This is a genomic window from Aestuariivivens sediminis, from assembly GCF_022662105.1.
GTDB classification, from domain to species: Bacteria; Bacteroidota; Bacteroidia; order Flavobacteriales; family Flavobacteriaceae; genus Aestuariivivens; species Aestuariivivens sediminis.
Window position 1 is genome coordinate 346,029 of sequence record NZ_JAKMCP010000001.1, and the last position, 230,686, is coordinate 576,714.

Below are 230,686 nucleotides of genomic sequence, written 5' to 3' on the forward strand. Positions count from 1 at the left end.
CAGGGATTGAAACCAGGCCACCAGCATATCCCCCATAAACAGACCATAAACCACCAGGGCAATATTGTTACCAATAAGCATGGTGGCGATAAATTTAGATGGTTTCGCTGTTATTCTGCCTAAAACAAGGGCTAAAAGTCCCTCTTGCTTTTTTTCAATCTCAATATGGATCTTGTTGGACGAGACGTAGGCGATCTCCATACCCGAAAAAAATGCGGATAGCAACAAGGACACAATAATAACAGCAAGTTCTACATTCATTTAGGCTATTGATCTTTATTGTCCATCTTTTTGGCAAACCGTCTTCTAAAGAAAAACATAAAAATAGCCGTTGCTGCCAACAATAGGGAAGTATAAGCAACAACACCTTCATTGAGGTATTTACTCATCGCATCATACCCAAATAAAACAGCGAATATCAAATAGGCGTATTGAAAGAATTTTGAATATTTCATACCAATCAATTCATAATTGTAATTGGCTGTAAAGATACTTAAAAAAAAACTGTACAAAATTTGAAATATGGGATTTCTTTACCCCGGCAGGAATTTTATGCCGGATGCCTTTTCTGTCCGTTACATCAGGCCCAACACCGTTCCGTTCCTACCCTGGTCTGACAACCTACAACGGGTGTCGGCAAATAGCAACAGGATTATCCATCGAGCAAGGCGCGATCCCAAGTGCCGGCTAAGAATTGGGTATCGGCGTTGTTTCAGGAATACTAATCTTCCACGGTAATATTCCCTGTAGGTTCCAGCACACTGGCGTTATTGAACTTGGTATCCGAGTCAAAAATATTGCCGTGAATAATATCAGACTCGGTTTTAAAGGTTACCGGTTTATTCGTAAATAACCATTCCTTATCTTGATCGTAGTATAGTTGTTCGGCAAACAGAGTGTCTTTATTATGGGTCGCAATCCGCACGTTACCCTGCAAATCGATAAGGTTTGTCTTATCGTAGTTAATGGCATAATCGGCAACGACCACGCTTTTATTATGGTCTTCGTCAAACAGGTCCAGGACGATACCCTCCGGAAACTCACTAAAGGCAAACTCCCTATTGGAATAATCCAACATTTTTGGACTAACCAGAATGGCTTTTATTCTTCCGGAATCGGTATATTTCAAATGGATCTGTTCGGCGACGCCTATGGGTTCGTTTTCCGAAATACCAATAGTTTGCACATTGCCAAAGTTGTCCTTACATGACATGAGTAGTACGAGAAGGACTGCGGTTATAAGAAATCGTTTATGCCCACGACATTCCGGTACTGAGGGCCGTCGAAGTATGTCCATTAAAAAAAATTGAAATTATTCTAAAAAAAACATAGTCACCGCAACTAAGGTGACTATGTTTACTATGTTATATGTTGGTATGCTTGTGCATTAAATATTGGGCACTGTCACCGATGCCCCTATCCAACATGCAATTTTTATAGATTGACCACTATTCCCAGCGGTAAAAATCTCTGATTTTGTAGGGGCCTTAGCCGTATAATTCGCTACCGACTGGGCGGCATCCTTTTTCAGGGTCGGATCTACACGTGCTGCTTTTGCGGCTTCATCGGCAGCCAACCAATATACAGCTCTTTTATTAAAGTTGGTATCCCCACAATCCTTCGCACTGGCGGCATACATGGCTGCAATGGATAAATGCGGACGACCATTAGAAGGATTAAGTTTAAGGGCTTCTCTAAAGAACCCTCTTGCCGAGCCATAGCTTCCTCTGGCCTTGAGTTTCAACCCAATTCTATTATTCAACTTGGCCTTTTTATAGTTATCGGTTTCCAAATCAATGGCTTGTTTATAAAATGAGATGGCCTCATTGGATTTGCCTTCCTTATCTTTTAGAATTCCTAAATAATAAGCCGAATTGGCCGAAGGACTCAACTCATGATAGGCGTTTACCAGTTTAAAGAATAAAGGGTGGTCTGTACATTCTTTTTCCGACATTTTTCCGGCCGCACGTTGCAACCAGATAGCACTGGTTTTGTTCTCGTCAAAGCCTTTCTCATAAAGCGGAATAAGGTTATCACAATTGGCACGGTCCCCTAATTTAGAATCTATACTACCGGCTATCTTATCGTAGGCACTTAAATAACTTTCATAGTACTTTTTATATTTTTCTTCTTTACCGGTTAACTGGACCCCGCTGTCTTCTTTTTCAATGAGCACATTCAGTTTTTCAGAATAGTTCTGAATCTCATCCTCTACCTTTTCAACAACATCATCATATTTATTGAATAACTCTGCAGCAGACTTTTTCTTGGCATCATACAAATCCACCATCAACGAAAAATAGGTATATAAACTTTTTGGGTTGGTAAAGGTCGCTTTGTCCAAATTATAAGCGGCATCAAAACACTCATACAATTCCAAATCGGATAAATTCAACTCTTCCCTGTAATCGTATTTTAACTGGCATGCCTGGGCAGCATACTCTCCTTTGGGGGTTTTGCTGGCAAAATGCACACCGCGTTCTTCCCAAACTTTTAACAGGTCATTAATATAACCCACTTTTTCCGCTCCAGTGGTTTTTTCGATTTTATCATCTAATATTTTCTCCCCATCAATATATATGGCGTTATTAAACTTCGGGCACTTTTTTCTCACGGCCATCCATGGTTCGTAAGCCGCATCAAAATTTTTGGCTTTAACATATTCATGGAAAATGGACAACTTGGTCATGCATTCTTCGTCTTGTTGCGCAAAACCTAAGTTAAGTACAAAAAGGGACAGTGCTAATAGGGTAATTTTCGTCTTCATGATAATAATTCTACTGTTAGTTATATTTTCGTTTCATAAACCATCTATCGTTCAAAGATAAACTTAATTGGAGATTTATGAAATTCTCCTGTATAAGATTATTGTTTGTGGTGCCTCGTTGCCCTATTTCAAGCCCAATATTGGCATTGGAAAAGCTACTTATTTCTCCAACCGGTAATCCTACTCCAAAAGATATGCCAAACTCTTGTATGGATTCTTCGTTGAGCAATAATCCCGTTTTTTCAAAACGCACACCAGCTCTGTACACTGCGCGTTTCAGGTAGCCATTAAAGGCGTTGTATTGCGGTATAAAAAATCCCCCAAGGGCTATTGAAGACGCATCTTCATAAGCCGTGGCACTGCTCGAATACAGTGGGTTTGAAAATGCACTGGTTTGTTGTCCGGTATACTCAGCACCCACAAACCATTTTCTCGGTTTCCCTATACCTGCGCCAAATGAGAATTTAGAAGGCAAGGTAAGTTCCGTTTCCAGTAATCCCAGAGCCTCTAAATCGGTTTGAATTTGGTTAACCACAATTTCATCTTCATTCGCATTTACAAATATAGTGGAAAACAACCGTTCATTGGATGAGGTTAAGTTACTCTTGGGTGTAAAGGTGGCACTGGAAACAAACTCCAGGCTTTCGTTAAGTTTGGTTTGATAGTACAGCCCGATATTAAAATTCAATCCGCTTAAATCGGAGCGGTTGTTCTCTCTGGTTTGATATTGTAAGGGGACGTCCTGGTCGTCATATTGAAATTCAATCACACTATTCTGCAGGTTACCGAAATTGTAATGGGCATCAATCCCTATGCTCAAAGCCTTGCTAATTTGGTAGCCCACTCCTAAAAAGGCCTTATTTAATCCACCTTCACCGCGAAAGCGATTTTCAATAGCACCATTAGCGTTCAGGGACTCCAGCCGATATCCTACGGCGGTATAGGGCAAAAGCCCAAATCCAAAACCAAATTTACCTACGGGAACGGACAGCGCCAGATAATCGAAGGTTGTGGACGACGCCTTACCCGTATCGGTCGCACTCTTCAAATTGGTACTGGAATAACTCCCCCCAACCGTAAACTTTACAGGTCTGCTTTCATAGCCCCAAAGCTCAAGATTGTTACCGGCATAAGAGGCGGGGTTTCTTAAATTAACATGGACACTATCAATATATACACTCAAACCGCCCATGCTCCTGTTCTCCACCGTCCCTTTAAATTTCAAGCTTCCTATACCATAAAAGGAATAAGGCGATGACGTCCCTTCCTGAGCATAACTTTGAATGGCGAATACCGCTATAAAAACTACTACAAGTTTTTTGATCATTAAAATGAATTAAATTGTAAAATATAATTTAGTCCCTCTAAAAGAAAATTAGAGTTGGCAAATATGCTACTTTTTAATTGTTTAGACAAGAATTTAGCATCTCCACCTGTTAAAATTACTGTTAAATTGGCATATTTTTGTCGATAGGTCTCAATAACCCCATCGATTTCGTTTAAAACACCGTAAATAACCCCGGCGTGTATGGCGGCCTTTGTGGTATCTCCCGTAAGGGCATCGGGCATCTCCGTATCCAGTAAGGGCAAGTTGGCCGTGAACGTGCTGAGGGCTTTATAGCGCATTCTGATTCCGGGTGAAATCGCCCCTCCCACATAGCTATTTTGCGCTGTGATACAATCATAAGTGATACAGGTTCCGGCATCAATAATAAGAACATTGGTATTGGGGTAATGAAAGACGGAGGCACTGACCAACCCTAATCTATCCATCCCTAAGGTTTTTGGGGTTTTATAGGCATTTTTAAATGGCAAGCTGGTATGGTGGTCGAGTTTTAAAATTTTAAAGTCAGCCTCCAATCTTGCCACCTGGTCGTCGTCCAATGTGGCCACCGAAGACACTATGGCGTTTTGAATACCCGGATAGTCGCGTTTAACGGTCTCTAATGTATCCACAAAACCGGAACGTTCAACAAGCGTCTTAAACACCAATTCATCATGGTTGAAAACCGCCAGTTTAACCAATGAATTCCCTATATCTATAATTAAATTCATGCCCTTAGCAAAGTGTAAATCTACAAAATGACGGGTATTTAAATCTTAAATAATCTATAATTATTAAATTATTCTTTTTTTATTTTTTTCTTTTGGCAAATGGTAAAAATGAATATATTTGCACCCGCCTGAATGGCAGACAAGTATTTGTCAGACAGGAGCGCTTAGGCGAGGTACCTTAGCTCAGTTGGTAGAGCAAAGGACTGAAAATCCTTGTGTCCCTGGTTCGATTCCTGGAGGTACCACATTAAACCCTGTAAACATTTGTTTTGCAGGGTTTTTTGTTTTTAAGGGTGCTAATAAGATGAGAAAATTATAAACTACAATAATCTTATGGAAAATCCTTTTGAGCGTATTGCTGAACAATTAGATCGAATTGAAAATTTTTTGTAATTCAATGATTTAACCTCTTTAAAAGCAGATACAAGATCAGTCTTATCGATAATATGGAAGTCCTTTCGAAAAGATAGGAAAATTCGATACATTTGGAAATAGGAAATAAACGCAATAAAATACGTTTATTAGATAGTTAGGGCCAACCCTATTATATATAAATGAAGGAAGACAATTCATTACAGCGTAAAATGTTCCTGGAACTGAAAGATGCCGAACTCTTTCGCAGAGCGGAATCTTTTGGCATGGATTACCTCCGGAGCATTTTTGACAGAAATGTATATCCTTCCAAGAGTGCTCTCAATGATCTTTCTATATTTGAGGAAGATTTTCCAGAAAATTCCGGAGATCCTCTTGAAACTTTAAATCTTTTAAATAGATATGGAGCTCCCGGGACAACAGCTCAAATTGGTGGTAGATATTTTGGCTTTGTTCATGGTGGAATTATTCCAGTGGGGCTAGCAGCAAAAAATCTTGCAACATTTTGGGATCAAAATGCAACAGTATACCAGAGCTCTCCCATCTCCTCAAAATTAGAAACTGTTGTTCAAAAGTGGCTTGTCCAACTCCTTTCATTGCCGAGTGAAACGATAGCTGGATTTGTAAGCGGCACCTCGACAGCCAATTATTGTGCCTTAGCTGCAGCACGATATCGGATATTAAAGAATTTGAACTGGGACGTGACTACAAAAGGCCTTTTTAATGCCCCAAAGATTAGGGTTGTAGCTGGCAGACAGGTACATTCCTCCATGCTTCAGGCAATATCTCTTGCCGGTTTTGGAATTGACAATATTGAATTAGTGGAAGTTGACGACCAAGGAAGGATTTTGGCAGATAAAATTCCAAAACTTGATAATACCACAATTTTATCTCTACAAGCAGGAAACGTAAATACCGGATCTTTTGATGACTTTGCATCAATTTGTAAAAAAGCTAAAGAACAAGGGGCATGGATTCATGTTGATGGTGCATTTGGACTATGGGCGGGTGCTACGCAGCATTTTAAACATCTTACCGTTGGTTATGAATATGCAAATTCGTGGGCAGTTGATGCACATAAGACATTAAACTCGCCTTACGACTCCGGTATTATATTTTGTACCGATGAGGAGGCACTTATTTCCTCTCTACATATTAATGCAGCTTATCTGCCGAATGAGAATGAAAGAAATGGCATGTATTACGTACCAGAAATGTCAAGAAGAAGCAGAGTTATTGAACTTTGGGCTATTTTGAGATATCTAGGCCGAACTGGTATAGAAGAACTGATACATAATTTACACAAACGGGCTTTACAATTTGCCGAATTATTGAATTCCGAAAAAGGTTTTCATGTCCTGAATCAGGTGGTTTATAATCAAGTTCTCGTGCAATGTGATAATGATACATTAACAGAAAAAGTTCTTAAAGAAATACAAGAAATGAGGGAATGCTGGGTTGGTGGTTCCATCTGGAAAGGACGTAAGGTTATCAGGATTAGTGTTTGTTCCTGGGCAACTACAGAGGAAAATGTTAACAGATCTGTTGATTCATTTAGTAAAGCACTCAGGAACATAAAAAATTAAAGGCCAGCCCTAACAATGTATAAACGGCATTAAAACGTCCGCTTATACTGAACCGTTAGGTAGCATTTATAAAACAAGGAATGAAATCGAATATTGAAATTATAGAAGAACTATATCGAGATTTCTCGAATGGAAACATTGAAAGCATTAAGGAAAAATTTGCTCCTGAAATTGAATGGATACAAATGAAAGGCTTTCCAAATGGAGGGTGTCATATTGGATTTGATGATATTCAAAAAAACGTATTCAAAAAATTTAATGAGAATTGGACTAATTGGACTGCTAATGTTGACGAATTTCTTGATGCAGGAGAGTCTATATTCGCAATTGGTCATTATGAAGGAAAGTACAATAAAACAGGAAAATCATTCAAGGCTGATTTCATTCACAGGTATGGATTAAAAGAAGGTCAAATAACCAAATTCACTCAATATACCGACACCAACCTTGTAGTAAAAGCAATGGCATGAATAAGAAAACGCTACCTAACAAGGTATAAAACGAATTGCTTGGTTCTAGCCTACTCGGAAAACCTTTCGGATTTTCCTCTGGTTCGTTCCATTTTTAGTAAGTTAGTTGCTCGCACGCGCAACTATCCTTACACAAAACGCTGGCAACAATCAAAAAAAATGAACTGAAAATGAACTTTAGGAAAGCGACAGAAATGGATATTTCAATAATTGTGGAAATGATTGCGGATGATAAGCTTGGAAAAAAAAGAGAAAACTTCCAGAACCCTTTACCAAATGAATATTTGAATGCGTTTAAAACAATTAACTCTGACGAAAATCAAGAATTAATTGTTGTAGAAAACGAAAAATCTGAAATTATTGGAACTTTACAGTTAACATTCATTCAATATCTGACTTATCGTGGCGGAATTAGAGCGCAGATTGAAGCGGTAAGAATTAGAAAAGATAAAAGAGGACTCGGAATTGGAAAAACTATGTTTGAATGGGCTATAAATAGAGCCAAAGAAAGACATACGCATTTGTTACAATTAACGACTGACAAAAAGCGACCGAAAGCGATTAAATTCTTTGAAGATTTAGGATTTAAGGCAACTCACGAGGGAATGAAAATGCACTTTAAATAAAGAAAAACCAGTTGCTAACAATGTATAACCGCAATTTATTCACAACATGTTGATTGTAGCTGAGTTCATCAGTCGCTATGCTGTAGTCGGCGGATTCGACTACCCTTCGACTACGCTTAGGGCTGTATGAATCGATTCGGAATTCATAAAGCCTGAGAGCAATACTGAGGTGTCATCTAAAAACCACATTATCAAATGAAAAAAATCATCTACATTGATATGGACAATGTTCTTGTTGATTTTAAAACAGGGATAGATAAACTAGACAACGATACGATTATTGAATATGATGGGAGATTGGATGAAGTTCCCAATATATTTTCACTGATGGAACCCTTGCCTGGCGCTATAGAATCAGTTTATAAGCTTTCGCACAAATACGACTTATATATACTTTCTACGGCTCCATGGTTAAACCCAAGTGCTTGGATACATAAGCTCAAATGGGTGCATAAATACTTTGGTAAGGAGAAAGATAGCTTATTCTATAAAAGATTGATAATATCCCATAACAAGAACTTAAACGCTGGAGATTATTTAATTGATGACAGACCAAACAACGGTGCAGAGGATTTCAATGGTAAATGGATTCACTTTGGAAGTCAGGATTTTCCTGATTGGGATGCAGTGACAGAGTTTTTGTTAATAGAACAATAACTTTTTGGCAAATTCAATAACCGCTTCATTAATTGTTTATAACAAATATTATCGATGTGTGGGGTCTTAACAAGACTCAAACTCGCTAATAGTTATAATTTAATGTCTCTTCTATTAACCTTGCCTCACCGCAGGTATCTTAAGTTCACGTTTTAAATAAATTTCCATATATATTTCAACCGCTGCCACCCAGTGAGAGTTTTTCTGCTCTTTTACATTAAACAACAGAATTTTGCTATCTGAGGCCTTTTCAATGTTCAGTTCCCTTTTCCCTTCAAGCAACTTAAATAATTGTAAACTTAATTCTTACAGGTGCAAACTCCTTTTCAAATTTTGTTAAAAACAGTGTTGTAAATGTTAGTACCCTAAAACTCCAGGCCTTTTCTCCCTGAACAATATTCTCCCCTATTTTGACATAAAATAAGGTACTGGTTCATATAATTGATTTTTACATTTACCATGGAAAAATCATTAAATCGAACTTAAAACAATAAGACATTATGAAAAAAATTTTTGTTATCATTTTTACGCTATTCGCATTTCATGTAACTCATGCACAAGATGAAATAACGCAACTGTCAGGACCAACTGAGGTTAAAACTGGAAAAAAAATAACGGTGAACGTATCTTACGTGGCGAGTGAGGCCAGGGAAATACTTGTTTTTCTTCAATTAAATGAAGATCCCTGGACCAATGTAGGTGCAACCAAAGTGAAGGTTTCTGGTGGAAAAGGCACTGTTGAAGCTGAATTAACAACAGATAATGCAGCTTCACCGGGTTCTAACTACAAAATATCAAGCGTCCTAGTTCCTAAGGGTAAAGCATGGCCTGAAAGGTTAGACCAAAAAGTGCAAACCGATGTTACCGTTATAAAATAAACATATAAAAAAGAACTCTCGCTATAGTTTATTTTAAAAATTTACACTTTGTATAAACCTGCCAAATTGAAAATATTAGCGGGCCAATAGCCTATTTAATGATTAATCGGTTACAATTGGGTTTAATTAAATGAGGTATGCCTATTGTTCTTTTTTTAAATGAACATCTATCAAACGTTTTTAAGGGTATAGTTGAACAATATCTTCCCGTATTTTGATATAAAAATAGACGGTGTATTTTTGATTCAAAATGTACGCTTAGTCCTATAAAACCTAATATAAAAAAAGACTTTATGAAAAAATCTCTTTGGTAATTACGGTTTTATTCGGATCGCTAGTAATGGCCCAGGAACTCACACATGTGCCTTTCATGTCCAAGCATTAGAACATCCTCCATAAGACCCTTTTGATTTGTTGTTACCTCATTAATTGACAGCAAAAATATGGCTAACAACATTCTCAATACCGCAGACAATGGAGGAACAGTTTCCTGGAATACATTGGTTTAAGGGTAGACGCCACAATCCATTATTGCGACAATTCCTCACAACGAAGCAGGTAAACTGGTTAAGTATTTAGGTTTACAAATTCAACATGACGTTTTTACCAAAATCTATTGGTTTAACGATTTTAACTAATTAAAGAATAGTGTAACAATATTGTTCAGGATATTTTAAAATTCAGTTCAATAATTTCTCTATCCTGAACAATAATCTCCCTTTTTGAACTAAATAGAACCAACGTTTATTACCAATAATTAACCTGAACAATAATCTCCCCTATTTTGAACTAAATAGAACCAATTTTAATTAGCTCTTATTAATAGCTTTATAGTGCAATTAAAAATTCATTAATCCAATTAAACTAAAACCATTATGAAAAACATTTTTACTCTAATCATGGCCATCATGGCTTTTTCTTTCTCACACGGACAATATAACGTTCCCTTAACGAATGCTGATGTTGAATCCAATACTCCTATGACAACGACAAACAACGTGCAATATACAATTGACGGTATGTATGTTAATGAAGCGGTAGACGGGGCTTTTGATGAGACCTCCAGCGGCCTGGCTCCAGGTGAAGGTGTTGGAAGCTCCCAAGCACTTAAAATTGTGACTCAAAATAGTGGTTCTACTCAAAGCTGGCACACCCAATTTGTTGTGAACCAAACCGATATCAGCGGTTATGGTAATGCGGATTTTATATTTTCATTTCAAATAAAATCGGCCACGGTTCCAGAATCTTACCCCATTTGGATGACACTCAGGACTTTTGATGAAGACGGCACTGAAGTTACCGCCAATACTGTGACTAATTATGCCGCTGGGGGCAAGATATCTTCAGAGGCTGGAGTCGATGGATATACTGTTGGTGATATGTCCACATCATATCAAACAGCCTGGAATAGTTTTACAATAGTACCCCATTCTGGTGGAGGCAAAAATGCAAAGTTTGTGGATTTAAGGACTCAAATGTCCAAATTAGTAAACACCTATTACATAGATGAATTATCATTAGTATCATCTGCCCAATTATCTACAAAATCATTTGAAAAAATAGGTGTTATTATGTATCCAAACCCAGTAAGTACAATCTCCTATATTAAGAGCAATACGCCAATAGAAAACGTCTCCTTATATTCAGTTACAGGAAAATTGTTATTGAATAAAAAAGTTGGGGCTACTTCATACAATCTTGACGTATCATCCTATTCTAAAGGAATGTATTTATTAAGCGTTACCAATACAAAAGGTACCTCAACCAGCAAATTGATAGTAGATTAATAATTCTTCTTCCACGAAAGGTCAATAAAAAAATAATTAAGGGAGTATTATTTATAACACTCCCTTTTTCTTAAATATAAAATAGACGAATAATGAATAGATGCCGGCCCCGAACGTTAAAAGCTACTTGCGTAATTGCTTTAATGGCTTTTATCATAATTGGTTATGCTCAGGAAAAGCATTTTAATACCATAGAATATAATTATCCCTATTGGCCGGAGTATAAAAAAACAGCCGTTTCAGAAATTTATAACCCAAAATGGATTGCTAAAGACCATACGGTTGAAGGTTGGGACTGGACCTTGCCAAAATCGGTAAACCCTTCAGAAAAATCAAAACTTTGTATCGCAAGAAATTTTGGCTTAAGCAAAAACAAAATTGAGGAGTTGCAAGAAATTCATTTTTCCTGTAATCCTGTTATTTCTCATTGGGTAAAATGGCGAGAATTAGAGCCTGAGGAAGGGGAAATAAATTTTAAGCCTCTTATCGATAACATAAAAAACGCTTACCAAAAGGGTTATGAATCAATCGTCCGAATCCATTTTTCGGCAATAGACTTTGCTCCCGATTGGATTAAAAAATACAATATTCCCATTCGAAAAGAAGAAAAAGAAAACCCTGTCAAAAGAAATTATGAAGTCAGTCATCCAGAATTTCACAAACGCTACTTGAATTTTGTAAAAGCTTTGGGTGAAAGTGGCCTTTCAAAAATGGAAGAAGTAAAAGGCCTTTTCTTAGGTTATGCCTCTCCTTCTAATGGCGATGAAGGTATTGGCCCCTATCCTGAAAAATATGCTAATGCCAATGATACCATCCCGCATGTAAGAGAGCGTATAGATGCATGGGCGAATGCCTGCTCTGGTGTAGAACACAAAGTATTTATGGGTGGCCTATCCAATTATGGACTGAGCAAAGGCTTTGGAATACGGCGCGGATTTGTAGAAATGTATCTCTACCATATCCCAGATGAACATTTTGGTCAAGAACTGGATGCCAATGGTTACTTAATCGTAGATGAGGCCAATGAAATTATAAAGAAAAATTTATTTCATGGAGAAGAAAATGAAGAGTATGAAGAAAAATGGGCAACAGCGGAAAGGGACTTCCGTTTCGGAATAAATACAGAGCCTTACCCCTACCGCTACTTTACCGCCAACTTAAGGCTTCTTCAAATGCGTTGCAACTATTTGTTAAATAATGAATTCTCCATACTACCTGATATGTTCACTTGGGTAAGTTTGAGTCTCGGAAAAACGGTCGAAGATACTCCAGATGCCTGGTGCTTTTTGCGAGAAAGTTATTTAAAAGGCAATGAGCCACGTCCAGTCAAAAATTTTGAGCGTTGGGTCTATCAACGGGATTCCCCAGGTTATGCAACCAAACCCGTTGCAAAAATACATCACCCCATTAAAATGTGGATGGTTCAACCCGATAGGTACTATGATTATGTTGCCAGGAAAGGTAATAAAATTGGTTTTGATATTGATGACGACTTCCTTTCAACGAACATTAAGTTTGCTGTAAAAATATCCTATTTAGATGTAGACAATGGGAATTGGTCTTTGGTATTCCAAGGTGAAAAAGGACCGGAGAAAAAAACGATAAAGAATAAGAACACCGGTAACATAAAAACGGTTACTTTTTTCATTACTGCAAATTTTGAAAATAAAACACGTCCTTTTGATCTCGAAATTCTTGGAGAAGGTGATTTCGAACCCACCATTAGCTTTCTAAGGATTATAAAATTATAAACGAATGAAAAATTTCATATTAACAGTATTTCTTTTTTCAATAATGGTTGCATGCAGTGCAGCCCAAAATCCTGAAGATTCCAAACACACGAAAAAGGTATTTCTTTTTGCCGGGCAGTCCAATATGGACGGAAGAGCAAGTGGTGATGTTTTAAGCGAAAATGATTTAGCCCGATTGGAAAAAGTGGCAAATAGAATTGATTTTTATTATAATCACAAACCCGTCTCCCCTCTTCAATTAAGCTCAGCTAGTAAATTCATCGAAAATAAATTTGGTTTCACACAAATATTTGGTCCCGAACTGTTTTTTGGAATTGAAATGGCCGAGAAATATCCTGATGATGAATTCATTTTCATTAAAAGATCTATTGGAGGTACGTCCTTATATGGTTGCTGGAATCCTGATTGGACTTTAGGAAAAGCCAACCAAATGGATGAAGCTGACAAACCAAAACTCTATTCAGGTTTTATTGAATACACTCAAAGTATCCTTAATTCTTTCGATGAAAATGATTATGAAATAAAAGGCATGCTTTGGGTTCAAGGAGAAGCTGATAGTAATATTAATAATTATGGAGAAGAACCCTCAATCACCTATGGTCAAAATCTAAAAAATCTTATAAATTCAGTAAGAGAAGATCTGGAAGTGCCCAATATGCCATTTGCCCTGTTTCAAGTTGGGCAAGGGAAAGTTGTCGAGGGCATGATTGATACAGCGAATAATGACGACGAGGTGTTTTTAATTCCTCAATCCGAGGATGAAAATTCAGAGTATTACTATGAACAGTACCCACCTCCAAAGTGGCACTATACAACCGAAAGTATGAAAAGGATTGGAATAGAGTTTTTTAAAATTTACGATAAAATTTATAAATAAAAATAAGAACAGAACTTTTAATACGCACATGAACACAAAACAACTACAACAATGAAATTATTAAAAATTTTAAGTTTAAGCCTATTATTTCTTTCTTCAACTTCATTGATTTATCATTTTGAAACAAATGAAAACGTGAGAATACTTTTAATTGGTGACAGTACAACTATTGGAGGCAAGGGTATTTTTGAAACTACTATTGAAGATATTATTAATAAAAACACGGAAACGCCTTCAGTTAAAGTAATTAATTCTGCAAGAGGAGGAGAAACAGCCTTTTCGGTTGTTGAAAGTGGTCGATACGATAATGATATCAAACCATTAGGTGAGATGGACTATATTTTTGTGAGATATGGCATTAATGATTCTTTTAAAAGAAAACCTGTTGAAGAAAATTTCCCTAAAGACTATAAAAATCTAATTGCTAAATTAAGGTCTGATTTCCCTTCTGCAAAAATTATTCTAACTACCATTATTCCTTTCTTTAAAAATGAAGACGACTCAATAATCATAAATAACATGGTTAAACAATTAGCTGAAGAAGAAAAATTAGAATTATTCGATGTTTATCCCGCATACAAGAAAGCATTAGAAACACACGGTGAAAATTCTATGAATGTTAGGTTTTATCCTCTTTCCGATATTCCAGAGGATTATAAAGAAGTGGCCTTGCCCTATTCTTCATATGTTAATTGGAAAGAAACGGATATGGTACGAATTCTAACAACTGAGTTAGATCCTGTTTTCGGCAATTTAGAAGGTTGGTACGACGATCGTCATCCCAACCCAATGGGTTACAGATTACTAGCCATGGAAACTGTAAACTACATACTTCCAAGATTAAAGAAGAATCTCAAATCCTTGCCTTTGTCCAAAAAAGAAGTAGAAAATAATACAGATAAAATTTATAAACTTACAGCACCAAAAGCGTTTAAAGCTGGTCAAGAAATCAAGGTAAGTGTTTCATATGCGGTGAGCCAAAAAAGGGATTTAAGGGTTTTTATTCAATTAAACAAAGATCCATGGACTCTTGTATCTACAACTTCAAAAGGAGTTGATATGGGTTCTGGAACCGAAGAATTTAGTATGACAATTCCGAAAGACACAAAAACAGGATCCGACTACAAAATTTCGGTTAATATATTACCTAGAGGAAAAGGTTGGCCGTACAGATTGGATGAGCGTTTACAAAATAATGTGACTATCATTAATTAAATTCAATAAATAAATGACAAAATGAAGAAAATCAAATATGTATTGTATGTAATGTTTTTTACAGCATCACTTTTTAGCTGCAAGAATGAAAATAATAATAAAAGCGAGAAGCACCCTGAAGAAGAAAAACAAATACAGCCAAACATTATTTACATATTGGCAGACGATCTTGGTTACGCAGATGTTGGTGCATATGGACAAACAAAATTCTATACTCCGAATATAGATAAGCTAGCAAAAGAAGGTATGTTGTTCACACAGCATTACGCTGGTAGTACCGTATGCGCTCCTTCACGAAGTGTGTTATTATCCGGTAAACATACCGGACATACATCCATTCGAGGTAACAAAGAATTTATTCCTGAAGGACAGCACCCTTTGGATGCCGAAACGTACACCATTGCCGAAATGCTAAAAGATGCGGGCTATAATACTGGTGCTTTTGGCAAGTGGGGACTTGGATTTGTCGGCACGGAAGGTGACCCTAACAAGCAAGGCTTTGATGAGTTTTACGGCTATAATTGCCAACGGCAGGCACACCGTTATTATCCGGAACATTTATGGCATAATAATGAAAAAATTGTATTAGAAGGAAATGAGGGTTTTAAAAACACAAACACGTATTCTGGTTATTTAATCCATGAAAAAGCATTGAACTTTATAGAGTCAAACAAAGACAAACCATTTTTCCTGTTTTATCCCAATGTAGCACCTCATGCTGAACTAATTGTTCCTGAATCTGAGATAGAAAAATTTAGAGGTGAATTTGAAGAAAACCCCTTTATAAATACCGAATCAGGTGCTAATTATGGCGATGAGAACTTTGAAGTTAAATATTATACCTCACAACCAGAACCCCACGCAACCTTCGCTGCAATGGTGTCGTTACTTGATCAACAAGTAGGTGAGATCATAGCTAAACTAAAAGAATTAGGATTGGACGAAAACACTATAATTATGTTCTCTTCCGATAATGGGCCACATAAGGAAGGTGGTGCCGACCCGGATTTCTTCGATAGTAATGGTGATTTAAAAGGATATAAGAGAGATCTCTATGAAGGTGGAGTAAGAGTTCCTATGATTGTGCGATGGCCAACCAAAATAAAGAGTGGATCTGAGACAGACCACATTTCAGCTTTTTGGGACATCATGCCAACATTGGCTGAAGCAACTGGCGCTCAGGCTTCAGAAAATATTGACGGTCTTTCATTTTTACCGGAGTTGTTAGGTAAAGAGCAAAAGGAACATGATTTCTTATACTGGGAGTTTCATGAACAGGGAGGCAAAAAAGCGGTTAGAAAAGGTAAATGGAAAGCTGTGAAATTAAATTGTTTTAACGAAGCTGAAACAACTGTGGAATTATATGATTTAAGTGTTGATGTTGGAGAAGAAAACAATATTGCCTCAGAACATCCGGAAATCGTAAAAGAGTTGGTTGCAATTATGGAAAGAGAACACGAGGAAAATGAAGACTTTCCCTTCAGAGCAAAAGTGGCCAATAATTATTAAAAAAACCTAGGTTTAATCCATGAAATTCATGAAGTTTCTATTATCACTAATCCTTTTTATTTGGTCTTCACAATCCTTAAAGGCTGATGTGAGTGTTGCAGATATTTTTTCTAGTAATATGGTTCTGCAACGTAATATGGATTTAAAAATATGGGGTACTGCAGATCCTGAAGAAGCATTAACGCTTAGTTTTAATGGACAAAATCTGAAAACCAAAGCGGACAAAAATGGTAAATGGCAATTAACACTCAAGCCCATGTCCGTAGGAGGTCCTTTTGAAATGATCCTTCAGGGCCATAATAAACTTGTGCTTGACAATATTTTAATAGGTGATGTCTGGATATGCAGTGGACAGTCCAATATGGCTTGGGCCATGAAGAACTCAAAAGATGCCAACAAGGAAATAAAGAATGCCGATTACCCAAACATCAGATTATACAGTGTACCCCGCGAAATCAGTACGGTACCAATGTCCGAAATCTCAAATGCATCCTGGGAAATATGCAATCCCCAAAATATCAAAGAATTCTCTGCAGTTGGTTATTTCTTTGGTAGAACTATTCATCTGGAACAAAACCTTCCCATCGGACTTATTAACACATCCTTTGGAGCAACTTGTGTAGAAACCTGGACTTCGCGAGAATCAATGATCAAGCTACCTAATTATGAAAATTTCGCTGCGAAAATCGACACTTTTAATATAGAAAAAGAAAAGGACAAGAAAAGAAATAAATTACGCAAAACACTTGGAACTTTCCCAGAAAATGAAATGGGAATGGAAGAGAAATGGATGTTACCTGAAACTGACCGTAGTAATTGGTTGAGTATACCACTCCCCGGTATTTGGGAAGAACAAGGTTATGACAATTTAGATGGTCTTGTTTGGTTTAGCCGTGATATTGATTTGAATATCAAAGACGACATAGATAAAATAGAACTTCACTTAGGCATTATTGATGATTCAGACATCGTTTGGGTTAATGGTGTTAAAGTTGGTGAAACAAATTGGGGGTTTGAAACTGAGCGTGTTTATACAATCCCGAATGAGGTGATCAAATCAGGACCAAATAATATTACTGTAAGAGTTCAAGACAGGAGAAATAAAGGGGGGTTTACTTCTTCGCCTAATGATTTATTCATAAAGCTTGGTAAAGAGAAAGTTCCATTAAGCGGTAAATGGAAATTTAAAGTGGATCAGGTTTACGACAATTTTGAAATTTCCCCGAATGAATCGCCAAGCTTACTTTTTAATGCCATGATTCATCCTTTAATGCCCTATGGTATGAAAGGCGTTATTTGGTATCAAGGTGAAAACAATACAGGAAGGGCAATGGAATACAGAATAACCTTTCCAAACATGATTAACAATTGGCGACATGAGTGGAAACAAGGTGAATTTCCCTTTTTATTTGTTCAGCTCGCCAATTTTGGGGCTCCCAATGATGCTCCAAGGAATTCTAACTGGGCAGAGTTACGTGAATCGCAAACTAAAGCCCTGGACTTAAAAAATACAGGAATGGCTGTGGCTATAGATTTGGGGGAAGCCTACAATATCCACCCAAAGAATAAGCAAGATGTTGGTAGACGATTAGCCTTGGCGGCTCAAAAAATAGGATACAATAAAAATATTGTACACTCAGGTCCTCAATATAAATCCATGAGAATAAAAGACGATAAAGCGATTATAAGCTTTGATTATGTTGGCTCTGGTTTAGAAGTAAAAGGCACAAACGATCAACTAAAAGAATTCGAAATAGCTGGAGAGGACCAAAGATTTTATAAGGCATCGGCAAAAATAGAGGGAGACAATGTAATGGTTTGGTCAGACAAGGTCAATAATCCGGTTGCCGTGCGTTTTGCCTGGGCAAATAATCCTTCAGAATTTAATTTCTATAATAAAGAAGGCCTGCCTGCTGTACCTTTTAGAACCGACAACTGGAAAGCTGTTACCCATGGCAAATCATTTAACGATTTATAAGCCAACAACAATAACGAACTTATTAACATGAAAAAATTACTTTACTCTTATTTTTTGGGCTTATTGTTAGTCTCTTTTGATAGTCTGCCTGCTCAAGAGCTAATCGTTTTTGAAGACATTCCTGGTCGCGAAACATCAGACCATTATCAGTGCAGAATTAAGTTTGAAAGTCAAAGTGATAGTGAATGGCGAGAAGCGCATGTCCTTCAGACTCGAGCAAAAGAAGCATCTGAAGATCCAGAGAATGCCTATTATGATATACTAAGAGGATTCACGGCCTCTTGGATTGCCTTCGAATCTGATTTTAAAGGAGACCAGGTTGTGGTCGAAATCTCCAAAAAAGATGGTTCTCCTATAACAAAAGCAATGGTAAGACCTGTTGGCGATGCCTCACCTGCAAAAATTATTAATGGCAAAGCTTATGTGACTTTTTCAGAGCCTGCTAACGTGAATGTGGATATAAACGGGCAAATGGAAGATAATTACACAGGTTTTGGTTATAAAGGACCCAAAGTTCATACGATAACTATATTTGCAAATCCAGTATTTCCCAAACCCAACATAAATGATTCGTCCGTTAAAGTTCTGCAACCAGGCGAAAATATTAATACTCTAGACCGTAATACCTGGCAAACCATTGTTTTTGCTCCGGGTGTTCATAACATAGGATTGGGTTTTCAAATTCTTAATGATGAAACCATTTACATTCCTGGTAATGCTGTTGTAAAAGGAACCATACATCCATTAAACAAATGGGGAAATGATGCTTCTAAAAACTTTAAGGTCTACGGCTCAGGCACTTTGAGTAGTGAGCATATTGTAAGGCATCCGGATGATGATGATAACAAATTGGTTAAACCCTTTACGTATCAGGCAGAAGGTGCTCACCTAGAAGGCTTTGTAATAGCAGATCCGGCATTTCATGCCCTCAATATGAATCATTCAAGCGGCAATGGAATACATCCCAACATCTATAAAAATATTAAAATATTGGCATGGAGAAAGAATAGTGATGGGATAAACGCTTTTCGAGATTCCGAAGTTTCAGATTGTTTTTTCAGGGTGCAAGATGATGCCTTTTACCTGGGAGCAAGCAATGTGAATCAACACGATAATGTGGTATGGACAGATGCTAACGGAGCTGTTTTATTTTTACAAAACATTAAAGATGGAAGTACTTGTAATTTTAATGACATTAAAGTAATCTATCAGCGTTCACAATGGCATTGGTGGCACGGTGGCAGAACTATTAGTTTCCGCTCGTTGCGCCCAGGTAATACCCTTGCAAATATTCATGTAAAAAATATCCTTGTGGAAGATCCATTACCGGCTTTTCCTCCTTTTTATGGAAGAATGGAGTCCAGAGGTAATTCAAAGGAAGATATAGTAATGGAAAACTTAGTTTTTGAAAATATACATCAGAAACACGATGGTGTATCGACAAGTTTAGATCCGAAGAAAGGAAAACCTAGAAACACCTTAACGGGACTAGATGAAGGTAGAAAAATTAAAAATATTGTATTTAAAAATTGCGCTTTCAACGGTAAGCCCTTAACACGTTTTGAAGATGGAAATTTCTTCACAGAATTTGTGGACCCTGAAACTGTAAAATTCACTTATACCCTTGAAAAATAATCATGAGGCTTATCAAATTACTTCTTTTTCTTTACTTTTATTCTGCAAGCTTAATTGTTCAAAGTCAAGTTCCTGATAAGCCCAATGTACTGTTTATCGCCATTGATGACCTGAATGATTGGGTGGGATGCTTTGGGGGTCATCCGCAAGTAAAAACGCCCAATCTAGACAGACTTAATGCGCAAGGTGCTATGGTTATGTCTAAAGCGCAGTCGCCCGCTACAGTTTGTGGTCCTTCACGTTCAGCAATATTGACTGGTAAATACCCAAGCAATACAGGAGTTTATAGGAATGATATCAATCTGAAAAACGCGCCAAAGTCTAAGCGTTTAATCACCTTACCAGAATACTTTAGTAAATATGGATACCATACACTGTCTATGGGTAAAATATTTCATAAACATCCCATACCAAATTCAAAAGAACAAGATGAAGGTCAATGGGCCTTTGATGAATGGCATCGCCATTTGGGTGGTGTAGGTCCAATATGTAAGAATCGTCCAGTTAATGGTTTACCAAATCTGCCAAATGAAAATATGGATAGTTATCATTCATGGGCTTTTGATTGGGGTCCTACAGTAGGTAATGATGAAAAGAAAATGCAAGATTATAAAACCGCAAAATGGGCTGCAGAACAACTTTTGACCAGAGATTTTAATGGAAACCCATTTTTTATGGCTATTGGGTTCAGTAAACCTCATTTGCAATGGTATGTGCCACAGAAATATTTTGACATGTATCCACTTGATGATATTATTTTACCCGAAACCAAGGAAGATGATCTTTCCGATATATTGAATAAATATGGTAAACAGGCATATACACCTGCTGATTCATGGCAAAGAGCAGAAAAATACAATCGCCATAAAGAAGCTGTTCAGGCCTATTTAGCGACCATTGCATTTGTAGATGATTGCATAGGTGTATTGATGGATGGGTTAAACGCCAGCAAGCATGCAAATAACACCATTGTAATGCTTTGGGGAGACCATGGTTGGCACTTAGGCGAAAAACAAAAGTATGGCAAAACACAACTTTGGATTGAAGCGACTCGAGTTCCTCTTATGGTAAAGGTGCCTGGTCTGACTCAAAAGAATAAAACATGTGAAGGAGTAGTCAACCTTATTGATATGTATCCCACTTTAATCGATTTATGCGGGTTACCTCCAAACCCTTCAAATGATGGACGGAGTTTCGCTAATCTTCTTCAAGTACCTGATCTATTATGGAACGAGCCAACCCTTACCACAGATAGATATAAAGCCCATAGAATATACGATGGACGCTTTAGCTATATAAATGTAGAGCCTACTGGAGTTGAGGAACTTTATGATCATCTAAGCGATCCGATGGAATATAATAATCTCATTTCGGATCCTAAATATGTTGACATAAATAAAAGACTTAAGGGTTATTTACCACCTTTAAATGAACCAGAAGGTCCTAAAAATATAAAATGATAAATCAATCGCAACCCCAAAAACATAAATTATGAATATAACTACAATTTTACTGAACATAATTTTTTTTCTACTTTATTTTACAGAGCTAAGTGCCCAAGAACTTGTTGTTTTCAACAATATTCCCGGTCGGTCGGCCTCCGATCATTATCTATGCAGGGTGAAGTTTGAAAGCGAGGACAACACCGCCTGGCGCGATGCCTTTGTTCTGCAGACCAGGGGGAAGGAAGCAGCAGAAGATCCAGAAGGAGCATATTATGGTGTTATAAGGGGCTTCACAGCATCCTGGATCGCCTTTGAATCCGATTTTAATGGGGATAAGGTCGTAGTAGAAATTTCGAAAAAGGACGGCTCTTCAATAACCAAGGCCATGGTAAGGCCGGTAGGCGATGCCTCCCCTGCTGTTGTCGTTGACGGCAAGGCCTATGTAACATTTACTGAACCTGCCAATGTCAACGTCGATATAAACGGGCAGATGGAAGAGAATTATACCGGATTTGGTTACAGTGGGCCTAAGGTACATACTATAACCTTGTTCGCAAATCCCCTATTACCGGTACCAGATGTAAATGATCCTTCCGTCAGGGTTTTACAACCGAACGAAGATATTAATAGCCTAGACCGTGCCAGCTGGCAGACTATTGTTTTTGCACCAGGAGTGCACGATATAGGCATGCCTTTTCAAATTTTGAGCAATGAAGTATTGTACATACCGGGAGATGCTGTTGTACACGGAACCATTCATCCATTAAACGCATGGGGAAATTCGGCTTCTAAATTCTTTAAGGTCTATGGCTCGGGCACCCTAAGTGGAGAAAATATCGTAAGAGCCCCCAGCGATGACACCAATATTGCAACCAAGCCCTTTACACGTCAGGCTGAGGGTGCTCATTTGGAAGGCTTTGTGGTTGCAGACCCTGCCTTCCACACCTTTAATATGAACCATTCCAGTAATAACTTAGCCAATCCCAATATTTATAAAAACCTGAAAATATTAGCATGGAGAGTTAATAGTGATGGGATAAACGCTTTCAGAAACTCTGAGGTCTCCGATTGTTTTTTTAGGACACAGGATGATGCCTTTTATTACGGAGCCAATAATGTAAACCAACATGACAACGTGGTTTGGAACGATGCCAACGGGGCGGTTCTATTTCTGCAGAACATACTCGATGGGAGCACCTCAACGTTTAGGGATGTTAAGGTGATATACCACCGTGCTCATTGGCATTGGTGGAGTGGTGGGAGAATAGTCAGTTTTCGTGAAAGATCAAATGGGATAACTATTTCGAATGTAACGGTTACCAATATTTTGGTAGAAGACCCACTTCCAGCTTTTCCGCCATTTTATGCTACTATGATTGACGATCCCGGAGGGGTGAATATCAATCTTAATAATATTTTAATAGAAAATGTACATCAAGAACATGATGGTGTGACTACAAGTTTTGTTCCGCAAGGCGATAGTAAACCCCAAAACACTATGATAGGTGTTCCTAGTCAGGTGTGGGAAAATATTTGGTTTAAGGATTGTTATTTCAACGGTAAGATTTTAACCAGTTTTGAGGACGGTAATTTTTATACGGAATATGTTGATCCCAATACCGTAATTTTTAATGACCCAAATTTATCGACGGGAAAACGAATTGATTTCGGAGTAAGTATATTTCCCAATCCGGTTAAAGAAAAGGTAATTATTAAAAGTGAAACATCAATAGGCAATCTCACTTTATATTCTTTGACAGGGAAGCTCATATTTAATACAAATTTAAGTACCCTAGAAGAAAAAATAGATGTTTCTGAGCTTTCCAAAGGGATGTACGTGTTAGAGGTTACGAATTCCAAAGGAAAAGCCAAGGCTAAACTCTTGATAAATTAAAACAAACAATAAATTGAAATCACAGATAAAACAATGCCAGATCTTTCCGTTTTAATTTTATTTAATAATTTGACACTGTTTAGGAAATCCGATTAGTATGGAATTTTCAATTCATATAAATGACGTTAAACTCGGTTATTGAGGGCGGTGCAACGGCTTCAAGCACACTAAATCTGAGTTTATAGGTTTGGTAAGAATACGGGAATTTAATCACTTTGCAGTCGCCCATAGGTTCGTCGCCCATATAAATGGTTTGCCAAACATCATCTTCTAAAATATCTATCTTATAAGATTGAATTCTATTAGTTCTGTAGTTTGAAAAGCTATCGCCTTCATCTTTACGAGTATCCTGGTATTCGAATATCGAGATTTTATTAAACTCCTTTTTTGGGTTCAATCCGATTTCCAAAGTAGCTAAAGTGTCTTCTGCAATCCATCGTGTTTGCATTCCGCCGTCTACGGCTAATTGACCCCCATAACTTTTTTCATCATTATCTTTTACTGAGGACACCTTAATTTTGTTATTCAAAGAAATGAATTCTCCATTTTTGGGTAATTCTTTACCTTTTTCTAATTTCAGGTGCTTTCCTAAAGAAATTATGGCATTGGCCTCATGTTCTCGGATTAACCCTCTTTCATCTGGTGGCACATTTACCAACAACGTATTGTCAATATCGGTACACCAATAAAACAGTTCTTCTAATTCATCCAAATCGCGGACGGGCCTATAATCCCTTTTTTGAAACCAGTTCCATCTTTTACTTAAACATATGGTATTTTCAAATGGAAGATAATAAGATCGGCCTTCGTGTAAATATTGCTTTTTATCTAGCTTATGTGATATTTTGGGATCCCATAGACGGAAATCACTTGGAAAATACTGAAACGTGTAATGGTTATTGACAGTCATAGAATCGGGTAAAGCGAATTTTCTCGAGCCTGGTTGTAACTCAATGGTATGATTGACACCGACGGCACACCGAGGTTGTAATTTTTTTATATGACGGTAAACACGATCTAAGCTCCAATCCGACACTTTTCGATCCCAGCCACCATCAAACCACAACTCACAAATGGCTCCATAATTGGTAAATAATTCGGTAAGTTGATTAATCATATAATCAACATATTTTTTCGAATTCTTATCCTTATAAGTGGGGTGATTACGATCCCAAAGCGAATAATAAAGACCTAGTTTAAGACCATATTTTTTGCACGCTTTAGCCACTTCTGCAACAATATCGGTTTTTACAGGAGCCGATACCACATCATAGGTAGTGTATTCACTATCCCATAAACAAAAACCATCGTGATGCTTTGTAACAAGAAGAATATATCGAAAGCCTGCATCGTGCGCAACGCGTACCCATTGATCGCAATCCAATTTGGTAGGATTATAAATTGAAGCGGGAAGGGTTCCATCTGACCATTCGACATCTGCAAAGGTGTTAACCCCAAAATGGATGAACATGCCATACCCTCGGTCGATTAGCAATTTCTGTGTTTGATTGGGTTCAGTTGAAGGTTCTATTACTTGAGCCAAAATTGAATGACTAATAAACAAAAAAACGAAAACCAATTGTTTAGATGGCTTCATGAATGGCTGGTTTATTCAATATTAATGTCTGGGTATTTATAATAAATGGAGGATTATACTCATGGCTCTATTCATAGTCTGACAAATCCATTTTGTCTAAATCACCAGGATTAACCCAATTGGTATCTTCAATGGTAAACTCACTAGCCATAAAACGTTCATAATAATTCCAGCCCTGGTCATTCGAAAATTTATAGGTATTAAAAATAGCACCATTACCAAACATACGGGGATCATTTTGCTCTTTAAGCATGGTCTCCATTCTATCTTTCATGTTGTTCTTGATATCTTCATATTCGGAATTGTTGGCCAAATTGAGCATGCATTCCTTATCCTTGCTTAATTGATAAAGTTCCTCATTCATTGTTCGTTTCCCCATAGACCATTGCCAATATTTGTCTTCTTCCCCACTCCTGAACTGTCTTAAAATTTCAGTCTTGGTAGGTGAGCCGTCAATATCCAGATAGCCTATTTCAGGATTTCCTGCGGGCCATAAGGATATGTCATAATTATATAGGTACAAATAATCATTTGACACTATGCCCCGGATTGGAAACCCTTGATTTTCAGGACGGCTGTAATCGTGCCGCTCTTTCCCTATCAGAACAATATCCCTTTCTGGGTTTACCTGTTCCTCTTCTTCCGACCAGAAAATATCCGATAAACTCCTGCCAGGAGAGCTATGCATGCCAGACTTGTTAAAATCTATTCCAGCTAGCTGGAGAAAGGTAGGAGCAAAGTCGATAAAACTAACCATATCTTTAACCGTTCGTCCTGGATTTTTTATGCCACCAGGCCACATAATTGCTAATGGAACATTATTGGAGTAATAATATTCTTGTGCTTTACAGCGAGGAAATGGCATGCCATGATCTGAAGTGAAAACTACAATTGTATTCTCTAACAATCCCCGTTGTTCAAGATTATTGATCATTTTTCCTAAGTGGAAATCCGCATATTCAATCTCTAAGGCATAATCCAACATATCATTTCTTATGATATCGTTATCCGGCCAAAAAGCAGGAACAGAATCAATAGCGGTAATTTTTTTGCTGGCCACGCTATGACCGGATCCATATTCATATTCCCGGTGGGGTTCCCTGGCTCCGTACCAGAAAAACCATGGTTCACCTTTATTAACATCGTTCAAAAAATCATCAAAATTAGTAGCGTAATCTTCCGAGCTCATTTTGTTGGCCCATGGTTTAATTTTATTGCTATTGTAAGATTCGCCTATTAACTCTCTAGGTTTGCCGTCAATTTCACCGGGATCTCCAGGTCCCCAGCCTTTACCCGTTTTAGCGGTTTTATAACCCTTTTCACGCAGAACCTCTGGGAATGTCATAAATTTCTTTGGAAAATTGTTCACATGATTGGCGGCTTCTTCCAACTGCCATGAATTGCGACCAGTTAGTACCGCAGCCCGTGATGGGGCACACTTTGCATTTGGCGTGTATGCATTGGTAAAAAGAATGCCTTTTGAAGCTATTTTATCGAAGGCAGGTGTATGGATCCAATCATAACCATAGGCACTCATATGAGGGGAGGCATCATCCATAATACAAAATAGAATATTTGGACTTACTACTTCTTTTTTGTTCGCTTCATTACAATTGAATAATAAGAAAACAAAAAACACAAAGACAATTCGATACTGCATGGGGTGATAAAATAAATAATTAATAACACTGGAAAATTCAAAAATACCATTAGGATTATTCAGCTTTGATAAGCCTGAAAAATGAATATCATCGGACATTCCAGATAATGAAATCCAGTAATTTCAAAATATATAAAATAACCTATCTACATCTTTATGGGAGAAGCATATTTTAAGAACACCACACCGTTGGGGTTTATCGTAAAGTAAAAATTATCTACTTCTTTGTTGGCCCAAATATCATGAATAATATATTCCTCGTCATCAACGAAATTAAAGTCACTTTTTGAAAACGATAGGGATTTTAAAGATTTTGATCGATTAAAAATTCCAATCCAGCCATCTTTTCTATCTTTTTTGGGAGTTTTCCATATTTCAACATTATCTTCATCATATATCAAACTACCCATAATGCCATTTTGATTACAGTCCAGAACATCTTCATGAGTAATTAGTTCTAGCGAAAAATCGTCCAGTGTAGGTAAATCCCCTCCCATCATCAATGGTGATGCAGATAAAGCTCTAAGCGTTATAAAGGTATACATTTGATCCTTTGTAAAAGCACTTTGCCTTGTCCAACCTTTACCAGCCAAAAGTTCCACATTACTCAATTCCCCGGATTCTATTTTTTTTGCTATGTCTTTTTTTGACTCATGCCCATTTACACCTTCTGGCTTTGGGGACATAAGTTGTAATTTTCCAAACGGTATCATATCTAAGTCAATCCAAAAGCCGGGTTCTTCTTCTCCTTGCCATTTTCGCCATGCATCAAAACACTGGTCTAAACCCACTTGGTCATCCCAAATATCTGGTGTAACACGTAACATATGTGCACGTTTGAAAGAATTTATAGCACTGACATCAACCTTATTACCCGGACTTAAGCTATAAACCATTGGTCTTCCGCACTGCTCAATAGCATTGGCTACGCCCTCCACCTCTTTAGGAAAAGGCACTAAGTCGTCATATTTTAAAAAGTCTACACCCCAATCTGCCATTTGATTGATTAGAGAATTGTAAAATTCTTGAGCGCCTGGTTTTGACATGTCCACACCATAATTTTGATGATTCCATTCACAAATACTGGTGGTGTCGGCAATGTCTCTTGCATGGTAATCTGTGCCTTTTATCGGTGTGTTTTTTTTATATGCGGCTCTTGGAATACCTCTCATTAAGTGGATTCCAAATTTTAAGCCTAATTCATGGCAACGATCTATGATGGGCTGAAGCCCATTAGGAAAGTAGGTTTTCGAAGGTTGAAGTAAGCCATATTCATTAATATTGACTTCGGTAGCATGCTTTTCAGCAGGATACATTGTTCCATCTTTAAGCTTAAATTCACCAAACCATCCGGCGTCAATGACAAAATATTTATAGCCATGAGGCTTTAGTTTCTTCGCAAAGACCTCGAGATTTGCCAATGCTGCCTCTTCATGAAGGTAAACACCATAGCTGTCAAAACTATTCCATCCCATAGGAGGCGACTGGGCCAATTGTTTTGATTCGAGTTCGGGTTGTTGAGAGTCTTTTTTTTCAGGCTTAAAACTCAGACCAAGTCCAAAAAAAATCGCAAGGATTAATCCAAGTATACTAATATTCTTTATATTCATTTTATTGAGAATATATAATTCTGTTTATCAAATCATTTTAAAATAGGGCAAGCGCTCCAGCGGAACACTTATCTCAATAGTTTTGCCTCCTTTATGTTCATTCCCCTTTTCATCAAGCCATTTGCCCTTAGGCAAAATTACTTTTCTAGATCTCGCCCCTTTTTTAACAACCGGAGTAACAATGATGTCATCACCCAAAACAAATTGATCTTTAATAGTTTCGTATCCATTACCTGGAAAGGCTAACTCCATTGGTTGAACAATGGGATTACCAGTAATAGAGGCCTCTTCGGCTAATTTTAAAATATGTGAGCCAAATTTTTTATGAAGATTTGCCATATCAAGGCATATTCGCTCATGAGGCTCACTTAATACGCGCCAAGGTGCAACAGAAAATTGCATCATTGGCATAAGGGCATGCACTTGAGCTGATCTAACAATTAATTCTTCATCAATAGTAGCCGTGTTCAAAAAGGATTGGTATTCACCTCCCCCAATCATATCCGGGCAGGTATAAGCATACCCCATCACACTTTGAGACATTTGGTCTGGGATTAATCTTTCTAAGTCTTCCCAGTCATGTCCTTTATCCCTTAAGCGCTGGGCCAAAGGCAGACCTGCCATTTTCCATGATGCTCTGTATTCATTTAGAGGATAATGCAACCCCAATTCAGCAAAATATTGGGTATGATCGTTTGGCAAGGACTCATTGAATGAAATTAAACCTTCAGTATAAAATCCCGCATCCCCTGCATCAAATTTAAATCCATCTACACCATATTCATGAATTAAATAATCTAATTGTCCTTTAAACCACGCCTTTGCTTTTGGATTGCTCAAATCCAGACAGGCACTGGCGCCATTCCACCAGCGGATAATAGCCGCTTTGTTCCTTGTATTGGCCCACAATATTTCTTGCGTTCTATCGGCATCAAGAAGTAATAGACCATCCGCTGCCAACTTGCGAAAGGTTTGGGAGTCGGAACTCACGAAAGGACATACCCACATCATGACTTTAAAACCCATATTGTGCAATTTCTTAATCATCCCTTTGGGATCTTTAAATCTGCGCGCCGAAAATTCCCAGGTCCCATAATCTTCCTGCCAGTTGTCGTCTATCATCATTACACCAGGAGGATATCCTTTATCAATGATACTTTGAGCGTATTTGAGGATATCTTCCTCATTTTGGTCATACATCAATTCAATCCAGGTATTATATTGTGGGTGCGTGAACAGTAGTTCATCCGGTATTTTACCATTGGACGGGAAGTAATTTTTGGAGACAAAATGGTATGCAGATTTCAAATTGCCTCCAGCAGTACCATGATGAATTTGCCCACTTTTGGTGGATACAGATAGTATGCCATGGGAAATACCATATTCAATGGGACTCTCACTCCAAATATAACGCCCCTTACTTGATAATAGAAGAGGTTGTGCTTGATTGCCTTTATTGTCACCATACAAATTCAAGGAAAAATTAGAATCTTTATCGTATGGTGTCTGATAACCTAATGAACTGATACCTCCCCACCAATATTCATCATCTTGCACAGGAATCTTAATTGATTCTTCTGTCTGCGAAAACAATGTCATAATGGCAAAGCATATGAATATGTAACTGAGTATAACCTTCATTGATTGACAAATAAGAAACTCCCAGCCTGCAGAAAAAACCAAGCAGGGAGTTAAATAAAACTAAACAACTAAACTATTTAATGACAAGTTCTTTCTATGGTTCTGTTACTGTAATTACTAACTCTTTGATATTGCGACTCAAATCATATTCATCACCAGAGGATGTTCTATCATCCTGATAACCCGAACCCGAATATTGTTTATCGCTAAGATTAGTCGCTATTAAAGTAACCACATACATTCCTGGGTTAGCATAAGAATATTCCAGTGTTTTTTCATATCTATCAATAGCTACTCCAGTAGAAAAACCTCCTTCGGGAGCTAACAAAGTGCTATTATCTTCATAGTAGGCATCTACTATATCTCTAGCAACCTGCCCTTGTAATTCAGTAAAATACTCCCAAATTATATAGGCGGCTGTCAGCTTATTGGTATATTCTATCCCTACCTGAGTTGCCATATTGGTCATGATTGCATCTAAATTTAGTTGATTACCAGGCCCTGCATTTGCATTGTGGGTATTTACACTGGGTTCAAGAAAATCCCTAATGTCTGGTAAGGCTTCAGATCTTAACACTACAAGTTCCTGGTCTACATCCACTCCTGATGTAATTGCCAAATGACTTTTTTCGAATTCATGATTTTCATCTCCAGTAAATATCACAAAGGTTTCTGCACCTCCTGTAATTGTAAACTTTACCGTTTCTCCAACAACAGGGCTTGAATTATCGACTGTAAAGTCAACTTCCGGAGTTTCTAAATCATCACTACAGCTGATAAATATAGATGTAGTAAGAAATATCAATAAAAATTTTATACGTAATTTCATTTTTGTTTATTTTATCATTTAGACTCTTAATAACCCGGGTTTTGAGTTAAATTTGGATTTGCCTGTAATTCGGTATTTGGGATGGGCAGCAGTTTATGATGTTCAGCAACATTATCAGCTGTTATATTCCACCCTCTGCTTTCTGGAGGAGAAGTGGTTGTCAGGTATTTTATTCTCTCAACAAGATTTCCCCAACGCACCAAATCGAACCAACGTTTGGCTTCACCACCCAATTCACGAGCCCTTTCATACATAATATAATTTTTCATGGATGTATAATCCGGGTAATCTACAGATGAAATATCTGGTAAAATACTTGAATCGGTAGTTAAATTTCTGGGCAGTACATCGTTATGTAAATACTCTCTAGTACCATCGCCATTGACATTTCTGGCTCTGGCTCTTAATTGATTTAAAACATCAAAAACTTCAGCAGTTGGGCCATTATTTACTTCATTTAGTGCCTCGGCATAAATGAGCAACACCTCTGCATATCGAAATACGGGCCAGTTATGATCCGCATCTCTAAATTGATAATTTTCATTGCGAACCGGCCAACGTCTATACTTTCCTATTTTCCACGGTTCCCACCACGGCCTATTCAAATTTAAAGTTCCATTACCGTTGACCCTTGTCTGATTGGTTGTCCATTCCTGCCTAACAAGGTCTGTGGGTTCATAAATAGTATTAAAATAATCCGTAGCATGAATATTTCCCCAACTTCCACCTTTGTCCGGAGGTCCTTGCAAGCCCATATGTGCTCCAATCCAACTGCCTTCATTAATACCACCACCCTTAAATTGAATATCAAAAATCATTTCATTATGACCTTTGTTTTCAACGATAAAAACATCTGGGAAATACGGCTCTAATTGATATTCTCCACTATCTATCACTTCTTTAGCATATTTAGCAGCTAATTGAAAATCTGCAGATCCATCACCACCATCTCGTTCTGCCATACTACCCCTTGTGAGATATACTTTAGCAAGTGCAGTTTTAGCGGCACCAACTGTGGCTCTACCTGGTTGGGTTATTTCTGAATTAGTATCCAGGTGTTCTACACCAAACTCTAAATCTCCAATAATTCTTTCATAAACCATTGAAGCAGGATCTCTTGGAACTTCTAAGTTTTCTAAAGAATTGGTCTCTGTATCAAAATAGGGAACATCACCAAAATAACGCACCAAGTTAAAATACATCATAGCCCTTAAGAATCTGGATTCTGCAACTAATGTATTTCTTCTGTCCTCATCCATGTTAACATTGGGAACATGCGTTATAGCTGCATTCACCTCATTAATACCCTGAAAATGATCTCTCCATAAACCCAATATTACTTGAACGTTATCGGCTGAAAAGGTATAGGTACCTATACCGCCTTGAGTATTCCAATTGGCCGTTCTAACAAGGTCTGTTGTAATAAAATATTGAGTATTTCCATAGACACCATTTCGTTGCAAAGCATTGTATGCGCCGACTACAGCTGCCTCTGCCTGATCGGCCGTTCTATAATAATTCTCAGGAGATAATTGAGATTTTGGCTCTTCTTCTAAAAATTCTTCGCAACCAGCAAAGAATACCATTGAAGCAAATATTAACAGATAATTTTTTAAATTTTTCATGGATTATTTTTTTTGACATTTATAAATTTATAGACGCTCCTAATGTAAAGGTTACCGATCTAGGATATGTGGCAAAATCTACTCCTGGCCCTACCTTTGCAACGGTTCCAAAACCGGTACTTACTTCTGGATCGTACCAACTGTAGCGTGTTATCATAAAAGGATTATTAACTCTTGCAAATAATCTCATTGTTCTTACTCCGTAATTAGTCATGACATCCTCAGGTAAGGTGTATCCTAAAGTAATATAATCGCACTTTAAGAACGAGCCATCTTCAACTAAACTACTTTTCATGTAGTTAGAATATGTATCTGGTACTTGACCGTGTACCGTTCCATCTGGATTTAGAGGCGTGAACGCATTCGGCACAAACCCTGATAGGGTATTCCAATTTCCATTTCCTACTCTATCTAAAAATAGTGTATTCGCATTAATTACATCGTTACCCACACTCCATCTTAAAAAGAAACTAAAATCGAAGTTTTTATAGGTAATTTCACTATTGAAACCCCCAATAAAATCTGGCTGTGTATTTCCAATAATAACCCGGTCATTGCTATTGATAACACCGTCGCCATTAACATCTCTAAATTTTACCTGACCAGGAATATTTTCTAAAAGCTGTGAATCCGGACTATTAGCAATTTCGTTTTCACTATTAAGAACTTCGTCCTCAATATACCCTACAAAGGTGCCAACCTCTTCCCCCACACGTAACATAATTTCATCTCTAAAATTAAAATTAAATACTCTGGAGAAATACATTTCATCTCTTTCACCTAAATCTAAAACTTCGGTTTTATTGGTGGAGAAGGTTAAGGTAGTATTCCATTTAAAATCCTCGGTATCGATATTAACAGAATTTATTGCCAGTTCAAACCCTTTGTTACTTATAGAACCCACATTCTTTATGGCCGTTTGAAATCCGGAAGTTAAAGGTAATTGTACATCCAATAATAAGTCATCCGTCTCCTTGTAATAGCCATCTGCTGTTACTGAAAGTCTATTTTTTAAAAACGCTAAATCCAGCCCGACATTATATTGAGACGTAGTTTCCCATTTTAAATCAGGATTAGCTACACTCCCAGGTACTTGACCAACCACCAAAGCATCTCCGAATATATATCTTTCCGTATTTAATCTTGCCAAAGACTGATACGTCGGAATCTGACTATTACCTGTTACCCCATAAGATAATCTCAACTTAAATAAATCAAATGTATTCAAATCTTTGATGAATTTCTCTTCGGAAGCAACCCAACCTAATGCCAGAGAGGGAAAATAACCCCATTTGTTGTTTGGCCCAAAACGCGAATCCGCATCCCCTCTGAAGGAAGCTGTTAACAAATATTTATTTGCATAGGAATAACCTACTCTGGCCAAGAAGGATAAAGCATTATTCTCCTCTACTATATTTACCGGAAAATCTGCTTGTAATGCCGATGACAAATCAAAAAGTCCCAGCGATTGTTCTTCAAAATTTGAAGCGCCAAATGTTTGTAAGGTTACATCTTGAGTTCTGGCTTCAAACACGGCAGTAGCATTGAAGCTATGCTTTTTAATTCTTTTGTTGTAGTTTAGACGTGTTTGAAAATTTGTATTATCATAAAGACGTGATCTAAATCTGGCAAAACCATTAGGATCAAAACCTCTTCTAACACTACTGGGGTAAAATTGTGAATCTGTGTTTCTAAATCTATTTACACCATAACTTGTATACCATCTTAAATTATCAGTAAGCTTGTATTCCAGAAATAAATTTCCTAAAATCCTTTCTGATTCAGAAAAGTTTTGGACTTCGTTTATATATGTCAACACATTCTCAGCATTCCAAATAAAGGTCGCATCGTCATCCTGAAAATCAGCAATATCAAAATCATCAGGCATAAAAGGATTCAATTGAAATACGGTTTTAAGCACTGAATTTTGATCCCAAACCGTAACTAAACCCTCCGTTTCTTTTAAGGAATACGTTATATTTGAACCAATCCTTATCTTTTTCCCTATTTTTTGTTCTAAATTAGCACTTAGATTGGTACGATTGAATTCAGAGTTTTTAATAACACCTTCTTGTCCTAAATATCCAGCTGACAATCTGTATTTCATGCCGTCTGAACCCCCACTAAAACTAATATCCGCTTGATTTGACAAGGCAGGGCGGGTAATTCTATCTATCCAAACAGAACCTCTTTGACCCGAATTTTGGATATCTAGCCATTGCTGTATATTACCTTGATTACCACTATTAATAAAGTTTAATTGAGGCCCCCTTTCTATCTGCCAATTTAAATATTCCTGGTCATTCAATATGTTTGGTGTATTGGTCATTAAAGAAACACCACTGTTATATTCAAAATTAATTTGTGGTTTCCCTGTTTTTCCTAGCTTGGTAGTTATAAGAATAACACCGTTGGCACCTAATGCCCCAAAAACGGCAGTCGCAGAGGCATCTTTTAAAACTTCCACAGATTCGATATCGTTAGGGTTAAAATCGGCTAAAGGGTTTTGAGAAGGGTCGCTATCATCCGGAATGATTGGAAAATTATCAATCACGTATAGAGGTTGATTCCCACCTGTAAGCGTAGAACCTCCTCTAACTAATATTCTCACCCCCGCTCCTGGCGAGCTGTCCGTTTGGGATATTTGTACCCCTGCAACCCGTCCTGCCAATGCACTTTGCAAAGACAAGGGTTTACCTTTCTCGATACTCGTTCCTTTAACAGAAGCTGTGGAACCTGTAATATCTCTTTTTCTAGCAGTACCATAACCAACTACTACAACTTCGTCAAGGTCTGTAATTGATTGTTTCAAGGATACATTAATTGTTTGACGTTCTCCAACCACGACAGTTTGATCGGCAAATCCAATGTAACTAAAAACGAGAATGGCATCAGACCCACTTACATTAATTGAATAATTTCCATCAAAATCGGTAGTCGTACCAGTGTTCGTACCGCCCAAAATGATGGTTACTCCCGGCAGCGGCAAGCTGTCTTCTCCACTAACTACGGTGCCACTTACCTCCCGTTGTTGTGCAACAACTGCAATAGGTATAAAGAACCATAAAAGTATAAACAGCTGTTTTTTTAGTTTTAGTTGGTTTTTCATAAAAGTTAATTTAATAGTTTGAATTCAGATTATACGTGTTAGTAATTTTAGCATACTAGTTTGTTAGGCTCAATAAAAGACATCGAGAATACAATTAATCAAATTAACTCAATTTTATAATCAAATATAGTTTTAAAATATGTCTTACTTTGGTGCAAAATTGTTCAAAAGGGGATAAAAAATGGTCAGTTTGTGGGTAATAATTGTTCTTTGCTGGTTTTCAAAATTAATGCCAATAATAGGAGAATAATTATTTTGTAATATTGTTCATATGAAAGCATGTCGGATATTAGCAATAATCTGCTTTTTATTTTGTGTGAATTTTAATATCAACGCACAAAGCAGAAGATTTCATCATATTACTTCTAAGGATGGACTTTCCCAAAGTGAGGTTTACTGTTTTTTAAAAGACAGCAGAGGTTTCATGTGGTTTGGTACCGTTGATGGGCTTAATCGTTTTGACGGATACAATATTAAAATATTCAATACGGACAGAAATAATCCAAATGCATTAACAAATAATACAGTTCGTAGTCTCGTTGAAGACAAGTTGGGGAGAATATGGATCGGTACTGACGATGGGCTAAACATGTATGACCCTAATACAGAATCCATTCACCAAATAATTCCCGTTTCTGTTTCAAGCCAGAAGTTAAATATTAGTACGCTTTTAGAATATGAGAATTTTTTATTTCTCGGTACTGGTCATGGCTTATATAGGATTCAACTTGTTGAAGACTTAACCAAGCTTAATCAAAACAAGTTACAACCTATAAGTTTTGATTTTGATACAGAAGGATCCTATGTCAATATTATCAATTTAAAGGAGTGCAGTCTTGGTGGCATTTGGATGCAGACCAGTGGTTTGGTGCGACAGATTATTGTAGAACCCCACAGTGACAGGGCTATAACCATCGAAAGTCCGATTTTGGATTTTTCGTATAATTTTTTTGATCTGGCCGAAGACGCTTCGAATAACCTTTGGGTTACAAGCAACGGTAATGGTTTAATAAGATATAATTTAATTACCAAAGAATTGACGACTTATAATTCATCAGTATCAAAATTTGGTCTGTCGTCCCTAAAATGTTCAAGTATTACTAGAGATGCGAAAGGCAATATATGGGTTGGCACCCTGGATAATGGTATTAATCTCATTAAATCTGATCAGTTAAACAGCAATCAAATAAAGTTCGAGCATATTCAACACAATCCTTACCGGCCAGCGAGTTTAAATTCCAACCTTGTTCGTACACTTTACGTTTCCAGAGACGATATCTTATGGGTTGGTACCATTGGAGCCGGAGTCAATTATTTTGATTCAGAACAAAAAGTTTTCAACCATTTGAAAATAAACACTTCAACAGGTAATGGTTCAAATTTCATCCGAGCCGTTTATTTAACTTCCCCTAAAGAAATATGGGCTGGGGTACATAGCAATGGACTGTATCAAATTAACCGTGAAGATCATACTGTAATTAAATTGGGATTGCGCAATATGACCGTGTTCTATATTGCACCTTACAAGAACAATCAATATTTCATTTGCTCGGATCAAGGTTTATATTTGGTTGAAAAGCACTCAGATAAGATTACTATTCTTAGTAATGTAAAAACATTTGCTACATTTTATATAGTCAAGGGTAGAGATAATATATTTTGGTTAGCTTCGTTTCAAGGTTTATTTCGCTTTACAATTGTTAATAATGAAATTAAAGTAGATAAAAGTTATCCCTTAAAGACTTCTGAAACCGCCTCTCCACAAAACTGTAGGGTCCTTTATTATAATGATAATACAAACGAATTGTTGGTAGGCACGGAGGGCGGGGGGCTCCATATACTAGCGCTCAATGAACAGCAAGAAGTTGTACTTAATAAAAAATATAAAAGTAACCTGACGGAAGGATCAATCAGCAACAATTACGTAAGATCTATTATTAAAGACAGCCAGGGAAATTTTTGGATAGGAACCTATGAAGGATTAAATAAGATTTTAAATTATACTTCTACTTCAGAAGATATTTCATTCAAGTGTTACGCAAAGAATGATGGCTTACCGAACAATATGATCCATTCAATTATTGAAGATAATGAGCAATGTTTGTGGATTGGAACTAATAATGGCCTTTCTAAATTTATTCCTTCTCGCAATCGCTTTCAAAATTATTTTGAAAGTGATGGTATTCAGAGCAATGAATTTTCAGAGCATGCTGTTTACAAGACTGATGACGGGGAAATTATTATAGGTGGAATTAACGGTATTACAACCTTTTACCCAAACGAGATAACAAAAAGCACAAGAAGACCACAAACCACTGTTACCGACTTCTACATAGATGACGAACGCGTAAAACCAAATCAGAAGATTGGAAAAAACACCCCTTTAAAAAAAGGAATTGCTATTGCCGATACCATATTTTTGCTTCCGAATCAAAATAATATTGGATTTGATTTTTCATCCATGTTATATCCTAATGTCGACAAAATAAAATACGCCTTCATGTTAGAAGGCTTTGATAAAACCTGGCAATATACCGATGAGACTACAAAATATGCCAATTACACCAATCTAGACCATGGAAAATATACCTTTAAAGTAAAATCCACTAATGGTGACGGTATGTGGGAAGAGAATGCCAAAGCGCTATTTGTTCATATTAAAACACCTTTCAAATATTCTTGGTACGCCATAGTGCTATATGTAGTTGTAATTATTTTAATACTCGTATACTTCTCTTACTTCTCCATAATAAGATACACCACTAAAAATAAGTTATTGTTAGAGCAGGAGCACAATCAAAAAGTTCAGTCTCTAAATAAATTAAGAACCCAATTCTTTATTAACATATCGCATGACCTAAGAACACCCTTAACTTTAATTCGAGGGCCTCTTGAAAGTATACTTAAAGAGGAAAACCTAAGTAATGACATTCAGGATAAATTATTGTTGATAAAAAGAAATGTGAAAAGGCTCAATTACCTAATTGAACAATTATTGGATGTAAGACGGGCAGAAAAAGGGAAATTAGTTGCACAAATTCAAGAGCAAGACATCGTTGGGTTTACTAAAAAGGAAATAGCCCACTTTACTTATGCGATTGACAAAAAGAGATTAAAATATAGCATTGTTAGTCCGTCGAGTAAGTTGGTTATTGGTTTTGATTCTGGCATGTTATCAAAGATTTACTTTAATCTTATTTCAAATGCTTTGAAGTACACCGAAAGCGGAGAAATAAAAATTTTAATTGAAGAGGTAAGAAAGGACGATTATAAAATACTTGAAGAATCCAATTTTATGTCCTTCGTAAAGGTCGAGGTTCGCGATACAGGTAAGGGGATTCCACAAGAAAAATTATTAAAGGTTTTTAATCGTTTTTATCAGGAAGACACAGCGTATGGCAAGGGTTATGGCATAGGTCTATCACATACCCTTCAGCTTGTTGAAGCCCACAATGGGTATATTGAAGCTGAAAGCGAATTAAATGAAGGAACAACCATTCGGTTTTTTATTCCATACGCGAATTATCCTGTTGTTGAGAACACAGGACGTGTAGCAAGTGAAGATGATATATATAGACAAGATGATACTGAAGTTGTTCATAAAAACCCCGAGCCAATTAAAAATGGAGCCAAGACGATTCTCATCGTTGAGGATAATGCAGATATGAGGGCTTACATAAAATACGAGCTAATAAAAGAATATAATGTGTTAGAAGCGGAGGATGGAATTAAGGGCGTTGAAATAGCAGAAAATTATGATCTAGACCTTATTGTTAGTGACGTGATGATGCCAAATATGGATGGAATGACCTTTTGCCACCACATTAAAACTAATCTTGAAACAAGCCATATTCCAATAATTCTATTAACAGCAAAAACAGATAAACAGTCTAAATATAAAGGCATTGAGACCGGTGCAGACGATTATATCCCCAAACCTTTTGAAATGGAATATTTGGTTCTGAGAATAAAAAACTTACTTCAGTCCAGAGAACAACTAAGAAAAATATTTCAAACCAGAGGTACTTTGCTGGAACCTTCATCTGTTACCGTTAACTCTATTGATGAGAAATTTTTAGCGGATTTGATGCAAGCTATAGAGGCAGGCATCCCAGATTCAGAATTCAATGTAAGTTCATTGGAGAGCAGTTTGGGTATGAGCCATTCTAATTTCTATAGAAAGGTAAAAAGCTTAACAGGCCAGTCCGGCAAAGACATCCTGAACGAAATGAGAATGAGCAGGGCCAAGCAAATTCTTATGGAAAATAGTGAGGTAAGAATCGATGAAGTTGCTTATACGGTAGGATTTACTAATCCCAAATATTTTGGAAAAAGTTTTAAAGAGCAATTTGGTATTTCTCCGACAGAGATGAAAAGAAAGAAAACACACCATGATAATTCATAATATTTAAAAATAATATTGAATCTTCTAAAAAATCAAATACACATAGCTTATCTGAAGTGAATCATAATTTAATTTAGGACATTATATAGTAATTTAAATGGATTTAAAGCGTGTTAAATTGGAATCTCATATTACTTTAAAACTGTATTGAATGAAAAAAGACTCAACTCCTTTTTTGAAAACGTTTACTAAATACTAAAAATAGGATCCCACATAACAGCCAAGCCGGAAGGGTAACGAAAGATAAGAACACCTCAAATTTTATGGAAATAAAATAAAAAATCCCAAAACTCACGGCCCACGCCCAAAACACCGATTTGTTGAAAGAAAGATTCGCCACCTCAGCATAGTTCTTAATGATACCAACTCTTTTGTGGTAAAAATGTTCAAATACAATGACAGCACCAAAAGGGGCCAAAATAAATCCATACAAAGCAACAAATCCTAATAACTTCATGGCAAAAGCCGGAAATAACCCTGCTATGGTCGCTATCGTTCCTGCAAGTAGGGTCACTTTAAAGGTAGACAGTTTGGGTAAAATGGCCTGAAACGCCAATCCTGCCCGATAAATGGTTGGATTTGCGGTGGTCCATCCGGCCAAGACTACAGCAATAATTCCAAATATTCCAATGGCATTATGGGCCAAAGGTCCTGGTGCCACCGGTGGCGCTTCGCCATTATTCAAAAAAGCTTGAGCTTCAGGAGACTTTAAATAAACGGCATATAATAGTGCTGCAGCTATCCAGGCCATATAATGCCCGACATACATTCCTGCCGCCGTAGTCCAACCCGAATGGGCTTCTTTCGCATATCTGAACACGGATAAATCGGACATCCCCACATGCATGGCGGCATTCGCAAACCATGACCAGATAACCACATGCCAGAATGTGAATTTTATTTGTCCGGGAAAGGGGTCTGATCCTTCACCCCAAATCTTCCAAAATTCCGCAAAACTCGAAACCCCCAATTGATCCAGAGCAACAACCCCGCAAGCTATAAAAGCGACAACAATAACGGGCGACATCCAGTTTGCCGCCTTCGATACGGTATCATACCCTTTGGCAGCGATGATGGATATCAGCGCCCCAATGAGTATAACGATAACAATCCAAGTGGTTCCATTGGGCAATGTATCTGTGAGTTTTGGCATGGGCATATCAAATGGGATACCCACCGCCGTAGCAGAAACCGTAATCATGGCACCTGCTAAAAAGCAAAATAAAACCCCATTGGCTAAATTATAGCCGGTTACCAAAGTTTTACCACATATTTTTTCCAACTGATAGTATAAAGTCAGTCTGTTTTTTACCGCGATTTCTGCAGTTAGAAAACGCCAGCTCAAAACCGCCAGTAAATTTCCGAGAAGTAACCCAACAATTAAATCGAAGGCACTAACACCTGCTGTTAAAAATAAGGGGCCGATCATAAATTCTGTTCCGGCTGCATGTTCTCCGGCATACATGCCTATAAAGCTCTTCCATCCCTTTAATCTTGATTGTGGCACCGGTGTTCTTTCAAATTCTCCTCCGGTCAGGTGTTCCAGCATTTCTTCTTCTTGGTGATATTGACTCATGCTTTTGTTTGGTTTTTAAATTATTTTATTAAATGTTTGGGGAAGTCAGTCGTCTTTTCACAACACAGTTGCTCCATCACTTGCTGTAATTCTGTTTTCAACAGAGAAATGGTATGGTGCCCTCCTCTTTTCCCAAGTGCCGATACACCATACATGAATGAGCGCCCCATAAAGGTGAATTTGGCGCCACTGGCCATGGCCCTGGCCACATCGGGACCGGATCGCAGACCACTATCCATCATCACTTCTATACGATCTCCATAGGTCCTGGCAATAGTGACTAATGGCTTTATGGTCGATTCTCCCGCATCCAGCTGACGCCCCCCATGGTTCGAAACTATAATCCCGTCTATACCGAGTCGAATGGCCTCTTCCGTGTCGTACTCCGAAGTCACACCCTTAAGCACCAACTTACCTTTCCACATATCGCGAATGGGCTTTATCTTTTCCTCATACAACCGACCGCTAAAGGTGGCATCCATAAACTTACCCAACTGTTTAAGATCCAGTCCCTTAGGCATATAAGGCTTTAAGGTTTCAAAACCAGGTTGTCCATGTTTTAAGGTTTGCAAGGCCCAATGGGGACGTCCGAATACCTGAAGAATATTGCTTAAGGTCATTTTTGGTGGCATGGCTAAACCATTTCTAATATCCCTGGGTCGAAACCCAAAGGTTGGTACATCACACAATATCACTAGCACAGGACAACCTGCGGCCTCTGCGCGTTTAATGATATCATCCCGTAATCGGTCTTCGGTGGGATGGTATAACTGAAACCAGGATTTCCCCTCGGTGAGTTCAGCGGCTCTTTCAATACTGGTGGTGGTTACTGTGCTTAAAATAAAAGGAATATTATGCTCAAAAGCGGCCTTGGCCAATATTTCAGCAGAATTGGGCCACATTAATCCCTGAAGCCCTACCGGTGCGATCCCGAATGGGGCATCATAGTCCATACCAAACAATGTGGTCTTTAAAGAGGATCCATGATGTTCCTTAAGATAGGTCGGTTTTAATTGAACTTCTCTTAGCTCTGTTGTGTTTCTTTTGATATTCACATCCTCATTGCAGCCGCCATCCAAGTATTCAAAGGCAAACTTTGGAATTTTCTTTCTTGCCTTGGTACGCAAATCTTCAACAGATGGATATCGGGTATCAAAAGGTATGGTCATAACTACAATTTAAATTTTTGTCTGAGTGCTTTAACCTGACAGGGATGAATTGTAACCATGTCACCTAAGGAATGACCCAAAACATTGGATTTGGAAATAAAGACCTTATTGGTAATTAATTTCATAAAACTTTAACTATAAAAGGCACATGTTTTTTAAGTGCGTAATTTTCCTTAAGAAATTTTGAATTAAGTTTAGTATCTGATATGGCCATGGCAGCCCCTAACGCTGAGCCTAATGAAGCGTTGGTTGTACTTAATCGTTTATCTCTGAAATAATGAGATAACAGTTTTATGTAGATATCATTATCACTAAATCCTCCATCAATATATATATGGGCGATATTATTATCTCCTAAGGCTTCTTTAATGCATTTCACCTGAAGCAAAACCAATTCAATCATTAATTGATGATAAGCATGCTCATATTTATCATAGGAAAAATAGGTTTTGGCGGGCATATTATTATCCTCAAGGCTATCCCATTTAAAACAATATTCGAAATCCTGGATTAATTCAAAATAAATATCATAATCAAATTTTATGGAGCGATGGTAGCTGTCCTTTACCCCAAAATGTTTATCCAATTTAGCTACTTGTATCTTGTATTCATTACCGAGAAATAGTCTTGTGGCTTTAACAGGCTTTCCACTAATCCTCATATAGTTAATCGTATCTTTATGGTCTTTGTTCGATGGAAGGGCGTTTTCTATAAAAGGATTAAAAACAATGCTCCATGTTCCGGTAGAAACCAATATGAATTTTTTCTTAATACTTCGAACGTATGGTAAAAGTGCGGCAGAACTGTCATGAATACCCACACCAATTCTAATGCGTTTACCATTGTAGTTCATGTTGGTGCTAGTTTCGGCCGAAACTATTGGCGGCAAAATCTTGTTTAACTGTTCTTTATAAACCCACTCATGGTAATCCTTTTTACTGTAGTCCCATAACGCGGTATGACAGCCAATACTGGTATATTCAGTTAAAGGTATTCCTGTAAAAATGTAGCTTAGATACTGTGGTAAATGCAAGGCATATTTAATCCTATGGAACACCTCAGGTTTGGTCTGCTTCAACCAATATAGTTGTATCCCGGAATTCAGCATACCTAGATCTGCGCAACCCGTAGTGCTTAAAAACTGTTCTCTAGGACCATATTTTTTAAAAAATGACGTTCTAACATGCTCAGGTAATGGTTTTGTATAGTTATATAAAGGTGTAACAGGTGTACCACTCGCATCTAAATGCACCAGGCTGGCACCATAAGTTGAAAAATTAATGGCCTTAACATTAAACTTTTTTGATTCGAGAATGCTATGAAATACGTTCTTTAGCCATTTTTGCAGTTCAGGGAGGTTTTCGGTAGGATGCCCATCTTCATCACATATTTCCTCAAATGAGATATATTCTTTATGAACCTCTTTAAAATTTTTATCAAAGAGAAAAAACTTTTTGTTGGTTTTACCAATATCAAAGACCGCTGTTACTGTTTTCATCATTATAAACCTGTTGCCACCGTATGTTTACCTCTCTCTTTTATTAAGTTGCCACGAACATCCAAAAAACGATAGGCATCAATTGGATTCAAGGCCCCTCCTGCACTTAAACGGGCTCTTTCTATAAGTGGTCTTACATCGGTTCGGTATGCCCCTTGCAAAATCTCCTGACATTTTACGGCATCGTTTTCCAACTGGGCGCCTTTCAGTGCTTCCTGATCCACCAAAAGGGCTTTAGCATAAGCCTCCTGGATGGCTTCCAATGATTGTATAAGGTCCTCCAGGGGATCCTTCACATTATGACTGGCATCGATCATCCATGCCAAATCCGGATTCTTAGGGTTGTTGTTCATCCCATAAACTAATTCATTAAAGATCAAGAACAGGGCATAGGGTTTAATACTTCCAACTGTTAAATCGTCATCGCCGTATTTACTGTCATTAAAATGAAAACCACCTAACTTCCCTTTTAACATTAAAATAGATACTATTTGTTCAATGTTAGAATTAGGGAGGTGGTGTCCTAAATCAACCAGTGTATATGCCTTTTCTCCACATGCATTTGCCAACATAAACGAGGTCCCCCAATCTTGGATGACGGTACTGTAAAAATGGGGTTCATAAGGTTTATATTCTATGAGCATGCGCCAATCATTTGGAAGCATCTTGTAGATATCCTTAAGACTGTCCTGTGTATTTTGAAAAGCCGTTTGAAAGTTATTTTGTCCCGGAAAGCACGATCCATCTGCCAACCAAACGGTCAAACTTTTAGAACCCAATTTTTCTCCAATATGAATGACCTCAATATTATGCTGTATGGCCTGTTCTCGAACAGCTTTGCTTACATTACTCAGGGACCCGTATTTATAACTTTCCTTCGCTTTTTTCTGATCTTGAAAGGTATTAGAATTTACAGAATCAAAATTAATATTCAAAGCCTCTGCTTTCTGTTTAATCGCCTTATAATCTGATGGGATATCCCAGGGTATATGCAAGGATACGGCCCCGGCAGTCTGGGTTAACTTATGTAGTATCCCAACATCTTCCACCTTTTGCTCTAAGCTTGTGGGTTCTCCAAAATATGAGAACCTGCCAAATCGTGTCCCACCGGCCCCCAATGCCCAACTTGGAATAGCGACTTGAAAGTCTGTTAATTTTGCTATAATCTGGTCTACATCATATCCTTTTTTACGCAAATTGTTACCCAAAAAATCGAAGTTATCGTTATGATAATTTATACTTCTTTTGTTGAAATCTGCGATTTGATCTTTTTGTAATTTCATTATTGATTGTGTTTTAAATAAAATAAACTCCCAAAAACCCCAATCAGAATTCATGGAAGCTTATTTCAACTCAACTACTAACTAACTCAAATGTTATTATCGTACAAAGGCATTTGCCATACCACCGTCGACGTTAATGATGTTACCCGTCGTTTTTTCTAATATGCCCACACAGGCAAATACCCCATTAGCGATATCTTCCGGGTATATAATTTCATTTAATAAATTCCTCTTGGCGTAGTGCGTCGGAAGGTCATCTACCGATATGCCATAAGCTTTGGCCCTTCCTTCTGCCCAATCGCCTTCCCATATTTTACTTCCAATGATTACTCCATCTGGATTAATGGTATTAACCCGAATATGATCCTTACCCAATTCTGCAGCTAATAAACGTGTCATATGTTGCTGTGCAGCCTTTGCAGTACCATAAGCCACGTTATTAGGACCGGAAACCAGGCCATTTTTACTGGCAATGGAGATAAAATCTCCACCCAAGTTTTGCTTTCGCATGATATCAACACCCTGTTTTGCAAGTTCAAACTGACCTTTAACCAATATATCTTGAAGCATATTCCAGTCCTTATCGGTTGTTTCTTCCAATGGTTTAGAAATCGCCATTCCCGCACTATGGACGATAATATCGACCCCCCCAAATTCCAAGCAGGCTTTGCTGAATGCTTCAGCAATGGATGCTGAATTCGTTACATCACAAACGGCATAAGTAGAACTATCTCTTTTATAAGTAGCATTAGCTTCCATTAACCTATCTTCAACAATATCGGTTAACACCACATTGGCGCCTTCTTCCACTAATTTATCTGCAATCGCCTTTCCAATTCCTCCTCCGGCACCTGTAATCAAGGCCACTTTCCGAGACAAGGGCTTTTCTTTTGGCAAACGTTGTAATTTGGCCTCTTCTAACAACCAATATTCGATATCAAACGCTTCTTGTCTGGGTAAAGAGGTATAGGCACTAATCGCCTCTGCGCCACGCATCACATTAATAGCATTGATGTAAAACTCGCTTGCTACGCGTGTAGTTTGTTTATTTTTAGCAAAACTGAACATGCCAACCCCGGGATAAATAATAATAACAGGATTAGGATCCCGCATTGCAGGACTATTTGCCCTTTTGCAGGTATTATAATAATCGGCATAGTCTTGCCGATAGGCTTCAAAAGCAGGTTCTAATTTCATTAATACCGCCTGTGAATCTGATAAGTCTTCGTTTTTATCCAAATCTAAAACAAGTGGTTGAATCTTTGTTCTTAAAAAGTGATCCGGACAGGAGGTCCCCATGGGTGCCAATCTGTCCAGATCATTGCTATTAATATATTGCATGACAATTTCAGTATCAGAGAAATGGCCAATCATTCTGTTTTCGGAGGAGCATAGCCCTCGTAGCAAGGGCATTAATTGTGCCGCCTTTGCCTTGCGCTGATCCGCGGGAAGACTATCCACTTTTTGCCCCCCAAACACACCGCCGTTTTCCTTTATTTTTTTCTCTATGTATTCTGAGGCCATTTCAATTACCTCAAGACTATTTACATAGCACTCATACGAAGTATCTCCCCAAGTGAACAACCCATGGCTTCCCAATACGATACCACGAATCCCAGGATTAGCCTTCAAACAGTTTTCCAACTGAAGCCCAAGATCAAATCCTGGACGTTGCCATGGTACCCATCCCATGGTATCACCCCAAATTTCTTTGGTCACTTTCTCACTATCTTCAGCTGCAGCCACAGCAATGAGGGCGTCAGGGTGTAAGTGATCTATGTGCTTAAAAGGTAAAAGTCCATGTAAAGGGGTGTCTATTGAAGGGGCCTTACTATCTAGATCATAAATACAATGGTTGAACAAGCCAACCATGCGGTCTTCATCTTGCAGTCCACCATAAACCTTTTTCAAATCCCTTAGTCGACTCGTGTAAAGGCCTGCTATGCCACTTCGGTTTAAGGTACCAATATCACCTCCAGATCCTTTTACCCACATCACTTCTACCGCTTTATTGGTCAATGGATCTTTTTCCATTGTTTTACAACTGGTGTTGCCGCCGCCATAATTAGTAATTCTTAAGTCAGCTCCAAGTATATTCGATCTATACAAAAAGAGATCCACTTGATTATCACCCATAGAATCTGCTTTTTGCTTATCCCACAAGTAATCTACATATTTAAAATTCTTTACAGTTTGATCCATATTTTATTAAAATAATATATATCCCAAAAATATATTTAAAAACTCCGTTCTCTATCCTGTACTATACTGCAAAATCTGAATTTGTATTTAAAAATATACATTTTTATTAAAATCCGCTTAGTAAATTATTGTTATTCAAACACTTATTGCATTTTTTAAATGTTTTTTAGACGTATATTAAATAAAGGATTGGCATAAAAAGCCAACGCTTTATAACTGATAAATAAATTTGTCAGGACAGAACAGGATTCTTTACTTGTTTTCAAAACTTAATTTTGATGTTCATTTATTATATCAAACTATAAAAACGTCTAATGCATAAAAATTATATTACTCTTGGAGAATTCATCATCAATAATCAGCAAGGTATTAAATACTCCTCAGGAGAGCTCTCTAAATTAATTAATTCTATCAGGTTAGCCGCTAAAATTATAAGTCATGAGGTTAATAAAGCAGGGTTAGTTGATATTTTAGGAGCTTCTGTTGAAACTAACATACAAGGAGAAACCCAACAAAAGTTAGACGTTTATGCAAATGGAGTTTTTAAATCTGCCTTAATAAATAGGGAAATTGTATGTGGTATAACTAGTGAAGAAGAAGAAGAAGAAGATTTTATAACCATTGAAGGAAAATACAAAGCACATGATAATAAACATATTGTTCTTATTGACCCATTGGACGGATCTTCAAATTTAGATGTGAATGTCTCGGTAGGCACTATTTTTTCAATATATAGAAGAGTTACTCCTCCTGGAATGCCCGTTAAGAAAGAAGACTTTTTACAGAAAGGTAATGAGCAAGTTGCGACAGGTTATATAGTTTATGGCACCTCAACAATGTTAGTTTATACTACTGGCAATGGTGTAAATGGTTTCACTCTTAACCCTGCACTCGGAACTTTTTATTTGCTACATCTTAAGATGAAATTTCCTGAATCTGGTAATATTTTTTCAATAAACGAAGGTAATTATGCTCATTGCTCTCAAAGTGTTTAAGATCATATTAAATATTGTCAAGCCGAAGAAGAAGACAGACCTTACAACTTTAGACACATAGGTTCAATGGTATCAGATTTCCATAGAAATCTGATAAAAGGAGGAATATATATTTATTCACAAGCACTAAATATCCTAATGGTAAATTACGTTTGTTATACGAATGCAATCCTATAGCTTTTTTAACCTAACAGGCAGGCGGTAAAGCAACAGATGGAATTAAAAGAATCATGGATATAAAACCCAAAGAACTACATGAAAGGGCGCCAATTTTTTGTGGAAGTTTGAAAATGGTAGAAAAAGCAATATCATTTATTAAGAAATATGGAAGTTAGCTATAATGATCACCAAATTTTTTTTTAAACCGATAGTTTACTACTTTTTTTTAATTTAATCTTAACTTGTAATAATCAATTTTTTAATTCTTTTTTAATGGAAATATATAAGTACATAAATATTGATGAAAATTCAAGAATACCTAAATACCAGCAAATTATTGATTCTATCATTGATAATATCTCTAAAGATAATTTCAATATAGATCAAAAATTACCATCTATTAATAGTTTGAGTGAAGAGTTTTATCTCTCTCGAGATACCGTAGAAAAGGCCTATGGCATTCTAAAAGAAAGAAATATCATAACGTCAATTCCTGGAAAAGGTTTTTATATTTCTCGAACAACATTAATATCCAAAGTCAATATTTTATTCCTAATAAATAAATTAAGCAATTACAAACTAAAAACTTACAATCATTTTATAAACAAAATTGGGACAAATTCCCATACAGATTTACATGTTTATCATTGCGACGAAAGTTTGTTTTTAAATTTATTAGAAAAGAACAAATCTGCTTATGACTACTATGTTATCATGCCACATTTTAAAACCGACTCTTTAAGACATGTTAGTTTTACAGATAAAGTTATAAAAGCCTTAGAAAAAATAAAACAGGAAAAATTAATAATACTAGATAATATAAAACCAGAGCTAAATGGTGCATTGGGAGAAGTTTATCAAGATTTTGAAAAAGATATTTATAATGCACTAAATGAAGGGGTTTCAAAAATAAAGAAATATAAAAAAATTATGCTCATATATCCAGAGAAGGCTCTATATCCCTATCCTGGACGTATTTTACATGGATTTAGAAAATTTTGTGCAGAACATAAGTTGGACTTTGAAATTTTAGAGAAGGTTTACGACGACATGGTTTTAAAAAGAGGGGATTTATTTATTACTATTGAAGAAGCTGATTTGGTTAATTTGGTAAAACAAGTAAGGGATAATGAATATATAATTGGAAATGATATAGGCATTATTTCTTATAATGACACACCTCTAAAAGAACTTTTTGGAATTACCGTAATATCAACAGATTTTAAAGTAATGGGTGAAACGACAGCTGAAATTATTTTAAATAAGAAAAAATTAAAATTAAAAGTTCCTTTTAATTTTATTGAAAGAGATTCTCTCTAATTTTTTTATAACATTTTACATTTTTGACCACATTACATAAAATGGAGTTTATTATTTCACTTTCTATATTATGATACTACTTTTAAAGAGATTCTTAAAAACGATTTAATATATTGAAAAATAAGATAATTAAACGCATAAACTGGATTTGATCAAAAGTTGTTTCTTAATAATAAAAAACCACTAAATACTCAGTGGTTTTTTTAAAATTTTCGATATTCGATATACAGATTAAACCCTATTTTGTAATGATCATTTTACCAGAAGTTGAAATGCCTTCAAGACTTAAGGTGTAAAAATAAAACCCTGATGGTAATTCATTAGCTTTAAATCTAATACTATGACTACCTTTATTTTTATATTCACTTATAAGAGTAGATACACAAACACCATTTATATTATATACTTTTATAGATATTTTACCACTGTTAGGCAATACATAGGACAGTGTTGTCTCTGATCGACTAGGATTAGGATAATTGTAAATCTTCATAGGACTTTTATTATCTATATCGATGGTTTCAGTATTAAGCTTTACTGTAGCTAATTTTGATTCTAACTGTGATGCCGGAATAAACCTTACCATATCATACACAAATCGTTTTCCTCCATATTGGGCATTATTATAAATCCCACTAATTATAATAGGATCAGCCGTAGTGTGATTATGTTTTCCATCTAACCTATAGAAGCCAGACCATGATCCCTTAGAGTTACCTCCAACATAACTACCACCTTGATTAGAGGCTTCTCTATTTTGATTAATAACATCATTTGTTTCAATTCCTTTAATGCTGTATTTGGCATGAGTAACATTTACGTTATCATTATCCAAATAGTCCCAAGAAACTTCAACATAATAGTCTTCTTCCAACAAATCCGAAAAAACGTTTGGATCTAATTTAGCGGCAAAAGAATTACCATTGGTAACTGAATATTGATAGCCAAGACCTTGCATACCCCAATGGTGTCCTAAACCTTGTTCTCCACTACTTGAAACAGATAAATTTGGAAAAGCTTCGAAATTTGAAGCAGATCCTAGGGAAGTATTATCAATGATTGGGTAATCTGATAAAAGGATGGCATCACTTTGCATAAACTCTTGTCCACCAATAACAGGGGCATCTTGAGAAATCCTGATTCTTGTACCAGGAGTGATATTAATCTTTTTATTACCTAAAAGATACCATCCCGAAAAGGTGTCATCTGGATGACTTATTCCATCTGCATGTATCCACTGATTTACTGTGCCATTGTATTTGTTTTCCGTATAATCATAAACCCTATACCTTGCGGCATTAGATCTAAAACCTCCATTTTTGTGCCACATAACATAAATATATTTTGAAGTTCCAGAAAATGCGCCAAGATCTCTTTCTGCCCATGCTGTTTCATTAGGTATAGACATAACCGTACCGCTATTTAACCAAGTTTGCCCAGTGACATTCCATGGTACGCCAGCATATATCCACCCTTGACCACTTCCAGTCATGATTGCCATAGTATCCTCTGTATCTCTATAAGATGGTTGCGCTATTGTTTCTATACGATCTGTCGTACTCCACGAGAAATAAATTAAATATCCGTCTGGATCTTCAGAAAAACCTGCTGCTGGACTTTCATTACAAGTTCCTGGATTTGTCATAGGCCATCTTTGTCCAACTTGCTCTCTTACAACGACTGCTGATATTAAACAGGAACCAGTGCCTACGGAATATGTAACCTTTGGTAGTTTGTATACACCTGGAGTCGGGTATTCAGCAGTTAAGCATGGTAAGTACAATTCGTGTGAGTATACAGATAAAAGATCTTTAGGTATTCTTATCCAACCATGTACGGTACCATTTGTAACATCAGCTGAAATATTACCTGTAAACGTTAAAGTATCATCTACTTCAATCGTCAATGGTGTTCCACTGCCACCAGAAGTCCAATCTCCTTCACTCATACCAATTTTAACACTGGAATTCTCGCTCCAATCGCTTACAACAGTAGTCACGGAAGGATCATACATAGCCAACCAACTATCTCGGGTAAGCGTAAAATAAACATTACCATCAACTCCCATAGAGGGAAACTGAGGATAATCTATACCTTGCAAAACATTAGTAGCTTGACCATTAGAAAGTTGTATTTTTACTAAAAGCCCGGTATTTGCATTATCTCCCTGATTGGCCTCGGTACATAAATATAAAAACTCATCGTTATTGTCTATAACAAGTCCTCTACTTCTCCATATGCCACTGTTTATAATCGTAGTAACTGTTCCATTTGGCGCTCTTTTTTTAACACTACCTGGGATTCCGCTTTCTGGAAGACCATAAATACTAAAGTAAACCGTACCATCTGATGCCACAGCAACTCCTTCCGCCGGACCCTGCAGGTTGTCTACAAGTATCTCCACAGAACCATTGCTTTTGTTCCACCTGCTAATACGGGACGGTGATTCCGTAGCAAAATAAACATTTCCACTTGCGTCGGTTGCTATTCCTCTTGGCCTTGTAATTCCAGTAACAATATTTGCTTCTATTCCATTAGGGTCAATTTTTGTTATCATTGCTGGATTACCTACATCACCCAAATCACGCCCGATAAAAAGGTTTCCCGAATCATCAAATGCAGCGCCGTACATTCCCTGAAGCCCTATTCGTTTTACTTCTACTACTCCATTTGCATATACCCTTCTTAACATTTGCCTGTTAAATTCTGTAAAATAGATCGTGCCATCTGGAGCTGCGGCACACCCATATGAATAGTGCACTGGTGTAATTAACCTCATGCCTTTTGGGACATCAATTAATGGTTGACCTTGTGCTAATAAAAAAGATAAAACACTAACGTAAACAAAACAGTAAAATTTTTTCATAATTAATTAATTTAAGACTAGCTTTTTTGTAGTCGTTTATAATTTAGCACACAAAAGTTTGTGCCACTACTACACTGTGGTTTTTGTAATTTATTGTATGAGAGCCTTTTGTTTGAGATTCGTTAAAAAATTCTGAAACGGCAACACCAATTTATTTAGTTGATAAAAGATTCTGAATTTGCAAATTTTAAATCACGTTAAAACTATAAATGGCTAATCAAAAAACTATCCTGCACAATCCTGCTTTATTTATCATAAATTTCACTTAATTAAAGTGTCTGCTGAATTTTTATCGTTAATAAACCCACCTTGTTGAATCAACCATTTTGAAAAGTAAAAAGAATACTTTTTAATTCATTTGTATTAACGAAATTTCTAGAATTCGAAATGACAAAAGAATACTGATAGAATTATCATTAATATTTCTAACAATAAGTTAATTATGTCTTCAATAAACAAATTCCAAAAAGAATTTTATCTATCCGCAGATACCATTTAGAAAACGTAGTATATATTAAGAAAAAAAATTAAATGACTTTAAAGCAAACTTATTGTATACAAAGAACAACGCTTACTTATAAAACTGATATCCTATTCTTAAGCCACCATTATAAGTGACTTTCATCACTTTATATTTTTAAATAATAACAGGATTGTACAGGATGCTTTCTATGGAATCGCTCAATATATTTGAAAAATAATTTATAACTAAGGCTTAAAACCAATTAAACTAAATTTTATGAAAATTGTCTGTATTTTTAAGGAAAAAGGATTGTATCTTCTTTTTTTTCTATTCTTTTTAAGTTTTAAAGTATCTGCTCAAGATACAGTTTCAGGAACTGTTAAAAGTAAAGGCTTACCATTGCCAGGGGCCACAATCACTATTAAAGGAACAAATACTGGAACTGTTTCAGATTTTAATGGTAAATATGAAATTAAAGCGAAATCTGATGCTGTTTTGTTAATTTCGTTTTTAGGATACGAAACGCTTGAAGAAAATGTTAATGGAAGATCCGAAATCAACATTAATCTTGAGGAAAGTCAAGAGGAACTATCAGAAGTTGTACTAGTTGGTTATGGTGCCGTAAAAAAGAGTGATTTCACAGGGTCTTCTTCAAAAGTTGCAAACAAAGAATTAGAAGAATTTCCAATTACGAATCTTGAAAGTGCTTTACAAGGCCGTATGGCAGGTGTAAATATAACTAGCACTTCATCAGAGCCAGGAGGGGGGGTCAGCATCCAAATTAGGGGAGCAACTTCTTTATCTGGGGGAAATCAACCATTATATGTCATTGATGGTGTACCTCAATTTAACGATGCTTCACGTTCTGCAGCTGAAATAAATGGATTTGCTCCAACTAATGCTTTAGCTTCCTTAAATCCGAATGATATAGAGTCTGTAGAAGTGTTAAAAGACGCTTCGTCTGCTGCGATATATGGTTCAAGAGGTGCAAATGGTGTAATCATTATTACAACTAAAAAAGGAAAAGCAGGAGAAAGCAATATAACTTTTGATACTTTTACTACGATTGCCGAAAGACCAAAATCCATTCCACTTGCCACTGCAAGAGAGTTCGCAACCCACATAAACCTAGCAAATACAAATCTTGGCGGAGAACCTTATTACAATGGTGAAGAAAGGTTCACAGTGGATGGTCAACAAAGTGTGATCTTTCCCAACCCTGAAGAATTGGGTCAAGGTACAGATTGGCAAAGAGAAATATTTAGGTCTGCCATAACAAATAATTATCAATTAACGGCAAGTGGTGGGAATGATGCTGTAAGATATTTACTCTCTGGAAATTATTTAAAAGACGAAGGTGTTGTTAAATTTTCAAAATATAGAAAAGGCGCATTTAGATTAAATCTTGATGCCGATTTAAATAAAAGATTAAAAGCAGTTGTGAATCTCAGTTATTCCGCTGATTTAAATGACAGAGCAGAAAGTACAAATCTAAGCACAACTCCTGGAGGTCTATCTCCAAGTGGTTCTATATTAAAATCTTTAATAACAAGTCCAGCACTTTCAACAGATAATCAGCTTTATCAAGTTTTTCTTCTTCTTCCTGATAGAGGCTCCTCTTCAGGATTATTAAACCCATTATTAGATTTAGAAAACACTATTAACCAGAGGCGTTATAATATTTTTCAAGGAAGTATGGATTTGACTTACAAATTTAATGACAACTTAAACTTTACAGTGAGAACGGCATACAACAGAACATTTAGTGCCAATGACAGCTATTGGAATAACTTAACGGCCTTTGGTTATGATGCTAAACAAAGAACATTTCAAAGTGATTGGAGAACAAATTCGTACATAAATGAAAACTTTCTTACTTATAATAAAAATACCGAAGATTTCAATATAAATGTCGTTGTTGGTAATACATTGCAAAAGGAAGATGGTAGAGGTGCAGTATTAAATGCTGAAAATTTAAGTATTCCAACAAATAATGGTCTTTTCCTCATACCTCTTTACCAAAACATATCAATCCCTCAAAGAAATTTTGTTGAATCGACATTAGTATCAGGATTTGCAAGAGGGTCATTTAGTTATAAGGGCAAATATTTATTAACTTTAACGGGAAGGGCAGACGCTTCTAGTAAGTTTGCTGAAAATAAAAAATGGGCATTTTTTCCGTCAGTTGGTTTAGGTTGGACGTTTTCAAGCGAAACATTTTTTGAGGAATTCCGTAATGTAATTTCAACTGGAAAGTTCAGGTTTAGTTACGGAACTAGCGGTAATCAAGCAATAAGTCCATTCCAATCTTTATCAACATTAGCACCACTGAATTTTGGGTTTAGAAACGGTCAAGCTACGGGTATTGTTACTAATTCCTCTGAAAATAAAGATTTATCTTGGGAAACAACAACACAAATAGATTATGGTCTGGATCTGTCGTTCTTAAATAACAGATTTAACCTTACATTGGATCTGTATGAAAAAGAAACTGAAGATTTATTGCAAGCTAAAGATATTCCTTCGGAATCTGGATTCAATTCCATATTATCCAATTTTGGTACAATTAAAAATAAAGGTTTTGAAATCTCTTTGTCCGGTAAAATTTTAAACAAAGAAAACTTTGGATGGGATTTTGCTTTTAACTATGCAAGAAATGAAAATGAAATAGTAGATTTAGGAGAAGGTGTAGAATTTTATAATGCCCAAAATGGTCAAGCAGATTATACGCACAGACTAAGAGTTGGCGGTCAATTAGGAGACTTTTGGGGATTTGAAACAGATGGGTTACTAAGCGCTGAGGATATTACAAACGGTGCTCCAACATTAGGTGGATCCACATTTGAAGGAGATTTAAAATTTAAGGATACCAATGAAGATGGAGCTATTACTGATGCTGATAAAGTGCTTCTTGGAAACGCTTTCCCAGATTTTACAATAGGAATTTCCAATAATTTTAGTTTCAAAAATTGGGAATTGAATTCATTGATTGTAGGGAATTTCGGAAATGAAATTTTAAATCAAAATTTATTATATGGTACTTATGGATCATATTTTGGTGTACCTACACAAAAATACTTAAGCGACTTTTGGACACCTGAAAACAAAGATGCCTATTATCCTCGACCTTCAGCAGGAGCAGTTAATAATGTTACTTCTGATAGGTTAATTGAAGATGGTTCCTTTTTAAGGATTAAAACACTATCACTCGTTTATAATTATCAATTGCCGAATTCCAAAACTAAGTTTAGATTTAATTTAACAGCACAAAACCTTTTTACATTTACGGATTATAGCGGATATGATCCTGAGGTTAGTGGTTACGGACAAAGCATTCTTACTCCTGGTATTGATGTAGGTAGTTATCCGAGAACTAGATTATGGACTATTGGAGCTCAAGTACAATTTTAAAAAATAAAACTATGAAGAATTTAATTTATTTAGCCTTGGTATTATTCTTATTCTGTCTTACTTCATGTGAAGAGGAATTAAATGAAGTACCACTTACAACGATTTCACCGAACAACTTTTATAAATCGCAGTCTGATTTAGAACTTGCAACTTTAGGAGCAATAGGAATCCATAGTAGTTTAGATTTGTATTCTTGGGGGATACACTATGCTCAAACATGGCCAGCCGGCGATTATAACAGAGGTCCTGGTGACCCCTGGGAAAACTTGTCCTTCGAATCTAATTGGTATTTTTCCAGCTTATTATGGGATGCAAATTATAGATTAATTAATAACGTAAACTTAGCTTTGGATAAGATTGATGGTGTACAATTTGATAGTGAGGAAAAAAGAAATGCACTAGTAGGAGAACTTCATTTTCTAAGGGCAGTATCATATTTTGATCTAGTAAGATTATTTGGTAAAGTACCTTTACACTTAAGTCCAACAGTTGATTTAGCAGGTTCCTCTTTACCAGAATCTGAAATTGCCGATGTTTACGAAGCCATAGTATCAGATTTAAAAGCAGCTGAATCTATATTAGACATAAATAACGCTTATGGAGATGGCTACGCAACAAAAGGTTCGGCTGCTGGCCTTTTAGTAAAAGTATATGTTTTTATGGCTGGGTATCCACTAAAAGATACATCCAAATGGACTATGGCATTAGAGCAAGTGAAAAAAATTGTAGATGTAGGCAATCCTTCAGTTTCTGCTTCTCCCTATAATTATTATCTAGAGCCTGACTTTCAAAATTTATTTTACCTAGTTATTTCTCCGGCTTTTTCTGGCTCTGGTGGATCAGGAAGCGTGACAATAGGTCAGCCAGCTAACGAAAATGGCCCAGAGGCTGTATATGAAATTAATTTTGACCAAACCCCTGGGCTTATTTCCTCTGCATTTCCAACTTCAGTTAGTGGACTGCTTATCAAAGATTGGTTAAGAACATACTTTGAGGATAATGATTACAGAAAAGAAGTAACCATGGTTACGACCGATACAGACCCTCTAGGCTCTATGTTTCTTGAGAAAAAATTTCAAAGTACAGGAAGTACTTGGTATGATAATTCAAACAACTGGCCATATTTAAGGTACGCTAATCTTATATTATATCTGGCAGAAGCTGAGAATGAAGTAAATGGTCCTACTCCACTAGCATTTAGCGCGCTAAACGCCATTCGTGAAAGAGCGAGAAAAGGTAAAAATGGTGAACCAGAAAGAGCGGTGCCCGCAGATTACACAACGGCAGATGCCAGTACAAAAGAAGAGTTTAGACAATTATTATACAGAGAGCGTATTTTAGAATTCGCCTGTGAAGGCGAGAATTGGTTTGACTGGATAAGAACTGAAAGACTTGAAGAGTTGCTTAATTTCCAAGGTCGCTCTCAATACTACAGACCAAGATTAGAGTTTTTCCCAAAGCCACAGTCACAAGTTACACTGTCTAATGGAAATATTAGTCAAAATACAGGTTATTAATAGTGCAATAGCAAATCACTAACAAAACCTCATTAGGAGTTATTAAGCTCTTTCTAGAATCTAATAAGAAGTTTGTATTATAAACATCTTATTAGATTCTGGCAATCATGATAAATCTGGAAATTTTTTACAATACCAGAAAATATAATATGAAAAACTTATTATTAAAAAATAATTGTAGAGCAATTATAATATTCTTATTATCAATAAATAACCTCTTCGCTCAGGCTAACAAGAACGTATTCAATGAAAAACCTGCTGGATTTGACTATTTTATTGGGATTGTTGGAAACCCCTCAGCACCAAATATTGATTGGAGTGATAAACAGCTTATTGAATTGAAACAGCTTGGAGTAAACATGTTACAATTAAGTATAGCTTGGGGTGGTAAACCTGCCGATGAAGTTCTTAATCTTGAAGATTTGGATGAGGAGCAAAAAGCCAAGTTTAAATATAGAATAAAGCAAGCCAAAAAATTTGGTTTTAAAACTATAGCCCATTTTGGTATTCCAAGAATGCTCAACTATGCACCAATTCTTCCAGCTTGTATTATGGATGAGGATATCAAGAAAAAATATGTGGATTTGATAAGTGATTTTATGATTTCCTTTCCAGAAGTTGACGACATCTTAGTTTACACATACGATCAACAGGCTTGGATATGTAGCGAATTTGGACCATGTCCTCGTTGTAGTGGATTACCCCTAGATGAAAGGTTACCTGGTTTTTTAAACCTTCTCAATAATACAATACAAAAGTATAGACCTAATGGTTCAAGATTATGGTGGAAACCATGGGAGATTTCAAAAGGTCAAACTATAGCAATATTAGAAAAGCTTAATACAAAAGGGTTAGGTTTAATGCTGAATCCTTCAACCACAAACGAGGTTTATCCTTTTAATGATAGATCCTTTAAATCTGATTTGGGAGTTAAACGTTTTGTTACCCTAGCCCGTACTAGAAATATACCCGTTATTGGAGAATTTGATCATACACTATATAAGCCTTTATATCAGATAGGAGACTATTTTCCTAGACTTGTATACGAAACATTGAATGGATGGAAAGAACTTAATATTCAAGGAATTAAGGAGTATTATGGTTTTGAAAGTTCTAACTTTTCGGTTAATTATGAAATGCTAAAAGCTTGGGTAAAATCTCCTGAGGAATCCCTTGAATATTTACTTAATAAAATAGCTGCCCCATATGGGGAAAAACGCTCCGGTTTTATGAAAGAAGCATGGGAGCTTGTTGCTCAATCTGTGGAGGCATTTCCTTGGGATGTAACTTATTTAATAGGGCCAATGGGGTTAGATCTCTCACAAAATGGCACTCATAGTTGGCAACCAGCAAATATTCCTAATGCAACTTGGGATACACCTATATGGGAAGCTAACAGAAGAGCTAATTTTATGTTAACAGATTCTAACAAGGCCCATCCATGGATTTTTGAAGACGCTGGTCTAAGATTAGAAGATGCCGCTAAACTTGGCTTTTTAGCTGTAGAATTTTTTGATAAGGCTATAGCTGAAAATGGGATAAAAATCGAGGAAATCAAAGAACAGAGAGCAATTGTTAATAAAACATCGAAATCTCTGCGAGGAGTATCTATACATTATTTATTAACTCTCGCTTCACAAGATGCAAGAATGGCACAAATTAATGATGATCAGTTTCAATTAATTGTTAAAAGAATCGATAAACTTCTAGTAAGAGATCTAGAAAATGGTAATAAAGAAGCAGAAAAAAAACTAATTGAGTTTAGACAAAACCCAAAGCAATGGTTACAATTTAGTTTTAATCCAAGAACTCATGAATCGATCAGCTATCCCGATTGGAAAGTATGGACTGTTCCACAAGATTAAATACGACTTAACTTATTAACATTTTACATAATAAAATAATGGCTCATAAAAGAATTTATTTATCGGTAGTAGCACTCCTTTTCTTTTTATTATCATTTGCTCAAAAAAAGGATGTTCTTTTTCCACTCCCTTCAAATTCAGTTCATTTTGAACATATTTTTGAAGAGGCCATACAAAGATCAATTGAAAACTGGATTAAAGGAAGTGTTCCTTATTCTGCACTTGTAGATAAATTTCGTACTGGGAGGTCATTTTTTGCACAAGGAGAAATGTGGGGTAAAGCAGTTAGGTCTGGTTGTATGTTTTATAGATATACTCAAGACCCAAAACTTAAAAATATTCTAGACAAGACGATGAAAGATATGATGAGTGCCTCTAGACCTAATGGAAGTATTAGTTGTTCTACAATTGAGAACCAACCCGATGGACCTGGTGGAGATCTTTGGGAGCGAAAATACGTGCTGTTGGCCATGCTACAGTATTATACAAATGTGCAAAAGGATTCAACAGTACTTAATTCAATGATTGGGCAATTGGATTGCATCATTGACCAAGTTGGATATCCTCCAAAAACCAGTATATTAGACTTAGGATGGAGCCCTAATAAAATAGAATCTAGCACTTTGCTGGAGCCAACAATGCGAATCTACAATTTAACACAAAACCAAAAATATTTAGATTTTGCTACCTATATCGTTAATGAAGGTGGCGCAAAAGGCTACAATCTTTTCCAAGCTGCTTTAAATAATGTAGACCCATATAAAATGGCTGGTGTATACCCCAAAGCTTATGAAATGATGTCACTTTTTGAGGGACTGGTAGAATATTACAGAGTAACTAAAGAAGAAAAATGGAAACAGGCCGTATTGAACCTTTTTCACAACATCATAGAAAAAGAAATTACCATAATTGGAAATGGTGGAGGAGACCAACCTTACCATCCAAAAGTACTTGGAGAAGCATGGGATAATACAGCAGTAGAACAAACCAATCCAGATATGGAAAGGATGATGGAAACTTGCGTGGGTGTTACTTGGATGAAACTTTGTAGTCAATTATTACGTCTTACGGGAGACCCTCTTACGGTAGATATGATAGAGAAGTATGCCTATAACGGACTTCTAGGAGCCATGAAACCCGAAGGGGATGGCTTTAGCTATGTTAATTTACTCAATGGAGTGAAAACTAATGCAGAAGGTTGGGGAGGAAATGTATCAGGCGTCTACATGACCTGTTGTAATCTCAACGGTCCTATGGGACTGGCATATTTACCTTACGTTGCAGTAATGAAATCTAATTCTGGTCCTGTAATCAATTTATATGAAAAAGGTTTAGCTTCAGTTGATTTATCTGAAGAAAATAAGGTCGGTTTTAAAATTGAAACAGATTATCCCAAATCAGGAAATATAGCTATAAATGTTTCACCAAAAATAACTGCGAATTTCAATTTAAAGTTACGCATTCCTGCATGGAGTACTGCCACAATCCTAAAAATCAATGGTAAAGAATACCCGGCTAGTGCCGGCACTTATGCTGATATAAATAGAAAATGGTCAACGGGAGATTTAATAGAACTACAATTAGATATGAGATGTCGTATTATTGATGCACCTCAAGGTAGCAACCGAAAAGGAGATCATTTTAAAGCTCTGGTAAGAGGTCCGATTGTATTGACAAGAGATGAAAATTTAGATGAGAACTATGACAAACCAATAAATATCATTTCAAAAAATGGCCTTGTAGAAATCATAGAAAAGCAACCTACTTATGATCACATAAAATTTCAATTCAAAATTCCGACAGAAAGTGGCCATATAGACATGATAGACTATGCATCTGCTAACAGCTGGTCTGGTAAAAAAGTTTTTACATGGATTCCATATGAACCAGAAATAAATAACTAATACAACTTAAATATTTAATATGAAAATTATAAATTATGTACTAATTATTTTACTATTGACATCATGTGTTACAGAAAATAAGGACGGTAAAGAAAAAGAATTTTTAAATCAAGACATTGAATATAAAGTTGGCCTTTTAGGAGCACCCTCCTATCCCGATGTGGAATGGAATGATGAAAATATGCAAACCATGAAAGACTTAGGGTTCAATACCATGCAACTTAATATTGCATGGGGGTATAGACCAGGAGATGATCCATTAAATTTGGAAGATGTCTTAGAGTTGCCAGAAAAATTCAAATTGCCCATAGATATAGATACTACTTTAAACAAAAATGTTGGGTCTAGCAAAACTTTTATACGTACTAAAGATAAAATTTCGGTTCGTGCCAAAGAGCTAAAACATAGAGTAGCTATTTGCAAAAAATATGGATTTAGGAGTATCTTTCATTTTGGAGCTCCCTTTGTAGCATATCCTGCAAATGAACCTTTATCACAATGCATTTCTAATGATGCTACTATTGATAGATATACTACACTCATAAAAAATTTTCACAAGGAGTTTTCTGGTGTTGATGACTTATTAATTTATACATATGATCAAAATGCTTGGTTATGCAGTGAGTATGGTCCATGTGAACGGTGTCATGGCGTTCCTTTAGATGAGAGAGTTTCTAAATTTATTAATACATTGGCCAGCACCTGGAAATCCCTTAATGGTGATGGAAGAGTGTGGTGGGAGCCTTGGGAAATTTCAGCAGGTCAAACTTTTAGTATTGTAGATAAGCTTGATCCTGAATCTGTTGGTTTATCTCTTCATTCAAGTATTGCAGAGGTTCAAATTGCAATACCTGCCGATAGGTGGTTTAAAAATTTGGTAAACCTAGCAAATGAAAATAATATTCCTGTTTTAGGCGAAGTATGGATGGGAAGTGCCACTGAAGAGGTAGAACCTTATATAAATATTCCAACGCCTCTTGCCACTTTAAAGGCATTAAGAGCAGTAAATAATTCTGGTAAACTAAAAGGAATTAAAGAATATTATGGAAATATTCCAAATAGAGAAGATGTAAACTTGCGAATGACTTCCATATTCTTTTCTAACCCAGATATTTCAGATAATGAAGCTTTGAAGCAATTGGCAGAGCCCTACGGTGAAGTAGCAGATAAAGTAGCAGAATTTTGGGAATACTCATCCGAAGCAATTGAACTCTATCCTTGGGATATTTCTTGGAATTCAAGAGAAATAGGGAGAATAGACCCTATTCATCTCATGTCTGCCGCTACACTTAAAGGCGTTAGCTGGGAAACTCCTTCTTGGCAGTCTAACCGCAGGGCTGGCTTTATGAGAACGTCTGAAACAGAGGAACCTCATTATTGGATGTTAGAAGATGCTCAACTTCGTTTTGAAAAAAGTGCCGAAAAAATTGGAAAAGCATTATCTGTTGCCAATGAAATTAAAGATGATGTGCCTAATGGCTATAGGGAAAGTTTTAATTCAAGCATTACAGAATTAACAAGTTTGCGAAAAGCATTATTATCATACGTTTATCATATTAGAGAAACCAATTTATCCTCTTTAATGAGAAGCTCATTGAAGAATACAGGAAAAATCAAGGAATCTAACCTTAACGAATTAAGGTCTATACTTAAAAAAGATATCGAAAATCAGGGTACCTCAGAATTTGTAGGCCCTGCACTAGACCTTTTGGAATCTGATGTCAACCAATTTTTAGACACCTATTTTAAAGTGACGCCTTTTACAGGGCAAAGAAACGTTTGGTCTGTGACATCAAAATAAAATATGGTTAAGCTATTATTATGTCTATTTATAATTATACAAAATGATTAGGAAAGCATTTAAAATGAAAGTTTTTCCAGATAAGATTGATGAATACATAAAAAGGCACAACCCTATTTGGAAAGAACTTGAAGATACCTTAAAGTCCCATAAAGTGAGAAATTATAGTATTTTTTGGGATAAAGAAACAAATCTTTTATTTGGTTATGCTGAATTAGAATCGGAAATAAAATGGAATAAAATAGCCAACACTGATGTTTGTAAAAGATGGTGGAATTATATGTCTGATTTAATGGAAACAAATGAAGATAATAGTCCGGTATCCATAGAACTCGAGCAAGTTTTTTATTTATTTTAAATAATATCTTCCAGATTGATCCTTAAAATTAGCTTGACTATTTATATATATATAATTTAAAACCAATTCTTAATTAATCAAACAATATGTTTGATGTTACCCTATAGTTGTACAAAATCCTGAGCATAATACAATCAATTACATAAATCAAGCCAATACTTTTTAAATAAAAAAAAAGATTTTAGCAATTTTAATACTATGGTTTCTTGTCGGCCTCAATAATCCTAAAAGTTCACAGTCAAAAATCCGAAAGGTATTCTTATGAAATTGAGAGTAGCTACATTACACCTAATAGCTCCTAGCTGTAAAAAAATTAAAAATAGAACCACATTTAAGCGATTTAATATAGGTAGAAGGAACATATCCATTAAAGGTTGTAGGAAGAGGGGCCAGGGCATCCAATTGCCCCTGATTTCCTATAAGTAGATCCTGGGAATATGTGAATTGAAAAATGAAAGTAAATAATAAAAAGTAAAGCTTTTTCATAATGGATTGATTTAGTATTAGTCTATATTTTGGTAACACCGAATCTTCACCTTTTTTATTGTTGAAGGCCATTTGAACATTCAGTATCTCTCAAAACTAAAACCAACGATCCATAAATGTATCCTGCACAATGCTGTACACCAAAGCTTATGTCGAACAAAAATATAACAGGATAAAATTAAAATTTCACCAATTCCAATACCTTTATATAAAGTGATTTCGGGAAAAGGACATTGGACCATCCGACCGTTCCTATATGCAAATTTTACAGTGAAATTTATATAATGCTAAGAGACAAACTTGGCGACTATGATTAAGAAAGAACAATTGCGCTTCAATAAAATATCAATGTTTAAATTATTATAAGTTTTAACTGCATAATTGATCAACATAAACCATTATTTAGTTTGCGTTTAATTTAAGGCTGAAACGATCATACCTCTTAAGAAATTATCTCGGACAGAGGCAAAACTGATTCACATTTCTGGTCTACAATTATGGATAACAGCTTACATTCAAACAATTTGAAAATAGCGTTTGTAAGTTACTATTTTGAATCTGGTTTTCGATTCAACCAAAAATAATAATCTCATAGACGAAACCTTTAAAAAGAATTAAAAGCTATAATAAGCAACAATAGCATTACCAATAATTATAACTATTTAATAGATCTTGGTATAGTTGACAGTCAACAAATAACATGTTTTGAATAAATGATTATTTTTTATTCTTGAAACACTAAAAAAGGTTCTAAACTATTTATTTTTTACAATTTTCTTTTCTATCGGATTTTTATACAAAACAGGTTTGTTTAACATTAAGTATTTATGGATGTGATAAGTGATCTCCATCCATTCGTCGTCTTCTTTCCATAAAGGTGAACTCATCTCTTTTTCCCAAGAACTAAGTTTGCCTGTTAAATCTTCTAATCCAAGAGTATCTATTTTAGAAATATCTATAGTTTCCTTAATATCATTATTAAGATTGTACATAGTAGACCCAAAGTCTTCTAAACGAATTAATTTTTTAGGCCCAACCCTTATCGCTGCTTCCTGAAGTTTACGCCAGTATAATGCCTCGTGCGGATTTCCTTTTTTATCTTCAATTAGGTAAGGTAAAAGATTAACACCATCTAAGTTTAAGTTTGAATCCTGCGATATATTTCCCGCAGCCATCGATGTGCTAAAGATGTCCAAAGAGGATGTTAACCCATTAAAAGTCTGGGTACCTTTAATCTTTTTTGGCCAACTTACAATAAAAGGTACGCGATGCCCTCCTTCAAATTTATTACCCTTCCATCCCTTTAGATGACCATTATTGGAATCGTTGTTATCTGCCCCGCCGTTGTCGCTTAGAAAATATATTAAGGTATTATCTAATAGGTCCAACTCTTTTAATTTACGTCTTAATTTACCAATATTCTCATCCAAAGACCATGTCATTGCTGCTAAATGCTGTCGTGGATGATCTTTATATTTTTCGAGATCTTCCTTTTTTGCTTGCATAGGTGTATGCACTGCGTTGTAGGCTAAATACATAAAGAAAGGCTCATTTTGGTTCTCCTCAACAAAACTTACCGAACGGTCACCCAGGATGTCGGTTAGATACCCCGTAAATCTCACCGGATTTCCATTTTGCTGTATCATATGGTTTTCCGACGGGTTCTCCAAAGGAAAATAGGAACGGGAACCGCCTAAGAATCCGTAGAATTCATCGAAACCTCTTTTATTGGGATGGTCTGTTTCGGTCGCACCCAAATGCCATTTTCCAATGGCGATGGTCTTGTAATCATTTTTCTTAAAGACGTCGGCCATAGTTACCACATCATCAGATAAACCAATATCTCCGGAATGTTCATCTCCGGTACCGTTAGCCTCAAATCCAAAACGCTGCTGGTACTTGCCGGTTATAAGACCGGCTCTTGAAGGAGCACAAACGGTGGCACTTACATGGGCATCAGTAAAAATAACACCGCCCATAGCTAACTTATCTATTTCCGGAGTATCCAAATCTTTGGAGCCCATAAAACCAAAATCCATATAACCGGCATCATCAGCAATAATAACAATGATGTTGGGTTTTGAGTTTTCATTACTTTCTTCCACAGATGCCTCTTTCGACCTATGGATACAGGAAAACAGAAGTACGATTGCAATGATTTGATAAACGTATTTCGGCATGGATTATTTATAGTAATTAGATTAAAAAGGATAGAGGTATCTGTTTTTGTAAATAGGTAACCTCTATCCGAATAATTGACACTATTAAGACTTCAATATTATTGTTTGATAAATTTGAAGGAGCCTTGAGCATCTTCAATGTAAGCTTTCATAATATATAAACCGTCTGCAAGTTTTGATATATCTATCTGACCTGTTGTATTAGAAATAACCTGATTCATAACCTGCTTGCCGACTATATTATAAACCTCTATATTATCAATATTTTTTTTGGCTGATAGATATAAACGATCTTGTGCTGGATTTGGATATGAGCTAAAGCTAAATTGCTTTAAATCATCAATACCTAGTGTACTCTCTGTGATGCTAACATTATCAAAATAAGCAATTCCTGAATTTTTATATAATTTAATCGTTATGGAAGTTATTCCAGCAGGAACAGTATACGCTGTCGTAAGCGTGGTATTTACATCTGTAGCAATATTACTTATGGCAACTGTAGTACCTCCATCCTCTATCACCTCACAATATAATACTTGTCCTGTATTGCCGGTTCCATTTGCAGCTCCTGCTTGTGCACGCCCTGAATAAGTGATATCATAAGTCACCCCGGGCACTACCGTAACCGTTTGATATAATTCAGAATAATTATTTACAGCTGATAGACGCACACAAATTGTTCCATCAAAGGATCTATCAAGAGCAGGGTCAGTATTAGGATTTTGTTGTCTTACCTCACCCCATGTAGTACTTTGCCAATCTTCAAAGACATTGCTAGATACTAATAATTCAAAGTCTCCATTCAAAAGCAAATTCTGAGCATTTAAAGCTCCTACAAAAGCCATTAAAATGGCAGTTAAAAATAATTTTGTTTTCATATTTGTTAAAATTTAAATGGTTAATAAATAATATTTGTAATTGTTTGATTTTCATGCTGATAACAGCATGAAAGTTGCTTGTTTAATTTTTAGTCCTTACCGGGCCCAATAAATACATTGGGTTTAAAATCTGCATAATACTCGCCTAACGGCGTTAATTCTCCATTTGAATCAAAAAGTGCCGATGAAGTCCCTGCGGAAGAACTTTCCTTAAACGAAAACCATGAATAGCGCTTCACATAGTCTAAATCCTCCAGTTTCGGGAGCACACCTTTCATGAAGTTGAGCACCTGTTCTGGGCTAAATTTATTATCTTCCGGTGTGGCTGCCGTCCAGTCTGCCACCGCAAATTCTGTAATCCAAATAGGCTTACCATATTCGTTCCATACATCCTCCAACATATTTATAAAATTGTCTACACTAGCTCCTCTATAAGAGTGTACGGTAACAAAATCAACTCTAAGATTTTCTTCAGTAGCCCGTTGCATGAATTCTTTCATCCAATCGTTCAAAGGGTTAGTTGTTGCAGGGCTCCCTAAAGGGACGCCTACTTCCATAAGCTTTGGCCAGCGATCTATGGCTTCATCCACGGTCATATTCGCCTGATCAGTTTTATCTGGTTCATTAAATCCAAGAAGGTAGTGCATTTTACCCGCATCCCTAAAAACTTTCAATTCAGCAACTCTTTCATCGTTAATATTCCACTTTCCCCATTGCATGGGCACGAATTCGGTATATTCTGGTTTCATGTCATAGACCTCACCACTCAGTCCAGGCCCCCAAGTATAAAACCAGTGTGCTTGTAAAGTGGATATTTTAGTTGAAAATCTATCAGAACTTAGTGTAAAGCAAACACCCTTTTTCCCAACTGCCTCAGCATCGGGAGTTGGAGGGACAATAAGAGGAGCATCAATTTCTTCGTAACCGAATTGATTAAGATTAAATTTTCTTTCGCATGACGTGAAAATGATTCCAAAAACGATTAGTGTTCTAAATATATTATTCATAGTCTTTTTTTTAAGTTTTATTTACCATCCAGTATTCTGAGTTAAATTTTGGTTTTTATTAAGTTCAGACTGAGGAATTGGGTATAGATTCATTCGCTCTTCAAAAGTTCTTGTTTCAAGTAATTTCTTCTCAAAATCAAAGCCTCCAAAATCACCCGGTGTTATTTCCATTTGGAATATATCGGTAGTCTGTTGCCCGATTTTCCAGCGACGGATATCCCAGAAACGATGATCTTCAAAAGCTAATTCTACCATACGCTCATTGCGTAACTTATCACGAAACTCTTCTTGACTCATTCCTGTTGGGAAGTTTGGCATATTTGCACGTTGTCTTACTTCGTTTACTGCATCAAGTGCGGTCATTCCCAAGTCGGCAGCATTTTCCGGCCCATAAGCCTCATTCATAGCCTCGGCATAATTTAAAAGTACTTCACCATATCTGAATAATACCCATGTATGTTCTCTGGTAGTTGTATTTGTAGGGAGAAGATTAATAGCTTCTATAACATATTTTTTAAGGTAATACCCCGTTTTTGTCGCATTGATAATTGGTGGGCCATTTGATCCTCCGAGAAAACTACCGACTGTTTGGTCTTTCCAAGTAGATCCATTTAGGATAACTGTTTTTTCTAAGCGGGGGTCCCGACCTTCATAAGGGTCTGTGGGATCGTAACCCGATGCTGGATTTGTAATAGGAAGACCATTAGTTTGCATCTCGTAGGCATCCACTAAATTTTGTGAAGGACAGGTTCCTGTATTACCCCCTTCGTAACCTATTGGGAAGTTTCTTCTTTCAAACCCATTTGAAGGCCCTTCACGACGCTCAAAAATTAACTCGTTACTGGTGTAGTCATTTACAACATTTGAATAATTATTCTCCAATGTGTATTTATTCAAATCCATAACTTCTTTGGCGGCGGCGGCGGCACTAACCCATAATGCCGTATTGTTACCCGTATTGTGCAACGGACTTGCTGCATACAATAACATACGAGCCTTTAGAGCCAGCGCTGCCCCTTTGGTAACCCTACCCGTTTCTTGAACCGAAGAAAAGTTTTGATAATCTTCCGGCAACTCTAAAGAAATAGCATTGCACTCACTGACAATAAAATTGACGATGTCGTCAAAACTATTTTGCTGGGCGTTTATAGCCTCTTCCGGGGTTAAAACATCGGTAATAAGCGGTATATTTTTATAGCGCTTTACGAGCTCAAAATAAAAGAATGCTCTTAGAAACCTGACTTCGTACTGATAGTTATTAAATTGTTCAATAATTTCTTCGTAATCTACATTATACTGGTCTTCCAAAAATCCTTGACCCTCAGCCTCCATTAAATACATGTTAGCGGCACGAATACCGGAATACATGTTGCCCCATACATTGTCTATAGGTTGTATGGCACTAAAACGACCTTCATTGAATCTTTGAACATCAGATAGGTCCCACACGTGTTCGGCCTCATCTGAAGCAGATGACCGCATAGCGCCGTCTATACTATTAAAATCTGTGGGTAAATAACTGTATATATTTGATACGAAATTTTTAGCCCGGTTAAAGTCATTGAATACATCTTCCTTACGATTAAAGGATGTTTCGTCGTAGTCTAGATAATCACAATTACTAACCGAAAAGAAAAGAATTGCGAGTAGTCCGTGGTATATATATTTTGATATTTTCATAGGTATTTTTATTAAAATTCAATTTTAAGTCCAAGGTGATATGAGGCCAGCGTCGGATATCCAATTCCTATCGCTTCCGGATCTGCATCCCGTATGGCATCAAAAGAAAGTACGTTCATACCTCGTCCGTATAGTTTTGCCTTCTTTATCGCCAACTTACTAACCAAATGATCCGGAAAATTATAGTAGATCTCAAAACGTCTTAGTTTTAAATAATCTCCACGGGTTAACCAAATGTCGTTTCTACGGAAATTATTGTTGTTTTCTAACAATGAAAGTCTAGGTAAAGTAGCTGTTTGAGCCGTTTCAGGTGTCCAGCTATTTGCAGAAAAATCAGAAAGAGTGGCGTTTCCTCTTAATGGCCAAAATACACTTGGTGTATTTAAGTAAATGGTTTGATTAGCGATACCTTGGAAAAGTATATCCACTCCAAATCCCTTCATTTCATATCCAAAATTTATTCCGTAATAAATTTCCGGATACCCCCCGGCATAACCTATCGGTACTACGTCTAAATTATCTATTACACCGTCGCCGTTCTGATCCTTGTATTTTATATCACCAGGTCTAACTTCAGAGAATAATTGCTGCGGGCTATTATCAATATCGGCTTGGTTTTGAAAGAAACCTAGAGACTCTAAACCAAATTGCTGTCCTACCGGATTCCCCGTTTCCCTTAAGTAGTCATAGGGCTGAAATTCTTCGTTCATCTCGACAATCTCATTTTTGGCAAACGTAAAATTACCTCCAATGAAGTACTTGAAATCGCCTACTTCCTTCTTCCACAAAAGCGATGTCTCTAATCCTTGACTTTTTACTTCTCCTGCATTTTCTATGGCAGTAGTAACCCCAATTAAAGAAGGTATGGCGCCACCTGTTCCAATAAGAATGTTTTCACGCTTATCATAAAAAACATCCGCAGTCATGGATAAGCCACCTAATAATTTCAAATCAATTCCAATATTAGTTTTAATGGAATTTTCATAGGTTAAACCTACAGTAGCCAATCGCCCTTCTGAAATGCCTCCCGAGCTGTTATTATTGCTAGTAAAATAATAACCACCTCCGCCTCCGAACGCCTGTTCAGCTAAATTATAGTTCATCGAATCATTACCACTTATACCCCATGACAGCCTTAATTTCAAATAATCTATGGTCTTACTGTCTTTCAGAAAGTTTTCACGATTTACAATCCATCCAGCTGAAAAGGCAGGAAAAAAACCAAAACGATCACCATCGGGCAATACACTGCTGCCAGCATAAGATAAAACATGGTCAATAAAGTAACGGTTTTTATAGCCATAAGACGCTGACACCATTGAATTCTGATGTAAGAAGGTATTATATTGCCCATCATTTACCCGTTTGTCTTGATGATACATTAATGATGCATTAAGTTTGTGATTGCCCCAAATTTTATCGTAATTCAACTTACCATAGAGCGTCGCGTGCCTTACCTGATCTCCAAATCCACTACTAAAATTTAAATCTGTTTCACTTCCAAAAACAGTTGCAAAACTGTCAATAATCTCACCTGTTAAAGGATCTCGTAAAAACGATAAACTTTCATATAAAAATTCACGAATTCTATTTTCTGTATAAACTACCTGATTATCGTAAGCTAAAGCTAGTTCTGCAGATAACCCTTTCACCAAGCCACTTAAGTCTTGAATAATTTGACCATCCACCATAATTTGTCTTCCATTGGGTTGGCGTACACCTGTTGAAGACACCAGAGCCACAGGGTTATTGTCATAAAATTCAGTCCCGCCAAATTCTCCGTTTGGGGTTCTAACAGGAAATGCCGCTGAAGGAATTCTGTAAAGTGCATTCATTATACCAGATACCTGGGCTCCTGGTACTGTTCGACCATCAATATATCCTGTAGCATTAAGAATAAATTTTGTTGTGTTAGTCACATCAAGGTCAATATTCGTTCTAAAATTAAAACGATCATATTTCAATTGGCTATCATAGCGATTATCAAAATTGGTATTATCAAACAACCCTCTTTCATTTTGATAGTTTACAGAAGCGAAGTATTTAAGTGTTTTCGATCCACCTGAAAATCTGCCACTAATGTTTGTGGTATTTCCGAAATCTCGAAATGTCTCATCGAACCAGTTTACATTTGGAAGTAAAAAGGGATCCTCGTTGCTCTGGAAACCAAATAAATCTTGATCAGAATATACAGGAGCATTTCCATCAAGAATACTTGCTTGGTTTACTGCTCTGGCATAATCATAAGAATTTAAGAACTCAGGCTCACGAAACGCGAAATTCCAACCTTGATCAATAGTGAATTCAGCCTTTAAGCTACCTTTATTTCCCCGCTTTGTAGTTACCAGTATCACCCCATTTGCACCTCTTTGACCATATCTGGCTAAAGCCGTACCATCTTTCAATACCGATACACTTTCTATATCAAGTAGCGCAAGGGTGGATAAATTTCTCTCAAAGCCATCAACTATGACCAAAACAGAATTGTTGTTCAAGGTTCCTCGTCCTCTGATATTTATACTAGGGTTTCTATTCCATGGTTCACCACCATTTTGCAGAACCATAAGCCCCGTGAGCTGCCCGTAGAGGCTTTCAAGCGGATTGTTAAGTGAACTCTTCTCCAGTTCATCTGAATAAACTACATCTATGGATGATGTAGTCTCATCTACAGACTTTGAAAGTCCAAACCCGAGATTAACCCTCTTATCGCTATTATTCAACTGTACTTTTACTTTTTTGGTTTTGACCAGAACAGTTTCTTCCATATCGCCGAGGGTCAATTTTATCAGTCCATTAACAAGAATATTTAATGTTGCAACACCTGATTCATCTGTTTTAACTAATTCGGAGAAGTTATCCATTGATTGTATGATCACACCTTCCAAAGGAAGGCCCGAGCCATCTTCAACATATACACTGACTTCTTCTGCCTGTCCAATAACTACCTGAGTCGAAAGGATAAGCGCTAAAACACATATAAATCCTCTAAATCTTAAGTTTACATATGTTATAAGATGTTGTAAACCTAAGGAAGTTATACTGTTCATAATGCTATTCTTTAAGGCTTTGTTATTTAGTTGTCCTAGTTTGTATTTTTTCATTTGATAGTGATTAGTTGTATTCAAGTTGTAGTTATTCCCATCCCGGGTTTTGCACCAAACCATAACCTTTATTTATTTCGTCTGGCGGAAACGCACTTAAGTACCATTTTGGAGAGAAGTCGTTCTTCCAATAGCGCTCTGGAAGCTCGTTAATTTCGTATGTAAATTGACCGTTCTCACGTATTGTATTAACGCCATATATTGGTGTGGTAAAACTGTCTTCCATTTTCCAGCGAATAATATCAAACCAACGTACTTCTTCCTGATAAAATTCTAGAGCTCTTTCCTTTAACACGGCCTCCCGAAATTCTACTTGAGATAATCCGGTTGGAAGACCATTTAAACCTGCACGATTTCGAACGTAATTAACAGCGTCATAAGCAGCTTGCGTTGGTCCTCCATTAGACTCGTTTAAAGCCTCTGCATAAGACAAATAAATTTCAGGCAATCTTAAATATGGCCATTGTACTATTGATTGCACAGAAGTAGCAGTATTTCCATCTAGCCAAAACTTTCTTTGTCTAAAACCGGATTTGCTTCCGTTATGACCGATATTCCTTCTCTCTCGGCCACCAATCCATAATTCTGCTGTACGTCCTCTATAACTGTCACCATTTACCAAAACACTTTCATATAATCTCGGATCTCTATTGGCCCATGGGTCATTTGGATCCCATCCAGAACCTGGAGCATCTATCGGGGTGCCATCTGCCATGGGAAACATATCTACATAATTTCCCGTAGGAACGGCAGCTCCGTAGTTTGAACTCTGGAAAAAATAATATGAGGTTGCCCAAAAACCTTGAGTTCTAAATCGTACTCTTGTACTAATTAGAATCTCACCATTTCCTCGTTTGTAATAGCCATCTTGGAAATCCTGTCTTGGGTTTCCAGTATTGACGAGATCATATCCTCCATTAGCATTAATATTGTCTAGTAGATCCTTTGCAGCCTCCGCAGCCCGGGTCCATAAATTGGAATCGTATCCACCATGCCAAGTCATATTTTTATCAGATGCTTCGCCGGCCATAAAGGGTTCATTGCTATTAAATAAAGGACTCGCTCCAAATAACAGTACCCGAGCCTTCAAACCCATAGCTGCCGCTTTTGTAAAGCGCCCATCCCAATTAGATAAATCCTGTATCGTCCAAGGTAATAATGGAATAGCTTCATCAATAAGAGACACTATATTATTCATGGTTTCTTTTGAAGTTGATCTGGGTAAAAACGTGTCTTCGGTGGGAATATAAGCATGGTCTACCCAAGGCAAACCTCCAAAATGTCGAAACATGTCCGTATAGTGAATAGCAATAATCATCTTGGCCTCTGCTTTCAACTGTTCTTTATATTCTGTGGGAGCATCTGGTACACGATCGACATTCTCGATAATGTTCCATCCAATCCGAATACCTTCCCAGCTTTCTTCTTTAGTGTAATGATATTTGGTGTTAGAAGCATCATTTTCTACCGCTGCAGAATACTGACCATTATAATAAAGTCTATTGGGACCACCCCATGCCAAAAAGCTTGTACCTATATCGGTCAGGGATTCTAATAAGTCCATACCTATTTTATTGCGTTTGGCAGGCCAACCTGTGTTTAAGCCATAGGGTAAGGTTACGTATCCACGCCACAAATAACGTTCGGTTAATTCTATTGAGTTAAAAATAGTATCTGAAGTGACATCTATACTCGGTTCTTTTTCAAGGAAATCATTCCCGAACTCAACCTCTTCACAACTGTTAATAACCAATGCTAATAATGCAATGATGTAAATTAATGTCTTTGTTTTCATAAGTGCCTTTTTTTATTTTTCATTATTTCATTTACTCTTTTAAAGGAAATTAACCTTAACTCCTAAATTGTATACTTTCGTAAGCGGATACTGAGAATCATTAGCTGTTCTAGATTCAGGATCCGTTAGATCAAGCTTAGAAATGGTTATAAGATTCAATCCATTCATGTAGGTCCTCAAATTACTTATACCAATACTTTTCAAGAATGCACTCTTAAAATTATATCCTAATTCTACATTTCGTAACCTTGCATACGATGCATCACGCAACCAGAAATTGGAATCTTTGGTATTATTTTGAGTGCCGACCAAAGTCATTCTTGGATATGTGGCAGAATCGGCTGTTTCTGGTGTCCATCGGCCATCGGCCATGTACTGTAGCAATGAACGATTCAAGGTTGCCCCAAAAGCAACACGGTAGGTTTCACCCAAATACCTTGAAGTATTTGTAGCTCCTACCCATGACATCGAAAAGTCCAGATTCTTGAATCGAAAACCCATATTGAGACCAAAAACATTAAAAGGATATACAGGATAACCAATGGCTCTCTGGTCATTTTGGTCAATCACACCATCATCATTCAAATCCTTATATACCATGTCCCCCCCTTGTAGGTCATATTGATGATCTGGCAGTTGGTCATTGCCGGTATCAGTGTCATTGTAGAATTTATCGAATATGTATCCAAAGGGTTGTCCCACCGGCAGACCCGTTCTGTATAAATAATCTTCTGTTTGAGGAACTTCATCTTGGAAAACAATTTCATTCTTGGCATGCGACATGTTTGCATTTATCCAATATTTAAAATCGTCATTAACAGTATGATTCCATTCGAGTTCTATTTCAAAGCCTTCATTTCGAACTTTTCCTATATTAACCGCCGGTAAGTCGTATGCTACAAATCCAGGTACTGTACCCCTAAATGTTAGAATGTCAGAGCGATTTTCTATAAAATAATCTACGTTAATACCTAGTTTATTTTTAAGAAATTTTAAATTGATACCATAATTTTGTTTTTCGGATGTTTCCCATGAAACATTTGGATTTCCAATTTGGCCTTCACTAGCAGCTTGCTGGTTCTGTGGATTATCGGTTCCAAAACTATAGCTCCCATCAGACGGATCGTAACTATTTGGAAGATATAGAAAACGGTTTGTTCCCGGATCTCCAATTCGGTCATTACCAACTAAACCATAAGATACTCTTAGTTTAAAAAAATCTAAAAATGATTGGTTTTTCATAAAGGATTCATTCGTCAAAACCCATCCCACAGATGCTGCCGGAAACGTTCCAAACCTTCTATTCCTTGCAAAATTTTCTGAACCGTTATACCCAATACTTAAATCTAAAAAGTACTTGTTTTTGAATTCATAGTTTACACGCCCAACAAAACCTACTAAACCTCTAGGAATATCTGGAAACTGCTCAGGATAATATACCTTTTGTTGGTTATAAAGAGCCAATGCTCCTACATCGTGATCTCCAAATGAGTTTTTATAACTCAAACCTCCTTCTAAATACCAATTTCTATCAGTACCGTAAGATTCGGAGTAGCCCAAATTACCTGCAGAACCATTTCTTTGAAACACAATTTCATCACTACTTTGGTCTGCATTTGGATCGATATCCCTTAAGTAGACCGGTGTGTAATTAGGTAAAGAAGAATTACGTATTTTTCTGTGGACATAATCTGTATTGTAGGCAAATTTTGTTCGGAATTTTAATCCCTTTAAAAAATTAAGATTTTGGTTTAAACCGATATCAAAATTTAGCCTATTGCTAGTAATATTTGTATAACCCTGGCCATAATAATAACTTAAACCATCTTTTTTATTATCAGGAATGTAATCGTTACCAATAAGAATCAGTTTCCCATCAATTATACCTGGGCTTGCAAAAGGCACCGACCAATAAGTGTTTCGAAACAATTCATTAAAATTACCATTTGTGTTGGGGCGATTAGTGACGCCAACGCGACCCCCGATGGTAATGGCCAATTTAGTGGTGCCGGTAATATCAATATCCAAATTAGTTCGGTAATTATACCTTTTGAAAGAAAAATTGTAATCATAGCCTGTCTCAAATGTTTTGAATAGGCCATCTTGATTCAATATTCCCAAAGACACAAAATATTTAACTTTTTCAGTACCACCGGTTAAATTAACGTTTCCCTGAGATTGTGATGCTGTTGGTTTTAAAATATAGTCTAACCAATCTAAGTTCGGAAACATGATCGGATCTGAACCCGTCCTAAAAGCTTCTACAACTTGAGGTGTAAAACGAAGTTCTTCAGGAGATAAATTTGGGTTGTCATTCAGTTCTGCTTCATTATATCTCAGTGCATATGTATAACTATCTGCAAAATCGAGCAATCTGGTTGGTTCCTGAAGACCTGTTGAAAAACTTGCGGATATTTTCGGCTTTCCAAACTTACCTCTTTTAGTTGTGACCAAAACAACACCATTGGCTCCTCTAACCCCATAAACCGCTGTAGCAGATGCATCTTTTAATATGGAAATACTTTCAATTTCGTTGGGATCCAGCGATGTAAAAGGACGCTCCACACCATCTACAATAAAGAGTGGAACTGATCGTCCCTCGGATAAAGAGGCAATACCACGCAAATAAATGTTAGGTTCATCCGCGCCAGGTTGACCGGAAAACTGAACTGTCGCAAAACCTGTTACCTTACCTGCAAGAGAATTTGCTATATTAGGAGCAGGTGATTTCACAAGCTCTTCAGATTCAACTGTACTTATGGCTCCCGTCACAGCGATCTTTTTTTGCTGTCCATAAGCGACTATTGTAATTTCATCTAAATCAGTAGTACTTACATTCAATGTGACATTTATTGAATTTTGGCCACTTACACTTATCTCTTGAGTCTGAAACCCGATATAACTAAAAATTAAAGTGCTTTCGGAAGAAACATCTATTTGATATAGCCCATCAAAATCTGTTATAGCACCATTGGTTGTGCCTTTTTCGAGTATCGTAACCCCTGGAAGTGGGAGTCCTTTGTCATCGATAACCAATCCTGAAACTTGTATAGTCTGTGCGTACAATAAACCGTTTATTCCCAATAAAGTGATTACTGTTAGAAATAAATGAATTCGTGTTTGTTTTATTTTCATAGGGTTTTAATTTTCTTAATTTTTGTTGCTTAGTTGTTTTTTAAGTCTTGTTCTTGAATTCAGAATATTTCAGCTACCTTAATTCTGTTTATAACTCAATAAAAAATAAAACATCGTTTAAATTGTTTCATCAAAATAATTGGTCTGTTGAGCCACTTTAATTTTTTGGGGAACATAACCAGGAAAAGAAATTACAAAGGTGGAACTGTTGGATACCGTTAAGGAACAAATTCCATCAAAAGAGTTATGCATACCATTAGTTAATCCTTTTTCAATAACAATGGCTTCGGCCAGTGGAAATCCTGTGGAATCTTTAAGCTTACTCGAAACGATTTTTTGTTGTATGGTTTTTGTGTCAGAAATCCAATTTGGATCGTCAATTGCACTAGAAGAAATCGATGTAAAAATGAAAAATACGAATGCATAAAGCACATACCTGTTTTTTCGAATTCTTATGCGTCTTTTTGAATTACTCATAAAATGTTTAGTTTTAGTTAATTTTAGTTGCAGATAAATAAGATTCAAAACTTAGCGGTATGCTTATCAAACTATTTAGTTTTTTTTATAACTCAGTTCTCGAATTCATGAGTTTTCATGTTTACTTCATAAACAAATAAAGTAGTGTTACAAAAAATACAATTAGCAAACCAAAAACAATTAAACCATGTAATTTGTTTTTATTTCCCGCTTTATTAATTTTTTCATCCATAATTAATTTATCTCATAACAAAGTTTCACGTTTTTACTTTATTTTAAGATTGACGAGCGTTCAAAAAGGGGGGGCTATAAGATTATATGCCTTTCTTAATCATAGAAACCTTTGAGTTTCCCTAACTTCTTAGGATAATCTTTAATGCCTGCGATTAAATCAAGATGACAACGTTCAAACCTTCTATTGTCAGCGATTACGTTTTATATTGACTGTGCTCTCCAATATACCATCAACCGATATTTCACTAGATGTTCTAGAAATAACCTTAACCGTGGCAACGACTTTGTTCTTTATGAACCAATGTCCGATGATACAGTTTAATATGATATCCCTGGAACAGAGTTTTTATAAAAAGAGGGATGTACGGATAAGGACCGCATTGAAAGCGTTATTCACAAATAAAACATAGGAAAGATGTAATTGGGAGCATTTTTAAAAGGAGATATCAGGTCAATGCACCACAATCTCCCAAGCTCGATTTGAATATTAATATATTTAAAATCCAAAATCCCATTACAAGAGTCTCGCAATAATCAATACCTCTGTAATAGAGAGTAAAGAATCATTCTGATTAGAGCTAAAGGCTATTTTTTTAAAATGAAAACCACTACCCGGAGACTTCCCTATTTGTGGATTCTTTACTAAATTTAGAAGGTGAGGCTCCAAATTGATCCTTAAAACACTTTCTGAAATATTTTAAATCGTTGAATCCTACGGCATAGCCAATCGAGCCAATATTATCGTGCTTATTCAAAATCAATTGGGCTGCTCTCTTGATGCGGATGGATCTCACAAAGGTAGACGTATCCTGCCCGGTTAAGGTTTTTATTTTTCTATAGAGTGTCGAAGGGCTGGTTGCTAATTTATCGGCTAAAAATTCTCTGTTTAAATTTTCATTCAGGAGATTTTCCTCGACTATTTTCATAGCATTATTAATAAACTCCTCATCATGGGAGGTAACTTCGACATCCGTTGGTTGCAGGGTAATTTTCTTTGAAAAATATTCCCTTAGTTTTAACCTGTTAGTCAGTAATCCCTGAACCTGCACTTTTAACAGGGCTGCATTAAATGGTTTAGTCACATAGATGTCAGCTCCATAGCTATAGCCCTGCTGTTGAAATACTGTGCTGGTTCTTGCTGTTAACATAACGATTGGTATATGCATGGTTTCCTTAGTTTTTCTAAGATTCTTGCATAACATAAGACCATCGACTTCAGGCATGGCCAAATCTGTAATTATAATATCAGGTAAATGCTTTAATGCTTTTTCAAAACCTATCCTGCCGTTTTCCGCTTCCATGGTATTATAAGTGTCCATGAAAAGCGTTTTAACAAAGTTTCTAATATTGGCATTATCCTCGACGATCAACATACTTGGAAGTTGGTCATCACGGGTTTTGACAACATCATTTTGAAAGCTCACCACTTTTTCGACTGTATAGTGAACAGGATCTTCAGCTTTTTTGAAATCCGTAATAAAATCTTCCATCGCGAAGTGGTTATTCCCCAAAGGTAATTTCACTATGAATTCACTACCCTCGCCCTCCTCACTTTCTACCTCAATAAGGCCTTTATGTAATTTTACAATACTTTTTACCAAGGCTAACCCAATGCCCGTACCTAAAAGACTGGAAGAATTTGTATTAGAAATTTGATAAAACCGATTAAAAATTAACTTTAAACCCTCCTTCGAAATTCCAGTGCCATTATCTTTTACGGAAATCATGCAATAGCCCAATGGAAACTGATTGCTTTCGTCCTTGTTATTTGAGGTGCTCACTGTCAACACAATTTCACCATGATCTGGAGAGAATTTAAAAGCATTGGATAGGAGGTTGCACAGGACAATTTCCATTTTTTGCCTATCATAGGTTAGAGGTGTCATGACGCCTTCAGCATTAAACTGAAAATTTATGTTTCTGCTTTCGGCTAACTCCAAAAAAGAAAGGTATATTTCATAAGCAAAGCTCTGAAAATTGCCTTCGGCTACTCTCAATTTCATTTTACCACTTTCAACTTTTCTAAAATCCAGTAATTGATTTACCAAATTTAAAAGCCGTTGTGTGTGGTAGTAAACAGTCGATAGATGTCCTTTTCTTTGATTCTCATCCAGAGTGTCATCCATCATCATTTCCACAGGTCCAGAGATTAAAGACAGCGGTGTTCTGAATTCATGAGCAACATCGGTAAAGAACTGGGTTTTCAATCTAATGAGTTCTTCTTCCTTTTTCCTTTTTAATTTAGATATTTCTAGTTTGTTTTTTAGATTATGCTCCCTTTCAATCACGAGCTTAAATAAGTATAATAACCCTATAAATATTAAAACATAGAGCACTAAGGCTTGCCACGTTTTCCAGAACACAGGCAATACGGTGATCTTTAAACTAGCTGCTTGTGTCTCCTTCTGTATGTTTTTATTGATGGTCTTAACTTTGAAGATGTATTCACCGGCATCTAAATTCGAGTAGGTTATTTGGTTTTCATTAGTGGTTGTGTTCCAATCGGAATCAAGCCCTTCTAACATATAATTATATGAATAGTCATAACTCGAAAGGAAGTCTAAAGCGGCATATTCTAAAGTGAGTCTATTATTATCATGAGACAAAATAATTTCAGTATTGTATTCAATAGCCTTTTCTAAAACAATATTTTCATCATCTGTTGTGCCTCCAGAAATTTCCTGTCCAGATACTTTTAGGCCTGTTAACACGACCGGCGGTATTTCGGAATTCCCAATGGTCTCCGGATCTAAAATGTTAATTCCATAGATACTGCCAAAATATAATTTCCCATTTGATCCATTTACTGCAGAATCTTCTAAAAAAGTGTTTGACAATAATCCAGAGTTCGTATCATAATTATAAAACAGACCATCTTCTTTGTTAAATCTGGAGACCCCTTTATTCGTGCTAACCCATATATTCCCGTTGTCGTCTTCTAAGATAGCATGTATATAACTGTCTAGTAATCCATCTTTTTCTTGATATAATTTAAAGATGAATTTATCATTACCTGCTTCAATAACTTTATTCAGTCCATTCGGGGTTCCTACCCAGAGTGTTCCGCTTTTGTCCTCATGCAAACAAATAATAATATCACTACTCAGTGTTCCCGTTTTCCCATGAATTTTATTAAAGGTCTTGAAATTATCAGAAATAGAATTATATAATTTTAATCCTTGATAGGTTCCAACCCATAAACGCTCTTTGCTATCCTGTAAAAAATCACTTATCCTCTGGTCATTCAGGTATTTTTTAAAAGATTGGGTTTTCGGGTTTCCGGAATTTAAAGATTTTCTTAGCCCTCTTTGTTGTGTGCCAATCCAAAATGTACCATCCATGGTCTGAAATAATTTTGTGATTTTTGTGAGGTAATGTTCTTCAGAGGTTACATGGTCTTTAATTTTAATTGGAACAATAGAAAACTTGGCATCATGCTCTACTATTTCATACAGACTTGTTACGTTTGCAAGCCAGAGTGAGCTATCCCTTGCCTGGTAAATTTCCCGGACATGATCTTTTTCACCGACCAGGAGATCGGGCTTGAATTGAGGCACTACTTTTTTAAAGGACGTGAGGTTGTCTTCACTGTAATAGACATTCTTATCCCCTTTTAATCCAACCCAAATATTGTTTCTAAAATCCTTTTCAATTTTCCAAACAGGTTTATTTGGCAAGTTACTACTTTGAGTACTTTCAAATTGATTCTCCTTTTGTGCTACTTTGCAAACACCTCCATTAGTGCCAAACCATAAAATTCCGAGATCATCTTGAAATATATACAAGACTTCATCATACAATTCTGCTGCACCTCTATTATGGTTTTTACCAAAACTGAAGGCGTCAAATTCTTTAGTTTGTGGATCAAAAATAAGAAGACCATTCCCCCAGGTCCCTATCAGCATGCTACCATCGCTTATCTGCTCTATATAATATGTGTTTCTTAAATCGACATTTGGATGATCCTTATATTGGGTAAAGGTATTTTTGTTATTATCGTACTCCAAAACTCCCTCAGACCATGTAACAAAATATATTAAATTGGTCCGTACATCTTCAGCAATGGCGTTAAACTCTAAATTTCTACCATCAAAACGGATATGTTTAATTTGGTGCCCTTTGGATGAAAAGAGATAAGCGCCATTATTTGTAGCCACCCATATATTGCCATTTTTAGATTTTAAAATGTCATTGATCTTTAAATCACTTAAAAAATGACCCAAAAGTTCTCTCTTTTGGTTAAGGATATAAAATCCATTTTGCCATGTCCCCAACCAAATTTCCTTAGAATCTGCCTCTTCTATGGCAACGACTCGTTTGTCGCCAAGAGGCAAAGAATCAGTTTCAGATCTTACTTTTGGCAGCTGTTCGAATTTATGAAATTCCGGATTGTAACGACTAACACCATTGGACTTGGTCCCTATCCAAATATATCCATCGCTATCCTCAAATAATGTTTCAATCGAGTTATTTATAAGGCTATTGGAATTCTCTATTTTGTTTCGAAAAACTTTTATGGTATTCCCATCATAGCGATTTAAACCTCCGCGGGTACCTATCCATATAAAGCCCTTCTTATCCTTAATTATAGAAGTTACTTCACTTTGAGAAAGTCCATTATCGGCATTAATATATTCTGTGTTGATAAAATCCGTAAAAATTTGGGAATACGAATCGAATATGCTAACCAGCGATAGCAACAGAAAAAGCAACCATAATTTTCTATTTATCATAATTATAATATCCAATTTTCTGCTATAATAGTTTGATAAATTAACGCAAGAATAGCTTAAATTTTTACTAAAGTGAAACAATTTTTTAAATTAATGTAATAAAAGCCTCAATATAAAGATTTAATTGACAGTTCAAGAAGCATGACCTCTAAGTTACCCTTTATTGAGTAATTTATACCCTAAAGGGCATATAACATGATTATATATTTGTACGAGTTCAGGGCTTAATCTTTTCAATAAATTAAGCAGTCACTTTTATGAAAAAGGAATTTATAATCTTAATTATTCTAATGACTTTGTTTCAGAGTTATTCGCAGCAGTTAACATGGACAGGGTTTGCTGCCAACAACGATTTTTTTGATGAAACGAATTGGAAAGATTCAATGACTGACCTACCACCGGAAATCGGAACAATAGACGCTGATCAACCCATAAATATTGATCTTGAAATAAGCGATTCTAGTCTGGAAGTTATTTTGGCTTCCGGAATCATTAATTTAGGATCCGGAACACTTTCTATAACATCTTCAGCCTTGGAAGCTGATGCATTGTCATCTGGTCATGTAATTATAAATAGTAACGCATACCTAAACCTCAGTCATGCCAGTCCTTTTCAAAATGGTATAGCAATAGATTTTACCTCTGATATGGGTTGGATTAGGACTTTAAACAAAAATCCCCAATCCATACTTAATGATCATATAGGTCAGATCACCGTAAATGGTGCGGCCGCTAATTATCAAACTAATCTTCGATTGGATAATTACTACGCCATAGGTACTGTTATTAGAGGAAATAATTTGTCATCTGATGCACTGACGATTTTCGATGACGCCTATTTAACTGGTCAATCTGCTAATCTCTCGATAGGCGATGTTCACAACGGAGTTAGTCTTCCTAACCATATGGAAAATAAAATGGAATCTTTCCTTTTGAAGAAAGGCTTTATGGCAACCTTTGCCGTAACCGAGGATGGCACGGGTAAAAGTAAAAATTATATCGCTTCAGAAGAAGATCTAATTATTAACGAATTACCAAACTATCTGGTCAATAATGTCTCATTTATTAGGGTTGTGCCTTGGAACTGGGTTGCGAAAAAAGGTATTGGTGGTATTTATGATGAAATGGATCATACTTGGTACTATAATTGGGGAAACGGAAATACTTCGCGATTGGCAACAGAATATGCACCTATGGCTTGGGGTTATGGAGGTGCCAATGATGACGGTGACATTGCAAATTATAAATCAAAATATAAAGTCACTCATGTACTGGCTTTTAATGAATCTGACAATTGTGAAGATCAGTCCGGACAATGGAATAACTTATGCAATACGGATGTCGCCGTAAATACCTACAAAAATTTAATGAAAACAGGACTGCGATTGGTGTCTCCAAATTGCAGAGAAAATGCACCTTTTGGTTGGCTCAAAGAATTTCATGACAAAGCCAATGCACAAGATATCAGAATAGATGTTATTGGGGTACATTGGTACGATTGGGGGTCAAGTCCGAAAAATTCTCCAAATGCCGATCCTCAACAGGTGTTTAATAGATTTAAAAATTACTTGCAAAGGGTATATGATCTATATAAGTTACCGATATGGATTACAGAATTTAATGCCAACCCCAACAGATCGACCGCTACCAATTATGGCTTCATGCAACTGGCTTTACCATACTTAGAAACTCTAGATTATGTTGAAAGATACTGCTGGTATCAACCCAATTCGGATGTTGCAGATTATTATACAGTTGCTAATCAAACAACCCTCACCGACGTTGGATATTTTTACAACAATCAGAACTCAACACCAGCTATACCGGAGGCTACGGTCTCGGCAGACAGCAACTTGGATATTTATTATGCCAGTACTTTGTCTAATACCAAAATGACTGTAAGCGATACGTTAATATTTCCAAATCCGTGCGATGGTATATTTACAATAAAATCATCCTTTCCGATGGATTCCCTTACAGTATTCGATGTGAACGGAAAAATAGTAAAGAAAGTGTTTAATTTGAAGTCGAACCAATCAGAAATTAATTTAAAAGATCAAAAGCAGGGCCTTTATCTTGTGATAATAAAGGATACTAATGGCAATACCTTTACAGAAAAATTGATTTCAATACCATTGAATAACCATTAACAATAAGAGGATATGGCTCATTATCATTTTAGCCTCCTGTCTTAAAACTTTAATAGAACCGTAACGCATGTAAATTATTGCAGTCGACATCTACAATTACCTTGCTTACATGTGCAAAAGAATGGTTATGATCAAAATTAGATATCTGTAATCAAAACGATACTGAATATGGGAGCTTATCTTTAGCATTAATAGAAAATGAGTATTTACTATTTTAGCACAAGTAAAAATGAAATTCATTACATTACACAAGACCATACCTTTCTATTTTAATTATGCCATAAATTATTGATTATGTTAAAAAAAGTTCTAATGTTTATTATGCTTGCAGTCATATCAGCCATGGCGAAAGCACAGGAAATAGCAAAGCCTAATGTCTTATTTATAGTCGTGGATGATTTGCGTCCTGAGTTGGGTTGTTATGGGAAATCTCAAATAATTTCCCCTCATATTGACAGGTTGGCGGCATCCGGTATGATTTTTAATCGGTCCTATTGCAACATACCGGTTTGTGGTGCCTCCCGTGCCAGTCTGCTCTCCGGTGTGCGTCCAAATCGATATCGCTTTGAGGATGCCCATATAAGCCAGGATAAGGATTTACCCGGAGTAGTTAGTCTCCCCATGCATTTTAAAAATAATGGATACTACACCATATCCTTGGGGAAAGTATATCATAAAAACCCGGATGGAGTTGGTAGTTGGAGTATTCCGCAGTGGCGACCAAAGGGGGATTGGAACGGTTGGCAAGAATATATTACTCCGGCGTCTCTTAATCAAAGCGTTAAAACTAAATGGGGCATTAATGGTCCTAGCTTTGAGGCTCCGGACGGGTCGGATCATATTTATGGTGATGGCATGATTGCTGATGAAGCCATTCGACACCTGGGGAATTTTAAGGAAACAGGTCAAAGATTTTTTCTTGCTGTTGGATTTAGAAAACCACATCTGCCGTTTAATGTACCGAAGAAATATTGGGATATGTACAATATTGATAACATACAATTACCCGATAATATGTATAAACCTATTGGTGCACCCGACATAAGTATGCATAACTTTAAAGAATTAAGGGAATATACCGATGTGCCTGATGAAGGCTCAATGGAACAGGACTTTATGAAGAAATTAATTCACGGGTATTATGCTTCGGTGAGTTATGTCGATGCGCAAGTGGGCAAAGTTTTAAACGAACTCGAGCATTCTGGTCTGGCCCAAAATACCATTGTCATTCTTTGGGGCGATCACGGTTGGAACCTTGGTGAGCACGATTTATGGGTCAAACACTGCAATTACGATAACGTATTACGTACGCCCTTAATTCTATATGTTCCGGGACAAAAGGGTAATGTTAAAACAGATGCTTTGGTAGAATACGTTGATATTTATCCGACCTTATGTGATTTGGCAGGCCTATCTAAGCCGTTTCATTTGCAAGGCAAAAGTTTTGCGCCTTTGGTAGCTGAGCCTGATCAATCTTGGAAAGAAGCTGTATTTAGCCGTTGGAAGACGGGTGAAACCATCATAACGCAAACATATACCTATACCGAATGGTTTGACGATCATACAGGAGAAAGAACAGATCGAATGTTGTATAATTTAACCACAGATCCGGATGAAAATGTAAATATTTCTGAAATAAAAGAAAATAAAAGTTTGGTCAAAAAATTATCCGCAAAGCTCGCTGATCATATAAAACAAAGAGATTTTATCCAGATCAAAAATTGACACTTGAAAGCGAATATTACATAAAAATAATAAACATTTAAATATCATCATGAGTAGATTATTACTTCTTTTGTTTGTGATGTCCATACTAGCTTGTTGTACTACTGAAACACCATTAAGAAAGATAAATTCTTTTAACGATCAATAGTTATTCAAAAAACTGAGGATTCGTTGGCTTCAACAGTGGCGTATAATGATTCTAATTGGAGGCCATTATCTGTACCTCATGATTATGTGATTGAAGGCCCTTTTAAACCTGATTATAATCTTAGAACTGGTGGTTTACCTATTTCTGAACACGCCTGGTATCGAAAATATTTCACTATTGATGGGATTGAAAAAGACAATGTTGTAACTCTTGAGTTCGATGGTATTATGAACAACTCTACCATTTTTATTAATGGTAAAAAGGTATATCACAGACCCTACGGTTATATCGGCTCTCAAATAGATATAACGGCCTATATCAATTTTGGTGGAAATAATATCGTTGCTGTAAAAGTTAATCCTGAAGATTTATCTGCAAGGGGGTATCCCGGTGCTGGAATATATAGAAATGTGCGGTTCGAAATAAAAATTCCTGTTCATGTAAAACATTGGGGCACTTATATTACAACTTAGCCACAATAGTCTATTTATCATTTTTCTTCACCTACATTAGGTCTGTATTTTTCCCTTTCAAAGCCCTCAACACTCCAGGGAACAATATCCTTTTTTATAAGTGGTGCCTCATGTTTTGGTAAATATTTTGCCAATTTCGCCTTTTGTTTTTCATATTCCGGTTTATTAGCTAAATTATACCATTCGTTTTTATCATTTTCGTGCGAATACAACTCTTCGGAACCATCAAAATATCGAATATATCGCCAATTATTGCTTCTAACAGCATAATTCCCTCTTCCCCATGAAGTAATAGCAGGTTCTCCGGTATGTTTCTCGGGTTTCTTAAGTAAAGGAACCAAACTAGTTCCATTGACATATTCCGGTATTTTCAGATCTACGAGTTCGCCAAGTGTTTTATAAATATCAATCAAAGAAACAGGTTGATAGCAATCTTGCTTATTCTTCATTTTTATACGAGGATCATAAATAATAAACGGAACACGAGTCGCTTCTTCCCACAAAGTGAATTTCTTAAAACTCATTTTCTCTCCTAAATGGTATCCATGATCTGACCAAATTACAATAATAGTATTATCCGCATAAGGGCTTTTTTCCAGTTCATCCAATACACGACCAATGTTATAATCAGCCCACGAAATACAAGCAAGATAAGCACGTCTCACTTCATTCCATTTGTTTTCTTTATAGTAAAAAGAGCCGGACTTTTTCATCTCTCTACCCACTTTTGGTATATCATCCAGATCATTCTTCAAAATTTCAGGCGAAGCAACTTCGTCTGGTAAAGCATCAAAAAACCGTACAGGAGCATCAAATGGTAAATGTGGCTTCACAATCCCGACTGCTAAAAAGAAAGGCTTTTCGTGCTTTTCTTTGAGAATATCAATACCATAAGATGCTACTTGGTGGTCAATATGCTCCTCGTCCGGATTTAGAGTTGCTCTAAATGACATCTTTCCTCCTTTACCATGATGATACCCCAAACCTTCTTTAAATTGTTTTTTTATCGGTTTTGATTTAAAATATTCAGTCCATTCACGTTCATCATTAAAACTTCCGTGATGAATTTTACCGGCTCCATAAGTCGAATATCCGCTCTCTTTCAGGAAACGCGGTAAACTTATATACTTATCTGCCAGCTCATCATGTATTCCAAGCTCATAAAAAGGGTATAAGCCCGAATTAAATGGCTCAATTCCAAACAAAAGAGCATTCCTGCTTGGCGAACAAGCTGGCGCCGGACAATGTGCATTTGTAAAGCTTATTCCTTTCTTTGCCAGCTTGTCCAGACTTGGCGTTATTGCATCAGGATGGCCTCCTAAAAAGCCGGTCCAGTCATTCATATCATCAATTGCGATGAATAAAATATTTGGTTTTTCGCTTTTTAACATATCTGCTTTTCTTTGTGCGAAAGCAAAAGATGAAAACAAAACAAAAGCGATTACAAAGAAATTCTGTTTGATATTCATAAGTTTTATTTTTTAAATTTTAATTTATTATGATTTTTTACACACTGTCTTTATAAGCTGCTGTTACTTTCCTGTCAAGTTATAAGAAATTAAAGCGTTCTAAACCCCTTAATTTCAATACTGTATCGGCTAATGCTTTTCATAGGATACATTGTTGTGTTTAGTAATTTATCGATTATTCACATATTGTCCATATAAGTGTTAACTTTTAAATATGTAAATATTATTATTTTTCAACGAAAGGAGGTTTTTCAAAAGTCTGACCGTCTCCACTAACCCGAGGGTCTCCAGTGGCTTTTAGATTATCTATAAGACGTTTATGGAGTTTCTTCTGCACGTCTGCGTATTCTATCTTATCTGCAACATTATAGAGATAATCAGGATCTTTTCGAAGATCGTACAGTTCCTCCATCGGCCTTTTTCCAAAACCCAAGAGCCAATGCATTTCCCATTCTTTTTGTTTACGATTCTTAATCATCCATGCTTTTGTGGGACTGGCATCCAAATCTGAATAAGAAACAGATGTATTATTTTCCAACTCTGCAAAAGACGGTTCAGAACCTGTTCCATCAAGTCCAAAAGGAGTACCCATTGGCTCTCTGTCAGGAGCAAAATTTATGATATATAAAAAATCCTTAGTACTAATTGCTCTTTGAGGATAAGGTAAATTTCCCTCTCGGGCTTTAGCAACATGGCGTTCTCTGCCTACAATCACATAATCCCGTGTAGAATCAATAAGTCCGCTTTTATCAGACTGGAGCAGAGAGACAATACTTTTGCCAGTCATGCATTCCGGAATTGGTTGGTCCGCCAGTTCAAGGAATGTGGGTGCCAAATCCATCAAATTAATAAAATCATCTACATATCTGCCTGCAGGAGCATGTCCTGGCCATTGCACAAGAAGAGGAACCTTTGTGCCGAAAGGATAAAGATTGCATTTACCACGTGGCATACCAGGAATACCATGATCGCCACTAATTACAATAATGGTATTTTCCCTCTCTCCCATAACTTCTAATTCTTTCAGAAACAATTCCAGAACAGCGTCTAAAGCCAGTACTTCACCGAGATAGTCAGTCATATCCTCCCTCACTACATGCACATCGGGTAGAAATTCAGGCATCTTTCCTTTAAGGCTATCAGGTTCTAATCCCCATAACATTTTCCCCGAACCTTTGACCCATTTTCTGTGGGTGTTGGTAGGACCAAACCAATAACAAAATGATTTATTGTCCTTACGATCGGCAATAAAATCTCTGAAATTCTGAATGACTTCCTTATAGATTTCAGTCTTTGCTTCATCAATTAATTTACCTCTCGCAACCATTTTGGTTACATTTTGTGAAAAATTGTTGAATCGTCTTCCCGCATTTGCATATTCATACTTTTTTCCACCATAAGGAGCATCCTTGGGAGTACCGGGACTCCATACTTTATAAGTGTAACCAATATGATATCCGGCATCTCTTAACAAAAGAGGATAACTTGGAATATTCGAGTCCCACTTTGCTCCCGTAAGAATAGCACCAGTACCAGTACGATAAAAGTATTGCCCTGAAAGTAAAGAACTACGACTGGGAGTACAGGAAGGAGATGTTACATGGGCATTATTAAAAATCACTCCTTTTTTTGCGAACTGGTCAATTGTAGGAGTTCTAAATGACTGATTGGGTGGAAAAGAATTATATACACTCGCATATTCACCCCAGTCGTCTGCGAAAAAAAAGAATATATTTGGTGGCCTTTCTTCTGATTTATTTTGAGCAAATAATATTGAAGGAAATAGTATAATGACCATCAAAACAACTCTAATTCTTTCTTTTATACTCATAATGCATCTTTTTAAAATTACACAAGATTTAATAATTATTAAACACAACGCGTGTGAATACGCAGTGCAAGCTTAACATCTACAGATTTTTCTTTTACTTCTAATTTAACGATCTCAAAATATTCAAATATTTCTTCTGGTAAAACCAATTTTATTAGTTCGCGGAAATAATCATTTTTTGGGTTCATAATGTTAAAGATTTTGGTAACAGATAAACAAATTATTACAATTCCCTCAACTTTTTAAAATGATCCCTTATAATCTCCTGGACGAATTGCGCAATCAGCTTTCATCCCTGTCTACTCATGGTAATGAGGATAGTTCCAATAAAGATTTCGATTAAAATAAGGTTTCTTTTTGACTATGAGCTAAATGAGTTAAAAACAATAGTATTACAACCAAGCAAGGTGCTAATTCGTTTTTCATAATCAATGTTTTTTATTTTCTTTTGTAATTTCAATAAAATGCTTATCCAGCTCTTCAGAGTCTTTATATTTAACACGTAGTTCTGTCAGCTTAATTTTGAGTTCGTTTACAATATCATTGTAATCAGGATCATCATATATACTATTCATTTCCTGTGGATCTTTTTTACGATCATATAATTCCCATTCATCAACATCGTGATAAAAGTGAACCAACTTATATTCTTTGTTTACTATACCATAATGCCGTTTTACTTTATGTACACCGGGATACTCATAATAATGGTAATATACAGCATCTCTGGTCCAAAGTTTATTATTCCCCTTTAGTAATGGCATCAGACTTTCGCCTTGCATTGAAGCTGGAGATTTTATTTGTGCAGCCTCTAAAAAAGTTTGTGCAAAATCTAGGTTCTGCACCATCTCATCACAGGTGGCACCTGCTTTAATTTTATTTGGCCAACGAATTAATAAGGGGGTTTTAAACGATTCATCATAAATAAACCGTTTATCAAACCAACCATGTTCACCAAGGTAAAATCCCTGATCGGAAGTATATACAACAATTGTATTTTCAGATAATCCATTCTCATCCAAATAATCTAATACCCGACCAACATTGTCATCAACAGACGAAATGCATCCTAAATAATCCTGCATATAACGTTGATATTTCCATCTCATTTTTTCCTCATTACTCATTGCTGGCCAATTTGCTTTAAAAAAGTCATTGATCAAATCTAAAGTAGGTTCATATAAAGCGCGTTGCTCTTCATTAGCCCGACTATACCGACTGTAAAAACCATCCTTATATTCCCACACTTTCGGCTTAACTTTATCCATGCTTTTAAGTGTTTCAGGTCTGATTTTACTATCATGACTATACCCCATATGTTTCAGTAAATTCATTTCAGCCGATTTTGCAGCAGTACCTCTATTTTTGTAATCGTCGAATAAAGTAATAGGTTCCGGGAACACTTTATTAGAAAACTCTTTAAACTTTTTAGGACTTGGCCACCATGGTCTATGGGGCGCTTTGTGCAGATACATAAGCATAAAAGGCTTTTCTTTAGAACGTTTTTTATCCAGCCAGTTTATCGCTAAATCTGTGATGATATCAGTTACATAGCCCGTAATAGTAGTATCTCCATTTTTTGTAATGAAATCGGGGTTTAAATAATTCCCCTGCCCCGGCAAAATCATAAATTCATCAACTCCTTTTGGATTATTTCCAAAATGCAATTTCCCAAACATAGCTGTCGCATATCCTTCTTTCTGAAACAGCTGTGGAAATGTTACTTGTGTTGTATCAAAAGGAAGTGAATTGTTTATTTTTCCATTGATATGTGTATGCGTACCTGTAAGAATTGTAGCTCTTGAAGGGGCACAAATAGAATTGCTCACACAAGCATTTGTAAAAAGCATGCCTTCATTAGCAATGCGGTCGATATTAGGGGTTTTAATTAAATGATCGCTGTATGCACTAATCGCCTGATAAGCATGATCATCAGACATAATAAATACTATATTAGGCCTTTTAAAAGTTTCCTTTTCATCCTCTTTTAAAACTCCACATGAAGCAAATAAAATTAATCCTGTTAAATAAATTATTATTTTATGCTTCATCTTTATATACAATTAAATAAAATTAGTTAAAATTTATAGAATGACTATATTGATACGCATTGGCTGTTCCATTTAATTCATTTTCGCACTCAGCAGCCATTAAAAATACATCGGCTAACCTAAATACCAGTCTATTATCTCCATGGTTGAACCTTGGCGACGAGTCCAAGTCCAAATTCCATATTTTGAGCATATCAGGAAAATTAAGTTCAAACCCTAAATAGCTTTGTTCTTTTTTATTCTAATGGTTTTATAATCCGGACTCCTAAACATTTTTATCCTAAAATTTATGATTAAAGCCATAACCCAAGACATTTTATTAAAATCCTACATTTAAAATGAATTCATTTTTAAACTAATTACGTGCTTTCCTGGTTCTAATCTTACAGTATCGAATACAGTGGGTACTTTCTTGCCGTTATGTATTACATCCGTACCTTTCAAATTCATTAATGAAAATTCGGCCACCGTATTGCCCGGAATTTCAAGGTTATATGTTTGCACACTTGAAGTCTCATATCTATATTCAGCCTTAATGGTCCCTCTAACCGTTGGTACCTGTATTTTGCTGTATTTCAACTTACTCAATTGTGGCTTGATAATAGCAATTCCGTAACCAGGTGTTTTTGGCTTGATGCCCCACAAACCTCTGGGAATGACGTTGGCAGGCACCGCACCCCAGGCATGGTTCCAATCCAAATTGTTCTTGTATTTTAAATCCCAGGCCTCGAGGGTAATGGTAGACCCTATACGTATCATGTTATACCAACTTCTTTCAGCGGTACTTGTCAATAAATCTAATGCATAATCTGCTTCGTCGGCGTTGTATAAGCCATCCATCAAAAACTGAGAGCCATATACACTACAAGCCATTCCACGTGATTTCACAAAATCGACAACAGAGTCTAAGTGTTCGTCAGGTACCAGTCCAAAAGCCAGGGGCATCATATTGGCATGCAATGATGCGTGGTCTGTACCAATACCGTCCACATAAATGCCTCGTTCCTTATCAAACATCTGTTCGTTAACTGCTTTTTTTGCTTTAGCTGCCCGTAACTCAAAATCTAAAACTTCTTGGGTTTTTCCAAGAATTTGAGCAAACTCAGCCATTATTTTCATATTCTCATAGTAAAAGGCATTGATTACTGTATTATAAGGCTTAAATACATAACCATCACGTTCCCCTTTGTTCGTTGGATCTCCTCCCCAACCTGCAGATGGCCAATCTACAATATCTGTTAAAGGCTTATTGTAACCGGGTTTAAAACCAAGTTTATACATAAATTCTTCATCTACCTTAGTTGAAGTAATTAAGCCATCTTCATTAGACAATTCGTAAAGTGTTTTATGCTTTAAATCTTCATAATACTTTTCAATAAGTTCGGTATTGCCGGTATACATATAATCCGCATACAACAATAAAGCCACATGTTGTTGCCACTCTGTGGGCCACGTTGGATGTTCCATAAAGTACTCTATGGTTCGTCTGGCCATAGCATACTCCCTGTCTGTGGTATAATGGCTTAACTGATTTAGGTAAGCATCTGCTTCATAAGGTATACGCTCTCTATCCCCATCTACGTATAACCCGTTGAAAGTGGTTGCTTTAATGGAGTATTTACATAAATCCCAAACTTGATTCAAAATAGCATTGTTACTTTCAAAACTACTGGCATCATCATCCCAGAAGGTACGATGTCTTAACTGCTCAAAATCATCAGCTTTTAAAGGTATTTGGGCACCCTCGACTTCAGCATACCTGAAAGGCATTAATACCGGAAAACCTTCAGGTAATGCTATGGCTTTATCAGGTAATGTATTACGTTCATCAGGTTTAATTTGAATCTGATATTTTCTTTGATTGGGAGTTACATCCACCTTTATGTCCTGATACCGGATATGGCTCTTTATAAAAGGTTCTCTGTTAATATTCTCACCTTCTAATTGCTCCCCAATTCTAACTGTTATTGTATGTGGCTGTTTAGCCTCGTAATTAAAATCGATAGTTGCAAATGCCGCCTTGCCAAAATCCATAAAATAGAAATCCCCTCTATTTTCAAATCTTACAGGTTTTATGCGGTCTACTACAAACTTGTTTTCAGTTGAAATAATGTAACTGTCACTTTTCCCTGTAGTGAATTGTTGTGCTTCTGAATAATCAACCAGCCTATTTTCTTCATCCCAAATGCGCACCTTCCAATAATAAGTAGTGCCAATTTTCAGAGGATTACCATGATACGCAACATTTGTAGATTGTGTTGAAGCGACGCGCTCACTATCCCAAAGATCACCGTTATTCGCATCGATAATGTCTTTACTAGAAGCAACCAAAATTTGATAGGCCGATTGAAACTTGGAACCAAGAGGTACCGCCCAGCCAAATTCTGGTTTCAAGTCGAGTATTTTGACTTCCGTTTCTGGCTCTCTAATAAGTTCTACGGTAAGATCTTTTGGTGCCTCACGGTATGGATTGCTATATTTCTTAATTAATTCATCTGTTTTTGATCTTAATTTATCGGCTACATCCTTAAATTTTTTATTTCCGATTAAGTTATTGATTTCCCGAGGATCTTTTTTGAGATTGTAAAGTTCTTCGATTGTTTTATCATTTACGTACCTGAAATATTTCCATTCTTCGGTACGAACCCCTTCACTTGGGGGTATACTTACGAAATCCCAGATATGTTCAATTAAAATGGTATCCCGATTGATGCTTTTCGTTTCTTGTTTTACAATGGGCATCAAACTTTTACCTTGCCAGGTGTCAGGGGATTTTATTCCAGCTATATCCGCAATAGTAGAAGGCACATCAATATTCAAAGCCATTTCGTCAATGTCCTGATGCTTATCCACTCTCGGGTCATATACAATTAACGGCACACGAATTGAATTATCGTACATCAACCATTTTCCGGCTAATTGCCGTTCACCCAGAAAATAACCATTATCCCCCATTAAAATGATTACCGTATTTTTATCCAGGCCTTTTTCCTTTAACTTTTCTCGAATCTTTTTGATTTCCAAATCGATTCCAGAAATCATACGATAATAGCCTTTTAAGCTGTGTTGATACTTTTCCGGAGTATCAAATCGCCAAGTCCAGCGTAATCTATTAAATCCATCCCGCACGTTTTGGGGGAGTTCCAAAAAATATGTTTCCTCATCAAGAACAGGTTCCGGAATTGTGGTGTTTTCGAGTAATTTATCACTTTCTGCTTGCCAAAAATATTGTTCTGGTGCGCCATCATGTGCATGTGGTGCACTAAAACTTAAGGATAAACAAAACGGTTTTTGGGTTGTAGCATTCTTATCAATAAAATCCAGGGCTTGCTGACCCGTATATCTGGTTAGGTGAACAGTATCATTGTCAATGGTTTTATAGAAGTATCCCCTTCGATCTTTATACTGATTATTTCTATCATAAGATTCGTATTCATCAAATTGTCTATCCAAATCATCATATCGAACTCCATACTTACCAAAAAACCCAGTATAATAGCCATTATTTTTAAGTACTGCCGGATATGCGTTTGCCATAAATTCCTCTCTAACATTTCCAGTCTGAAAATTAAAGTTGTGCGATCGTTCATGTAGTCCTGTAAAAATACTTGCCCTGCTTGCCGCACATATAGGTGTAGTGACCATGGCGGTATTGAAGTATGTGCCTAATTCTGCCAACTTATCCATTTCGGGTGTTTCAACATACGTGTTTCCGACATATCCGATTGCATCAGAACGTTGATCATCCGTTAAAATAAAAATAATGTTTGGTCTTTCTTGAGCATTTATGTGTTGTACAATCAATAAATCAAGACCTAAAAACAGAATAATAAGAACAATATGAAAATCTCTAATGTGCATTTAATACATCGAAAATATACAGCAATTAATAAAAATTTTTATAAAAATAACATTTTACCTTTTTAAAGGTATCCCTTAGTATCCTGAAAAAAATCTTAACCTTCTAGGATTTCAATAGACCAAGACCGAATTAATAATTTGTTGGAATCGGAATTAAATAAATGATATGACCCACGGATTTTCGAGAAAGCTTATTTATGATACAATTACCGGAAGCCCCACATTAAACCCCTGTAAACATTTGTTTTGCAGGGTTTTTTGGTTTTTAGTGTGCTGATTAGGATGCTAACAAGAAGAGAATATTATAAATTACAATAATCTTATGGAAAATCCTTTTGAACGAATAGTGAAATTCAAAATAGTGATCAAAAAGAAATAGACACCTACATTCGAGTCAACTCCAGTCCGGAGTAATGGCAAATGGAAAAAATTATTTTTGAGAATTATGGGGTATAACTAATTTATTATTCCATATTCCGATACGGAATATTATGGTTTAAAAACTTGTATTTCAATAATATAATTTGTAATATCGCATATTCGAATATGGAATATATGTGATTATGAAGCCCAAACAACAAGTTATGAGTCCACAAGATATTGTGGTGCTTTTAAAAATAATAACCTATGGTAATGCCGAATGGTATCAAGACCAGCTAGCAGATACCTTAAATATTAGTCAGTCTGAAATTAGTAAATCCCTAAAGCGTTCAAAGTTTGCAGGATTAATAGATGTTTCAGGTAAAAAAGTATTTAAAATGGCGTTGATAGAGTTTTTACAATACGGTATAAAGTATGTATTTCCAGTACAACCAGGTGGATTAATTAGAGGTGTGCCTACGGCGCACTCAGCATCCCCTTTATCTAATTCTATTGTTAGTGACGAACATTATGTTTGGCCTTATGGTAAAGGCGAATTACGTGGGCAGGCTATAACGCCGTTGTATGCTTCGGTGGTTGTTGCAGTTCAAAACGATAAAAAATTACATGAACTGCTGGCACTTGTAGATGCATTAAGAGTTGGTAGAGCTAGAGAAAAAGAAATAGCGATTAAGGAGCTTAAAGATAGGATTTTTAACAATAATACTAACTTGGATAAAAGGCAATTGTTATTGTAAACATAAATAATTGAGAAATAAAATAATAAATATAATAACCGTAGCAGAAGTGGCTAAAGCTTTAAAAGAGCTCAAAGACCAAATGATATTTGTTGGTGGTGCTGTTGTTAGTTTATATGCAGATGAACCAACCGAAGAGGTTAGGCAAACCGATGATATAGATGTAACCATAAATCTTATTAATTATGCTTCATGGGTAGAAATGCAAGAACGATTAGCGCAATTGGGGTTTAGTCCGGATCCAGAAGGTCATGCCATATGTAGTTATTTATATAAAGGGATTTCTATGGATATAATGCCATCGGAAGATGGGCCAATTGGACCTGCCAATACATGGTATAAAATAGGTTTTAAAAATTTATGGACCCACAAAGTAGAAGACCAAACTATAACCCTGCTTTCGGCACCATGTTTTTTAGCTACAAAATTTGAAGCCTTTAAAGATAGAGGTACAGATTATAGATTAAGTCATGATTTTGAAGATATAATCTATGTTCTAAACAACAGATCTACAATAGTAGAAGAGGTAGCAAGAGATCATTTAGAAATTAAACAATTTTTAAAAGTAGAATTAATTAAGATTTACGAAAGTGTACTATACGATGAAATTATTTCTTGTCATGTTCCTCCTTTAATACATGAAGAACGATTACCTATTATAAAAGAAAAAATAGAACAAATTATCGCACTATAGTATATGTTATTTAATGTACTTGACAGTAATTCTAAGCTGTAGCCTAATTAATAATCATGATCTATGCCGGTTAACCTGACTAGACGTCCCACATTAAACCCCTGAAATAGTACTGTTATGGGTTTTTTTGTTTTTAAGTGCCTCTCCCAGGTGGTTCACAAGAGCAATGAAAATCATACGCAAATCCTTTTGGAAAACGTGTATTTTCCTATACATTTAATGACATTGAATTCTTAAATAACAAATTAATGTACCCTACAAAATTGATAATAGGCTTACTTACGGGTCTGATTGGCCTCATTCACGCGCAAAAAATCCCTTTACCAGAACATCCAAGGCCAGATTTTGAACGGGTCGATTGGGTTAATTTAAATGGGAAATGGGCCTTTAAGTTTGACAAAGAAGATGTAGGGCTTGACAAGAATTGGCACTATGGAGACGTCGATTTTGAACAAACCATAACCGTTCCCTTCCCATGGGGATCTGAGGCCTCCGGAGTAAAAGATGAAGCCGACATCGCCTGGTATAAAAGAGATATCACCGTGAATGCCTCCTGGAAGGGCAAAAGAACCTTTGTTGTGATCGGGGCTTCCGACTGGGAGACCACCGTTTGGCTGGACGGGCAGAAAATAGGGTCGCATCAAGGCGGGTACACGCCTTTTTCATTTGAAATAACCGATGTGGTTACCTATGGCAAAACACAACGGTTGGTCGTAAGGGTGGATGATGTCCGAAGAGACTTTACGTTGTATGGAAAACAGGGTTATGGCAATGCCAGGGGCATTTGGCAAACCATTTATCTGGAAGGCAGGGGGACGAATTATTTGGATGCCCTTCATTTTACCCCCGACATCGACCAGTCCAAAGTAACCGTAACCGCTTATTTGCCTCAGGATGCGACCGAAGATTTGCCCGTGGAAGTGCAAATTCAAACAGATTCAGGCATTTTGAAGCGCTCCATGGTCATTCCAAAAGGGAAGTATTCTGAATCTATGGCTATGGATATTCCGGATGCCCGTCTGTGGGATCTGGACCATCCCTATTTGTATGATGTTACCGCCAATTTGGGTAACGACAGGGTGAAAAGCTACTTTGGCATGAGGAAGATTTCGGTGGTCAATCTCCCGGGTACCGATTATCCTTATATCGCCCTCAACAACAAACCCATTTACCTGCAACTGACCTTAGACCAGTCCTATCACCCCAAAGGATTTTACACCTTTCCCAGCGACCAGTTTATCAAGGAAGAAATCATGCGCTCCAAGTCCATCGGGCTGAACGGCATCCGGCCCCATATCAAGGTTGAGATTCCAAGAAAACTGTATTGGGCCGATAAACTCGGGCTTTTAGTCATGGCCGATTTACCGAACAGCTGGGGGGAGCCGGACCGAAAAATGCAGGCTGAGTCGGAGTACACCTTAAGGGAAATGATCAAACGGGATTATAACCATCCCGCCATTTTCTCCTGGATTGTCTTTAATGAAACCTGGGGCCTCAAACAGGATGATGAATATGGCGGACGCTATCTGCCGTCCACCCAAAACTGGGTGGCCTCTATGTATTATCTGGCCAAATCACTCGACGCTACGCGATTGGTGGAAGACAATTCGATTTGTTGTGGGTATGGGCATACCGAGACCGATATTAATTCGTGGCATTCCTATTTGCCGGGATATCAATGGGAAGAATTTCTAAAAGAAGTGACCGATAGTACCTATCCCGGCAGCGGCCATCATTTTGAAGAAGGATTTCATCAATCCCGTCAGCCTAATATCAATTCTGAATGCGGTAATGTCTGGGGTTATGAAGGCAGTACCGGAGATGTGGACTGGAGTTGGGATTATCATAAAATGATTAACGCCTTTCGGAAATATCCCCAAGTAGCAGGATGGCTTTATACCGAACACCACGATGTGATTAACGAATGGAATGGCTATTGGAAATTCGACAGATCCAACAAATTTACAGGGATAGAGGAATTGGTGCCCGGAATGGCATTGAAGGATTTCCATTCGGATATTTACCTGTCCACCGGAGTGGAAATTTCAAAAGATGTGGAAGGGGGTGAGACCATCAGCGTTCCCTTAACATTGTCTGTAATGACCGATAAAGACCTGGGCAAGGAACTGCATCTCAATTACCGTTTAACCTTTACCAATGCATTGGGTGAACGCAGTGTGTTCCGTTCCGGAACCCAAAACATACCCTATGCGCCCTGGCTTCAAAAAAAGCTCTCTCCATTGGAGTTGCCTATGCCTGAATATTCAGGATTGGCCCTGTTAACCCTGGAATTGACCACCATTACTGGACAACCCCTAAGCAAAAACTTTATGCATTTCATCGTAGATTCACAGCAACAGATGCCTATGGTGAGCCTTTTGGAGGTGCAACCGAAGGCGTATTCCAACGCGGTGTGGAGCAAGATCCTTTGGGAGGTTATGGATGGCAAAAAAATCAACGGAACCGGGAAGGGCTTTTTCGAATATTCCATTGCCCTGCCTTCCGATGAGAAGATTGAAAAGGCGAAGGAAACCTATTTTATTATTGAGCTTTCTGCCAAGGAATTGTTCGTTAAAGACTATGCAGACTATAATGAGAACCAGGATTTCATGAAAGGGTCACGGGTTGCCAATTCAAGCAATCCCAATGCATACCCCATGACCGATGAAACAAAATTCTCATCGGAGGTTGTTGTATCGGTAAACGGTTCCAAAGTTATGGATGTGGTGCTCGAAGATGACCCTGCCGATCATCGCGGGGTATTGTCCTGGCACAATCAATTACGAGACGGTAAACTTCGTGAACCGGGCTCCTACGGCTATTTGGTGAAAGTCCCCATTTCAAAATCAACGTTGAAAACCCTCCAAAAAGAGGGTGACCCCCTGGTCATTACATTTCAAACCAAAGGGGATGGCGGCATTGCCGTTTATGGGAAGGACTTTGGAAGATATGCAATCAACCCGGCATTGGTGATTAGCTATTAAACGGGACAGAACCTGGTCCGCGGGGTTTCTCAAATCGTGTCGCATCCCGGGGAGAGCATGCAAAGGATATCCGGCTGTAATCCAAATCAAATAGGTTATGGAGTACTGGTAGTCCGGTGACTTTGGCATTGCGTTTTCCTTCTTTTATAAAGCCATGAACCGTTTTTTGGAATACCTGTAGGTCATCTTGTCTTGTGTCAGGATTATGGTAGGTATGATGATGAGTCTATTAGCCTCTATCCTTGAGCATGTCGGCGCCTTTCACCATGTTTACTTCATGCGCTTTTACAACTTCCATGATAGATTTAATAACTTCAGGATGTTGGGCTGCAATATCAAATTTCTCGGAGGGATCTATATTCAGATTATACAACAGAGGGGTTTGGTGTTCCGTGATGTCATTATTATATTGGTCTTGCGTCATAAAATGCGCCTTGTATGCGCCAACCCTTGCAGCGTATAACTTATCGCCACGGTAATAGAACATGGCCTTCCTTGGGCTTTCCTTGCCTTCAAAAAGAACAGGGGCAAGATCAACCCCATCAATGATGCGATCATCCGGAATAGAAACCCCTGCCAAATGGCTAAAGGTGGTAAACAAGTCCATGGTAGATCCAATACCGGTAACAATGCCCGGTTTAATATGGCCCGGAGCCCAAAAAATGGTTGGCTCTCTCATACCCCCTTCCCAGGTTGTTCCTTTTCCATTTCTCAATAATCCGGCACTGCCGCCTTCCTGGTTCATAATGAGCCAGGGGCCGTTATCAGAAGTGAACACCACAAGGGTATTCTTGTCAAGCCCCTGGTCTTTGAGTGCAGACAAAATCTGTCCCACCCCATGATCGATCTCTTCAACCACATCGCCATAAATGCCTCTGGGACTTTTGCCTTCAAACGCCTGTGAGGCGAAAAGCGGGACATGAGGCAGGTTATGCGCTAAGTATAAAAAGAAAGGGGTATCCTTGTGTTCATTAATGAATGTAATGGATTCTTCGGTATAGCGCTTTGTGATGGTATGTTGCTCGGCAGGCCTTTCAATGATCTCGGTATTCCGCATTAAGGGGACATTAAAGGTATGGATGTCTTTCCGGGCTTCGGAAGTCCAGAACGCATAATACCCATTACGGGATCTGAATGGCATAACATTGTCCATATCATTACTGTAAGGAATGCCAAAATAATAATCAAACCCTTGGTTTGTAGGTAAAAACGGTTCCCGGTGCCCAAGGTGCCATTTCCCTATACATGCCGTGGCATAACCTGCTTTTTTTAGTTGCTCGGCAAGGGTTATTTCGCTGGGAGGCAAGCCATTGTGGGAGTCCGGAAAAAGCACCCGGTTCACAGGGCTTGCCATGCCATTTCTAACCGGCAACCTTCCTGTTAAAATTGCCGCTCTACTAGGGGTACAGACACTGGCCCCCACATAAAAATTCGTCCATTTCTGACCCTGGTCGGCCATCTCATCAAGTCTGGGTGTACGGATGGTTGGATGACCGAATGTCGATAAATCCCCGTAACCCAGATCATCGGCAAAAATGATTATAAAATTTAAGGGTCTTTCAACCGCTTGCACCTCATCATCCGTATTCGTGTGTTGTTCCTTTTCAAGACATGATGAAAAAAGGATAAAAAAACAGATGGGCAATAAAGCTTTTTTTAAACGCAGTAAATTAGTCATTCGTTTCATAGGTTTTAGTGTTTATATGAAGCTTAACGCCAACACTTCATATCAATTTTCAATGCATTGTCTATTTCCGACGATATATATACTTAATGGCATGCTTCGTTTACCCTGTTCATGTAAATGGGATTTCCCTCCAGTTAACGCATAATTCAATGGTCTCTTTTCCCAAATAAAACGCCCCCAATAGAAGGTCCACGGTGTTCTGATGCCTATTGGTATTGCATTCTCTAAGATACCAAAATTTTCAACAGCCTTGAACTGACGTCCTCCATTCTAATTGAATCCGTTTTCATTAATGGGGTCACAAATCTGTTGCTTTACCACTATGGGACAAATAAGATACATAATGTGACAGAATATGTAATAATATCCCTTTTAACTTTAAAACCTAAACACTAGCCAATTGATTGTATTTATGAATCCACGCGCTAACAATCCCAATTCGAAAAAATTACCGTATGGGACTCCAAAAAAGTAAAGACGTAAAAAAATATTCTATGATGCCAATTCTTGTTCTATTTGCTCTAATGATTTCCCCTTAGTTTCAGGTAATATTTTAAGTAATATAAAGAACCCCATTAAAGCAATAAAACCGAAAATAAAGAAGCTCATGGCATTACCTAGATTTGATAACTCCCAAGGGAAAATTTGTTGCACCAACCAGCTAACAAAGGAGTTCACAAATCCTACAAATCCAATTGCCAATCCTCTATACATATTTGGAAATAATTCTGACAACATAACCCACATTACAGGTCCTAAAGAAAAGGCAAAGCACGCAATAAACCCCATAATACCAATTAATACCAACAATGCATTCATAGTTGTGGCGGCCTCTAAAATAGCGCCTTCATTTTTAGCATATACTTGATTTCCCAAGGTTGATTTCATGGCGTTTTTAAAGTCTAGATCATTTTCAAAGGTTTCACCGGAGAGTTGTTCTAATTTTTCTTTACCTTCAAATTCAAATTTTGATATGTTTTCTGAAGTCAATTTGTAAGTGGCCTGACTAAACCCATAAGCACAGATTAGTAGACTGATGGCAATACCGGCAATTCCAAATAGCATCAAAGGACGTCTTCCCATTTTATCAATGAGCAATATCGCTACTATTGTAAAGGTTACCGTTGTTAAACTCATTAATATTCCTGAACCAAATGATGCATCAGTACCAATTCCTGTTTGTTTAAATATGGAGGTGGCATAAAAATAAATGGCATTAATACCTGTAATTTGCTGAAGAACACCAATTATCAACCCAACAGTTAGAACTAATTTAAAAGCGGGTTTAAACAAATCATTCAATTTAACTTTTTCCCTTCTTAAAGAATTACTTTCTCCAAGACTACTAATAATCATATCAGCCTCTTGTTTTGCCAAATCATCTCCATGCATATTTTTTAAAACTAAAATAGCCTCTTTATTCCTCTCTTTTGTAAATAACCATCGTGGACTTTTAGGAACAAAAAACATTAAAATAAAATAGAATATAGCTGGAATAAATTCAACACCTAACATCCAACGCCATACATTTTCAGCTGTTAAAAACAGGTTTTCTCCGGAAACAAAGGCTCTATTAAGAAAGTAGTTGCTTAGAAACGCCGCAAAAAAACCAAGTACAATATTGAGTTGCTGAATAGAGACCAGTTTCCCTCTGTTTTCAGATGAAGCTATTTCGGCAATATATGTTGGAGCCAATATTAGTGCTGCACCAAAAGCTAAGCCACCAATCATTCTTGCCATATATAACATCTGATACGATAAAGCATAGGCAGACAAGATAGCAGATACAGCATAAAGAAATGCAACGATTAAAAGAATTCTCTTTCTTCCTATCATATCGCTCAATCTCCCAGAAATTAACATGGCAATCATGGCCGCAAATGATGGAGAACTGACCGCCCAACCAAATTGAGCATCACTTAAATCAAACTCTGGTCCGGCATAGGACATCACACCGGAAATAATTCCCGCGTCAAAACCAAACAAGAATCCTCCCAGTGAAACTACGAATGCAATAAATATTGATTTTTTCACAGTTATCTATATAAAAATTGTCTTTCTCTTAAACAGTCCAAATGCCTTTTATCTGCTTCGGCTCTTACATAGGGCCACCAAGTATCTGGATCTTGTTCCCCCCATCTTTTTGAAGGGTAGTAATGGGCATTTCCTCCATGGTTTTATACAAAACCAAAAGTTTTTCTCCTGTTTTGGCACGAACTGATGTAGCTTTAACAGATGACCTACCCATATCTAATCCTAAATAATACAATCTGTCTTTTTCCAAATCTATTCCATACTATCGTGGATTTCAAAAAAAAATTAAATTAACCGCTATATGTCGGTATTTTAAGTCATTAAATACCTTCAGGAAATTTCAATCACATTGGATATTAAATTATTGTTTTTCAACACTTTAATTGCAAATAATTTTTATTATTTCAAGAGTTAAAATTCAACTTTATCCTTAAAGTAAAAACTTCACTACATCCATTTAACATTTTAAATTCGATTCATAAATGCTCTATCCGAACAGATTATTTCAGGTTAATTTCTTTAAGACAATCGTTAAAAAAACAGTATATTTAGTTATTCCATGAACTGTATTTATGTCTAAAAAAATCACCTTAAAATACATCGCAGAGCATTTCAATGTTTCCACGTCAACTGTATCTATGGCATTAAAAGACAGTTACGAAATTAGTGAAGCCATGCGCACTAAAATTCAAAACTTTGCTAAAGCGCATAATTATCGGCCAAATCCGTTCGCATTGAATTTAAAACAAAAAACCACCAAAACCATAGGTGTTATAATACCTACTATTTTAAATCATTTCTTCGTTCAGATTTTTAGTGGTATTGAACGTGTTGCTCATGAAAGCGGTTATAACTTAATAACCGTAATAACCCAAGGAAATTTGAACAAAGAAATTGATACCGTAAATATGTTTAAGGATGGATTTATTGATGGCATTCTAATTTCAATATCCGAAGAAACACAATCAAAACAATATTTTAAACATTTACATGATTTTAGTAATGAGGCCGGACCAATTGTTATGTTTGATAGGGTTTCTGACTTATTGCAATGTGACAAAATTATTGTGGATGATTATAACTGTGCCTACAATGCAACATATTATCTCTTAAAAACAGGTTGTAAAAATATAGCAATAGTCTCAGTTCTTGATCATTTAGGGATTGTAGAGCTAAGAATAAATGGTTACAAAAAAGCATTACATGATAACAACATAGAAGTAAATGAAAAATTAATTACGCTTGTAAAAAAAGAATATGATTTTGAAACCGAAATTAAAACACTTCTCGATTATCAGGATGTAGATGCCATCATTGGTCTGGAAGAATTTTCAACAATAGAATCCATGATTATTGCAGAATCGAGAGGATATAAGATACCGGATGATATTTCCTTTATTGGTTACACCAATGGAAACTTATTTAAATATGTAAAACCATCCGTTACATGCATTAATCAACATGGTGAATATATGGGTAGAGTAGCTACAGAAAAGTTAATAACCAGAATAGAACAAGAAGAATCCAATTTACATTATGACACTAAAATTATAAAAACTAGTCTTGTGTTAAGAAACTCAACTAAAGCCGTTATTATTTAGTGTTTTAGAGTCGTCTTTAAATTTAATAATAGTAAATGTACCGATCCGGATCGTTCAGGTCTAATTCCAATTACCCATCACTGAAAAACTATTCTTTCCTATTCTTCAATTCCTATGTATTCAAACCACCCAAAATCAGCATATCTCTTGTTGCTCCTTAAATCCTGACAGCATAACCCAATAAAAGAGCCTGTAAATGCGGGCCTGTATCTTTCACTTCCTTCTCTAACATTATCATCGGATAAAATACTAATATCTAAAACTGAACCTATATTTGTGAAAGGGCCATCCTCTTTCAGCTTATAACTAAATTGTAGATTTTCAAATTGAATACTGGCTTTTAATACTACAGAGCTATGCCCTGTTATAACTACAATTTCTCTGTCTTCAATTTTTTGAAAGTTGTCTGCTGAAATAATAGAAAGGACCTTATCATCATCCCTGTGGGTAATGTGCAAATAATGATAGTGACCGGTATTATAATACAATACCAAACCTGACATCTGTTGAAAACAGTCGGGTTCAAATTCGACTAATGTAGAGACTTCAGCTTTAAAATGTTGAAGTCTTCGAGCAATCATAGATTGATTATGGGTAGATGTTAAAGATTCCCGTCCTGTAAGCCTTAGAAATCCTTTTCTTTCTTTAAGAGATACCCAATTTTCTGTCATTGGGATTCTTAAAGATTGGAATTCCATTGGGAGTTTATCTTGATCAAAAATAATCCGGACTGGGACATGCTCCTTTTTTTGAGAAGCCACTTCCAAATTTGGATTAGGTACCTTTAATCTCGGCAATCTACTTCCACTATTAACAAAAGGCCAGTCCTCCTTCCAAACCACTTCTTCAATAGCTGTTTCTCTGCCTAAAATGCACCTTCCTCGTTCCGTTAACGGTCTTCCGATTAAAAACACGATATACCAATCTCCAATTTGTGTTTCTATCATTGAGCCATGTCCTGCTTTCTGAAGCGTGTGTTTAGGTGAATCTTTGCTGGTTAAGATAGGATTATCCGGATGTTCTTCGTAAGGACCAAAAACACTCTTAGATCTTAAAATTGTTGCTGAATGATTATATTCCGTACCTCCTTCAGCCAAAATTAAGTAGTAATATTCATTCCGCTTGTACAAATGTGGCCCTTCAGTTGATCCTAGTTTAGTGCCTTTAGTTAAAAAATGTCTTTCGTTTAACAGCCTTAACGTTTGGGGATCAACCTCATGCATCTCAACTCCTCCAAAAAGTTTACCGTTTCTATGGTCTACAATCATATTAACGAACCACAGTTTATCCTGGTCATGAAAAAAAGACCCGTCGAAACCACTTGAACACAAATAAATTGGATCGCTCCAAGTCCCCCTAATGTCATCTGCTGTCACCACATAATTTGGAGTATCTTTCCATACGCCATCAAATGACTTCACATTGGTATAAACCAAATAAAATTTATTATTGGCATAAGACAGGCATGGTGCCCAAACACCACATGAGTCTGGCACTCCCCTCATATTCAATTGAGACTTTCGGTTTAAGGGGCGTGCTATAAGTTCCCAATTCTTTAAATCTTTTGAATGATGAATCTGTACACCAGGAAACCATTCAAATGTTGAAGTAGCAATATAATAATCGTCTCCTACTCTGCAAATTGACGGGTCTGGATTAAATCCTTTTAAAATTGGGTTTTGAATATACTCCATTTATGTGTAATAAATTTTAAACTTCATTATGGAAGACTTTCTTCATGTTATTTGTTATTATATAAATCATCATAAAGATGAGACGATGACTTTATAAATTTAGCATCAGATATTTTCTCTACCCATCTTTTACTGATTTCATCACTTAATTGAAGCCGGGCATCAATTTTCTTGAACGTCGGGTTATCATACCACATACGATGGGAGTCCCAATGACAATTAATATAATGTACAGCTTTTACAACATCCCTATTTTTATCAATAGCTTCAAAAAATGGAACAAACCACTCTTGCCAGGCTTGTTCAGCTTGTGTTGGATTACCCAATTGTGTTTCTAATGTAATCCCTCCATTAGGAATCGCTTTAGGATCGGAAATCGTTGGCGTTGCTTCAGCAATAAACACAGGCTTTCCTTTTTTTCGAGCAAATTCAAACATTTTTATATTGGGCCACATATGAAAGAATGAAACACCCAACCAGTCCACATAATCATCACCAGGGTACCATTCTTCTAACTGTTCCAGGGAGGACATAAACCCACTAGATTGCCAAACATAAGCCGTATTGTTAACCCCTTTTGCCCTTAGCATATCAACTATTCTTTTATAAGCAGCTATGGTGCTTTTTTGGTCATAATGATTCCAAGGGGCTCCATCAAATTCATAGGCGATTCTTAAAAAAACTGGTCTCCTGCCTAATGACAATAAAAAATCTGCTAACTTATTGATATAAACATCATGTGTTCCTTCGGCGACTTTTTCTTCATGGTTAACAAAGGAAAGACCAATAGCTAATGCCATATTAGAATAATTATTATTGGATAACTGTAAACTAGCATTGTAGTCGTTATCCCCCCAATCAGCTGTTTCCCAAATACCATCTAAGCCCTTATGGATATAACCAAAAGAGGTATCACCAGGATTAATACTGGTATAGGTTGTCCAACCAGCAGGCTTCTGAAAATAATCTAAATATCCTTCATTGTAATTTTCCAACCCTCCAACTGCCTCTAGCTCCTGACCGACAAATAATAAGACCTTTTCACCATTAGGCTCAAATTTTTCAAGTTCATTATCATTCTGTTGAACATGAACCATCATGGTGGCATCTTTCTGTTTTTGATTACACGCTAGAATCATTAAGAGTAAGATCAATAAAAAAGGATTGGTTTTCATTTTATTATATTTCATCATTAATATGGTTTTAGTTTTTTTGATACACCCTGACATAATCGATAATCAAACAATCTGGAAAATCTTGAGGTACAGGATTAACTTTTGGTAAATTCCCTCCCACGGATAGGGCAAATACAAAGTAAAATTGATCATTGAAGGGATACGGTTGACCACTCGCATAAGTCGTTGCTGGTGTCATGGAATGATACTGCTGATCATTAACTAACCAGGTAATTTTATTCTCTTCCCAAATTATTGAGTACAGATAATATACCTTGTTAAAAGGCTGGTTATGAAGTGATTCAAAATATACGGAGTTAAATCTATGGTTATTAGGAAAATCCGTACCATAATGCGCTGTACCCAATATTTCGTTATGATTTTCACCCAAATATTCCACAATGTCTATTTCTCCACCACTAGGCCAATAACCCCCGGGGTTATTAATGGTGTAATTTTTATTCAACATAAATAATGCAGTCCATGTTCCCTGAGCAGTCGGCATACTTGCCCTTATATCTACACGACCATATTTGAACTCAAAAATATTATCCGTATGAATTCTTGAGGAAGCATAGTTTTTACCCCCTAGAGTCTCTTGCTTTGCTGTGATTATTAAATTCCCATCTTTTAAAAAGATATTCTCTTTGTCATCACTAAAATATTGCTCCTCATTATTTCCCCAACCACATAAATCAGGACACCCTGTACCCAAATGAAATCCCCATTTATCACTGTTTAACTGTTCTGAATTAAACTCATCAGACCAAAGTAATGAATATCCCGCATAACGTGTTGAACCATTATATCCCTCAGTTGGAATACTAACTTCTTCTCCACAACTACCACAGATTCCTCCACAATCTACAGAGGTTTCATCACCATTTTGCATGCCGTCTGTACAAGTGGCCACTGGAATAAAAGGTGCCGGGTCTCTTTCCGATTCACACGTAAAAAATATAGCCAATAAACATATAAATAATAAAATGTAATTAATCCTCATAACTACCTCTCACATTTAACTTAAAGGTGCTTCAATTACAACAAAGCACCTTTTCCATTTCAACTTATAAAACTAACTCTAAACAATATGGCTACTAATCTGATATTATTCTATTGGTTTAAGGTCCTTAACATAAAAGGTCCCTGTTTCGGTATGTCCTCCACCTCCAAAACGGATGCTTATATTGGTATATGTGGTTTGACTTTCTAATACTACACCATTATTACCAACACGTCCGGTACCATCGAATTCTAAAGTGACCCAAGATCCAAAATTTGCTTCATCAACAGTTATAGGAATCTCTGTCCATCGTTCCCAAAAATTGGCGTTATAATCCATTAGAATCAATACAACCTCAGGATTCAATGCACCGGAAAAATCTTGACCTGTTGGAATATAAACGTCCATAGTCCATTTGTGATAAACAGAAAAATCAATTGGTGTGCCTAATGTTTGAAATTTATAATCCTCAAAGCCACCAAATCGACCGTCATCCGGTCTAATGACTTGGGCCACCAAATCATTTGCGGTTCCATCGGGGTTTTCCACACCATAAGATATATCAACGCCCTGATTGTATGGGCTTCCATCAGCATTTACTGTAAAAGGTTCTAACACTAATCCTGCATCATCAGCTTCAAAAGTGAAATAGTATGGCAAACCTGAGCCAGCTAAAACGTCTGCTCTGGGCGTTGTTGAAGGTCCTCCAAAATTTTCAGTCGTTGGAATAAGGTCTTTTATATAGAAAACACCCGATTCGGTATGACCACCACCTCCAAAACGAAGTCCGACAGTATTATAAGTGGTCTGATCTTGCATAACTACGCCATTAGCACCAACCACATCTGTACCATCAAATTCTAAGGTGACCCATGATCCAAAGTCTGATTCATTGACCGTCATTGGAATCTCTGTCCATCGCTCCCAAAAATTACCGTTGCTGTCCATGAATATCAAAACAACTTCTGGGTTTAAAGCACCGGAAAAATCCTGGCCAGTTGGAATGAAGACTTCCAGAGTCCATTTGTGATAAACAGAAAAATCTAAAGGTGCACCTAGGGCTGAAAATTTATAATCTTCAAATCCTCCAAATCGTCCATCGCTAGGTCTTATAACCTGTGCCACCAAATCATTTGCCGTTCCATCAGGGTTTTCCACCCCATAGGATATATCAACTCCTTGATTGGCACTAAAAGTGGTTAGTAACAAGCCTGCTTCATCAGACTCAAAAGTGAAATAATAGGGTAGTCCTGAACTAGTCAATGCATCCAGTCTGGGTGTACCTATCGGACATTCTTCGCAATTTGATCCACCACAATCTACACCTGTTTCATCACCATTTTGAATACCATCTGTACATGTTGGGCATGCATTTGGGCTACTCCCTCCACAATCTACGCCTTCCTCATCTAAATTCTGGATACCGTCATAATGCGTTGGTAAAATAGTTAAGTCAAACTTCTCATCTTCACATGACATAGTAGAAAATAAACCGATAGCCATAAAGGCAAAAAGGATAATTTTTATGTTAACTAAATTTTTCATTGTTTTTGTTTTATTAATTTCCTGTAAAACAGTTATTATGTTTAATAATTTAATTACAAAAAAATTTGATGATTATAATATGTTTTTTAATTGTCGTAACCGGGGTTTTGTGTTAAAATACCATTTGACAATTGTATCTCAGCGTCTGGTATTGGCAACAAAGTGTCACGGTTTATATTGAAGTCTGATTTACCTACCGCGCTCATTGCAGATTGAATGTCTCCCCATCTTACTAAATCTGTAAACCTATCCCACCCTTCAGTTGCCAGCTCACGTCTTCGTTCAGCCTTTACGCCGGCTAAATTATACATCGGGGCGGCCGAATTGCCAGATCCATAAGCTCTATCAGTAACCATTTGAAAGGCACTGGCTCCATCGCCACCGCCTCCCATTAATGAAGCTTCCGCATACATTAATAAGACATCGGCATATCGTAATATTTTTTCATTTTTTGGAGATCCAAAACTTGATAATAAAGGTGACAATTCTTCAAATGTCAAGAAGAATTTTTTATTTAATGCACTTGACCCCACATTAAATTGAAAATCAGAAGGCGCAGGAGACCAACCTAAACTCTCTAATCCCGGAGAATTTAAATCATCGCCTGGCAAAATGAATGTAGCTTTTTTTCTCTGATCACTATTATCAAAAAAATTCACTAAGGACTGTCTGGGAATCATGTTTCCCCAAGAGGTATATATGCCCCCGGCCCACATAAACATATATTGCCAGGATATTGAGCCCTCGCCTGGAATACCATCAACATAATTGATCTCAAAAAGAGATTCAATCCCAAATTCATTATTTAATTCAAAATTATCAGAAAAAATAGGTTCTAATTGGTACCCATGAGTCATTATTTGTTGACAGGAGGCCACTGTTTCAGAATATTTCCCCTGATATAATTGAGCTTTGGCTAAAATACCCAGGGCTGCTCCGGAAGTAGCCCTCCAAAGCTCGGCCGACTCTCCTCTTTTAGGCAATACTGAGGCTGCTTCGGTTAAATCTTTTTCAATTTGAGCATATACGTCGGCTTTGGGGCTTCGAGGAAGATATAGTTCATCTTCGGTAGTCCTTATAGCTTCAATAAATAGAGGCACATCACCAAAAAGCTTAACAAGTTCAAAATAGTAAAACCCTCTTAAAAACTTTGCCTCCGCAATAATTCTTTCTTTCAAACCATCAGTAACAAAGCCATTGAATTCCTGTGTCAAATCCAATGCAAAATTAGCCCTTCCAACACCCGCATATAATTTCCGCCATAACTCAGCTACACTTTGATTTGTACTCCTTATTGTAGAAAATTGATCAAACACTGCGCCGTTTCCCCAAAAATTAGCTTGTTGAGAATGAATATCGTCGGCTCTAACCCCTTGAAACATTTGCTGAAATGTCTCTGCCGGACCTTCGAGTTTCCATTGTAAAGGGTCATAAGCCGCATTAATGGCCTGTAGCACCCTATCCTCCGTATTAATTGTTTCGGCTGTTATTTCAGTAACCGGGATTTTATCTAAGATATCTTCAGCACATGATGCTGATATCACAATAACTAAAAGAATCATGAAACCTTTAATTACATTCATTTTAATAGATTGTATTTTTTTCATTTTAATTTTTTTAGAAGTTTATTTGGAAACCTAATAGATATGACCTTGACTGTGGGTAAAATCCTGTGTCTATACCAGATGACAAAATGCCTCCTCCCACTTCTGGATCAACCCCTTGATATTTGGTCAAGGTGAATAAGTTTTGTCCAGAAATATAAAATCTTATTTTATCTGCCCTAAGTTTATGAGTAACATGATCCGGCAAAGAATATCCAAAAACAATATTTTTTAATTTTATAAAGGAAGCATCTTTTACATGGAAATCTGACACCAAATTTTCACCATTACGGTCTCCAGGTGCTGCAACGGCCATATTTCTTGGTGCTCCATCTTGTAAATACGAAGCTGGTCTATTTGAACCAATGGCCGTATAGCGAATGGTGGCATCAAATATATCATTCCCGGTTGCTCCATAAAAAAATGCTGAAAAATCGAAACCAGAAAACGCACAACCTAAAGTTAATCCGGCTGTTAAATCGGGTAATGGTTTTCCTATAAATGTTTTATCCCCCGCATCGGGTGTCCTTCTATTATTCCCACTTCCATTTAGGTCCTTAAATAACAAATTTCCATTAGCATCCATTCCTTCCACAACATATCCATAAAAGCTACCAATTGGTTCTCCTATTGACGTCAAGGTTATTGGGTCTGAAAATAATGCCCCTGTAAATCCGCCTTGTAGATCTTGACCATTGTTTCCAAGACTCGTCACCTCATTTTCATTATATCCCATATTTAATGATGCATTCCATGAAAATTTATCGAAACTTTTCTTATATGACAATGCAAGTTCAACCCCCGAATTCTTTACTGAGCCAACATTTACCAGCGATGGATTTAATCCACTAGAGTCTGGTGTATTGGCCTCTAAAAGAATATCAGTGGTCTCTTTCGAATAGTAATCTATTGATAGATTCAAGGAATTATTTAAAACCGTTAAGTCAAGACCCACATTAATTTGTTCCAATTCTTCCCACTTCAAATTAGGGTTAGCCAATCTTGTGAGGGATAAACCAGGGTTTCCTGCATAACTTACGTTCGAATTTATGGTAGATAAGTAAGCATATCCCTGCGATGAATCCACGCCCGATATACCCCAACCAGATCTAACCTTTAATACATTTATCCCATTAGAATTTTTCAAAAAACGCTCTTCAGATAATACCCATCCCACAGAAAATGATGGGAAAAAGCCTGATCTGAAATTTTGTCCAAAAGTTGAGGATTCATCACGCCTCAAACTGGCCGTCGCCAGATACTTTCTTTTATAATCGTATTTTACCCTACCTATATAGGATACTAAACCACGTTCTATTATTGATGCGGGAGTGAAGTTGGCCCCAAAGCGATCCGTTGCCAGAGAAAAGTTGGCATCATCAAAGTTTGTGGTTAAATAATCACTAACATTTGTTGTGTTTTCACCAAAATGAGATTCTTCTTCAATAACCTCGTAACCAACTAATAGATCCAAATGGTGTCCCTTAGGTTCTAAGCTGGAAAATGTATAAGCAACTGTAGCAGTAATTTGATCTCTGACTATTCCGGACGGTGCTTCTGTGTAAGATCCTCGTAAAAAAAAGTCTTGAATTGGAAATACGGCACCTAGACTTGGAGTGAAAGAACGAAATAAACCTGAGTTTTTATAATAACTGTAGGAAGCCCGGACATTCAAATCTGTGATGGGCTGCCAGTCAGCAGACAGTCCATAATTTATAACATCATTAATTCCCTCACTTCCAACAAATTCATTTAGTTCCCACAGGGGGTTTGTCATCTCCCCCATAACATTAAGTGGCACACCATTGAATTCAGGTTTTGGACTTTGTCTTCCGGGATTGAATATTTCACCGTTTTCGGCATAAGTCGGGTATATGGAAGGTAAAGCGTTGATACTGCCAATACTACCAACCGGATAATAGTCTACCATTTTAGAAACACTGGCAGATGCTTTAACTTGTATGTTTTCTCTAATATCTGCGTTTAGAGAAGCACTTAAATTCTTTCTATTAAAACTACTTTTACCAGCTCTGCTGAATATTCCTTCCTGATCAAAAATGCCTCCTGAAATTGCATAAGAATATTTTTCTCCTCCATCTGATAAAGAAACGGCTAGATTCGACATGGATGCCGTTCTTGATACGGCATCATACCAATCTGTGTCTGGCAACGCGTTTCTCTCAGCCTCAGAAAAAGCACCTCTATTACCATTGAGATTACCTCCTGATTCAACAACCGCCTGGTTATAATAATTAATATATTCCGAGGCGTTCATAAGATCTGGCTTGTTTCCCATGTACTGAAAGCCAGAATACCCATTTATAGATATGACGGGTTTTGTGTTTTTTCTACCAGATTTTGTTTTAACTAAAATAACCCCATTACTACCCCTTGATCCGTACACAGAAGTTGATGCTGCATCTTTTAATACAACCAACTCTTTAATGTTATCTGGATTTAAGTGCTGAAGATTTGGTACTGGAAACCCATCAACAATGTAAAGCGGATCAGAATTATTTGGAGAACCAACTCCTCTAATTCGTATGGTTGATGAGGACCCCGGTGCACCAGAATTTTGTTGAACAATTACGCCGGGAGCAGCTCCTTGAAGAATATTTTCTACTCTTGAAACCGGGAGGTTTTCTATTTGCTCAGTACTCACCTCTGAAATAGCTGTTGATAAAGTGCGCTTGCTTTGAGACTGTCCGTAACCTATTAAGACCACTTCATCTAATCCTTCTATGGATTCCCGGAGTGTAACATCTATTCTAGATTGATTCCCTACAAGAATTTCTTCTGTTTTATAACCAATATAGCTAAAAACCAATATTGAATTAGAATTTACAACATTGATGCTATAATTTCCATCAAAATCCGTGGATGTCCCATTATTTGTTCCCTTAACTATTACTGAGACCCCTGGCAAAGGGCCAACCTCACTTTTTACATTCCCCTTAATGGATTGGGAAAATGTACTAGAAACTGTAATGGCTAAAGCCACAAACAGACTAATCTTAGTTAATCTTTTATCCATAATAATTTTTAATATTATATTCAAGTTTAGTTTCCGTAAAGTTAGCCACAAATAGTTCCTTAAGTAAAAATTTCAGGGTTTCTAACAAGAATATAGAAAAACAAATAGTGTTTTTAACTCATTAAAAAAAATACTTATATTACTGATTATATGATATTTACAAGTATTCAAAGGCAATGATTATGATGTTACTTTATCGTTTCAGTTGTTTTTTGTTAAATCAATCTAATTGTAACAAAAACTAGACTTCCATGTATTCGTACTCTTCTATTATGTTTTAATACGGGATAATTTTCACGACATCAACAGGCTATATTTTAAGCCCCAAGCCTATATTAAATCGTGTATATAGTTTTACAAAATGCATCAGATCAACATGATAGAAAATTAGAGCCCCCCTAACCCCCTCGGAACAATACTGCTATAGCGCATTTTTTGCTTGAATTAGAATCCATTCAGAAATGCTGCCTATCCTATCTTTCATTTTTTTACCCTTTCAAATACCGTCAGGAATGCTTTATAATCATGAGTCTTTGAATATACGCAACATCCCGTCCAATAGCTTCCACGACAAAAACAACATAGCAGGTTCCAGGACAAAAGTTGGGCCTTAAATGCTTTGGTTTTTTTGATGACACTAAAAAATATGTAAGCCATTTCATCGCTTATTACTATTTTGTAGTATATTTACTTCAGATAACGTAAGAAACAAAAGCGCTGAAGTCTTTTTCAGTATAATGCATACTTCTAAATTATGAAACAGTTCGGTAACCCATGTCTCCCAAATCGGAACAGGTCGATCGCATAAGGCTTAATCCGGTGAACACGTCCCGGGACACGATAGGAACCCTCCCAATTGACCCGCGTTGACCCCGAATCCCTCCTCAATTACTATGATCTCTAAAACCCAATAAAACCCCTTATGAATTAAAAGCCCTCCTCATCACCATATCCCGAATACACCATGAATACCCTTATTACAACCTTTAAAAAAGACATTGAAACCATTGCCTCCCAGGAAACCAATCTCATCACTCAAACCGAAAAGAAAATCCTCTGCTGTCAGAATGCCCTGTACCGACTGGAGCAAATTGTCCTGTCCCATACCTTTAAGGATGTTATGGAGGAGGTCCGGGTCTTTAAAGAGTTTAAACCGTGCATTGTTTCAGAATGGATATTTACCAAACAATACTTTAAGGTACAGAGTCAATGGCCCCTGGGAAGTAAGAAGACCAAAATTAAATACCTTAATCAGCACCTGGCCCACTACCAGAAATACCTTACGGAACACCTGGAATTCTATACCCATTGCCGGCGCAACGATCCCAAACTTGATGTCCTGTATTTTACGCGCGATCATTATAAACCCTGTCTCGGAGCAGAACCCTACATGTTCGTGAACAGCCCGTCCTTCTCTACCAGTCACGACATCACCTTAGCCACCCTATTGGCCTATGAGCAACTCATCGACACCCTGCAGGAGGCCCTGGAGGCCCTGCAAAGCGACCTCCCCGGTGGCCCGCCCAAAAGTTTAAAACAACCACCTCAACTGAAATGGACCGGTACCAAAACCGAATTGGTGGAGATTATCTATGCCCTCCATGTTTCCGGGATGCTTAATTATGGCCAGGGCGACGTCATCTATGCCGTGCGTGTCTTCGAAGCCTTATTTGGAGAATCTCTCGAGAATTTCCACCAGTTGGTATCCAATATCCGGCATCGCTCCCGTAGCCGGACCATCGCTTTAGACAAACTCGCCGACACCCTGGAGCACCATATCACTCTGGCCGATGGTATAGACTAACCGGTCGATAAACGGTAACCGTGGCGTGCCATCTCAAAAAAAAAATCAAAAAAAAGAGGTTACCTAACAGACACTAAACAAATGGAATTAAAAAAGTTCTGGATATTCGTCAGCGTTTTACAAATGTTTATATCTATGAATCTATTTTTACAATTAATGACGGGTCAGCATGGCTTAAAAGCCCGCTGCCTGTCGATACGATGGCCACCATGACCCTATCCGCCCCGGAGACCGGACCCCTGTAGTCCCGGCCGTACACGATTAAAGCATACACCCCAACGCCCCATCACCCATAAACGAAATCATAATGATGCGCCTACCATTTTCCAATTGTTCCAGATCCCTATCCCAAAAATTCCGTCGCGGACTCCTCAAGGCTTTAGGCCTGATCGTATCCCTGGCCATGTTAGTGCTTACCCTACACCAGTACAAACAAAGTAAACGGTTGGAGGTAAAATACCTTCAGGCCCGGCAACGGATCGAACGCACTAAAGCAGATCTGGTTCGGGCCAGAGAGGCCATGGATGCCCTGGAAAAAAACCTGACCACCTTTGCCCATAAGGACGCCAAGCTGACCTTAACCACCGATAGTCTCATCCGGCATTGGCGAAGCGACCTCATGTACCTCAGATCTTTGTTACACCCTCATGACACACCATGACTGCCACGAGGTAGATGGTGCGCGATATCAACATGCAATTACCATAATCTTAACCATAACCTATGACCCAAACACCCTACCCCACATCATAGCCCTTTTGAACAACCGGGCCAATGTCACGATCCACGGTGTCCTTCAGGAAGCCGACCGGATAACTCTTAATATATGGACCGATACACAGAGTTTGTTTTGTGCCTTGCACCACCTGGAAACCCTTCCCGGTGTGGAACACATCAGCTTTGGTAGGGTGCTATAGGAAACCCAAAACCCCAAAAATAGTATGAAACACCACCTTATCATCACACTTCTTCTCCTTAGCCTGCATAGCACAATGGCCCAATCTTTCCATGACGCTTCTTCTTCGGGCCAGCAGGCTTTGGACTTACCGACCGATACCATCCAGATCAGGTCCAACCCCTTCAGGGCCATTAATGCCATTACCGGGTACAACCTCAGGATGTTGGACACCCTGGAGGCTCTCTTACGGGAGAAAAACACCAATACACAGGATCTACTGCGATTGGTCAGGACCCATAATATTCAGGTCCGTTCCCGAATGCTGTTAGCAGATATCAAACTGGATGAGATCCAGCAGGAACTGCTTAACACCAGGGAACAGGTCAGGACCGAACGCAAAACAGGCCTATGGCGCTCCATAGGTGCCGGTATTGGCGGTGTGGCCATCGGGATCGTCACCGGAATCCTGATCAAGAACTAAGGCTGTGGCATTCAGGATCTCCCGGTCGGCAGACCGGAACTGCAGAGCCGTGCTCGGGGTTGTAAAGGCAGTGCGCATCGCAACACCACCCCCATAGGACTTCGGCCGGTGGCCCCGGACCTTAAAGCGCATTTTAGCCCAACATCTCCCGGAAGGGGGGTTTAACCGCTCCATGTCCTGAGGCACAATCACCCTATAAAACCTTCCTGAAATGGCGGGGGAAGCCAAAGAAATCGCCAGTTGTTTAACCTTAAAATTTAAAACAAATGAAAACAACACAGTCAAAATGTTTAACCTTTAAAATGCAACATTATGAGTATTAAATTCAGGGCCATTGAGCGTGGCGAACCCGGCGTGGCAGGCGGCGGTGTTAAAAAATGGTATGCTTCTCCTGTATTCCAGGGCGAAAGCGACATGGAACGCCTTATAAAAAGCATTGAAAAGATTAGCACGGTGAGCGGCGCCGATATTCGCGGTGTACTCTATGCTTTGGTAGACGTGAGCATCGATGCGCTGGAGCACGGACAAATTGTACGGATTGGCGATCTCGGCAACCTGCGGGTTAACCTTAGCAGCAGCAGTGCCGATACCGAAGAGGAGGTGGTCGCCGGGAACATTAAAAGAGGGAAGATCATTTTTACACCCGGTTCCCGTCTTAAGGACATGTTGAATACCTTGAAGTTTGTCAAGGTGTAAAGCTCCAGTTTCTAATGTCTTAAAAGGGAGTGTGCTTCAAAAAGCATGCTCCCTTTTCCCATATCGAACAGCAGAAAAATTCCCCGCGCAGAAAATGAAAATCATTGCTTAGAAAAAAAAATTCCTTGCTTAGAAAAAAAAATTCTTTGCCTAGAAAATGGACATTTCCTAGGCAGAAAAAAAATTTTTATGCGCAGAAAAGGAGGACCGCCTGCGCAGAAAATTTTATTTTCTGCGCAGGCTTCTTAAGCCCTGTAAACACTGGTGTTCCCACAGGGGTTTTGGTGCCATGACATCACTGCTTTTTGCCTTTCATTTCACAGGCCCGTCCGGTTAGGCATCCTTGACGAAACAGGTATACCGGAAAGACCCTGAACTTACGGAAGGGTTGAAAAATTATGTTTAACCTCCTCGATGTGTTGCGTATGGACATCAACCGGAATTTGAGTGATACGACTTGGCCTCGGATACGGACGAAATGATTAACTTAGCTCATGTAAAAGCATATGATGACACCAAAATGACAGCACACCATAGCATACCATCAGGCCTTTGGGGAATAGCCATCCTGGCATCCCTTTGTCTTGGTTCATGCCATTCCCAGACCAAAGACAATCCCCCACCGAACATCATTATTTTTCTTGTAGACGATATGGGTCTTATGGACACCTCGGTTCCTTTTTTGACCGATGCCAACGGGCGTGCGGTAACCCATCCCTTAAATGACTATTACCGGACACCCCACATGAAAACGCTTTCGGAGCAAGGCATTCGGTTCTCAAATTTTTATGCCCACTCGGTGTGTTCTCCAACCCGAACCACCATTTTAACCGGGCAAAACTCGGCCCGACATGGAGTGACCAATTGGATCAAATCCGAAAATAACAATCGGGGGAAATATGGCCCCCCTCGATGGAACTGGAACGGACTTACCAAAGCCTCGGTAACACTGCCAAAAATCTTACAACAGGCAGGCTATAAAACCATCCATGTAGGGAAAGCCCATTTCGGACCATTCCGCAGCGCGGGTGAAGATCCTATGAATTTGGGTTTTGATGTCAACATTGCCGGCAGTTCCATTGGACAACCCGGGAGTTATCTCGGCACTGAAGCTTTTGGACATACAGGAGGCAATAAAAACAGGGCGGTACCGGGGTTGGAAAAGTACCACGGACAGGACATTTTTTTAACCGAAGCCTTAACCCTGGAAGCCAATAAGGCGATATCCCGGGCCAAGGCAGAAGGGAAACCTTTCTTTCTCCATATGGCCCATTATGCGGTCCATGCGCCATTTTATTCGGATTCCCGTTTTGCCGGGCACTATAAGGATTCCGGAAAGTCCGAAAAAGCACAGGCCTATGCCACATTAATTGAAGGCATTGATAAATCTCTTGGAGATATCATCCAACATGTAAACGATCTGGGGCTGGGAAAAAACACCCTGATCTTTTTCCTGGGAGACAACGGTTCGGATGCGCCGCTGCCCATTGAAAAGGATTACAGCAGTGCATCGCCCCTGAAAGGCAAAAAAGGCAATCATTGGGAAGGCGGTATGCGCGTTCCCTTTATCGCATCCTGGGTGACCCCGGATAAGACCACGCCCCGGCAAAAGGAATGGCCTATCGCGCCTCATGCCATACAACAGCAAATGGGATCCGTAATGGACCTGTTTCCCACACTATGCCAAGTCGCCAACCTAAGCTGGCCACAGGAGCATATCGTGGATGGTTTCACTCTTAAAGAACAGCTTAAGGGAGAAGAAGACCGTGAACGAAATGAGTCGTTTCTAAATCATTACCCTCATAAACATCGTACAAGCTATTTTACCAGTTTGGTACAATCCAACTGGAAAATCATTTACCATTACCCGATAACCGGACCCCCGCAATACGAATTGTTTAACCTTACGGACGATCCCTTTGAAACCCATAATCTGGCCGATACCAAGCCGAAAATGCTCAAAAAAATGATGCAGCTAATGGCAGATGAACTACAACAAAAAGGGGCCCTCTACCCCGAAAAAGACGGGCAGGCCTTACCCTTGATCATGCCCGAAATGAAAATTAATACAACACCCAATGAAAAACCTCAAAACTGAATTATTACATAAATGCGCCTTTACATGCACGTGCCTGTGGTTGGCGTTTGGTCTTTTATCGCATGCACAGGGTGCGCCACGACCCAATGTGCTTTTCATCGCTGCCGATGATTTAAATACAGATATGGGAAGCTATGGTGTGGATCAGGTACAAACACCACATTTGGATCGATTGGCTAAAATGGGCGTTCGTTTTGACAATGCCCATGCGCAATATCCGGTTTGCGGCCCGAGTAGAGCAAGTCTTATGACCGGTCTAAGACCCAATACAACAGGGTTTTTGAGTAATCGCGACCAGTTGCGCGAACGGGTACCCGATGTGGTTACACTTGGACAATATTTTCAGAACCAGGGCTACTATTCCGGGCGTGTAGGGAAAATATTCCATTATGGGAATCCGGGTTCAATTGGCACAGATGGTGCCGACGATGTTCTTTCATGGACCGAACGCTTTAATCCGGCCGGAATTGATAAAATGCAGGAGGAGAACATCATTCGTTTTCCCGGTGGCAGAACGGGGAAAAAGGGCGGTCTGGGCATATCTATGGCCTATTGGGATCCCGTAAGTCAGGATAGTGAGCATACGGATGGCATGGTTGCCGATAGAGCTGTTGAAATGATTGAAAGGAATAAGGATAAACCTTTTTTCATTGCAGCCGGATTCTTCAATCCCCATTGCCCTTACGTCGCTCCCAGGACCTATTTCGACATGTACCCCATCGAGGAGATCACCCTGCCAGATCTTGAAGCCGCCAAACGTGATTTGGAGGACGTGCCTGCCATGGCCTTACTGGGTGAAAAAAGTTGGCCCTATTATTTTAAGGGCATGACCACAGAAGAAGCTCTAAAATGCAAACAGGCCTATTACGCCTGTGTTTCGTTTGTGGATGCCCAGGTAGGTAAACTTTTGGATACCCTGGAGAAGCATAACCTTCTTGAGAATACGATTGTTATCTTTTGGTCGGATCATGGCTATTTTTTAGGAGAAAAGGGCCTATGGTTTAAGCATAAAAACTTTGAACGCTCCACGAAGGTCCCCCTTATTATTGCCGGTCATGGTGTGGATGCCCGTGGGAAGGCCGTGTCGGAACCCGTAGAATTGTTGGACCTCTACCCTACCTTAGTGGACCTGCTGGGACATCAAATCCCGGATGTACTGGAAGGAGAAAGTTTAATCCCATTTCTGAAAAATGCGAACCATAAATGGGAAAAACCGGCCATAAGCCAAGTGTATCGCGGACCTGATGCCCAAGGTTATAGCATTCGAACCAGACAATGGCGGTTTACCGAATGGAACGGCGGTAAAGATGGTTATGAATTGTACAATCATGAAAATGACCCCGGCGAGGTCGTCAATCTGGCCCATAACCGTGCTTATTTGAAGATTAGGGAACAATTGAAAACACAACTGAAACCCTATGTAAAATACAATTAACACCGTCGACCAAGGTGGAAGTCTAATCGCTATTTTTATGAGGTGAATCGGATTTTCGACATTGATTTTTTATAAATCCTTAACGGATTGAAATTTAAAACGAGAGCACTCATGAGCTGCTCTTAAAAGTTATCAGGCCCTTTTAATTCCTCCTACGTGAATAGGGCAATTGCAGCTATTGAATCAAGAAATGCAATGGCAATTTCGAGTGGCTGCGTTGGTAACCAGGCGCTGGCCTACCTCTTATGTTACATTCCGTGCATTTATTGTTACAATTTGGTAGGTCCATTTTACAGCTTATTGGTAGTTTAGCTGTACTATTATCGCATCCTTTCTAATTTTTGTATGTAACGGCAATATGAGATTTTATACAACTAAAATTCATGTAAATCAACATTGCGACCGAACCTGGGGAGGTGGTCATCAATGGTCATCCTGTTAAATGGATATCAATACCCGGTTAGAAAAGGACACATTTAATACGCTATGAAAACAAAAATTATACTTGCATTGGCAGTCCTACTTACCATTCAGGTACCAGCCACAGAGATTATTTGGAATTTAAACGCTCTGTATGCGGTAGATGCGAATGGATTTACGGCTATCATTGCTGATGCCAGAAATCACTTTACAGCCTATCCCAACGACACGATAATTGTACAGATCGATGCAGGCACCTATGAAATAGACGGTAGCGGAAACATTGGAATTAATTTTAATGGCGGTTTGCTCAGTGAAAGTGCTCAGGGAAGACTTATTTTTCAGGGTGCCGGTATGTATGCAACCACCCTCCTTTTCACAGATAAGAATGATGATATGATAAAAGGAAAAGACACCTATCATCTTGAATTCAGGGATATGTTCATGACAAGACCCCAATACTCCGTAACTCAGGGAACTGTTGTATCAGTAGCTGCAGGTGAGGTGGTTTTAGCTATTGAACAGGGGTTTCCCTCCCCATTGGAATTATTTGCGGTAGAAGGTGGTGCCGGTCGATTTAACGCCGGTCGTTACCTCAGAAAATATGACAATACAAACCCATTGGATCCTCAGGTCATTCGGGACAATAATCAGCAGGTGGCCTGGGGATGGAGAAATGATGCTCCCGTATACCCAGAGCAATTAACAGGCAATGAATGGCGTATTTATCTCAATAACGCCAGTACGGTACTGGACCACTACAGTGTGGGAGATTATGTTGGCGTGAAATCAAAAAGTGAGGGACATATTTATTGGTTCGCTGGCGGTAGCGATCTGGTTTTTAGAAATATAAGATGGCGCAATAGCAGTCGAGGACTGGTTAGAGGAGGTTTCAGCAATGTAGGGCTTTACGGTTGTCGCATTGAACGAGAAGATCCTATCGATGGTCAGGCACCATGTATGTCTACCCCTTCCGGTGGACCACAGATGAATCAGGATGGGGACTCTGTATCCACTAACATGGTCGTTGAAGATTGCTATATTGACTCTCCCGGAGATGACAACATTGCCTTTTTTCACGTTGATGGAGGACGGGTAAAAAACACCACGGTAAGAAATGGATTTGCCAGAGGCATTTTGGCTACCGATATGGCCTCCAATATCTGTTTAGACCACGTGACCTTGGATAATGCCTATATCAGGAACGAACCACTTGGTCTGGATCATGACACCCCCGAAGAGGCTATCGCCGCCGGTGGGGCATATAATGAGGACTGTGTGGGTGCTTTAGGGAGGTCTGAAGACGTGTTTTCTAAAATTAATATTTATCCCAACCCCGTGAGTCATTATGTAAATATTTCCATTCCATCTCTGTTTAGGAACATGAATGCAGAATTTCTGGATGTTTTTGGAAGAATGAGAACTCAATTTGTGATATCCAATTACAAAACTGAATTTGATTTTAGTGCATTTGAACCAGGTATATATTTTTTAAAATTAACAGATGGTCGGTCTTCCTTGAATACAAAAGTAATTAAGAAATAAATCGATTCGGTTATAGGTGAAATCGTATAAATCCTTGGTCAAAATTTAATGTTGTAATACCAATAAACCCTATCGGTTATGCTACTATCGGCATTGCAGGTAACCAAATCTGTTTTAAAAATGGTGTTTTGTTACAATAGATAGCAATTATGATACATTGGCAGCTGTCCTACGCTACGGACTAACTTAATTTTGACCAACTATCATGACGTCATTGACCAATGTTTGCTATTTCAATGTATTAGGGTTTTACGTTCAGAAATGTAATGTTTCTTAGGGATGAAAAAAGAAAACTTATGTAGAATTCTTATATTTAATTAAGATTAAATCGTATGTAAATATAATATCCATGTATAAACTAATTTGCGTCGTTACTTTGGCAACTCTCGCCCCTATTTGTTCTGTTTTGGCACAACCTGAAATATTCAACGTTGATGAAAGCCTGGTTGAGCCCTATGAACTTCCAGAGCTATTAAAACTTGACAATGGACAGAAGGTTCAAAGTCTTGCAGATTGGGAAAATGAGAGACGAAATGAGATACTGGATGTATTCCTTGAGGAAGTCTATGGAAAATTACCCGATAAGGCATTAAAACCAACCATTGAAGTTGTTGATCACAGTGAAACTGCTTTGAATAATACGGCAATCAGGCAGCAATGGGAGTTGACCTTTGAGAACAATGGAAAAAAACTAGTCATCGAGGTACTGGCCTATTTACCAAAAGGCGTCATTGCACCGCATGTTTTTGTGGTTCCGAACTTTCGGGGAAATCAGTCCGTGAACAATGATCCCAACATTGCGATCACCAACTCATGGGTGAGAATGAAAAAGAATGCCCCTAACGTGGGGGTTGTCGATCACAGGGCCACAGAAGCATCAAGAGGAACGAGCAGTGCCATGTTTCCATTAGATAGAATCATTGGTAATGGTTTTGGACTTTACACTGTGTATTACGGTGATATCGATCCTGACTTCAATGATTTTTCAAATGGCATTCATCCCCTTTTTTACGAGGTAGGGGAAGACCAACCCAAAAGTGACGCATGGGGTGCCATATCCGCTTGGGCCTGGGGCCTTACCAAGGTGATCGATGTGATCGAAGATAATCCGCTAACACGGGATTCCAGGATTATTGTCATGGGACATTCCAGACTGGGTAAAACGGCCCTGTGGTCGGGGGTCATCGACAGCAGAATTGATGTTGCCATATCAAATAACTCCGGTTGCATGGGAGCCGCTTTATCAAGAAGAAGGTTTGGTGAAACGGTAAAAATCATCAATACGAGGTTTCCACATTGGTTTTCAGATAATTTTTTAAAATACAGTGATCATGAAGATAATTTACCTGTAGATCAACATATGTTGATTGCCTTAATGGCTCCCAGACCGGTGTATATTGCCAGTGCCCAACAGGACCGTTGGGCCGATCCCAAGGGAGAATATCTTGCGGGTTATTATGCCACTCCCGTTTATGAACTGTACGGAAAAAAGGGATTGCCAGGCCCGGAACTTCCGGAAGTGAACCATCCGATTCACCATACGATTGGTTATCACCTACGCAGCGGAGGCCATGGCGTTACGGATTATGACTGGGAACAGTACATGGCCTTTGCCAAAATGCATCTGGACAAATAAAAAACATAATCGAGCTATGATTAATGTAATACGTTTCATTTTTTAATAAGAACATGATACATCGCTTTTTAAAAATTACGGTCATATTGATATGGCATTTGAACCTTTCGGCTCAACCTGATAAACCAAATATTGTTTTGATCATGGCGGACGACCTCGGGTTTGAGTGTATCTCTGCAAATGGAGGGACCTCCTACCAAACGCCAAACATCGACAGGCTGGTCTCCCAGGGCATGCGATTTGAAAACTGCCATGCCCAACCGCTATGTACGCCATCCAGGGTTCAAATCATGACCGGTAAATACAATGTTCGCAATTACACGAAATTTGGTGAACTCGACAGAGGCGAGATCACCTTTGGAAATTATTTTAAACAGGCAGGATATAAGACTGCCATTGCCGGCAAATGGCAGCTAGGGAAAGAAGCGGATTCGCCGCAACATTTTGGTTTTGATCAATCCTGCCTCTGGCAGCAATCAAAGCCAAGAACTGATGATGACGGGCATGATACACGATTTTCCAATCCTATTTTGGAAATAAACGGAACCGTAAAACACTTTGGAAACGGCGCATATGGCCCGGATATCGTGAGTGATTTTATCTGTGACTTCATCGAAAAAAATAAGGAAGACCCCTTCTTCGCCTATTATCCAATGCTATTGACGCATTGTCCATTTACGCCAACACCGGCATCGGAAGACTGGGACCCCGAAAGCCCGGGTTCCCTGGATTACAAAGGAAAACCCAGTTACTTTCCGGAAATGGTCTCGTATATGGATAGGCTCGTAGGAAAGGTGGTTTCGAAGATTGAGGCCCTGGGTTTGAGTGAAAACACCATCATTTTATTTACCGGGGATAACGGAACAGATAAACCCATTGTATCGATGTTTAGGGGAAATCCCTATCCAGGCGGTAAAGGACAGACCACAGACCATGGTACACATGTGCCCCTTGTGGTGCAATGGACCGGTACTATTGAAGCTGCAAAGGAATGTCATGACCTGATTGATTTTAGCGACCTTTTACCAACCCTTTGTGAGGCGGCCCAAATTGACCTGTCGGCAGACGAAACGATTGACGGCCGGAGTTTTTTATCCCAATTGCTTGGTAAGAAAGCAAGTCCCAGAGAATGGATCTACAGTTGGTATTCCCGGAGCGGTAGTCGAACAAATCTTAAGGAATTTGCACGGACCACCGAATATAAATTGTATAAAACAGGAGGATTTTATAAGGTGACAAACGATGTCTTTGAAGACCATCCCATTGCGACAGATGACATGACTGAGGAAGAAAAAGACATCAATAATACCCTGACCGAAGTCCTAAAATATTATGATGATACGCGTGAATGAATCCGTCATCCAAAAACAAATCATGATAAACCCAATCCGTATGAGGCCCTTTCATAAACTTTTCCTGGTCACAGTAGTTGTTTTTGCATCAAGCCATAGTGATTGGGGGTTGCCATAAAATTTATTAAAAGATAATGACATGAAAACACTCCCTTTTATCCTTTCTATTCCCTTTTTCTGTATGCTTGAGGTAATATCTGCTCAACATGCACCAAACAAAACTTTTGCAAATCAAGATGTTTTTAGCAAGGGATTTCCAAAAACCTTATCGTTTCGAAACGACAAACTTGGTGTTCGCGATGATTATAAATACTGGGAAAAGGCACACATTAACTTTAATAGTATTACCAAAAAATACTTAAAGGAAGAAGTGGATATGCCTCCCGTTATCGCGGAATGGGCCAATATTTATGCCAAAAAACATCCCGAAAAGCTGATGCTTGTTCACTTAAACGGAGAGGGGCGCTCTGTTAACGACCCCAATATGCACAAGCTCTATTTTCCCGGACACTGGATATACGAAGAAGGCACCTTTCCCCTAACCGATATCGATAAAAATCAAAATTCCATTACCGTTGAACGTGCCCAACTGTTTTCCGAAAAAGCCTACACCGTCCATGGCAGAGATAGAGGCATTGACAAACTGCCCCATGATATCATTCTCGTAGAATTGGATGACAAGGGGAATCGCCTTTGGGATACCTGTGAATTCGCTACCGTTAAAAAAGTGGATTACCAAACGAACAGTATCACCCTAAAACGGGGCATGTATCATACGACAAAACGAAACTTTAAAAAAGGTAATACGTATATCGCCCCCATAGCAGGTGATTTCTGGGGAGGAAACTTGATGTGGTATTATAACCTTTCTACCGCCTGTCCATTGGATGACAACGGCCATTCGGCCGCTGATGTTTTTGTAAATGAAATGAAGAACTGGTTTAGCGACAAGGGCATTTTAAACCATCTGGATGGAATTGGTTTTGACGTTAACTATTTTGAATCCAAACATGGAACATGGGATACCAACAATGACGGTAAAGCCGACCGGGGTTTCGTTAATGGCAAAAATATTTGGAGAGCAGGAGATATTGATTTTTTGAAAAGCATTAGGGCGGCCTTGGGCGATGACTTTATTATCACCGCCGATGGATGGCGTGATGACATGCAACGAGCAGTCGGCATTTTAAACGGTATGGAAACCGAAGGATTATGCCGCTATAATGATGGGTACCGACAAATATCACGCACCATAAACCAACACCTGTATTGGAATAGGAACAACACTACCAAATACCAGTTTAGTTATATTACTTCGAAATTGAGACATCCTGATGATGCTAAAATTTCCACCCAGCTTCACCGCATGGGAATGGCGCTTTCCTCATGTCTTGGAGTAACCTACGCGTATTCGGCACCACTGTTTATTCCCGAGGCCGTTGGAGGGACCCTCAACCAAATAAATTGGCTCGGTAACCCTTTGGGTGAGATGCACTATACCTTTGCACAAACGCCTGACCTTTTACAAGGGTCGGGGTTACACTTTAATAAGGAATGGCTTGCACAGTTCAATTTCAAAAAAGCACATTATCAGGTCAAGAACCACGCCCTGCATATAACCGGAAAAAGCGAGGATGCCTACGAAACCCTGGTCATACCGGGTCCGGAAATAGAACTGGCAGAGGGCGATTTGGTCGTGGTTTTTGAAGCAATGGCAATAGAAGGCCTTAAAGATCTGGACCAAGGCAGTCTCATTCCCAGAAAAATAAATGTAAAACTGGAAGGTCTTCCGGAATTTCCTGCAGAACCCATGAATACGCATAGATTATATAACGATTTGGCCGGCTTTATGGGAACGGCAAAGTTTACACCTCAAATGTTTTATTTTAGAAATGCGGGAGGGTCCGGGAATAAACTCAGAATTATTCTTGAAGCTCAGGAACAGGGTGAATTTGCCATACGAAACCTAAAGGTCTATAATGCCCCTTGTGGCATTTATCGAGCATTCGAAAATGGGGTTGTATTGGTCAATCCATCACTTGGCCCCTTGGAATTCGATTTAAAAAGCATATCCGGCCACGACACCTCCTATAGACGCCTTAAGGCGGCACCCCCAACAGAGGGCATATTGGACGGTCCATTACATGAGGTTATGGAATACAACAATGGTGAAGTTATAAAAACGAATGAGGTAACCGTACCCGGATTGAATGCCTTATTTTTAATAAGGCCCTAAGTTGATGCCCTGAACCATTCAAGATAAGATGTTTTAAGTACCCGTAATACAAACCAAGATTTAATTATGTTTAAAATGATAACCCCGAGAATTCTAATTAGTTTATTACTTTTTCAAACCGCAGTCTACTCACAATTGGAGATGCCTCCTCTTTTTAAGGACCATATGGTACTGCAACAACAGGAGATGGTTTCCATCTGGGGAACAGATCAACCCCATACGACCATAAGGGTCGCAGGAAGTTGGAATGAAAGTGCTTCAACAACCACAGATAACAAGGGCAAATGGAAGGTAAAGTTACAAACCCCTGAAGCCGGTGGCCCCTACTCTGTTTCAATTGAAGGAAGCAACAAGGTTGTTTTTACTGATGTGCTTATTGGAGAGGTATGGTTGTGCTCGGGGCAATCCAACATGGAAATGCCCGTAAAAGGATTTCAGAGCCAACCGGTTATTGGAAGTCATGAAGCCATTTTAAATTCAACAAACGACCAAATAAGGTTGTTTACAGTAGCGCGCCATCCAAGTCTGACCCCAGTCGAAAATATTTCAGGAGCATGGTTAAAATCAAATCCGGTAAACTCGAGGGATTTTAGTGCGGTTGGTTATTTTTTTGGTAGAAAAATCAACCAGCTGTTAAATATTCCCATAGGCATAATCCATACCTCCTGGGGAAGTTCCAATGTAGAGACCTGGATGGACGAGGAAACACTTTCGGAATTTAAGAACGTTGAAATTCCAAATGAGATTCCCAAGGACAAACCTCAAAAGTATGATACCCTATTATTCAACGGTATGCTATACCCTTTACAAGATTATACCCTAAAAGGGTTTTTATGGTATCAGGGAGAAGCAAATAGAAATAGTTCAAACTATGCCTCTTTATTTGCTGCAATGATTCAACAATGGAGGAACCAATGGTCACGTGGCGACCTACCGTTTTATTTCGTGCAAATTGCGCCATATGGATATAAAGGCAAAAATGCAGGCTTCGTTAGGGAGGAACAATTAAAAACCTTAAAATTAGTTCAAAATGCAGGGATGGCAGTGACACTGGATATTGGAGATTGTAAGTATATACACCCGCCCGAAAAGCGCCTCGTTGGCGAGCGATTGGCATATTGGGCATTGGCGAAGGACTACGGAATTAAAGGGATTAGCTATTCCGGGCCTATTTACGAAAGGATGGAAAAAACGGATAACGGCGAAATAAATCTGTATTTTAGTGAATGCAACGATGGATTAATTAGCTTCGGAAAAAAACTGGAAGGATTCGTTATTGCAGGAAAGGATAAGGTGTTTTATCCGGCTACGGCAATAGTTAACAGAAATGGTACTGTTACTGTTTTCTCAGAGAAGGTTCCAGATCCGGTTGCTGTGCGCTATGCGTTTGAAAGTTGCCCTGAGGCGACCCTCTTTAATATAGAAGGACTCCCCGCATCGCCCTTTAGAACAGACGATTGGGAGGACACGGGAGACTAAAGGAAGTTACCAATAAAGGGAAAGTATATCCGGGGATGGCTCCATGACACATTCATTAAAAAAGGCCTTATCCCAGCCCGCGGGAAACAGGGTTTAAAAAAAAAGAGCCACAAAAAAATGTGGCTCAATAACATAAGACAAGTATAATTGGGGACTTAGTTCATGGCTGCTGCGTTAAATCTATTACTTGATTTATACCTATATAACAAGCGACGGGCCTAAAACACTACCTCAAGTATTGATTTTTAGACCATTGGCTACATATTTCGGTTTATCTGTTATTTAAGATCTGACATGGGGCCCTTTTCGACGCTTCGGCTTAGCGTCCCATCGCGCCCTTTCTCTAGGAGATTTGCGCTCATTTTTTATTTTAAACCCTCCGTCTAAATCTCAAAAGCATTAAACTCACTTGCTCCCCTCTTGAGATGAAGAGGGCGACCGAGCGTTAGAAATCTATCCTGTGGATAGATTTAGCGATGGGGCGAGCTGGCGGGTAGGCTATGTAATTGGAGAAAGGGGAGTTTGATTTAAAATTACCCAGGTTTATGAAACCCACTTGCTCCCCTCTTTGGGTAAAGAGGGGAATGAATCCCACTGATAAGTGGGAGAAAGGGGAGTTTGATTTAAAATTACCCAAGTTTATGAAACCCACTTGCTCCCCTCTTGAGATAAAGAGGGCGACCGAGCGTTAGAAATCTATCCGGCGGATAGATTTAGCGATGGGGCGAGCTGGCGGGTAGGCTATGTAATTGGAGAAAGGGAGTTTGATTTAAAATTACCCAGGTTTATGAAACCCACTTGCTCCCCTCTTGATTTAAAAGTTCTAATCTGGATTGCAACGATCCAATAGTAAGAATATAAGCTCAAAAACTTGGGAATTCAGGAGCAAAGCGACGCCAAGTTTTGAGCTTGGTTCACCGAAGGTGAAATTCCTACTATTGGTGTCCTTTCCTGCCTACCTGGCGGATGGCAGGCAGGTTTAGGTTCAATTTTTTTGGACAAGCAAAAAAATGAACACCTCCAAAAGTAAAAACTCCGGTTCCATGATGTTGAGATTCTTCACTTCGCTGCACTCCGCTCTGAATGACAAGAAAATTCAAGAATATTGTTTTTTTAAACCCTCCGTCTAAAGGCTTACACCTTTAGCCACCTCCCTTAAAACAAGGACGACCGAGCGTTAGAAATCTATCCGGTGGATAGATTTAGCGATGGGGCGAGCTGGCGGGTAGGCTATGTAATTGGAGAAAGGGGAGTTTGATTTAAAATTACCCAGGTTTATGAAACCCACTTGCTCCCCTCTTTGGGTAAAGAGGGGAATGAATCCCACTGATAAGTGGGAGAAAGGGGAGTTTGATTTAATTAAGCCTATTTCCAAACCCTCCGTCTAAAGGTTTACACCTTTAGCCACCTCCCTTAAAACAAGGGAGGAACAAGGTATATTAATCTTTCTTGCTCCCCTCTTGATTTAAAAGTTCTAATCTGGATTGCAACGACCCAATAGTAAGAATATAAGCTCAAAAGCTTGGGAATTCAGGAGCTAAGCGACGCCAAGTTTTGAGCTTGGTTCACCGAAGGTGAAATTCCTACTATTGGTGTCCTTTCCTGCCTACCTGGCGGATGGCAGGCAGGTTTAGGTTCAATTTTTTTGGACAAGCAAAAAAATGAACACCTCCAAAAGTAAAAACTCCGGTTCCATGATGTTGAGATTCTTCTCTTCGCTATGCGCGTTCTGAATGACAGTAATGTCATTCTGAAGAAGGGCGTTTACGACCGACTAAAGAATCTTGTCGAATGAAAGCGAGATGCTTCGCTGCGTTTCACTCCGCTCTGAATGACAGGGAAATTCAAGAATAATGTTTTTTTAAACCCTCCGTCTAAAGGTTTTCACCTTTAGCTACCTCCCTTATAAACAAGGGCGACCGAGCGTTAGAAATCTATCCGGCGGATAGATTTAGCGATGGGGCGAGCTGGCGGGTAGGCTATGTAATTGGAGAAAGGGGAGTTCGATTTAAATGATCAATATTATTAAGCCTATTTCTAAACCCTCCGTCTAAAGGTTTACACCTTTAGCCACCTCCCTTAAAACAAGGGAGGAACAAGGGACATTCATCTTTCTTGTTCCCTCTTTGGGTAAAGACAGCAATCTCGAGTCTAACTAAGGGTCTATAGCCCCTATACTCGGCTTACCTTGGATGGTCCTTCCCAAGAGGTCCTTTTTAAGATCAAGAGCAGACCCTAACCCTATGGTGTCATTGGGTAATAATGGGATATAAATGCCTTTGTTCTTGACTAAACCCTTATTTTTAGGCACATAATCCTGAGCGTCTATCCCGCCTTTATTCACAAATTGAGGATCCCCATACAGAGGGGCAACATCCCTAATACCGGATTCCACGGGCCAATTGTCGGGATTTAGAAAAAGGTTGTTTTTAAAAAATACATCTTTGACACGACGCCTGGAGGACACCTCGGGTTTGTACTGATCCCCCAATACCGTTTTTGCCCCGCCCTCCAGGTAAAACACATTATTCGCAATAAGCACACCCTTGCTCGTATTATCAATGGCTATTTTGGCGACCATGGTGGTATCGGTATAAATGGTATTATTATAAATATAAGTGTTTACCGGCCCCTTCCTTTCTTTGCGCTTACCCTGATACCCACTCAACCACAACACTTTTCCTTCCTGAAAGGCCCCATCGACCCCTTTTATCCTAAAGCCATCATTAATACTCAGGTTATACCGATAGGCACACTGGTAATTATTTCCTAAGATCTCGCAAAATCCACCGGCATTATAGGCACTAATGTTATATTGTACAATAATAGCGTTACAATTAAAATCGATGTGTGCTCCCGCGGAATCCCCCGGACCATTGGCATATAAAAATTGATTCTTCTCAATCAACACATGGGAAGACCCCCAGGTCCACAGGCCACTTCCCCTGCCCCATTTCCTGCTGTCATCGGTACTCCCGGAGTGGGAAACGGTATTATGAGCCACATATACCGATGAAACACCGGACATCTGAATTCCGGGACCCCCAGTTTTGGTCACGGTATTGTTTAGAATGTCAACCTCGGAAATGTTTTTTGCATTACCGGTCAGTTTTATCCCGGTATGCGACACGTTGCTAATGGAACAGTTGGAAATTTTCACATGTTGTATTACCGCCTTCCCCTGATTGATCACGCGTATCCCCCATCCATATTTTTGGGTCCCGTTGGCCGTTCGGACCTCGTCCTTGCCCCGTTGAAACCCTTCATTTTCATAGAAAACGGTATCGATCACCATGTCGGCCATATTAATTTGCTGCATCATACGATCCTTGGTATTCATTACCAGGATGCCGCACCGCATGTCGGAGGACTTTAGATCTTCGTTATCATAACCATTACCGGTTAACCTCAGGTTGGACAGCCTTATAAAACTTGAATTTTCTATAAGAATACCGTTGGGCTGCCCTTTGAAGTCAATTACAGGAGGATCGTCATTATCTTGATTAGCCCAGACCATACCTGTAATGACGATGGGTTGGTCTTGCGTCCCTGTCATGCCGGACAAGTTCAGTGTCCCCCTATACCTTTGACCACAGGCTAAGAACAAGGTATCTCCGGGCTGCAAGTTTATTTTCGAGGCCCTCTGCAGTGTTCTAAATGCCAATACCTGAGATAATCCGTCATGATCATCATTTCCATTGGTGGGATGCACATAATAATTGGTTCCGAAAAGCGGGATTTGACTTAAAATAAAAAACCCATATATAAGGCCTCTGAACAGATGAAACAAAATGGTCTGTCTTACAAATATTGTAGGTAACGTCATCCCGGCCATGTTTAAAACGTTCTTCATTAACTTAATCCGATGGACCATCCAGCAGTGCCGTACCTGTGCTCATTTCGGTGGGCGAAGTATACAACACCTTTTTGTTTTGCATAAGGCGCTTATGAATATAATAGGTCACCTGCATCCATGATTTTTCCTCCAGCCATAGGGGTTCCATAAGTTGGTCTTCCCAATTCGACAAGCGGTCTGACAACAGATTATACATTTCAGGTTGATCTTGAATGAGGTTTTTGGTTTCCCCTAAATCAGCGGTCAAATCATATAAAACAGAACCGTAACCGTCCAGATGAATGAGTTTGAAATTTCCTGCTCTGGCCGCCGATTCCTCTAACTTTCTCCAGTAGAGATCGTCATGCGGATTACCGAACATTTTCCCTTCCAGATAGGGTAATAAATTAACGCCATCCAAGACCAGATCATCATCTTTTTGAATATCTGCAGCAGCCATTGACGTACGAAAAATGTCCAATGAAGAGGTTAAGCCATCAAATCGTTGGTTCGCCTTTAAGCGACCGGGCCAACTTACAAAAAAGGGCACACGATGCCCCCCTTCAAACTCATTGCCTTTCCATCCCTTTAAATATCCATTATTTGAATCGTTGTTATTTGCACCTCCATTATCGCTTAAAAAATAAATAAGGGTATTGTCCAATAAGCCAAGGGACTCCAAGGTATTTTGAAGTTTTCCAATGTTCTCATCCAAACTCCAGGTCATTGCAGCAAGGTGTTGTCTCGGATGATGTTCATAGCGTTTTAAGTCCGCTTCTTTAGCCTGCATAGGGGTATGTACGGCATTGTAGGCCAAATACATAAAAAAGGGCTGATCCTTGTTCTCTTTCACAAAACGCACCGAACGATCGCCGAGGACATCGGTCAGGTAACCCGTAAATTCTACCCGCTCTCCATTTTCCTGAATGGCATGGGTTTGAGAAGGGTTTTTCATAGGGAAATACGACCGGCTTCCGGCCAAAAAGCCAAAAAATTCATCGAAGCCTCTCTGATTCGGATGATCGGATGCGGTTTCTCCCAAATGCCATTTCCCGATGGCTATGGTTTTATAATCATTTTTCTTAAAAACATCAGCCAGGGTCAGCACATCATCCGATAAGCCAATATCCCCGGACTGCTCATCACCCGTATGGTTGGCCTCAAAACCAAATCGCTGTTGGTATTGTCCGGTCATGAGGCCCGCCCGGGAAGGCGCGCACACGGTAGCGCTCACATGCGCATCGGTAAAAACAACCCCCGATTGAGCCAGACGATCAATATGGGGGGTCTCCAAATCCTGACTCCCCATAAATCCAAAATCCACGTATCCCGCATCATCAACCAAAATGACAATGACATTGGGTTTTTGTTCCTCGATATTGGCATGGGTTGTATTGACGGTTAGAGCGGGTTGGTCCGCCTTTGTTTTTGAATTTACACAGGAGACCAAAGCAAAGAAAAAGCCATAAATAAGGATGTTTTTTACCATTTTAATTTGATTTAGCTTAAACTTATTGCTTTATTCTATATTGATTCTATGGCCTGTTGGAAACCTCCGTTTTAATGTTATTTATTGTTTTATAAATTTATAAGACCCAATAGCGTCCTCGATAAAGGCCTTTACTATATAGATTCCATTGGATAAGTCGGCTATATTTATTTCGGCATGATCGCTGTTAATAGCTTTATTCATAACTTGCTGACCTAGTATGCTATAAATTTCTATTTTGCCAATGTTTTCTTCAGCAGATAAATACAGTTTCTCTTTTGCTGGGTTTGGATAGGTTCCAAAGCTAAACTGTTCCAATCCCTTAACAGATAATGAACTCGTTGGAACTATGCTAACTTCATCGAACCACATTGCATTGTTAGTGGATTCTGGAACTACGCTATTTCGATTGTCCTTAAATACCTGAAAACGAAGATTCGTAGCAGTAGATGAAGTAAATATCAACGTTGTTTTGGTCCAAGTGTCTGTCCCTTCAGTTAATGTCTCAGGTCCACCAACGTTTGAATTATCGGAATTATCTTTTATTGTTACATAACCGGGTGTTGTGGAATCACCTCTGTTAAATCTCCACCAAAAAGTAACCGTATATTCTATTCCCAGGGTAGGTGATATATCTTGTCTAATGGTTCCAAATTCATTACCTAAATTAGCTCTTATAGCACCTGAATAAGCTGTACCATTATTAGGAAAAGATAAAGCTGCGCCTGTATTATACCATGCTCCTGAAATGTTTTCATCTTCGAAACCACCATCAGTGATAAGCTCCTGTGTAAAACCAAATGAAATGGATAGCAATCCAATAATTAATGTAATTTTTTTCATGTCAATATAATTTACTGGTTAATTAATTATGTAATAAAGAGGTGTAGCCCTATATAGTATAGCACCCTTTAGGCCACACCCTTAATATTTATTTTTATTGCTTTTCCTTCAGTGAGACATCATCCAAAAAGAATGGAGGGACTCCTTTTCCTTTGTAGAAAACGATCTTTAATTCGCTAACCCCATCAGGTACCATATATTCAAAAACGGTATCTGCCCATGTATCGCCTAGTGGCACATCATCCAGTCTGAGTAAAAGTGCATTACCATCATTATTCCTGAACATGGGACCGAATGAGCTCGCAACGGTTTCTGACCATCTTGAGGAAAACTTAAAAACATAGGTCTTTCCAGCCTCCACCGGCGCTACAGTGAGTAAGGATCCATCACCATTCTCAACTTCACCACAGTAGTTCCCTGTTTTTGGATTTTGTCTTGATGTTCGGTTTTTAAAGCCTCCCCAGGGGTCTGTACTTCCTGATTCAAAGCCTCCGTTTATAATCAACTGTCCCTCATCCACAGGGGGTACGTAGTCGGTGTCTTGGCCCGGTCCTATTTCCAGATTAGGACTGTGGTTGGCATAAATATTTCCCAATTGTGTGAGATTAGACTCTCCGTCAAAAAGCGCAGAGCTTGTGAGGGCAGCTGATTCCAGATTGGAAGGGAACCAGCAATAACGATGGATATAATCGATCTGGTCCAGTGCCGGTAAGATCTCCTTCATAAAATCCTGAACCTCCTGGTCACTGTGCCTATTGTTTTCTGGTGAGGTGGCAGACCAATCCCCTACGGCAAACTCTGTGATCCAAATGGGTCTGTTGTAAGCGTTGTAGGTGTTTTTCAGTTTATTGATCAAACTTAAAGCATTCGGACCTCCGTAATTATGAACCGCTATAAAATCTACGCGTAACCCCAATTCGTCAACTCGTCTCATGAATTCATCCATCCAACCATTCAGAGGATCTACAGTTGCTGGAGATCCCAAAGGAACACCTAAAGTTTCCAATTGTGGCCATAGGGAAATGGCTTCGTCAACGGACATGTTTGCCTGCTTTGCACCATCCGGCTCGTTAAAACCTAAAACATACTTTACTGAACCATCGTCAATATATTGCTTTACAGCAGCAAGGTTCTCGTCTTTCACAGATCCTTTACCCCAGAACATCGGTACGAACTCTACATTTGCCGGCATTTCCTCTTGAGGTAATCTTCCCCAGCTATACATCCAATGGGCTTTAAGGTCGCTGGTCTTATAGGACCAATCTTTACCTCCGCTGGTGAAAGAAGCGCCTTTCTTTTTTAATTTGGCTTCATCAGAAATAAGATCCGACCCTTGATCAGATGCTAAAGGAGCGGTAGCCTCGCCTCCAAAATCTCCTATGACGTTCTTTTCGCAACCTATTAGAAGCAGTGAAAATATGATTATCGATATATACTTTTTCATCTTTTTAAGTGTTTTTAAATTAATTATTGCCATACCGGATGTTGAACTAAATTCGGATTAACGTCAATTTCGTCTTGCGGAATGGGGAATACTTCAGATCGTGGTCCTAAATATTGAGGGTTATAAGGTCCAACGGGATCTGCAATCGCTCTGTTGAATGCTTCTTCAATTTCTCCCCAGCGTTTCAGGTCCATAAATCGCAAGCCTTCCAGGGCTAATTCAACACGTCGCTCATGACGCACGATATCGATCATTTCCTGTTGTCCTACAGCACCTTCTACGGTTTCGACACTCGGCATGTTTACACGAGCTCTTACTTGATTCACCATCGCCATAGCTCCTGCAACATCACCTGTTTCAGCCATTGCCTCAGCACGCATCAATATGATGTCGGCATATCGGATCACATAAAAGTCCTGAGACCCCTCTGATGCTGAACCGTTTCCATCGGCATCGGGGCCTGTTCTTATATACTTGCGCATACCAAATCCTGTTGGTGAGTTCCCTCTAAAGTTTCGAACAGGATTGTCGAAATACTGATCGCCTACAAAGTATATCGTACCATTAGCTCTTGGATCTCTGTTTAACCCTTTATTACTAGGATCGTAGAGCGGCGATTCTGTTATTGGTAAACCATCAGTACAATAGTAGTCGTTCACCAGATTCGGCATGGGACGCTGATCCACTTTTGGTGATCCTCCATAGGTTCCGGAAAAAATCTCACCATTGTTGGTGTCCGGGCCTCTTAAAAAGCGCACGGAGAATACGATTTCAGGAGAAGTCTCGTTTTCAGGCTTAAATAAGGCTGCATAATCAGGGTGGAGGGAATATCCCAGTCCCATAGCTTGCTCCGTAAGGGCGAGTACTCCGGTTGGACCATCATATTGCTTATTATAGAGTTGTACACGGGCAAACAACCCTAAAGCCGCACCTTTGGTGGCATAACCGTATAAGTTGGCCGGATAACTTTCAGGAAGGGTTCCAATAGCGTAAAATAGGTCTTCTCTGATCTGTTCGGTAACTTCGGCATAAGTATTCTTAGCAACATACGCTGTTTCCAGAGTCTGTGGCTCGGTAATTAGTGGAACATCCTCCCAAAATACGGCTAAATTGAAATACATGAGGGCTCTTAAAAAGTAGGCCTGTCCTAACAAGGCTTCTTTATTCTCTGCAGGGATCAGATCTTCAGATATGTCTTTTACATTTTTAATTACGGCGTTTACTCTGGCAATACCTCGATAATGGTCGTTCCAAACGGCTGTGAATTGTCCTCTGGAAGGATCATAATTGCCTTCCATGAAAATTCCGGGACCTTCCCATTTGTATTGGTTAAAGGCATTATCACCAAGACCATCAAATCCCGGAAATCCTTGCCAGCAGTTTAAACATCCACCATAAATGGATCTAGATTGAAGTTGTGAATACACCCCATTCAATGCCAAATAAGCATCTTCTTCACTCTGCCAAAAATTACCCTCGGCTACCTGAGTTAATGAGGGCGTTTCCAAATAGTCATCATTGCAACTAAATGTGAATACTATACATATTAATAATACTATCTTTTTCATTTTTTAAATTTTTAAGTTGATACCAAAGGTTACAGTTTTGTAAAGTGGTGCATTTCTGTTACTTTGACTACCTCTTGCACCCTCAGGGTCAAAATATTGTAATCCTGTAAAAGTGAATAAGTTCTGCGCTCCTAAGAATACACGCAATTTGGATATATTAATTTTATCAAGAGCATCTTTCGGTAGCGAGTATCCTAATTCTAAAGATTTTACTCTTAGGTAGGAAACATCCTGAATATAGAATGACGAAACCCGCTCATTACCGATGCCTCCAACTCTGGGTAAATTGGTACTGGGGCTTTCCGGCGTCCAGCGATTGATCCAATAGGTCAGAACATTACTTCGGTTATCAGGCATTGGCAAATTACCATTACCCATCAAGAGGCGGTCTACACCACTGACGCCCTGAAGTAAGACATTAAGATCAAACCCTTTGTATGCTATGGATCCGTTGAAATTTACCAACAGGTCCGGATTAGGATTACCAATGATTGTTCTGTCATCTTGATCTACCACACCGTCAGGAACACCTTCAGGACCGGAGACATCAGCATACTTCAGATCACCCGGAGCCGTGTTCTGATTTCCGAATTGTGTTGGCGAATTGGCTATTTCCTCTAAACTTTGGAATACACCAATGGCCTTATATCCAAAATAAGATCTAAAAGGTACGCCTATCCTGATAATATCATTACCAGAAATAGTTTCTTCTCCACCGTCACCTAGTCCGGTAACCTCATTTTTCAAGAACTTGGTCATATTACCGCCAACACTAAAACTGGCCTCTCCGATGTTTCCTCTGTAATTTAAGCTAATTTCCAACCCTTCATTCACCATAGAGGCAGCATTTTGTGCGCCTAGATTGGTAACCCCAAGGGTGTTTGGAACCGGGAAATTCGTATAAAGGATATCTCTGCTGTCCCGTTTAAAATAATCGGCTACGAGCTCAATTTTATTATTCAAAAGGCTGAAGTCTAAACCGATATCCAATTGCTCGGTCTCTTCCCATCTGATGGTTGCGTTCGCCAAACTGGTTATGGCCAATCCTACAACGCTTGTATCGTCACCTAATACATAATCTTGATTTGGGTTATAGGTTTGTTCCCAAATGTTTCTGCCAATTCTGTCGTTACCCGTAATACCCCAACTCGCTCTAAGTTTCAAGTTGCTAATCGCATCAACGTCTTTTAAGAAATTCTCCTGGGATAGTCTCCAAGCGGCAGAAGCTGATGGGAAATTACCATAGGCGTTATCCGGTCCAAATCGTGATGACCCGTCGCGTCTTAAATTAAATTCAAAAAGGTATTTTTCTTTGTAGTTGTATTGTAATCTTCCAAAAAAAGATTGCCAGGTATCCACATAAGCGCCCCCGGATACAGCAGGGTCTAAAATACCGCCACCGTTGAATTCTTCAATATTATCCGTTGGAAAACCACTTAAAGTGCCACTGAAACCGTCATTTTTGATGTAGGTCGCGGAATACCCGAATAAGGCTCCAAAATTATGCGCCTTGTTAAAGGTTTTATTATACCTTAAGATATTCTCTGTTAATAAGGTATACTCAAAGTTTGTTGAGTTATCTAAATTGTTGTTAAGTCCTTGGATCACGATATCACCATCATAGTTAAGTTGCAATTGACGTGGACTGAAATCTGAGGTGTTTCTATAGATGATGTTCGCACTTCCACTTGTTTCGAAGCTTAGGTTCTTCCATAGATTAATTGTGGCTCCTATTCTTTGACTGATATTGATATTGTCATTTTCATAATTTCCTAAAAAACCACGTCTTAAAGCATTTGTAGTTGGCAGGGAAGCGTTAGTGTTCATCCAGGCGCCATCGGCAACACCATAGTCTCCGTTACTGTAAAATAATGGAATGGTCGGGGATGACCTTTGGAATTGGAATATAATACCATTATCGCCACTAAAGGCATTTTGGCCACCGGTTGGCCCTTCATTATGACTCCAAAAGGCATTGGTAACGCTACTTATTTTAAACCAGTCTTTAACTTTCGAATTGATATTGAAGCTTAAATTATAGCGTTCATATTTAAATTTACTTTTTACAATAGCGTCTTGACCTAAATAACCAAGAGACACGCGGTAGGTTGACTTTTTGCTACCCCCAGAGAACGACAGGTTATGATTCTGTATGGATGCCGTTCTTAATACGGCATCTGCCCAATCGGTATCGGCAAAATAATTTGGTGAAGAACCTGTTCGAATAGCCTCTAATTGCTCTTCCGTATATCGCGGTAAAAAACCGGGGCCATCCTCATTTCTGAATTTTTCATTCATTAAGATGGCGTAATCATAAGACCCTAAAAAATCGGGTTTAACAGTGGCGTCCTGAACCCCATAGTAGCTATTGTAGCTTATTTCAAATTTATCCGCTTCACCTTTACGCGTCGTCACTAAAACAACACCATTTGCAGCACGCGATCCATAAATAGAAAGTGCCGCTGCATCTTTAAGAACCGTGATACTTTCAATATCTGAGGGTGCTAAGCTGTTAAAGGCCGCAAGATCGTCATACTGGATGTTATCAATCACTACCAGAGGTGCTTGGCCTCCAAAGGTACCAATACCTCGAATGGTAATACTGGATCCATCGGCACCGGGATTACCGGAAGTTTGTGTTAATTGCACTCCTGAAAATCGACCGTATAAAAGTTGCCCGGCATTCGTAACCGGCTGATTGACTTCATCCTTAAAGGTTACCATTTCTACTGAACCTGTTAAGTTGACCTTCTTTTGGGTACCATATCCCACTACAACAACTTCATCAAGAGCTGCAATATCTTCTTGTAATACAATGTTAATTGTGGTTTGATTGCTTACCGGTATTTCCTTGGTAAGATATCCAATATAAGAAACCACCAGTACAGCATTATTAGAAACGGTCAAGGCGTAATTCCCATCAAAATCGGTCTGGGCTCCATTTGAAGTTCCTTTTTCAATAATGTTTGCACCGGCAAGCGGAAAACCACTTTCATCTGTTACCATTCCGGAGATGGCATTTTGAGAAAATGCCATGGGTCCAAGTGGAATCAGCAACAGAACGTAAATGAGTAATGTTTTCATAAATTTTAAGCGTTAGTTATTAGTTTGAGTTATAATTTTACGAGGACATTTAGCCTCTTTACAAAGATGTAACCATTTGAAATGAATCGGCAGGTGATATAATTCAATTAGGGGTTTAAATAATGCAATCCCAGTGAAAATGGCCTTTAATAGCACCTGGTTGAATCTATGAGTTGCTTGTCACTTCGAGCGGATTTATGGAACGCAGTGAAACACATTTGTACTTCGACTGCGCTCAGTAGGACTATCGAGAAGCATACCAAAACCAAAGTTCTCGATACGATTTTTTTGGCAAAAAATCACTCGACCTGACAGTCCATTACCTTGAATTAAATAACAACCCCTATGTCACTTCGAGTGAATTTGTGGAACGCAGTGGAACAAATTTGTATCGAGAAGCATTCCGGACCATAGTTCTCGATACGATTTTTTTGGCAAAAAAAAACTCGAACTGACAATACAGCACGTTGTATTAAATAACAACCCCTATGTCACTTCGAGTGGATTTATGGAATGAAATGAAATAAATTTGTATCGAGAAGCATTCCGGACCATAGTTCTCGATACGATTTTTTTGGCAAAAAATCACTCGAACTGACAATACATCCAATACCTTAATACAGTAACGCCTTTGTCACTTCGAGTGGATTTATGGAATGAAATGAAATAAATTTGTATCGAGAAGCATTCCGGACCATAGTTCTCGATACGATTTTTTTGGCAAAAAATCACTCGAACTGACAATCCATTACCTTGAATTAAATAACAACCCCTATGTCACTTCGAGTGAATTTGTGGAACGCAGTGGAACAAATTTGTATCGAGAAGCATTCCGGACCATAGTTCTCGATACGATTTTTTTGGCAAAAAATCACTCGAACTGACAGTCCATTACCTTGAATTAAATAATAACCCCTATGTCACTTCGAGTGAATTTGTGGAACGCAGTGGAACAAATTTGTATCGAGAAGCATTCCGGACCATAGTTCTCGATACGATTTTTTTGGCAAAAAATCACTCGAACTGACAATCCATCCAATACCCTAATACAGTAACTCCTTTGTCACTTCGGGTGAATTTGTGGAACGCAGTGGAACACATTTTTATCGAGAAGCATCCCAAAACAATAGTTCTCGATACGATTTTTTTGGCAAAAAATCACTCGAACTGACAATCCATCCAATACCCTAATACAGTAACTCCTTTGTCTCTTCGAGTGGATTTGTGAAACGCAGTGGAACACATTTTTATCGAGAAGCATTCCGGACCATAGTTCTCGATACGATTTTTTTGGCAAAAAAAAACTCGACCTGACAATACAGCACGTTGTATTAAATAACAACCCCTATGTCACTTCGAGTGAATTTGTGGAACGCAGTGGAACACATTTTTATCGAGAAGGGTCCCCGGACCATAGTTCTCGATACGATTTTTTTGGCAAAAAATCACTCGAACTGACAGTCCATTACCTTGAATTAAATAACAACCCCTATGTCACTTCGAGTGAATTTGTGGAACGCAGTGGAACACATTTTTATCGAGAAGCATTCCAAAACAATAGTTCTCGATACGATTTTTTTGGCAAAAAATCACTCGAACTGACAATCCATCCAATACCCTAATACAGTAACTCCTTTGTCTCTTCGAGTGAATTTGTGAAACGCAGTGGAACACATTTTTATCGAGAAGCATCCCAAAACAATAGTTCTCGATACGATTTTTTTGGCAAAAAATCACTCGAACTGACAATCCATCCAATACCCTAATACAGTAACTCCTTTGTCTCTTCGAGTGAATTTGTGAAACGCAGTGGAACAAATTTTTATCGAGAAGCATTCCCAGACCATAGTTCTCGATACGATTTTTTTGGCAAAAAATCACTCGAACTGACAATACATCCAATACCCTAATACAGTAACGCCTTTGTATCGAGAAGCGTTTTAGGTATTGATAAGTTCCTTATATTTTGAAGGCACACAATTGAACTGTTTTTTGAAGGAGTTTTTAAAGTACTTGTAATCATTAAATCCGACATCATAGGCAATTTGATTTAAGTTCAAATCTGTCGATAAAATAAGTTGTGCCGATTTTTTTAAGCGAATGGAACGGATAAAGGCCGTTAATGACAACCCGGTTAACGATTTTATTTTTCGGTATAAGGTCGATTGGCTCATATACAAGGCATCAACCAAATCATCAATCCCAAAATTAGGGTTGTCCAAATTATTTTCTACCAATAAAATAGCCTTATGGATAAAGGTGTTTTCCGTATCGGCATCATGTTCTATGGATGCCGCTGTAGGTTCAAAACGCACTTTGTTTACGAAATGGGCTCTTAATTTTTCCCTGTTTTCCAATAAACTTTCAATCCTCGCTTTAATGACTTTGGCATTAAAAGGTTTACTCACGTAATCATCGGCCCCGGTTTTAAGGCCTTCTATTTCGAAAACCGTAGAGGTTCTGGCCGTTAATAAAATAATAGGGATGTGTGAGGTCGTGATTTGAGATTTCAATTCTTTACACAGGGTGATCCCATCCTTTCCCGGCATCATGATATCGCTAATGATTAGATCCGGTATTTCTGAGGATGCTTTTTGATACCCCATGTCACCGTTATCGGCTTGAAGTACATTATACGTATCTGCCAGTATATCCTTTAAATAGGTCAGGATATCGGGATTGTCATCGATAACAAGAACGGTGTGTTCATTGGCCTTTAGACTCAGGTTTTCCACATTTTCGGGTATCTCGAAGGTGTTATACCCTTTAATATTATCGGAAGTCATAAAATTTTCATCCACAGCACCCTTGTATTGTTTGGGATCCATGGTCAATGTAATCGTAAATGTAGTCCCTTCATTGGGCTTACTTTTTACCGAAATACTGCCGTGGTGCAACTCAATGATCTTTTTGGAAAAGGACAGACCAATTCCACTCCCTATCATTCTTGCCGTATTGGCCGATTTGATTTGGAAAAACCGATCGAATATATTTTCCATATCTTCAGCCTGCATCCCAATACCGGTATCCGCTATGGATATAATACAATACTCGGAATCCTGATCTATTTGCATCTCAATGGTATCGCCAGAATTCGTGTACTTTATGGCATTGGATAAAATATTGCACAACACAATTTCCATCTTGTTTCTATCAAATGGAAACATAATGTCGTCATGGTTCGACTGAAACTTATAGGTTACCCGTTTTGCCTTAGCGGCTTCCTTAAAGTACAAAAAGACCTCTCTGGAAAATCGGACAAAATTCCCCTGGGAAACACTTAGTTTAAGTAATCCGTGATCGGCTTTTCTAAAATCCAAAAGCTGATTAATAAGGTTGAGCAGCCGATTGGTGTTCTTGTCAATGTAATGCAGATTTTTTTTGACTTTGGCAGGCAGATGCTCTATATCCAATAATTCTTTAATGGGACCTATAATTAAGGACAAGGGGCTTCGAAACTCATGTGAGATATTGGTGAAAAAGTTTAGTTTGGCCTCGGTAAGTTCCATGTCCTTTTGCTTGTCTATCCTCGCAATTTCCAGTTTATTCTGTAGCTTTAATTTGTAATTGTTGGAACGTATTAAGTAAGTGGCTATGCCTCCAATAAGGAGCCCATAGATCACCAGGGCTAGAGTACTCAACCATGGTGAGCCCAGTAGGGTGATCTCCAGGGTCTTGGGATCGCTCCAATACTGGTTATCCCTGGAAGCAATAACTTTAAGGGTATACTTCCCGGGGGAAAGCCCGGCAAAATTAATTTCATTCCTATTCTGTAAATCTATCCATTCATCCTGATAGCCCTCCAATACATATTTGTACTTAATATTGAGCTTACCCAAAAAATCGTTGGAAACAAATCTGGTGGAGAAAAAATCTTCCTTGTGTGTTAATTTTATATTCCTGGCATAATTAAAGTTTTTTTCCAAAATGGTATGACCCGGTTTATATTGAATGATCTCATTATTGACCCTCAAGGTTGTAAAGATGATTTCCGGAACGGTAATAAAATCCTTGATGTTTCCGGGATTAAAAAACGTGACATTATCGATTCCGCCAAAGTAGATGATTTCATTTTTGTAATTAAAAAAACTTTTATTGTTAAAGGACGTCGAACGCACACCATTGATGTCTCCATAACTTATAATGATCTTATCATAGGGATTATATCTTACAATCTCTGTATGTGTACTCAACCATAAATTAGATTTCTCATCAAAAGTCAGTGAACAAATAAAATCACTATTCAGACCCTCATTTTTGGTAATGACATCCTCAATAATAAGATTGTTCCCGTTGTAGTTCAGTTTGATCAATCCGTTAGGCGTAGCCAACCAAATGGTACTTCCCTTGATCTCTGTTGCATTAATAATGACACTGGGTAATTTCCCATCTAAAATTTGGGATTGATGGATGAAGGTTTTTTTATTTCTATCGAACAAGTGTAAACCGTTATAGCTGCTTACCCAAACATTGCCATAATCGTCCTTTTTAATTGAGGTTATCCTGTCGCTTTCAATTTTGTTTTCATTCTGAAGTCTTTCAGAATATATCGTATAGTTGCCAACATCATCCAACTGATCTAAATCCACAATGGCCAGCCCTAATTGCTGTGAACCGATATAAAGCGTGTTCTCTTCAATTAAAAACGAAGTAACCTTGTTAAACCTGACCTTGGATTTAAATAGGATTGTCCCGGATGCCAGATCGAAAATGTAAAACCCATCGGCAGTACCGATATATAACTTATTCTGGTGTTCATACAGGACATTGACCTTTACCACTCCTATGTCCTCGATTAGGGACAAATCCGAGAAACTTTTTCCATAATAAAGTCCGTAAAAGGTTCCTACAAAAAGGGTACTTTCCGATTTATAAATACTCGTGCAGTTTAAATAGCTCTTTAAGTTTTTATCTTTTATGAATTTATCGGCGTTTTCAAACCCATTGCCTTCCATTAATTTCACCACACCTCCATTGGCCGTGGCCAACCAGGTCACGTTATTTTTATCGTGATGTATACTTAAAATGGTATTGTAATTGGCGCTTATTTTATCTGAACTACTGGAAATCAGATCTATTTTACTGAATCTGGTCAAATTTTCATTACTCCTGTAAACGCCTTGACCCCAGGTACCTATCCATAATCTGTTGTATCGGTCCAAAGATAATTTCCTTGAGAAATTACTACTCACCTGTGTTTCCAACTCATCAATCGACCCTGTATTGTAATTATAACTGTAGAGTTTAGATTCGGCACCGGATACCCCAATCCAAACCTTATTACGACTTTTATCTGAAAGTAAATCGGTGACTTGCCTTCTTAAATTGTGGGATATGATATTTTGGCTCTCCCAGTCTAAAACATGTGCATTATTACCACTACAAAACCACATATTATCGTTAAAGTCCCGTTCTATGCTATATATGGCCTGATAAAACTTATATTGCTTTATGAGAACCTCATGCTCAGGATCAATGACAAAAACACCGTTTTGCCAGGTACCCACCCAAATGTGTCCATCTTTATCTTGTGAAATGGCCGTAATTCTCAAGTCACCCTCATTGGCCAGATCAATGACATTATTATAATTCTTAATGTAGTTATTTTTAATATCCAGATAAGACAGCCCCCCGCTTTTGGTTCCTATCCATAAATTAGACGCCTTGTCCATAAACAACACTTCAATATTTTCATTCAACAGGGCCTCATAGGGTTCACCTGGCTTTATATATTCATAATCATAGCCGTTAAATTTGGTGATGCCGTTTTCGGTACCCATCCACTTCATGTTCAAATCATCACTCACAATACTGGGTACATAATTATGGGAGAGTCCCTGCTTTGTTGTGATGAAATCAATAACGTAGTTGAGTTTATTTTCCTGGGAGAAACTAGAAAAAGAAAATAATACAAAAATTAAAATAAATATGCGTTTCATTGGATACACCATCTTCGATAAAACTTAAAGCATCTCAAATGATTATGGTTTACCTTACACCTTATGTAAATCACAATCTATTAAATTTAAGGAGATATTTTAAATTAGGGACCAAATTAGTCAAAATTAATGAGGGTACGCGCATACCCCTATCATTGGATATCCATAAAACATTTTAAATCAATGATTTAAAAAATATATTGACCGCATTGTTACCCTAATTTGAGCACATTATCCCCTTCCATTTAACTTGAAAACTCTATATTTGAAGCACTTACTGATTTAATATAACCATTAATTCCAGGGTCGTTAAACACATGAAAAAAATAGTCCTATTCTTCAGTTTCATACTTTTTGGGTTGGTCTCTGTTAAAAGCCAAAATTCGCCGAACATTATCATTATTCTTGTTGATGATCTGGGTTATGCCGATGTTGGATTTAACGGATGCAAGGATATCCCCACACCCAACATCGATAAAATTGCTGCAGAAGGGGTTACCTTTACCAATGCCTATGTGAGCTATGCCGTTTGTGGCCCCAGCAGGGCGGGCTTGATCACCGGGCGTTATCAGGACCGCTTTGGGTTTGGAAGAAATCCGTTGTTTGCACCAAACGATCCGAACATGGGTCTGCCCCTTTCTGAAGAAACTTTAGCTGAAGCTTTAAACAAAGCCCATTACAAATCTGTAGCCCTTGGAAAATGGCATTTGGGCGCCCATGAATCGTTACGCCCCTTGAAAAGAGGGTTCGATGACTTTTTTGGCTTTTTAACCGGAGGGCATCAGTATTTTCCTCATGAGTGGACCTTAAAAGACGAATATGAGGTTAAAAAACAGTTCGATGCCTATAAGACCAAATTGCTTCGCAATAATACCCGAATAGAAGAACAGGACTATTTAACGGATGCCTTATCGAGGGAAGCCGTTTCTTATATCAAAAAATACAAAAGTCAACCCTTTTTTATGTATCTCGCTTATAATGCACCACATACGCCATTACAAGCCACCGAACGCTATTTGAAACGGTTTGAGCACATAAAAGATAATAACAGAAAAACCTACGCCGCTATGGTAAGTGCCGTAGATGACGGTGTTGGAAACATACTGAACACCCTGGATACCCTTGGAATTGCTGAAAATACGATGATTTTCTTTTTATCGGATAATGGGGGTCCCGAAAATGTAAATGCATCCAACAATGGTCCGCTTAGAGGGGGCAAAGGAAAACTCTTTGAGGGGGGTATCCGCGTTCCATTTGCTATGCGTTGGCCGGATAGAATAAAAGATGGCCTGGTTTATCATGCCCCTGTGATATCATTGGACATATTTGCCACAAGTATTGCACACACCTCAACACCCATTAAGACCAGAAACCCCATAGACGGCGTTAATTTAATACCTTATGTAACCGGTGATGAACAAGGTGCCCCGCATGACTATGTATTCTGGAGAAAATTTGATGCCAATGAACATGCCGTCAGGCAAAGTGAAGGCCCTAAAATGGTCTCTTTAAAGGGTAAAAACATGTTATTTAACCTTGCCAATGACTTATCTGAAGCGCATGCTGAAATACCTCCGAATAGTGTATCTTCCAAAACGATTGAAGCAAAGTATACCTCCTGGGAAAACAGTATGATGGATCCCGTTTTCTTGGGGCTAGGTGAAGATAAGGCTTATAACACCATGCATCCTGATCGATTTGAAAGAAAAAAGAATTAGAACACATCAAAAAAGCAAACTAAATGAAAACCATACTTTATCCGCTTATTGCCTTATTTGTAATAACTTATTCATGCAAAAAACATCCGTCTGGTGAAGATGAGCAGGTTTCCGAACAGACGGCGGTCCAAAGGCCGAATATTATTTTTATCTACGCCGACGATCTGGGTTATGGTGATGTTAGTGCCTATGGCGCCACCGAGATCCACACGCCAAATATGGACAAGTTGGCCAATGGAGGGGTTCTTTTCACCAATGGATATGCCTCTTCGGCGACCTGTACCCCAAGCAGATATGCCTTGTTAACCGGAACCTATCCGTGGCGGAATAAAGATGCTAAAATATTGCCGGGAACCGCACCTTTGCTTATAGATACCGCACAGACCACTATTCCGAAAATGCTAAAAACGAAAGGGTATCATACGGGAATTGTTGGGAAATGGCATTTAGGGCTGGGATCCGGTAATGTCGATTGGAATGCCCGCATCGCCCCCGGACCCAATGAGGTGGGTTTCGATTACAGTTATATTATGGCCGCCACTCAGGACAGAGTTCCTACGGTGTACATAAAGAATGGTAAGGTAGACCATTTGGATCCGAACGATCCCATTGCCGTGGATTACCAGAATAATTTTGAAGGCCAGCCCACAGGCAAGGACAACCCTGAATTATTGAAAATGAAATGGCATCATGGTCATAACAATTCCATTGTAAATGGAATCCCCAGAATCGGATTTATGAAAGGTGGCGCCTCTGCAAAGTGGGTCGATGAAGATATGGCCGATACCTTCCTTAAAGAAGCTCAAGATTATATTAAACGTCAAAAGGATCATCCCTTTTTCCTATACTATGCCATGCAGCAACCCCATGTTCCCCGAACACCCCATGAACGCTTTGTGGGCACCTCCGGAATGGGACCCCGGGGTGATGTGATTATTGAAGCCGATTGGTGTATTGGAGAACTGCTTAAAACCTTGGAAGAGGAACAATTATTGGAAAATACCCTTATTGTTTTTTCCAGTGACAATGGTCCGGTTTTAAATGACGGATACTATGACGATGCGGTTGAAAAATTAGGAAACCATACCCCTGCAGGAGTCCTGCGCGGCGGTAAATACAGTCTTTTTGAAGCGGGTACACGAGTCCCCTTTGCAGTATATTGGAAAGGCACCATAGAACCCAAAACATCGGATGCCCTGGTTTGTCAGGTCGATCTTATGACCTCTTTGGCTACTCTGGTTAATAGTGACCTGGAAGGGCCTGACAGTAAAGATTTACTTAAGGCCTTTTTAGGAAAAAGCGATACGGGAAGAGAGGCCCTGGTTATAGAAGCTACCTCCAGGACCGCATTGAGAATGGGTAATTGGGTTATGATCCCACCCTATCAGGGTCCTGCTAAAATTGCTGAAGTCAATATTGAAATTGGAAATGCCAAAACCTTCCAATTGTATAACCTGAACGATGATTTAAGTCAGAGGGTCAATCTTGCTGACCGCCATCCCGAAAAACTGGCCGACATGCTAAAGACTTTTGAAACCATCAGGGGAAAAGGGTATTCGAATACCAAAATGCTGGAATTAAAATAAATAAAGATATTGTTCAGGGAATGGCGGGTTATCAAATACCCAAAACCTAGCACCTGGTCCAAACAACTAAACCATAAGATTTAATGAATCCAAAACCTATATTTCTCGTACTTCTTGTCACCGTGCTTTTTGGCTGTATGGACAAGCCTGTTGACAAACCTGCTTATATGGCGCCCCCATGGGAGAACCCGGAATGGGAAAATCCGGAAATTTTCCAAATTAATAGAGAAGATCCAACCGCCACCTTTTATAGGTTTCCAAATATGGATTTGGCTTTAAAGAATGAGGGCTGGCAACATTCACCCTTTTATAAATCCTTAAACGGAACCTGGTCCTTTTACTATGCGGATAGTGTTCAGGCCAGACCCACTGACTTTTTTAAGGACGACTTTAGCACAAGGGGATGGGATACCATTACCGTACCCTCCAACTGGGAAATGAAAGGATTTGGTATTCCGGTATACACCAATATAAAATATATGTTTCCGGCCAATCCGCCATATATACCTCACCACATGAATAATAACGGAAGTTATAAACGAACTTTCAGTATTGCTGAAGACTGGACGGGAAAAGACGTGTATTTACATTTTGCAGGGGTAAGCGGTGCCATGTATATTTGGTTAAACGGAGAATTTGTAGGATACAATGAAGGGAGTAAAACGGCAGCGGAATTTAACATTACCAAATTCGTGAAACCGGGAACAAACAATATTGCGGTACAAGTGTTACGTTGGTCGGATGCCAGTTATATGGAAGACCAGGATTTCTGGCGCTTATCCGGTATTGAACGCGATGTGTATGTCTACGCCACCAACAAAATAACCTTACGGGATGTTAAAGTTATCGCCGATTTAGAACATGGGTATCAGGACGGTAAGCTCAATCTTACCTTGGAGCTGGAAAACAATAGCAACGAATCGGTTGAAAAACCATTGACAATACAACTGTTGGACGGCGATAAAGAACTCTATTCTGAAGCGCAAACAATTGCTCTTGACATTGGCGAGAATCAGCTTGATTTTAATAAAATTATTCCAAACATTACATCCTGGGATGCCGAAAACCCACATCTTTACACGCTACTAATTACCTTCAATGAGGAATCAACAGCCCTGAAAGTGGGCTTTAGAAATATAAAAATTGAAAACAGTCAATTTTTAGTCAATGGCAAACCCGTTCTCCTCAAAGGGGTTAACCTCCATGACCACAGCGACACGGAAGGGCATTATGTGACCGAGGATTTAACAATGACAGACTTGAAGGTCATGAAACAAAATAACGTGAATGCCATTCGATGCAGTCATTATCCTAAAAACCCCTTTTTCTACAGGCTTTGCGATACTTATGGATTTTACGTCATTGATGAAGCCAATATTGAATTGCATGGCCTGGGGGCCACCAACCAGGGATTGGATACCGATCTCAAAAAACAGTCCGTACACCCCGCCTATCTCCCCGAATGGAAAGGGGCTTTTATCGATAGAACCTCCAGGATGTTCGAGCGCGATAAGAATCACCCCTCTATCGTGACCTGGTCTCTAGGGAACGAAGCCGGAAATGGGGACAATTTTCATATCACCTATAACTGGTTAAAAGCGCAGGACGCGACAAGACCAACGCAATATGAAGGTGCGCTGAATTATGAAAACAGCGATATCCAGGCCCCCATGTACTGGACCATGAAACAAATGATAAATTACGTTGAACAGGATGGTTCAAGGCCTTTGATACAATGTGAATATGCTCATGCCATGGGAAACAGCCTGGGTAATTTTCAGGACTACTGGGATGTCATAGAATCCTACCCTACTATGCAGGGTGGTTTTATATGGGACTGGGTGGATCAAGGTATTTTGTCACAGGATGAATCCGGCGAATCCTTTTGGGCCTACGGCGGTGATTTAGGGGGGCATGACCTGCAGAACGACAAAAACTTTTGCTTGAATGGCATTGTTAATCCCGACCGGTCTCCCCATCCGGCGCTTCATGAAGTTAAAAAGGTCTATCAGTATATAAAATTCGAAGCCGTTGATTTGGAAAATGCCGAAGTAAACATTGTAAACAAATATGATTTTACAAACTTAAAGACCTTTGATTTCAAATGGACCCTGTTGGAAAATGGCCATCCAATGGCTACAGGACATTTACCTGAAATAGACGTCGTTCCATATCATTCTAAAACCTTAAAATTGGATTTACCGGAAATATCCGAGACCGCTTCGGAATACCACTTAAACCTATATGCACTGAATACGGAAGAAACCGATGTGTTACCACGACATCATGTTGTGGCTTACGAACAATTTCCATTGACTGCAGTAAAGTTGGAATCGAGCTTCCAAAACAAAGACCATGTATTGGTGTCTACCAAAGATTCCATTACCACTATTTCGAATACGAATTTCGAAATAAAATTTAACATCAATAACGGAATGCTGACCTCCTTAGATTATGGTGACGGTAACCTATTAATGGATGGCATAACTGCAAACTTTTGGCGTGCTTCAACCGATAACGATTTTGGTGCCAAATCCCCGGAAAAATTAGCCGCATGGCATACAGCCACTAAAGAGTCGGTTTTTACAGAAGTCTCATTTAAAAGCGGAAATGAAAACATTGATCTTAATATAGAGAAGTCTGTAAAGGACTTCAATATTGAAACCATATATGATTTACCTGCTGTTGAAGGCCAAATTATAATGAACTATGCTATTAATGATCTCGGTGAAATTCTGGTTACAAACCAATTGCAGCACATCAAGGACAATTTACCCCATTTGCCTCGATTTGGAAATAACTTCATCATTAAAAACGATTACGATCAGGTTACCTGGTTTGGCAGAGGGCCCCACGAGAACTATGCAGACCGAAAGACCTCTGCCTTGGTTGGATGGTATCAAGCCGCTGTGAGTGATTTATATGTTCCCTACATACGGCCTCAGGAAAATGGGTATAAAACCGATGTGAGATGGGTGAGTTTTACTAACAACGATGGTAAAGGTATAAAGATACAGGGATCATCGAAACTATTAAGCTTTAGTGCGCACCATCAATACAATGACGATTTCGATGCGGGTAAAACCAAACAGCAACGTCATACAACAGACATTGTTAACAGAGACCTCGTCAACATTAACATTGATTATGGTCAAACCGGTGTTGGTGGTGACGATAGTTGGAGTGAAAGAGGTTTGGCTCATAAAGCATATCGCATATTGCCTGAAAATTTAAATTATTCTTACAAAATAAGCCCCCTTTAAGCCTTAAAAAACGAGATACCAATTAAGGCGGTGGCCTGTAGGGTCGCGTGTGTTCCGGTATGACCTGGTTAAATCATAAAAATCAGAAACATTTATAGCTTTTATAGTGGGATTATTTATCACTTAGATGGGGTTTTAGACCCTTATTTTGATAAAATTTTAGTAAAATTGTAGGCGTCTAAAACTCAATTAAACCCGACAACACTATAAGTAATGAGTAATTATCACATAAAGCATTTAGAGGAGTACTATCAAGTTTACAGAAAATCCGTTAGAGAACCTGAAAATTTTTGGGAAGAAGTGGCCGAAGAACATTTTATGTGGCATAAAAAATGGGATAAGGTTCTGAGCTGGGATTTTTCAAAACCGGAAATAAAATGGTTTGAAGGGGCCCAATTAAACATCACAGAAAATTGTATCGACAGACACTTGCCTACACGAGGCCATAAAACTGCCATTCTATTTGAACCGAATGACCCCAACGCATCGGCAGAAGCCATTACGTACAACGAATTGAGTGCGCGCGTCAATAAATTTGCCAACGTCCTAAAAAGTCAAGGTGTAACGAAAGGCGATAGGGTATGCATTTATTTGCCCATGATACCGGAACTGGCCATATCGGTTTTGGCCTGTGCACGTATTGGAGCCATTCATTCCGTAGTTTTTGCCGGATTTTCGTCTACGGCTTTATCGACCCGAATTAATGATTGTGATTGTAAGATGGTGATTACCAGTGATGGCTCTTATCGGGGGGCCAAAACCATCGACCTTAAAGGCATCGTAGATGAAGCTCTGGAAAGTTGTCCCAACGTGAAAACGGTATTAGTGGCGCAACGGATACAGGCCGACATTTCTATGAAAGCGGGTAGGGACCAATGGCTTCAGCCGCTCTTGGACGAGGCTTCCGCGAATTGTAAAGCCGAGATCATGAATGCTGAAGATCCGCTCTTCATATTATATACCTCCGGATCAACCGGAAAACCAAAAGGCATGGTACACACTACTGCCGGTTATATGGTTTATGCGGCATACACCTTTAAAAATGTTTTTCAATACCGGGAAAATGATGTGTATTGGTGTACTGCCGATATTGGATGGATTACCGGACACAGTTACATTGTTTATGGCCCCTTGGCCAATGGTGCCACTACCATTATGTTCGAAGGCGTCCCCAGTTACCCTGATTTTGGTCGTTTCTGGGAAATAGTGGAAAAACATAAAGTCAATCAGTTTTATACCGCCCCCACGGCCATTCGAGCATTGGCAAAGCAAGGTGTGGAACTGGTGGAAAAATACGATTTAACCTCCTTAAAAGTGCTAGGTTCCGTAGGGGAACCCATTAACGAGGAAGCCTGGCATTGGTATAATGACAATGTAGGGAAAAAACAAAGCCCTATTGTGGATACCTGGTGGCAGACTGAAACCGGGGGTATCATGATTAGCCCTATTCCTTTTGTAACCCCTACAAAACCAACCTATGCCACCTTACCATTTATAGGCATTCAGCCGGCTTTAATGGATGAAAACGGAGAAGAGCTTAAGGGCAATCAAGTGAATGGCAGACTTTGTATTAAATTCCCGTGGCCAAGTATAGCCAGAACCATTTGGGGCGATCACCAACGCTATAAGGATACCTATTTTTCGGCCTTTGAAAATAAATATTTTACGGGGGATGGTGCCTTGAGGGATGAGGTTGGGTATTACAGAATTACAGGACGTGTGGATGATGTGATTATCGTATCCGGACATAATTTAGGAACGGCTCCTATAGAAGATGCCATTAATGAGCATCCGGCAGTTGCAGAATCGGCTATTGTTGGCTTCCCTCATGACGTAAAGGGAAATGCCCTTTATGGCTATGTCATTTTAAAGGATGTCGGAGAAACACGGGATCACAACAACTTAAGGAAAGAGATCAATCAGATCATTACCGAACACATTGGTCCTATTGCCAAATTGGATAAAATTCAATTTACTGAAGGCCTGCCGAAAACACGTTCCGGTAAAATTATGAGGCGTATTTTACGTAAAATTGCCCATAACGATACCAGCAATTTGGGGGATACCAGTACCTTACTCAATCCGGAAGTGGTAGAAAGCATCATTGAAGGGGCTAAAAAGGCGCAAAATACGAATTGGTAATTCCTTCTGGTTCCCCATTGTTAAAACCTGTCTTACCCTATTCAAAAAAAGTTTAGGGTATTTTTCATATCAACGATTTAAGTCTTCCTGTGGTTTATAATCCCTATTATTGTTAAGTCGTCATTTTTATTTCGACTACAAGTTTTAGATTTTTATCTTTAGACAAAATATTTTTATGCAAAACACCTATTACGACCCGGCAGATTTAAAAAAATTTGGTGCCATAAGGGAATGGAACCAAGAATTAGGCGATAAATTTTTTGAGTACTACAATAGTGTATTTGAAGAAGGATCCCTTTCGGCACGAGAAAAATCTTTAATTGCGCTGGCCGTGTCCCATACGGTTCAATGTCCGTATTGCATTGATGCCTATACCCATGATGGGCTTCAGCGCGGTGTGACCAAAGAAGAAATGATGGAGGCCTTACATGTAGCAGCGGCAATTCGTGGAGGAGCCTCTCTGGTGCATGGGGTACAAATGATGAATAAAATGAATAAGTTGGATGGATGAGCCCTTCCTAACCTGCCTCCCCAAAAAGTGGAAGATGGTGCTTGCCCCTCTGGGATGTGGAAGGCTAAAAACCCACTACAGGTTTGGGAACACTATACCATTTCCGGGCTTGGAGGTCTTTTCCTGCCTACCTGCGGATGGCAGGCAGGTTTTAGTTCGTTTTTTGGACCGGCAAAAAAATAAACGAATAAAAAAATTGTTTTTTATATGATCAAAAAATCCCTTCATAAACGCGAAAACGAATTAGCCAATAGCCATAGGCAATTGGAAATTTTATCCAATGGCATCTTCCAAAATGGGGGGTTGCCCACGTTTAAAACTAAAATTTCCGAGACCGGTCAATTTCCCCTGAAAGCCAAGACGCTGGAAGTCCTCCAGATTAATTTAGGCTATATGTGCAATCAGGTCTGTTCACATTGTCATGTCGATGCGGGCCCCGACCGGAAAGAAGTCATGACCCGCGAAACCATGCAATACTGCCTGGAGGCTATTGAAGGCAGCGGAGCACACACCCTGGATTTTACCGGTGGTGCCCCGGAAATGAATCCTAATTTCCGTTGGTTTGTGGAAGAGGCTTCCCAATTGGGAATAAACGATTTTATTGTTCGTTCGAATTTAACCATTATTGAAGCCAATAAAACCTATTATGATTTGCCTGAATTCTTCAAAAGGCACAACATCCACATTGTAAGTTCATTGCCCCATTGGACTCGTGGCAAAACGGATAAGCAGCGCGGTGCTGGGGTGTTTGAAAAATCCATTAGTGCCTTAAAAAAATTAAACGCCATAGGATATGGCATGCCGGATAGCCCATTGCGATTGGACCTGGTATACAATCCCTCAGGAGCTTTTCTGCCTGCCAACCAAAATGCCATGGAAAAAGACTTCAAAAAAATCCTTCTGGAGGAATTTGGAATTCATTTTCATCATTTGTTCGCGATCACTAATTTACCCATCAGCCGGTTTTTAGATTATCTGATTGCTTCAGAAAATTATGAAGATTATATGTATCAACTGGTCGAGTCCTTTAATCCGGAAGCCGTACGAAACGTCATGTGCACCAATACACTTTCGGTGAGTTGGGATGGGTATTTATTCGACTGTGATTTTAATCAAATGCTGGAATTACCCGTCCGACATAAGATCAAACATATTTCAGAATACAATCAAGAGCTTCTTGAAGGCAGAGACATCGTTATTTCACAACACTGCTATGGTTGTACCGCAGGTGCAGGCAGTAGTTGTCAGGGCACCCTGGCTTGATTACTTTATGATGATAACTACAGCGAATACTATCCACCATGACCAAAGGTCCTTTCCATCTCTAAGGAGAATGCTCATCCTTTCCGGGTTTTTAATGTGGGCGCTCCAATTGCATCCGCAAGACACGCTTTCAGGATTATTAAGCAGATATAATACCAGGAGCATCCCTTATATTTCGGTACAAGAATTGGCCATGCCCAAAACAAAAGCAATGGTACTTGACGCCCGGGAAGAAAAAGAATTTAACGTTAGTCATATAAAGCATGCCATCCATGTGGGCTATGAGTCGTTCAATCTCGATTCCGTTCAACGCCTATTGCCCGATAAAAATGCGGATATTGTGGTTTATTGCTCGATTGGCATACGATCGGAAGCTATCGCGGAAGTCCTTAAAAAAGGCGGGTATACACATGTGAAAAACCTCTATGGTGGTATTTTTGAGTGGAAAAACCATAATTTCCCGGTTTATAATCTTGAGCATAAAGAAACGGATAGCATCCATATTTATTCTAACGAATGGCGTTCATGGCTCAAAAAAGGTATAAAGGTATATGACTAAGGATCTTCTTATTGTATTTGTTAAAAATATGGTCTACGGAAAGGTTAAAACCAGACTGGCCGATGCCATTGGCAACCGGGCTGCCTTTGAGGTGTACCAGGCCCTGGTTGAACTTACCGAGAACGCCACCCGGACCCTCCATGCAGAGGTACATGTTTACTTTTCAGATGATGTGGTAGACGCTATATGGCCCAATGCCCAAAAATTTGTCCAAAAAGGCAGAGATTTGGGAGAACGTATGAAACAGGCCTTTGACGAGGGCTTTGAACAGGGTTATGAAAAAATCGTTTTAATAGGCTCCGATCTCCCGGATATCAGTTCAGAACTCATAGCCTCGGGATTCAAAGCCTTAGACGAAACAACCGGTGTGTTCGGACCTGCGAAAGATGGTGGCTATTACTTAATAGGCTTAAACCATAAGCAGGATTTTATTTTTGAAAACAAACCCTGGAGTCAACCCCATTTATGGGAAGAAACACAAGCGGCATTACACGCAAAGCATGTAAAATTTCAGACCCTGGATGTTCTGAATGATATCGATACCATTGAGGATTTACTCACGTCGAACTTCTATAAATCAAACTTAAAACTGCAATCCGTAATACCTTGATCACCATGATTAAATTAATTAATGAAACGGTAGATTATTTGAAGGCTAAAGGCTTTGAAGCCCCTGAAATTGGGATTATCCTGGGTACCGGTCTTGGTCAGCTCATTCAGGACATACGCATTTTGAAAGAAGTGAGCTATAATCATATTCCAAACTTCCCAACGGCGACCGTTGAGTTTCACAAGGGTAAATTGGTTTATGGTGAATTGGAAGGCAAGAGGGTTGTTGTCATGGAAGGACGTTTTCATGTCTACGAAGGGTATACGTTGCAGGATGTTACCTTTCCGGTTCGTATTATGGAAAAACTGGGTATAAAAACCCTGTTGGTGTCCAATGCGGCAGGGGCTATAAATCTGGATTATAACAAAGGGGAACTGATGCTTATTGAAGATCACATCAACCTTCAAGGGAGCTCTCCCTTAGCCTTTACCGGAGTAGATCAGCTCGGTGAACGCTTTACCGACATGAGTGCCCCCTATGATCCTCAAATTAATGCCACGTTTAAAACTATTGCGCATCGTCATCATATGATCTTACACGTAGGGGTTTATGCCAGTGTCGTGGGGCCTCAATTGGAAACCCGAGCGGAATACAGAATGCTTAAAATTCTTGGAGCCGATGCCGTTGGCATGAGCACGGTTCCCGAAATCATTGTCGCCAATCATTTAAACTTAAAAGTGGCTGCCGTGTCTGTTTTAACGGATGAATGCGATCCGGATAACTTAGAACCCATAAGCATTCCTGACATTATTTCAGCGGCCACAAAAGCAGAGCCAAACATGATCATTCTATTCAAAGAATTAATTAAAACCTTATAAAACCTGAGACTGAAAACAAAAACATGAGCAACTATCTGGACACCACACATGAACTATATAAAGAAGCTGCCTTATCCCCCAATGTAGGGTTATGCTGCACTACGAACCCTATTTGGGAATTGCCCGGTTTAAAAATTCCAAAAATAATGCAGGATATGAATTATGGCTGTGGTAGCACCGTGCATGCCCGCGATTTAACCCATCGGCCTAAAATCCTTTATGTTGGTGTTGGTGGCGGTATGGAACTGTTGCAGTTTGCTTATTTTTCAAGACAAAAGGATGGGGTTATTGGCGTGGATGTTGTCGATGAAATGCTGGAAGCCTGCAGATTGAATTTTATGGAGGCCGAAAGGCAAAACGACTGGTTTAAAAGGGAATTTGTGAATCTGCGTCAAGGCAATGCCCTTAATTTACCTGTTGAAAACAATAGCATTGATGTAGCGGCACAGAATTGCCTCTTCAATATTTTTAAGGAAGACGACCTCAAAAGGGCCATCGCTGAAATGTACCGTGTCTTAAAACCTCACGGTCGTTTGGTGATGAGCGACCCCATATGCGAGCAACCCATGAATGCCACCTTGCGACAGGACGATCGCTTGCGCGCCCTGTGCCTTAGCGGTAGCCTCCCCCTAAAAGATTACATCAGCGCTTTGACGGATGCCGGTTTTGGAACCATTGAAATTAGAGCGCGAAAACCTTACCGCATTTTAGACCCGCAACATTATCCAACTTCGGAGCTGATCTATATAGAATCCATTGAAGTGGCCGCCATAAAGGATCCCATGCCAGTAGATGGTCCATGTGTGTTTACGGGTAAAGCTGCCATTTATTTCGGTAATAAAGCCTATTTCGACGATAAAAACGGCCATGTCTTATTGAAGAATCAGCCATTGGCCATTTGTGATAAAACGGCCCATACCCTTACCCAATTGAACAGGGATGATATTTTTATCAGTGCATCCACATACCATTATGATGGCGGGGGTTGTTGCTAAAAATTGGGTCTAAGGCCCTGCGTTATGGGTCATGGAAAAACAAGCGTTCATTAATGATTCGCTGATAAGGAAATTTTGATATAAAGGAAAGTAATCACATGTTCTGTGTAATACGGATTTTACATATTATCTTACTCACCGGCTGCTGGAATGGGCCGGGCCATTGGGAACTCAGGTCAATAGATCCTCCAACGCCCCTAACCCTGCATGACCCCATTCTAAAAATAAATGAGGGTTACTTTATTCAGGAATCAAATAACGCTGCGAAGCCAATGCCAATAGGGGTTAAAACTATAGGACCTGGAACGGATCAAAACCCACAGAAGCCCGTTGTAATGAGTCATAAATCCTGGGATACCCTTTTAAAGAAACATGTATCCGAAGATGGTGCTGTGGACTACGAAGGTTTTAAAACCGATTGGAAAGCGCTTTCAGATTACCTTGAATATTTGGGTCAAAACGTTCCTCAAGACTCCTGGTCAAAGGAGGAACAGCTGTCCTTTTGGATCAATGCCTATAACGCCATGACCGTTGATTTAATTCTTCGCCATTACCCGGTAAAAAGCATTAAGGACATTAAGCAGCCGTGGAAGCAACGGTTATGGAAAGTGGGAACCCAATGGTATCATCTGAATGCGATTGAACATGAGGTGTTACGTAACATGAATGAACCCCGCATTCATTTTGCCTTGGTCTGTGCTTCACGATCCTGTCCCAGATTACGCAATGCCGCTTATACCGCTTCAACATTAGAGGATCAATTACAGAACGTAACCCGGGAGTTTTTAACAGACCCCGAAAAAAACACCATATCTCAAAACCGTTTGGAACTTTCAAAACTATTTCAATGGTACACCAAAGATTTTAAAAAACATGGCGGTTTAATTGATTTTTTAAATCAATATGTAGATATTCCCATTTCAGACAAAGCAACGCTCACTTACAAAGACTACGACTGGGGTTTAAATAAATAAGTTACCGCGGTAGTCTGTTATCTTAAGAACACCAATGATAAGTATTATTATACCTGTTTTAAATGAAGAAGACATTATCTGTCGGTTACTAAACTACATCACCCGAAATTTTTCGTCCAAACATATTTTGGAGATTGTGGTCGTAGATGGTGGCAGTACGGATCATACAAGGGCCCTGGTTGAAAAATTCATAAGTACAGGCCATCGCAAGATCAAACTGCTGAAAACGGAAAAAGGTCGCGCCAGGCAAATGAATTTTGGGGCCAAAACCGCCTCGGGTTCCGTACTCTATTTTTTACATGCCGATTCTTTCCCCCCTCATGATTTTGATTCCTTAATTATGAATGAAATCGATCAGGGCAACGAAGCCGGATGTTTTAGGATGCAGTTTGACAGTTCCCATTGGTGGCTCAAACTGGCGGGTTGGTTTACCCAGTTTAACTGGAGGGCCTGTAGAGGTGGAGACCAAAGTTTGTTTATCACCCGGACTCTTTTTAACCGTATTGGCGGTTATCAGGAGCATTATACGATTTATGAGGATCAGGTTTTAATCAAGGCGCTGTATTCCAGAAATCAATTTGTGGTGATTAACAAAAAACTTAGAACCTCTGCCAGAATGTACAGAAAACATGGGATTTGGAAACTGCAATTGTTGTACTGGAGCATCTATGTGAAACGTTGGTTTGGAGCCGATGCCGGTGCCTTGTACAACTTTTACAGAAAACGGATTATCCAGTAGACCATCAATCTCTGTTTCGCCCTTTTTCGTTGGGGTATAAATCCGGTAAAGGACTACTCTGAACTATGGCTTTGGTATCAATATCCATGGCCGAAAGTTTACCGGTAAAAGCAGCTCCGGTGTCGATATTCCACACGTTAACGGCATGCATAGGGACCGTTACCCCATAATTTAGGGTTGGGGTGTGACCAATATATATTTCATGATAATGCTTTAACCGGTTCGGGTATAATTTGGAGTCCTTTTCAATACCCTCATCCATGGTCAGTGCCATTTCCCAAAGGGTTCTGTCGAAATACAAAACCGATTGAAACACTTCCTTTTCAACACCATGCATGGAGGTAAATCCCGCATGTAAAAATAACCGGTTGGCCTCATCGATATGATATGGCTTCAAGTTTTCGAAAAAGGTTAAATGCTGTTGTTTCTGATCTTCAGTAAACAGGGCATAACTCTCCATCGTTTCCTTACCACCATGCATATACCAAACGGGGCTAACTTCACCATCCCGCAACCACGCTTCACACCAAACATCATGATTTCCTTTGATAAAAATACAGTTCATCTTTTGAGACCGTTCCATTAAAAACTGAATCACTTGAGCCGATTCACTCCACCCATCCACATAATCCCCCACAAAAATGAGGGTATCCCCATGTTTTAATTCCAGGGCATTCAACACCTGAACCAGCGCCTTTAATCCCCCATGAATATCACCGACTACAAACGTTCGCATAACTTAATTCTGTTTCATCCTATTTTTAATCATATTGTGTCTTCATTAAGGCCTCTACCGGTTTATTTTGCGGGGTAAACCTATTGTTATTCGAGCCTCCGCTCGCGTCATGGTTTACAAACCATTTCCAGATAAAGCCCCCTGCAAACCAATACTCATCCCAAAAGGTGTTGTAAAGTGCCTGTGTTGTGTTGTGTTGTGCTTCCAGATTGACGGGCGCGAACACCTCATCACTCTTCCAGGGTTCCCTACCCGAATAGTCCATACTTCGGTACCCATACTCCGTGAATAAAATGGGTTTTCCCGTGGTGACAAAAACGGATTCAATAGCCGCCTTATGTGTTTCCCAACCTTCCATGCACTCCTGTACGGATGGGGTTTTGCTGGCACTTATGGGGAAATAGGCGTCAATTCCTATATAATCCAACACGCTCCAAAAGGGAGTTTGTCCAAACTCATTCCAATTGGCCGCATAGGTCAACTTACCGGTGTAGGCCTTTTTAATTTCCTGAATGAGTAAAAACCAATAGGACGGCCGCATCTTGATGAAGTTTTCCAACTCGGTACCAATACAAAACAATTCGACCTTTAAGTGTTGGGCCAATTGGGCATAATCCAATATAAATTTGGAATATGAGGCTTCCAATAATTGCCAATCCGATTCACTTTGCATATGGATATCTCCTGTAAATTTACCATGCCAAACCCAGATCTGCGGTTTAAGCATAATCTTTATCCGATTGGTTTTAAGCGTGTTAATATATTGAGTGACTCCTGTTTTAGTTTCACCATACCATTGGCGTTCTGTATTGTATACAATTTCGGGATGGTCTAGATCCCTTATAAATCCAAAAGGCATGACAGCTGCAAAATTGGCATTGACTTGCAGTACCGGTTCAATATGGTTGTTATGAAGCGCCATATCAGCAGATACCAAACTTATGCCATTGATTTTATCCGCTGGGTTAGTGCAGTGTTGCAGCACCAAAAGACCGATGAGAAAAACGATATTAGCTTGAGGCATCATTACAATTGGGGTTACGTTTTTATGGGAATGCTAGTGCCCTTAGGAGTAAATATAGATTAAATTAGGGAAATCCGCACCATACCCTTTCTGATGTTCCAATGCCTGCGGGATTATTAGACGCTAGGATTTAGAAAAATTTATCATTTTATGGCATACAGGTATTGCGGATAAAAACACGGATTATTGTTATTTATGGGTTAAAGTGTTGGGATAAAACCATATATTGTTTGCATATAACAAGTTGTGCTTCATTATCGCAAACAACTAACCAATGATAAAATTCTTTAGAAAAATTCGCCAGCAATTACTCGCCGAAAATAAATTCAGTAAATATCTAATTTATGCTATTGGTGAGATTGTTCTTGTAGTTATAGGAATATTGATTGCATTATGGATTAATAACCTTAACCAACAAAGAAAAATAAAAACAGAGGAGCAAGTTGTTTTAAAGCAACTTAAAAATGAATTTACCATTAATCTAAAACAGTTAAACTCCAAGATAGATATACGAAATGATATGCTGAAAGACTTTGAAGATTGCTTAAACTATTTCGCAAATCAAAAAATAGAAAGCGATTCTTTATTCACAGCTAAATTAGGCTCACTACATCTACCACTAACCTTTGACCCCATCCAAAAAGATTTAGTTGGTTCGGGTAGCATTCAAATAATCTCAAATAAAGAGTTGAAAAGTCTTCTCACTAATTGGACATCTGATGTTCATCAATTGCGAGAAATGGAGCTGTTATATGTGAACTATTATACGGGTTCTATTATGCCCTTCATTGACAAAACCGGAATAGGAAGAGATATCCTTAAAAGATTTTGGGAAGATAGCAATAGAACAGTCTTTTTATTGGCAAATGAAAACGTTAATTACAGAAAAATAGAACAGTCTAATTTATCAATCAACTATAGAGAACTGCTGAAAAACTATGAACTAGAGAGTATTATTTCTCATGCCTACGGATTAAGCCTCACGAATAATTATGAATCACAAGCTTTGAAAAAGCATATTAATAAAATATTAGAAATATTGGATTTGGAAATAAAAAAATAACGAAAGCACAACACCATGTATAATTAATTGCTTGGTCACTGTCGACTTACGAACATTCCTTCGGAATATTCTATCTGTGATTTATTTGCTAAATTACATGCTTAACCACGCAACTAACCATACACCGAACCGTTGTAGGTAATTAAAAATGCAATCATGAAATATTTTATTCTTTTAATCGGATGTATAACTGTGATGAGTTGTGTAGACAATACAAAAACTAACAAAAGTTATCCTTCAATAGCTAAATTGGCCGATTCCTATTATGAAAGGACTTTGGAAACATTCCCCGAAAACGCCTATGAAGCAGACATAAAACTTGAAAACCATAATGGTATCACTTCAAATCAATTAGCAGACCTAGCAATATGGGAAAATTATGAAGACAGCCTGTATGTTGAATTGTTAAAATTGAAAGATAGGCAAATCCCTAAAAAAAAAGATAAAATTACCTATTGGCTTTTAAAAGAAGAATTAGAGTCAAGTATCGAGTTACGAGTTTGTAAAAGAAATCTTTGGGACGTAAATCATTTGAGTGGATGGAAATCCCGATGGATCTCATTAGCTGAATATCAACCAATAGGTTCAGAAGAATTAAGAGTGCAAGCCTTTGAACGTTGGAGTAAATTTCCAATATTTGTAACAACCGAAATCAACAATCTTAAAAAAGGTCTGGCAGAAGGCTATTCCATGCCAAAAGAAATAGTGGATCTCGTAATCGAACAACTCCAAGTATTACATGATTATTCCATTGAAAACTCTCCCTTTATGTCGCCTGCCAAAAGAGATGACAATCCTAAATTTAAAGAAAAATGGGAAGAATTGGTAATCAATAAGATCCTACCTGCACTTTCAGAATATCAACAATATTTGGTATTAGAATATAGACCAAAGGCTAGAGATGAAGTTTCAGTTGTAGCCTTACCAAATGGAAGTGAGTGTTACCAAGCATTTATCAGATCAATGACAACAACTAATAAATCAGCTGAAGAGCTGTTTGAATTAGGGCAAAAAATCGTATCTGCCAATGAAACAAAAGTGTCAGAAATTGGTTTTGAGGTTTACAAAGAACGAGATTTTGCTAAAATCATTGATTTGATAAATAACGATCCATCTGACAAGTTTATAACAAGTGAAGATATTTTGGAGGTTAATTCAAAACTACTCGAAAAGGCTAAAAAAGAATCAGAAAAATGGTTCATTATGTTGCCATCTACAGAAGTGACAATTAAACCGTACGAGGCTCATGAATCAGGAATTGGAAGTTATGAACCAGCAATGGGAGATAATCCAGCCTATTACCGTATCAACTTAAACAATCTTGAACAGCAAAAAAGAAGTTTTAACGAAATACTCACGTTTCATGAGGCTTACCCTGGTCATCATTTACAAATTGGGCTAGAAAAGGATATTAAAGGTCTACATTCAATTTCTAAATTAATATACTTTGGGAGTTATGTAGAAGGATGGGGAAGATATAGTGAACAATTGGCAGAAGAAATGGGATTGTACGACAGCAAATTGGCACTTATGATACGTCGTGCTTGGCCATCAAGAGGCCTAGTGGTAGATCCTGCAATTCATACAAAAGGATGGTCTAAAGAACAAGCCATTGATTTTATGACGGAGTCTGGATATAGTGCTGATATAGCATTAAGTGCTTATTATAGAAGTATTGTTTGGCCAGCTCAATTGACGTCATATGATACTGGTGGTGAAGAAATAAAAGCACTTCGTAAAATGGCTGAAGAGAAGCTGGGAGATCAATTTGACATTAAAGAGTTTCACTCTAAAATATTGGAAAATGGTTCAATTCCATTAAGTTCTTTAAGACACAATATAAATGAATGGGTTAGAAACAAGAAAAATTAACTGCCTACAACACCGTGTATAATTCATTGCTAGTACTCGCCTACTTACGAAAGTCCTCGCGGATTTTCTATTCGGTTTGTATTTGCTAAATTATGTGATTAAACCACGCAACGAAATCATACACAAGACCGTTGTAGCCAATTAAACAAAAGAAACACAAATAAAATAGTTTATGAACAAAGACGTTTTTTTACTTTTCTTTAATGCTATTTTATCGGTTGTTCTAGCTGCCATAATTGTATATCGAATTTTAAAAAAGGAGTATAAACCCAAGATTAAAGAATTAGAAAAAAAAGCTAAAGGATAAATGACTATCACCATTTTTATAATATCAATAGTTGTTTACGTTTTAGCAGGTATTTTCATTGCTAGAAAAGTAAAGAATAGTGACGACTTTTTTGTTATGGGAGAAAGAGGTTCTACACTTTTAATAGTTGGCACACTAGCTGCAACATATTTAAGTGCTGTCACTCTTTTAGGTATATCGGGAATATCATATGCTGAAGGGCCACTTGTAATTGCAGCAACAGGTTCTTTTGGAGCGTGGATTGGCACTTTGTTGGCCATTATATACGTAGGTAGAAATATGAAAGCTTTGGGCTGTAAGACGATGCCTGATTTTTTTAGAGAACGCTTTAGAAACAAAACCGTAACTAGTCTTGCCACCATTATAATGATTATAGGGCTTTTGGGCTATGGTGTTATTCAACTTATTGGTGCAGGTCTTCTAATTGAAGAGTTAACAGGTATAAATTTTGCTTTAATTATCATAATTTTTGTAATTGCCTTACTGGCTTTTTCACTATATGGAGGTATGTATGGAGTTGTGGTTACAGATACAATTATGTTCTTTATCATGATTGCAGTATCGGCCATTGTTGCTCCATGGTTGATACATAAAGCTGGATTTACAGAAATGAAGTCTTTGTCAAATACTTTAGAAGGATATTGGACTTTAGCGGGAACACAAAATAGACCCTTAAGTTTTACCTTTTCACAATTCTTGGTTTGGATTGTCTTTTTTACTTGTACTCCTGCTCTTGTATCAAGAGTTTTTCCTGCCAAAAACGATTTTGTAATACTAAAATCTACACTTATTGGCGTTTTTTTAGCCGCATTTATGCAAATACCCATTTTTTTGGCTGCCAGTGGCATGCAGGTTATTCAACCTGGAATAGAACAAACAGACAGTGTTATGATTATTGCTTTTTTAGAGCACGTGCCTTCTGTATTAGGTGGTATTGGTCTAGCAGCTTTAATGGCAGCCATAATGTCAACCACATCTACACTTTTTGTAATTGCTGGATTTGGATTGTCACGAGATTTATATCAGAATTTGAAGAAAGAAACGATTAGTGAGAAAAAACTAATGAAAGTAAATAGAATTGCACAATTAATAATTGGAGCAATAGTAGCTGGTATCGCAATTTCAAGACCGGCTGCGATCTATTGGATTTCAATATATGCTGGAGCACTTTTTGGAGTTGGTTGGTTACCATCCGTAATTGCAGGTTTAGAATGGAAACGAATGAACCATAAAGCAGCAATAACCAGTATGGTACTAGGTGTTTTAAGTTTTATATGTATAACTGAATTGGAAAAAATAAACCTTATTACACTTCCAAATTTACTTGACCCATTAATGATGGCTTTTTTAATTTCCGTTGTGTCATTAATATTTGTCGCTTTAATTACAAAACCCAATAATAATGAAGTTCAATATTATTATATTATAAAAAACACCAAACCCTCTGGTTCTACTATCAAACATTTTTTAGCAAGAGAAAATGGACTCTCTGAATTAAAAAAAGAGTGCCTAAATGTAAAAACTTTAATTGCAGTCGTTGTTTTATTAGCATTTGCTCTTTGGGGATTTTTATTTTACAAACTTGGACTTTGATTGCTTAAAATAACTGGCTACAACAACTTGTAAGCGCAATAACGGCTGAATTTCCTAATCGGAAATTCAACTCGTTTTGCTAAATGAGGTGCGCCAGCGGAAAGTAATCACGCACTTTCCCGTTACTGACGCTTACACAAACCGTTGGGCATATTAGTGAATGAATCACAAAACCAATATTTAAAATATGAATACTAAAAATTTACCACTCATTGCTTTACCAATTTTGTGTCTATTGTTTTCATGTACACCTAAGGTTGATTCAGGTACTGAAAAAACAAATGTAATAGAAGCTATTAACCGATTGTATCAGTCCTTTGAAGATAAGGATATCGACCTCATGTCAGAAGTAATGGCTCATGACGAAAGTATGTTAAGTTTTGGTACAAGTATTTCCGACCTCCACAATAGTTGGTCTGAATGGAGAAATAATCACATAGCTCAATTTGAAGCATTTGATAAGGCCAAAATCACCTCCAAAAAAATGAATGTCTATCTGAGTCAGAATAGCCATGTGGCATGGTTTGCGGATGTAAGTGATTGGATTTTAATCATTGACAATGAAAACATTCAAATGAATGATATTAGAATTACAGGTGTACTTGAGAAAAGAAATAACTCTTGGAAAATTGTTCAAATCCATGCTTCAGTTCCTCAGAACTAATCTGAATAAAAAACTACAATGCCCAACAACGTGTATAATCCATAGCTCGGTTAGCACTTTAAGGGGAACTTTGTATATTTAGGTAGTTATAGGATTCCTACTCTGAAAAATCTCTGATTTTTCCTCGCTACGGAATCATACACAATACCGTTGGCACTTATTTAAAAAATGAATAGAAAAAAATTATTTGTGTTTTTAATACTGACCTTTTTATGGTCTTGGATACTTTGGATTATTGGATTAAACTCCCTATCAGACGAAATTAATCCAGAGTCAATTGGTAAATTTTTGGTTTTCTTTTTTGTTGGGGTATATGGACCAACAATTTCCGGAATAATTACAACTCTATTCTTTGATGGACTCAAAGGTTTATTTGAATTAATCAAAAAGCTTTTTATATGGAAAGTCCCTTTTAAATATTATTTATACATAATTTTTTTACCTCTAATATTTGTCATTATTGGTATTGCACTTTACAGCCAATTTATAGGGGAAATTGGAGATTTTGATAAAATGGCATATCTATCGATACCAACAATATTATTAACGGGATTGTATGCTGGACCTTTGGGAGAAGAACTAGGGTGGAGAGGTTTTTTATTGCCCGAATTTCAAAAAAAATATTCAAACTTGAAAAGTGCAATCATTATTGGATTTATATGGTTTGTTTGGCATATTCCACTATGGTGGGCACCATTCGGAACCTTGGTTAGTGGAGAACCAATATCTATAATTCCTGTAATTGCATATTTTACTATGCTAATCTGCCTATCCATAATAATTACTTGGTTAGTAATTAATTCAAAGGGAAGTGTTCTTATTGCAATTTTATTTCACTTGTCAATTAATGCAGGAATCGCATTGCAGTTTTACCCTGAATTGAATATGGATTTCAAAAAAGTACATTTATTATCGAGCATCGGAATGTTAATATTTACTGGATTTTTAGTAGTAAAGAATAAATTAAAAACAATTACCAACACCGTGTAAAAATAATTGCTGGTTCAGGCCTACTTACGAAAATTTGCTAACGCACCGTTCGCACTTCGTGCTCGTGTCTCGCGGATTTTCTATTCGGTTTGTATTTGCTAAATTACGTGCTTACAAGAAGCAACAAACCTTAGCCGAATGGTTGTACTTCATTATTGACCAACCAATGAACAATAATGAAGTTCTTAAAAGAAGCTTGAATAAATGATATTATATATGATTTTGAAAGTCATTGCCACAATTACAAAATTATTAAAATGAAAAACACGATTATTATTTTATTAGGGTTATTAGTATTAAGCTGTAGTTCAGAGGACAACAATCAAGATCAACAGTTAAACTTTTTAGAGCAATATGAGGGCTCTGTATTTTTCAGGGAAACAACCACCGGAATAACCTATATAAGGTTTTTTAATAATGAAAATGCACCTCTTGATTATCATCTTTTATTTAAGACCTTAACCCCTAATGACTGCTTTGTTAATTTACCTTTTGATGTCTCTGAACCAGATGCGGTTGTAACTAAACTAGAATCTAATTTAATGGAGATAAGTCGACCAATGTGGGTTGATACAGTATTAGTAAGAACTTACACAGTATCTAATAATGTATTGTCTACAGAAAATGAATGGTATGCTAATGGTGAGCTATTCTTAACAAATTATAATGACCCTTTATCAATCTCTTCGGTAAATGTCGATACGCTACCTTTATGTAGTAATTAATCCATTCGATTCAGCCTTTAAAATACCCTCAACTAATTCATTGCTTCTGACTTTCCATAGGAAAATCCTCGCCCTGAACTTTGTATGGCTCTTTTTACTATCTTAGTTTCCAACCAACGCAACAAACCTTAGCCGAGCCGTTGTAGCACATTAAAAAATGAAAAATATAATAACCATCGTATTATTATGGTTGGGAGCAAATCTTTTTGCTCAAAACTTAAGCTTAGAGTTTGAAATTATCCAAAGGCTTTGGGTTGGAGATTCTCACATGGAAAACGGGCGGCTTTTTATTATTTTCAGCAAAGAAGAGCCTAAGTCAATTTTTAATGGAATACAATATCCAGACTTAAGAATGAATCCTGTATTTGGAGTGGATATTTCTGATTGGAAAACTGATACTCCTTTACGCATAGAAGGAAATAATCTTTATGGATTCCCAATCAAAAATATCATTGAACTTCAAACAGGAAATTGGTATATCTATGCTCTTTTTAAGTCATTCGATTCCCATGGGAAAATAATGGAAGAAGAGCAAATTTATAGTGAGCCAGTGTTGATAAATATTGATTCATCCAATAAAACACAACACTTTCAGTTGTCTTTGGATAAGACGGTAGGTAGTGCTACACTTCCTGATGACAAAAAACACTTTAAATACGAATCAATATCAAGTCGTTTACTCACCGATTTTTGGAAAAAACCCATGTCCGTTAGATTTCAAGTGGCATTACCAAAATCTTATTATTCAGATTTAGAAAAAGAATATCCGCTTTTGGTTATGATAGGCGGATTTGGAGAAAGATTCTACAACAAAATAATTAGTGAGAAGGAATTATTAGACGAGAGCACTCCTGAAATGGTTATTATTCTTTTGGATTCAAAAGCACCTTTTGGAGACTCCTACCAAATGAACTCTTCCAATAATGGTCCTTATGGTGATGCATTAGTTACAGAGGTCATTCCATACATTGAGTCAAAATACCGTTGTATAGGTAATTCCACATCAAGGTTTTTAACAGGGACATCAACAGGAGGATGGGCATCATTAGCATTACAAGTATTCTATCCTGAATTCTTCAATGGAGTTTGGTCAACCTGTTCTGACCCAGTTGATTTTAGGCAGATGGAACTTATGAATATCTATGAAGATAAAAACGCATTTATTAACAGGCATGGCTTGGAAAGACCAGGAATGAGGGATATTAATGGAGAACCCAGATATACATTAAGAACAGAAATTTGGGCAGAAAACATTTTAGGGATTGAAAATTCATATCATAATAGTGGTGGACAGTGGGGAAGTTGGAATGCCGTATTTAGTCCTAAAGATACAATCACAGGTTTGCCAAGAATGATTTTTCATCCTGAAACAGGAGTATTAGACAAAAATGTAGCCGAAGCTTGGAAAAAATATGATTTAAGATTGTTCCTGTCTGAAAATTGGGATGAGTTAGGTTTTAAGTTGCAAGGAAAATTACATATTTGGATGGGGACGGCAGACAGTTATTATTTAAACAATGCAATGGTATTATTTGATAGATTTTTGAAATCAACATCGAATCCTAAATCTGATGCTGAAATTAATTTCATTTGTGGGGAAGGTCATGCCTGTGATAGCGAAATACCATTAAAAATAATGATGCATCAAATGTTGGAAAGAATGGAGAAACCGAGATAATAAATGAAAATGTGCTACAACACCAGATATGAAGTAATACTCCGGATCGGTTGTACTATTCATTGCCAAACCGTTAGATGCCAATAAAAGCCAGCACGATATGAAAAAATTAATATTTACAAGTCTTCTTTTCTCTTTATTAATTAGTAATGTTTGCTACGCTCAATATTCCTCCCAACAAGTTGATTCTATTATGGGCGATGCAATGGACAAATTCAATGTTGCTGGAGTAGCAGTTGCAATAGTAAAAGATGGTAAGATAATCCATTCAAAAGGCTATGGTGTTAAATCATCTGTCACAAAAAGCCCTGTAAATAACCATACTAATTTTGCAATTGCATCAAATAGTAAAGCCTTTACTACAGCGGCACTTGCAATTTTAGTCGAGGAAGGTAAAATAACATGGCAAGACAAAGTTAAGGATCATATTCCTGAGTTTAAGATGTATAATCCTTATGTAACTGAAAACTTCAATATTCAAGACCTTCTTACGCACAGAAGCGGACTAGGTTTGGGTATTGGGGACTTAATGTTTTTTCCCGATGGCTCAAGTTTTACGATAGATGATTTATTATCTAGTTTTCAGTATTTTAAACCTGTATCTGCTTTCCGAACACAGTTTGATTACGATAACTTATTGTATTTAGTAGCTGGTGAAGTTATTAAACGAGTTTCGGGTATGTCATGGGAAGATTTTATATCAGAGCGAATTTTTAAACCTCTAAATATGGATAACTCATACCCGTCTTTAGATAGAATAACAGATAAAAAAAACTTAGCAAAACCTCATGATGCGAATTCAGGAACATTAAAAGTCCTACCTGATTTTCAAGAAATGATAAATGGTGCTGCAGGTGGTATTTATTCAAATGTTGAAGATATTTCAATTTGGATGCTCATGCATTTGAATAATGGAAAGTATGGAGATAATTTAGAAAATGAACTATTTACAAAAGAATCACAACGTGAAATGTGGAAAATACACACAGTAACTAATGTTAACAGAAATCCACGTTACAATTCACATTTTGCTGGTTATGGATTAGGTTGGCAATTATCGGATATTAAAGGAAATATGAGCGTTTCACATACAGGAGGTCTGCCAGGAATGTTATCAAAGACAATTATGATTCCAGATATTAATTTAGGCGTTGTTATCTTAACTAATACAAGTGATGATGGTGCTGGCATTTTTAATTCAGTTTCAAACACCATTGTTGATAGTTATTTGGGTTTAAGTGATTTTGGGTGGATAGATAAATATGCAGCTTATTTAATAAGCAGAAAAGAAGATGGAGATGCCGTTTCTAAAAAAGTATGGGAAAGAGTTGAAAGTGTTGCGGATTCTCATATAAATTATGAAGACTATATGGGTATTTACAAGGATGCTTGGTTTGGCAAGGTGGAAGTTTTTTTAAAAGGGGATAAATTGTGGATGAAATCACATAAATCACCAAAACTTAATGGGGAAATGTTTTTTTATAGAGCAAATACATTTGCCGTTAAGTGGGAATATCAAGATATGAATGCTGATGCTTTTGCAATGTTTTCTTTGAATGAAGAAGGCAAAGCACAAAGTATAAAAATGAAAGGGATATCGCCTAACATAGACTTTAGTTTTGATTTCCAAGATTTAGATTTAATAAGAGTTGATACTAATTAATTAGCACCTAACAATGGCTAAAAGTAATTGCTTGTTCTCCCCTACTTCTGAAAATTTGCTAACGCCCCGTTCGCACTTCGTGCTCGTGTCTCTCGGATTTTCAGTTCGGTTTGTATGCGCTCAATGAGGTGCTTAAAACCCTTACCTGCGGCAGGCAGGCGCAACTAATCATACACAAACAAGTTGGGCATAATATATCTCCAAAGCATATTCTTTTTATTATAATTATCTCATTTGCCTGTAATAATTCCTACTTTATACCACTAACTAAAAAAAACAATATTATTGAGTAGCGATTTTTATAAAACATCCATTTTACCGTTTGCTGGAATAATCATCAAATTATGTCGAGCGTACACAAACTCGCAAGAAGATTTTGAAGATTATTATCAAGAAGTGTGTTTACAAATTTGGAGGAGTAAAGACAACTTTCGTGAAGAATCTCAATGGAGCACTTGGGTATATCGAATTTCATTAAATGTGTGCTTGACATTATTGAAAAAAAAGAAAAACAATGTGCAGCATTTTGTTTCTGATTCTATAACATCTGCAGAAACCGAAGACAACCACGCGTTTTCAGACGAATCTCTAAATTTATTATACGATGCTATTAGAAAACTATCAGAAATAGATAGAGCGGTTATTATGCTGTATTTAGAAGAAAAATCGCAAAAGGAAATTGCTGAAATTACAGGAACAAACCCCAATAATATTGGTGTACGAGTTAAAAGAATTAAAATTAGATTAAAAAAAATATTAGATGGAAAAATCTATTGAAAATATATGGAAAGAAGGTTTTCTTAAGAGTGATGCATTAGTAGCACCCCAAATAAATGATCTATACAACCAAAAATCAATTCATATCATTGATAAGTTTAAAAGAATGTTTCGCATTAATTTGATTGCAATTGTAGCATTCTCATTTACGTTTTTAGTGATCTCATTTTTTATAGGTATTCCCATAACAGGTATTATATTTTTTGTAACCCTTTCTGTATTGGTAATTATCAATAAGAAGTTATTAAATGATTTAAATAAAATAGATTTTGGTGTTAGTAGTTACCAGTATTTAAAGGTATTTAACCAATGGATTAACAAACAGGTTTCCATCAATAAGAAAATTTCAAGATTTTTGTACCCTATTATATTTATATCCATGATTTTGGGGTTTTGGTTTAAAGATGCAGAGGGTATGCCTTTAGGAGAAAGATTAGTAAATGAAGTTCTCAAAAGTTTCCCTGATATTTATTTAATATATGGAATCCCACTAATAGGAATTGCAATCGTATTGCTAATCTTAGTTTTACTGGCGCTTTTTGGAGGTCGAATTTATAAATGGGATTTAAACATAGTTTATGGAAGAATATTCAAAAAACTAGAAGAATTAATGACAGACATAGAAAGTTTAAGAAGTTAAAACCCATTAAATAAAGTGTTTTTATATAGATATTTGGAAAAAATAAATTTTAGGTGTAATAATTTTTGATTTGGACCACTAATCAAGAAAACAATAAAATTATGACACTAAAAAACGCCATTAACTTTCTCGAAAGTTTAAAAACATCGGAAACCAAAAAATCTGAACTTAAGATATATAATCAATTTATTGAGATTCTTATCAAATTAGAAAAAAGAGAATTTAAGACAGATGAAATTCAATCTATCGAATTAGAACTTGATAACTTAAATTTAAAATCAAATCCAGAAAACAGTAAAAAGTTCTTCAAAAATGCACTAAGTAAATTCAAGAGCTTTTTAAAGGATACATTTTCTTTGACTTCCAAGGATTACTATACAAACACAAGTGTAAGTTTAGGAATATTATTTGGCGTTGTAGTTGGAGTGCTTATAGGTGAACGTTTTGAAAGGTCTTTAGGAATTTCCTTTGGCATCTGCATGGGACTGTTTATTGGAACCTATATCGGTTGTCGTATGGATGCTCAAGCGAAAGCAGACGGAAATATGCTGTAGTTAACAGCTATTCAAAAATTTCTCTTACCAAATAACTCAATATTCTTTTTTTAAAATTTAATAGCCGAATACTTTTCGACCAGAAAAACACATCCTAAAATGAAAACAATAGCATTTGCATTTCTATTATCGATTCTAAATGTTTACTCTCAAGATATCTCCGGAGATTGGAGCGGAACAGCCAAAAGAGGAGATAAATTAATCACATTCGTTTTTAATATCGAACTGGAAAACGCTACTTATTCGACCACAATGAGTGTCCCTAACTTTAGAATTTCTGGTATAAAACCTTCAGCTACAACTTTTACAAACGGAGCGTTAATAATTGATGGATCAAATGTTGGGATGTCTTATGAGGCAGAATTCAATAATGAATTACATCAATTTGAAGGGACTTACAAAGAAGGAGGTTTAGTAATGCCTCTAAATTTAAAAAAAGGTGCTGTAAAAATAGTAGACCAACGAAGACCTCAAGAACCTGTAAAGCCTTACCCTTATTATGAAGAAGAAGTAGTCTTTAAAAACAGTGAAGCAAATGTTTTATTGGCCGGAACATTAACCTTCCCAAATAAAAACGGAAAATTTCCAGTTGTAATCTTAATCAGTGGAAGTGGTCCTCAAGACAGAGATGAAACGTTTATGGGGCACAAACCCTTTTTAGTATTGGCAGATCATCTTACAAAGAAAGGCATTGGTGTATTGCGTTTTGATGACCGTGGTCAAGGCGAATCTACAGGTGATTTTGGAAGTGCAACAACAGAAGACTTTTCTAAAGATGTATTGCATGCAATTGCCTATTTAAAAACCAGAAAAGATGTAGACAAAAAGAATATTGGTTTAATTGGGCATAGTGAAGGTGGTATTATCGCACCTTTGGCAGCTAATAACTCTAAGGATGTTGCATTTATGGTGTTGCTTGCCTCTACTGGAATTTCAGGAGCAGAATTATCTGTAATGCAGTCTAAAACATTAAGAGAGTTTCCGGTTAAAGATGAAGAAGCTTATGAAAAAAACACAAGAAAAGCCATTGCAATTGTAACCTCGAATAAAAGTGAATCAGAAATTGAACAAGAATTGACGACACATTATAATGATTTTTTAATACCAATTTTAGCTTCTTTAAATGTGCCAGAAGAAAAAATCAATTTATTTATAGAAAGACAAGTAAAATCAAGTATAAAGCCTTGGTCACGCTATTTTTTACAGTACAATCCGTCTGTCGAAATTGAAAAATTACAAATCCCCGTTTTGTCCTTAAATGGCAGTAAAGACACCCAAGTTAATGCAAAAATAAATCAAAATGGAATACGTCAGGCTTTAATTAAAGGTGGAAATAAAGATTACAAAATAATAGAATTAAAAGGTTTAAATCACTTTTTCCAAGAGTGTAAAATAGGAAAGATGGATGAATACAGAAAAATAGAGCAAACATTTTCTCCAATTGCTTTAAAAGAAATTTCTAATTGGATTCTTAAAAGGATTTGAATAAATCCTAAGAATTTTGTAGAATCAAAATTCTAAGCACAACAACATGCACAAGTAATAGCGGTTTGAGTTAGCACCCAAACCGTTTTTTCGTTTAAATAAAGTATATTGCTATCCGAAAAATAGTCGAATTAAATCCGCTACTGCTCATACACAAACACCTTGGCAACATGCAAAAAAATGAACTGAAAATGAACTTTAGAAAAGCGTCAGAAATGGATATTTCAATAATTGTGGAAATGATTGCGGATGATGAGCTTGGAAAAAAAAGAGAAAACTTCCAGAACCCTTTACCAAAAGAATATTTGAATGCCTTTAAAAAAATTAACTCTGACGAAAATCAAGAATTAATTGTTGTAGAAAACGAAAAATCTGAAATTATTGGAACCTTACAGTTATCATTCATTCAATATCTGACTTATCGTGGCGGAATTAGAGCGCAAATTGAAGCGGTAAGAATTAGAAAAGATAAAAGAGGACTCGGAATTGGAAAAACAATGTTTAAGTGGGCTATAAATAGAGCCAAAGAAAGACATGCGCATTTGTTACAATTAACGACTGACAAAACGCGACCGACAGCGATTAAATTCTATGAAGATTTAGGATTTAAGGCCACTCACGAGGGAATGAAAATGCATTTAAAATAAAGAAAAGCCAGTTGCTAACAAGGTATAACTGCAATTACAGCGGATTCGACCACCCGTCGACTGCGCTCAGGGCTGGCTGAATCCTTGGAATTGCTAAGGCCAGTGTTTAATCTGAAAATAATCGCTAATTTAATCCGTAACTGACGGTTATACGAGGCCGTAAGCCACAAACTGAAAACAATGAAATTTAAATTATTGCTTATACCAATATTTGCGCTTTTCGTGTCATGTTCAAACCAAACAGGATTTGACAGAGATAAAGAAACAAAAGCGATTTTAGAGTTGCATAACTTGCAGCGAGATTATCATTTTAACAAAGATTCCATTTCCTTTGCTAATCTGCTTTCCAAAAACTTTATTTCAGTCAACAAAGGAATCATTTCAAGGCCAAAAAAAAGCGAAATTATTTCAAGATACAATAATTACTTTTCATCGGTTGAATTTGTGAAATGGGACGATATTTCAGAACCTGTAATCAAATTTTCTGACGATGGAACCCTTGCCTATACCATAGTGAATAAAATTGTGAAAATCACTTATAATAACGAGAAAGGAGAAACAATTGAAGGAGAAACTCATTTTGCATGGACAGCCATTTATAGGAAATATGGTAATGAATGGAAAATTGACTGCTTAACATCAACTGAAGAACATCAGAGCATAGAAAAGAATTAAAAGCCAGTGTTAGCCACTGGCTCTAATCCATGCATTGCCGGCAAAATGCTAAATGTCATTCAACAATTAATTATAGTATTCACCCCCCACATGTAATTCGATTACAGATATTAAGTTTTTATCCTTAACTTCGACTTAATTGAGCACAACCAAAAATCATGGAACATATCGTTATCATCGGAAATGGCATCTCGGGGGTTACCGCAGCGCGTCATATAAGAAAACTTTCCGATAAACAGATCACCCTTATCTCGGCCGAGTCCGATTATTTTTTTTCAAGAACGGCTCTGATGTATGTCTATATGGGGCATATGACCTTTGAACACACACAACCTTATGAACATTGGTTTTGGAAGAAAAATAATATCACCCTTAAAAAGGGCTATGTCAAGTCGGTTGACGTGAACAGCAAAACGCTACATTTTTCCAATGGCGATCTCATGACCTACGATAAACTGATTATTGCAACGGGCAGTAAACCAAATAAATTTGGATGGCCCGGACAAGATTTGAAAGGTGTTATGGGCATGTACCATAAGCAAGATTTAGAATCCCTTGAAAACTATGCCCCTGATAACAAGGTATGCAAAAGGGCTGTTATTGTTGGCGGTGGTCTCATTGGGATTGAACTTGCCGAAATGCTTCACTCCAGAAATATCCCAGTGAGCTTTTTAGTTAGGGAATCCAGTTTTTGGAATGGTGTACTCCCTGAAGGCGAGAGTGCTATGATTAACCGACACATAAGAAACCACCATATCGATTTGCGATTGCGTTCCAGTTTAAAAGCCATCAAGGCCGACAGGAACGGGAAGGTCAAATCTGTTATTATCGAGGAAACAGGCGAAGAAATTTTCTGCGATTTGGTAGGGCTAACGGCAGGGGTCTCGCCCAATATCGATTTTATTAAAGGCTCCGGCATTGAAACGCATCGAGGCGTTAAGGTCAATCGGTTTCTTGAAACCAATATTCCCGATATCTATGCCATTGGGGACTGCGCCGAACAACGTGAAGCCATTGGGTTACGAAGACCTGTTGAAGCCGTTTGGTATACCGGAAGACTGATGGGTGAAACGGTAGCCCATACCATTTGTGGCCATCCTAAGCCTTACCAGCCCGGACATTGGTTTAATTCTGCTAAATTTTTTGATATTGAATATCAAACCTACGGTTGGGTTTTTGCCAATCCCGGAGAACATGAGGCTCATTTTCACTGGAAGCATGAGGATGACACGATATGCATAACCATGAGCTACGATAAACTATCCCGTAAATTTTTGGGCATAAATACCTTTGGTATTCGAATGCGCCATGAGGTATTTGACCAATGGCTTACCGAAAACAGAGATGTGGATTATGTGATTCAAAACCTGAATGAAGCGAATTTCGATCCCGAATTTTACACCCGCTTTGAAAAGGATATTTTACATGCATACCACAGCCAACAGCAAATTGAATCCTTATGAGCCATAAATTAAATTACAGCATGTCTATTGCCAATCCCGATGCTAACCGTTTATCATTGTCTCAAAAATTGGCGGTTCTGGCCGGTTTTGTCGGTCTTTTTATTTTGCTCCTGGCCTTATTCAATACAAACTTTCCTAATAAAGTCCTGTTTTTAACCTTGTCTTTAGGCTTAATAAGCCTGGCCACAGTTGTATTTTCCAGAATGCGTTACGGATCCAAACTTAAAGGGATTAAGAACGACGGGGTTTGGTTTCGGTCCTTAACCTCCAGAGGCACCTTAGGTTGGATAACCGGCCTGGTCATTACCGGATTTTACATCGTATTGTATTTTTACCCGGACTATTTAGGGCTTGGCACCAATGGATCGGAAAACAGCGGCCTCATCGCGTTATTTGACCCGCTAAGCCATCTCTTGAGTAACCGACCCGCCAGCCAATGGTTTGTTTATGGCACCCTCTACACTGTGGCTATTTTAATTTTCGGATATAAATTCATGTTAAAATACCGTCATAACCGCTATCAAAGACTTCGAACGGGTTCTGTCATGTTTTTTCAATTGGGTTTTGCCTTTTTAATTCCGGAATTTATGGCACGATTAAACGAAAATCCTAATTATAATCTGCCCTATTACGACTTAAAAAGCATCTGGCCATTGAATTATTATCTGTTTGATGGCTGGTCCATTAACGGGTTTTTATCCTCCGGTACACTGGGGTTGTCCCTTTTAATCTTTGGTGTACTGTCCATTTTTATCCTATCCCCCATTCTCACTTACAAATATGGCAAACGCTGGTATTGTTCGTGGGTCTGCGGTTGCGGTGCCCTGGCTGAAACTGCGGGTGATCCCTTTAGGCACTTATCCTCGAAAACATTGGGCGCCTGGAAAATAGAACGGTGGTTGATTCATACCGTTTTGGTTTTTTCTGTAATTATGACTACCGCTTTGGTGTATACCTATTTGGGAAAGGACCCGGGAGCATTTTGGCTGACACAACAATCCTTTCTTCTGGGCGTTGGTCTTCTGCTCACTGCCGTGTTTATCTTAGTTATGGTTTTTAAACGTAACGAATTTGGTAAAGATGCACGGTATGGTGCTCTAGGCTATTTTATAAGCATTGGTGCCTTATTTATCCTGTACTATACCGGAACAACCGATCAGGTGTTTTTAATAAAATCAAGCCATTTACGCTCCGCCTATGGATTGTATATCGGGTCTATTTTTTCCGGTGTCATCGGAACCGGATTTTATCCCATATTGGGCAATCGGGTATGGTGCCGTTTCGGGTGTCCGATGGCTGCCATTTTAGGCTTCCAACAACGCCTGTTTTCTAAATTTAGAATTACAACCAATGGGGGCCAATGTATTTCCTGTGGCAACTGTTCCGTCTACTGCGAAATGGGAATCGATGTTCGTGCCTATGCCCAGAAAGGTGAAAACATTGTGCGCTCCAGCTGTGTGGGTTGTGGCATTTGTGCCGCCGTTTGTCCCAGGGGGGTTCTAAAACTTGAAAACGGCAGTTTAAAAGGACGGATAAAAACCAATGACATGTTTCCGGGCAATGATGCCGTTAACTTAATGGATCTCACCCATAAGAACTAATAGGTTAGCCGGTTTAAAACACCTGTTAGCAATAGCCTTTTGCGGTAAACCTATCCCGGAAAACGACCCACGACAGGCCCATCAAATATCTGATTATGAGATTAAATCCTTAAATTAGTATCCGTATTGAATCTTGTTCATATACACCAAACATGTTGCCCAAAAACAAAAATATAACCATTGCCGTTTTACCGTTTCACATAACGAGTCATGACGAACGGGTCACGCAACTCTTTTTAGGATTTGTTGAAGATCTCATTACTCATTTTTCAAAATTCATTGGCCTTTCCGTTATTTCATCCTATTCCACCCATAGGATAAAAGAAATAGCTAACCCGGAGGAAATTCTTAAACTTGGTGCCGATTTTTTAATTTATGGGTCCGTACGGTATCATAAGGATAATCTTAGAATCTCTATTCAACTCGTAAAAACGGAAGATCACAGTTTAGTCTTTGGGAACCAATATCATGAGACCATTGATTCTTTGTTAGAAACCCAGGACGATATTATACAACAAATCGTTGCGGTCCTTGAAGAAAAAATCAATTATAATTTGTTATCGCATTCCTATAAGAAGAGTTCCGTCGAACTTGCGGCCTATGAAAATTACCTGATGGGCATGCATACCTTACAAAAAGGGACCGGTGATCATGACCTTAAGGCCAGAGCCTATTTTAATGCTGCTTTGAAAATCGATCCTAATTATTCATTAGCGTACACCGGACTATCCTTAAGTTACTTTAATTTCTGGTCCTGCCTCATTTGGAACCGTTGGGATGAAAGCATGCAAGGCGCCCATAAATACGCCCTGAAGGCCATAGGGTTAGATCCCAACGATTACACAGCCCTGGGTGTTTTGGGCAGAACCTATGTGTATTTAGGTGAATATGAAAAAGCAGAGCACTATTTGAGAAAATCGCTAAGAATGAATTCCAATGATTGTTCACATTTACTCAGGGTGGCCTTTTCCCTTATGTATCTCGGTTTTGCGGACGACGCCTTAAAATGGTATCTCAAGGCCCTGGACTTAAATCCCTTTCATAACGATCATTACTATGCTCATGGGTCCATTTATTATTTAGCCATTGGTGACTTTAAATCCTGTATAGCGCTAAGTAAAAAGACAAATTTTAATTCCTGGACCGACTTTCCGGCCTATATCGCCGCAGCCTATTTACAACTGAAGGAATATGACGATGTGTGGCGTTGTTGGAAGGTCTATTTGTCCCAATTTCAACAGGCTGTCTATTCCGGACAAAAGCCTATGGAAGAAGAGGCCTTAGCGTGGCTGGTGATGGTTAACCCCTTTAAGGGATTTACGTATTTAACCCCATTGGTTGAATTTATACGGACTGAAAAACAACTGCATGAGCAAACCGATGACAGCCCGGTTGAAAGCACTATCAACAATACCTTTCAATCCAAGGGCGACTATTGGGACATGTGTTATCAGGGCCACTGCATAACGCTAAAACATGCCAAAGGATTTAAAGACATCCATAAACTTTTAAATCATCCAAAACAAGAATTTCATTGTTTGGACCTCATGAATGCCGCCGTTGACGAAAGGAGTTCTGCAAAAACAATGGACCAAAAAGCGAAATTAGCCTATCAAAGACGCATAAAGGAACTTCAAGAGGAAATAGATGAGGCCGAAGATTTAAATCAGATTGAAAAACTTGCCCCTTTAAAAGCGGAGTATGATGCGATTCTCACACACTTGTCGCAGTCTTTAGGTCTATCAGGTAAAACCAGAACGTCCGGTTCAACCATCGAAAAAGCGCGTTCGGCTGTGACCTGGCGCATTCGTAGCAGTATAAAGAAAATTGCTAAAATACATCCGAGTCTCGGGAATCATCTTTCCAATGCCATAAAAACCGGTTCGTTTTGCTCCTACACCCCTGAGGTTGATGTGGATTGGACCCTCTAAATCCTAAAACTTACAATTTAATTTTAAAAACTTACAGGGTAAGGCCTAAACTTACGCCCATAATAGTGAACACAGATATTAATTATTAAAACTATTATGATGCCAACACCACTGGAAATTTTATTGGACCCCATCTCATTAGTGGCTTTAGCCATGTATTTACTTTTAATTGTGTGGGAAGGCCTTTTTCCGGCCAGACCCTTGCCAAAAGTTAAGAACTGGAAACTCAAAGGGCTTCTTTCCTTTGCCGTTTATTTTTATTTATCATCCTATTTACCTTTGCTTACGGATCCCTTTCTGTCAAAATTCCAACTTTTTGACTTAACCGGTCTTGGACATGTTGGTGGGGGAATATTGGCCATCGTATTATACGAGTTCGGTGTGTTTTTATGGCATAGGGCCATGCATAAGTCCGACACCTTATGGCGTGTATTCCACCAAATGCACCATAGTGCCGAGCGAATGGATACTTACGGTGCTTTTTATTTTAGTCTGTTCGACATGATTGGTTTTACCTTCTTAGGGAGTATTTGTTTGGCCCTATTGATTGGTGTGACACCACAGGCGGTCACCATAATGTTACTGGCCACCATGTTTTTAGGTATTTTCCAGCATACCAATATAAAAACACCGCAATGGCTGGGTTACCTCATTCAACGTCCGGAAAGCCATACCATACATCATGCAAAAGGCATACACAAACACAATTATTCGGACTTGCCCATTTTTGATATCCTCTTTGGATCCTTTAAAAATCCCAAAGGCTACGAGCACGAAACAGGGTTTTACGATGGAGCGTCTTCAAAAATTATGGACATGCTAACTTTTAAAGACATCAATAAATCAAAATCCCGGGAGCATGAATATCATTGAAAAACTGAAGGCCCCCGTCTTTTTAACAGACGGAGGTCTTGAAACCGATTTTATCTTTAATAAAGGGATAGACCTGCCACATTTTGCAGCTTTTACCTTGTTGGATCACCCGGAACATCAAAATACTTTAGATCAATACTACAGGGATTACATAGCCATTGCCAAAAAATATAAAACCGGGTTTATCCTGGAAAGTGCCACATGGCGTGCCAATCCGGACTGGGGATATAAATTAGGTTATACTATTCCCGATTTGATCACGGTTAACCAAAATGCCATACGGCAACTCATCCGTTTAAGAGATACCCATGCTCCGTCTGTTGGACCCATCATCATAAGTGGTTGCGTAGGTCCAAGGGGTGATGGGTACACCATAAAGGAATCCATGACCCCTAAAGAGGCTAAACACTATCACAGTCCTCAAATTGAGGCACTGAAGAAGGGGGGTGCCGATATCGTTTCTGCCATAACCATGACCTATAGTGACGAGGCTATTGGAATTTCTCATGCGGCAAAATCGATCAATATCCCCGTAGTCATATCGTTTACGGTTGAAACTAATGGACAGCTTCCCAGCGGTGAACTTCTCAAAGACGCTATATTAACAACAGATAAAGCTACGGCCCAATATCCCTTATACTATATGATAAACTGTGCTCACCCAACACATTTTATGGAACGTTTAGAAAAAGACGACAGCTGGAAGTTTAGAATTCAGGGTGTCAGGGCCAATGCTTCCTGTAAAAGTCATGAAGCGCTTGATCAGGCCACTGCGCTTGATGCCGGAGACCGGGAAGAATTAGGACGGCTTTACGCAAGACTAAAAACACAACTGCCTCAATTAAAAGTAATTGGTGGGTGTTGCGGCACGGATGCGACCCATATAGAATCCATCTGTGCACATGCCTTATAAACCTGTGCAGGTTTTTAGCCTTCTTCGGAGCTTATTTAAATCCATACTCATGGTTCCTTCCTGAAACAGTTTAAGAACATGCCTGGCATGTTCTTCTTTTTTATCCTGTTAGAAAAAGACTTTTTGGTCGACTCAGGTTATTGTATTTTTGCAATTCAAGCGTTGGCATATGGCTAAAATCGATGTTGTTATTCCTGCCTATAATGAGGCAGATTCCATTTCTCGGGTCATTAGTGATATCCCCAAAGACGTACGCGACATTATTGTGATCAATAATGATTCAACCGATAACACCGCTTTCAATGCTCAACAAGCGGGAGCTACGGTATTACATGAAAATCGCAGAGGGTATGGTTACGCCTGTTTGAAGGGTATGGAATACCTATCCCATAAAAAACACAAACCGGATATTGTGGTATTTCTTGATGGTGATTACAGCGATTATCCTGAAGAGCTGACCAAAATCGTGGCTCCCATAATCGAAAACAACATCGACTTTGTAATTGGCACACGGGTAAAACATTTACGGGAACGCGGTGCGATGACCTTTCCCCAAATATTCGGTAATTGGCTTGCCACGACTTTAATGGCATTATTTTTTCGTGCCAAATTTACCGACTTGGGTCCCTTTAGAGCCATCAAATATGATAAGCTACTGGACCTGCAAATGGAAGACAAAACCTATGGATGGACCGTAGAAATGCAATTGAAGGTTTTAAGGCAAAATCTTACATATACCGAGATACCAGTCCATTATAGAAATAGAATTGGCCAATCAAAAGTATCAGGTACAATAAAAGGTGCTATATTTGCAGGCATAAAAATATTGGTATGGATTTTTAAATACAGTGTGAAAAAATGATTTTAGAAACAACAGTTATAATTCTTTATTCTACAGCACTATTGCTGATCTTTTTCTATGCATTGGCACAATTAAATTTGTTATTTAATTATCTCGCTTCAAAAAAGAAACACGATACCTGTGAAACCTTCGATCTTTCCAACCTCGAAGAAGTCCCCTATGTCACCATACAATTACCGGTATACAATGAAATGTATGTGATGGAACGCCTTTTGGATAACATTGCTAAAATAGATTACCCGAAGGACAAACTCGAAATTCAGGTCTTGGATGATTCCACCGATGAAACGGTGATTAGCACACGGGCACATATTGAAAAGCTTCAAGCCACCGGATTGGACATACAGCATATTACGCGAAGCAACAGAAAAGGGTTTAAGGCCGGAGCATTAAAAGAGGGTCTTAAAATTGCAAAAGGGGAGTTTATTGCCATATTTGATTCTGATTTTTTACCGAAAAGAGACTGGTTAAGACGAACCATTCCGTATTTTAAGGATAAGCGCATTGGTGTGGTGCAAACCCGATGGGGGCATCTTAATAGAAATTATTCCATCCTTACGAGAATTCAAGCTTTTGCCCTTGACGCCCATTTTACGCTGGAGCAAGTAGGTCGAAATAGCAAAGGCCATTTTATCAATTTTAATGGTACGGCCGGCGTTTGGAGAAAAACCTGTATTATCGATGCGGGGAATTGGGAAGGCGACACCCTGACCGAAGATCTGGATTTAAGTTACCGCGCACAACTTAAAAACTGGAAGTTTAAATATCTTGAAGATGTTCAAACTCCTGCAGAATTACCGGTAGTAATCAGTGCGGCACGCTCCCAGCAGTTTCGGTGGAATAAAGGGGGTGCAGAAAATTTTAAAAAAATGCTCTGGAGAGTTTTAAAAAATCAAAACATTTCAGCAAAAACCAAGGCACATGGGCTGCTTCATCTCTTAAACAGTACCATGTTCTTGAACATTCTTATTGTTGGTGTATTAAGCATTCCCATGCTCTATATTAAAAATGAGTATGAGCACTTAAAACCTTATTTTTTTGCAATGAGTTTTTTTGTGATCAGTACCGTCATATTCTTTATATGCTATTGGTTTATGTATAAAAATATTTATGGTGGAGGTCTTAAAAACTTTATCCGTTACATCGCCATGTTTTTTGTATTTTTTTCTATAGCCATGGGATTTTCTTTACATAACTCCATTGCCGTATTAGAAGGCCATTTTGGAAAGAAAAGTGAATTTGTCCGAACGCCAAAATTTAACATCAGTAAGTTTAAGGATAACTGGAAAAACAATAAATACATCAAGAAAACGATCTCGGCACATGTCGTTTTTGAAGGTCTGTTGATGCTTTATTTTGGATTTGGGATGTACAGTGCCTTTATTGTAGGCAACCAAGGCGGTGATTTTGGACTTTTTCCTTTCCACCTCATGTTATTTATAGGTTTTGGTTATGTGTTTTTTAAATCTATTGCTTCCAAGGTTTAATAAATCCCATTAATACCCGGCCACCTGACCGTCTTTCCTGCTCTCTGATGCGCCTCGGTAAACCTTATTTTTAGTGTCCCATAAAATGGCCTGGTATCCCCCATAAGCCCCCAGATCAAATCCTACTTTATGCCCTTTAAACATGAGTGCTCTAATGGTTTGGTAGGGTATCCGGGATTCGACATGAATTTCACCCTTACCGTCAGCGACATTCCCCGTAGGCGTGGATGAACCGCTATGATTCCAACGCGGTGCATCGCCAGCTTCCTGCACATTCATTCCAAAATCTATAATATTCATAACTATTTGGGTATGACCCTGAGGTTGAAAATCGCCCCCCATAACACCGAAACTTAAAAAAGGTTCGCCATCTTTGGTAATAAACGCCGGTATAATGGTGTGAAATGGTCTTTTACCGGGGGCATAGGTGTTATTATATCCCCGCTTTAGGTTAAACAATTCTCCGCGGTTTTGAAGCATAAAACCTAATTTTGGAGGGGCCATTCCTGATCCCATACCGCGATAATTACTTTGGATGAAAGAGACCATATTCCCTTCTTTATCGGCTGTGGTTAGATAGATGGTTTCACCTGCGCTTATCTCACCAGCATCATATTTTGAGGCTCTATCTGTAATACGTTGTCGCCGTTTATCAGCATAATCATCCGAAATTAAGGTCTCTACCGGTACTTTGGCAAAATCCATATCCGCATAGTATTTTGCGCGATCCTCAAAGGCCAACTTTTTAGCCTCAGTAAATACATGTAAATGTTCAGCACTGCCAAATTCAATGGTTGAAAAATCGTAACCTTCCAAAATTTGTAGCATCTGTAAAGCGGCTATCCCCTGACCGTTAGGAGGCAATTCCCAGACGTCATATCCACGGTAATTAATGGAGACGGGTTCAATCCATTCCGATTGATGGTCGGATAGATCTTCCATGGTCAAAAACCCGCCTTGATCTTGTATAAAGTCGGTGATCACTTTTGCGATTTTACCTTTGTAAAATGCATCCCTTCCGTTTTTGGCTATTTCCCTGTACGTATTCGCTAAATATGTATTGTAGAACAGTTCTCCTATTTGAGGGATTTTTCCATTGGGCATGTAATTATCCTTAATATTGGGAAACCCCGCTTCAAGATATCTGGAAACCCCTAAATTGAAATAGAACCCTATAAGTTCCGTCATCGGAAACCCGTTTTCAGCATAATTGATTGCCGGCTGTAAAATGGCAGTCATTGGTAAGGTACCAAATTTTTCATGCAATTCAAACCAACCGTCTACCGCACCCGGAACACTTACCGGTAAGGGCCCAGTCGATGGTATTTTAGACATTCCCCGGTCTTCAAAATATTGTAATGTTAACCCCTTGGGTGAACGTCCGCTCGCATTAAGCCCATATAATTTTTTTGTTTTGGCATCCCATAGGATTACAAATAAGTCTCCACCGATCCCGCAACCTGTGGGCTCCATTAATCCCAAAGTTGCATTCGCTGCTATTGCGGCATCAATCGCATTACCCCCTTGCTTTAGAATGTCCAGGCCTACTTGAGTGGCCAAAGGATGGCTTGTGGCCACCATACCATTTTGAGCCATCACCTCGGAGCGCGTGGCAAAGAGTTTTCCGGTTAGGCGGTCTTGAGCAGTACAGAATACCGTGCATACAAAAAGGGCAAGAATTAGTGGCTTTTTCATAACTGACATATTTTAATTGATGACAAGTTAAGTGTTTTATTTAAGATCATCAACTCATGGTCTACAAGCAAATAATACTATATTTGACTCATGCGCTTAAATCTGGGGTTTCATCATAATTATAAAACTTCTTTTGTCCTGGTACTTGCCAGCGCACTGTTTTATTTTGCCTTCGCCTATCATATGATGCGCACGGAATATGTGAAGCTGATCGTCCTTTATTCCGTATTATTTTTTTCGTTTTACCGCCTGGTAGCCCTCTTTAAGAACCACACCAAAATCTTAACTTATTTAGCTTTTGGCTTCAGGGCTATTTTTATTTTGGCTATTCCCAACCTATCTCAAGATTTTTATCGCTTTATTTGGGATGGCCGGATGATACTGGAAGGATTCAATCCCTATGTGCATACGGTGTTATCATTTATTGAAAAAGGAGAATTTCCGGTATTTCAGGCCCAAGAACTTTTCGCGGGTATGGGCCGTTTAAATGCCAGTCATTTTAGCAATTATCCACCGGTAAACCAATGGTGCTTTGTCCTTGCTGCAACACTGGCCAATAAAAGTATTATGGGCTCAGTAATGGTGATGCGCCTACTAATCATAGGAGCCGATTTTGGAACATTACATTTTGGAAAAAAACTTTTAGACAAATTGCAACGCCCTAATCATGTTATGTTTTGGTATATGTTAAACCCTTTTATCATTATAGAACTTACCGGAAATTTACATTTTGAGGGTCTCATGATTTTCTTTCTGGTATGGAGTATGTATTTACTGCATCGTGGCAAATGGGCATGGGCAGCTGTTATTTTGGCCCTATCCATTTCCGTGAAGCTGATTCCCCTAATCTTTCTACCGCTATTCTTTCAATGGTTTGTATTTTCTAAAAACGACATTGACCTGTCGAAACAGGCACACCATGACAAAACATGGAATACGACGGCCCTGAATTGGACAAAATTAGTTTCATTCTACGCGATAGTCATCCTTACTACCCTGTTACTTTTTGTACCCTTTTATTCAACTCATCTCATAACTACCTATCTGGATACGGTGGCTTTGTGGTTTAGTGACTTTGAATTTAATGCCAGTTTATATTACATTGCCAGGGCCATTGGGTATACCTTTCGAGGGTATAATGAAATTGCCGTAATCGGTCCATTTATTCCATTTGTAGTATTGACATTTACTTTGATTTTGACTTTTTTCAGAAGGAATTTAACATTGGTTCAGCTCATAACCTCCATGCTTTTCGTGTTATCCTTCTATTACTTTACGTCCACCACAGTACATCCCTGGTACATCGCATCCCTATTGATTTTATCGGTATTTACATCTTATAAATTCCCTTTGGTGTGGAGCTTCGTCATTATTCTTAGCTATTTGGCCTATTTAAACAGTAACAGCGATGATAAATCCGAAAACCTCTGGGTTATCGGCCTGGAGTATCTTATCGTATACAGCGTTTTTATTTGGGAAATCTTCATTAAGAAGGCCTCCAGATTGGAAGCCTAAATACATCTATCACTAAAGATCCGTGTGAGTCACCTTCACCATGGCCGGCGTTAATTCCCGATCATAATTTGGGTCGTCATTAGTGCTTACCACAGGTTCCATGCCCCTATTTAAATAAAATTTAAAAGTTTTGCAATAAACAAATCAATGACTTCAATTACAATAAGAATAATAATGGTCCATTCTAAAAGGCTGCTTTCCCTATGATCCATTATATCCTTAAAAAGTTCTAAATTCTCCTTAATGATTTCAATGCGATCATGAATTAACCGGTAACGGTCCTTTAAATCGAAAGACTGTTTTAAATCTTGATTGAGCTTGTTAAGCACTTCATTTTCCCATGTTATTTCCGGGGAATCGAAAATGTATAAATTTTCTGAAATCTTATTTTTAATATTCAATATTTTTCCAATAAACCGTTTTAGCTTATTCCCCGAAATATCCAATTTCCCATTCTCCTCGAGATACAGGGTATGCTTATTCGTTTCTGTTAGCAGTTCTTCTGTTATTTCGGAATATCTGTTCAGGGCAACGGATTGCGAGGTATTTAACATTACCAATCGAATCATTTCTTCATCAAAATGGGGAAGCATGACCTGATCAAACTCCACTTTTAAGGTGTTCGGTTCGATGACGACCTGAACCGAGTCCGATAGTTTTTGTTTAATATAATTAATGGAAAACGGTTGTATGTGCTGCAAAGCGGTCTCTATTTCCCGCTTAGTCATGTTGAAAAAGCATACCATGCCATATTGAAAAATGTAAATATACTTTTCGTTTGCATCTGTAAAATAGAGTTCGTCGCTATCTTGAAACAATAGTTGCCAGGGCAACTGCTGCCTACTTTGTTTTATGTTTATGGCACTTGCAACCTGATAGGCAACTACAGAATACATTTATGAACTGAATATGTCATTTGAATTTTTAAAACATTTAAATTCCAACATATAATCATTGGGATCTTTAACAAAAAAGGATTGATGTTCACCAACCTGATCTGTTAAAAAGGAGGTTTCGGTCACCAACTCCAGTTGCTGTTCAACCAATGTATTAAGAATGGTTTGCCAGGTTGTGCGATCCAAGATTATTCCAAAATGAAAAGCGGGCAAAATCTTGCCTTCAAACACATAGTTAGGACTACTGAAGTTAAATTTTTCAGCATGAATGAATGTGATTTGATGCCCATAAAAATTGACATCCACCCAACTTTCGGTACTTCTCCCGAAGGAGGCCCCCAAATTGGCATAAAAACGCCTTGTTTCCCTTACACTTAGGCAAGGTAAAGACATATGAAATGCTATTTCCATAAACTAAAATTATAATGGTTTCAAACTCTCTACCCGGTAAATAACATCATCGTCATCGCCATCTTCAACAAAAGTTATTCTAAAGTTTTTATCAATTAAGCTTTTATCGTTTTTTAAATCGAATTGCTTCAATACGCGAGGGTGGACTTCTTCAAAAGCCAACTCGTCTCCGTTGTCAAACCAAAATTTGTAATAACCGTTTTTGTAAGACTTAAAAACAGCAGTTCTCATAGCTATATAAGGTATTAATCGTTGTCATCTTCTGGATCTTCATCTATAATATCTGGCTCTTGGACAGCTTCGGGATCATCCTGGTCAAAATCTTCATAATCGTCCTCATCATAATTCTCCATGGTTATGGAAAGTTTTGTACTGACCTTAACCAGATACTTGGTGTCTGAGGTAGTTACTTCAACGGCTTCTATGATTTCATTATGCTGATTTCGGAAGGATATGATTTGGTCGTCATCATAGCCATCCGGGTATTTTTCAACCAAAAGGGCCAGTATTTCTGGGGTTAATTTTTTAAAATCTACGATAACACGTTTTAAATTATCATTTCTATTTTTCATCTAAATAGCAATTTAATGTTTAGGTTTTAGAGGGTTATGTTTAGAGGTCTAAAAGATAGGCAAAAATTAAAGGCGCAACAATAGTAGCATCACTTTCTATAATAAATTTAGGGGTTTTGATATCTAACTTACCCCATGTAATTTTTTCATTGGGCACTGCTCCGGAATAGGAACCATAACTTGTTGTGGAATCACTAATCTGACAAAAATAACTCCAAAACGGGGTGTCTGTGCGTTCTAAATCCTGATATAACATAGGGACCACACAAATGGGGAAATCACCTGCTATACCTCCTCCAATTTGAAAGAAACCGATCCCATTTTTAGAATTATCGGTGTACCAATCGGCCAAAAAGGTCATATACTCTATCCCTGATTTCATAGTGGTGGCTTTCAATTCACCCTTAACCACATAACTTGCAAAAATATTTCCCATAGTACTATCTTCCCAGCCGGGACATACTATAGGTAAATTTTTTTCGGCTGCCGCATACATCCAGGAATCTTTTAAGTCAATTTCATAGTACTGCTCTAAAACACCGGATAATAACATTTTATACATATACTCGTGTGGTAAATAACGTTCTCCTTTGGTTTCTGCTTCCTTCCAGATTTTAAATATATGTTCTTGTAATCGTCTGAATGCTTCTTCTTCGGGAATGCAGGTGTCGGTTACCCGATTTAATCCTTTTTCAAGCAGATCCCATTCCTCCTGTGGGGTTAAATCCCGATAGTGAGGCACGCGCTTGTAGTGCGAGTGCGCCACTAAATTCATAATATCTTCTTCCAGATTGGCTCCGGTACAGGATATAATTTGGACTTTATCCCGACGTATCATTTCGGCCAGGCTCTTTCCCAATTCGGCAGTACTCATAGCTCCTGCCAATGAAATAAGCATTTTAGCCCCTTGTTCCAACTGGTTTTCATAACCTTTAGCGGCATCAACCAAAGCGGCAGCATTAAAATGCAAATAGTGTTTTTCAATAAACTGTGATATGGGTCCTTTACTCGTCATCGTTATCATTAAATTTAGTTACCTATAGGTTGGTTTAAACACCATGTTAGCGCTGCAATACCCCCTTACTTCTTCGTTTATAAATGTATAACTTAACAGCTTATAATACAATTTTGACGTGTTCAAATTTTGAAATTCCTTAACATTTTGGGCAGGAGCATTAGTTGTCATACCCTAAAATTTTAAGCAAGTCTTCACTTTTTTGTTGTTCACTGAACAATGTCGTTGTTAAATTTCCATTCGCATCCCGATCTATTAAAATATGTTTTGGTGAGGGGATTAAACAGTGTTGTAATCCTCCAAAGCCACCAATGGTCTCCTGATAGGCCCCTGTATTAAAAAATCCGATGTACAACGGCTTTTCTTTATTATATTTTGGTAAGTAAATGGCATTCATATGCTGCTCACTATTGTAATAATCGTCGCTATCGCAAGTCAAACCTCCTAACAGGACCCGTTCGTACGTATCATGCCACCGGTTAATGGGCAGCATGATAAAGCGCTTATTTATCGCCCAGGTATCGGGCAGGGTAGTTATAAACGACGAGTTGATCATGTTCCACTTTTCACGGTCATTTTGTTGCTTTTGGTAAAGCACTTCATAAATGGCACCTCCACTTTCCCCCACGGTAAAACTACCGAATTCCGTAAAAATATGAGGGACCTTTACCTCTTCTTCCTCGCAGGCCAATTTAATCTGGTTAATGATCTCATCTACCATATAATCATAGTCAAATTCAAATGCCAGTGAGTTTTTTATTGGAAATCCTCCCCCAATGTTAAGACTGTCTAAAGAGGGACAAATCTTTTTTAAGCTTGTATATACCTTTAAACACTTGGAAAGTTCATTCCAGTAATAGGCGTTGTCCCTTATACCTGTATTAATGAAAAAGTGAAGCATTTTTAGCTTTACTTTTTTATTGTTCTTAATTTGATTTTTGTAAAACGGAACAATGTTTTTATATCCAATTCCTAAACGCGATGTATAAAATTCGAATTTGGGTTCTTCCTCGGATGCAATTCGAATCCCAATATTAAATTGACCTTCTATTTCTTTAGAAAGCAAATCTATTTCTTCATAATTATCTATAATAGGGATGCAATTTTTATGACCATTATTAATTAATCGTGCAATGTTAGTGACATATTGGGCCCGTTTAAATCCATTACTCAGGACAAAAGTTTCATTGCTTAACTTACCTTCCTTTTTCAAATTTTCAACAATATCTATGTCAAACGCCGATGAGGTTTCAATATGGATGTCATTTTTTAAGGCTTCATTTAAAACATGTTTAAAATGGGAACTTTTGGTACAATAGCAGTAACTGTATTTGCCACGATAATTATTGCGTTCCATAGCTTTGGCAAACCAGCCTTTGGCCCTTTGGATGTTGGCCGATATTTGAGGTAAATAAGTAAACTTTAAAGGCGCCCCATAGGTTTCTACCAGAGTCATTAAATCCACATCGTGAAATTGAAGTGTTTTGTCTTCGAGCGTAAATTCCTCCTGGGGAAAATCAAAAGTTTGATTGATTAAATCAATATACTTTGTATTCATTTATCTATATTAAAAAATTTAAAAATGGAAAATGCGTATTAAATATACGTTAACTTAATAAAAAATAAATGATATCAAATACGAATTTGATTTTGTGTTGTGGGCACAAAATCATAATGATGCTGGGAAGCACCAATTGCAGTCACGGAAGTTAGCTTTAAAATCCAGTTGCTTAATCTATAAGCCGCTTTTGAAAATGACTTCCTAATGTTCAAAAGCCCGAAAGTAAAAACAGATATCAAATTGTTCAGCTAAAAACAGTGCAAATGAACTACAAATTATTTAAAAAATTTGTTTTTTTTTTGATTTTTTTTCAGATGGATTTACAACATTTTAAGGTTGTTCAATTCCTGCTGGGTTAAGTGTTTCCAATGCCCTCTGGGAATATCTTTTTTAGTAAGCTGTGCAATGGCAACACAATCGATACTTAAAATATCGTAATTAAAGTGCTCAAAAATGGTTCGTATTATGGAGTTTCCGGTATTTTTAATTTTTAATCCGATTTCTTTTTTGCTGGCCCCTTCTATATAGCTAATTTCTTCTACAGTAATTAATTTGCCATCGATTTTAAATCCATTTTGGATCTTTTTAAAATCCTCAAGTTTTAAGTTTTTATCCAACTCAATATGGAATAGGCGCGGTACGCCATGGTTGGAATTCGTAAATTTATTTGCAATGGTCTCATCGTTAGTAAACAACAATAATCCTTTAGAATTTCTACCTAAACGCCCTATGGGTTTAATTCGTGAGCTTGTGGCATTGGCCACCAAATCCATAACCGTTCTTCCTTTTCCTTCACTGGTGGTAGTTGCAAAACCCTTTGGCTTGTTAAGCAACACATAAGCCTTTTTTTCCGGGTTGATTCGGGATCCGTCATAGCGTACCTCATCAGAAGGCTTAACTTTAAACCCCATTTCGGTAATAACCTTGCCATTTACGGTTACCAAACCTGTAGCTATATGGATGTCTGCCTCCCTGCGCGAACAAATACCTGAGTTCGCCAGGTACTTATTTAAACGTATTTCATTTGGGTCTGAAGAATCACTGGTATGATCCTTCTTTTTTATAGGGGCATTTCCTCTGGCATAACTCGTTTTTCGATACGTATTATGTCCTCTTCCTGAAGGTTTCCCTTTTCCCTTACTCCCTTGATGCCTATTCATATCATATAAAATTTATGCAAAAGTACATGAATTTTTTCATTGTAAATCAACAATAGTCAAATGAAAATATTAGAGGAACTACCAATAGGGTTAGCTCAGGGCATTTTTGGGGTTTGGAATGGTCACCCTAATTTCCATGAGTCATTCGATATTAATGGTAAGGCATTCTGAGATTTAAAATAAACGGAGCAACTAAATCCGATTCAAGACCACATCTACATTAATAAGAACAATACTAAACACCCCGAGCACAATAATAAATTTCAGGATATTATGCAGAATAAGGTAATGGGTTTTGGTCTTTGACTTCCAAAGCAGTACCAAAAACAAGAACAGCATCACTAAACTTAGGTAAAAGAAGAGGTACATATATCCTACCTCGAAGGTGAACAATAGGAAATAGGCGGGTATTAATGCCAAAATAATCAATACGGTAAGCATCATTTTAGAGACCTTGGCCCCATAAACCACCGGAATGGTCTTATAGTCCAGGGCCAAATCCCCCTTTATATTTTCTAAATCTTTGGTGAGTTCCCGCATAGAAATCATTAAAAACAAAAAGATAGCATGTACAAAAATGACCGTTTCAAAATTTTTGTAATACATGAATATGGCAAAAAATGGCGCTATGGTCAATACAGCTGATGTCAAATTCCCGAGAAAAGGCAACTTTTTTAACTTGTGTGAATAAAACCAAATGCAGAAAATATATACCGAAAAGAATATTACCGCACGAAATGACACGTAGCTGGCCATAATGGCGGCCAAAAAGTTCAGTACAAAATAGAAGGACAACTTGGTGTTTTGGCTCACCAATCGGTCCAATCGAGATTTTATGGGTTTATTAATGAGATCTTTTTCCGAGTCGTAAAAGTTATTAATGATATATCCTCCGGCTATGGTGGCGGACGATGCCAATACAAGCATTAATAAATTGAGGTCAAATACGACCTGTTTCAAAGGTTTGTCGTGCGCTAAAATGTAGATGGAGGTTAAATATTGGGCAATAACGACAATGAGTATATTATAGCCACGAACTACTGAAAACATACTAAAAAACTTGATTAAAATATGTTTCTGTTTTCGGGATAACATCTAAAAAAATATTGATAACACCCTATAATCGCGTTCAGGGTGACAAAGCTATGGCACTTAGAAATTATACACCACCTCCAACTTATATCCTGAAAGGGCTAATTTTGCTTTTTCGATATCCTGGGTAAACCCAAGTATATAACCGCCACCACCGGAACCACAAAGCTTTAAATAATAATCGTTGGTTTCGATTCCCATTTTCCAAAGCTTATGGAATTGCTGAGGAATCATGGGTTTAAAATGATTCAATACCACTTTAGATAGTTTCTTGGTGTTATGGAACAATGATTTAATGTCGCCTTTCAAAAAATCCTCAACACAGGCATCAGTGTGTTTAATAAATTGGTTTTTCAGCATATTTCGGAATCCTTCCTGTTTCATACTTTCCATAAATATACTCACCATAGGAGCCGTCTCACCTACGGACCCCGAATCCAATAAAAAGACCGCACCCTTGCCCTCGATTTGTTGTGCCGGAATGCCCGTTGCTTCAATATTATCTTTGGAATTGATGAGAATCGGAATACTTAAGTAACTGTTTAAGGGATCCAAACCTGAGGATTTCCCATGAAAAAAGGACTCCATGGCCGAAAAAATGGCCTTTAATTTTAATAGTTTTTCTCGTGTTAAATTCTCTAAGACCGTTATTTTTTGGAAGGCATATTTATCGTAAATTGCTGCTACCAGGGCCCCACTACTGCCTACGCCATATCCTTGGGGTATAGAAGAATCGAAATACATACCAGCCTCAACATGAGCTTTCATGGCTGGAATATCAAAAGCAACCAAATTTTCATCTATGGTTTCAAGGTATGCTATAAAACGCCTGAGGTTATCATTAGATTTTTTGGCCTCTTCGGAAAGGTTCTTTTCCGTTTTTAAAGCACCGTTATAGAAGTTGTAAGGTATGGATAAACCCTTGGAATCTTTAATAATTCCATACTCACCAAAGAGCAATATTTTAGAATAAAACAGAGGACCCCTCATATCATATTATTTAATTTTGTTTAACAAAATACAAAATTTTCTAAACAAAACAACTATCGATTCAGAGTTTTTTTGCTCCATAACCAATTTGGTCACAAATATAGTTTCCATTTTCGCAATATGCAACTAATTCATTGTTAATGAATTCGAGAACTTGCTTTGTTTCATTTTCCGGGAACAACACATGCACATTGGCACCGGCATCCAGGGTAAAACACACTTTCAGCCCTGTTTTTGCCCTGAAGGACCATATGGCATTAATGATTTTTAATGTATTGGGCTTCATCAAGATGAAATAGGGCATACTGGTCATCATCATGGCATGCAAAGTTAAGGCCTCACGTTCCACGATACCGATAAAAGCTTCTAAATTTCCTTCTTTAAAAATCTTCTTTAAAGCCGTTAAGTGATAATGTGCCTGATGAAATCGCTCTTGGGCAAACGGATGATCGCGCATTAAATTATGCCCCACCGAACTACTCACTTGTTTTTCACCCTTATCGACCAGCAAAATAACATCTTGATAATTGCTAAAATTAGGGTGGACTTCAAAGGGGTATGTTACACCAAACAAATCGGAGCTTCCAACTATCTTATCATGCGTTCCCCAAACCACTAACGGCCCCTCCACACTTCTGCAGGCACTACCCGAACCCAAACGTGCCAGAAAGGAAGCCTTTTTGAAAAAATAGGATTCATCATAGGCCCCCTGACCTCCACCCGGGGTGTCATGCGGTGCGACTAACGTCTGTTCAATGTTCATTAAACACAGGGCCAAGGCACTCATTCCCGATGCTGATGAGGCAATCCCGGAGCTATGAGGAAATGTGTTTTGGGTTTCAATTTTAAAATGATAGTCCTTTAAGAATGGTAGATAGGCCTCTACACGATTAAAAAAGGTTTCTATTTTTGGTTTAAAGGCATCTTTTTTTTCTCCATCCAAAACCACTTCAAAAGAAAATTTACCGTCATTTTCCCTTTTTGAATATCCTAAGGTCGTTATGGTTTTACAATTACTGAGGGTAAAGCTAATGGATGGATTTTCAGGAAGTTGAGGCTCCCTTTTTCCCCAGTATTTCACCAAAGCAATATTACTAGGGGAAGACCAGGTAACCTTCCCCTCAATTTTGGCGTTTTGATAAGGTTTTGGAATGAAATCTTTAGCTCTCATGACTTAGTTTTCTGCGGACAAAGATAATAACTTTAGCATTGTTTTATAGTTTCTAGCGGTAGCAGTAACATTTAATTTTCGTTCGAAAAAATTAGTGTTGAATTTTGACTTACCGTAGCCCAGGCTGCTGTAGAAATAAATACATTGTTCTGTAATGACAAATCGTTCTTCAGCACTGGAAAACCTGAGCAGTTCATCCACCAAAATTTGGTCAGGTTTGTGATACAGTAATATGAAATAACTATTCGTTTTCTCATTGTCAACAAAGGGACAGGCATTAAAAATCTGATCAAGTGCCTGGGGTGTTTTGAGGAGCACAGGAACTTCAAAATGAAATTCACTTTTAATGGCGTCCTGAATTTTAATTTTCAGTGCCTCGCTATCGTCTTCCATACATTGGAAACATACATTGCCACTTTGAATATAGGTCCTGACCTTTTGAAAACCCAGTGAAGACCATAGTTCTCGTAAGACTGACATGGGAATTTTTTTCTGTCCGCTTACATTTATACCCCGAAGCAATGCGATGTACGTATTCATTAGATATGTTATTCTGTATTCGAAATATGTCGTGCCGCAATATAAGCTCCGGTCCATGCGTTTTGAAAGTTGAATCCCCCCGTAACCGCATCTATATTGAGTACCTCCCCGGCAAAATAGAGGTTCTTATGCACTTTACTTTCAAACGTTTTGAAATTGATTTCCTTTAAATCAACACCCCCTGCAGTAACAAATTCCTCCTTAAAGGTACTCTTACCCTTAACCTGAAAAACGGCTTTGGTTAACTGCGCGGATAACCGTTCCAGTTGCGGTTTACTAGCATCGGCCCATATAACATGCGCCTTAATACCCGAAGCCAAAACCAACTGTTGCCATAAGCGTTTGGGAAGCCCGAACTGCGTAAATTTAATTACTTTTTTCTTTGCCATAGGGTACTTCAGTTCTTTTAAAACTTCCAAACAATCACCATAAGGGATTTTAATAAAATTTATTTGTATTTGAAATCTATAACCCCTTTCAGCCAACTCCAGCGCTCCAAATGCGGACAACTTTAAAATAGCAGGTGCACTGAATCCTTCATGGGTAATCAGTAATGGCCCCTGGGACTCCAAATGCGTACCTAAAACCTTTATGTCTACCTCTTTGGCCACTACTCCGGGGATATCCTTAATACGTTTGTCCGTAACATTAAACGTAAACAACGATGGCACAGGTGTAACGATGGCATGTCCCAGACCCTCCAATAGGTTCCAAACTTTAATACTACTCCCGGTAGCAATGAGAATCTTATTCGCATAAAAGCTACCGTTATTGGTATCCAAACACCAGATGTTATCCCTCTTTTTTATGGATTTAAGGACATGTTCATACTTAATGGTAATGCCGCATTTTTTTGCTTCATTTTTAAAGCAGTCGATAATGGTTTGGGAGGTATTGCTTGTTGGAAACATTCTGCCATCGTCTTCAATCTTTAAAGTAACCCCTCTTTCCTCAAACCAGGCCACGGTATCGCCGGTCATAAATTGATGAAAAGGTCCCAATAGCTCCTTCTCACCCCTTGGATAGTTTAAAACCAATTCTTGTGGAATGAATTCTGCATGCGTCACATTACATCGCCCACCTCCTGAAATCCTCACTTTTTTCAATCCCTCTTTAGTTCGCTCCAGGATTATTACCTTTAGTTCCGGATTAAATGTTGCTATATTTATGGCAGCAAAAAAGCCAGACGCTCCTCCTCCAACAATGACCACATCAGCTTGAATCATAATTGATCCGGATTATCTGAAATAATACCATCCACACCATAATTTATCATCCGTTCTATAGTCTCTTTATCATTCACGGTCCACGTAATGACCTTATAGCACAAAGCCTGGGCATACTTTACATTTTCGTAGGTTAGAAGTGCAAAATTAGGATGAATGGCCACAGCATGTATGGTTTCTGCAAACTCAATAGCTTCAACAACATTGGCTTTGGTAAGTACGCCTAACGGAATAGTCTTATCCCTTTTATAAAGGTCTTCCAACTCGTGGTGTTGAAAACTGGAGACTAAAAAATTGCTGTACTTCCACCCCTTTGTTTTTATGTAATATTGGATCGTCTCACAGGTTTTGGACGCCGTATTTTTCCCTTTCAATTCAATATTTACGACATGATTTTTTCCAACCAGGTCTAAAACCTCATCCAATGTCGGTATGCTATACTTACCATTGACCTTCAAAAGCTTCAATTCCTTTAAAGATCGTTTACTTATTGCCCCATGACCATCCGTCATCCTGTCCAAGGTAAAATCATGAAATACCACCAATTCTCCCGATTTGCATAAATGCACATCCACTTCCACACCATCGATACCAAACCTTAAGGCCTTTTCAATGGATTCTAATGTATTTTCTGCCACATAAGCCATGGCACCGCGATGTCCCATCTTTAAAAATGCTTTATTCATGTATTTGTTTTAGGCCGCATTAATCCTTCCTGAGCCACTGAAGCCACCAACTTACCCTCCCTTGAGAAAATATGCCCTCTTGCAAATCCTCGTGCGCCATGGGTGTTAGGTGATTCCATGGAAAACAACAGCCAATCTTCAAAATCGAAATCTCTAAAAAACCACATGGAATGGTCTAAACTCGCTGTTTGGGTGTTTCCCCAATGTGCGGTACTGGCATGCGGATTAAACGCTGAAACCAGAATATTATAATCCGAAATATACGTCAAAATCTGCTGTTTCGTTGGCAAATCCAGATGTTTTACATCGCCTTTTAATCGGAACCAAACATCATTAAACGGAGGTAAATCCTCCCGCTTCATGGGGTTTGCAATAACCGTAGGCTTAAAATCTATCGGACGTTTAATTTCAAAAAACGTCTTAATATTTTCGGGTAAAAAATTCTTGTATTTACGAAGAATATCGGTCCAGCTTAACAAATCTTCAGGTTGTTTTAAACCCGATTTCATTTCTATTTGATGGCTATATCCTTCTTCGCTCTTATGAAAGGAGGCTGCTAAAATAAATATAACCTTATCTTGTTGACTGGCCGTAACACGACGTACGGAGAAACTTCCGCCATCCCTTAAAACCGTAACTTTGTAATGAATTGGGATTTCCAAATCGCCACGTTCCAGGAAATAGGCATGTAGCGAATGTAACACTCTATTACGGGTCATGGTTCTGCAGGCAGCATTAACGGCCTGTGCCAATACCTGACCCCCAAAAACGTTAGGACTTCCAATCGTTTTACTGAACCCTACAAATTCATTTTCGGAAGTAGGATCTAAAACCAAAAGACTAAGTAAATCGTCAACCGATGTCATATTAGTGTTACTTTTAAACCCTAAAGCTATAAAAAACCCATATGGTATAGGTATATTTTGATAAATAGTTTTAAATTTTATATTAGCAACATTAAGCGCTGCATTTTATATTCTTGAGGTATGTCATTTCCATCTAAATATGTTCTTTTCATTATCCTAATGTTGTTATCATGCGATACTGGAAAATTAACCCTCATTGCTCGTTTAGACCATGCCCTGGACGAAGCTTCTGCCATAGAAACCGTTATTGGTTCCCCCTTGCTTTGGACCATTGAAGATGCCGGCAATAAAAACCATATCTACGGTATTGATTTAAAAGGGAACATTATTAAAAATATTGATGTACGCAATGCCAAAAATGAAGATTGGGAAGATTTAACCTCCGATCCTTTAGGCAATTTATATATTGGCGACTTTGGCAACAACAACAGGAAACGAAAGCACTTCACCATTTACAAGATATCCCATGTTAAGGACCTGGCACAAGAAACCCATGCCGAAACCATCCATTTTAAATTACCCAAAGGGATTGCATCTGAAGATTTTGAAGCGTTTTTTCTTTTGAACCAGAACTTTTACATTTTTAGCAAGGAAAACGAAAAGAGTCTTCTTTTAAAAGTTCCCAATACCCTTGGAACGCATATTGCCCAACTGGTAACCGATTTTAATTTAAAAGGCAAACATCATAAAATAACCTCCGCCGCAGTAAGTAGAAATGGCAAGACCATTGTGTTACTTAATCATGATAAACTTTGGCGGCTGACCGACTTTAACACCGACAATTTTTTTGATGGAACCATTGAAGTGCTTCCCTTTGATCATAGTTCTCAAAAAGAAGGCATTTGCTTTAAGGATGACCGCACCGTCTATATTACCGATGAATTAAATCACAGTGAAGGCGGCCGCCTTTATACTTTTGAATTACATTAAAAACTCAAACCTAACCCAAAGGAAAAGCGTAAACCTTCAACACTATTAAAGAAGTTAAACGTACCGGCCAAGGTTTCGGCAGCAGTGACCCAAAATCCACCTCCGTAATCGTTATGCCATTTATCGGAAAAATCATCCTTTAACCACACTCTACCAACATCAAATCCGCCAAAAACACCTATCTGTAATGGCAATATATTTGTTTTAAAGGACGGGAAACTATATCTTAAATCAGCACTTCCCACGAATGCGTTTTTACCGGTAAAACGTTCGGTCCTATATCCGCGCAAACCTGTCCTTCCCCCAATATTCGCCGCTTGATAAAAAATTAAATCGTCTCCCACTCGTATTTGGGTCCTGGCATCTGTTTTTAAAACTAACTTCCCATTCTTGGTTAATGCATTATAGAACCCCAAATTAGAATTTAAATATCCAAAGGTGGCTTTTGTATCCTTAAATTCTGTTTTTGCTCCCAGGTTTAGGGAAAAGGTCATGCCGCGCGTCGGGTTGATGTCATTATCAAAACTCGCATACTTATATTCGGCCTCAAGGCCTCCAAAAAAACGCCGTTTATAGAAATCAGAATTACTGACAGGCATAAAATCAGTGATGAATCGATTATCGGTATTTTCAATTTCAATGCCTTCCACAATGGTATTAAATCCAAAATTGCTTCCAAAACTTCCCTTTTTAAGGATCCCAACTTTCAGGGCATATATCCCCAACCTAACACGATTGTAGTCCAAATCCAAATCGTCATCATAATTTATGGTTTCATTGCCGTAGCCAAAGAAATTATTGGTGAAATTTTCAGAGGTAAAGGTGCCTCCAACAGTTAAATTCCAGGTATTGAAAATATTGGCAAACTCACCATTGTAGTTCAGGGAAAACCCCTTGGTTGCAAAAAAATACCCCCCTTTGATACGATGTTGTTGCGTGAAAGGATTACGCTGAAAACCGCTTATGGTTCTAACAAATGACATTCCCAGTAAAAACCCGTCATCCGGGTTAAACCCGATGGTTGGCGCAATCACATTGGCGCGAACAATATGTTTATTAAAATCGAATAAATTAAGATTGTACACATCGGTTAACTTTATATGCGCTCCTTTGTTTTCTTTAACTGTATTGGTTTTACTTTTATGGTCGTAAATCTTTATTCGTCTTCCATTGTTCATGATATAGGTATCATTGCCTTGTCCGCCAATAAGGCGTGTAAAGATTAAATTACTTCCTTTTCCGGAAGCCTCAAAAACATCTTTATCATCCAATCCATAAATCCAGATTTCTTTGGTCTCATCTCTATTAAACAAGCGATCTACCATGATTTCCCCTTTTTCGCCTCCAATAATTCTTGATATAATAATCCTTGTTTTATTATCGCCTTCCCTTAAAACCTCTATATAGTCATCCTTATCCGTTCCGGTTAAAATGACCAACTCACTTAAATACTTGTAATACCGCTTGGCGATATCCAATAAATTGGTCCTACGCCCTTTTAACTTTTTCATTATATCGGCCAGGGTTGCATCCTGTACTTCCTTAGGCACTTTTTGAAACGCCATTTCAATAACCTCATCGGTAATCTTGTCCTGCAGAAATTTTGCTTGTTCTATCCACATCTCCTCACCGGCTTGCTGTGCGAGTATCCGATCTAAACGGATCCCGGCTGCATTCATCCATTCCAGGTGATCCAATGTCTCATCATATACTTGCAATTGTTGTGTTGCGCCAGACATATTCCGTAACACGTCAAGTAGGGCGCCATCAAAATTCGAAAATACCTGGTCACGGTCCCGGGGTATGGGACGATAATATTGGTCTCCATTATCCTGATTGAACTGTGCCCACCGCCATTGGTCTTGATGCCTATCCCAATCGCCTAGAAGCATATCAAAAAGGCGGGCCCTGACAAAAGCCTTTTCATCAATTTTATACTTTTCATCTTTACGGATTTTAGCAATAATATCGTGTGTGCTCTCAATATCATCGGCATAACCAAAATGACCTTCATCGGTATAATGATCTTCAGGGCGCTCTTCAATCATATATAATTCCCCTCCATATTCATCATTATATTTACCCAAATGTTTATGCTTTGGAATGTAGTAGATATGCGGGTTGGTGTGGTATATTTCGGCTGCATCAGACAAATCGGGAACAACAGTAAACGCATAGGGATGTGCTGCTGTATAAAAATCCAGAATGAGATTTTCAACCGCGGTCTTTTCAAATTCATCCTGAATATATTTATCCTGAAACAAGACGGTTTGCAGGTATTGTGTGGCACTTTTGCGAAGTGCTCGCATATTCAATTCTTTTCCGTCTTTTGTCTTTAATCTCAGGGATCTGGTTTGATGCCCACCGCCTTTTCGAACGACTTCCAATCCCCCGTATAAGGTATCCAAAGTAGCGACTTTAGCTTTTATTTTCGTACTGTAAACATCACGGTAATGATTCCCCCAAACCGACTCAAAAAAACCGGAGACATCGGTTTCTTCCTTCGCGTATATCGACACCTCTACCTCCTGTGGAAAGGTTTCCGGAAGATGGGACACATCAAACGTGTCCTCCGGGGGAAATATCTCCTTTGAAAACAATAATTGTGGTGTACCTGCCATGGCATCATAAAATCTTACCCAGCTACTGCCATCCTTAAAAATGCTAAGCTCAGCAAATCCTTGCTTTCCGGAAGCAAAATACCCATTCTTACCCAGAGCTACTTCAGATTCTTTGGATCCCGCCCCTGAAACAATTTGTTTAACCTTTTCATTTTCTATATACTGCAAGGTATGCTCATGTCCGGAAACAAATACGACATTGTTGGCATCGTGGGTTATGGTTTCCAAACGACTCATCAGTTCGTTATAACGTTCATTATACCGATCTTGAATAGAAACGCCACCCTGTGTTCTTAATTGGGTTACCAATGACGCCAGACCCGGCAAAGGAATTTTTTTTTGGGTAGGATACAGTTGCTTGGATAAGGGGTATTTTCCACCATGTATGCCATTCGTATACATGGGATGGTGCATGGCAAAAACCGTAGTTTTATTCTGAGCCTTCTTAATTTCTCCCTCTATCTCCTCAAAAAAACGCTCCCTTGTTTTTATTTCGCAGTCATCATTAATGGTAGGGTTATGATTCCAATTTTCCAAATACCACTGGGTGTCGATAATAATAAGCTGAATGGTCTCGCTAACATCGATACTCTCCAGGGGACAACCATTTTCCGGTAAAAACGTATTCTTGCCCAAGGCATTCTCAATATATTTTTCTTGGCGCTTTAACCCCTTTAATCCATTAGCATACCAGTCGTGGTTTCCCGGTATAAAAATGACTTTACCTTTAAAAGGGCTTATTGATTTTATTTGGGCGTTTAAACTGTTTTCGGCATCCCCCCTGTTTTTATGTTCCTTATTTGGTAATCCTGCAGGATAGATATTATCTCCTAAAAAAAGAACATAGTCCTTATTGGAGGCCTTATTCTTTACATGACTATTAAAGGCCTTTAATGCCAGGGACATGTTACCCCCGGAAGACAAACCGGCATCACCTATAAGATAAAAGGTTTTATCGATAGCCTTGGCGGGGAAATCATCTTTTTGGAAATTGGGATTCGCATACTTTGGTTTGTAAGTGGCACATGCACTTAAAAACAATGCAAGCAATACTATCCCTTTATAGTTCACACTATTCATCAAGTTGGCTAATTGGTATTATAAATATAAGGTTAATATTTTATATGATGACCAATATTGATTTCCAAAATTCGTTATACAGCCGGTTTTCCTAAAGATGCATTTTCCGAAAACCTATTGAGCACTATTAATAATTTGGGATGAATGTATCTTTCACAAAAGGGTTTATTCGGATTTTGATAATAGTAATCTAATACCGATGCTCTGGAAGATTTAAAGCGTTTAAATGTCAGCACCTTAGTTACCAACGGCTTATCAAAATCGCTTTGTATTTGATGGATTACGTTTTCAGCCTTGGAAGCTTGTTCCATTGAAAAGGCATAAACTGCCGAACGATATTTAGCTCTCATGCTATGATTACTCGTACTGTTATGGGTGTAAAGGTGTACTTCTATAATCCGTTTTAATGAAATCATATTAGGGTTAAAATGCACTATTACGGCTTCGGAAAACGACTCCTGCTCCACGGATGACACAAAGCCCTGATCCACTTTTACAACCCCTTTTAAAGATTTAAATATGGCTTCCGTACACCAATGACAGCCTCCTCCCACAGCTAATTTACACGTCATATGATAGTGTTATCGTTTTAGTTTGTCGTTATGGTTTTTTCTGAATTTAGCCAACTTTGGTGAAATAACGAAACTACAATAGCCTTGTGCTTGATTATTTCTATAATAATTTTGATGGTAGGCTTCGGCTTCGTAAAAAATGGTCAAAGGTGCAATTTCTGTAACCACAGGATCATCATAAAGCGCCGAAACCTTTTCAATGACCTTGTGAGCTACTTGTTTTTGGGTCTCATCATGATAAAAAATAATGGATCGGTATTGCGTCCCTTTATCAGCTCCCTGACGGTTCAAAGTGGTTGGGTCATGGGTCGTCATAAAAATGGTTAAAAGGTCTTCATAAGAAATGACGTTCTCATTAAAAGTAATTTGTACCACTTCGGCATGTCCGGTTAACCCGGAACATATCTCTCTATACGTTGGATGTCCCGGCACAGTGCCTCCGGAATAACCCGAAACCACGTTTTCAACTCCCCTAATTTCTTGAAAAATGGCCTCGGTACACCAAAAACATCCCCCTCCTAAAGTCGCTTTTTGTAAACTATGAGTCATTGGAACTGTCTTTTTCTAAGCGTATCGATACTGAATTCACACAATACCGTAATCCACTTGGTTCTGGTCCATCCGGAAAAACATGTCCCAAGTGGGCGTCACAGGTATTGCACATGATCTCAACCCGTAACATCCCGTAAGAGGTATCTTTTTCATATTTAACTGCATTTTGCTTTATGGGCTGGGTAAAACTGGGCCACCCTGTCCCGGAACTAAACTTTATAGTCGAATCAAAGAGCGGTGTATCACAACACACACAGTTGTATTTACCTGCCTCGAAAGTACTGCAGAGTGCACCGCTATGGGCCCTTTCCGTCCCTTTTTCCCTCGTTATTCTAAATTGTTCCGGGGTTAAAAGCTTTTGCCATGCTGCATTTGTTTTTTGAATTCTATTTTCAGGTTCTGGATTACCATTAACGGTATAATTCATAACATCTTTCCAAGTTAACATACGTGTTCTTTTTAATAATTATTCAAATAAATATGGTCATTATCTATGGGTAAAAAAACTTTCACATAAAACATCTTAATATATTCAAATTTTAGTAATTTGTGAACATAAATCTATCTTCCTTATGTCGAAATTAATTGAAAAAACTGAAAAATTTGTTTTTGATTTGTTTAAAAATGAATTAGATCAAACTTTCATATACCACAATTACACCCATACTGAGCGTGTTTTAAGAAGTCTAAGAGAAATTATTGAGAATACAAAAATTAATGCTGAGGATGCTGAAATTCTTGAGTTGGCTGCACTTTTACATGATACGGGTTATACCAGATCAAAGGAAAACCACGAGGAAGAGAGTGTAAAGATTGCCACTGCTTTTTTGAAGGACCAGAACGTGGATGATCAGACCATAGAATCTGTTAACGAATGCATCATGGCAACTAAATTTGATGTTTCTCCAAGCACAGAACTTGGTAAAATTATTCGTGATGCTGACGCTTCTCATTTTGGAAAATCATACTTTACGGAGGCTAGTGATTTTTTAAGGAAAGAACTGGAAATTCAAGGTATCGCCACGTATTCTCCAAACGAATGGTTGGATAATAACATTGATGTGTTAACTCAAAAACATGAATTTTATACGGATTATGCTCTAAAAAACTGGCAGCCGATAAAGGAGAAAAACTTAGCTAAACTCATTAAAAGCAAGAAAAAAAGAAAAAATAAAAATAAAACCGAGGAGTTAAAAGCCAGGTATAAGGCACAGTATAAAAACGAAAGTCCTGAAAGGGGTATACAAACATTTTACCGTGTTGCACTAAGAAATCATATAAAACTTAGTGATATTGCAGATACCAAAGCCAATATTTTACTTTCTGTAAACGCCATTATTATATCGTTGGTTTTAGCCAATTTAATTTCAAAACTGGATAATAATGCCTATTTGGTATATCCGACTGCTATATTTACGGTGTCTTGTGTGATATCCATGATTCTGTCTATTATAGCAACAAGACCAAATATCACCAGTGGTGAGTTCACGAAAGAGGATGTTGCCAACAAAAATGTAAATCTTACTTTTTTTGGCAATTTTCATAAAATGAAATTGGAGGAATTCGAATGGGCTATCAGCGAACTCTTAAAAGATAAAGATTACGTTTATAAATCACTGACCAAGGATCTTTATTTTTTGGGTAAAGTATTGGAGCGGAAATATAGAATCCTTAGGCTGACCTATACCATTTTTATGATAGGCATGATCATTTCCGTTCTTGCCTTTGGCTGGGCATTAAAAACGAATGAAACAGCACTTGAGCGTGTATTACCCACAGAAGATACGATAGGACATAAGGTGAAACACCGTAATGTGCTCCAGGCCAAAACGACGGATTATGCTTTAATTTCCTTTATTAAATCGTCGTAAGTATAAAAGGTGTTTTGATCGCCTTCTTTTTTCTGGTAAATAAGACTTACTCTAATCGCCTTTAACCCCGTAACCCCTTGAAGATCTTGAAGTTCCAGGATTTCAACGTCATCCGCAAATTGGTTTTTAGACTGCATGAAACGCACATATTTCAAATACTCTGTTTCATCTTCTTTCTGAGAATAAATGATGCTCATTTTACCTTTGGTAGTCACCCGTTCTTCAGTCCCTTTTATATAGGCTTTATCCACTCTCTTTTTAACTACTTCATATCTCGCATTGTACGTTCCATCCACATCAAACTGTTTCTCATCCATTCTAAACCTAATAGATAGTGGCTGGTTAAAAACCAGAATCATGGAAGCCACATCCAAACCAATTGGATATTCGTGTTGGTTTTGGTAAAAATCATTTTCCATTTCGTACATGACCTGTAATTGCCATAACCTCAAATTATACAGATAAATTGGATTAAAGCTTTCTTCCTTGGTAATGGCTTCACCGATGTACATATTATGTTCCACACCATCGGTTTTAAAACGTTCGAAAAAATGGGGGTACATGCGTTGCGCATCGGATTGTCTTTCGTCAATTAGAGCTGACATATTCTTATTGATCAGTGCAATGGTGTCGTCATATTTTTTACGATAATGATAAACAACGCCCAAATTACTATCTATCCGACTAAAATATTCTTCGATTTCTGCCCTGGCAAAATCCTTTTTTTCCAAAAAGAACTGAAATAAAGGCTCTATATCCTGTTTAAAGAAAACCGTTAATTCCTGCTCGGTATCAACCTTAAAATTAGTACTAATCTCCGTATTGTAAGATTCAATTTGAAACTTCAATTGCTCATAAATGGGCAATTGTTCTTCCTGGGGCAACTTATCCAATGCATTAATCACCAGCGAAAGCTGTAAGGCTAAATCCTTTTGAGTTGCCTTGTTTCTCACATTAGAGGATCCCTTAACGTCAATTTGTCCGTATAAAGGATAGACATTATCGAAAACTATTTCACTAAATGAGGGTTTCAAGCCCTTATTTTTTTGGAATTCAATTAAAAATTGTTTTGCTGCCTTTTTAAATTTCCATGATACGCTGGGATGTATGGAAGTACACTCCTGTTGTATGATAGCCTCAATTAAGTTTTGTTCTTCATAGACGGAACGCTCGACTGCCGACACGATAAACGGCATAACATCAACCAGTTTGTTCGCATTAATGCTGTTTAGCTCATAAGGCTTATAGGAGACAATTTCCATTATTCCCATAAGACCGTCATCATTGGCAACCGGAGCAAAAATAGCACTTTTAATACCTTGTTGTTGTAAGGCTGCTATTTGAGGGATTTTATCCTTATACACCTTATATTTCTTATCGACGTCCGATATGGAGATGTAACTGTTTTGTTTTAAAATCTTATGGTATGACCATTCACATAAACAGTCCTCACAGCTTTTACTATCGGCATTATTAATTAAGAAGCTATTGGCTCCAACACCGTACACCCGCTCGAAGGTATTCTCTTCACGGTTAAAACTGGAAAAGCCAACTTTGATCCCCTTAATGCCCAATAGGGAACTGAAAATATCATGAAACCCTTCCACAAAGCTTTCATCCATACAGGTTTCATCAATAATAAGACTGGACTTGATATTGGAGATGGATTGATCATCGGTGACATCGAAAATATTTGAAATAACAAATCCTTTGAACACGTAACTATGGGGAGGAAACTTTTCTTTCCATAGCTCAATATTATCAAAATTATCCAATAAATCCTCGAAATCCTGTCGTGTTATGTTCCTGGCCTTATCCGTGGGTATTATTTCACAAAAATCAGCATTATATAAAATCTTATAATACCTAAGGATACCATTTGCATCAGGTATCTCATAATAAAACGGTCTTCTAAAATTGAGATCATAACCATAACAGAAATTCAATATTATGGTACAGGCAACGATGTAAATATCATCCTGCGGCATATTTTTAATATGCACTTGAAAATCATTCCCGGCTGTTTTAATGATATTTTTAAAACGTTCTGAAGCATTAAAAATTAAATCATGAAATGGCAATGAAGCCGTTTTGATTTCATTTTTTGTTAACAGGGGACTGAAGGTATCCTGCAAAATGGCCCGTATTTCCTTTTCCCTGGTCTTAAGCAGAGATAAATCACTAAATCCCTCTCTTAATTCCGGATAAGTATCGGCTATTTTTAAAATTTCATTTGCCTTAGAAGCAATGCTATAATCATCACTTGCAGACAAGGCTTCGTATTGCTTTAAAAGTTTATTGAAGCTCAGTTGCAGCTGAAGTGGCGAATTTATGTTATCGTTGATATCCAATATATTACCCATGATTTATCACAAAGATACTAATAAAAGTGTTTGTCGTATGCATTATGACGACCTAACACCCTCAAGGTTACATAGTATCCCCTGAAATACACCTGTTTTATATCTTCAAAACAAGGGATGCATGAAAAGTTTGTAGATTAATTTCAAGGGAGTACTCTATATTTCTAATACTGTTGTTTAGCAACATATCGCAGTTATTAGTCTAAAATAATTAGCTAAAAGCATTAAAATAAAGATATTAGTACATGGTTAAAAATTACACGCGTATAATTCTGGTTTTAATACTATTTTATTCCTGTAAAACGGATGATAAAACTCCTAAAAAATCCATTACTGGAACCCATAGAATAGCCTATGTAGACCCCTTTATTGGAACAGGCGGTCATGGTCATACTTACCCTGGAGCCACTGTGCCTTTTGGTATGCTACAGGTTACACCGATTAACGGTATAAGTGAATGGGACTGGTGTTCAGGATATCATTATTCCGATTCCATCGCCGTTGGTTTTAGTCATTTGGCGTTGAGCGGTACCGGTATCGGGGATCTCGCCGACATCCTATTTATGCCCATCAACAAAAAAGTGGACTTATCAATAACTCCTGTTTCAAGAGATTCTATACCTTACAAGTCCAAATACGATCATCAAAATGAAACGGCATCTCCCGGGTATTATCAAGTATTTCTTGAGGAACCGAATGTTCAGGTAGAATTAACAACATCTCAACGTACAGCGTATCATAAATACACATTCAATCAAAATGACCCACAATCTGTAATTATAGATTTGGGCTTCGCCATTAACTGGGATAAAGTCACCCATTCTTCAATTGCGATAGAGGATAACTACACGGTAAGTGGTTATCGTTTCAGTAAGGGCTGGGCTAAAAATCAAAAGGTATTCTTTGTGGCCAAATTTTCCAAACCCATTAATGAACATCACCTATTTCGGGATGGCACCCTAATAGACCAAAAGGCTTCTGAAGGTGAAAAAATAGCCACTCAACTGTTTTTTGACATCAACGACAGTTCTGAATTAATGGCGAAGGTAGCACTATCTTCGGTGAGTGTTGACAATGCAAGGTTGAATCTTGATCCGGGCGGTTTTAATTTCAAAGAAGTAAGATCTCATGCCGAACAAACCTGGAATGATGCCTTATCAAAAATAACGGTTGAAACTTCGGTCGATTCCCTAAAGACCCTATTTTACACGGCGATGTACCATGCTCAGGTAGCACCGGTAACTTTTAGTGATAAAAATGGTCAGTTTAGAAAAGAAGATGACCATATTGAGACCGCCAGTGAATACACTGCTTACTCTACCCTATCCCTTTGGGACACGTTTAGGGCCGAGCACCCCTTGCTTACCCTGATCGCTCCGGAAAGGGTTTCAGACATTATCCATTCGATGTTAGCCTATTTTGAGACCAGAAATACGCTTCCGGTGTGGACGCTTTATGCCAATGAAACCAATACCATGACGGGTTATCATTCCATTCCTGTCATAGCTGAAGCTTATTTAAAAGGGATCACAGGTTTTGATGCCGAAAAGGCTTACCAGGCCATGAAAACCACCATGATGCAGGACGACCGCGGATTAAAATACTATAAAAAATATGGTTACATTCCCTATAACCTGCTCGATGAATCGGTAACCATTACCTTAGAATTTGCCTATGATGATTGGTGTATAGCTCAAATGGCTAAGGCTTTGGGAAAAGATGAGGATTATGCATTTTTCTTAAATCGCTCCAAGGCTTACCAATACTTATTCGATAGTCAGACCGGATTTATGCGAGGCAAATCTGATGATGGCCAGTCGTGGAACGAGCCTTTCGACCCAAAATATTCCAACCATAGGGAACAAACCGATTACACCGAGGGTAATGCCTGGCAACACAGCTGGTTTGTTCCTCACAATGTTAAAGAATTAGCGGAATTACATGGTGGTAATGCTACTTTTACAAAACGATTGGAACAACTTTTTACAGAAAGTTCCGAAATAACAGGCAGTAATATTTCAGCAGATATTTCCGGTCTTATTGGTCAGTATGCCCATGGCAATGAACCTAGCCATCACATTGCTTATATGTTTAACCAGGCCGGTAAACCGTGGCGCACCCAATATTGGGTAAGACATATTTTGGATACGCAATACAATACAACTCCGAATGGCTTAAGTGGTAATGAGGACTGTGGTCAAATGAGTGCCTGGTATGCTTTGAGTTCAATTGGCCTATACCCTATGAACCCGGCCTCGACAAAATATGAAATTGGCAGCCCCATTTTCGATAAAGCTGCGATAAAAATTTCGGAGGATAAAACATTTACTATTGAAGCTGAGCATGTTTCGGATAAAAACATCTATATTCAATCGGCTACTTTAAATGGTGAACCCTTTAACCACACCTCCATTTCCCATAACCAAATCTTGCAAGGTGGAACTTTACATTTTATTATGGGAGACCACCCTAATACTAACTGGGGGGTTAATCAATGATGTTCGATTATCATAACCATATAGTAAGGATTTAAAGCGTGAAAAAACAGATTTATATGCTTATCAACTATTAAATCACTAACCAAAAACGATGAATGTAATTGATGTTGTAATTATTACCCTGTACATAACCCTAACTTTAGGTGTTGGAATTTGGATCTCCAAAAAAGCCTCTAAAGGTTTGGATTCCTATTTTTTAGGGGGTAATAGCATAAAATGGTACTATTTGGGGTTAAGCAATGGCTCAGGCATGTTTGATGTTTCCGGAACGGCGTGGATGGTTGGTATTCTCTTTCTTTATGGGGCCAAGAGTTTCATGTTTATGTGGATTTGGCCGATTTGGAACCAAATCTTTATTATGGTATTCCTTGCTGCCTGGATACGCAGATCGAATATTATGACGGGATCAGAGTGGATTCTCACACGTTTTGGAGATGACAAGCCGGGCAGGGCATCTCACCTCATCGTCGCTATTTTTGCCATTATAGCATCGATTGGATTTATAGCTTATTTTTTTGAAGGTGTTGGGAAGTTCATGACCATCATCTTGCCCTGGGATTTAACCCTTTCCCTAGGCCAAAGTATTTGGCTGACTTCAGAACAGAGTTATGCCTTAATCATTATTTTCTTAACCACTATATATACCATTAAGGGTGGCATGTTCTCGGTTGTTGCCACCGAAGTTTTACAATATGTAATCATGGTACTGGCAGGTGTTTTGGTTGCTGTTTATGCTTTTGTTACGATTTCGGATGCACAGATATATGCCATTATCCCGGAAGAATGGAATTCCATTTTCTTTGGTTGGGAACTGGAGGGCTTTTGGGACGGTAAACTCCAATCATTTAACGATCTCATCGATTCTCAAGGGTATAAAATGTTTGGTGCTTTTATAGGTATGTCCTTGTTCAAGGGAATTTTTGCAAGCATAGCCGGACCAACTCCCAGCTATGACATGCAGCGTATCTTATCCACCAGGTCCGTAAAAGAGGCGGCATACATGAGTGGATTTACCAATCTTGTCCTCTTCATTCCGCGTTATCTGTTAATAGGTGGTATTGTAGTTATTGGTTTGGTGTTTTTAACGCCTGAACTCAGTAACTTATCCGGAATTACTTCCAACGATTTAGAAATCATCCTACCTAAAGTCATCAATTTTCATGTCCCTGTAGGCGTTAAGGGTTTACTCCTGGCAGGCTTGTTGGCCGCATTCATGTCTACCTTTTCAGCCTTTGTTAATTCCGGTCCGGCCTACATTGTGAACGATATTTATAAAAAATATTTCAAACCTGAAGCTTCACCAAAGCACTATGTCAAAGCCAGTCATTTAGCCTCCTTTGCCATAGTCATTATTGGTGTTATCATGGGCTTTTTTGCAGAATCCATAAATTCCTTAACTTTATGGATTACCAGTGCTTTATACGGGGGTTATGTTGCTGCGAATTTTTTAAAATGGGTATGGTGGCGCTTCAATGGATGGGGTTATTTTTGGGGAATGTTAGCCGGATTAATTATTGCAACCTTGCAATTTTTATTAGATCAGAATAAATCGAATTTCGAAATGGGTTCCTGGCTTTACGATTTAGCTCAAATTCCTGCCATATATGTATTCCCTATACTGTTTTTTGTATCGCTGTTAGGCTCCTTTTTAGGTACTTGGTTGACACCGGCAACAAATATGGAAACCCTAAAAAGTTTCTATAGCAACGTAAGACCTTGGGGCTGGTGGGACCCTGTTTATAAAATTCTGAAAATTGAAGATGACAGCTTTAAGAAAAATACTGGTTTTACAAGTGACATGCTTAACTGTGCCATTGGTATTGTTTGGCAATCCAGTATGATATTACTGCCCATATATTTTATGGTCAGGGATTACCCTAAAGCTTTATGGACCTTATTCGTATTCGCTATAACTTCAATTATTTTAAAGTTCACCTGGTTAGATAAAGTAAAAACATATAAAAATTAAAATGCAAAACAGAACGTTCCCATGGCAAGACAAACCCAAAGGTTGTCGAGAGGTTTTATGGCGATATACCGAAAATCCCATAATCAATAGGTATGACATCCCCTCTTCCAATAGCATATTCAACAGTGCGGTGGTTCCATTTGGAGAGGGCTATGCAGGGGTATTTCGATGCGATAACAAAGCCGTTCAAATGAATATTTTTGCGGGTTTCAGCAAAGATGCCATACATTGGGACATCCATCATGAACCCATTAAAATGCAGGCAGGAAATACAAGTATGATTGAATCCGATTATAAATACGATCCCCGAGTGGTATTTTTAGAAGATCGCTATTGGATTACCTGGTGCAATGGCTATCATGGCCCTACTATTGGTATTGGATACACTTTTGATTTCAAAGAATTTTTTCAATGTGAAAATGCATTTTTACCATTTAATAGAAACGGGGTTTTATTTCCAAAAAAAATCAATGGGAAATACGCCATGCTCAGCCGTCCCAGTGATAATGGACATACGCCATTTGGCGATATTTATGTTAGTTATAGTCCCGACATGAAATACTGGGGCGAGCATCGTTGTGTTATGAAAACAGCTGCGTTTGAAGACAGCGCATGGCAATGTACTAAAATAGGTGCAGGGCCTGTTCCCATTTTAACGGATGATGGTTGGCTCCTGTTCTATCACGGTGTTATTAAAACGTGCAACGGATTTCGTTATGCCATGGGAGCAGCAATATTGGATGAAAATGAACCTGATCGGGTGAAATACAGGACGCAACCCTATTTATTAGGTCCCGCTGAAGATTATGAAATGGCCGGGGATGTGCCCAATGTTGTCTTTCCATGTGCCGCCTTGCATGATAGCACTGAAGACAAATTAGCCATCTACTATGGAGCTGCCGATACGGTTGTTGCCTTGGCTTTTGGAAAATTATCGGAGGTGGTTCAATTTACCAAAGAGAATAGCTTATAACTCATAATTATGAATTTCAGATTTAACTTTTTAAGTATCATTTTAATAGGCACTGCAGTTATGGGTTGTGCGCAATCCAAAATGGAAATTGTCCCACAAACCTATGTTGCGGTAAAAACCTCGGAAACCATTGAGATTGACGGAATAGCAAAGGAAGACGCCTGGAAGAAAGCCGAATGGACCAACGATTTTATAGATATAGAAGGAGATAAAACCCCTACTTACCAAACCCGTGTAAAAATGTTATGGGATGAGAACTATTTTTACATTTTTGCCGATATTAAAGAACCTCATGTTTGGGGCACACTCAAACAGCGCGATACCATTATTTTTTACAACAATGACTTCGAGATTTTTATAGATCCGGATGGCGATACCCACAATTATTATGAACTGGAAATTAATGCCCTTAATACGGTATGGGATCTATTTCTTGGAAAGCCTTACAGGGAAATCAATAATGCGGTGTTAAACGATTGGAATTGTACGGGATTAAAATCGGCGGTACATGTTAAGGGGACCTTGAACAATTCGAAAGATACAGATGAAGGCTGGACCATGGAAATGGCGATACCGTTTAAGGCCTTAAGGATGGGGTTTAACCAAAACAATGTTCCAAAAGACCAATTTTGGCGGGTTAATTTTTCAAGGGTCAATTGGAATTTCGAATTAAACCGGGGTACTTACTCGCGTAAAAAAGACCATACCGGTAAATTTTTACCTGAGTATAATTGGGTGTGGTCACCTACCGGGGTTATCAATATGCATGTTCCGGAGCTTTGGGGCTATGTGTATTTTTCATCAAAGGACATTGGACAGGAAGATACCTTTGTCATTCCCAACGACGAAAAGGTTAAATGGGAATTATATAAACTATATCGCGCTCAAAAAGCATATTATGAGATACACGATAATTGGGCAACCTCCGTGGACCTCATTGCTAAAACTCCAATACTAATAGACGGTAAAACCATCAGTCCAAACCTTGAAAATTATCATTTGGGATGGACCATTTCGGTGAAAAGTCCTTTTTCGGATAAGGTGTTATTCATTAAAGAAGATGGTAAATTTATAGAACAATAACTTAAACTCATTCAACAATGTTACGATCAACCCTTTTTGCATGTTTACTTTTTCTAGTCGCCTGCAATCAAAAAGACACTGAAAAACAGGATATCCCCCAACAAGATTCCGCTCTTGCTGAGTCTAATTTTGATTTTGGAACATGGATTACCTCCAACCCTAATACATCCAATGAGGATTACGTTAAAGAATTCAAGCGTTATAAATCCGGGGGTATTGATGAAGTTCTAATTAATACGGGAACCGACCCCAAAGAATTGGAGCGCTTGGTCCCCCTGGCAAAAGCAGAAGGCTTGCAAGTTCACGCCTGGATTATGGCCATGAATCGTCCCGGAGATTCTATTGCCTTGCAGCACCCGGACTGGTATGTCGTTAGCAGAGATGGAAAGTCCTGTTTCGATACACGTCCGTATGTGGATTACTACCAGTGGTTGTGTCCTACAAGAGAAGCCTCTCGAAATCATGTACTTGGCTTGGTGGAAGGATTGGCCAAAGTTGAGGGTATTGAAAGTGTTCATCTGGATTATATTCGATTTCCCGATATTTTCTTACCGATAGGATTATTACCTAAATACAACCTGGTACAAGATGAAGAACTGGCCGAATTTGATTTTTGCTATTGTGACGAATGCATCAATGCCTTTGAAAAAATGCATCATAAAAATCCTAGAGACATTGAAAACACCGCTATTGATATGGAGTGGAAGAACTTTAGGTTAAACGCCATAAAATCGGTGGTCGATGACGCTTACAAAATTGTTCACCGATACAATAAAAGACTGACAGCGGCGGTGTTCCCATATCCTGAAATGGCAGACCATATGGTGCGCCAACGATGGGATAAATGGGATATAGATGAAGTTTACCCCATGATTTATCATGGGTTCTATAATGAAGAAATAGACTGGATTGGTTACGCTACCAAACAAGGTGTAACCGACATAGAATCTGAAAACATCGCTTTAAATACAGGTGTTTACTTACCCCCTTTTAATTCGGCTGAAGAACTAAAACAGGCCATTGTCTTAGCTAAGGAAAATGGAGCAATAGGCATTACTTTTTTTGATGGAAACGGGTTGACAGATGCGTATCTTCAGGCCATAAAAGAGGTGAAGGCGACCTTGAAATAGTAAAAAACAGGTTGCCGTTTGGGATGACATATTAAGACCTCGTCCTTAATTACGGTACAACAGGTCTCTAAAAGAATCATAAAATTGCAAAAACACGGTTTCATTTTAATCCTTTTGATGGCACAACTGTTTAGTTGTACCCAGAAAACCTATATAGCTCAGGAAAAATTAACCACATTTGTTAACCCTTTTGTTGGAACCGATGGCCCGGGAAACACCTATCCGGGAGCAACTGTTCCTTTTGGTATGGTACAACTGAGTCCGGATATAGGCATCCCGGGATGGGATAGAATTGCAGGCTATTACTATCAAGATTCAATACTATCCGGGTTTTCCCATATGCATTTAACAGGTACGGGTGCAGGTGATTTATACGATATTTTGGTGATGCCTACCAATAGTCGTTTTTCAAAACGCATCGCAGCGAATAATTTTAAACCGTTCTCTTCCTTTTCACATGAGAAAGAAAAGGCATCTCCCGGGTATTACAGCGTGGAACTCCTGGATTATGACATACAGGTGGAGCTAACCTCAACAGCTAGAACAGGCATTCATAAATACACTTTTCCCAAAGATTCCCTATCTCAAATCCACATCGATTTAGGATATGCTCTCAATTGGGATGCCCCGGTGGACACCTATTTAAAGGTGGTAAACCAGACCACAATTGAAGGCTACCGTAAATCGACGGGATGGGCCAGAGACCAAAGGGTCTATTTCAAAATAGCGTTGTCAAAACCCTTTAACAACTATCAACTTTTTCAGAATGATACTTTGGTAATGCATTCAGCAAAAGGTAAAAACACGCGAATAATACTAAATTACAACACCTCGGAAGGTGAAACCATCGTTTTAAAAACAGGACTATCTACTGCAAATCTAGACGGAGCTCGAAAATCTATTGCCTTAGAAGCACCCCATTTCGATTTTGAATCTTATAAATCGGAGGCCAATAGCCTATGGGAAAAGGCGCTTCAAAAAATAAAAATAGAAACCACGGACCGCAACAAAAAATCTATTTTTTATACCATGTTGTATCAATCCATGTTGGCGCCAACCCTTTTAAGTGACTTAAATAATAAGTATAAAGGGGCCAATGATACTATAATGAAAGCTCATCAATTTAACCGATACGACACCTTTTCACTTTGGGATACATACAGAGCAGCTCATCCATTATATACCATATTACACCCTAATATAGTATCCGACATGATCAAATCCATGTTGGCCCACTACAATGAAACGGGATTGCTGCCGGTTTGGTCCCTGCAAGGAAACGAAACCAATATGATGATTGGTTACCATGCGGTCCCTGTGATTGTTGATGCGTATTTTAAAGGAATCGAATTTAATTACGATTTGGCCTTTGAAGCTTGTAAAGCCAGTGCGATGGACGACTCCAGACAAATTGACGTTTATAAACAAATCGGGTATGTCCCTATTGATGGACACCATGAAAACTGGTCGGTTTCCAAAACCCTTGAATATGCCTACGACGATTGGTGTATTGCCATGTTTGCCAAGGCATTACATAAGCCTGAAGATTATCATTATTTTTTAAAACGCTCTAATAATTGGAGAAATGTTTATGACGGCAAGAGTACCTTTATGCGTCCGAAATATAAAAACGGTGAATTTATTGAACACTTTGTCCCCAAAGAATATACGCCCTATTTTTGTGAAAGCAATGCATGGCAGTATATGTGGAATGTTCCTCAAAACATAGAAGACCTCATAAAAGCCGTTGGTGGAAATGACCGATTTGAACAAAAATTGGATTCGATGTTTAGTCTTAATCCGCTTCCCGAAGACCGACTTCCCATATTTAGTACCGGTATGATAGGACAATACGCCCATGGCAATGAACCCAGCCATCATGTTGGATATTTATACAATTATATTGACAGACCATGGAAAACCCAACATCGCATCAGGCAAATTTTAGAAACCCAGTACAAGAACGAACCTAATGGGCATTGTGGCAATGAAGACTGCGGGCAGATGTCGTCCTGGTACGTTTTGAGTGCATTGGGATTTTATCCTGTTAATCCGGCCCAGGGCCTCTATAGCTTTGGGTCCCCCCTATTCGACAAAGCGACGATTAATCTTGATAATGGAAAACGGTTTATCATTGAAGCAAATAACAATTCCATTGATCATAAATACATTCAATCGATACACTTGAATGGGGAAGCCCTCGATAGGAATTATATAACGCATCAAGACATTCTTGCTGGCGGTATTTTGATTTTCAATATGGGTCATCAACCCGTTAAAGAAAGACAACTTAAGAAAGGCATATCATCAAAAATATATCATTAAAATTATGGCAAATAGAAGGGATTTTATAAAGAAGACCGCTTTGGGAACCCTGGGTATAAGTACCACAATAGGTTGTAAGGACCTTGCAAAAGGCGAACAAAAGGCCCCCGTTTTACCAGCAGATTACGCCACCGTTAAACCCATTATTATCTCTACATGGAAACATGGATTTTCTGCTAATGAATCCGCTTGGAACGTCCTTACCAATGGCGGGTCGGTAATAGATGCCGTAGAAGCAGGTGTGATGGTTTCAGAAGGCGATCCCAATGAACGCAGTGTAGGTTTGGGGGGGCTACCCGACAGGGAAGGAAAGGTGACTTTAGACGCCTGCATCATGGATCATAATAGCAACTGTGGATCGGTATCCTTTTTACAAGGTATTAAGCACCCTATTTCCGTAGCTCGGAAGGTTATGGAAGACACACCCCATGTGATGCTCACGGGAGCGGGCGCTCTTAAATTTGCCTTGTCAAAAGGGTTTAAGGAAGAGAATTTGCTTACTCCGGAATCTGAACGGGATTGGAAAAAATGGCTTGAACAATCAAACTACAAACCCATTATTAACATAGAAAACCACGATACCATAAGTATGCTGGCTCTTGATGAAAACAACAACCTTTCCGGTGCTTGTACCACAAGCGGTGCAGCTTGGAAAATGCATGGACGTGTTGGAGATTCACCCATTATTGGAGCAGGTCTGTTTTTAGACAACACGGTTGGAGCTGCAGCAGCAACAGGACTTGGAGAAGCGGTTATAAGGACCGCCGGTAGTGCCATGGTTGTTGAACAAATGCGGATGGGGAAATCACCAACTGAAGCTTGTAAAACAATTGTGGAGCGCATTTATACCATCCATAAAAACCATAAGGACATGGACTACCTTCAAGTTGGATTTATTGCACTTAACAAACAAGGAGAATATGGTGGCTACAGTTTACGATCCGGGTTTGATTATGCTGTTTGCGATGGGAAACAGGGTAACCGAATGGAAGATGCGTCATTTAAAATGGAATGGAATGAAAACTAAAATTAATTGGGCTCTAAAATCATTAATTATCCTGTTTGCCCTGTGCTGTTTGGGATGCCAAAACAAGGCGTCGAACCCGATTACCGAAAAGGACATCCATATCATCCCGAAACCAAAGGACCTAAAATTAGGTTCAGGTCATTTTGTATTTACTGAAAAAACGAAACTTTATGTGCCCAATAACGACCATTTGGGAGCTGCAGACGTCCTGCTGAATAGGTTTAAGAATGCGGCAAACTGGGATTTAGAAGTGGTTAAAGACTTACCGTCCACTAATTTCATTCAGTTTAAAAACAATGGAAATTTAGACCACGAGGCTTACACGTTAAATGTGAACAACACACACGTTACCATTGAGGCCAATAGTTTTTCGGGCTTTTCATATGGAATCCAAACCCTAAGGCAATTGCTACCATCTGAAATTGAAAGTCAACAACCTATTGAATCTGTTGTTTGGGAAGTCCCCCAGGTGATGATTACTGATTCCCCGCGTTTTAAATGGCGTGGATTGATGCTGGACGTATCCCGTCATTTCTTTCAAAAAGAATATATTATGGAAACCATTGATCGTTTGGCCTACCATAAAATGAACACCTTACACCTGCATTTAGTGGATGATCAGGGCTGGCGTATAGAAATAAAAAAGTACCCTAAGCTCACC

At 38.2% G+C, this 230,686-nt stretch carries 158 protein-coding genes, 1 tRNA gene and 1 pseudogene (2 of these 160 only partly in view); 88 read left to right on the forward strand and 72 right to left on the reverse strand.

Annotated features, from left to right (window positions below):
* From MR054_RS01550 to MR054_RS01575, 6 genes are all read right to left on the reverse strand, one after another.
* Nucleotides 1-261, reverse strand: partial view of a hemolysin family protein gene (locus tag MR054_RS01550; RefSeq protein ID WP_242155499.1) — the beginning only. 1,029 nt of this gene lie to the left of the window's left edge; the window shows 261 of its 1,290 coding nt (coding positions 1-261); its start codon is at nt 259-261; its stop codon lies beyond the left edge, outside the window.
* 5 nt (nt 262-266) lie between these two features.
* Nucleotides 267-455 (reverse strand): hypothetical protein, encoded by a 189-nt coding sequence (locus MR054_RS01555; RefSeq protein ID WP_242085572.1) that lies wholly within the window; start codon nt 453-455, stop codon nt 267-269.
* A gap of 266 nt (nt 456-721) precedes the next feature.
* A complete protein-coding gene (lptC, locus tag MR054_RS01560; protein ID WP_242155501.1) occupies nt 722-1,297 on the reverse strand; it encodes an LPS export ABC transporter periplasmic protein LptC in 576 nt (191 codons plus the stop codon).
* A 90-nt stretch (nt 1,298-1,387) separates the two neighbouring features.
* On the reverse strand, nt 1,388-2,767 hold the full coding sequence (locus MR054_RS01565) for a tetratricopeptide repeat protein (RefSeq protein WP_242085570.1): 1,380 nt from the start codon (nt 2,765-2,767) through the stop codon (nt 1,388-1,390).
* A gap of 16 nt (nt 2,768-2,783) precedes the next feature.
* Nucleotides 2,784-4,094: a BamG family beta-barrel-assembly machinery protein gene (bamG, locus tag MR054_RS01570; RefSeq protein WP_242085569.1), complete on the reverse strand. Its 1,311-nt coding sequence runs from the start codon at nt 4,092-4,094 to the stop codon at nt 2,784-2,786.
* On the reverse strand, nt 4,094-4,822 hold the full coding sequence (locus tag MR054_RS01575; protein WP_242155503.1) for a type III pantothenate kinase: 729 nt from the start codon (nt 4,820-4,822) through the stop codon (nt 4,094-4,096). The genes bamG and MR054_RS01575 overlap by 1 nt, the downstream gene beginning before the upstream one ends.
* A gap of 172 nt (nt 4,823-4,994) precedes the next feature.
* Between MR054_RS01575 and MR054_RS01580 the strand changes: the two genes are divergently transcribed.
* The 15 genes from MR054_RS01580 to MR054_RS01650 all read left to right on the forward strand — a co-directional run bounded on the left by MR054_RS01580 (nt 4,995) and on the right by MR054_RS01650 (nt 23,502).
* Nucleotides 4,995-5,067 (forward strand) — tRNA-Phe (locus MR054_RS01580).
* A gap of 309 nt (nt 5,068-5,376) precedes the next feature.
* Nucleotides 5,377-6,780 carry a pyridoxal phosphate-dependent decarboxylase family protein gene (locus MR054_RS01585; RefSeq protein WP_242155505.1) on the forward strand — a complete coding sequence of 468 codons (1,404 nt, stop codon included), beginning with the start codon at nt 5,377-5,379 and terminating at the stop codon, nt 6,778-6,780.
* A gap of 80 nt (nt 6,781-6,860) precedes the next feature.
* On the forward strand, nt 6,861-7,250 hold the full coding sequence (locus MR054_RS01590; RefSeq protein ID WP_242155507.1) for a nuclear transport factor 2 family protein: 390 nt from the start codon (nt 6,861-6,863) through the stop codon (nt 7,248-7,250).
* A 170-nt stretch (nt 7,251-7,420) separates the two neighbouring features.
* A complete protein-coding gene (locus MR054_RS01595) occupies nt 7,421-7,876 on the forward strand; it encodes a GNAT family N-acetyltransferase (protein WP_242155509.1) in 456 nt (151 codons plus the stop codon).
* Between the two features lie 195 nt (nt 7,877-8,071).
* Nucleotides 8,072-8,533, forward strand: coding sequence for a 5' nucleotidase, NT5C type (locus MR054_RS01600; protein ID WP_242155511.1), 462 nt, complete (start codon nt 8,072-8,074; stop codon nt 8,531-8,533).
* A 500-nt stretch (nt 8,534-9,033) separates the two neighbouring features.
* Nucleotides 9,034-9,411, forward strand: a complete 378-nt coding sequence (locus MR054_RS01605; RefSeq protein WP_242155513.1) for a hypothetical protein — start codon at nt 9,034-9,036, stop codon at nt 9,409-9,411.
* An 875-nt stretch (nt 9,412-10,286) separates the two neighbouring features.
* A complete protein-coding gene (locus MR054_RS01610; protein ID WP_242155514.1) occupies nt 10,287-11,198 on the forward strand; it encodes a T9SS type A sorting domain-containing protein in 912 nt (303 codons plus the stop codon).
* Nucleotides 11,199-11,341: 143 nt separating this feature from the next.
* Nucleotides 11,342-12,949, forward strand: a complete 1,608-nt coding sequence (locus tag MR054_RS01615) for a hypothetical protein (RefSeq protein ID WP_242155516.1) — start codon at nt 11,342-11,344, stop codon at nt 12,947-12,949.
* A gap of 4 nt (nt 12,950-12,953) precedes the next feature.
* Complete coding sequence (locus MR054_RS01620) at nt 12,954-13,826, forward strand: sialate O-acetylesterase (protein WP_242155518.1); 873 nt, start codon at nt 12,954-12,956, stop codon at nt 13,824-13,826.
* A 51-nt stretch (nt 13,827-13,877) separates the two neighbouring features.
* Entirely contained in the window at nt 13,878-15,041 is a 1,164-nt protein-coding gene (locus MR054_RS01625) for an SGNH/GDSL hydrolase family protein (RefSeq protein ID WP_242155520.1), read from the forward strand.
* Between the two features lie 21 nt (nt 15,042-15,062).
* Nucleotides 15,063-16,550 carry an arylsulfatase gene (locus MR054_RS01630; protein ID WP_242155522.1) on the forward strand — a complete coding sequence of 496 codons (1,488 nt, stop codon included), beginning with the start codon at nt 15,063-15,065 and terminating at the stop codon, nt 16,548-16,550.
* A gap of 28 nt (nt 16,551-16,578) precedes the next feature.
* Nucleotides 16,579-18,528, forward strand: a complete 1,950-nt coding sequence (locus MR054_RS01635) for a sialate O-acetylesterase (RefSeq protein ID WP_242155524.1) — start codon at nt 16,579-16,581, stop codon at nt 18,526-18,528.
* Nucleotides 18,529-18,555: 27 nt separating this feature from the next.
* On the forward strand, nt 18,556-20,163 hold the full coding sequence (locus MR054_RS01640; RefSeq protein WP_242155526.1) for a glycoside hydrolase family protein: 1,608 nt from the start codon (nt 18,556-18,558) through the stop codon (nt 20,161-20,163).
* A 2-nt stretch (nt 20,164-20,165) separates the two neighbouring features.
* A complete protein-coding gene (locus MR054_RS01645; protein ID WP_242155528.1) occupies nt 20,166-21,623 on the forward strand; it encodes a sulfatase in 1,458 nt (485 codons plus the stop codon).
* 31 nt (nt 21,624-21,654) lie between these two features.
* Nucleotides 21,655-23,502: a T9SS type A sorting domain-containing protein gene (locus MR054_RS01650; RefSeq protein WP_242155530.1), complete on the forward strand. Its 1,848-nt coding sequence runs from the start codon at nt 21,655-21,657 to the stop codon at nt 23,500-23,502.
* A gap of 106 nt (nt 23,503-23,608) precedes the next feature.
* Here MR054_RS01650 and MR054_RS01655 read toward each other — a convergent pair whose 3' ends face one another.
* The 7 genes from MR054_RS01655 to MR054_RS01685 form a co-directional block, all read right to left on the reverse strand.
* Nucleotides 23,609-25,099, reverse strand: a complete 1,491-nt coding sequence (locus MR054_RS01655; protein ID WP_242155532.1) for an alpha-L-fucosidase — start codon at nt 25,097-25,099, stop codon at nt 23,609-23,611.
* Between the two features lie 67 nt (nt 25,100-25,166).
* On the reverse strand, nt 25,167-26,858 hold the full coding sequence (locus tag MR054_RS01660) for a sulfatase family protein (RefSeq protein ID WP_242155533.1): 1,692 nt from the start codon (nt 26,856-26,858) through the stop codon (nt 25,167-25,169).
* A gap of 47 nt (nt 26,859-26,905) precedes the next feature.
* A complete protein-coding gene (locus MR054_RS01665; protein WP_242155534.1) occupies nt 26,906-28,369 on the reverse strand; it encodes a glycoside hydrolase family 27 protein in 1,464 nt (487 codons plus the stop codon).
* 27 nt (nt 28,370-28,396) lie between these two features.
* Nucleotides 28,397-29,968: a glycoside hydrolase family 31 protein gene (locus MR054_RS01670; protein ID WP_242155535.1), complete on the reverse strand. Its 1,572-nt coding sequence runs from the start codon at nt 29,966-29,968 to the stop codon at nt 28,397-28,399.
* Nucleotides 29,969-30,104: 136 nt separating this feature from the next.
* Nucleotides 30,105-30,839, reverse strand: coding sequence for a DUF5017 domain-containing protein (locus MR054_RS01675; protein WP_242155536.1), 735 nt, complete (start codon nt 30,837-30,839; stop codon nt 30,105-30,107).
* Between the two features lie 26 nt (nt 30,840-30,865).
* Entirely contained in the window at nt 30,866-32,464 is a 1,599-nt protein-coding gene (locus MR054_RS01680) for a RagB/SusD family nutrient uptake outer membrane protein (protein WP_242155537.1), read from the reverse strand.
* Between the two features lie 19 nt (nt 32,465-32,483).
* The gene (locus MR054_RS01685) at nt 32,484-35,573 is read right to left on the reverse strand and encodes a SusC/RagA family TonB-linked outer membrane protein (protein ID WP_242155538.1); all 3,090 of its coding nucleotides are present in this window, start codon (nt 35,571-35,573) and stop codon (nt 32,484-32,486) included.
* Between the two features lie 316 nt (nt 35,574-35,889).
* Between MR054_RS01685 and MR054_RS01690 the strand changes: the two genes are divergently transcribed.
* The gene (locus MR054_RS01690; RefSeq protein WP_242155539.1) at nt 35,890-39,978 is read left to right on the forward strand and encodes a hybrid sensor histidine kinase/response regulator transcription factor; all 4,089 of its coding nucleotides are present in this window, start codon (nt 35,890-35,892) and stop codon (nt 39,976-39,978) included.
* 163 nt (nt 39,979-40,141) lie between these two features.
* Here MR054_RS01690 and MR054_RS01695 read toward each other — a convergent pair whose 3' ends face one another.
* The 5 genes from MR054_RS01695 to MR054_RS01715 form a co-directional block, all read right to left on the reverse strand.
* The gene (locus MR054_RS01695) at nt 40,142-41,554 is read right to left on the reverse strand and encodes a purine-cytosine permease family protein (RefSeq protein ID WP_242155541.1); all 1,413 of its coding nucleotides are present in this window, start codon (nt 41,552-41,554) and stop codon (nt 40,142-40,144) included.
* Nucleotides 41,555-41,574: 20 nt separating this feature from the next.
* The gene (locus MR054_RS01700; protein ID WP_242155543.1) at nt 41,575-42,723 is read right to left on the reverse strand and encodes an alpha-hydroxy acid oxidase; all 1,149 of its coding nucleotides are present in this window, start codon (nt 42,721-42,723) and stop codon (nt 41,575-41,577) included.
* A 121-nt stretch (nt 42,724-42,844) separates the two neighbouring features.
* The gene (locus MR054_RS01705; RefSeq protein ID WP_242155545.1) at nt 42,845-44,224 is read right to left on the reverse strand and encodes an FGGY-family carbohydrate kinase; all 1,380 of its coding nucleotides are present in this window, start codon (nt 44,222-44,224) and stop codon (nt 42,845-42,847) included.
* Nucleotides 44,224-45,504 carry a sugar isomerase gene (locus MR054_RS01710; protein ID WP_242155547.1) on the reverse strand — a complete coding sequence of 427 codons (1,281 nt, stop codon included), beginning with the start codon at nt 45,502-45,504 and terminating at the stop codon, nt 44,224-44,226. Before MR054_RS01710 ends, MR054_RS01705 begins: the two co-directional genes overlap by 1 nt.
* Nucleotides 45,505-45,600: 96 nt before the next feature.
* Entirely contained in the window at nt 45,601-47,706 is a 2,106-nt protein-coding gene (locus MR054_RS01715; protein ID WP_242155549.1) for a bifunctional aldolase/short-chain dehydrogenase, read from the reverse strand.
* Nucleotides 47,707-48,020: 314 nt separating this feature from the next.
* Between MR054_RS01715 and fbp the strand changes: the two are divergent.
* Both fbp and MR054_RS01725 read left to right on the forward strand, forming a co-directional pair.
* Nucleotides 48,021-49,036 (forward strand): annotated as a pseudogene (gene fbp, locus MR054_RS01720) (class 1 fructose-bisphosphatase).
* Nucleotides 49,037-49,133: 97 nt separating this feature from the next.
* The gene (locus MR054_RS01725) at nt 49,134-50,180 is read left to right on the forward strand and encodes a GntR family transcriptional regulator (protein ID WP_242155559.1); all 1,047 of its coding nucleotides are present in this window, start codon (nt 49,134-49,136) and stop codon (nt 50,178-50,180) included.
* A gap of 238 nt (nt 50,181-50,418) precedes the next feature.
* On the opposite strand, the gene MR054_RS01730 is transcribed toward MR054_RS01725, so the two are convergent.
* A complete protein-coding gene (locus MR054_RS01730) occupies nt 50,419-53,046 on the reverse strand; it encodes a T9SS type A sorting domain-containing protein (protein WP_242155561.1) in 2,628 nt (875 codons plus the stop codon).
* Between the two features lie 739 nt (nt 53,047-53,785).
* Between MR054_RS01730 and MR054_RS01735 the strand changes: the two genes are divergently transcribed.
* The 6 genes from MR054_RS01735 to rhaM all read left to right on the forward strand — a co-directional run bounded on the left by MR054_RS01735 (nt 53,786) and on the right by rhaM (nt 64,365).
* The gene (locus MR054_RS01735) at nt 53,786-56,920 is read left to right on the forward strand and encodes a SusC/RagA family TonB-linked outer membrane protein (protein WP_242155563.1); all 3,135 of its coding nucleotides are present in this window, start codon (nt 53,786-53,788) and stop codon (nt 56,918-56,920) included.
* Nucleotides 56,921-56,931: 11 nt separating this feature from the next.
* Nucleotides 56,932-58,437 carry a RagB/SusD family nutrient uptake outer membrane protein gene (locus MR054_RS01740; RefSeq protein WP_242155572.1) on the forward strand — a complete coding sequence of 502 codons (1,506 nt, stop codon included), beginning with the start codon at nt 56,932-56,934 and terminating at the stop codon, nt 58,435-58,437.
* A gap of 149 nt (nt 58,438-58,586) precedes the next feature.
* A complete protein-coding gene (locus MR054_RS01745; RefSeq protein ID WP_242155574.1) occupies nt 58,587-60,302 on the forward strand; it encodes a hypothetical protein in 1,716 nt (571 codons plus the stop codon).
* 38 nt (nt 60,303-60,340) lie between these two features.
* The gene (locus MR054_RS01750; RefSeq protein ID WP_242155576.1) at nt 60,341-62,206 is read left to right on the forward strand and encodes a beta-L-arabinofuranosidase domain-containing protein; all 1,866 of its coding nucleotides are present in this window, start codon (nt 60,341-60,343) and stop codon (nt 62,204-62,206) included.
* Nucleotides 62,207-62,225: 19 nt separating this feature from the next.
* Nucleotides 62,226-64,007, forward strand: coding sequence for a hypothetical protein (locus tag MR054_RS01755; protein ID WP_242155579.1), 1,782 nt, complete (start codon nt 62,226-62,228; stop codon nt 64,005-64,007).
* A gap of 43 nt (nt 64,008-64,050) precedes the next feature.
* Nucleotides 64,051-64,365, forward strand: a complete 315-nt coding sequence (rhaM, locus tag MR054_RS01760; protein ID WP_242155589.1) for an L-rhamnose mutarotase — start codon at nt 64,051-64,053, stop codon at nt 64,363-64,365.
* 1,241 nt (nt 64,366-65,606) lie between these two features.
* On the opposite strand, the gene MR054_RS01765 is transcribed toward rhaM, so the two are convergent.
* The 9 genes from MR054_RS01765 to MR054_RS01805 all read right to left on the reverse strand — a co-directional run bounded on the left by MR054_RS01765 (nt 65,607) and on the right by MR054_RS01805 (nt 84,071).
* Nucleotides 65,607-67,031, reverse strand: a complete 1,425-nt coding sequence (locus MR054_RS01765) for a sulfatase-like hydrolase/transferase (protein WP_242155591.1) — start codon at nt 67,029-67,031, stop codon at nt 65,607-65,609.
* Between the two features lie 98 nt (nt 67,032-67,129).
* The gene (locus MR054_RS01770; RefSeq protein WP_242095154.1) at nt 67,130-67,909 is read right to left on the reverse strand and encodes a T9SS type A sorting domain-containing protein; all 780 of its coding nucleotides are present in this window, start codon (nt 67,907-67,909) and stop codon (nt 67,130-67,132) included.
* Nucleotides 67,910-67,998: 89 nt separating this feature from the next.
* A complete protein-coding gene (locus MR054_RS01775) occupies nt 67,999-68,916 on the reverse strand; it encodes a glycoside hydrolase family protein (protein WP_242121684.1) in 918 nt (305 codons plus the stop codon).
* A gap of 21 nt (nt 68,917-68,937) precedes the next feature.
* Nucleotides 68,938-70,596, reverse strand: coding sequence for a RagB/SusD family nutrient uptake outer membrane protein (locus tag MR054_RS01780; RefSeq protein ID WP_242095152.1), 1,659 nt, complete (start codon nt 70,594-70,596; stop codon nt 68,938-68,940).
* 11 nt (nt 70,597-70,607) lie between these two features.
* The gene (locus MR054_RS01785; protein ID WP_242155593.1) at nt 70,608-73,643 is read right to left on the reverse strand and encodes a SusC/RagA family TonB-linked outer membrane protein; all 3,036 of its coding nucleotides are present in this window, start codon (nt 73,641-73,643) and stop codon (nt 70,608-70,610) included.
* An 85-nt stretch (nt 73,644-73,728) separates the two neighbouring features.
* Nucleotides 73,729-75,492: a RagB/SusD family nutrient uptake outer membrane protein gene (locus MR054_RS01790; RefSeq protein ID WP_242155595.1), complete on the reverse strand. Its 1,764-nt coding sequence runs from the start codon at nt 75,490-75,492 to the stop codon at nt 73,729-73,731.
* A 39-nt stretch (nt 75,493-75,531) separates the two neighbouring features.
* The gene (locus MR054_RS01795; RefSeq protein ID WP_242155597.1) at nt 75,532-78,627 is read right to left on the reverse strand and encodes a SusC/RagA family TonB-linked outer membrane protein; all 3,096 of its coding nucleotides are present in this window, start codon (nt 78,625-78,627) and stop codon (nt 75,532-75,534) included.
* 117 nt (nt 78,628-78,744) lie between these two features.
* Nucleotides 78,745-79,104 (reverse strand): carboxypeptidase-like regulatory domain-containing protein, encoded by a 360-nt coding sequence (locus MR054_RS01800; RefSeq protein WP_242095148.1) that lies wholly within the window; start codon nt 79,102-79,104, stop codon nt 78,745-78,747.
* 842 nt (nt 79,105-79,946) lie between these two features.
* On the reverse strand, nt 79,947-84,071 hold the full coding sequence (locus MR054_RS01805) for a hybrid sensor histidine kinase/response regulator transcription factor (RefSeq protein ID WP_242155599.1): 4,125 nt from the start codon (nt 84,069-84,071) through the stop codon (nt 79,947-79,949).
* Between the two features lie 257 nt (nt 84,072-84,328).
* On the opposite strand from MR054_RS01805, the gene MR054_RS01810 reads away from it, so the two are divergent.
* The 3 genes from MR054_RS01810 to MR054_RS01820 all read left to right on the forward strand — a co-directional run bounded on the left by MR054_RS01810 (nt 84,329) and on the right by MR054_RS01820 (nt 88,567).
* Nucleotides 84,329-86,221, forward strand: coding sequence for a glycosyl hydrolase (locus MR054_RS01810; RefSeq protein WP_242095146.1), 1,893 nt, complete (start codon nt 84,329-84,331; stop codon nt 86,219-86,221).
* Nucleotides 86,222-86,542: 321 nt separating this feature from the next.
* Complete coding sequence (locus MR054_RS01815) at nt 86,543-87,946, forward strand: sulfatase (protein WP_242155601.1); 1,404 nt, start codon at nt 86,543-86,545, stop codon at nt 87,944-87,946.
* Between the two features lie 171 nt (nt 87,947-88,117).
* Nucleotides 88,118-88,567, forward strand: a complete 450-nt coding sequence (locus MR054_RS01820) for a sugar-binding domain-containing protein (protein WP_242085564.1) — start codon at nt 88,118-88,120, stop codon at nt 88,565-88,567.
* A gap of 17 nt (nt 88,568-88,584) precedes the next feature.
* Here the strand turns inward: MR054_RS01820 and MR054_RS01825 are convergent, their stop codons facing one another.
* The 6 genes from MR054_RS01825 to MR054_RS01850 form a co-directional block, all read right to left on the reverse strand.
* Entirely contained in the window at nt 88,585-90,036 is a 1,452-nt protein-coding gene (locus MR054_RS01825; protein ID WP_242085563.1) for a sulfatase, read from the reverse strand.
* A gap of 226 nt (nt 90,037-90,262) precedes the next feature.
* The gene (locus MR054_RS01830) at nt 90,263-91,867 is read right to left on the reverse strand and encodes a sulfatase family protein (protein ID WP_242085562.1); all 1,605 of its coding nucleotides are present in this window, start codon (nt 91,865-91,867) and stop codon (nt 90,263-90,265) included.
* 38 nt (nt 91,868-91,905) lie between these two features.
* The gene (locus tag MR054_RS01835) at nt 91,906-92,055 is read right to left on the reverse strand and encodes a hypothetical protein (protein ID WP_242085561.1); all 150 of its coding nucleotides are present in this window, start codon (nt 92,053-92,055) and stop codon (nt 91,906-91,908) included.
* Nucleotides 92,056-92,295: 240 nt separating this feature from the next.
* A complete protein-coding gene (locus MR054_RS01840; protein ID WP_242085560.1) occupies nt 92,296-93,918 on the reverse strand; it encodes a sulfatase family protein in 1,623 nt (540 codons plus the stop codon).
* Between the two features lie 22 nt (nt 93,919-93,940).
* Entirely contained in the window at nt 93,941-94,111 is a 171-nt protein-coding gene (locus tag MR054_RS01845; RefSeq protein ID WP_242155604.1) for a RagB/SusD family nutrient uptake outer membrane protein, read from the reverse strand.
* Between the two features lie 140 nt (nt 94,112-94,251).
* Nucleotides 94,252-97,779 carry an alpha-L-rhamnosidase-related protein gene (locus MR054_RS01850; RefSeq protein WP_242155605.1) on the reverse strand — a complete coding sequence of 1,176 codons (3,528 nt, stop codon included), beginning with the start codon at nt 97,777-97,779 and terminating at the stop codon, nt 94,252-94,254.
* A 584-nt stretch (nt 97,780-98,363) separates the two neighbouring features.
* Between MR054_RS01850 and MR054_RS01855 the strand changes: the two genes are divergently transcribed.
* The 3 genes from MR054_RS01855 (at nt 98,364) to MR054_RS01865 (ending at nt 102,575) form a co-directional block, all read left to right on the forward strand.
* On the forward strand, nt 98,364-98,897 hold the full coding sequence (locus MR054_RS01855) for a hypothetical protein (protein WP_242155607.1): 534 nt from the start codon (nt 98,364-98,366) through the stop codon (nt 98,895-98,897).
* Between the two features lie 10 nt (nt 98,898-98,907).
* Nucleotides 98,908-99,591 carry a hypothetical protein gene (locus tag MR054_RS01860; RefSeq protein WP_242085556.1) on the forward strand — a complete coding sequence of 228 codons (684 nt, stop codon included), beginning with the start codon at nt 98,908-98,910 and terminating at the stop codon, nt 99,589-99,591.
* Between the two features lie 248 nt (nt 99,592-99,839).
* Nucleotides 99,840-102,575 carry a glycoside hydrolase family 2 protein gene (locus MR054_RS01865; RefSeq protein ID WP_242155609.1) on the forward strand — a complete coding sequence of 912 codons (2,736 nt, stop codon included), beginning with the start codon at nt 99,840-99,842 and terminating at the stop codon, nt 102,573-102,575.
* Between the two features lie 229 nt (nt 102,576-102,804).
* Here MR054_RS01865 and MR054_RS01870 read toward each other — a convergent pair whose 3' ends face one another.
* From MR054_RS01870 to MR054_RS01880, 3 genes are all read right to left on the reverse strand, one after another.
* On the reverse strand, nt 102,805-104,253 hold the full coding sequence (locus MR054_RS01870) for a sulfatase family protein (protein WP_242155611.1): 1,449 nt from the start codon (nt 104,251-104,253) through the stop codon (nt 102,805-102,807).
* A gap of 501 nt (nt 104,254-104,754) precedes the next feature.
* Complete coding sequence (locus tag MR054_RS01875) at nt 104,755-106,296, reverse strand: sugar porter family MFS transporter (protein ID WP_242155613.1); 1,542 nt, start codon at nt 106,294-106,296, stop codon at nt 104,755-104,757.
* 64 nt (nt 106,297-106,360) lie between these two features.
* Nucleotides 106,361-106,546 carry a hypothetical protein gene (locus MR054_RS01880; RefSeq protein ID WP_242085552.1) on the reverse strand — a complete coding sequence of 62 codons (186 nt, stop codon included), beginning with the start codon at nt 106,544-106,546 and terminating at the stop codon, nt 106,361-106,363.
* A 322-nt stretch (nt 106,547-106,868) separates the two neighbouring features.
* On the opposite strand from MR054_RS01880, the gene MR054_RS01885 reads away from it, so the two are divergent.
* Nucleotides 106,869-107,897 (forward strand): LacI family DNA-binding transcriptional regulator, encoded by a 1,029-nt coding sequence (locus MR054_RS01885; protein WP_242155615.1) that lies wholly within the window; start codon nt 106,869-106,871, stop codon nt 107,895-107,897.
* A 98-nt stretch (nt 107,898-107,995) separates the two neighbouring features.
* Here MR054_RS01885 and MR054_RS01890 read toward each other — a convergent pair whose 3' ends face one another.
* The 6 genes from MR054_RS01890 to MR054_RS01915 all read right to left on the reverse strand — a co-directional run bounded on the left by MR054_RS01890 (nt 107,996) and on the right by MR054_RS01915 (nt 117,952).
* Nucleotides 107,996-109,591, reverse strand: a complete 1,596-nt coding sequence (locus tag MR054_RS01890) for a glycoside hydrolase family 43 protein (RefSeq protein ID WP_242155616.1) — start codon at nt 109,589-109,591, stop codon at nt 107,996-107,998.
* Between the two features lie 47 nt (nt 109,592-109,638).
* The gene (locus MR054_RS01895; RefSeq protein ID WP_242155618.1) at nt 109,639-110,784 is read right to left on the reverse strand and encodes a glycoside hydrolase family 26 protein; all 1,146 of its coding nucleotides are present in this window, start codon (nt 110,782-110,784) and stop codon (nt 109,639-109,641) included.
* A 10-nt stretch (nt 110,785-110,794) separates the two neighbouring features.
* Nucleotides 110,795-111,769 (reverse strand): glycoside hydrolase family 16 protein, encoded by a 975-nt coding sequence (locus MR054_RS01900; protein WP_242085548.1) that lies wholly within the window; start codon nt 111,767-111,769, stop codon nt 110,795-110,797.
* A 105-nt stretch (nt 111,770-111,874) separates the two neighbouring features.
* A complete protein-coding gene (locus tag MR054_RS01905) occupies nt 111,875-113,314 on the reverse strand; it encodes a hypothetical protein (protein WP_242155620.1) in 1,440 nt (479 codons plus the stop codon).
* Between the two features lie 86 nt (nt 113,315-113,400).
* Nucleotides 113,401-114,921 (reverse strand): RagB/SusD family nutrient uptake outer membrane protein, encoded by a 1,521-nt coding sequence (locus MR054_RS01910; protein WP_242085546.1) that lies wholly within the window; start codon nt 114,919-114,921, stop codon nt 113,401-113,403.
* Between the two features lie 10 nt (nt 114,922-114,931).
* Complete coding sequence (locus MR054_RS01915) at nt 114,932-117,952, reverse strand: SusC/RagA family TonB-linked outer membrane protein (RefSeq protein ID WP_242155622.1); 3,021 nt, start codon at nt 117,950-117,952, stop codon at nt 114,932-114,934.
* A gap of 964 nt (nt 117,953-118,916) precedes the next feature.
* Here MR054_RS01915 and MR054_RS01920 point away from each other — a divergent pair.
* From MR054_RS01920 to MR054_RS01975, 12 genes are all read left to right on the forward strand, one after another.
* Nucleotides 118,917-119,756 (forward strand): RteC domain-containing protein, encoded by an 840-nt coding sequence (locus MR054_RS01920; RefSeq protein WP_242155624.1) that lies wholly within the window; start codon nt 118,917-118,919, stop codon nt 119,754-119,756.
* Nucleotides 119,757-120,063: 307 nt separating this feature from the next.
* The gene (locus tag MR054_RS01925; protein ID WP_242155626.1) at nt 120,064-120,417 is read left to right on the forward strand and encodes a hypothetical protein; all 354 of its coding nucleotides are present in this window, start codon (nt 120,064-120,066) and stop codon (nt 120,415-120,417) included.
* The gene (locus MR054_RS01930; protein ID WP_242155628.1) at nt 120,404-120,673 is read left to right on the forward strand and encodes a hypothetical protein; all 270 of its coding nucleotides are present in this window, start codon (nt 120,404-120,406) and stop codon (nt 120,671-120,673) included. Before MR054_RS01925 ends, MR054_RS01930 begins: the two co-directional genes overlap by 14 nt.
* Before the next feature lie 75 nt (nt 120,674-120,748).
* A complete protein-coding gene (locus MR054_RS01935) occupies nt 120,749-121,135 on the forward strand; it encodes a hypothetical protein (RefSeq protein ID WP_242155630.1) in 387 nt (128 codons plus the stop codon).
* A 312-nt stretch (nt 121,136-121,447) separates the two neighbouring features.
* Entirely contained in the window at nt 121,448-121,831 is a 384-nt protein-coding gene (locus MR054_RS01940) for an HU family DNA-binding protein (RefSeq protein ID WP_242085540.1), read from the forward strand.
* A gap of 478 nt (nt 121,832-122,309) precedes the next feature.
* Nucleotides 122,310-123,929 carry a sulfatase-like hydrolase/transferase gene (locus MR054_RS01945; protein ID WP_242155633.1) on the forward strand — a complete coding sequence of 540 codons (1,620 nt, stop codon included), beginning with the start codon at nt 122,310-122,312 and terminating at the stop codon, nt 123,927-123,929.
* The gene (locus MR054_RS01950) at nt 123,910-125,364 is read left to right on the forward strand and encodes a sulfatase (RefSeq protein WP_242155634.1); all 1,455 of its coding nucleotides are present in this window, start codon (nt 123,910-123,912) and stop codon (nt 125,362-125,364) included. The genes MR054_RS01945 and MR054_RS01950 overlap by 20 nt, the downstream gene beginning before the upstream one ends.
* 486 nt (nt 125,365-125,850) lie before the next feature.
* A complete protein-coding gene (locus MR054_RS01955; RefSeq protein ID WP_242155636.1) occupies nt 125,851-127,329 on the forward strand; it encodes a T9SS type A sorting domain-containing protein in 1,479 nt (492 codons plus the stop codon).
* A gap of 349 nt (nt 127,330-127,678) precedes the next feature.
* Entirely contained in the window at nt 127,679-128,965 is a 1,287-nt protein-coding gene (locus MR054_RS01960; protein WP_242155638.1) for a glucuronyl esterase domain-containing protein, read from the forward strand.
* 53 nt (nt 128,966-129,018) lie between these two features.
* Nucleotides 129,019-130,317, forward strand: coding sequence for a sulfatase family protein (locus MR054_RS01965; RefSeq protein ID WP_242155640.1), 1,299 nt, complete (start codon nt 129,019-129,021; stop codon nt 130,315-130,317).
* Between the two features lie 139 nt (nt 130,318-130,456).
* Entirely contained in the window at nt 130,457-132,553 is a 2,097-nt protein-coding gene (locus MR054_RS01970) for a hypothetical protein (RefSeq protein ID WP_242155642.1), read from the forward strand.
* A gap of 75 nt (nt 132,554-132,628) precedes the next feature.
* Nucleotides 132,629-134,032, forward strand: a complete 1,404-nt coding sequence (locus MR054_RS01975; RefSeq protein WP_242155644.1) for a sialate O-acetylesterase — start codon at nt 132,629-132,631, stop codon at nt 134,030-134,032.
* A gap of 2,155 nt (nt 134,033-136,187) precedes the next feature.
* On the opposite strand, the gene MR054_RS01980 is transcribed toward MR054_RS01975, so the two are convergent.
* From MR054_RS01980 to MR054_RS02010, 7 genes are all read right to left on the reverse strand, one after another.
* Entirely contained in the window at nt 136,188-137,858 is a 1,671-nt protein-coding gene (locus tag MR054_RS01980) for a right-handed parallel beta-helix repeat-containing protein (RefSeq protein ID WP_242155646.1), read from the reverse strand.
* Nucleotides 137,859-137,889: 31 nt separating this feature from the next.
* Nucleotides 137,890-139,356 (reverse strand): sulfatase-like hydrolase/transferase, encoded by a 1,467-nt coding sequence (locus tag MR054_RS01985; RefSeq protein WP_242155648.1) that lies wholly within the window; start codon nt 139,354-139,356, stop codon nt 137,890-137,892.
* An 81-nt stretch (nt 139,357-139,437) separates the two neighbouring features.
* On the reverse strand, nt 139,438-140,199 hold the full coding sequence (locus MR054_RS01990; RefSeq protein ID WP_242085530.1) for a T9SS type A sorting domain-containing protein: 762 nt from the start codon (nt 140,197-140,199) through the stop codon (nt 139,438-139,440).
* Nucleotides 140,200-140,293: 94 nt separating this feature from the next.
* Entirely contained in the window at nt 140,294-141,643 is a 1,350-nt protein-coding gene (locus MR054_RS01995) for a glycosyl hydrolase (protein ID WP_242155650.1), read from the reverse strand.
* Between the two features lie 23 nt (nt 141,644-141,666).
* Nucleotides 141,667-143,211 (reverse strand): RagB/SusD family nutrient uptake outer membrane protein, encoded by a 1,545-nt coding sequence (locus MR054_RS02000; protein ID WP_242155652.1) that lies wholly within the window; start codon nt 143,209-143,211, stop codon nt 141,667-141,669.
* A 3-nt stretch (nt 143,212-143,214) separates the two neighbouring features.
* On the reverse strand, nt 143,215-146,295 hold the full coding sequence (locus MR054_RS02005) for a SusC/RagA family TonB-linked outer membrane protein (RefSeq protein WP_242085527.1): 3,081 nt from the start codon (nt 146,293-146,295) through the stop codon (nt 143,215-143,217).
* 1,940 nt (nt 146,296-148,235) lie between these two features.
* On the reverse strand, nt 148,236-152,234 hold the full coding sequence (locus MR054_RS02010; RefSeq protein ID WP_242155654.1) for a hybrid sensor histidine kinase/response regulator transcription factor: 3,999 nt from the start codon (nt 152,232-152,234) through the stop codon (nt 148,236-148,238).
* 317 nt (nt 152,235-152,551) lie between these two features.
* On the opposite strand from MR054_RS02010, the gene MR054_RS02015 reads away from it, so the two are divergent.
* From MR054_RS02015 to MR054_RS02075, 13 genes are all read left to right on the forward strand, one after another.
* A complete protein-coding gene (locus MR054_RS02015) occupies nt 152,552-153,952 on the forward strand; it encodes a sulfatase-like hydrolase/transferase (RefSeq protein WP_242155656.1) in 1,401 nt (466 codons plus the stop codon).
* 23 nt (nt 153,953-153,975) lie between these two features.
* Nucleotides 153,976-155,538, forward strand: coding sequence for a sulfatase family protein (locus MR054_RS02020; protein ID WP_242155658.1), 1,563 nt, complete (start codon nt 153,976-153,978; stop codon nt 155,536-155,538).
* Between the two features lie 83 nt (nt 155,539-155,621).
* Nucleotides 155,622-158,801, forward strand: a complete 3,180-nt coding sequence (gene lacZ / locus MR054_RS02025; RefSeq protein WP_242155660.1) for a beta-galactosidase, LacZ type — start codon at nt 155,622-155,624, stop codon at nt 158,799-158,801.
* 213 nt (nt 158,802-159,014) lie between these two features.
* A complete protein-coding gene (acs, locus tag MR054_RS02030; protein ID WP_242155662.1) occupies nt 159,015-160,943 on the forward strand; it encodes an acetate--CoA ligase in 1,929 nt (642 codons plus the stop codon).
* 175 nt (nt 160,944-161,118) lie between these two features.
* Nucleotides 161,119-161,454 (forward strand): arsenosugar biosynthesis-associated peroxidase-like protein, encoded by a 336-nt coding sequence (locus MR054_RS02035; RefSeq protein WP_242155663.1) that lies wholly within the window; start codon nt 161,119-161,121, stop codon nt 161,452-161,454.
* A gap of 27 nt (nt 161,455-161,481) precedes the next feature.
* On the forward strand, nt 161,482-161,637 hold the full coding sequence (locus tag MR054_RS02040) for a hypothetical protein (RefSeq protein WP_242155665.1): 156 nt from the start codon (nt 161,482-161,484) through the stop codon (nt 161,635-161,637).
* A 24-nt stretch (nt 161,638-161,661) separates the two neighbouring features.
* Nucleotides 161,662-162,717, forward strand: a complete 1,056-nt coding sequence (gene arsS / locus MR054_RS02045) for an arsenosugar biosynthesis radical SAM (seleno)protein ArsS (RefSeq protein ID WP_242155667.1) — start codon at nt 161,662-161,664, stop codon at nt 162,715-162,717.
* A gap of 7 nt (nt 162,718-162,724) precedes the next feature.
* Nucleotides 162,725-163,276, forward strand: a complete 552-nt coding sequence (locus MR054_RS02050) for a rhodanese-like domain-containing protein (RefSeq protein WP_242084426.1) — start codon at nt 162,725-162,727, stop codon at nt 163,274-163,276.
* On the forward strand, nt 163,269-163,886 hold the full coding sequence (locus tag MR054_RS02055) for a TIGR04282 family arsenosugar biosynthesis glycosyltransferase (protein WP_242155669.1): 618 nt from the start codon (nt 163,269-163,271) through the stop codon (nt 163,884-163,886). Before MR054_RS02050 ends, MR054_RS02055 begins: the two co-directional genes overlap by 8 nt.
* Before the next feature lie 5 nt (nt 163,887-163,891).
* On the forward strand, nt 163,892-164,704 hold the full coding sequence (locus tag MR054_RS02060; RefSeq protein WP_242155671.1) for a purine-nucleoside phosphorylase: 813 nt from the start codon (nt 163,892-163,894) through the stop codon (nt 164,702-164,704).
* Between the two features lie 23 nt (nt 164,705-164,727).
* The gene (gene arsM / locus MR054_RS02065) at nt 164,728-165,699 is read left to right on the forward strand and encodes an arsenosugar biosynthesis arsenite methyltransferase ArsM (RefSeq protein WP_242155673.1); all 972 of its coding nucleotides are present in this window, start codon (nt 164,728-164,730) and stop codon (nt 165,697-165,699) included.
* A gap of 98 nt (nt 165,700-165,797) precedes the next feature.
* Complete coding sequence (locus MR054_RS02070; RefSeq protein ID WP_242155675.1) at nt 165,798-166,673, forward strand: DUF547 domain-containing protein; 876 nt, start codon at nt 165,798-165,800, stop codon at nt 166,671-166,673.
* 34 nt (nt 166,674-166,707) lie between these two features.
* The gene (locus tag MR054_RS02075; protein ID WP_242155677.1) at nt 166,708-167,412 is read left to right on the forward strand and encodes a TIGR04283 family arsenosugar biosynthesis glycosyltransferase; all 705 of its coding nucleotides are present in this window, start codon (nt 166,708-166,710) and stop codon (nt 167,410-167,412) included.
* Nucleotides 167,413-167,416: 4 nt separating this feature from the next.
* On the opposite strand, the gene MR054_RS02080 is transcribed toward MR054_RS02075, so the two are convergent.
* Entirely contained in the window at nt 167,417-168,148 is a 732-nt protein-coding gene (locus tag MR054_RS02080) for a metallophosphoesterase (RefSeq protein ID WP_242155679.1), read from the reverse strand.
* A 25-nt stretch (nt 168,149-168,173) separates the two neighbouring features.
* Complete coding sequence (locus MR054_RS02085; RefSeq protein ID WP_242155681.1) at nt 168,174-169,175, reverse strand: glycoside hydrolase family 113; 1,002 nt, start codon at nt 169,173-169,175, stop codon at nt 168,174-168,176.
* A 271-nt stretch (nt 169,176-169,446) separates the two neighbouring features.
* Here MR054_RS02085 and MR054_RS02090 point away from each other — a divergent pair, with 271 nt between their 5' ends.
* The 21 genes from MR054_RS02090 to MR054_RS02190 all read left to right on the forward strand — a co-directional run bounded on the left by MR054_RS02090 (nt 169,447) and on the right by MR054_RS02190 (nt 193,635).
* Complete coding sequence (locus MR054_RS02090; protein ID WP_242155683.1) at nt 169,447-170,235, forward strand: DUF6090 family protein; 789 nt, start codon at nt 169,447-169,449, stop codon at nt 170,233-170,235.
* A gap of 156 nt (nt 170,236-170,391) precedes the next feature.
* Nucleotides 170,392-172,107, forward strand: a complete 1,716-nt coding sequence (locus MR054_RS02095) for a DUF885 domain-containing protein (RefSeq protein ID WP_242155685.1) — start codon at nt 170,392-170,394, stop codon at nt 172,105-172,107.
* 307 nt (nt 172,108-172,414) lie between these two features.
* On the forward strand, nt 172,415-174,007 hold the full coding sequence (locus tag MR054_RS02100; RefSeq protein WP_242155686.1) for a sodium:solute symporter family protein: 1,593 nt from the start codon (nt 172,415-172,417) through the stop codon (nt 174,005-174,007).
* Nucleotides 174,008-174,194: 187 nt separating this feature from the next.
* Nucleotides 174,195-174,671, forward strand: coding sequence for a nuclear transport factor 2 family protein (locus MR054_RS02105; protein ID WP_242155688.1), 477 nt, complete (start codon nt 174,195-174,197; stop codon nt 174,669-174,671).
* 168 nt (nt 174,672-174,839) lie between these two features.
* Complete coding sequence (locus tag MR054_RS02110; RefSeq protein ID WP_242155690.1) at nt 174,840-175,661, forward strand: CPBP family intramembrane glutamic endopeptidase; 822 nt, start codon at nt 174,840-174,842, stop codon at nt 175,659-175,661.
* 257 nt (nt 175,662-175,918) lie between these two features.
* Entirely contained in the window at nt 175,919-176,386 is a 468-nt protein-coding gene (locus tag MR054_RS02115) for a hypothetical protein (RefSeq protein ID WP_242155692.1), read from the forward strand.
* A 157-nt stretch (nt 176,387-176,543) separates the two neighbouring features.
* On the forward strand, nt 176,544-178,064 hold the full coding sequence (locus MR054_RS02120; RefSeq protein WP_242155694.1) for an alpha/beta hydrolase-fold protein: 1,521 nt from the start codon (nt 176,544-176,546) through the stop codon (nt 178,062-178,064).
* 100 nt (nt 178,065-178,164) lie between these two features.
* Complete coding sequence (locus MR054_RS02125) at nt 178,165-179,727, forward strand: serine hydrolase (protein WP_242155697.1); 1,563 nt, start codon at nt 178,165-178,167, stop codon at nt 179,725-179,727.
* A 285-nt stretch (nt 179,728-180,012) separates the two neighbouring features.
* Entirely contained in the window at nt 180,013-180,504 is a 492-nt protein-coding gene (locus MR054_RS02130; protein WP_242155699.1) for an RNA polymerase sigma factor, read from the forward strand.
* Complete coding sequence (locus tag MR054_RS02135; RefSeq protein WP_242155700.1) at nt 180,488-181,144, forward strand: hypothetical protein; 657 nt, start codon at nt 180,488-180,490, stop codon at nt 181,142-181,144. Before MR054_RS02130 ends, MR054_RS02135 begins: the two co-directional genes overlap by 17 nt.
* Before the next feature lie 101 nt (nt 181,145-181,245).
* A complete protein-coding gene (locus tag MR054_RS02140) occupies nt 181,246-181,698 on the forward strand; it encodes a DUF4564 domain-containing protein (RefSeq protein ID WP_242155702.1) in 453 nt (150 codons plus the stop codon).
* Between the two features lie 99 nt (nt 181,699-181,797).
* On the forward strand, nt 181,798-183,183 hold the full coding sequence (locus MR054_RS02145; RefSeq protein WP_242155704.1) for an alpha/beta hydrolase family protein: 1,386 nt from the start codon (nt 181,798-181,800) through the stop codon (nt 183,181-183,183).
* 170 nt (nt 183,184-183,353) lie between these two features.
* Nucleotides 183,354-183,830, forward strand: coding sequence for a GNAT family N-acetyltransferase (locus MR054_RS02150; RefSeq protein WP_242155706.1), 477 nt, complete (start codon nt 183,354-183,356; stop codon nt 183,828-183,830).
* Nucleotides 183,831-184,010: 180 nt separating this feature from the next.
* Entirely contained in the window at nt 184,011-184,505 is a 495-nt protein-coding gene (locus MR054_RS02155) for a nuclear transport factor 2 family protein (protein ID WP_242155708.1), read from the forward strand.
* Nucleotides 184,506-184,663: 158 nt separating this feature from the next.
* On the forward strand, nt 184,664-185,968 hold the full coding sequence (locus MR054_RS02160) for an NAD(P)/FAD-dependent oxidoreductase (protein WP_242155710.1): 1,305 nt from the start codon (nt 184,664-184,666) through the stop codon (nt 185,966-185,968).
* The gene (locus MR054_RS02165) at nt 185,965-187,569 is read left to right on the forward strand and encodes a 4Fe-4S binding protein (RefSeq protein WP_242155714.1); all 1,605 of its coding nucleotides are present in this window, start codon (nt 185,965-185,967) and stop codon (nt 187,567-187,569) included. Before MR054_RS02160 ends, MR054_RS02165 begins: the two co-directional genes overlap by 4 nt.
* Before the next feature lie 152 nt (nt 187,570-187,721).
* Nucleotides 187,722-189,500 (forward strand): tetratricopeptide repeat protein, encoded by a 1,779-nt coding sequence (locus MR054_RS02170; RefSeq protein ID WP_242155716.1) that lies wholly within the window; start codon nt 187,722-187,724, stop codon nt 189,498-189,500.
* Nucleotides 189,501-189,596: 96 nt separating this feature from the next.
* Entirely contained in the window at nt 189,597-190,373 is a 777-nt protein-coding gene (locus MR054_RS02175; protein ID WP_242155725.1) for a sterol desaturase family protein, read from the forward strand.
* On the forward strand, nt 190,360-191,286 hold the full coding sequence (locus tag MR054_RS02180; protein ID WP_242155726.1) for a homocysteine S-methyltransferase family protein: 927 nt from the start codon (nt 190,360-190,362) through the stop codon (nt 191,284-191,286). Before MR054_RS02175 ends, MR054_RS02180 begins: the two co-directional genes overlap by 14 nt.
* 169 nt (nt 191,287-191,455) lie before the next feature.
* A complete protein-coding gene (locus MR054_RS02185; RefSeq protein WP_242155729.1) occupies nt 191,456-192,148 on the forward strand; it encodes a glycosyltransferase family 2 protein in 693 nt (230 codons plus the stop codon).
* A complete protein-coding gene (locus MR054_RS02190) occupies nt 192,145-193,635 on the forward strand; it encodes a cellulose synthase family protein (RefSeq protein WP_242155731.1) in 1,491 nt (496 codons plus the stop codon). The genes MR054_RS02185 and MR054_RS02190 overlap by 4 nt, the downstream gene beginning before the upstream one ends.
* Before the next feature lie 9 nt (nt 193,636-193,644).
* On the opposite strand, the gene ggt is transcribed toward MR054_RS02190, so the two are convergent.
* Nucleotides 193,645-195,330: a gamma-glutamyltransferase gene (gene ggt / locus MR054_RS02195; RefSeq protein WP_242155733.1), complete on the reverse strand. Its 1,686-nt coding sequence runs from the start codon at nt 195,328-195,330 to the stop codon at nt 193,645-193,647.
* Between the two features lie 90 nt (nt 195,331-195,420).
* Here ggt and MR054_RS02200 point away from each other — a divergent pair, with 90 nt between their 5' ends.
* Nucleotides 195,421-196,845, forward strand: coding sequence for an MptA/MptB family glycosyltransferase (locus MR054_RS02200; RefSeq protein WP_242155735.1), 1,425 nt, complete (start codon nt 195,421-195,423; stop codon nt 196,843-196,845).
* A 110-nt stretch (nt 196,846-196,955) separates the two neighbouring features.
* Here MR054_RS02200 and MR054_RS02205 read toward each other — a convergent pair whose 3' ends face one another.
* From MR054_RS02205 to MR054_RS02270, 14 genes are all read right to left on the reverse strand, one after another.
* On the reverse strand, nt 196,956-197,741 hold the full coding sequence (locus MR054_RS02205) for an RMD1 family protein (protein ID WP_242155737.1): 786 nt from the start codon (nt 197,739-197,741) through the stop codon (nt 196,956-196,958).
* Nucleotides 197,742-198,152: a VOC family protein gene (locus MR054_RS02210; protein ID WP_242155739.1), complete on the reverse strand. Its 411-nt coding sequence runs from the start codon at nt 198,150-198,152 to the stop codon at nt 197,742-197,744. It abuts the gene before it with no gap.
* 9 nt (nt 198,153-198,161) lie between these two features.
* The gene (locus MR054_RS02215; protein WP_242084392.1) at nt 198,162-198,383 is read right to left on the reverse strand and encodes a hypothetical protein; all 222 of its coding nucleotides are present in this window, start codon (nt 198,381-198,383) and stop codon (nt 198,162-198,164) included.
* Between the two features lie 14 nt (nt 198,384-198,397).
* Nucleotides 198,398-198,724 carry a hypothetical protein gene (locus MR054_RS02220; protein WP_242084390.1) on the reverse strand — a complete coding sequence of 109 codons (327 nt, stop codon included), beginning with the start codon at nt 198,722-198,724 and terminating at the stop codon, nt 198,398-198,400.
* A gap of 40 nt (nt 198,725-198,764) precedes the next feature.
* Nucleotides 198,765-199,739 carry a deoxyhypusine synthase family protein gene (locus MR054_RS02225; RefSeq protein WP_242155741.1) on the reverse strand — a complete coding sequence of 325 codons (975 nt, stop codon included), beginning with the start codon at nt 199,737-199,739 and terminating at the stop codon, nt 198,765-198,767.
* 160 nt (nt 199,740-199,899) lie between these two features.
* Complete coding sequence (locus tag MR054_RS02230; protein WP_242155742.1) at nt 199,900-201,297, reverse strand: arginine decarboxylase; 1,398 nt, start codon at nt 201,295-201,297, stop codon at nt 199,900-199,902.
* Between the two features lie 323 nt (nt 201,298-201,620).
* Complete coding sequence (locus MR054_RS02235) at nt 201,621-202,460, reverse strand: pseudouridine synthase (RefSeq protein ID WP_242155743.1); 840 nt, start codon at nt 202,458-202,460, stop codon at nt 201,621-201,623.
* 192 nt (nt 202,461-202,652) lie between these two features.
* Nucleotides 202,653-203,555 carry a geranylgeranylglycerol-phosphate geranylgeranyltransferase gene (locus MR054_RS02240; protein ID WP_242155744.1) on the reverse strand — a complete coding sequence of 301 codons (903 nt, stop codon included), beginning with the start codon at nt 203,553-203,555 and terminating at the stop codon, nt 202,653-202,655.
* Between the two features lie 57 nt (nt 203,556-203,612).
* Complete coding sequence (locus MR054_RS02245; RefSeq protein ID WP_242155745.1) at nt 203,613-204,542, reverse strand: mevalonate kinase family protein; 930 nt, start codon at nt 204,540-204,542, stop codon at nt 203,613-203,615.
* Nucleotides 204,543-204,603: 61 nt separating this feature from the next.
* On the reverse strand, nt 204,604-205,713 hold the full coding sequence (locus MR054_RS02250; protein WP_242155746.1) for a diphosphomevalonate decarboxylase: 1,110 nt from the start codon (nt 205,711-205,713) through the stop codon (nt 204,604-204,606).
* Nucleotides 205,714-205,716: 3 nt separating this feature from the next.
* Entirely contained in the window at nt 205,717-206,253 is a 537-nt protein-coding gene (locus tag MR054_RS02255) for a DUF1697 domain-containing protein (protein WP_242155747.1), read from the reverse strand.
* A gap of 8 nt (nt 206,254-206,261) precedes the next feature.
* Nucleotides 206,262-207,479, reverse strand: coding sequence for a BaiN/RdsA family NAD(P)/FAD-dependent oxidoreductase (locus tag MR054_RS02260; RefSeq protein WP_242155749.1), 1,218 nt, complete (start codon nt 207,477-207,479; stop codon nt 206,262-206,264).
* Nucleotides 207,476-208,165: a glycerophosphodiester phosphodiesterase gene (locus tag MR054_RS02265; RefSeq protein ID WP_242155751.1), complete on the reverse strand. Its 690-nt coding sequence runs from the start codon at nt 208,163-208,165 to the stop codon at nt 207,476-207,478. The genes MR054_RS02260 and MR054_RS02265 overlap by 4 nt, the downstream gene beginning before the upstream one ends.
* Complete coding sequence (locus MR054_RS02270; protein WP_242155753.1) at nt 208,162-209,031, reverse strand: acyl-CoA thioesterase; 870 nt, start codon at nt 209,029-209,031, stop codon at nt 208,162-208,164. The genes MR054_RS02265 and MR054_RS02270 overlap by 4 nt, the downstream gene beginning before the upstream one ends.
* A 120-nt stretch (nt 209,032-209,151) precedes the next feature.
* On the opposite strand from MR054_RS02270, the gene MR054_RS02275 reads away from it, so the two are divergent.
* The gene (locus MR054_RS02275; RefSeq protein ID WP_242155754.1) at nt 209,152-209,961 is read left to right on the forward strand and encodes a hypothetical protein; all 810 of its coding nucleotides are present in this window, start codon (nt 209,152-209,154) and stop codon (nt 209,959-209,961) included.
* Here the strand turns inward: MR054_RS02275 and MR054_RS02280 are convergent.
* From MR054_RS02280 to msrB, 4 genes are all read right to left on the reverse strand, one after another.
* Nucleotides 209,958-213,662, reverse strand: coding sequence for a metallophosphoesterase (locus MR054_RS02280; RefSeq protein ID WP_242155755.1), 3,705 nt, complete (start codon nt 213,660-213,662; stop codon nt 209,958-209,960). The genes MR054_RS02275 and MR054_RS02280 overlap by 4 nt on opposite strands.
* A 74-nt stretch (nt 213,663-213,736) precedes the next feature.
* The gene (locus MR054_RS02285) at nt 213,737-214,234 is read right to left on the reverse strand and encodes a peptide-methionine (S)-S-oxide reductase (RefSeq protein ID WP_242155756.1); all 498 of its coding nucleotides are present in this window, start codon (nt 214,232-214,234) and stop codon (nt 213,737-213,739) included.
* Between the two features lie 9 nt (nt 214,235-214,243).
* Entirely contained in the window at nt 214,244-214,783 is a 540-nt protein-coding gene (gene msrA, locus MR054_RS02290) for a peptide-methionine (S)-S-oxide reductase MsrA (protein ID WP_242155758.1), read from the reverse strand.
* The gene (gene msrB / locus MR054_RS02295) at nt 214,773-215,234 is read right to left on the reverse strand and encodes a peptide-methionine (R)-S-oxide reductase MsrB (protein WP_242155767.1); all 462 of its coding nucleotides are present in this window, start codon (nt 215,232-215,234) and stop codon (nt 214,773-214,775) included. Before msrB ends, msrA begins: the two co-directional genes overlap by 11 nt.
* A 124-nt stretch (nt 215,235-215,358) precedes the next feature.
* Between msrB and MR054_RS02300 the strand changes: the two genes are divergently transcribed.
* On the forward strand, nt 215,359-216,657 hold the full coding sequence (locus tag MR054_RS02300; RefSeq protein ID WP_242155769.1) for a Pycsar system effector family protein: 1,299 nt from the start codon (nt 215,359-215,361) through the stop codon (nt 216,655-216,657).
* On the opposite strand, the gene MR054_RS02305 is transcribed toward MR054_RS02300, so the two are convergent.
* On the reverse strand, nt 216,624-219,020 hold the full coding sequence (locus MR054_RS02305) for a GAF domain-containing protein (RefSeq protein WP_242155771.1): 2,397 nt from the start codon (nt 219,018-219,020) through the stop codon (nt 216,624-216,626). The genes MR054_RS02300 and MR054_RS02305 overlap by 34 nt on opposite strands.
* Nucleotides 219,021-219,265: 245 nt before the next feature.
* Between MR054_RS02305 and MR054_RS02310 the strand changes: the two genes are divergently transcribed.
* The 8 genes from MR054_RS02310 to MR054_RS02345 form a co-directional block, all read left to right on the forward strand.
* Nucleotides 219,266-221,518, forward strand: a complete 2,253-nt coding sequence (locus MR054_RS02310) for a GH92 family glycosyl hydrolase (RefSeq protein WP_242155780.1) — start codon at nt 219,266-219,268, stop codon at nt 221,516-221,518.
* Between the two features lie 91 nt (nt 221,519-221,609).
* The gene (locus tag MR054_RS02315; protein WP_242155782.1) at nt 221,610-223,487 is read left to right on the forward strand and encodes a sodium:solute symporter family protein; all 1,878 of its coding nucleotides are present in this window, start codon (nt 221,610-221,612) and stop codon (nt 223,485-223,487) included.
* A 1-nt stretch (nt 223,488) separates the two neighbouring features.
* Complete coding sequence (locus MR054_RS02320; RefSeq protein WP_242084364.1) at nt 223,489-224,460, forward strand: glycoside hydrolase family 130 protein; 972 nt, start codon at nt 223,489-223,491, stop codon at nt 224,458-224,460.
* 9 nt (nt 224,461-224,469) lie between these two features.
* Entirely contained in the window at nt 224,470-225,543 is a 1,074-nt protein-coding gene (locus MR054_RS02325; RefSeq protein ID WP_242155784.1) for a carbohydrate-binding family 9-like protein, read from the forward strand.
* 17 nt (nt 225,544-225,560) lie between these two features.
* Nucleotides 225,561-226,673 (forward strand): putative glycoside hydrolase, encoded by a 1,113-nt coding sequence (locus MR054_RS02330; protein ID WP_242084362.1) that lies wholly within the window; start codon nt 225,561-225,563, stop codon nt 226,671-226,673.
* 84 nt (nt 226,674-226,757) lie between these two features.
* Nucleotides 226,758-228,998, forward strand: a complete 2,241-nt coding sequence (locus tag MR054_RS02335) for a GH92 family glycosyl hydrolase (protein ID WP_276520135.1) — start codon at nt 226,758-226,760, stop codon at nt 228,996-228,998.
* A gap of 4 nt (nt 228,999-229,002) precedes the next feature.
* Complete coding sequence (locus tag MR054_RS02340) at nt 229,003-230,025, forward strand: isoaspartyl peptidase/L-asparaginase family protein (protein ID WP_242155795.1); 1,023 nt, start codon at nt 229,003-229,005, stop codon at nt 230,023-230,025.
* On the forward strand, nt 230,015-230,686 hold the start of the coding sequence (locus tag MR054_RS02345) for a beta-N-acetylhexosaminidase (protein ID WP_242155798.1). Its footprint extends 1,668 nt past the window's final position; the window shows 672 of its 2,340 coding nt (coding positions 1-672); its start codon is at nt 230,015-230,017; the stop codon falls past the right edge of the window. The genes MR054_RS02340 and MR054_RS02345 overlap by 11 nt, the downstream gene beginning before the upstream one ends.

Coding starts and splice junctions, on each gene's coding strand:
- MR054_RS01555 (WP_242085572.1), bottom strand. CDS start 455: ATGAAATATTCAAAATTCTTTCAATACGCCTATTTGATATTCGCTGTT.
- lptC (WP_242155501.1), bottom strand. CDS start 1,297: ATGGACATACTTCGACGGCCCTCAGTACCGGAATGTCGTGGGCATAAA.
- MR054_RS01565 (WP_242085570.1), bottom strand. CDS start 2,767: ATGAAGACGAAAATTACCCTATTAGCACTGTCCCTTTTTGTACTTAAC.
- bamG (WP_242085569.1), bottom strand. CDS start 4,094: ATGATCAAAAAACTTGTAGTAGTTTTTATAGCGGTATTCGCCATTCAA.
- MR054_RS01575 (WP_242155503.1), bottom strand. CDS start 4,822: ATGAATTTAATTATAGATATAGGGAATTCATTGGTTAAACTGGCGGTT.
- MR054_RS01585 (WP_242155505.1), top strand. CDS start 5,377: ATGAAGGAAGACAATTCATTACAGCGTAAAATGTTCCTGGAACTGAAA.
- MR054_RS01590 (WP_242155507.1), top strand. CDS start 6,861: ATGAAATCGAATATTGAAATTATAGAAGAACTATATCGAGATTTCTCG.
- MR054_RS01595 (WP_242155509.1), top strand. CDS start 7,421: ATGAACTTTAGGAAAGCGACAGAAATGGATATTTCAATAATTGTGGAA.
- MR054_RS01600 (WP_242155511.1), top strand. CDS start 8,072: ATGAAAAAAATCATCTACATTGATATGGACAATGTTCTTGTTGATTTT.
- MR054_RS01605 (WP_242155513.1), top strand. CDS start 9,034: ATGAAAAAAATTTTTGTTATCATTTTTACGCTATTCGCATTTCATGTA.
- MR054_RS01610 (WP_242155514.1), top strand. CDS start 10,287: ATGAAAAACATTTTTACTCTAATCATGGCCATCATGGCTTTTTCTTTC.
- MR054_RS01615 (WP_242155516.1), top strand. CDS start 11,342: ATGGCTTTTATCATAATTGGTTATGCTCAGGAAAAGCATTTTAATACC.
- MR054_RS01620 (WP_242155518.1), top strand. CDS start 12,954: ATGAAAAATTTCATATTAACAGTATTTCTTTTTTCAATAATGGTTGCA.
- MR054_RS01625 (WP_242155520.1), top strand. CDS start 13,878: ATGAAATTATTAAAAATTTTAAGTTTAAGCCTATTATTTCTTTCTTCA.
- MR054_RS01630 (WP_242155522.1), top strand. CDS start 15,063: ATGAAGAAAATCAAATATGTATTGTATGTAATGTTTTTTACAGCATCA.
- MR054_RS01635 (WP_242155524.1), top strand. CDS start 16,579: ATGAAGTTTCTATTATCACTAATCCTTTTTATTTGGTCTTCACAATCC.
- MR054_RS01640 (WP_242155526.1), top strand. CDS start 18,556: ATGAAAAAATTACTTTACTCTTATTTTTTGGGCTTATTGTTAGTCTCT.
- MR054_RS01645 (WP_242155528.1), top strand. CDS start 20,166: ATGAGGCTTATCAAATTACTTCTTTTTCTTTACTTTTATTCTGCAAGC.
- MR054_RS01650 (WP_242155530.1), top strand. CDS start 21,655: ATGAATATAACTACAATTTTACTGAACATAATTTTTTTTCTACTTTAT.
- MR054_RS01655 (WP_242155532.1), bottom strand. CDS start 25,099: ATGAAGCCATCTAAACAATTGGTTTTCGTTTTTTTGTTTATTAGTCAT.
- MR054_RS01660 (WP_242155533.1), bottom strand. CDS start 26,858: ATGTCCGATGATATTCATTTTTCAGGCTTATCAAAGCTGAATAATCCT.
- MR054_RS01665 (WP_242155534.1), bottom strand. CDS start 28,369: ATGAATATAAAGAATATTAGTATACTTGGATTAATCCTTGCGATTTTT.
- MR054_RS01670 (WP_242155535.1), bottom strand. CDS start 29,968: ATGACATTGTTTTCGCAGACAGAAGAATCAATTAAGATTCCTGTGCAA.
- MR054_RS01675 (WP_242155536.1), bottom strand. CDS start 30,839: ATGAAATTACGTATAAAATTTTTATTGATATTTCTTACTACATCTATA.
- MR054_RS01680 (WP_242155537.1), bottom strand. CDS start 32,464: ATGAAAAATTTAAAAAATTATCTGTTAATATTTGCTTCAATGGTATTC.
- MR054_RS01685 (WP_242155538.1), bottom strand. CDS start 35,573: ATGAAAAACCAACTAAAACTAAAAAAACAGCTGTTTATACTTTTATGG.
- MR054_RS01695 (WP_242155541.1), bottom strand. CDS start 41,554: ATGAGTCAATATCACCAAGAAGAAGAAATGCTGGAACACCTGACCGGA.
- MR054_RS01700 (WP_242155543.1), bottom strand. CDS start 42,723: ATGACCATACCTTTTGATACCCGATATCCATCTGTTGAAGATTTGCGT.
- MR054_RS01705 (WP_242155545.1), bottom strand. CDS start 44,224: ATGATGAAAACAGTAACAGCGGTCTTTGATATTGGTAAAACCAACAAA.
- MR054_RS01710 (WP_242155547.1), bottom strand. CDS start 45,504: ATGAAATTACAAAAAGATCAAATCGCAGATTTCAACAAAAGAAGTATA.
- MR054_RS01715 (WP_242155549.1), bottom strand. CDS start 47,706: ATGGATCAAACTGTAAAGAATTTTAAATATGTAGATTACTTGTGGGAT.
- MR054_RS01725 (WP_242155559.1), top strand. CDS start 49,134: ATGGAAATATATAAGTACATAAATATTGATGAAAATTCAAGAATACCT.
- MR054_RS01730 (WP_242155561.1), bottom strand. CDS start 53,046: ATGAAAAAATTTTACTGTTTTGTTTACGTTAGTGTTTTATCTTTTTTA.
- MR054_RS01735 (WP_242155563.1), top strand. CDS start 53,786: ATGAAAATTGTCTGTATTTTTAAGGAAAAAGGATTGTATCTTCTTTTT.
- MR054_RS01740 (WP_242155572.1), top strand. CDS start 56,932: ATGAAGAATTTAATTTATTTAGCCTTGGTATTATTCTTATTCTGTCTT.
- MR054_RS01745 (WP_242155574.1), top strand. CDS start 58,587: ATGAAAAACTTATTATTAAAAAATAATTGTAGAGCAATTATAATATTC.
- MR054_RS01750 (WP_242155576.1), top strand. CDS start 60,341: ATGGCTCATAAAAGAATTTATTTATCGGTAGTAGCACTCCTTTTCTTT.
- MR054_RS01755 (WP_242155579.1), top strand. CDS start 62,226: ATGAAAATTATAAATTATGTACTAATTATTTTACTATTGACATCATGT.
- rhaM (WP_242155589.1), top strand. CDS start 64,051: ATGATTAGGAAAGCATTTAAAATGAAAGTTTTTCCAGATAAGATTGAT.
- MR054_RS01765 (WP_242155591.1), bottom strand. CDS start 67,031: ATGCCGAAATACGTTTATCAAATCATTGCAATCGTACTTCTGTTTTCC.
- MR054_RS01770 (WP_242095154.1), bottom strand. CDS start 67,909: ATGAAAACAAAATTATTTTTAACTGCCATTTTAATGGCTTTTGTAGGA.
- MR054_RS01775 (WP_242121684.1), bottom strand. CDS start 68,916: ATGAATAATATATTTAGAACACTAATCGTTTTTGGAATCATTTTCACG.
- MR054_RS01780 (WP_242095152.1), bottom strand. CDS start 70,596: ATGAAAATATCAAAATATATATACCACGGACTACTCGCAATTCTTTTC.
- MR054_RS01785 (WP_242155593.1), bottom strand. CDS start 73,643: ATGAACAGTATAACTTCCTTAGGTTTACAACATCTTATAACATATGTA.
- MR054_RS01790 (WP_242155595.1), bottom strand. CDS start 75,492: ATGAAAACAAAGACATTAATTTACATCATTGCATTATTAGCATTGGTT.
- MR054_RS01795 (WP_242155597.1), bottom strand. CDS start 78,627: ATGAAAATAAAACAAACACGAATTCATTTATTTCTAACAGTAATCACT.
- MR054_RS01800 (WP_242095148.1), bottom strand. CDS start 79,104: ATGAGTAATTCAAAAAGACGCATAAGAATTCGAAAAAACAGGTATGTG.
- MR054_RS01805 (WP_242155599.1), bottom strand. CDS start 84,071: ATGATAAATAGAAAATTATGGTTGCTTTTTCTGTTGCTATCGCTGGTT.
- MR054_RS01810 (WP_242095146.1), top strand. CDS start 84,329: ATGAAAAAGGAATTTATAATCTTAATTATTCTAATGACTTTGTTTCAG.
- MR054_RS01815 (WP_242155601.1), top strand. CDS start 86,543: ATGCTTGCAGTCATATCAGCCATGGCGAAAGCACAGGAAATAGCAAAG.
- MR054_RS01825 (WP_242085563.1), bottom strand. CDS start 90,036: ATGAATATCAAACAGAATTTCTTTGTAATCGCTTTTGTTTTGTTTTCA.
- MR054_RS01830 (WP_242085562.1), bottom strand. CDS start 91,867: ATGAGTATAAAAGAAAGAATTAGAGTTGTTTTGATGGTCATTATACTA.
- MR054_RS01835 (WP_242085561.1), bottom strand. CDS start 92,055: ATGAACCCAAAAAATGATTATTTCCGCGAACTAATAAAATTGGTTTTA.
- MR054_RS01840 (WP_242085560.1), bottom strand. CDS start 93,918: ATGAAGCATAAAATAATAATTTATTTAACAGGATTAATTTTATTTGCT.
- MR054_RS01845 (WP_242155604.1), bottom strand. CDS start 94,111: ATGCTCAAAATATGGAATTTGGACTTGGACTCGTCGCCAAGGTTCAAC.
- MR054_RS01850 (WP_242155605.1), bottom strand. CDS start 97,779: ATGCACATTAGAGATTTTCATATTGTTCTTATTATTCTGTTTTTAGGT.
- MR054_RS01855 (WP_242155607.1), top strand. CDS start 98,364: ATGAGTCCACAAGATATTGTGGTGCTTTTAAAAATAATAACCTATGGT.
- MR054_RS01865 (WP_242155609.1), top strand. CDS start 99,840: ATGTACCCTACAAAATTGATAATAGGCTTACTTACGGGTCTGATTGGC.
- MR054_RS01870 (WP_242155611.1), bottom strand. CDS start 104,253: ATGACTAATTTACTGCGTTTAAAAAAAGCTTTATTGCCCATCTGTTTT.
- MR054_RS01885 (WP_242155615.1), top strand. CDS start 106,869: ATGTCTAAAAAAATCACCTTAAAATACATCGCAGAGCATTTCAATGTT.
- MR054_RS01890 (WP_242155616.1), bottom strand. CDS start 109,591: ATGGAGTATATTCAAAACCCAATTTTAAAAGGATTTAATCCAGACCCG.
- MR054_RS01895 (WP_242155618.1), bottom strand. CDS start 110,784: ATGATGAAATATAATAAAATGAAAACCAATCCTTTTTTATTGATCTTA.
- MR054_RS01900 (WP_242085548.1), bottom strand. CDS start 111,769: ATGAGGATTAATTACATTTTATTATTTATATGTTTATTGGCTATATTT.
- MR054_RS01905 (WP_242155620.1), bottom strand. CDS start 113,314: ATGAAAAATTTAGTTAACATAAAAATTATCCTTTTTGCCTTTATGGCT.
- MR054_RS01910 (WP_242085546.1), bottom strand. CDS start 114,921: ATGAAAAAAATACAATCTATTAAAATGAATGTAATTAAAGGTTTCATG.
- MR054_RS01915 (WP_242155622.1), bottom strand. CDS start 117,952: ATGGATAAAAGATTAACTAAGATTAGTCTGTTTGTGGCTTTAGCCATT.
- MR054_RS01920 (WP_242155624.1), top strand. CDS start 118,917: ATGAATACCCTTATTACAACCTTTAAAAAAGACATTGAAACCATTGCC.
- MR054_RS01925 (WP_242155626.1), top strand. CDS start 120,064: ATGATGCGCCTACCATTTTCCAATTGTTCCAGATCCCTATCCCAAAAA.
- MR054_RS01930 (WP_242155628.1), top strand. CDS start 120,404: ATGACACACCATGACTGCCACGAGGTAGATGGTGCGCGATATCAACAT.
- MR054_RS01935 (WP_242155630.1), top strand. CDS start 120,749: ATGGCCCAATCTTTCCATGACGCTTCTTCTTCGGGCCAGCAGGCTTTG.
- MR054_RS01940 (WP_242085540.1), top strand. CDS start 121,448: ATGAGTATTAAATTCAGGGCCATTGAGCGTGGCGAACCCGGCGTGGCA.
- MR054_RS01945 (WP_242155633.1), top strand. CDS start 122,310: ATGATTAACTTAGCTCATGTAAAAGCATATGATGACACCAAAATGACA.
- MR054_RS01950 (WP_242155634.1), top strand. CDS start 123,910: ATGAAAAACCTCAAAACTGAATTATTACATAAATGCGCCTTTACATGC.
- MR054_RS01955 (WP_242155636.1), top strand. CDS start 125,851: ATGAAAACAAAAATTATACTTGCATTGGCAGTCCTACTTACCATTCAG.
- MR054_RS01960 (WP_242155638.1), top strand. CDS start 127,679: ATGTATAAACTAATTTGCGTCGTTACTTTGGCAACTCTCGCCCCTATT.
- MR054_RS01965 (WP_242155640.1), top strand. CDS start 129,019: ATGATACATCGCTTTTTAAAAATTACGGTCATATTGATATGGCATTTG.
- MR054_RS01970 (WP_242155642.1), top strand. CDS start 130,457: ATGAAAACACTCCCTTTTATCCTTTCTATTCCCTTTTTCTGTATGCTT.
- MR054_RS01975 (WP_242155644.1), top strand. CDS start 132,629: ATGATAACCCCGAGAATTCTAATTAGTTTATTACTTTTTCAAACCGCA.
- MR054_RS01980 (WP_242155646.1), bottom strand. CDS start 137,858: ATGACGTTACCTACAATATTTGTAAGACAGACCATTTTGTTTCATCTG.
- MR054_RS01985 (WP_242155648.1), bottom strand. CDS start 139,356: ATGGTAAAAAACATCCTTATTTATGGCTTTTTCTTTGCTTTGGTCTCC.
- MR054_RS01990 (WP_242085530.1), bottom strand. CDS start 140,199: ATGAAAAAAATTACATTAATTATTGGATTGCTATCCATTTCATTTGGT.
- MR054_RS01995 (WP_242155650.1), bottom strand. CDS start 141,643: ATGAAAAAGTATATATCGATAATCATATTTTCACTGCTTCTAATAGGT.
- MR054_RS02000 (WP_242155652.1), bottom strand. CDS start 143,211: ATGAAAAAGATAGTATTATTAATATGTATAGTATTCACATTTAGTTGC.
- MR054_RS02005 (WP_242085527.1), bottom strand. CDS start 146,295: ATGAAAACATTACTCATTTACGTTCTGTTGCTGATTCCACTTGGACCC.
- MR054_RS02010 (WP_242155654.1), bottom strand. CDS start 152,234: ATGAAACGCATATTTATTTTAATTTTTGTATTATTTTCTTTTTCTAGT.
- MR054_RS02015 (WP_242155656.1), top strand. CDS start 152,552: ATGAAAAAAATAGTCCTATTCTTCAGTTTCATACTTTTTGGGTTGGTC.
- MR054_RS02020 (WP_242155658.1), top strand. CDS start 153,976: ATGAAAACCATACTTTATCCGCTTATTGCCTTATTTGTAATAACTTAT.
- lacZ (WP_242155660.1), top strand. CDS start 155,622: ATGAATCCAAAACCTATATTTCTCGTACTTCTTGTCACCGTGCTTTTT.
- acs (WP_242155662.1), top strand. CDS start 159,015: ATGAGTAATTATCACATAAAGCATTTAGAGGAGTACTATCAAGTTTAC.
- MR054_RS02035 (WP_242155663.1), top strand. CDS start 161,119: ATGCAAAACACCTATTACGACCCGGCAGATTTAAAAAAATTTGGTGCC.
- arsS (WP_242155667.1), top strand. CDS start 161,662: ATGATCAAAAAATCCCTTCATAAACGCGAAAACGAATTAGCCAATAGC.
- MR054_RS02050 (WP_242084426.1), top strand. CDS start 162,725: ATGATGATAACTACAGCGAATACTATCCACCATGACCAAAGGTCCTTT.
- MR054_RS02055 (WP_242155669.1), top strand. CDS start 163,269: ATGACTAAGGATCTTCTTATTGTATTTGTTAAAAATATGGTCTACGGA.
- MR054_RS02060 (WP_242155671.1), top strand. CDS start 163,892: ATGATTAAATTAATTAATGAAACGGTAGATTATTTGAAGGCTAAAGGC.
- arsM (WP_242155673.1), top strand. CDS start 164,728: ATGAGCAACTATCTGGACACCACACATGAACTATATAAAGAAGCTGCC.
- MR054_RS02070 (WP_242155675.1), top strand. CDS start 165,798: ATGTTCTGTGTAATACGGATTTTACATATTATCTTACTCACCGGCTGC.
- MR054_RS02075 (WP_242155677.1), top strand. CDS start 166,708: ATGATAAGTATTATTATACCTGTTTTAAATGAAGAAGACATTATCTGT.
- MR054_RS02080 (WP_242155679.1), bottom strand. CDS start 168,148: ATGCGAACGTTTGTAGTCGGTGATATTCATGGGGGATTAAAGGCGCTG.
- MR054_RS02085 (WP_242155681.1), bottom strand. CDS start 169,175: ATGATGCCTCAAGCTAATATCGTTTTTCTCATCGGTCTTTTGGTGCTG.
- MR054_RS02090 (WP_242155683.1), top strand. CDS start 169,447: ATGATAAAATTCTTTAGAAAAATTCGCCAGCAATTACTCGCCGAAAAT.
- MR054_RS02095 (WP_242155685.1), top strand. CDS start 170,392: ATGAAATATTTTATTCTTTTAATCGGATGTATAACTGTGATGAGTTGT.
- MR054_RS02100 (WP_242155686.1), top strand. CDS start 172,415: ATGACTATCACCATTTTTATAATATCAATAGTTGTTTACGTTTTAGCA.
- MR054_RS02105 (WP_242155688.1), top strand. CDS start 174,195: ATGAATACTAAAAATTTACCACTCATTGCTTTACCAATTTTGTGTCTA.
- MR054_RS02110 (WP_242155690.1), top strand. CDS start 174,840: ATGAATAGAAAAAAATTATTTGTGTTTTTAATACTGACCTTTTTATGG.
- MR054_RS02115 (WP_242155692.1), top strand. CDS start 175,919: ATGAAAAACACGATTATTATTTTATTAGGGTTATTAGTATTAAGCTGT.
- MR054_RS02120 (WP_242155694.1), top strand. CDS start 176,544: ATGAAAAATATAATAACCATCGTATTATTATGGTTGGGAGCAAATCTT.
- MR054_RS02125 (WP_242155697.1), top strand. CDS start 178,165: ATGAAAAAATTAATATTTACAAGTCTTCTTTTCTCTTTATTAATTAGT.
- MR054_RS02135 (WP_242155700.1), top strand. CDS start 180,488: ATGGAAAAATCTATTGAAAATATATGGAAAGAAGGTTTTCTTAAGAGT.
- MR054_RS02140 (WP_242155702.1), top strand. CDS start 181,246: ATGACACTAAAAAACGCCATTAACTTTCTCGAAAGTTTAAAAACATCG.
- MR054_RS02145 (WP_242155704.1), top strand. CDS start 181,798: ATGAAAACAATAGCATTTGCATTTCTATTATCGATTCTAAATGTTTAC.
- MR054_RS02150 (WP_242155706.1), top strand. CDS start 183,354: ATGCAAAAAAATGAACTGAAAATGAACTTTAGAAAAGCGTCAGAAATG.
- MR054_RS02155 (WP_242155708.1), top strand. CDS start 184,011: ATGAAATTTAAATTATTGCTTATACCAATATTTGCGCTTTTCGTGTCA.
- MR054_RS02160 (WP_242155710.1), top strand. CDS start 184,664: ATGGAACATATCGTTATCATCGGAAATGGCATCTCGGGGGTTACCGCA.
- MR054_RS02165 (WP_242155714.1), top strand. CDS start 185,965: ATGAGCCATAAATTAAATTACAGCATGTCTATTGCCAATCCCGATGCT.
- MR054_RS02170 (WP_242155716.1), top strand. CDS start 187,722: ATGTTGCCCAAAAACAAAAATATAACCATTGCCGTTTTACCGTTTCAC.
- MR054_RS02175 (WP_242155725.1), top strand. CDS start 189,597: ATGATGCCAACACCACTGGAAATTTTATTGGACCCCATCTCATTAGTG.
- MR054_RS02180 (WP_242155726.1), top strand. CDS start 190,360: ATGAATATCATTGAAAAACTGAAGGCCCCCGTCTTTTTAACAGACGGA.
- MR054_RS02185 (WP_242155729.1), top strand. CDS start 191,456: ATGGCTAAAATCGATGTTGTTATTCCTGCCTATAATGAGGCAGATTCC.
- MR054_RS02190 (WP_242155731.1), top strand. CDS start 192,145: ATGATTTTAGAAACAACAGTTATAATTCTTTATTCTACAGCACTATTG.
- ggt (WP_242155733.1), bottom strand. CDS start 195,330: ATGAAAAAGCCACTAATTCTTGCCCTTTTTGTATGCACGGTATTCTGT.
- MR054_RS02200 (WP_242155735.1), top strand. CDS start 195,421: ATGCGCTTAAATCTGGGGTTTCATCATAATTATAAAACTTCTTTTGTC.
- MR054_RS02205 (WP_242155737.1), bottom strand. CDS start 197,741: ATGTATTCTGTAGTTGCCTATCAGGTTGCAAGTGCCATAAACATAAAA.
- MR054_RS02210 (WP_242155739.1), bottom strand. CDS start 198,152: ATGGAAATAGCATTTCATATGTCTTTACCTTGCCTAAGTGTAAGGGAA.
- MR054_RS02215 (WP_242084392.1), bottom strand. CDS start 198,383: ATGAGAACTGCTGTTTTTAAGTCTTACAAAAACGGTTATTACAAATTT.
- MR054_RS02220 (WP_242084390.1), bottom strand. CDS start 198,724: ATGAAAAATAGAAATGATAATTTAAAACGTGTTATCGTAGATTTTAAA.
- MR054_RS02225 (WP_242155741.1), bottom strand. CDS start 199,739: ATGACGAGTAAAGGACCCATATCACAGTTTATTGAAAAACACTATTTG.
- MR054_RS02230 (WP_242155742.1), bottom strand. CDS start 201,297: ATGAATACAAAGTATATTGATTTAATCAATCAAACTTTTGATTTTCCC.
- MR054_RS02235 (WP_242155743.1), bottom strand. CDS start 202,460: ATGAATAGGCATCAAGGGAGTAAGGGAAAAGGGAAACCTTCAGGAAGA.
- MR054_RS02240 (WP_242155744.1), bottom strand. CDS start 203,555: ATGTTATCCCGAAAACAGAAACATATTTTAATCAAGTTTTTTAGTATG.
- MR054_RS02245 (WP_242155745.1), bottom strand. CDS start 204,542: ATGAGGGGTCCTCTGTTTTATTCTAAAATATTGCTCTTTGGTGAGTAT.
- MR054_RS02250 (WP_242155746.1), bottom strand. CDS start 205,713: ATGAGAGCTAAAGATTTCATTCCAAAACCTTATCAAAACGCCAAAATT.
- MR054_RS02255 (WP_242155747.1), bottom strand. CDS start 206,253: ATGAATACGTACATCGCATTGCTTCGGGGTATAAATGTAAGCGGACAG.
- MR054_RS02260 (WP_242155749.1), bottom strand. CDS start 207,479: ATGATTCAAGCTGATGTGGTCATTGTTGGAGGAGGAGCGTCTGGCTTT.
- MR054_RS02265 (WP_242155751.1), bottom strand. CDS start 208,165: ATGAATAAAGCATTTTTAAAGATGGGACATCGCGGTGCCATGGCTTAT.
- MR054_RS02270 (WP_242155753.1), bottom strand. CDS start 209,031: ATGACATCGGTTGACGATTTACTTAGTCTTTTGGTTTTAGATCCTACT.
- MR054_RS02275 (WP_242155754.1), top strand. CDS start 209,152: ATGTCATTTCCATCTAAATATGTTCTTTTCATTATCCTAATGTTGTTA.
- MR054_RS02280 (WP_242155755.1), bottom strand. CDS start 213,662: ATGAATAGTGTGAACTATAAAGGGATAGTATTGCTTGCATTGTTTTTA.
- MR054_RS02285 (WP_242155756.1), bottom strand. CDS start 214,234: ATGACGTGTAAATTAGCTGTGGGAGGAGGCTGTCATTGGTGTACGGAA.
- msrA (WP_242155758.1), bottom strand. CDS start 214,783: ATGACTCATAGTTTACAAAAAGCGACTTTAGGAGGGGGATGTTTTTGG.
- msrB (WP_242155767.1), bottom strand. CDS start 215,234: ATGTTAACTTGGAAAGATGTTATGAATTATACCGTTAATGGTAATCCA.
- MR054_RS02300 (WP_242155769.1), top strand. CDS start 215,359: ATGTCGAAATTAATTGAAAAAACTGAAAAATTTGTTTTTGATTTGTTT.
- MR054_RS02305 (WP_242155771.1), bottom strand. CDS start 219,020: ATGGGTAATATATTGGATATCAACGATAACATAAATTCGCCACTTCAG.
- MR054_RS02310 (WP_242155780.1), top strand. CDS start 219,266: ATGGTTAAAAATTACACGCGTATAATTCTGGTTTTAATACTATTTTAT.
- MR054_RS02315 (WP_242155782.1), top strand. CDS start 221,610: ATGAATGTAATTGATGTTGTAATTATTACCCTGTACATAACCCTAACT.
- MR054_RS02320 (WP_242084364.1), top strand. CDS start 223,489: ATGCAAAACAGAACGTTCCCATGGCAAGACAAACCCAAAGGTTGTCGA.
- MR054_RS02325 (WP_242155784.1), top strand. CDS start 224,470: ATGAATTTCAGATTTAACTTTTTAAGTATCATTTTAATAGGCACTGCA.
- MR054_RS02330 (WP_242084362.1), top strand. CDS start 225,561: ATGTTACGATCAACCCTTTTTGCATGTTTACTTTTTCTAGTCGCCTGC.
- MR054_RS02340 (WP_242155795.1), top strand. CDS start 229,003: ATGGCAAATAGAAGGGATTTTATAAAGAAGACCGCTTTGGGAACCCTG.